Annotated in this window: 169 protein-coding genes, 8 pseudogenes, 3 riboswitches and 1 other annotated feature (1 of these 181 running past the window's edge); of the genes and pseudogenes, 43 read left to right on the forward strand and 134 right to left on the reverse strand. The window is 36.1% G+C overall.

What is annotated here, in order from left to right:
- The 3 genes in view from ACFYKX_RS13480 to ACFYKX_RS13490 are tightly spaced (at most 27 nt apart) and all read right to left on the reverse strand, a layout consistent with a single transcriptional unit that may run on beyond the window.
- A protein-coding gene (locus ACFYKX_RS13480; protein WP_389361581.1) for a SpoIIE family protein phosphatase crosses the window boundary here: on the reverse strand, positions 1 to 63 show its 5' end (the start). It extends 1,626 nt beyond the left edge of the window; only the first 63 of its 1,689 coding nucleotides appear in the window; it begins with the start codon at positions 61 to 63; the stop codon falls past the left edge of the window.
- 27 nt (positions 64 to 90) lie between these two features.
- Positions 91 to 435: an STAS domain-containing protein gene (locus ACFYKX_RS13485; protein WP_389361582.1), complete on the reverse strand. Its 345-nt coding sequence runs from the start codon at positions 433 to 435 to the stop codon at positions 91 to 93.
- A 2-nt stretch (positions 436 to 437) separates the two neighbouring features.
- A complete protein-coding gene (locus tag ACFYKX_RS13490; protein ID WP_389361583.1) occupies positions 438 to 818 on the reverse strand; it encodes an ATP-binding protein in 381 nt (126 codons plus the stop codon).
- Positions 819 to 1,195: 377 nt separating this feature from the next.
- Between ACFYKX_RS13490 and ACFYKX_RS13495 the strand changes: the two genes are divergently transcribed.
- Entirely contained in the window at positions 1,196 to 1,390 is a 195-nt protein-coding gene (locus ACFYKX_RS13495; protein ID WP_389361584.1) for a hypothetical protein, read from the forward strand.
- Positions 1,391 to 1,443: 53 nt separating this feature from the next.
- Here ACFYKX_RS13495 and ACFYKX_RS13500 read toward each other — a convergent pair whose 3' ends face one another.
- The 14 genes and pseudogenes from ACFYKX_RS13500 to ACFYKX_RS13565 form a co-directional block, all read right to left on the reverse strand.
- The gene (locus ACFYKX_RS13500; RefSeq protein ID WP_389361585.1) at positions 1,444 to 3,135 is read right to left on the reverse strand and encodes a methyl-accepting chemotaxis protein; all 1,692 of its coding nucleotides are present in this window, start codon (positions 3,133 to 3,135) and stop codon (positions 1,444 to 1,446) included.
- 97 nt (positions 3,136 to 3,232) lie between these two features.
- Entirely contained in the window at positions 3,233 to 4,009 is a 777-nt protein-coding gene (locus tag ACFYKX_RS13505) for a CPBP family glutamic-type intramembrane protease (protein ID WP_389361586.1), read from the reverse strand.
- A gap of 92 nt (positions 4,010 to 4,101) precedes the next feature.
- Positions 4,102 to 4,398 (reverse strand): hypothetical protein, encoded by a 297-nt coding sequence (locus tag ACFYKX_RS13510; protein ID WP_389361587.1) that lies wholly within the window; start codon positions 4,396 to 4,398, stop codon positions 4,102 to 4,104.
- Between the two features lie 248 nt (positions 4,399 to 4,646).
- Positions 4,647 to 5,183: an NADPH-dependent FMN reductase gene (locus ACFYKX_RS13515; protein ID WP_389361588.1), complete on the reverse strand. Its 537-nt coding sequence runs from the start codon at positions 5,181 to 5,183 to the stop codon at positions 4,647 to 4,649.
- Positions 5,184 to 5,225: 42 nt separating this feature from the next.
- Positions 5,226 to 5,810 (reverse strand): annotated as a pseudogene (locus ACFYKX_RS13520) (nitroreductase family protein).
- A gap of 134 nt (positions 5,811 to 5,944) precedes the next feature.
- Positions 5,945 to 6,808 (reverse strand): pirin family protein, encoded by an 864-nt coding sequence (locus tag ACFYKX_RS13525; RefSeq protein ID WP_389361589.1) that lies wholly within the window; start codon positions 6,806 to 6,808, stop codon positions 5,945 to 5,947.
- Between the two features lie 219 nt (positions 6,809 to 7,027).
- The gene (locus tag ACFYKX_RS13530; protein WP_389361590.1) at positions 7,028 to 8,008 is read right to left on the reverse strand and encodes a quinone oxidoreductase family protein; all 981 of its coding nucleotides are present in this window, start codon (positions 8,006 to 8,008) and stop codon (positions 7,028 to 7,030) included.
- A 10-nt stretch (positions 8,009 to 8,018) separates the two neighbouring features.
- Entirely contained in the window at positions 8,019 to 8,501 is a 483-nt protein-coding gene (locus ACFYKX_RS13535; protein ID WP_389361591.1) for a DUF523 domain-containing protein, read from the reverse strand.
- Positions 8,502 to 8,515: 14 nt separating this feature from the next.
- Complete coding sequence (locus ACFYKX_RS13540; protein ID WP_389361592.1) at positions 8,516 to 9,505, reverse strand: Gfo/Idh/MocA family protein; 990 nt, start codon at positions 9,503 to 9,505, stop codon at positions 8,516 to 8,518.
- Between the two features lie 13 nt (positions 9,506 to 9,518).
- Complete coding sequence (locus tag ACFYKX_RS13545) at positions 9,519 to 10,025, reverse strand: GNAT family N-acetyltransferase (RefSeq protein WP_389361593.1); 507 nt, start codon at positions 10,023 to 10,025, stop codon at positions 9,519 to 9,521.
- 16 nt (positions 10,026 to 10,041) lie between these two features.
- On the reverse strand, positions 10,042 to 10,806 hold the full coding sequence (locus tag ACFYKX_RS13550) for a CPBP family glutamic-type intramembrane protease (protein WP_389361594.1): 765 nt from the start codon (positions 10,804 to 10,806) through the stop codon (positions 10,042 to 10,044).
- A 224-nt stretch (positions 10,807 to 11,030) separates the two neighbouring features.
- Positions 11,031 to 12,263, reverse strand: coding sequence for an MFS transporter (locus ACFYKX_RS13555; protein ID WP_389361595.1), 1,233 nt, complete (start codon positions 12,261 to 12,263; stop codon positions 11,031 to 11,033).
- A gap of 66 nt (positions 12,264 to 12,329) precedes the next feature.
- Positions 12,330 to 12,577: a binding site (T-box leader), on the reverse strand.
- 363 nt (positions 12,578 to 12,940) lie between these two features.
- Positions 12,941 to 13,489, reverse strand: a complete 549-nt coding sequence (locus ACFYKX_RS13560) for an undecaprenyl-diphosphatase (protein ID WP_389361749.1) — start codon at positions 13,487 to 13,489, stop codon at positions 12,941 to 12,943.
- 114 nt (positions 13,490 to 13,603) lie between these two features.
- Positions 13,604 to 13,861 carry a hypothetical protein gene (locus ACFYKX_RS13565; RefSeq protein ID WP_389361596.1) on the reverse strand — a complete coding sequence of 86 codons (258 nt, stop codon included), beginning with the start codon at positions 13,859 to 13,861 and terminating at the stop codon, positions 13,604 to 13,606.
- 318 nt (positions 13,862 to 14,179) lie between these two features.
- Here ACFYKX_RS13565 and ACFYKX_RS13570 point away from each other — a divergent pair, with 318 nt between their 5' ends.
- Both ACFYKX_RS13570 and ACFYKX_RS13575 read left to right on the forward strand, forming a co-directional pair.
- Complete coding sequence (locus tag ACFYKX_RS13570) at positions 14,180 to 14,665, forward strand: hypothetical protein (protein ID WP_389361597.1); 486 nt, start codon at positions 14,180 to 14,182, stop codon at positions 14,663 to 14,665.
- Positions 14,666 to 14,670: 5 nt separating this feature from the next.
- Positions 14,671 to 15,702 carry an alpha/beta fold hydrolase gene (locus tag ACFYKX_RS13575; protein ID WP_389361598.1) on the forward strand — a complete coding sequence of 344 codons (1,032 nt, stop codon included), beginning with the start codon at positions 14,671 to 14,673 and terminating at the stop codon, positions 15,700 to 15,702.
- A gap of 37 nt (positions 15,703 to 15,739) precedes the next feature.
- Here the strand turns inward: ACFYKX_RS13575 and ACFYKX_RS13580 are convergent, their stop codons facing one another.
- Positions 15,740 to 15,883 (reverse strand): hypothetical protein, encoded by a 144-nt coding sequence (locus tag ACFYKX_RS13580; protein WP_389361599.1) that lies wholly within the window; start codon positions 15,881 to 15,883, stop codon positions 15,740 to 15,742.
- A 270-nt stretch (positions 15,884 to 16,153) separates the two neighbouring features.
- Here ACFYKX_RS13580 and ACFYKX_RS13585 point away from each other — a divergent pair, with 270 nt between their 5' ends.
- Positions 16,154 to 16,393 carry a hypothetical protein gene (locus tag ACFYKX_RS13585; RefSeq protein WP_389361600.1) on the forward strand — a complete coding sequence of 80 codons (240 nt, stop codon included), beginning with the start codon at positions 16,154 to 16,156 and terminating at the stop codon, positions 16,391 to 16,393.
- Between the two features lie 45 nt (positions 16,394 to 16,438).
- Here the strand turns inward: ACFYKX_RS13585 and hmpA are convergent, their stop codons facing one another.
- On the reverse strand, positions 16,439 to 17,674 hold the full coding sequence (gene hmpA, locus ACFYKX_RS13590; protein ID WP_389361601.1) for an NO-inducible flavohemoprotein: 1,236 nt from the start codon (positions 17,672 to 17,674) through the stop codon (positions 16,439 to 16,441).
- A gap of 195 nt (positions 17,675 to 17,869) precedes the next feature.
- On the opposite strand from hmpA, the gene ACFYKX_RS13595 reads away from it, so the two are divergent.
- On the forward strand, positions 17,870 to 18,292 hold the full coding sequence (locus tag ACFYKX_RS13595) for an Rrf2 family transcriptional regulator (protein WP_389361602.1): 423 nt from the start codon (positions 17,870 to 17,872) through the stop codon (positions 18,290 to 18,292).
- 99 nt (positions 18,293 to 18,391) lie between these two features.
- Here ACFYKX_RS13595 and ACFYKX_RS13600 read toward each other — a convergent pair whose 3' ends face one another.
- The 5 genes from ACFYKX_RS13600 to ACFYKX_RS13620 form a co-directional block, all read right to left on the reverse strand.
- Positions 18,392 to 18,883: a fasciclin domain-containing protein gene (locus ACFYKX_RS13600; RefSeq protein ID WP_389361603.1), complete on the reverse strand. Its 492-nt coding sequence runs from the start codon at positions 18,881 to 18,883 to the stop codon at positions 18,392 to 18,394.
- Positions 18,884 to 19,111: 228 nt separating this feature from the next.
- Complete coding sequence (locus ACFYKX_RS13605) at positions 19,112 to 20,305, reverse strand: PDZ domain-containing protein (RefSeq protein WP_389361604.1); 1,194 nt, start codon at positions 20,303 to 20,305, stop codon at positions 19,112 to 19,114.
- A gap of 540 nt (positions 20,306 to 20,845) precedes the next feature.
- A complete protein-coding gene (locus ACFYKX_RS13610; RefSeq protein WP_389361605.1) occupies positions 20,846 to 22,300 on the reverse strand; it encodes a S41 family peptidase in 1,455 nt (484 codons plus the stop codon).
- 168 nt (positions 22,301 to 22,468) lie between these two features.
- A complete protein-coding gene (locus ACFYKX_RS13615; protein WP_389361606.1) occupies positions 22,469 to 23,467 on the reverse strand; it encodes an HD-GYP domain-containing protein in 999 nt (332 codons plus the stop codon).
- A 79-nt stretch (positions 23,468 to 23,546) separates the two neighbouring features.
- Positions 23,547 to 23,628, reverse strand: a riboswitch (cyclic di-GMP riboswitch).
- 100 nt (positions 23,629 to 23,728) lie between these two features.
- Positions 23,729 to 24,238 carry a GNAT family N-acetyltransferase gene (locus tag ACFYKX_RS13620; protein WP_389361607.1) on the reverse strand — a complete coding sequence of 170 codons (510 nt, stop codon included), beginning with the start codon at positions 24,236 to 24,238 and terminating at the stop codon, positions 23,729 to 23,731.
- 449 nt (positions 24,239 to 24,687) lie between these two features.
- On the opposite strand from ACFYKX_RS13620, the gene ACFYKX_RS13625 reads away from it, so the two are divergent.
- Positions 24,688 to 26,021, forward strand: a protein-coding gene (locus tag ACFYKX_RS13625; protein WP_389361608.1) for an IS3 family transposase whose coding sequence is annotated in 2 segments (ribosomal slippage) — positions 24,688 to 25,060 and positions 25,060 to 26,021 — 1,335 coding nt in all. Because the reading frame shifts where the segments join, the coding sequence is not laid out codon by codon here.
- Positions 26,022 to 26,083: 62 nt separating this feature from the next.
- Here ACFYKX_RS13625 and ACFYKX_RS13630 read toward each other — a convergent pair.
- The 12 genes from ACFYKX_RS13630 to hpf form a co-directional block, all read right to left on the reverse strand.
- The gene (locus ACFYKX_RS13630) at positions 26,084 to 27,319 is read right to left on the reverse strand and encodes a murein hydrolase activator EnvC family protein (RefSeq protein WP_389361609.1); all 1,236 of its coding nucleotides are present in this window, start codon (positions 27,317 to 27,319) and stop codon (positions 26,084 to 26,086) included.
- A gap of 199 nt (positions 27,320 to 27,518) precedes the next feature.
- Positions 27,519 to 28,412 (reverse strand): permease-like cell division protein FtsX, encoded by an 894-nt coding sequence (gene ftsX, locus ACFYKX_RS13635; protein ID WP_389361610.1) that lies wholly within the window; start codon positions 28,410 to 28,412, stop codon positions 27,519 to 27,521.
- The gene (gene ftsE / locus ACFYKX_RS13640) at positions 28,402 to 29,088 is read right to left on the reverse strand and encodes a cell division ATP-binding protein FtsE (RefSeq protein WP_389361611.1); all 687 of its coding nucleotides are present in this window, start codon (positions 29,086 to 29,088) and stop codon (positions 28,402 to 28,404) included. The genes ftsX and ftsE overlap by 11 nt, the downstream gene beginning before the upstream one ends.
- A gap of 564 nt (positions 29,089 to 29,652) precedes the next feature.
- Positions 29,653 to 29,994, reverse strand: a complete 342-nt coding sequence (gene cccB / locus ACFYKX_RS13645) for a cytochrome c551 (RefSeq protein WP_389361612.1) — start codon at positions 29,992 to 29,994, stop codon at positions 29,653 to 29,655.
- A 51-nt stretch (positions 29,995 to 30,045) separates the two neighbouring features.
- Entirely contained in the window at positions 30,046 to 30,912 is an 867-nt protein-coding gene (locus ACFYKX_RS13650) for a YitT family protein (RefSeq protein ID WP_389361613.1), read from the reverse strand.
- Positions 30,913 to 31,551: 639 nt separating this feature from the next.
- Positions 31,552 to 32,653, reverse strand: a protein-coding gene (prfB, locus tag ACFYKX_RS13655; RefSeq protein ID WP_389361614.1) for a peptide chain release factor 2 whose coding sequence is annotated in 2 segments (ribosomal slippage) — positions 31,552 to 32,580 and positions 32,582 to 32,653 — 1,101 coding nt in all. Because the reading frame shifts where the segments join, the coding sequence is not laid out codon by codon here.
- Positions 32,654 to 32,792: 139 nt separating this feature from the next.
- Positions 32,793 to 35,306, reverse strand: a complete 2,514-nt coding sequence (gene secA / locus ACFYKX_RS13660; RefSeq protein ID WP_389361615.1) for a preprotein translocase subunit SecA — start codon at positions 35,304 to 35,306, stop codon at positions 32,793 to 32,795.
- A 221-nt stretch (positions 35,307 to 35,527) separates the two neighbouring features.
- Positions 35,528 to 36,760: a YecA family protein gene (locus ACFYKX_RS13665; RefSeq protein WP_389361616.1), complete on the reverse strand. Its 1,233-nt coding sequence runs from the start codon at positions 36,758 to 36,760 to the stop codon at positions 35,528 to 35,530.
- A gap of 97 nt (positions 36,761 to 36,857) precedes the next feature.
- Complete coding sequence (locus ACFYKX_RS13670; protein ID WP_389361617.1) at positions 36,858 to 37,700, reverse strand: DUF1028 domain-containing protein; 843 nt, start codon at positions 37,698 to 37,700, stop codon at positions 36,858 to 36,860.
- 195 nt (positions 37,701 to 37,895) lie between these two features.
- Complete coding sequence (locus tag ACFYKX_RS13675) at positions 37,896 to 38,426, reverse strand: chromate transporter (protein WP_389361618.1); 531 nt, start codon at positions 38,424 to 38,426, stop codon at positions 37,896 to 37,898.
- Positions 38,423 to 38,983, reverse strand: a complete 561-nt coding sequence (locus ACFYKX_RS13680) for a chromate transporter (protein WP_389361619.1) — start codon at positions 38,981 to 38,983, stop codon at positions 38,423 to 38,425. The genes ACFYKX_RS13675 and ACFYKX_RS13680 overlap by 4 nt, the downstream gene beginning before the upstream one ends.
- Before the next feature lie 383 nt (positions 38,984 to 39,366).
- Entirely contained in the window at positions 39,367 to 39,924 is a 558-nt protein-coding gene (gene hpf / locus ACFYKX_RS13685; protein ID WP_389361620.1) for a ribosome hibernation-promoting factor, HPF/YfiA family, read from the reverse strand.
- Positions 39,925 to 40,224: 300 nt separating this feature from the next.
- Between hpf and ACFYKX_RS13690 the strand changes: the two genes are divergently transcribed.
- Entirely contained in the window at positions 40,225 to 40,410 is a 186-nt protein-coding gene (locus ACFYKX_RS13690) for a hypothetical protein (protein ID WP_389361621.1), read from the forward strand.
- Positions 40,411 to 40,442: 32 nt separating this feature from the next.
- On the opposite strand, the gene ACFYKX_RS13695 is transcribed toward ACFYKX_RS13690, so the two are convergent.
- From ACFYKX_RS13695 to ACFYKX_RS13810, 24 genes are all read right to left on the reverse strand, one after another.
- Positions 40,443 to 40,787, reverse strand: a complete 345-nt coding sequence (locus tag ACFYKX_RS13695) for a hypothetical protein (RefSeq protein WP_389361622.1) — start codon at positions 40,785 to 40,787, stop codon at positions 40,443 to 40,445.
- Between the two features lie 43 nt (positions 40,788 to 40,830).
- Entirely contained in the window at positions 40,831 to 41,172 is a 342-nt protein-coding gene (locus ACFYKX_RS13700) for a flagellar protein FliT (protein WP_389361623.1), read from the reverse strand.
- Positions 41,172 to 41,573 (reverse strand): flagellar export chaperone FliS, encoded by a 402-nt coding sequence (gene fliS, locus ACFYKX_RS13705; RefSeq protein WP_389361624.1) that lies wholly within the window; start codon positions 41,571 to 41,573, stop codon positions 41,172 to 41,174. Before fliS (ACFYKX_RS13705) ends, ACFYKX_RS13700 begins: the two co-directional genes overlap by 1 nt.
- 39 nt (positions 41,574 to 41,612) lie before the next feature.
- On the reverse strand, positions 41,613 to 43,703 hold the full coding sequence (gene fliD / locus ACFYKX_RS13710) for a flagellar filament capping protein FliD (RefSeq protein WP_389361625.1): 2,091 nt from the start codon (positions 43,701 to 43,703) through the stop codon (positions 41,613 to 41,615).
- A gap of 13 nt (positions 43,704 to 43,716) precedes the next feature.
- On the reverse strand, positions 43,717 to 44,076 hold the full coding sequence (gene flaG, locus ACFYKX_RS13715; RefSeq protein WP_389361626.1) for a flagellar protein FlaG: 360 nt from the start codon (positions 44,074 to 44,076) through the stop codon (positions 43,717 to 43,719).
- A 147-nt stretch (positions 44,077 to 44,223) separates the two neighbouring features.
- The gene (locus tag ACFYKX_RS13720; RefSeq protein ID WP_389361627.1) at positions 44,224 to 46,200 is read right to left on the reverse strand and encodes a flagellin N-terminal helical domain-containing protein; all 1,977 of its coding nucleotides are present in this window, start codon (positions 46,198 to 46,200) and stop codon (positions 44,224 to 44,226) included.
- 163 nt (positions 46,201 to 46,363) lie between these two features.
- Entirely contained in the window at positions 46,364 to 47,542 is a 1,179-nt protein-coding gene (locus ACFYKX_RS13725) for a flagellin N-terminal helical domain-containing protein (RefSeq protein ID WP_389361628.1), read from the reverse strand.
- Between the two features lie 133 nt (positions 47,543 to 47,675).
- Positions 47,676 to 47,894: a carbon storage regulator CsrA gene (gene csrA / locus ACFYKX_RS13730; RefSeq protein ID WP_389361629.1), complete on the reverse strand. Its 219-nt coding sequence runs from the start codon at positions 47,892 to 47,894 to the stop codon at positions 47,676 to 47,678.
- A 4-nt stretch (positions 47,895 to 47,898) separates the two neighbouring features.
- Positions 47,899 to 48,342, reverse strand: a complete 444-nt coding sequence (gene fliW, locus ACFYKX_RS13735; RefSeq protein ID WP_389361630.1) for a flagellar assembly protein FliW — start codon at positions 48,340 to 48,342, stop codon at positions 47,899 to 47,901.
- Between the two features lie 11 nt (positions 48,343 to 48,353).
- Positions 48,354 to 48,908 carry a DUF6470 family protein gene (locus tag ACFYKX_RS13740; protein ID WP_389361631.1) on the reverse strand — a complete coding sequence of 185 codons (555 nt, stop codon included), beginning with the start codon at positions 48,906 to 48,908 and terminating at the stop codon, positions 48,354 to 48,356.
- A 69-nt stretch (positions 48,909 to 48,977) separates the two neighbouring features.
- Positions 48,978 to 50,093 carry a flagellar hook-associated protein FlgL gene (gene flgL, locus ACFYKX_RS13745; protein WP_389361632.1) on the reverse strand — a complete coding sequence of 372 codons (1,116 nt, stop codon included), beginning with the start codon at positions 50,091 to 50,093 and terminating at the stop codon, positions 48,978 to 48,980.
- Positions 50,094 to 50,108: 15 nt separating this feature from the next.
- The gene (gene flgK, locus ACFYKX_RS13750; protein WP_389361633.1) at positions 50,109 to 52,088 is read right to left on the reverse strand and encodes a flagellar hook-associated protein FlgK; all 1,980 of its coding nucleotides are present in this window, start codon (positions 52,086 to 52,088) and stop codon (positions 50,109 to 50,111) included.
- Between the two features lie 18 nt (positions 52,089 to 52,106).
- Positions 52,107 to 52,595, reverse strand: a complete 489-nt coding sequence (locus ACFYKX_RS13755) for a flagellar protein FlgN (protein ID WP_389361634.1) — start codon at positions 52,593 to 52,595, stop codon at positions 52,107 to 52,109.
- Between the two features lie 21 nt (positions 52,596 to 52,616).
- Positions 52,617 to 52,874, reverse strand: coding sequence for a flagellar biosynthesis anti-sigma factor FlgM (gene flgM / locus ACFYKX_RS13760; RefSeq protein ID WP_389361635.1), 258 nt, complete (start codon positions 52,872 to 52,874; stop codon positions 52,617 to 52,619).
- A 149-nt stretch (positions 52,875 to 53,023) separates the two neighbouring features.
- On the reverse strand, positions 53,024 to 53,461 hold the full coding sequence (locus tag ACFYKX_RS13765; protein WP_389361636.1) for a YaaR family protein: 438 nt from the start codon (positions 53,459 to 53,461) through the stop codon (positions 53,024 to 53,026).
- A gap of 98 nt (positions 53,462 to 53,559) precedes the next feature.
- A complete protein-coding gene (locus ACFYKX_RS13770) occupies positions 53,560 to 55,371 on the reverse strand; it encodes a flagellin N-terminal helical domain-containing protein (RefSeq protein WP_389361637.1) in 1,812 nt (603 codons plus the stop codon).
- A 20-nt stretch (positions 55,372 to 55,391) separates the two neighbouring features.
- Positions 55,392 to 55,829 (reverse strand): flagellar export chaperone FliS, encoded by a 438-nt coding sequence (fliS, locus tag ACFYKX_RS13775; protein WP_389361638.1) that lies wholly within the window; start codon positions 55,827 to 55,829, stop codon positions 55,392 to 55,394.
- Between the two features lie 43 nt (positions 55,830 to 55,872).
- Positions 55,873 to 56,172: an EscU/YscU/HrcU family type III secretion system export apparatus switch protein gene (locus ACFYKX_RS13780; protein WP_389361639.1), complete on the reverse strand. Its 300-nt coding sequence runs from the start codon at positions 56,170 to 56,172 to the stop codon at positions 55,873 to 55,875.
- Entirely contained in the window at positions 56,169 to 58,739 is a 2,571-nt protein-coding gene (locus ACFYKX_RS13785; RefSeq protein WP_389361640.1) for a hypothetical protein, read from the reverse strand. The genes ACFYKX_RS13780 and ACFYKX_RS13785 overlap by 4 nt, the downstream gene beginning before the upstream one ends.
- A 108-nt stretch (positions 58,740 to 58,847) precedes the next feature.
- Entirely contained in the window at positions 58,848 to 59,279 is a 432-nt protein-coding gene (locus ACFYKX_RS13790; protein ID WP_389361641.1) for a TIGR03826 family flagellar region protein, read from the reverse strand.
- A gap of 85 nt (positions 59,280 to 59,364) precedes the next feature.
- The gene (locus ACFYKX_RS13795; RefSeq protein ID WP_389361642.1) at positions 59,365 to 59,778 is read right to left on the reverse strand and encodes a ComF family protein; all 414 of its coding nucleotides are present in this window, start codon (positions 59,776 to 59,778) and stop codon (positions 59,365 to 59,367) included.
- A 284-nt stretch (positions 59,779 to 60,062) separates the two neighbouring features.
- The gene (locus ACFYKX_RS13800) at positions 60,063 to 61,469 is read right to left on the reverse strand and encodes a DEAD/DEAH box helicase (RefSeq protein WP_389361643.1); all 1,407 of its coding nucleotides are present in this window, start codon (positions 61,467 to 61,469) and stop codon (positions 60,063 to 60,065) included.
- Between the two features lie 15 nt (positions 61,470 to 61,484).
- Positions 61,485 to 61,751 carry a hypothetical protein gene (locus tag ACFYKX_RS13805; protein WP_389361644.1) on the reverse strand — a complete coding sequence of 89 codons (267 nt, stop codon included), beginning with the start codon at positions 61,749 to 61,751 and terminating at the stop codon, positions 61,485 to 61,487.
- Positions 61,752 to 61,886: 135 nt separating this feature from the next.
- On the reverse strand, positions 61,887 to 62,726 hold the full coding sequence (locus tag ACFYKX_RS13810; RefSeq protein WP_389361645.1) for a DegV family protein: 840 nt from the start codon (positions 62,724 to 62,726) through the stop codon (positions 61,887 to 61,889).
- Positions 62,727 to 63,002: 276 nt separating this feature from the next.
- On the opposite strand from ACFYKX_RS13810, the gene ACFYKX_RS13815 reads away from it, so the two are divergent.
- From ACFYKX_RS13815 to ACFYKX_RS13845, 7 genes are all read left to right on the forward strand, one after another.
- The gene (locus tag ACFYKX_RS13815; RefSeq protein ID WP_389361646.1) at positions 63,003 to 63,185 is read left to right on the forward strand and encodes a hypothetical protein; all 183 of its coding nucleotides are present in this window, start codon (positions 63,003 to 63,005) and stop codon (positions 63,183 to 63,185) included.
- Between the two features lie 58 nt (positions 63,186 to 63,243).
- A complete protein-coding gene (locus ACFYKX_RS13820) occupies positions 63,244 to 63,582 on the forward strand; it encodes a class I SAM-dependent methyltransferase (RefSeq protein ID WP_389361647.1) in 339 nt (112 codons plus the stop codon).
- A 57-nt stretch (positions 63,583 to 63,639) separates the two neighbouring features.
- On the forward strand, positions 63,640 to 64,608 hold the full coding sequence (locus tag ACFYKX_RS13825) for a GGDEF domain-containing protein (protein ID WP_389361648.1): 969 nt from the start codon (positions 63,640 to 63,642) through the stop codon (positions 64,606 to 64,608).
- 110 nt (positions 64,609 to 64,718) lie between these two features.
- Entirely contained in the window at positions 64,719 to 65,573 is an 855-nt protein-coding gene (locus ACFYKX_RS13830) for an N-acetylmuramoyl-L-alanine amidase family protein (RefSeq protein ID WP_389361649.1), read from the forward strand.
- A gap of 424 nt (positions 65,574 to 65,997) precedes the next feature.
- The gene (locus ACFYKX_RS13835; protein WP_389361650.1) at positions 65,998 to 66,642 is read left to right on the forward strand and encodes a 5-bromo-4-chloroindolyl phosphate hydrolysis family protein; all 645 of its coding nucleotides are present in this window, start codon (positions 65,998 to 66,000) and stop codon (positions 66,640 to 66,642) included.
- On the forward strand, positions 66,639 to 67,790 hold the full coding sequence (locus ACFYKX_RS13840; protein ID WP_389361651.1) for a toxic anion resistance protein: 1,152 nt from the start codon (positions 66,639 to 66,641) through the stop codon (positions 67,788 to 67,790). Before ACFYKX_RS13835 ends, ACFYKX_RS13840 begins: the two co-directional genes overlap by 4 nt.
- 135 nt (positions 67,791 to 67,925) lie before the next feature.
- On the forward strand, positions 67,926 to 68,393 hold the full coding sequence (locus ACFYKX_RS13845; protein ID WP_389361652.1) for a hypothetical protein: 468 nt from the start codon (positions 67,926 to 67,928) through the stop codon (positions 68,391 to 68,393).
- Between the two features lie 264 nt (positions 68,394 to 68,657).
- Here ACFYKX_RS13845 and ACFYKX_RS13850 read toward each other — a convergent pair whose 3' ends face one another.
- From ACFYKX_RS13850 to ACFYKX_RS13865, 4 genes are all read right to left on the reverse strand, one after another.
- Positions 68,658 to 69,407, reverse strand: a complete 750-nt coding sequence (locus tag ACFYKX_RS13850; RefSeq protein WP_389361653.1) for an NERD domain-containing protein — start codon at positions 69,405 to 69,407, stop codon at positions 68,658 to 68,660.
- 84 nt (positions 69,408 to 69,491) lie between these two features.
- On the reverse strand, positions 69,492 to 69,638 hold the full coding sequence (gene sda / locus ACFYKX_RS13855; protein ID WP_389361654.1) for a sporulation histidine kinase inhibitor Sda: 147 nt from the start codon (positions 69,636 to 69,638) through the stop codon (positions 69,492 to 69,494).
- 186 nt (positions 69,639 to 69,824) lie between these two features.
- Positions 69,825 to 70,505: a response regulator gene (locus tag ACFYKX_RS13860; protein ID WP_389361655.1), complete on the reverse strand. Its 681-nt coding sequence runs from the start codon at positions 70,503 to 70,505 to the stop codon at positions 69,825 to 69,827.
- Between the two features lie 33 nt (positions 70,506 to 70,538).
- On the reverse strand, positions 70,539 to 71,678 hold the full coding sequence (locus ACFYKX_RS13865; protein ID WP_389361656.1) for a sensor histidine kinase: 1,140 nt from the start codon (positions 71,676 to 71,678) through the stop codon (positions 70,539 to 70,541).
- Positions 71,679 to 72,029: 351 nt separating this feature from the next.
- Here ACFYKX_RS13865 and ACFYKX_RS13870 point away from each other — a divergent pair, with 351 nt between their 5' ends.
- The 5 genes from ACFYKX_RS13870 to ACFYKX_RS13890 all read left to right on the forward strand — a co-directional run bounded on the left by ACFYKX_RS13870 (position 72,030) and on the right by ACFYKX_RS13890 (position 78,710).
- Positions 72,030 to 72,668: a YigZ family protein gene (locus ACFYKX_RS13870; RefSeq protein WP_389361657.1), complete on the forward strand. Its 639-nt coding sequence runs from the start codon at positions 72,030 to 72,032 to the stop codon at positions 72,666 to 72,668.
- A 90-nt stretch (positions 72,669 to 72,758) separates the two neighbouring features.
- Positions 72,759 to 73,793 (forward strand): LCP family protein, encoded by a 1,035-nt coding sequence (locus ACFYKX_RS13875; protein WP_389361658.1) that lies wholly within the window; start codon positions 72,759 to 72,761, stop codon positions 73,791 to 73,793.
- A 149-nt stretch (positions 73,794 to 73,942) separates the two neighbouring features.
- Positions 73,943 to 76,408: an SH3 domain-containing protein gene (locus tag ACFYKX_RS13880; protein WP_389361659.1), complete on the forward strand. Its 2,466-nt coding sequence runs from the start codon at positions 73,943 to 73,945 to the stop codon at positions 76,406 to 76,408.
- A gap of 274 nt (positions 76,409 to 76,682) precedes the next feature.
- A complete protein-coding gene (locus tag ACFYKX_RS13885) occupies positions 76,683 to 77,387 on the forward strand; it encodes an SH3 domain-containing protein (protein ID WP_389361660.1) in 705 nt (234 codons plus the stop codon).
- On the forward strand, positions 77,388 to 78,710 hold the full coding sequence (locus ACFYKX_RS13890; protein WP_389361661.1) for a SpoIID/LytB domain-containing protein: 1,323 nt from the start codon (positions 77,388 to 77,390) through the stop codon (positions 78,708 to 78,710).
- A gap of 16 nt (positions 78,711 to 78,726) precedes the next feature.
- On the opposite strand, the gene ACFYKX_RS13895 is transcribed toward ACFYKX_RS13890, so the two are convergent.
- The 13 genes from ACFYKX_RS13895 to ACFYKX_RS13955 form a co-directional block, all read right to left on the reverse strand.
- Positions 78,727 to 79,965 (reverse strand): glycosyltransferase family 4 protein, encoded by a 1,239-nt coding sequence (locus ACFYKX_RS13895; RefSeq protein ID WP_389361662.1) that lies wholly within the window; start codon positions 79,963 to 79,965, stop codon positions 78,727 to 78,729.
- A gap of 13 nt (positions 79,966 to 79,978) precedes the next feature.
- Positions 79,979 to 80,839, reverse strand: a complete 861-nt coding sequence (gene galU, locus ACFYKX_RS13900) for a UTP--glucose-1-phosphate uridylyltransferase GalU (RefSeq protein WP_389361663.1) — start codon at positions 80,837 to 80,839, stop codon at positions 79,979 to 79,981.
- Positions 80,836 to 81,918, reverse strand: coding sequence for a glycosyltransferase (locus ACFYKX_RS13905; RefSeq protein ID WP_389361664.1), 1,083 nt, complete (start codon positions 81,916 to 81,918; stop codon positions 80,836 to 80,838). Before ACFYKX_RS13905 ends, galU (ACFYKX_RS13900) begins: the two co-directional genes overlap by 4 nt.
- Positions 81,915 to 83,027: a glycosyltransferase gene (locus tag ACFYKX_RS13910; RefSeq protein WP_389361665.1), complete on the reverse strand. Its 1,113-nt coding sequence runs from the start codon at positions 83,025 to 83,027 to the stop codon at positions 81,915 to 81,917. Before ACFYKX_RS13910 ends, ACFYKX_RS13905 begins: the two co-directional genes overlap by 4 nt.
- 11 nt (positions 83,028 to 83,038) lie before the next feature.
- Positions 83,039 to 84,421, reverse strand: a complete 1,383-nt coding sequence (locus ACFYKX_RS13915; protein WP_389361666.1) for an O-antigen polymerase — start codon at positions 84,419 to 84,421, stop codon at positions 83,039 to 83,041.
- 14 nt (positions 84,422 to 84,435) lie between these two features.
- Positions 84,436 to 85,494 (reverse strand): non-hydrolyzing UDP-N-acetylglucosamine 2-epimerase, encoded by a 1,059-nt coding sequence (gene wecB, locus ACFYKX_RS13920; protein ID WP_389361667.1) that lies wholly within the window; start codon positions 85,492 to 85,494, stop codon positions 84,436 to 84,438.
- Between the two features lie 84 nt (positions 85,495 to 85,578).
- Complete coding sequence (locus ACFYKX_RS13925; protein WP_389361668.1) at positions 85,579 to 87,009, reverse strand: lipopolysaccharide biosynthesis protein; 1,431 nt, start codon at positions 87,007 to 87,009, stop codon at positions 85,579 to 85,581.
- A gap of 1 nt (position 87,010) precedes the next feature.
- The gene (locus ACFYKX_RS13930) at positions 87,011 to 87,742 is read right to left on the reverse strand and encodes an acyltransferase (protein ID WP_389361669.1); all 732 of its coding nucleotides are present in this window, start codon (positions 87,740 to 87,742) and stop codon (positions 87,011 to 87,013) included.
- Positions 87,743 to 87,768: 26 nt separating this feature from the next.
- Entirely contained in the window at positions 87,769 to 89,082 is a 1,314-nt protein-coding gene (locus ACFYKX_RS13935; protein ID WP_389361670.1) for a nucleotide sugar dehydrogenase, read from the reverse strand.
- A 16-nt stretch (positions 89,083 to 89,098) separates the two neighbouring features.
- Positions 89,099 to 90,115 carry a Gfo/Idh/MocA family protein gene (locus tag ACFYKX_RS13940; RefSeq protein WP_389361671.1) on the reverse strand — a complete coding sequence of 339 codons (1,017 nt, stop codon included), beginning with the start codon at positions 90,113 to 90,115 and terminating at the stop codon, positions 89,099 to 89,101.
- Positions 90,108 to 90,860, reverse strand: a complete 753-nt coding sequence (locus ACFYKX_RS13945; RefSeq protein WP_389361672.1) for a hypothetical protein — start codon at positions 90,858 to 90,860, stop codon at positions 90,108 to 90,110. Before ACFYKX_RS13945 ends, ACFYKX_RS13940 begins: the two co-directional genes overlap by 8 nt.
- Positions 90,861 to 90,927: 67 nt before the next feature.
- Entirely contained in the window at positions 90,928 to 92,040 is a 1,113-nt protein-coding gene (locus ACFYKX_RS13950; protein ID WP_389361673.1) for a DegT/DnrJ/EryC1/StrS family aminotransferase, read from the reverse strand.
- Between the two features lie 249 nt (positions 92,041 to 92,289).
- Positions 92,290 to 93,360, reverse strand: a complete 1,071-nt coding sequence (locus ACFYKX_RS13955) for a glycosyltransferase family 4 protein (protein ID WP_389361674.1) — start codon at positions 93,358 to 93,360, stop codon at positions 92,290 to 92,292.
- Positions 93,361 to 93,694: 334 nt separating this feature from the next.
- Here ACFYKX_RS13955 and secA2 point away from each other — a divergent pair, with 334 nt between their 5' ends.
- Both secA2 and ACFYKX_RS13965 read left to right on the forward strand, forming a co-directional pair.
- Positions 93,695 to 96,070: an accessory Sec system translocase SecA2 gene (gene secA2 / locus ACFYKX_RS13960; protein WP_389361675.1), complete on the forward strand. Its 2,376-nt coding sequence runs from the start codon at positions 93,695 to 93,697 to the stop codon at positions 96,068 to 96,070.
- Between the two features lie 17 nt (positions 96,071 to 96,087).
- On the forward strand, positions 96,088 to 96,972 hold the full coding sequence (locus ACFYKX_RS13965; RefSeq protein ID WP_389361676.1) for an accessory Sec system S-layer assembly protein: 885 nt from the start codon (positions 96,088 to 96,090) through the stop codon (positions 96,970 to 96,972).
- 45 nt (positions 96,973 to 97,017) lie between these two features.
- On the opposite strand, the gene ACFYKX_RS13970 is transcribed toward ACFYKX_RS13965, so the two are convergent.
- The 7 genes and pseudogenes from ACFYKX_RS13970 to ACFYKX_RS13995 all read right to left on the reverse strand — a co-directional run bounded on the left by ACFYKX_RS13970 (position 97,018) and on the right by ACFYKX_RS13995 (position 105,586).
- Positions 97,018 to 98,742, reverse strand: a complete 1,725-nt coding sequence (locus tag ACFYKX_RS13970) for a transglycosylase SLT domain-containing protein (protein WP_389361677.1) — start codon at positions 98,740 to 98,742, stop codon at positions 97,018 to 97,020.
- An 89-nt stretch (positions 98,743 to 98,831) separates the two neighbouring features.
- Positions 98,832 to 99,533 (reverse strand): C40 family peptidase, encoded by a 702-nt coding sequence (locus tag ACFYKX_RS13975; RefSeq protein WP_389361678.1) that lies wholly within the window; start codon positions 99,531 to 99,533, stop codon positions 98,832 to 98,834.
- 217 nt (positions 99,534 to 99,750) lie between these two features.
- Positions 99,751 to 100,158 carry a hypothetical protein gene (locus tag ACFYKX_RS13980; protein WP_389361679.1) on the reverse strand — a complete coding sequence of 136 codons (408 nt, stop codon included), beginning with the start codon at positions 100,156 to 100,158 and terminating at the stop codon, positions 99,751 to 99,753.
- A 479-nt stretch (positions 100,159 to 100,637) separates the two neighbouring features.
- On the reverse strand, positions 100,638 to 103,103 hold the full coding sequence (locus ACFYKX_RS13985; RefSeq protein WP_389361680.1) for a phosphodiester glycosidase family protein: 2,466 nt from the start codon (positions 103,101 to 103,103) through the stop codon (positions 100,638 to 100,640).
- A 299-nt stretch (positions 103,104 to 103,402) separates the two neighbouring features.
- Complete coding sequence (locus tag ACFYKX_RS27245; RefSeq protein ID WP_449257605.1) at positions 103,403 to 103,957, reverse strand: anthrax toxin lethal factor-related metalloendopeptidase; 555 nt, start codon at positions 103,955 to 103,957, stop codon at positions 103,403 to 103,405.
- Between the two features lie 45 nt (positions 103,958 to 104,002).
- Positions 104,003 to 104,248: pseudogene (locus tag ACFYKX_RS27250) on the reverse strand (hypothetical protein); the annotation flags it as partial.
- Between the two features lie 102 nt (positions 104,249 to 104,350).
- Positions 104,351 to 105,586: a CAP domain-containing protein gene (locus ACFYKX_RS13995; RefSeq protein WP_389361682.1), complete on the reverse strand. Its 1,236-nt coding sequence runs from the start codon at positions 105,584 to 105,586 to the stop codon at positions 104,351 to 104,353.
- Between the two features lie 149 nt (positions 105,587 to 105,735).
- On the opposite strand from ACFYKX_RS13995, the gene ACFYKX_RS14000 reads away from it, so the two are divergent.
- The 3 genes from ACFYKX_RS14000 to ACFYKX_RS14010 all read left to right on the forward strand — a co-directional run bounded on the left by ACFYKX_RS14000 (position 105,736) and on the right by ACFYKX_RS14010 (position 110,969).
- Positions 105,736 to 107,190 carry an MBOAT family O-acyltransferase gene (locus ACFYKX_RS14000; protein ID WP_389361683.1) on the forward strand — a complete coding sequence of 485 codons (1,455 nt, stop codon included), beginning with the start codon at positions 105,736 to 105,738 and terminating at the stop codon, positions 107,188 to 107,190.
- A 12-nt stretch (positions 107,191 to 107,202) separates the two neighbouring features.
- Positions 107,203 to 108,780: a hypothetical protein gene (locus ACFYKX_RS14005; RefSeq protein ID WP_389361684.1), complete on the forward strand. Its 1,578-nt coding sequence runs from the start codon at positions 107,203 to 107,205 to the stop codon at positions 108,778 to 108,780.
- Between the two features lie 113 nt (positions 108,781 to 108,893).
- The gene (locus ACFYKX_RS14010) at positions 108,894 to 110,969 is read left to right on the forward strand and encodes a WD40 repeat domain-containing protein (protein WP_389361685.1); all 2,076 of its coding nucleotides are present in this window, start codon (positions 108,894 to 108,896) and stop codon (positions 110,967 to 110,969) included.
- Positions 110,970 to 111,019: 50 nt separating this feature from the next.
- Here ACFYKX_RS14010 and ACFYKX_RS14015 read toward each other — a convergent pair whose 3' ends face one another.
- The 4 genes from ACFYKX_RS14015 to ACFYKX_RS14030 form a co-directional block, all read right to left on the reverse strand.
- Positions 111,020 to 114,484, reverse strand: coding sequence for a S8 family peptidase (locus tag ACFYKX_RS14015; RefSeq protein ID WP_389361686.1), 3,465 nt, complete (start codon positions 114,482 to 114,484; stop codon positions 111,020 to 111,022).
- Between the two features lie 206 nt (positions 114,485 to 114,690).
- Positions 114,691 to 116,538: a M14 family zinc carboxypeptidase gene (locus ACFYKX_RS14020; RefSeq protein WP_389361687.1), complete on the reverse strand. Its 1,848-nt coding sequence runs from the start codon at positions 116,536 to 116,538 to the stop codon at positions 114,691 to 114,693.
- A gap of 145 nt (positions 116,539 to 116,683) precedes the next feature.
- The gene (locus tag ACFYKX_RS14025; RefSeq protein WP_389361688.1) at positions 116,684 to 117,838 is read right to left on the reverse strand and encodes a glucosaminidase domain-containing protein; all 1,155 of its coding nucleotides are present in this window, start codon (positions 117,836 to 117,838) and stop codon (positions 116,684 to 116,686) included.
- Positions 117,839 to 117,993: 155 nt separating this feature from the next.
- Positions 117,994 to 120,267 (reverse strand): hypothetical protein, encoded by a 2,274-nt coding sequence (locus ACFYKX_RS14030; RefSeq protein ID WP_389361689.1) that lies wholly within the window; start codon positions 120,265 to 120,267, stop codon positions 117,994 to 117,996.
- Positions 120,268 to 120,523: 256 nt separating this feature from the next.
- Here ACFYKX_RS14030 and ACFYKX_RS14035 point away from each other — a divergent pair, with 256 nt between their 5' ends.
- Entirely contained in the window at positions 120,524 to 121,207 is a 684-nt protein-coding gene (locus tag ACFYKX_RS14035) for a hypothetical protein (protein WP_389361690.1), read from the forward strand.
- A 215-nt stretch (positions 121,208 to 121,422) separates the two neighbouring features.
- Here the strand turns inward: ACFYKX_RS14035 and ACFYKX_RS14040 are convergent, their stop codons facing one another.
- The 5 genes from ACFYKX_RS14040 to ACFYKX_RS14060 form a co-directional block, all read right to left on the reverse strand.
- A complete protein-coding gene (locus tag ACFYKX_RS14040) occupies positions 121,423 to 121,581 on the reverse strand; it encodes an anti-repressor SinI family protein (protein ID WP_389361691.1) in 159 nt (52 codons plus the stop codon).
- Between the two features lie 29 nt (positions 121,582 to 121,610).
- A riboswitch (cyclic di-GMP riboswitch) is annotated at positions 121,611 to 121,696 on the reverse strand.
- Between the two features lie 286 nt (positions 121,697 to 121,982).
- Positions 121,983 to 122,699, reverse strand: coding sequence for a CBS domain-containing protein (locus ACFYKX_RS14045; RefSeq protein ID WP_389361692.1), 717 nt, complete (start codon positions 122,697 to 122,699; stop codon positions 121,983 to 121,985).
- A 66-nt stretch (positions 122,700 to 122,765) separates the two neighbouring features.
- Positions 122,766 to 123,884 carry a hypothetical protein gene (locus ACFYKX_RS14050; RefSeq protein ID WP_389361693.1) on the reverse strand — a complete coding sequence of 373 codons (1,119 nt, stop codon included), beginning with the start codon at positions 123,882 to 123,884 and terminating at the stop codon, positions 122,766 to 122,768.
- 858 nt (positions 123,885 to 124,742) lie between these two features.
- On the reverse strand, positions 124,743 to 124,937 hold the full coding sequence (locus ACFYKX_RS14055) for a hypothetical protein (RefSeq protein ID WP_389361694.1): 195 nt from the start codon (positions 124,935 to 124,937) through the stop codon (positions 124,743 to 124,745).
- Positions 124,938 to 124,974: 37 nt separating this feature from the next.
- Positions 124,975 to 125,862 (reverse strand): helix-turn-helix domain-containing protein, encoded by an 888-nt coding sequence (locus tag ACFYKX_RS14060; RefSeq protein ID WP_389361695.1) that lies wholly within the window; start codon positions 125,860 to 125,862, stop codon positions 124,975 to 124,977.
- A 473-nt stretch (positions 125,863 to 126,335) separates the two neighbouring features.
- Here ACFYKX_RS14060 and ACFYKX_RS14065 point away from each other — a divergent pair, with 473 nt between their 5' ends.
- From ACFYKX_RS14065 to ACFYKX_RS14080, 4 genes are all read left to right on the forward strand, one after another.
- Positions 126,336 to 126,824, forward strand: a complete 489-nt coding sequence (locus ACFYKX_RS14065) for a sigma-70 family RNA polymerase sigma factor (RefSeq protein WP_389361696.1) — start codon at positions 126,336 to 126,338, stop codon at positions 126,822 to 126,824.
- 288 nt (positions 126,825 to 127,112) lie between these two features.
- Positions 127,113 to 127,201: riboswitch (cyclic di-GMP riboswitch) on the reverse strand.
- A 363-nt stretch (positions 127,202 to 127,564) separates the two neighbouring features.
- A complete protein-coding gene (locus tag ACFYKX_RS14070) occupies positions 127,565 to 128,158 on the forward strand; it encodes a DUF5317 domain-containing protein (protein WP_389361697.1) in 594 nt (197 codons plus the stop codon).
- Positions 128,159 to 128,337: 179 nt separating this feature from the next.
- Positions 128,338 to 130,173, forward strand: coding sequence for a bifunctional diguanylate cyclase/phosphohydrolase (locus ACFYKX_RS14075; protein ID WP_389361698.1), 1,836 nt, complete (start codon positions 128,338 to 128,340; stop codon positions 130,171 to 130,173).
- Positions 130,174 to 130,547: 374 nt separating this feature from the next.
- Positions 130,548 to 131,444, forward strand: coding sequence for a helix-turn-helix domain-containing protein (locus ACFYKX_RS14080; RefSeq protein ID WP_389361699.1), 897 nt, complete (start codon positions 130,548 to 130,550; stop codon positions 131,442 to 131,444).
- A gap of 188 nt (positions 131,445 to 131,632) precedes the next feature.
- Here the strand turns inward: ACFYKX_RS14080 and ACFYKX_RS14085 are convergent, their stop codons facing one another.
- The 5 genes and pseudogenes from ACFYKX_RS14085 to ACFYKX_RS14105 form a co-directional block, all read right to left on the reverse strand.
- Positions 131,633 to 133,078, reverse strand: a complete 1,446-nt coding sequence (locus ACFYKX_RS14085) for an NHL domain-containing protein (protein WP_389361700.1) — start codon at positions 133,076 to 133,078, stop codon at positions 131,633 to 131,635.
- A 94-nt stretch (positions 133,079 to 133,172) separates the two neighbouring features.
- Positions 133,173 to 135,467: an Ig-like domain-containing protein gene (locus tag ACFYKX_RS14090; RefSeq protein ID WP_389361701.1), complete on the reverse strand. Its 2,295-nt coding sequence runs from the start codon at positions 135,465 to 135,467 to the stop codon at positions 133,173 to 133,175.
- Positions 135,468 to 135,900: 433 nt separating this feature from the next.
- Complete coding sequence (locus ACFYKX_RS14095; RefSeq protein WP_389361702.1) at positions 135,901 to 136,158, reverse strand: hypothetical protein; 258 nt, start codon at positions 136,156 to 136,158, stop codon at positions 135,901 to 135,903.
- 68 nt (positions 136,159 to 136,226) lie between these two features.
- A pseudogene (locus tag ACFYKX_RS14100) lies at positions 136,227 to 136,781 on the reverse strand (REP-associated tyrosine transposase).
- Positions 136,781 to 138,305 (reverse strand): annotated as a pseudogene (locus ACFYKX_RS14105) (YifB family Mg chelatase-like AAA ATPase). The pseudogenes ACFYKX_RS14100 and ACFYKX_RS14105 overlap by 1 nt, the downstream one beginning before the upstream one ends.
- A 344-nt stretch (positions 138,306 to 138,649) precedes the next feature.
- On the opposite strand from ACFYKX_RS14105, the pseudogene mntA (ACFYKX_RS14110) reads away from it, so the two are divergent.
- Positions 138,650 to 139,059: pseudogene (gene mntA, locus ACFYKX_RS14110) on the forward strand (type VII toxin-antitoxin system MntA family adenylyltransferase antitoxin).
- Positions 139,052 to 139,465 carry a type VII toxin-antitoxin system HepT family RNase toxin gene (hepT, locus tag ACFYKX_RS14115; protein WP_389361703.1) on the forward strand — a complete coding sequence of 138 codons (414 nt, stop codon included), beginning with the start codon at positions 139,052 to 139,054 and terminating at the stop codon, positions 139,463 to 139,465. The pseudogene mntA (ACFYKX_RS14110) and the gene hepT (ACFYKX_RS14115) overlap by 8 nt, the downstream one beginning before the upstream one ends.
- Before the next feature lie 348 nt (positions 139,466 to 139,813).
- Here the strand turns inward: hepT (ACFYKX_RS14115) and ACFYKX_RS14120 are convergent, their stop codons facing one another.
- Positions 139,814 to 140,116, reverse strand: coding sequence for a nucleotidyltransferase family protein (locus tag ACFYKX_RS14120; protein ID WP_389361704.1), 303 nt, complete (start codon positions 140,114 to 140,116; stop codon positions 139,814 to 139,816).
- 2 nt (positions 140,117 to 140,118) lie between these two features.
- Complete coding sequence (locus ACFYKX_RS14125; RefSeq protein WP_389361705.1) at positions 140,119 to 140,520, reverse strand: nucleotidyltransferase substrate binding protein; 402 nt, start codon at positions 140,518 to 140,520, stop codon at positions 140,119 to 140,121.
- Between the two features lie 394 nt (positions 140,521 to 140,914).
- On the opposite strand from ACFYKX_RS14125, the gene ACFYKX_RS14130 reads away from it, so the two are divergent.
- The gene (locus ACFYKX_RS14130; protein ID WP_389361706.1) at positions 140,915 to 141,754 is read left to right on the forward strand and encodes a nuclease-related domain-containing protein; all 840 of its coding nucleotides are present in this window, start codon (positions 140,915 to 140,917) and stop codon (positions 141,752 to 141,754) included.
- Positions 141,755 to 142,116: 362 nt separating this feature from the next.
- Here the strand turns inward: ACFYKX_RS14130 and ACFYKX_RS14135 are convergent, their stop codons facing one another.
- Positions 142,117 to 142,263, reverse strand: coding sequence for a hypothetical protein (locus ACFYKX_RS14135; RefSeq protein ID WP_389361707.1), 147 nt, complete (start codon positions 142,261 to 142,263; stop codon positions 142,117 to 142,119).
- 345 nt (positions 142,264 to 142,608) lie between these two features.
- Here ACFYKX_RS14135 and mntA (ACFYKX_RS14140) point away from each other — a divergent pair, with 345 nt between their 5' ends.
- The 4 genes from mntA (ACFYKX_RS14140) (at position 142,609) to ACFYKX_RS14155 (ending at position 145,787) form a co-directional block, all read left to right on the forward strand.
- The gene (mntA, locus tag ACFYKX_RS14140) at positions 142,609 to 143,016 is read left to right on the forward strand and encodes a type VII toxin-antitoxin system MntA family adenylyltransferase antitoxin (RefSeq protein ID WP_389361708.1); all 408 of its coding nucleotides are present in this window, start codon (positions 142,609 to 142,611) and stop codon (positions 143,014 to 143,016) included.
- A complete protein-coding gene (hepT, locus tag ACFYKX_RS14145) occupies positions 143,009 to 143,422 on the forward strand; it encodes a type VII toxin-antitoxin system HepT family RNase toxin (protein WP_389361709.1) in 414 nt (137 codons plus the stop codon). The genes mntA (ACFYKX_RS14140) and hepT (ACFYKX_RS14145) overlap by 8 nt, the downstream gene beginning before the upstream one ends.
- Before the next feature lie 497 nt (positions 143,423 to 143,919).
- Positions 143,920 to 144,180 (forward strand): helix-turn-helix domain-containing protein, encoded by a 261-nt coding sequence (locus ACFYKX_RS14150; RefSeq protein ID WP_389361710.1) that lies wholly within the window; start codon positions 143,920 to 143,922, stop codon positions 144,178 to 144,180.
- 893 nt (positions 144,181 to 145,073) lie between these two features.
- Complete coding sequence (locus tag ACFYKX_RS14155; protein ID WP_389361711.1) at positions 145,074 to 145,787, forward strand: hypothetical protein; 714 nt, start codon at positions 145,074 to 145,076, stop codon at positions 145,785 to 145,787.
- A 127-nt stretch (positions 145,788 to 145,914) separates the two neighbouring features.
- On the opposite strand, the gene galE is transcribed toward ACFYKX_RS14155, so the two are convergent.
- From galE to ACFYKX_RS14270, 23 genes and pseudogenes are all read right to left on the reverse strand, one after another.
- On the reverse strand, positions 145,915 to 146,910 hold the full coding sequence (gene galE, locus ACFYKX_RS14160; RefSeq protein WP_389361712.1) for a UDP-glucose 4-epimerase GalE: 996 nt from the start codon (positions 146,908 to 146,910) through the stop codon (positions 145,915 to 145,917).
- Positions 146,911 to 146,988: 78 nt separating this feature from the next.
- Complete coding sequence (locus ACFYKX_RS14165) at positions 146,989 to 148,434, reverse strand: flippase (protein WP_389361713.1); 1,446 nt, start codon at positions 148,432 to 148,434, stop codon at positions 146,989 to 146,991.
- 22 nt (positions 148,435 to 148,456) lie between these two features.
- Positions 148,457 to 149,563, reverse strand: a complete 1,107-nt coding sequence (gene glf, locus ACFYKX_RS14170; protein WP_389361714.1) for a UDP-galactopyranose mutase — start codon at positions 149,561 to 149,563, stop codon at positions 148,457 to 148,459.
- Positions 149,564 to 149,844: 281 nt separating this feature from the next.
- Entirely contained in the window at positions 149,845 to 150,888 is a 1,044-nt protein-coding gene (locus tag ACFYKX_RS14175; RefSeq protein ID WP_389361715.1) for a hypothetical protein, read from the reverse strand.
- Positions 150,889 to 151,417: 529 nt separating this feature from the next.
- The gene (locus tag ACFYKX_RS14180) at positions 151,418 to 152,365 is read right to left on the reverse strand and encodes a glycosyltransferase family 2 protein (RefSeq protein ID WP_389361716.1); all 948 of its coding nucleotides are present in this window, start codon (positions 152,363 to 152,365) and stop codon (positions 151,418 to 151,420) included.
- A 21-nt stretch (positions 152,366 to 152,386) separates the two neighbouring features.
- A complete protein-coding gene (locus ACFYKX_RS14185; RefSeq protein WP_389361717.1) occupies positions 152,387 to 152,884 on the reverse strand; it encodes an acyltransferase in 498 nt (165 codons plus the stop codon).
- Positions 152,884 to 154,209 carry an O-antigen ligase family protein gene (locus ACFYKX_RS14190; RefSeq protein WP_389361718.1) on the reverse strand — a complete coding sequence of 442 codons (1,326 nt, stop codon included), beginning with the start codon at positions 154,207 to 154,209 and terminating at the stop codon, positions 152,884 to 152,886. Before ACFYKX_RS14190 ends, ACFYKX_RS14185 begins: the two co-directional genes overlap by 1 nt.
- The gene (locus ACFYKX_RS14195) at positions 154,203 to 155,336 is read right to left on the reverse strand and encodes a glycosyltransferase family 4 protein (RefSeq protein ID WP_389361719.1); all 1,134 of its coding nucleotides are present in this window, start codon (positions 155,334 to 155,336) and stop codon (positions 154,203 to 154,205) included. Before ACFYKX_RS14195 ends, ACFYKX_RS14190 begins: the two co-directional genes overlap by 7 nt.
- Positions 155,337 to 155,349: 13 nt before the next feature.
- Complete coding sequence (locus ACFYKX_RS14200; RefSeq protein ID WP_389361720.1) at positions 155,350 to 156,513, reverse strand: glycosyltransferase family 4 protein; 1,164 nt, start codon at positions 156,511 to 156,513, stop codon at positions 155,350 to 155,352.
- 85 nt (positions 156,514 to 156,598) lie between these two features.
- Positions 156,599 to 157,987 carry a nucleotide sugar dehydrogenase gene (locus ACFYKX_RS14205; RefSeq protein WP_389361721.1) on the reverse strand — a complete coding sequence of 463 codons (1,389 nt, stop codon included), beginning with the start codon at positions 157,985 to 157,987 and terminating at the stop codon, positions 156,599 to 156,601.
- A gap of 1 nt (position 157,988) precedes the next feature.
- Complete coding sequence (gene wecB, locus ACFYKX_RS14210; protein ID WP_389361722.1) at positions 157,989 to 159,119, reverse strand: non-hydrolyzing UDP-N-acetylglucosamine 2-epimerase; 1,131 nt, start codon at positions 159,117 to 159,119, stop codon at positions 157,989 to 157,991.
- Between the two features lie 3 nt (positions 159,120 to 159,122).
- Positions 159,123 to 160,232, reverse strand: coding sequence for a capsular polysaccharide biosynthesis protein CapF (locus tag ACFYKX_RS14215; protein ID WP_389361723.1), 1,110 nt, complete (start codon positions 160,230 to 160,232; stop codon positions 159,123 to 159,125).
- A gap of 13 nt (positions 160,233 to 160,245) precedes the next feature.
- Entirely contained in the window at positions 160,246 to 161,283 is a 1,038-nt protein-coding gene (locus tag ACFYKX_RS14220) for a polysaccharide biosynthesis protein (protein WP_389361724.1), read from the reverse strand.
- Positions 161,284 to 161,286: 3 nt separating this feature from the next.
- Positions 161,287 to 162,474: a glycosyltransferase family 4 protein gene (locus tag ACFYKX_RS14225; protein WP_389361725.1), complete on the reverse strand. Its 1,188-nt coding sequence runs from the start codon at positions 162,472 to 162,474 to the stop codon at positions 161,287 to 161,289.
- 21 nt (positions 162,475 to 162,495) lie between these two features.
- Entirely contained in the window at positions 162,496 to 163,389 is an 894-nt protein-coding gene (locus ACFYKX_RS14230) for an NAD-dependent epimerase/dehydratase family protein (protein ID WP_389361726.1), read from the reverse strand.
- Between the two features lie 31 nt (positions 163,390 to 163,420).
- On the reverse strand, positions 163,421 to 164,050 hold the full coding sequence (locus ACFYKX_RS14235) for a sugar transferase (protein WP_389361727.1): 630 nt from the start codon (positions 164,048 to 164,050) through the stop codon (positions 163,421 to 163,423).
- 604 nt (positions 164,051 to 164,654) lie between these two features.
- Positions 164,655 to 164,885, reverse strand: coding sequence for a hypothetical protein (locus ACFYKX_RS14240; RefSeq protein ID WP_389361728.1), 231 nt, complete (start codon positions 164,883 to 164,885; stop codon positions 164,655 to 164,657).
- Positions 164,886 to 164,939: 54 nt separating this feature from the next.
- Positions 164,940 to 165,011, reverse strand: a pseudogene (locus tag ACFYKX_RS14245) (prepilin-type N-terminal cleavage/methylation domain-containing protein); the annotation flags it as partial.
- A 199-nt stretch (positions 165,012 to 165,210) separates the two neighbouring features.
- Positions 165,211 to 166,098, reverse strand: coding sequence for a UTP--glucose-1-phosphate uridylyltransferase GalU (galU, locus tag ACFYKX_RS14250; RefSeq protein ID WP_389361729.1), 888 nt, complete (start codon positions 166,096 to 166,098; stop codon positions 165,211 to 165,213).
- 12 nt (positions 166,099 to 166,110) lie between these two features.
- Positions 166,111 to 167,931, reverse strand: a complete 1,821-nt coding sequence (locus ACFYKX_RS14255) for a polysaccharide biosynthesis protein (protein WP_389361730.1) — start codon at positions 167,929 to 167,931, stop codon at positions 166,111 to 166,113.
- A 323-nt stretch (positions 167,932 to 168,254) separates the two neighbouring features.
- The gene (locus ACFYKX_RS14260; protein WP_389361731.1) at positions 168,255 to 169,022 is read right to left on the reverse strand and encodes a tyrosine-protein phosphatase; all 768 of its coding nucleotides are present in this window, start codon (positions 169,020 to 169,022) and stop codon (positions 168,255 to 168,257) included.
- 112 nt (positions 169,023 to 169,134) lie between these two features.
- Positions 169,135 to 169,833 (reverse strand): CpsD/CapB family tyrosine-protein kinase, encoded by a 699-nt coding sequence (locus ACFYKX_RS14265; RefSeq protein ID WP_389361732.1) that lies wholly within the window; start codon positions 169,831 to 169,833, stop codon positions 169,135 to 169,137.
- A complete protein-coding gene (locus ACFYKX_RS14270) occupies positions 169,833 to 170,576 on the reverse strand; it encodes a YveK family protein (RefSeq protein ID WP_389361733.1) in 744 nt (247 codons plus the stop codon). Before ACFYKX_RS14270 ends, ACFYKX_RS14265 begins: the two co-directional genes overlap by 1 nt.
- A 342-nt stretch (positions 170,577 to 170,918) precedes the next feature.
- Between ACFYKX_RS14270 and ACFYKX_RS14275 the strand changes: the two genes are divergently transcribed.
- Entirely contained in the window at positions 170,919 to 172,772 is a 1,854-nt protein-coding gene (locus ACFYKX_RS14275; RefSeq protein ID WP_389361734.1) for an LTA synthase family protein, read from the forward strand.
- Positions 172,773 to 172,810: 38 nt separating this feature from the next.
- On the opposite strand, the gene ACFYKX_RS14280 is transcribed toward ACFYKX_RS14275, so the two are convergent.
- Together ACFYKX_RS14280 and ACFYKX_RS14285 are read right to left on the reverse strand one after the other, a co-directional pair.
- On the reverse strand, positions 172,811 to 173,569 hold the full coding sequence (locus tag ACFYKX_RS14280) for a DUF4309 domain-containing protein (RefSeq protein WP_389361735.1): 759 nt from the start codon (positions 173,567 to 173,569) through the stop codon (positions 172,811 to 172,813).
- 150 nt (positions 173,570 to 173,719) lie between these two features.
- On the reverse strand, positions 173,720 to 175,021 hold the full coding sequence (locus ACFYKX_RS14285; protein WP_389361736.1) for a DUF5050 domain-containing protein: 1,302 nt from the start codon (positions 175,019 to 175,021) through the stop codon (positions 173,720 to 173,722).
- Positions 175,022 to 175,290: 269 nt separating this feature from the next.
- Between ACFYKX_RS14285 and ACFYKX_RS14290 the strand changes: the two are divergent.
- Together ACFYKX_RS14290 and ACFYKX_RS14295 are read left to right on the forward strand one after the other, a co-directional pair.
- A pseudogene (locus tag ACFYKX_RS14290) lies at positions 175,291 to 175,962 on the forward strand (SGNH/GDSL hydrolase family protein); the annotation flags it as partial.
- Between the two features lie 54 nt (positions 175,963 to 176,016).
- Positions 176,017 to 176,298, forward strand: a pseudogene (locus tag ACFYKX_RS14295) (hypothetical protein); the annotation flags it as partial.
- Between the two features lie 33 nt (positions 176,299 to 176,331).
- Here ACFYKX_RS14295 and ACFYKX_RS14300 read toward each other — a convergent pair.
- The 5 genes from ACFYKX_RS14300 to ACFYKX_RS14320 form a co-directional block, all read right to left on the reverse strand.
- On the reverse strand, positions 176,332 to 177,876 hold the full coding sequence (locus ACFYKX_RS14300; protein ID WP_389361737.1) for a polysaccharide deacetylase family protein: 1,545 nt from the start codon (positions 177,874 to 177,876) through the stop codon (positions 176,332 to 176,334).
- 175 nt (positions 177,877 to 178,051) lie between these two features.
- Positions 178,052 to 179,518: a serine hydrolase gene (locus ACFYKX_RS14305; RefSeq protein ID WP_389361738.1), complete on the reverse strand. Its 1,467-nt coding sequence runs from the start codon at positions 179,516 to 179,518 to the stop codon at positions 178,052 to 178,054.
- 149 nt (positions 179,519 to 179,667) lie between these two features.
- On the reverse strand, positions 179,668 to 185,784 hold the full coding sequence (locus ACFYKX_RS14310; protein ID WP_389361739.1) for a hypothetical protein: 6,117 nt from the start codon (positions 185,782 to 185,784) through the stop codon (positions 179,668 to 179,670).
- A 318-nt stretch (positions 185,785 to 186,102) separates the two neighbouring features.
- Entirely contained in the window at positions 186,103 to 187,347 is a 1,245-nt protein-coding gene (locus tag ACFYKX_RS14315; protein WP_389361740.1) for a TraB/GumN family protein, read from the reverse strand.
- A gap of 171 nt (positions 187,348 to 187,518) precedes the next feature.
- Positions 187,519 to 187,884, reverse strand: coding sequence for a hypothetical protein (locus tag ACFYKX_RS14320; RefSeq protein ID WP_389361741.1), 366 nt, complete (start codon positions 187,882 to 187,884; stop codon positions 187,519 to 187,521).
- Between the two features lie 256 nt (positions 187,885 to 188,140).
- On the opposite strand from ACFYKX_RS14320, the gene ACFYKX_RS14325 reads away from it, so the two are divergent.
- Positions 188,141 to 189,829, forward strand: coding sequence for an alpha/beta hydrolase (locus ACFYKX_RS14325; RefSeq protein ID WP_389361742.1), 1,689 nt, complete (start codon positions 188,141 to 188,143; stop codon positions 189,827 to 189,829).
- 95 nt (positions 189,830 to 189,924) lie between these two features.
- On the opposite strand, the gene ACFYKX_RS14330 is transcribed toward ACFYKX_RS14325, so the two are convergent.
- Positions 189,925 to 191,532 carry a hypothetical protein gene (locus ACFYKX_RS14330; RefSeq protein WP_389361743.1) on the reverse strand — a complete coding sequence of 536 codons (1,608 nt, stop codon included), beginning with the start codon at positions 191,530 to 191,532 and terminating at the stop codon, positions 189,925 to 189,927.
- Between the two features lie 413 nt (positions 191,533 to 191,945).
- Here ACFYKX_RS14330 and ACFYKX_RS14335 point away from each other — a divergent pair, with 413 nt between their 5' ends.
- The 3 genes from ACFYKX_RS14335 to ACFYKX_RS14345 all read left to right on the forward strand — a co-directional run bounded on the left by ACFYKX_RS14335 (position 191,946) and on the right by ACFYKX_RS14345 (position 195,523).
- On the forward strand, positions 191,946 to 193,778 hold the full coding sequence (locus ACFYKX_RS14335; protein WP_389361744.1) for an RCC1 domain-containing protein: 1,833 nt from the start codon (positions 191,946 to 191,948) through the stop codon (positions 193,776 to 193,778).
- A gap of 321 nt (positions 193,779 to 194,099) precedes the next feature.
- Positions 194,100 to 194,519 (forward strand): hypothetical protein, encoded by a 420-nt coding sequence (locus tag ACFYKX_RS14340; RefSeq protein ID WP_389361745.1) that lies wholly within the window; start codon positions 194,100 to 194,102, stop codon positions 194,517 to 194,519.
- 11 nt (positions 194,520 to 194,530) lie between these two features.
- Positions 194,531 to 195,523 carry a macro domain-containing protein gene (locus ACFYKX_RS14345; RefSeq protein ID WP_389361746.1) on the forward strand — a complete coding sequence of 331 codons (993 nt, stop codon included), beginning with the start codon at positions 194,531 to 194,533 and terminating at the stop codon, positions 195,521 to 195,523.
- A gap of 372 nt (positions 195,524 to 195,895) precedes the next feature.
- On the opposite strand, the gene ACFYKX_RS14350 is transcribed toward ACFYKX_RS14345, so the two are convergent.
- Together ACFYKX_RS14350 and ACFYKX_RS14355 are read right to left on the reverse strand one after the other, a co-directional pair.
- Positions 195,896 to 198,121 (reverse strand): YcdB/YcdC domain-containing protein, encoded by a 2,226-nt coding sequence (locus ACFYKX_RS14350; RefSeq protein WP_389361747.1) that lies wholly within the window; start codon positions 198,119 to 198,121, stop codon positions 195,896 to 195,898.
- A 465-nt stretch (positions 198,122 to 198,586) separates the two neighbouring features.
- The coding region (locus ACFYKX_RS14355; protein WP_389361748.1) for an InlB B-repeat-containing protein at positions 198,587 to 200,395 on the reverse strand (1,809 nt) is incomplete at its 5' end.

Here is a 200,395-nt window from a genome sequence, read left to right on the forward strand (position 1 = left end):
GGTGGTAATGATTGCACCGCTCTGTAAGATTGCCTTAAAGGATCTTTCCTTTACTTTTCTCATATTGAGTTTCCCTTCTAAAGGACTAAATCAATTAGATTTATCATTGGATAAGTAATTAATACCTTCTTCTACTGTTGGAAAGAGTCTCATAAAGCTCGAAAATTTTACAATGGTAAAGATCTCTTCTAATAATGGGTGAATCCCTGCCACAACAAACTTTTTATCCATTTGTTTTGATTGCATCGCAGTATGGGCAATAATTCCTAATGCCGAGCTATTCAGATACTCCACATGTTCTAAATCCAATAATAGGAATTGCTCTGCATCTATCAAAAAGGATTTCATCTTGTTTTGAAAGACTTCTACATTTCTAATCGTTATATCCTCATTAACTTGAAAAATATCAATCGACCCTTCTTGTATCACAAACATGTTTAAACACCCCTCTCTTTCCTCATATAGAATTCAATGTGGTCCTGATCTTCTTTAATCCATACCTCGTCCATTATGTTTAGTATTAAGGGGATTCCTCTACCTCTTTTACCTTTATTGATTTCATGCTGCTGAACTAGTGGAAATGAAGATCCCTTTTGTCTTAGGAGAATCTCTATCTCTTTTGAAGTAACCGCCCATTTAATTGAAAAAGACTTATAGTTCATTTTTTCACAATATTCATGTGAATTTGTACAAGCTTCCTCCGTTACCAACTGAAGCTTGAGTATTTCATTTGGGCTGAAGTCATACTCTTTAGCTAGTTCCTCAGTAAACTTCATTGCTTGATAAATATCTTCTTTTGTATAGATCTCTTTTTCCATGGTGTTATAACCTCTGTGCGGGGTATATACTATAAAATTTATAAAGTTCTAGTATAACCTGAGTCATTTTTCCTACTTATATTGTTAAAAAAATTTGCCTTTATGGGTATTACCGCTTATTCCTATTTTTATGCTCGATACTGTTTTCTACAAAAGACTTCTAGTACTGGTACTAAAATCAATAGGAATCTATTCTTATATCATTAATTAGAGGTTCTTTTTCAGTCAGGAAAAATTTACAATTCTTTAATGGTTTTTTGTTCCATTTTTTATCAATTCCTATATAATTATGGTAGAAAACTTTTTATTAAGGGTTGTGATGAATATTCATTGTATTTATTTTTCAAGAGCAACCTTATAAATGAGGGGAAGAAGAAATGGGTGTAGAAGTTAATTTTTTTGTTAAGCAAGCAAATGGAACTATTCCTTTAAAGGTTGCTGAGCCTTCTATGGTAATTTCGCAATTGCTAAAGCATGGCAGTTTTAATGCTGGAACCGACTCTTATCATTATGAAGACCTTCGCATCCAGAAAAAAACAGTGAGTATTTTTGTTACATTAACTACAAGATAATTACTATATAAAAATACCGACCCAAGTGGGGTCGGTATTTACTTTTATTAGAGTTATACTTTAAACCTAGAAATAACAGCCTGTAACTCTTCTGCTAGTTGTGATAATGACTCAGCTGAAGAAGACACTTCTTCCATTGTAGCCAATTGTTCTTCTGTTGCAGCAGAGCTCTCTTGGTTAGCTGATACGCTTCTTTCTGAGATTTCTCTCACATTCATAATGGCGATGGAAATCTGATCACTTAATGCTGTTAATTCTTGAACAGAAGAAGATACCTCTTGAACTCTGTCCGTAACTTCTTCAATGGAAGTAGCAATTCTATTAAATGCCGCATTTGCTTCTTCCGTATTTACTAACCCTTCTGTTACTTGTTCGTTTCCTTCTTCCATTCTTGTTACTGCTAGCTTTGTTTCAGTTTGAATTAAGCGAATCATCTCCGTAATTTGATCTCCGGACTTCTTCGATTCTTCCGCTAATTTTCGTACTTCATCTGCTACTACTGCAAATCCTTTTCCATGTTCACCGGCTCTCGCTGCTTCGATTGCAGCATTAAGAGCTAGTAGGTTTGTTTGATCTGCTATTCCTGTGATGATAGCTACAATATTGCTAATCTCTTCTGAACGTGCTTCTAACGAGCGGATCGATTGTGTAGCATTTCCAACCGTTTCGTTAATTTCATTCATTTTCGTCACTACACCCTGGACCGATTTCGAGCCTTCGTTCGTTAAATGATTGGTCTGCTCAGTAGTATGGAGCATATTCTCACTACTTGAAGCAATTTGTCTAATGCCAGACGTCATTTCTTCAATCGATTCTGAAACTTCTTTGAAATTCTTAAGTTGAGCCTCGGTTCCGGCTGCCCCCTGCTGAGTAATTGTAGCAACCTGCTCTGCTGCTGACGTACTTTGCTCAGCACTTGCGGCAAGTTCTTCACTCGAAGAAGCAACTTGATTGGCCGAATCGTTTACCTGACCTACAACAGCTCGTAAATCACGTACCATTACATTTAGGGAACGAATCATATCGCCAATCTCATCTTTGTTCTTAACCTTTAGCTCCTCAATCGTTAAATCTCCACTTGCCACTTGTTGGATAGCTAATGAAGCCATCGTTACAGGTTTGGATATCATTCTACTAATAAGTAACGCAGTCCCTACTCCTAAAACAAGAGCTAGTATACTTATAGATATCAAAGTCCACGTAACTGTATTAGCCATTGCTGTAGCTTTCCTACTCGCTTCTTTCATCGTTTGATTTTGAAACTCTACCCACTCCTGCACGGTGAGTTCAAACTGTTCCCCAATGACGGAGCCTTTTCCTTGCATCACCGCAATATAAGCAGCTTCATCATTTTTCTTCTTGTTATCAATTTGTTCGTCAATTACTTCTTTGTATAATTCTTGGAGCTCGACTACCGCTTTTAAGTATTCCTTTCCTTTTTGCTCCGTCACTAATGGTGTTATGTCAGTTACATTTTTTTCTATTTTTTCAATGGATCGTTCAATTTTTAAGAGTTCATTATTATTTCCTGATAAAAGGTAGCCTCTTAGTGCGGACATTTGAGTTGCTAGCTGTGCTTCCATATCCTTTACTAGTACCATCTTTTGAACATCATCTTCTAATATCTCGCTATAGGTTTTATCCAAAGATCCCAGCTGATAAACAGATAAACCGGCGACTCCACCTAATAATAGAAGGACAATTAAAAAGCCTCCTAGTAACTTCTTAGTTACCGTTAACTTCATCCCGCATCTCCCCTTGTGTAGTATGAATCGAATGACTTAATACTATTTTACTACAGGGGGAATTTTCATTATATAGCATTCTATTCCTATCTAGGTCCTATCCCCTATCATTTCTTTTGCTCAGAAAAAGGAATCTGTACTTATACACAGAAATAAATAATAGAATAGAAACCATTGTTGATAGCCAATAAGTAATCGTGGGTGGAGCCTGGCTGCTCTCGAATAGTAAAATACCTTCTCCTGCTTTTCCTGACACACCAAAGAATAAGCCATATACAACATTTAATCCAAAATGGATGCCTGCACTTGCCCAGATTGAATTAGTTTTATAAAAAACATACGTTAAACTTAACCCTAACGCACAAGAGAACACTGTATTCTGAAAGGATAGACCTGCATACCAAATATCGTCCAAAGCATATACAGCAATCGCTATTATCATGACATAAACAACTGGCAACTCATTAAAATAGTAAAATACTAGCCCTCTAACAATCATGTCACTGATAAAGGACCCTAATCCAAAGCCAACTAAGATCGCTAGTATAATCATGGGTGTATTAGATGATAGGTTGATCCCAGTGAATTCATATTTTTCTAGAATAAAATAAAGCAAAAATAGGATCGTCCATGCCGAGAATCCGAACAAGAACCCCATAGAAAGATTCTTTTTCCACCCTTGGAAAAATACAATGCCGTAAGTTTCTAAGCCACTCTTTGTTAGGATTCTAGAGACCATGTAGGCAAGTGGAAAAAATAATAGAAAGTGAAGAAGATATATAATATCGTTCATTGGGAAAAGAATAGGGATAAAGTTGAAGTAGAAAGCAAGTATGAAATATGAAATTAAGAATTTAAGTATTGTTAATAGCAAATTGAGGTCTCCTTTGTTAAAAGAAAAATGTTGATTTTAGCTCTCTGTGATTACAGAAGACGGGAATGAACTGAACCTTTTTTAGTTGGAATTCATTTGGGTGTACTACCGTTTTTTCTATGAGTAAAGAACAAAACGATATGAATCATAATCATGGTTAGAATAAATCCACCGAATAAATAGACTACCCCGAACACTTGACTAAACCCATCAATTGCTACCATCCACCATGCAAATCCATTTATTACAAAAAAGATGGATGCCATTAAACTAGGTATCCATTTGTTCAACTTTGGATTTTTAGATTTTCTAATAAGAATAAGTGTTATGAGGAATGGAAAAGCAAACTGTATTCCTATTAAGATATAAAATATTTGTTCATCACTCATTGGATAATCCCTCCAATATACTTATTAGTGTAATTTTACACCAAAAGAATAAAATTATCCATATTTTTCTATTATTTCAACCTTCATATTAATCTTATATACAAATTTTGGATATTTACGTGCGATTTTTATGATTTATCTACAATCTCTCTGAATGTATAAACAATTTTAATGACCTTTTCAACAAATTCTCTACTTTTTTAAACAAAACAGGCTGACTACCATTTAACAGTAGTCAGCCTATCAATCTACTTTTTCAACTTTGTCGACATTATTATCAGTTCATCAGCTAAATCCTTAAGTCTCTCAACCATCTCTAGATCAGTAACTTGGTTATTCTCATCAAAGTCACTCGTATGAAGGAACACATTATTTGGTGGAACATGAGCCTTAAGATAGCTCACGATGGGCTTTAACTGATACTCCATCGTTAAATAATGCTTTTCTGTTCCTCCATTCATGAGCAAGCCCACCACTTTTCCTTTAAATACATCGGGAGGAAGTAGATCAAACACATTTTTTAGAGTGCCTGGAATGGATGCTTGAAAGACAGGACTTCCGATCACATATGCATCCGCATTCTTGATGGTCTTAACAACTTGTTGAGTATCTTCATTATAATCGTTAAGCTTCCTTCCATCACAAAATTCAAGTTTATAATCGTTAAGGTCAAGGAGCTCTATGTCAATATCAGTGTGATTTTGCTTAACCATATTTAAAAATTGCGTAAGGGACGCACTCGTTTTTCTCCCTACAATGGTTCCTGAAATCCCAAGTAATTTCAAAGCTAATCAACTCCATTTCTTACTTGAGGAATCACTATGAATCTAAAGATCTGACTCAGTCCTTACCCACTTGGATACTTCGCTATAATGTTTTCGCTTCACCGCCGGGCCTATCATATCTGGATACCCAACATAAAGAAATCCTAGAACCTCTCCTTTATCTGATAAACCAAATAGCTTACTTACCTCTCGGTCATAGCATGGTTTGCCTGTTCTCCAAATCGCTCCTACGCCTAAAGCATGTATAGCGAGTAGCATATTTTGCGTCGCTGCATTCACCGCTGCATACTCTTCCTTTAAAATAACCCTAGGATTGTCGCTCGGTTCTACTGCTACAACAATGATAACCGGAGCACGAAAGGGTTTCTTCTATGCAACCTCCAGCTTCTTCTGGTTCTCCTCTGTTGTCGGATCATCCATTCCTCGCTCAGCAATTTTTGCTAGAGCTTCTCCTAAAGGCTTTCGTCCATCACCTGTTAATACAAAAAACCTCCAAGGCTCTGTACGAAAGTGGTTAGGTGCAAGTGTTCCTACCTCTAAAACCGTTTCAATTAAATCTTCCGGAACGGGCTTGGATGAAACAAGCCCGATGCTTCTTCTCGTCCTAATTGCTTCTAAAGCATCCACTAGAATCCCTCCAGTTGTTTTATAGCTAGCCCGCTTAGGTAGCCTCTTTGTTTGATACTGGATTCTTCAGCTGATACATTTTGTATCTTACATACATCCTATTTTAAAGATACATATTTTATAACCTGTTAGCTTCAGCTTTTAACTGGAGGACCAAATTTCCCTGCTTGATAGTCAGCATATGCCTCTTTAATTTCATCCATGGTGTTCATAACGAATGGACCATAAGCTACCACTTCTTCATTGATAGGGACACCTGAATAAACAAGAACTTTCGATCTTTTATTTGCTTTTATATAAAGCTCGCTTTCTTTCTCTCCTTTTCCATCTACTTTCGATGTAAGGGTTGCTGCTCCTGTTTTCTTCAAGTTAATTTCGTTCATTCCAAAAAGAACATCTCCGGAAAGAACATAGACAAAGGCATTGTGATTCTCAGGAAGATGAAGGTGATAAGAAGAACCGGCAGTCAACGAAATTTCTACTAAGTGGAAGGGAACTAGCGATTGCAGTGGTCCTTTAACACCACCTATTTCACCAGAATAGACACGTACCTGTCCCCCTTCAAATGGAACGACTGGTGCATGTTCTTTATAGACATTTTGATAAGAAGCTTTTGTATTCTTTAATTCCTTAGGGAGATTAAGCCAAAGTTGTAGTGTATGGGCAATATCGTTATCAACAGCCTCCTCCGCATGTCTTGCACCAGAACCGGCATTCATATATTGAACATCTCCCGGTTCTAAAATATCTTGGCCACCATGGTTATCGATATGCTCTAATCGGCCATCAATCACATACGTTACCGTCTGAAAGCCACGGTGCGGATGATCTGAAAAAGTCCCTCGTTTAAACCAATCCTCTGCCAATAAAATAAACGGATCGTGCTCCTTCCAATTCCCAGGCTCTAATACCCAGCCTTTTTGAACAGCTGGAAAAGACATTTCATTATATTGAACATACCAATGATTCTTTAATTCGCGTTGGAAAACGTTTGTCATGTTTGTACCTCCTATATGATAGCCTTTTGTAAAATATAGCATCGAGTGACAGCGGTTTCTAATGTTTTGCATTTTCTAGTGTGTCCCCATTCAACCAGTCTTGTAGAAAAATAAGGACCATACAGGTAGTCACCTTCCATAAGAAAGCCATTTCTAACTTCAACAAAAACAAAAAAGCTGTTAAACATAATGTCTAACAGCCGCATATTCTAAACCTCTTTAATCTGAAACATGTAATAGTATTTTCCCCGTGCTCATCCTGCTTTCAATTAGTTCGTGGGCTATTGGGGCATCCTCTAATGAAAAATGATGGCCAATATTCATGTTCAAATCCCCGTTTTCTAGGTATTGAAAGACTTTACTTGCTGTGTCTCCTAATAGTTCTGGTCGATGCTTTCTCGTTGTTCCTAAGCTAAAGCCTAGTACGGAGCGACAGCTTGTGTGAATATCTGCTGTACGAAAGCTTCCTACTTGTCCACTGGAATTTCCAAATTGGACAAGACGTCCATATAGAGCGAGACAATTCAGGCTTTCTTCCGTCACCTTACCAGCAATGGAATCGAGAACAATGTCGACGCCTTTCCCATTCGTAAGCTCGTTTACTTGATTCGGAAATCCTTCATTTTCATAACAAATAACTTGATCGGCTCCCGCTTGTTTTGCAGCGGCCACTTTCGCTTCACTTCCAACTGTACCTACAACCATTCCAGCTCCTAAGAGTTTGGCCATTTGAATGGCGGTCGTCCCCACTCCACCAGCTGCTGAGTGGACAAGTACCGATTCGCCCTCCCTAATTCTAGCTATATCAGCAAGTAATTTATAAGAAAGAAAAGAAACGGTTGGACAAGCAGCAGCCACATCAAAGTCTATGCTATCAGGTATTTCAAACGTAAGGTTTTCATCTGATACCACATACTCCGCGTAAGAGCCTTTTGGAGGAAATGCAATCACTCTTTGTCCAGCTTTAAACCGTTTTACTACAGACCCCACATCAACAATGATGCCAGCCGCGTCTAACCCCGGAATAAAAGGAAAGTTCCCACCACCTTTTTTCCCATAACGTGCTTTTACATCAGCAAAGTTAACACTTGCCTTAACCACCTTGATAAGTAGTTGATTAGGCTTGATGGAAGGTATATCCATGTCTACATATTTCAACACTTCTGGTTTTCCAAATGCTGTAACAACAATGGCTTTCATAACATCCTCCTCAACTTCTTAGTGTATCTTCTATTAAGCTACCTAACTCGGATAACTGATTTTCTGAAATTACTTTAAAGCCTTCTCTTCTTAGTAAGGCTGCTGTTACACCTTCACCGGCTACTTTTCTATTGGAAAATTCACCATTGTAAATCATTTGGCTTCCACAAGATGGACTGTTTTCTTTTAAAACAACACACGATGCTTGTAGTTTCCGTGCCATTTCTAGCGTTTTTTTAGCACCTTTCATGAACATCTCCGTTACATCCGCTCCTGATCTTTCAACCACTCTTGCATGACCATTTAGAACGTCCTCTCCCGTTCCACCAACGATTTCCGCAGGTTCACGAGGAGTCGTGAATCCCCCTAACAATTCGGGACATAACATGATCGCTTTCTTTTGATTTACTAGGTCTTGAATTTTTTCCTCAAGACTAGCTGTTCCGTTATATCGGCACGGTTCTCCTGCTAAACAAGAACTAACGATGATCATGGCCTATTCTCCTTTTAGATATTGTGATATGGCTCTAAACTAACAAGCTTGTTTTCACCTTGACGTAAAATATCTAGGACAACTTGGGCTTCATATCCAACCTTAAAATCATAGATTTCAGCAGGTTCGCCTTTGATTGCGTTGATAATATGAGTCAGGATCCAAGGAGATGGCTCTCCAAGCTCTACTTCTTTTAATTCTGAACCAACTTTAGCAGCCTTTACGCCTTTAAAGTCAAACATCACTGTTCCTTCTGAACCATACGCAGTTAATGAAACGTCTTCCTCAAAAGAAACATCCGTTGATCCTTCTACGACAATCGTGATTCCACTCTTAAGTATCATGGTAGCAATGACACCATCTTCAGATTGGCCAGGGCTTGGATAATGAACTTCACTTTGAATATGAGTAATTTTTCCGAACACTCGTTGAATGGCTTGAATGAAGTGAATTCCTTGTTCCAGTAAAAAGCCTCCATCACGGCTGGCAATCCATTCATTTTGCTGCCACTCAGGAGGCCAGCTAGGATAGTGCATCTTTAAAAAAATCTTATCTATTTCACCAGCGTAGCCCTCTTCTATCATTTGATGAAAGGTGTTTAATCCAGGGAGGTAGTTCTGTCCAAAGTGAAGAGCATGGATGACTTTTGCTTCATTCGCCAACTCGAGCATATTCCTCGCTTCAGAGATTGAATTGGCAAGAGGCTTTTCACAGAAAACATGAATGCCTTTTTGGATAACATCTCTTGTGATTTGTTCATGTGTAGCAGGTGGGGTAGCGATATATACAACATCTAAGTCAATGGTTTCTAGCATCTCTTGATACGATTGAAACCAATGAGGTACTTCAAATTGTCCCGCTATGTCTTTAGCCACATTTTCGTTTATATCGCATACAGCAACAACCTCTAGCTCTTCTTTTGGATGAAAAAAGGAGATAGGATTTAATATCTTTGCGCCAAAAGCCCCTAATCCAATAATCCCCATTTTAATTGATGATTTCATATAAATCTCTCCCTTAGCACTCTGTTGTTATTGAATAAATAAGAGTTTCTCTACCATTACGGTCTGTAGTTTTTTCGTACTGCATTCCCATACGCTCAGCTACTCTAATCGATGGAGTGTTAGGCTTGTAAATCATTGAAATCAACCTAGTAAAATGCAGTTTTTCAAACCCATGTGATTTTGAACCAATCGCTACTTCAGTGGCATATCCTTTTCCCCAATGCTCACGAACAAACAAATAGCCAATTTCCATTTCCTTAATACCTTCTACTAATTGGGGTACAATTCCACATTGGCCTACAAAGATTCCACTGTCCTTGAGCTCACATATCCATAAACCACAACCATGCTCTTTGTAATTGTTTAAATTCCACTGAATCCATTGATCAGCCTTTTCTTCACTGTATGTGGATGGGTAGTACTCCATCGCGATCGGGTCAGCGAAAATTCTCATAAGATTCTCTTTATCGTCTACATTCATTTGACGCAGTTTTAACCTGTCTGTTTCAAAAACATTCAATGTTCAAACCTCTCCTTTAAAAAATACCTGGTATGATAAAAGCAAAAAGCAGACCGTTTCCAATACCATGTATAACCGCTGCCATCCATGTACTTTTATACCGTTGTGCCATAAATGGAATGAGGAAGCAGGTCGGGATAAGAACGATATAGTTCCATTTTAAAAAGGCATGAAAGAATAGAAGCCATAAGGCTCCGTGGATCACCCAAGCCCATTTTCCAAAGGCCAGTTCTTGGCGTGGTAGTATTAGTCCTCTCCACCAAAATTCTTCACCGAAAATATTGCAGGACAGACAAACTAGCCATAGCAAAAGAATCCACCAGTTTCCTTCCAAAGGAGTACCCATAAACTCGGTAAACGGTAGGACAAGTGCTTTATTCGGATCTATGAACTCTGGTAGTATTTCTGGTGGTGCAAATAAAGGAATTGAAGCTAGCGTTTTACCATTTGACTTTAAGACTTCCTCAAAGACGGTTATCAAAATAAAAGTTCCTATAGAGATGAGCCACATCTTTCGATTAAGAGCTTGAAGACGAAATCTCTTAACCAAATCTTTGAGGGTTAATGGATTTCCTTCAACCTTATAAGCTATCAGAGATGCAAAGAATAATAACCCTAATAACCCGTATAGAGCTAATGGAAAACTAATAATCAGTGGGACACCGATAGAATCAAGATAGGGTACCCCGTAATAAATATTGAAATATAGAATGACACTAGGTATGGCAAAATAAAGCAATGATTCTCCTAGGTACATGGGTTTTAATGCTTTTTCACTCATTTATGCTTTCCCCTTTTAAAAATACATCTTGAGCAACAGCAGCTCTATAGAAAAACGGCAGAAATTCCATTTTTCTGTAGATTCCTAATTCCTCTCCATATTCTTACATTTGACTATTAAACTATAAAACTAAAATATTCCAATTTATAGTCTATTTTTTACTTTTTTGCGGTGTTATAATATAGAAAAGTAGAGAACATTCTTATTGCCCCTCGCCTTTCCCTTCATTGTTTGATGCCCACAGACAACTTAACCTTTACCGACTTAAACATATACATATTTAGAATAACTGCTACAGTTAACATAACTATCGATCCTGTAATGACAATAAAGCGAATAGAAATGAGTTGAGCGACAAGTCCAAAGCTTAACGTTGCCATCATGATTAGTAGAGCTTCAAATACTCCATATATACTTCCGATTCTCCCCATCACATCCGTAGGGACATTCGTTTGATAAAAGGTCATAAATCCTGTATTAGCAAAAGCGATAAAGGAAGCTAAAATAAAGAATCCTAAGGCGGCTATAAAAAAGGATTCTGAAAAGGCATATACCAAGTACCCAACCGACACAACTACAGAGCCCAATCCTATTAAAGTAGGTGTCGAGAGTTTGTTGACTATGAACGTATTAATTGACGCACCTACCAGGATTCCTGCTCCCGCTATACTCACCAAAAATCCATACTCACTATCAGACAAATGAAGCACCTCTTTGCTAAAAGAAGCTTCCAAAGAATCAAGGGCTGTGGCCATCACAACCATGACAAAGCTGAATAGGAAATAGATCACCACAGTACGGACATTATTCTTACTAAAATGGTACACCGTCTTCCAGTCTTTCTTTAGTAGCTCCACCGACAATTTGCTGTCACTACTTTTTACAATGGTGTGTTTTTCAATGTTTGGCATCAACAATGTAATTAATCCCGATATAAATAGAGCAATTGCATTCAATTGAATCGCAACAACCGGAGTGCTCACGATAAAAAGAATTCCCGCTATAGCAGGACCGATTAAAAATGCCCCAGAGTTAATTAAGCTATACAAGGCGTTGTAACTTTTCCTTTGCTCAGTTGGAATTAATTTTGCAATGTACGTCATCGATGTTGGTTTAAAAATGGAGTTTCCCATGTTAATGATAAAAACTAGCACGAACATAAATGGGAGTGAATTTAAGTATGGTAAAACAAAGATGAGTAGCGCCCGGAATATATCCAAATACACCATTAAATTTCGCTTATTAACTCGATCAATTACACTACCAGCCCATACATTTGTAGTAAGCGTCGCTAGTGGACCGAGGATATAAAGAGCTGCAACCGCTAGTGGGGACCCTGTCATATTTAAAACAAGTAGATTTAGTGAGATTAGGTAAATCCACGCTCCTATAGTTGAAACGCCAATCCCAAATAATAAAATAGTGGGATACTTCCACCGATTAAGATTTATATTCATTGGTTGATCTCCTTTCAATTAACTATTTCTCAAAAATAAAAAAATCTCGCCTCCAAGACTTATCGTCTTGGGGACGAGATTGTATATATCGCGGTACCACCCCAGTTTGTTAATATGTCACCATATTAACCTCTTCGGGTACATAACCTCTATACCCTAGCTCTATAACAGGAGCTCCTGTCATACTATCCCCTTTTCAGGTTCCAATATGATGCTCAGAGACTTGCTTCAATAAGTAGTTATAACTCCTTTTCAGCTACCGGAGCTCTCTGCCTACAACTGTCCTTATCTACTCTTCTCTTCATTGCGTTTTAAGTAATATGAAAATATTTCCTTTTATAATAAATAATCAGCTTCGAAAAGTAAACATATTTTTACATTGAGAAACTTCTACAACAGCCATTACGGTTTTAAATGTTGGGTTTTTGGATCTTTGGCGAATATATGTGAAGATATGTCCAATATATCTGAGTTGACGGCGAATATATTGCAACAAATGTCCAATATCCTCTCTTGTTTGGCGAATAAATTGGGTGAATATCACGTTCCTATACGTTCCATTGCGATTTTAACCCTTATCCTAAAAGAATCTTCTCAATTTCTGTTCTATTTTGTTCAAGTCGAGTTTAAAGCAAGAAAACCCCCTTATTTTACATAAGAGGGTTATGCTAAAGATTTTATATAGATTTATGATGTTGCAGCACTGAACTTTCACTTTTAATAACGCCAATCTTTTTAGCAATTCCATATACAGTGATGGCTGATAAAATCCCCAAGAGCGCACCTACAATCACATCTGCTGGATAATGCACTCCAATCCAAACACGTGAAAAAGCTACGAGACACGCCGACAGTACCCATAACCATCCCAGCCTTTTACCAAATAGATAGAATGATACTGTTATAGAAAAAAGGATGATTGTATGATCACTTGGGAATGAATTTCCTACACTTTTCTCTATAAGTTTGTTCACATCTGCTAATTCAGCAAATGGTGGAAGGTTGGAATAGAATAATCCCATCGTTTTAGCTACTATTTCTGCTATGATCAGTGAAATTACTCCACATAGAACCATCATCTTATTCTGATTATGTGAGAATAGATAAATAATTACCCCCAATGCCAAGACGTAAATCATATATTCGCCAATGGCTATAAAGATCGGGTTCAAATATGTATACTCTTTTCCTAAATCGTTGATTGCTCTGAAGAGACTTATATTCATTTCCTTCACGAACTATCCCTCCTAGTTAAAAATAAAACATCTTTTATGCTAATGTGGGGGCATAAAAGATGCATATTTATTAACAAATATAACATTTTTAACTGTCTTACGTAACTATCTTCTAAATGAAAGGTAAGATAAAGGAAGGTTGTTATGGTCATGAACCCTTTTAAACATACGAAAGTGAAAAAGAAAATGGTGAAGCAACATTGCTTGGCCTTCTTTAAAATCATAGGATTCGAGAAATAATTCTAACGTCTCTTCATCACACTCTTTTAATGCTCCATTTACCCATAATTTATACCCAAGTTCCTCTCCTAATTTGCCTAAACCACAGGCATCAAAGGCTGATAAAATTTGCTCCTTCGTCATCTTAAAACTCCTTTTAAGCAATTTGTATATAAGACTCCATTGTATTCACTGCCGCTCGCTTTGATAAGGCGCTTATCTTAAGTTTGTACAAATTAGTCATTCGTCAATCTTTTAGTACTACAGTTTTTTTTGAAAAGGGCAGAGGCTAGCAACCATTTCTTGCACTTTTCCCGTTGTGCTTGTCTATGATATAGAGAAGTCTCTTTTCACGAGAGATTTATTTTGATGGCCAGAAATGATAGAAAGATGATTAGACCAATAACACGGACAGGCTTATTGCCGGTTTTTTAGTGAATTATTACGAAAGGAGAAAATCATATGAGTGAAAAACAACTACAGGACCTTTTTGATTTTTTAAAGAAGTTTGGTCTAAAAGTAGAATTTGATGCAAATACATGTATTCAGAATGGATTGAATAAAGAAGACATTTTGAAGGTACTAAGCAAAAATGCAAAGCTTACAGCCAAAGTAATTGAAGGTCTAAAGGAGCTAGTTGAAAATATTTCTATCCCCCTAAACTTCCCTACGAAAGATGATGTAGCAAATGTCGCAAAGCTAACTCTTCAAAATGAAGAAAAAATTGATGCTTTAGAGGATCAAATACAGACTCTTAACGAGTATGTAAGGAACATGAACGTGAACGTGGATTCGAATACAAATCAAAGTACAACGACGACAAATTCAAACCATGATAATCAGGAAAAAAAGATGACCAAGCAGCACCGCAAACAATTACTCCTGCAGCAGATCATATCGCAATCTCCTCTCACCGCAAATCTTACAACTAAGCAAAAAAAGGAGTGATGGCAATGGATTGGGAGAGAGAGAAGCTCAGATGGAAGGGATTCTCTAGTATCTGGAGTAAGGATGAACCTGACTATGCTTTAACCCCTCGGTCTGCTATTTGGAAAAAGAACAAAACGACATTGTGGCATTACCCTGCAGTGAATAAAAAATACGAAACGCCCCTTTACTTAATTTACTCACTAATTAACCAACCTTTCATACTCGACTTATATCCAGGAAATAGTTTAATAGAGGCTTTGGTAAATGAAGGCTTTGATGTTTATTTAATTGATTTTGGCATACCAGGCTACGAGGATAAAGATTTAACTTTGGATAACTATTTAGTGGACTACATTCAAAAAGGAGCGCAAAAAACGTTAGCTCATTCCCAAGCAGATGAACTGACTGTTATGGGGTTTTGTCTAGGTGGAACATTAGCTGCTATTTACACAAGTATGGCAACTGAACCTATTAAAAATCTTATTCTTAATGTAGCACCAATCGATTTCGGACACTCGGGCAGCTTTGATCAATGGGGGCATGCATTAAGAAATGACGAGGAAGTTAGTTTTGATGAAATAATAGACTCTGTGGGACTTATTCCTGCTAGATTCATTGAGGGTGGTGTTAGGCTCATTACGTCCCCTATCTACTTTAGTCCTTACTTATCCCTATTAAACAGGGCATACGATTCAGGATATGTAGAGAGATGGAGGCTTTTTAACAAGTGGACGAAGGGACATATCCCACTCCCTGGAGGGGTACTAAAGCAGCTAATCCACGAGTTCGGAAAAAAGAATAGTCTAGTAAATGGGACACTTACGATTAGAAATCAGCCAATTGATCTGGCGAATATTCATTCCAATCTATTAGTAGTAGGTTCCACATTTGATAGATTGGTTCCTATCGAACAAACCGAGAAAATCATGGAACTCGTTTCAAGTACGGATAAGAAGTTCCACGTCAATAAAGGTGGACATACAGGTCTCTCTAAAAATGGTGAATTACCAGCTTACATGAAAGAATGGCTACCTGAACGATCTAAACCTTTGTAAAAAGCAAAGCTCATCTATAATAGGTGAGCTTACACTTTTATAATGGGAAAAGGTCTTCTACCTCAGTGTGATGAATTAGTACATTTACAAAAGTGGCATTTTTCTTCCGAATCTCCCAATATCCAGAGTCGTATTTAAAAATAACCAAATAAAGCTCACCATTATACATTACCTCTTCCAAAAGAACTCCTCCTCTTAAAACAGGCTTTTTCTACTATTATAATGAACGATTAAAAATAGTTAACTTTCCATATACAGTGCTTTACTCGAATATTCACCAGAAAAATTAACTTAAACCATTTGAATTTAATAAAAAATATAATTATAGGAATTTTTATAAAAATAATGATTTTCACTTTCGTTATTTCATGCTCTACTCGCAATCAGAGCTAATATTTTGATTTATCTAACATATAATCTCATAAAGAACATAATGAAGGGGGAATTTTTAATGAAATCAAACGAACTTCGTTTGCGAAAGATTCAAAGAATGGCCCACGAAATTATGGATGAGGTAAATTTACGAAACGAAGAAAGACCTTCAGACTTATTAAACTCTGTCATAGATAACCTGTCACGTGCTGTTGGGGATTTAACAGACCCATCCGGAAACTATTCAATCGAATACTTAGAGGAAAAAGTGGGCAATGCACATACGCAGATGTTTGGGAATCGAGTAAAAACGTACTAATGGTAAAAGCCATTCAAGAACAGCTTGAATGGCTTTAATAATGACTTAGTTTAACTGATCTGCCGGTCCAAAGAATTCAAAATGAATGTTTTCAGAAGGAACTCCCCACTCCTTTAGAGCAGAGTTTAGAGTCTTCATAAACGGAACTGGACCACAGAAGTAGAAGCTCGCATTGTTTTCTTTTACAATAGATTGGATCCATGCCAAGTCAACATACCCTTCCTTGTCAAAACGTTTCGCATTCCGATCCTCTTCAGTTGGCTTTTCATAACAAACATAATAATCAACATGGTCATTCTGGCTAGCAATCTCTTGAACGTGTTCATGCATGGCATGAGTATTACCATTAATCGCTGCATGAATGAAGGTTACTTTACGTTCAGGTTGTGTTTCGTTAATCGTGTTCAGCATACTAATCATTGGCGTTAGCCCTACCCCACCACTAATAAGTACAACTGGACTTGTTTCGTTCATATTTAATACGAAGTCTCCTGCTGGTGCTGTAACTTCTAAAATATCCCCTTCGTTAACATCGTCATGCAGGAAATTAGAAACTTTTCCTTCAGGTTTGTCAGCCAAAGCAGTCTCTTTTTTCACACTGATACGATAATAATCTTTCCCCGGCTGATCCGATAAACTGTATTGTCTGATATGGGTATACTCTTCACCTTCCATGTTGATTCGAACGCTTATATATTGTCCCGGAAGGAAGTTTGAAATCTCCTCCCCATCGACTGGTACTAGATAAAAGGAAGTAATAACGTCACTTTCTTTTACTTTGCGATCAACTGAGAACTTTCTAAATCCATCCCAGCCTCCCTTTTTAGCGGCCGCTTCTTCATACATTTCTTTTTCCACTTGAATAAACACATCTGCAATGACACCGTATGCCTTGCCCCATGCATCAATGATTTCGTCTGTAGCAGCATCCCCAAGTACATCTTTTATGGCTAAAAGTAAGTGCTTCCCAACAATCGGGTATTGCTCTGCTTTAATTTGTAAGCTTCTATGCTTATGTGCAATTTGTTTTACAACTGGAATAATCGCTCCAAGATTATCGATATACTTAGCTGCCGCATAAACCGTATTAGCAAGCGCCTTAGGCTGTCTTCCTTGCTTTTGATTAGCATGGTTGAAAACATTTAATAATTCAGGATGATTTCCTAACATCATTTCATAAAAACGTTTTGTAATAGCCTCCCCATGCTGCTCCAATACTGGCACGGTAGATTTAATGATCTCAATGGTCTTTGTATCAAGTTGAGTTGTAGAAGTTGTCATACATCATGTCCCCTTTGTAATATATTCACGGTAATAAAGGTATATTTTAAATACATGTTTATTGTAAAAGTTAAATACACTTAAAAGCAATATTTAAAATACATCTTTAACAGAATGTTCACATTTACTATATTTTTTTCTGGATATGGTATATTTGAATCATTAACTATGGATTTTGAATTGGGTGATGTTAAAATGCAACTTACTACTTATACGGATTATGCATTACGACTACTGATTTTCTTAGGTTCACAGCCTAAAAATAAACTTTCAAATATAAAAGAAATCTCAGATTTCTACAACATTTCTAACAATCATTTAAGCAAAGTCGTCTATGAGCTTGGAAAGCACGGTATTATTGAAACTGTTCGAGGGAGAAATGGTGGGATTCGGCTTTCTAAAGAGCCTTCCCAGATTAACCTGGGGAGCACGGTCCGCTTGACAGAAGATCCCATTCGCCTTGTCGAGTGCTTTGACGAGGAAAAAAACACTTGTAAAATTAGTCCTGCTTGTCGACTAAAAGGGATTTTAAACGAGGCACTTCATTCTTACCTAAAGGTGTTAGATTCTTATACGTTGGAGGATTTGATTTTGGATCCGGATCAGTTTATTCAATAACAAACAAAATGCTGGATTTGTACAGCTTTTTTTAGACAAATTAAAAAGACTGAATCACTTGGTTTAGAATTCAGTCTTTTATCTGTGTTTTGCTAATGATTATGGTACTAATACTTTGTCAATAACATGAATAACCCCATTGGAAGCTTCGATATCAGCTTTAACTATATTTGCTTTATTCACTTGAACAGGGTCCGTTGTTATGGTAACTTCTTTGTTTGCAAGCGTCTTTACTTTCATGCCGTCTTTTAAGTCACCAGACATTACTTTTCCAGATACCACGTGATACAGCAGAATATTCTTTAGATCTTCCCTTGCCAATAATTCTTCCGCAGTAATATCTAATTCTTTTAGCAGATTGGCAAAAGCCTCATCTGTCGGAGCGAAAACAGTGAAAGGACCTTCTCCTTTTAACGTCTCAATCAAACCAGCTTTCTCTAATGCCGCAGCCAACGTTTTAAAGTTTCCTGCCTCTACCGCCGTATCCACAATATCTTTTTTCGTTTCTGGTTGCTCTTCAGCAAAAGCTCCTGAAGTGAATGACATGATCGTCATCAACATCATCAGAACCAACATCAATCTTTTCTTCATCATTAAACCTCCTTGATTATGTATTTGTACAATCAATAGAGCGCATTGAGAAGTACATCTCAATTTATGCTCCCGAATGTAGTATTCATATTTGGGGAGATTTTATCCTTAAATTTTTTTAAAAATAATTTATCAATCGTTTCGTTTATACTATTAACTACTTTTACCTCTATTTTTACATAGAAAAAGCGAGAGAATTTGTTTCTCCCGCTGAAAATCATAAATACACTAGCTCGCTTCCGTATCCCACTTCTTCTCCTCTTGAACAAACAAAATACCCAGCTCATGATGATCCCCTTCATATAGGGCTCTTTGAGCAAAACGAACTTGTCCGTTTACATCGACAACTTCTAGTTTGCAGTGAGCACGATTTCGTTGAAGCGCTTCATAGAAAGCTTTTTCATCATGGACAGGTGTTCCGTTTACTTTAGTAATAAGTTCCCCTACTTGTAATAACATCCTACTTGCAGGAGACTGTGGAATAATCCCTAAAACCATTAATCCATGATTTCGTTTGGAAAAATAGAAAGGAAGGTTTTCCTCACTTACACGTTGACGATACGTTAATAGCTCACGTCCGATAATCCCCAACGCGACTACAACTATTGAAATCATTGGTATCCAATAACTTCCGATTGTAAGTAAAACTAATGCCGAACCGAGTACAATGACTCTTTTTCCAAGAAGTTGAATCGCTTCCTTTGGCAAAGCGCCTTGTACTTGTTGATGAAATCCAATCGCAAAAGGGACTAATAACAGTGAATATGTATTTCCACCTGCTGTGAAAACCGGCCACCACTCCAACTGAGATTGTAACGCTTCACCAGGAATTAAAATAAACGCTGGTAGCATCCAGAGGCGTTTTACTTCATGAACCCCTACTCGTAATCCCCGTTTACTTTTAACTAACTTAGGAGATGTCCCTTTTTTACCGTTCCTTAAAATTAGGACTCCTTCTCCGATTAAAAGAATGGCCATTAAAGCAGCAACTGAAGGGTATAGGTTTTGATCTAAACTAGCTATCATTTCTGGGAAAAGAGGGATTTGCCAATTTTGACCACTAACGAAAATTAGTGCAAAAAACGTGAATCCGACCGTGTACACTGGCGATAACACTCTGACTTTTGTCGTTAAGGCCCCTACTATGGTAAGGAAGCCGGTAAGGAATATAGCTGCAAGCGGAACGACCATGCCTGCTCCGATTGTAATTACTGAGATGATTAATCCTAATAGGATACCAAGTGGGAGAAGCTGCCTTAATTCAAAGTAAGCATTCTCTGCTCTTACATGGAAGTCCTTCCGCTCTCGTTTTACACGCGCAACACCCATCAATGCCGCCGCAAAAAACAGGCAGTAGAATACTGGATGAATCAATATTTTTAATGTTCCGATTAAAAACTGCATGAGCCAATCTTGCACCATCTGAAGTCACCCTCTATCTCAGAATCTATTACTAGATTTCAACGAAATATCTATTACCCTTTATTTTACCAAATATAGTAGGTGACAAGCATTATAAATATTTTTGTAATATTTTGGAGACTATTTTTTATAGGTAAATAGGAACAAATGTTCTTATTTTTATAGAAGACATGGTAGAGAGTGTGATAAACTGAAATTGCAACTGAATATTGTGAGGGTGGTTGGTTGTTGTCTTCTTTCCAATGAGGGAAGGAGGTGATAATGATGGAAACATTTCTTGAATTTCTACGAGAAATTTTGAGAGGAATAGTACGGGAATTAGGTGCTTATTTTTTTCGGAAGAATATACTAGAAAACGAGAAAACCACCCCGCGCCGTAGGAAGCAAAGGGGTGGTTTAAGTAAAAAATAAAGCTTATTATACAACCACCACCCTTACGGTGAGGTTGCTGGAGAAGTGTTCGCGCACTTCTCTTCATATCATATGTTCATTATACATGAAATAAACGCTTAAATAAAGACATGTGAGAGTTGTAGAGAACTATCTCGACAAATATCGTATAGCCGTCTGTAGTTGAAGATCATTTTGTTCTTTTCTCATTTCTTGAATAACAGCTTGTTCTAACGCAGCAGCAGTTTTAGAATCAATCATCCCAGTAACTTTCAAACCATTTTGCTGTTGAAATGCTCTTACTGCCACTTCTGTTGACTCACTAAAATATCCATCCTCGCGGCCAGGGGCTAAACCTAGACCATCAAGCATTTGTTGGGCATTCATTACCTGCTCATTATTCATATCCTTCTTCAATGGCTCTTCAATCTGTAAAGGATGAGTATGATAAATAGCAGGCTGAGTTACTTCCATATTTGGCTCGATTCCCTCTCTATGAATCCAGTTGCCATCAGGTGTTAGCCATTTAAAAAGCGTGAGCTTAATGTTACTTCCATCCCCCATAGGAACTGCTTGTTGAACCGTACCTTTTCCAAACGTTCTTTCCCCAATCAGTTTGAATCCTTCCGCTTCTTTTAACGCACCAGCCAAGATCTCAGATGCCGATGCACTTCCTTGGTCAATGAGAACCGCAACAGGATACTCTTTGTCTTTTTCAAGATTGGAGAAATAACGCATCTTCTCGCCATTTCGTTTTTGAATTTGTACATACGGTTTTTCTTTGGATACAAACTCCTTTAAAATTTCTTCAACACTGGATAAAAGCCCGCCCGGATTTCCACGAACATCAATTATTAACCCATCCATTCCCTTTTTCTCTAAGCGTTTGAGTTCGGTTTTAAACTCTTTAGCTGTTTCTTCAGAGAAGGAAGTAATCTCTAAATATCCGATATTTTTGCCGCTTTGCTTTTTAAGATCACTGTACACGGTAATTTGAGGAATTTCATCTCTTTTTACTTCAATGGTCAGAGGATCGGACAAGCCTTTACGAGCAATTTCTAGCTTTACCTTCGTTCCCTTTTCTCCACGAATTTTAAGTGTCGCTTCATATAAATCAAGCCCTTCAACGCTTTCGCCATCTACGGATAAAATTTCATCATTCGGCTTAAGCCCTGCCTTTTCTGCAGGAGAATCCTTGAACGGCGCAACAATAATAATTTTTCCATCCACCGTACTTACCTCTGCTCCGATGCCCTCAAAAGAAGATTCCAATGTTTCATTAAATTGCTTGGCCGTTTCCTTATCCATATAAACAGAATACGGATCTTCAAGAGTAGAGAGCATCCCTTGAATGGCACCTTCAACAAGCTTCTCTTGCTCCACCTGTTCCACATAGCTGCTTAAAATAAGTTCATATGCTTTGCCAACCTTATCTAAATCTTCTAGATTAATATTCTCTGAAGAACCCACATTCTGATCCTCTGTATGTTCTTCTAGCTGAGAACGAGTTTCCTCGTCCATATTCCACTTCATATACGTATATGTCCCACCTGCTCCTGTTAACAGAGAGCCTGTCATTAAAAGAGCGATCCATTTCCGATTCATGATTTTCCCCCTCGTTCGTTCGGCCAATGCTTTTGTTTCTATCCTACCATTCTCTAATTTTTGCGTATGTAGCAACCGATTTATTTAAAAAGACATCTCCAAAGGTGGGATGTCTTTGTTAGTCTACTATATGATTGCATGGGACGAGTTATGAGGAAAATTAAGTTTCTACACAGTTTCAATTGATTGGTCTACTTCCTGAATCATTAGTGTCGGTTGATCAGCAAGTGAGATTTCTTCCATGGTTGATAGTATGCGGACAGTTGGTCTATGTAGGTTTTGGTCAATTTTATAAACAATGCCTACTTGTCCGTTATTGAGCTTAACTTTTGTACCCGGTGGATAAGTGGGAACCCCATTACAAAACGCCTGTACAACAGCATGACTATACGTATTTTCAGACTTCGTCATAATCATTTCCATTGCCAAATGAGGAGGGTATTTTTCCTTTGAAATTAGATTTTCATAAAGATTAGCAATTCCACCGATCTGGCCAACTTCAAGGAATTCTTCGCCTCTAATTCTTCTCGGATATCCACTTCCGTCTAATGACTCATGATGTTGAAAGGCAACATGTGTCGTGAGAACCTTTAATTCTCTCGTTTTTCGTAAAAGCTCAAACCCTTCTGTTGGATGATTTTCCTCATTTCCAATCACCTTACCGATATCATGTAAAAGGGCCCCAATCGCTAAATCTCTTAGTTGAATCATATTATAGTTCAATTTTGTTCCGACTTGAACCGATAAAAGAGCAACATTTACAGCATGTGCATATGGAATCAATTCAGGGGTTAGTGCCGTCGATGGAATAAGGACAATAATCGGACGATTTCGTACCTCCATCAGAAGTTTGCCCACAAACTCTTGAATACGCTTGACCGTAATCTGAGAGATGCTTTTGTTTCTTTTTACCTCGGTGTACACTTCTTCTACAAGTTTAATAGCGTCCATCCAAGTTGGCATGTCTAACATCTCATCAAGCGTAATCCCTGCTGATTCAGCATCTTCAACAATTAAGCTCCGAATATTCAATTCTTTTATCTTTTGTAAGTATGTAGGATGAATGGACCGACCTGCTGCTAATAAGATTCTTCGTCTCGAATCATATACAGGCTTTGCCAGCTGCATCGTATCATAATCATATGAGTCGATATGAATCATTCTCATTGTTATACCTTCTTTCTTTTACAGTGAAAATATAAAATCCTCCCGAAAAAGGAGGAGGAAAGTTTAAGAATCCATCTGTTTCGGTAACCCGGCGATCATAGAAAAACCTTAGACCCGTGGCTTTGCGTCCCTACCTTTCGATAGGTTTGCCTTTGTCCTATATATAAATTTAAAACATTTAGTAACTCGAATAGTTTAATTTTACACGAAATTATGCTTTAAAGTAATAAAAACTTTGTCAAAATTTGTAGGAATTGATTCCTATTCTTTATAGAGTATAAAATCAATGGATGTCACTTTTTGATTCGTTACGGTCATTCCGAGTTTTTCTAATATTTTTATAGATGCAAAGTTATCTTTTTGTACGTCTGTTGCAGTTATACCTTTAACACCTGGCTGTTTGAAAGCCCAGCTAATTAACCCTTTAGCCATCTCCGTTGCATACCCTTTTCCGCTGAATGTATGGTGGATTCCATAACCTATCTCAACTAGTCCATTTTCATTTGGTAAGGATTTAAAGCCTATTGTACCTACTACTGTATTTGATTCGAGTTCAACGATGAATCCATACCACGGGATAAGTTTGGGGTTAGCTGTTATCTTTTGTAGCCTGATGGGAAAAACGCGGTCTCTATAAATGCTGTTTACAAAGTCTTCTGGTATTTTAACCTGACTAGTATGTTCAAATTCCGCAGGACCGCTCAAAGCTGCTTCAATGGACTCAGCTGTCATCGGCAAAAATCCAAGTCGATTTGTTTTAATCGTAAACATGCTATCATCTCCTCTGAAGTCTCATTATAGGGGAGAAAAAAATAATTCATAGACTTATATCTTAAAAAATTGTAAGATGAGGCTTGAAGTATGCCCAAACCCGTACTTTTTTAGTGTGGGTTTTTATTTTGTTTGAAATTAAGTTGCTAGATTTATGAAATAAGTTCGTAATAAACATCAAACTTTTAATTATTCGTTGAAAATTGTTCTTTATCAATCGAAATTTAATTTTTTCTTCGAATATCATGATTTTTCTTCTAATTTTAGGATTTATCGATTATTCGACAAAATAGGGACCACTCCGCCACAAAAAACGACTTAAGCTGAATTAATGAACTATACCCCGAATAACGGACACCATTAAAAAAGGTGCCCCTTATTCGGGGTTTTTTATATCTAATTAGAAAATCCCGTTTATAATGAATTCATACGTAAAACGGGGGATTATCATGGCCAAGAATATATATACAGAATTTCAAATTAAAGAACTAGAGAAGAATCCAAATATAATCAATGCATCTGATAAATCTATTTCTTACAAAGCTGAATTTAAGATAAAAGCAGTACAAGAATATAAATTAGGGAAAGGTCCTTCCCAAATCTTTATTGAAAATGGGTTCAACCTTGAGATAATAGGCAAAGATCAACCTAAACGTTGTCTTTCAAGATGGAGGGAAACTTTTGAAAGGTTTGGAGAAGAAGGCTTCCTCACGGAACGCCGAGGGAAAGGAAGTACGGGGAGACCTTCTTCAAGAACCCTTTCTGTGGAGGATAAATTAAAGAAAGCAGAAGCGAGAATAAAATTCCTTGAAGCTGAAGTGGACTTCCTAAAAAAGCTCGAAGAACTAGAAAGGCAGGCGTTGAAGAAGAAACAATTCTAACACCAGCTGAAAAGTTCTATCTGATTGAGAAGACTGTAAGGGAACATCAATTGAAGGACACTATTACTTATCTATGTAAATTGGCTGGTGTAAGCCGAAGTGGCTATTATGATTGGGTTAAGGCTGCTCCTTCAAGGGAGATTCGAAATGAGCAAGATGAACTGGATATTGAATTAATAAGAACAATTTTCTCTTCTAAGAATGAGAAGGTTGGTGCCCTTCAAATAAAAATGATTATGGAAAATGATTATTCAGCTGTCATGAACCATAAGAAGATTAGAAGACTCATGAAAAAGTATGGTTTGGTAGCAAAGATTAGAAAGGCAAATCCATATCGTAAGATGGCAAAGGCGACCCAGGAGCACCGCACTTGCCCTAACCTTCTCGACCGTAACTTTAACCAAGGGGAACCAGGGAAAGTATTGCTTACAGATATTACTTATATTTACTATGGTAAGGGTCAGAAGGCTTATTTATCATGTGTAAAAGATGGATCAACCAATGAAATCCTGGCGCATCATATATCTACAACCTTGGAAATGGATATTGTATATAAGACATTAGAAAAGCTAAAAAAAGCAGTAAATAATCATTTCCACCCTGATGCAATCCTACATTCAGACCAGGGTTTCCATTATACTCATCCCGCTTTTCAAATGAAGGTGAAAAAACTTGGGTTAACCCAATCAATGTCCCGTAAGGGAAACTGTTGGGACAATGCCCCAATGGAAGGGTTCTTTGGACACTTTAAAGATCTAGCTGAGTATAGGTCATGTGAAAATCTAGCAGAAGTAACCGCAGAAATTAATCGAGTTATTGAAGAATATAACAATCATCGCTATCAGTGGGGCTTAAACAAAATGACCCCGGTACAATACCGGAGTCATCTATTAGCAGCTTAAGCACTTTTTTTAACTGTCCGTAAAAGGGGGCACAGTTCATAAGCCTAAGTCGTTTTTTATTATTATAGTGGCACTACGCCAACTGGGTTTATCGCATTTGTTTTACCTGCGTTCCACGGTCCTTTGTGAAGTTCAAAGTGTAAATGCTGACCGAATGAATAACCTGTGTTACCCATGTAACCGATTTGCTGACCTTTTGCAACAACAGCTCCCTCTTCAACAGAGCGGCTGCTCATATGTGCATAAACCGTTGTATAGATCTGACCGTTAATCGAGTGTGAGATGAAAATGGCGTTTCCATAACTACTAGAATAGTAGGAACGGATGACTACTCCATCTGCAGCTGAAACGATTGGAACTGATCCTTTTGCTGCTATATCGACACCAGCATGGAATTCACCCCAACGATGACCGAAGCCAGAAGATAAATAACCGGCAGATGGTCTAGTAAAGGTTCCATTTGAAACTGGAGGTGTGGAACCGCCAGACTGTTTCTGTCTTTGTTGCTCAGCAATACGTTTTTGCTCTAACTGAATTGCTTTTTGCATGGCAGCTTGCTGCTTAGCTAAAAGCTGAGCTTCTTCTTCAAGCTCTAATTTTTCAGCATGCATCTGCTGTTCTTGCTTCTTCAAAGCTGACATGACTTTATCTTTTTCCGCTTTTTGAGCGTTTAAGCTTTTCTTCATTTCTTCTAATTCTGAAAGCATGTTTTCAAGACTAGCTAACTCATTCTCCAGCTGAGCTTGCATTTCTTCTAGAAGTTTCTTATCTTCTCTGTGCTGGTTAAGAATGTCTTGGTCGGCTTCAACGATGGTGGCAACTGCTCCAAGTCGATCAATGAAATCCCCGAAGCTCTTTGCTCCCATTAGAACATCCAAGTAACTTACGACGCTTCCGTTTTCCTGGAACGAACGAGCACGATCTTTCAATAATTCATTACGTTTATTAATACGCGCTGTTAAAACGACAATCTCTTTTTGTAACTCTTCAATCTCTATTTTTTTGGCTTCGATTTCTTTTTGCTTTTCAATAATTTTTGTTTCTGCATCACCAATAGCTAAATCGAGTCTCTTAATCTCACTTTTTAATTCAGCTTGCTCCTGTTGAATGGAATCAATTTCTTGTTCCGCTTCATCAATTTGTGAATTAACATCTGAACGTTTGTTTTGAAGTTCACTTTTTTGGTTCTTCAAATCTTGTAGTTTTGATGCTGATGCGATATCAGTTGGTACACCTGCTACAATGCTTCCGAACCCTAAAGCCGCAACTATCGATAATGTTAACACTGACTTTTTCAATGCCGATTTCTCCTTTCCATTAAGCCGTTTTCTTCGACTTCCAATGATTCATATGTACAGGTAAATCGATTTTTATATTTATTTGAAACATTTTCCAAGAGTAATTCGTCTAAATAATTAAGCTTATTGAAGGACCTCATATTCCCCCCGAGGCCCTTCAAAAGCATTTTTTTATTTTAAAGGATGGCATATCCTAGAGTTACGCCTTCAAAAATTTCCTCACAGACATCAAACTTCCCCAAATTCCAATTAATCCTCCCATTAAAATGAGAAGTCCTGCAATTTGGTAGATAAACGGGTTAAACTCAAGAATTTGAATAAAATGGCCTTCGATTCTAGGCTGTATATAGCTATAAGCATAGTGGTAGCCAGTACCAATCAATGCAATCGGAAGGACTGCTCCAAGTACACCTAGCATTAAGCCTTCTAAGAAAAATGGCCAACGAATGAAGGAGTTTGTCGCCCCTACTAATCTCATAATCTCAATTTCTTTTCTTCTAGCCACAATGGTTATTTTAATCGTATTGGAAATTAGAAACATCGCGGTAAAAAGAAGACCTACGATCAATCCAATACCAACGTTTCTACTTAACTTAATGAATTCGAAAAGCTTTTCAATCTGGCCTTGGCCATACTTTACTTTTGAAGCAAAATCAAGTTTTTCAATTTGCTTTGCAACTAACATCGTATCTGTTGGTTTTTTCGTCTTTACGATAAATACATCATTTAACGGATTATCCTGTTCAAAAAGCTTAAAGGCTTCACCTTCTTCACCAAGACTAGCAATTAGGTTAGTTAGCTCAGTTTCTTTCGATGAATACAAGACACTTTTCACCTGAGGAATTTGTTCGATCTTTGTCTGTAGTGCCTGCTGATCGCTTTCCTCTGCCGTTAAATCGATGTGAACGCGAATTTCAACGTCCTCTTCGATCGTAGTAGCTACTTTATTGAGATTCATCATAATGACGAAAAATACACCGACTAAAATAAGGGTGACCGTTACGGCACTAACGGAAGCAAATGTCATCCAACCATTTCGCCCAAGGTTCCTCATACTTTCCTTTACATGACGACGAAGAGTTCTAGCTTTCATAGCCGTAATCACCTCTCATCTGGTCACGTACAATTTTTCCGCTTTCAATGGCAATTACTCGATGCTTAATAGTATTTACAATATCTTTATTGTGAGTAGCCATAACAATTGTGGTTCCTCTCGTGTTGATTTCTTCAAAGATGTTCATGATCTCCCATGAAGTTTCGGGATCAAGGTTCCCAGTAGGCTCGTCCGCAATCATAACCTTTGGTGAATTGACAATTGATCTTGCAATTGATACCCGTTGCTGTTCCCCACCCGATAATTCAGTTGGGAGCATACGCGCCTTATGCTTTAGGTTAACAAGATCTAAAGTCTCCATCACACGCTTTTTAATATACTTTGGCTGCTCCTCAATTACTTCAAGAGCAAATGCGACGTTTTCATAGACGGTTAAGGTTGGTAGGAGTTTAAAGTCCTGGAATACAACCCCGATATTACGACGTAGAAGAGGTACCTTACTTGGGCGTAATTTAGCAATGTTAACACCATTAATCATAATGGTCCCTTTTGTAGGTGTTTCTTCACGGTACATCATTTTAATAAAGGTAGACTTCCCCGCTCCACTTGGACCGACAACATATACAAATTCACCTTGCTTAATTTGTACATCAATCCCGTTTGCGGCGACGACACCATTCGGGTATTTTTTATAAACTTCTTGCATTTCTATCATTTATTATCACCTGAGGTAGTTTTGTGTAGGAAAAGTGCAACAAGAGATTTTCTGCAAAAAACGACAAAAATTCGACATAGTCATCTATTTCCTTCTATAAATGACATCATTCTTCACATTTTCTAAAAATTACTTACTGTTACTTGCACACAACCCATTATAACATCATACTTTGTCAAAAAAACTGCTAAAAATATTACAGTTTCTTTTCATTTCCGACAATCTTTCCCTCTCAATTCCTCTACTTGATTTAATTTCCACTCTATATATACAACAAATCTACTAGATAATCCTGCCTACTCTCTTATTTTTCAGTAAAACTACTACTATTTTTCGGCAAAAGTCACGGCAGAGACTGAGATAATTTTACATTTATTAAATGGTTGATGTGACAAATTTCTTAATTCTGTTGAGGCTAAATTTGATGAAATGAGGGATCTAAATATAGACAGGGATAAAAAAATAGAAAGCGGTGAAAACTTTATAACTCAGAGAGGGAGAAAGAGTTTATCTTAATAAAAACAAAAAACGTCCTGTAATACAGAACGTTTTCCTGTAAAAAACTTATTTCTTGCCCGCTAACCATTCAGCGACTACAGATGCATCTTCACCTTGTAGTAATCCTGCTGGCATAGCACCTTGACCATTAATAATGATGTTCTCGATATCTGCTTTAGAAAGGTTTGCACCAACCGTTTGAAGACCAGGTCCAACGCCACCTTCTAAATCCCCACCGTGACAGCTAGAACATTTTTGGCCGTATAGCTTTTCTGCATCTCCTGCAGTAGCAGTTGTTTGATCTCCACTAGCTGCGTCATCGCCGCCAGCAGCATCATCTCCTCCACCGCCACAAGCAGCTAACACTAAAGAAGTACCCATCAACAATGCAAGAAGCTTCTTTTTCAAAATAAATTCCCCCTAGGAAAATAATACATGTACGACAATATTATACCAGTCCTATGCCCTTTTGAAACCCTCTCCTAATACCTCAGAAGCGTCCATAACCACGACAAACGCAGTAGGATCAATGGTTTTGACCAGTTGTTTCAATTTTGTGAACTCCGTTTGATCCACGACGCACATCAGGATTGGGCGTTCATGATCAGTATAACCGCCATATGCTGATAGTTTTGTCACACCACGGTCAATTTTATTCAGAATTCCTTCACGAACTTCATTTTGTTTACATGTAATAATCATCGCCATCTTAGATCGACCAAATCCAACTTGCACTAGGTCAATCGTTTTACTCGTAACATACAGAGCAATTAACGCATATAAACCACGTTCAATATCAAACACGATCGCTGCAGATAGGACTATTAATCCATCAATAATCGCGACACAGGTTCCTAGGGAAAGGCCTGTATACTTGTTAATAATTTGTGCTGCTAAATCAGTCCCACCTGTTGAAGCTTTACCTAGAAAAACAATTCCAAGACCCAGCCCCACTCCAATCCCACCAAACAATGCGCTTAGTAAAGGATCCTGTGTCCATGGTTCTACCTCTTTTGTTAAGAAAACAACGAAAGGTAAAAACATGGTTCCGATTAGGGACTTAACACCAAATTGTCTTCCAAGAAGGATGACACCAGCGATAAACAGTGGGATATTGAAAGCCCATTGTACGTACGCTGGTTCTAAACCTAGTGTCGCATCTAATATCGTACTGATCCCGCTTACTCCTCCAGATGCGATTCGGTTTGGTAATAAAAATACGTTGAAGGCAATCGCAACAATCGCTGAACCAACAAGTACATAAAGATACTCTAAAGCAGTTTGTAACTTTGGATTATATGTATGAGTCCGTTTTCGTTTTGGCATAACAACTTCTCCTTTTATGTAACCGCTATTCAGTTTGACTAACCTATCGAAGGTAGTAAATTTCATAACCGACAGTGAGTATAGCACGGACTAAAAAATGTGTAAATGCCAGCAAACTACCGTATTAAAGGGGTAAATTTAGTTTGTGTAAAAAGGTGGGAGGTTATTAGGTGGGATTGTTGCATGAGATTTGAGAAGTACAGGTGAGATGTTATTAAGATAGGATAATTTGTTGATAAGATAGGATAATTTGTTGATAAAGGGGTAAGTTTTCGTTGTTAAGACTTAAAATTTGTTGATATAGTTTAATTTTTTGTAGAAAAGGGGTTGGAAATTGTAGATAGAGGATATTGACAAGAACTTAGGTAGAAGCAAATCTATGTAAAATAAGGGTTTTAACACAAATCTGATGACCTTGGTAAACAATAAGAAGAAAAAATCCGCATAAGTCTTCTAAAAAACCGCATAAATGTTGAGATTTGTGCATAACCTTACAAGATTAACGCAGAACTTTTGAAAAACACCGCATAAGTCACTAAAAGTTCCGCATAGCGTACAGCGTACGAACCGTTTCCTCTTAAAATTTGAAAACCATATAAAAACTAAACCCCCTGCCAAAAACAGCAAAGGGTTCCAAAACTAGCTCAATCTCGAGCGCAAATATGCATTTATAAAATTATCCAAATCCCCATCCATAACACCTTGTACATTTCCAACCTCAGTATTTGTACGGTGGTCCTTAACCAACGAATACGGGTGGAAAACGTAAGAGCGAATCTGGCTTCCCCAGCCGATTTCTTTTTGCTCACCACGGATTTCTAGTAGCTCCTGCTCTTGCTCTTCGATTTTCTTTTGATAAAGCTTAGCTTGAAGCATTTTCATCGCACGTTCACGGTTTTTGATTTGAGAACGCTCGGTTTGACACGTTACAACTACATTTGTTGGTAGGTGGGTAATACGAACGGCTGAGTCGGTCGTATTGATGTGCTGACCACCCGCTCCACTAGCGCGATATGTGTCAATTTTTAAATCCTCTGTACGAATGTCGATTTCGATCTCATCGTTGAATTCTGGCATAACCTCGCAAGATACGAATGATGTATGGCGGCGTCCTGAAGCATCAAACGGTGAAATACGTACCAGACGGTGTACCCCTTTTTCAGCCTTTAAATAGCCGTACGCATTGTGACCTTTAATGGCAAGAGTAACACTCTTAATTCCAGCCTCATCACCAGGAAGATAGTCCAACGTCTCAACTTTAAAGCCTTTCTTCTCTGCCCAACGCGTGTACATACGAAGAAGCATCGAGCCCCAGTCTTGAGATTCCGTTCCACCTGCACCTGGGTGAAGCTCTAAAATCGCATTATTTTTATCATAAGGCTCGCTTAAAAGTAATTGAAGTTCGAAGTCACCTAAACGCTTCATCAGATCCTTTAACTCACTTTCAAGCTCAGCTTGAAGCTCTTCATCTTTTTCTTCTTTCACAAGCTCGTATGTTAGTTCAAGATTTTCAAACGTTTCGTATAAATCATGAAACTCGTGAACCGCATCCTTCAGTGCGTTTGATTCTGAAATCACGACTTGAGCCGCTTGCTGGTCATCCCAGAAGTTTGGCTGAAGCATCACGTCATCAAGCTCAGCAATTCGTGCTTCTTTGTTCTCTAAGTCAAAGAGACCCCCTAAAGTCCGCTAATTTCTTAGCTGTTTTCTCAAGTTCATTCCGAATATCCGCTAATTCCATTATTCGTCACCTCTATATCATTTTTGTACAGAATCAATCATTTATACCCATCTCTAATACAGGAAAAAGAGAGTCGGCGTCGACCGGCCCTCTTTGAAAAAGGTTGTAGAACCGCAATGTAACGCGGTTATCCTACTTCTTACTTCCCTACTCCACAGCAGTTCTTATATTTTTTACCGCTACCACAAATACAAGGATCATTACGTCCAATATCCATTTGCTTCACGACAGGCTTTTTCTTAACTTTTTCTCCGTCTTCTTTCGGGTTTACCGCCTGACCTTTTGCTACTTCTTCACGCTCTAGGTTGTTGCGGATTTCCGCTTTCATTACGTACTTAGCCACATCTTCTTCAATGGAAACAACCATTTCTTCAAACATTGCGAAGCCTTCTTGGTTGTATTCACGAAGAGGATCGATTTGACCGTAAGCACGTAGGTGGATACCTTGGCGCAATTGATCCATCGCATCAATATGATCAATCCACTTAGAATCGACTGCACGAAGAACAACAACTTTTTCAAACTCCCGCATTTGCTCAGGTGTTAGCTGCTCTTCTTTTTCGTTGTAGCGCTCTTTTACCTTAGCAAAAATGATCTCGATCATTTCTTCTGGATCTTTTCCACGAAGCGTATTAACAGTTACGTCACCTTCATGAAGAAGGTTACCGTTCACGTAATCGATTAAACCTTGAAGGTTCCAGTTCTCTTCCTCTTCATGGCTAGGCGTATGGGCCGCCACATTACGTTGAAGAGAAGCCGTAATCATGTTTTCAATAATTTCACGCAGGTTCTCTGACTCAAGAACTTCATTACGTTGGTTGTAGAGGATTTCACGTTGCTGACGTAAAACATCATCATAAGAAAGAAGCTGTTTACGAGCATCAAAGTTATTCCCCTCAACACGTTTTTGAGCGGATTCAACGGCACGTGAAACCATTTTACTTTGAATCGGCTGTGAATCGTCCATGCCAAGACGAGTCATCATGCTCTTCATATTATCAGATCCAAAACGACGCATTAATTCATCTTCCATAGAAAGATAGAATTGTGTGATACCAGGATCTCCTTGACGTCCAGAACGTCCACGAAGCTGATTATCAATACGACGAGATTCATGTCGCTCTGTACCAATAACTGCTAGTCCGCCAAGCTCTTTCACACCTTCACCAAGCTTGATATCTGTACCACGACCGGCCATGTTTGTCGCGATGGTAACCGCGCCTTTTTGACCTGCGTCTAAGATAATTTCTGCTTCACGACCATGATTCTTCGCATTTAAGACATTGTGTTTAATGCCTTTTTTCGTTAAATATTTGGAGATTAGCTCAGATGTTTCAATTGCAACCGTACCAACAAGCACTGGTTGACCAGCTTTGTTGCGCTCAGCGATATCCTCACAAACCGCACGGAACTTGCCATCAATAGACGCATAGATTAAATCTGCACGGTCATCACGAGCAATCGGTCTGTTTGTAGGAATCACGACAACGTTCATGTTATAAATGTTGCGGAACTCCTCTTCTTCCGTTTTCGCAGTACCGGTCATACCAGCAAGCTTTTTGTACATACGGAAGTAGTTTTGGAACGTAATTGTTGCAAGTGTCATACTCTCGTTTTGGATTTCAAGGCCCTCTTTCGCCTCAATCGCTTGGTGTAGACCGTCGCTATAGCGACGACCCTTCATTAAACGACCCGTAAATTGATCTACAATGACGATTTCGCCTTCTTGAACAACATAATCAACGTCTACATGCATGCTCACATGCGCTTTTAGTGCTTGACCAATATGGTGGTTCAGAGAAACATGTCTAATATCAAAAAGGTTCTCAATTCCAAATGCTTTTTCAGCTTTAGTGATCCCCTCTTCAGTTAGCTGAACACCTTTTGTTTTTTCATCATACGTAAAGTCTTCATCCTTTTTCATCGTGCGAACGAAGGCATTTGCTTGAATATATAGTTGAGTCGACTTTTGAGCAGATCCAGAAATGATCAATGGTGTACGAGCTTCATCGATTAAAATCGAGTCAACCTCGTCAATGACCGCGTAATTAAGTGGGCGTTGAACCTTTTGCTCCTTGTATAGAACCATGTTGTCACGAAGGTAATCAAACCCTAGCTCGTTGTTTGTGCTATACGTAATGTCACACGCATAAGCTTCTTGCTTTTCTTCCTTAGAAAGGCCATTCGTGTTTAATCCCACCGTTAACCCTAAAAATTGATACAGTTGCCCCATTTCATGCGCATCACGGCTTGCAAGGTATTCGTTGACCGTTACAACGTGAACACCTTTTCCAGATAACGCATTTAGATAAACAGGCATGGTGGATGTTAACGTTTTACCTTCCCCTGTTTTCATCTCAGAAATGTTCCCTTCATGTAAAGAAACACCACCCATTAGCTGAACCGGGTATGGATATAGGCCAAGAACACGCTTAGCACCTTCACGCACAACTGCAAAAGCTTCTACTAAAAGGTCATCAAGAGATTCACCTTTTTGATGACGCTCCTTAAACTCGTCCGTTTTTGCACGTAGCTGGTCATCACTAAGTGACTCCATTTTTGATGCCAAAGCATCAATTTGCTCAGCGTATTTCGTTAATTTTTTTAACTCGCGTTTATTCGGGTCAAAGACTTTATTTAAAATTCCAAGCATCCAAAACGCTCCTTTATATTAAATAACAGTAGATAGCAGAATTTGTTCAATTAAAAAAGATTCGCTGTTAAACCGCTGAATCCCTGTCTAAATCATAAATATATGACCATACTTGTTTCATTTATACCTTATTAATATTACCACTTCCAAATTAGAGTGACAACTTATGTCTATTTCCAGATAAATAGTGGAACGGCAAAAGGCCGACCCAATGGATCGGCCTACTTCTTTTTGAATGGGAGCACTTTGGCTTTGGTTTTGGCTGGAGGCTCAACAATGAATAAATCATCATCATCAAGGTCATCCTCAAAATCTTCCTCCTCAAAAACTTTTTCATAAATATCATCAAAACTAAAAGCATCATTAGACCTTAGAGTTTTCATTTTAATATCCTCTAGAAAGTCCTTTAAGATCTCCGCGCGAAATTTACTAATTTCTTCAGAAATCTCCCCTTCAATTTCACGCTGAGCATTCGTTAAAGTAGAAGGTGTAATCCCATATATTTCAGCAAGCTCTTTTTTGGTAACCGAAAACACAGGATTCAAGCTATGGGTAATATAATGCATAGCTGCTGCGTAAGATTCAGGTGATTTCCGATGTTTTGGCTGTTCCTCACAAAATTTCAACCAGAGTATGACACCGGTAGCAATAAAAGTTGCAGGTGCACCTTCTTTTTTCATTTCATTTTCAAAAAGATTAGCAATCTCTTTATGACTTTGTTTCTGCCATTCAAAGCCGTTCGCACTATAATCCATAGAAACGAACTGTAGTTCATTCATCAACGAGACAAAATTTTCTTTTAAAAACTCATCAATGTCTTCATATCCAGAAATCTCAAACTCTCTCTTTAGAGCATTTTCTTCATCTTCGTTATATTCATTACTAACTAAGTCAAATACTGTTGGGAAAGGAATCCATTCTTCATCCAATGGAACAATCATGGCAAACACAAATGAATTTATATCAACATCTGATGAATTTGGATATTTAATCTCTATTATTTGGTCTGAAAAAGCTTCCTTAAGAGATATGTGTGTCTCAGTAGTAGCTACAACTCTCCCTGTAATAGGCCTTACCTTCGTCCAGCTTTGTAGAATTTCCCGAACCTTTGGACGTTGAATAAGATGACTTCTTTCTTTAATATACTGTTCAAGGATCGTTTTTCCATTACGTACCTGTCCAAAAAGAGTAAACCATACTGAGTGAGCAAAGCTGTAAAATTCAAGCTCTGATTCATCTTCCGTTACAATATCTAGTAGAATCTCCTCAAAATCTTGTTCCAATTCGATATCATAGTTTGTGATGGCATAATCGATAATTTGGGCTTGTAGATTCATAACTTCATTTTCTATTAAGGAATTAATCGAAACTGTCTCATTTGCTCCACAACACTTCTTAAACTTCTTCCCGCTCCCACATACGCATGGGTCATTCCGTCCTATCGTCGTATTCATCGGTCTCTCCCTCATTATTTCTCTATTTAAGATATTCATAGTTTAACCAACTTTTCATAAAAATAAAACAGCTACCATTTGGCAGCTGTTTCGAAAGTTAACCTTGTTTTTTCATATAATCTAGTACGTCTAAATCGATTTTCCCTTGTTCTAGTTCACGTGCTTCGAAGTTCTCGGTATGGATGTAAGTGGTTAGAGCCTTGTAAAGAGATTCGTCGGCAGTGTCTTCCTGTAAGTAGTTCAGACGTTGTAGCTCTTTCGTTAAGGTAACTTTCACTTCTCCTTCAATGACAGCCTTACGCTCTTCTTTCGGAGGTGCAAAGTACAGTTGTTGTAGCTCATAAATACGAATTAGTTCTTTAATCGGTTTCGGATGGTCATCAACGCGAAGATCGATGTAACGGTCGTTAAAACCAGCATAGCCACCTTTTTCTTTTACAACTAGGAGTGCCGCAGACTGTTGTCCACGTGAATCTCCACCTGCTTCTTGACCTGCATCTAAAGCAGCTAGAAGTCGCTCAGCAAGTGTTCCTTCTGCACTAGTAAACGTGCTCGCCATTGCCTGAACGGTTCTTTCATCAACGAGGATATTCCCTTGAGCCGCAAAATGAGGCCCTGTAACTCCACCTGCCCAGTCATAACAGGCACTTCCTGTAAAAGTAGCTGGATTTCCTTCGCTATCAATGATTCCCACTTGTCTAAGCTCTTTATCTTTATCATCTTTCGTAATTAGCTCGATTACTTCATCTGCGGATTTCCCTTGTGCAAAAAGTTCAAGAGCTTGAGGACCGTAAGCAGTATTTGCATATGATTGAGTTGCAACTGCTCCAACTCCAGCTTTTGCGAATGGAACCACAGCTCCTACTCCCAAAAATTTTGATTGAACGGCAATACCCCATTCTTTTTCCTTTGGATCAAATCCGACGATTGAGAAAGTCATTTATGTATCCTCCTATTTAATTTGTATAGACTAATTTCGAGAAATTAAATACATTTTCCTTCTGATGAATCAACATGCATTTTAGTAAAAACACGGATGTAAACTTATTTAATCAATCGATTGATTGAGACGCGTTGTTTCCCTTTCGTATCAAGGGTTTTCAGTCATTTAATCAAACGTTTGATTAAGACAGAATTAAGCTAGTATAAAAGCTCCGTAAACGAGAGAGCCCGCAATAACATATGCAGGATGAACCTTTAATTTTTCAAGGAGAACGAAGCTAACTCCCCCGATAAATAGGGTTTGCCAAATTCCAACACCCTCATATGATGAGAACAAAAAGTCATAGGTCATGACACCAAGTAACACCGCGATAACTGGGCGGATGTAAGTCGTCATTCTTTTTACACGTGGTGATTCCTTATATTTCATCAGTAAACCAAGTAAGGTAATCATTAAGATTAGGGATGGTGCCACCGTTGCAAACACTCCGACAGCCGCCCCTAACACGCCACCCTCAAGATATCCGATATAACCAGCCATTTTCGTAGCTATCGGCCCTGGTAATGTATTACCTAATGCTAAAACTTCACTAAACTCATTGACGGTTAACCAACCATAGCGATCCACCACTTCGTTTTCAATCAGAGGAATCGATGCTGGTCCTCCCCCATATCCTAAGATTCCGGGGATAAAGAACGCTAGAAAAATGTCAAAGTAGATCATGCAGCTTCCTCCTTTTTACTAGAGGCATCTTTTTTCAGTAACGCTCCTATTAAAAGCGCTAAGATAATGAAGGCAGGATGGATGTTAATGAACTCTATTAATAGTAAGCTGGCAACTATAAATAATAGTGTCCAGCCCCATCCCAAGCTAGATTGAGTAGACTTTTTCACAAAATCCCATGTCAGTGTTGCAAGCATGACCGCCACAACCGGAACAACAGCCGTTGCCATTCCGTTCACCCACGGCTGATCTTTGTATGCGTTTAAGACAGTTAGAAAAAGAATCATTAGTATAATCGTTGGGACAATCGTAGCGATAATTGCGTTAAGCATCCCTAACATCCCCGCAACTCGGTATCCAATATAACCAGCCATTTTTGTGGCGATCGGTCCAGGCAATGCGTTTCCTAATGCTAAAATATCTCCAAACTCATCTGTGTCCATCCATTTATATTTTTCTACCACTTCTTTATGTACTAGTGGGATCGATGAAGGTCCTCCACCGTATCCTAAAATGCCCACTCGGAAAAAGGCTAAAAATATATGTACATGCTTCATCGGTTGTTCACCCTTTTCACCCTTTCTATTAATACTGCGGATATGTATTTTCACATTCCCAGAGCGTACCAAACAACATATAGTTTAGTTTAGCTATATGTTCAAAAACCTACATTATGATATTCAGAAAAATGTGATTCTTTATATTATAGCATCTCCAAAGGAATTGTGGGGGCATGATTTTTCGGAAGTCGAAGGAAAATTTTGAGGTTATTGGTCGGATATAAATATATCGGCCACTTTCAAGATTTATCGGCGAATTTGAATGTATTTCGGCGACATTCTTAGTTTTATCGGCAACTTATGAAATATATCGGCTACTCACTCTAAACAACAAAACCGCAGCCCTCCAACCAGGAGAACTGCGGTCTAAGTTTAAGTATTTATTGTGCTTCAATTAATCCATAACGACCGTCTTTTCGCTTATAAACAACGTTTGTACGGTTAGTTTCAGCATTTGTGAAAACGTAGAAGCTGTGGCCTAGTAGATTCATTTGAAGAATTGCTTCTTCGCTATCCATCGGCTTTAAGTCAAAGCTCTTTTGACGAACTACTTCTAAATCATTTTCTTCTTCAACAGCCACAGAGACTTCTGCCTCATCAGCAACTGTTGCGAAAAATGCATTTATATTTCCTTTTTCACGGAATTTACGGTTTACTTTTGTTTTATGCTTGCGAATTTGACGCTCTAATTTGTCAGTAATTAAGTCAATTGCAGCATACATATCTTCATGTGCTTCTTCTGCACGAAGCACGAGTTGTGGCATTGGAATAGTTACTTCTACTTTTGATTTTTTATCACTGTAAGTTTTCAAGTTAACATTTACGTTTGCTTCAGGAGTTTCAGTAAAATATCTTTCCAATTTAGCAATTTTCTTCTCTACGTACTCTCTAATTGCTGGAGTTACCTCAATGTTTTCACCACGAATGTTGTAATTCATACGTGAACTCCTCCTCTTCGTTTACAAATATGGTTATATTCAGGATTATGCGAAAAGAGCTTGTACTAACCCTTACCAGCAAAATCTACCGAAAATAACCTCTGCTTTAAACAAATTAAAGCTATGTTATTACATTTCTATTTTACCCTATCAAACTCCTGCTGAAACCGTGGAAAAGTTGAAAAGTTTTGACGAATTGGTGAAGAAATATACTATTAGAAGGTTTGTATTGCTTGGAATAACAACTCGTATTAAAATTAAATAATAGGTAAATTTATCTATTTTTAAGGTGGTGTTTCCATGGGCTTTAATATTGGAGGGATTCAAATAAGCAGTCCTATCGCGCATATAGTTGAGTCAAACCGACAAGTAAATGAACAAGCATTAAACCAAATGATTCAAGAAGCAAAAAATGATCCAACAAAAACTATTCGAGAAATACAACAGCCATCTCCTTTTTCACAATTCCTAGATATTAAAGTGTAATTGCCGGACCCATTGGTACCGGCAATTACACTTTATGATTCTATATAAACTTCAAATTCACTCATAAAATCCTTTTTCCAAATGATAAATGTAGGCATTAGTTGTTCTATTATCTTCCTGTTGGTTTCCAATCCATTCAAATCTACAATAAATTCTATTTCAGTAACAAGCATTTCAAAGCGATCTAAAATTTCCATTACGGTTGTATCACTCTCAAACCAGCCAGAGAATACTTCGTTTATATCACTAATCTTATCAAAGGCATGAATCATATCCGTCATTAATCGATCAGATTCAGTTCGTTGGAGATTACGAAAGCTCTCGCTAATATATTGGAATGCTTCTTTAATGGTCTCCAAAAGTTGTGAGTATTTCAAGATGACCTCATACTGACTTTCCGAAAGCGGTTCTCTTTTAGTCCTATTTTCGCTTATCATAAAACATTCCATCCTGATTGATACTTTCATATGGATTCGTATACTTATTAGAAGTTTGCTTCTTTATTGAAAGGTCCTTAATATCTTTTTGAATTGCTAGTTTTTCCTTATTTAAAAGTGCTTGAAGCTCAACTTCAAGCTTTTGAATCTTTATATACAGCTCCTTGTCCTCTTGCGTAAAAGGAGGATTAATTCCCTTGAGATATTCCTCCCTTTCTAAGAAGCCACTCTCAATTGTTAGTAACACTTCATCTCGATCAGGTGATATTTGCAGTAGATGAACCAAGTCTTCTGTTTTTTTAAAATATAGTTGAAGGGCAGACATTACGCCTGCCCACTTTCTGCATATTGTTTTTGACGATTTAGTTGAATCGCTTGCTTCCAAGTATCACGAAATTCAGTAACCATTCCTTCTACTTCTTCCAGAAGTTCCTTATCGTTTTTAATATTAGCCTGTATCAACTGTCTGTTCATATAATCATAAAGGGCCATCATATTCTTTGAGACTTCGTAGTCCATGTTCAAAGTGACCATCAATTCTTGAATGATCTTCTCAGCCTTAAGAATATTCGTATGTCTCTCCTCTAAGTTATTTTGGTCAATAGCCGTTTTAGCTAGATTAATAAACTTCAAACACCCGTTATACAGCATTAAGGTTAATTCACCTGGGGATGCCGTATTTACCGAATTTTGTTGATACGATTGATAAGGGTTTTGTACTGCCATTTTGTAAAACACTCCTATCTACTCTTCTTAGAATCTAACTTACATTCCACCACTAAACTGATTCATTAATTGCATAGACTGCTCATTAGAACGTTGTATAGCTTTTTCCATTGCGGTAAACTGCCTCCAATAACGGTCCTCTACTTGTTTAAGACGGTCCTCAAACCGATCAATACGGTCGTTTGTATTATCCAGTTCTCGACCAATTGTATATTGTTGTAAGGTTGAGAAGCTATTACCAGCCTTTAACTTAAGCTGATCCATGGTCTTTGTCACACTATCATATAGACGATGCACAACACCTTTTTGGCTCTCTGTTGTCCCGTCTCCTTTAAAGAAATTTTCTACAGAGGTTGGGTCATCTTCAATGGCTTTCTTAAGTTTCGCTTCATCAATTTGAAGCTTCCCACCTTCCAAATAATTGGCAGAAGTAGTTATTCCAAGCTTGGCCATTTGGTTAAAAAGTCCTGAAACCTGGTCGTTCGCAACAGGGCTAGAAAAGTTCATCCTCATGCTAGTTAAAGCACTAGATAGCAATGGATCCCGACGTAAAAGGCCACTTTTTGCCTTCTCTTCCCACTTTTCCTGCTGGTCTTCTGACATGGCTTCCCTCTGCTCATCAGTCAACGGTAAGTAGGTACGATAACGGTCTTCCGATATCTTTTTATTCATTTTATCAATTAATTCGTTGTATTTTGCGACGAAATCTTTAATATTCTTGAATACTTCTTCCCCATTATTCGTGACAGATATTCCAACAGCTCCTTCAGCTTCTGTGAAAGTTTTCTTCAAATTGAACGTAACTCCAGTCATTTCGAAGTTATTGGAAGTTCGCTCTGTTTGCAATCCGTTTATCTCAAATATAGCATTTTTCCCTTCAACTTTAGTTTCGGCACCTTGAGCAATCCCCATACGAAGGACATGGTTAAGGAAGTTGCCCCTAGTAAACATCTCCTGACCAGTTTTATTAAAATCCCCTGTTTCTGTACGAGACATCGTCATTTGACCAGTAAAAGAATCATAAAACATGTTTACACCAGCACTAGAGCTATTTACCCTGCTAATAACTGAGTTTAATGACTCTGATCCTGATACTAGGAAAGAACTATGCATTTCGCCTTTTGAAGTATGGGTATCAACTGCAAGGGAGGTAAAGTGGTGGTCATAAGTAACCTCTAGACTCATTTCAGTTTCTTCACCTTCTGCAGGCTTTGGGAGTGCAGCTGAAAAATCAACCTTACCTGTTTCTTGGTTGATTACACCGATTTCTGTTGTTCCGTCCAAAATTCTCATAACACCTGATGGATCAGTTGTAACCGTATAAGGCGTCTCTGTACCATCCTTGATTAACTTAATAGAACTGATAGAATTGATTGATCCTTGGCTGAGCTGCCAGGATGTTGTATCTTTTGTTAAAGTCAGTTTATCTGTCCTATCATTGGCGATGTAATTAACCTTTATCACACTATTTTGTGCAATGTCTTTTCCAAACTCTAATGAACCATCAGCCTTAACTAAGACTTCGTTTGCCTTAAGGGCTCTTGCTGGTGAACCGAGTTCCGTGTCCACTACAGCGTTGAACCCTATACCATTTACGGTTAAACTCATGTTAGTTAACTCATCAGCCTTTAGATTTGCAGTGTCTAAATTAAATGTTCTTCCAGCGGTAGTCACATTAATAGTTTTTGATGTGATAGCCCCTGTTCTCCAAACATTCGTTCCCGGGACTTCAAAACTACTCTGTTGTGAATATAAACCCTTAGCAGGATCAAAAGTAGCACCATTTTTGTAGATTTTGCCTGCATTTACCCTTGTCTCTGTACTAGCAAGCTGTGACACACTTGTTATAGAATATGAAACCGGATTTGCAGCACTAGTTGCAGTTGCAGTCAACCTTGATTCATCTGTAGAAGCCGTTTGCCTTGCACGGTATTTGGAAGTTAATTTCATTTGCGTTAGCTCAGAACGGAAATCAAGTAATAAGGTGTTCATGGAACGGAAATCATCACGTTTCCATTCTAGAGTTTGTTTCTTTTGTTTTAGTTTATCAAGTGGCATTCTTTCAGCCTTCATTAAGTCTCCTACAATCTGATCGATGTCCATTCCACTGGCCAATCCACCAATTCGCATATTTTCACCTTCTTTAAATCTTTTTGTCTACCAAAAGGCCTATGTGTTCAGTCATAGCCGCATAAAAATCCAATAATTTTCTTGCAGGAATCTCTTTCACAATTTCCTTTGTCTGGTCATCTACGACCGCTACATAATATTCCTTAAGTTTTTCATGAAACTCAAATTTTAACGAAGTATGAGTGGGTTGCAAAAATTTATTTAAGCTACTAACAATCTCCTCGACTTTTTCTTTTGGCTGAGGATTTTTATTTTCAGTTGTATCTCTAGAGTCTTGTACTAAACTAAGTGGCTCTAATGGTATTTTCCCCTCATGGTTGACGGTTCTTGGTTGCGAGGAATAGATAGGTGCAGATTGAACACGATCTATCATAAGGATTCCTCCTGGTCAAATTGTCTTGTTAGTTATATCGGCACAGAAGAAAAGAAATTAATACTTTTGAGAAGAATATGGTATCACACTAATAGCTTTGCAAAAAAAGAAGACCCTTTATAAACAGAGCCTCTTTCAAGAATATAGTTAACGCAATAATTGAAGTACACCTTGTGGCAGTTGATTAGCTTGAGCTAACATGGCTTGGGTAGCTTGTGAAAGAATTGAGTTTTTAGTTTGACTCATTATTTCTTTAGCCATATCTACATCACGTATCCGAGATTCAGCAGCTGCAAGGTTTTCTGATGATGCTTGTAACATATTCAAACGATGCTCAAATCTATTTTGGAAACTACCAAAATTACTACGGTACGAAGATAGTAAAACTAGAGCCTGATCAACTTTTCCAATCGCTTCTTCAGCTTTATTTCTTGGATCTATTGATAAATCATCAATATCTAATGCTTCAATGGTTACATTAACAAGTTCTATCTCAATATTATTTCCACTATTTGGTCCGTCTTGAATATTTAAAGTCCCTTGGGAGGGGATAAAAGTTGACTGAGTGACCATCTCTTCTCCATCTATACCTTCAAAAAACAAATCCTTTACAGCATTTCCAGTTATATTATGTAGGATATCATCATCAAAGGCAGTACCTTGTTGTTTTAATTGTAGCCTGTTTAGTACATCATATTCCGCTCTAACATTAATAGCATTTTCTGTAAAACTTTGATTTAATTCGTCCAATAAGCTTGATGAATCATATGTACCTGGAGAAAGAACTATACTCTGAGGGATTCCATTTATATCAAAATTCAAGGTATCATTTTCACCTGATATGATGGTTAAACCTGCTGATAAATCCTTTCCCCCATGAATAGAAAAAGGAATAGTCTCCACTTGACCTGTTTCTGTCCCAGTAGAATCATATAAATTCCAGCCTTTATCATATTGGTCAAATAGAGTACTTTTTGCATTTCCACCAAAGTTTCCAAATGTATGTGAGCCATTTGATAAATAATGTTGTCCGTCTAAACTCTCACGTGCGGTTAAATACAATCCGGTACCATTGTTATATGGTGGATCTGGATTAGCGTAGTAGATAAACTGAGCTTTTACCGGTGCACCAGCGAGTTCTAACTGATTATTAATTTCTGTTAAGAAAGGTGAATTATTATTTAAATTTGACTGCGAACCGCTGTAAATACTATATGTTCCTGGTGCCAGGGTAATTGAATAATTGGTTGAATTAATAGTAAAGGTTAAATTATCATTAACCCCAGCTGAGATTGTAACACTCGGACTTAGATTTGGTAAGCCCGCTAACGCTATTCCACCATTTCGATTCGCATACGTTCTTGAGTGAAGAAAAGCATCAGCTGCAACACCTGTTATGCTTTCTATAGAATAAGCTCCTACAGGAGTTGAAAATTGTAATTTATTTGTTGACATGTATAGAGAGGCTGTTAAGTCGATATTGTTTTGAGTTAATTGTCTATTGATTTCATCTACAAAACTATTTTTATTATAGGTGCCAGGGGGAATTACTATACTACTAGTGGTCCCGTTAATAGTAAATTCAAATTCATCAGTTATCCCAGTTTGTATCGGGAAATTAGAACCTGGTAACCAACTACTTCCTACCAAATTTGCTGACCTACCAAGGGTGACTACAGTAGTAGAAGTTGAACTTGGAGTTACTTGTTGGTTTAACAGATTAATACCATTAAACATAGTAGTGTTTGCAATATCGTTAATACTCTTTTTTATTTGTTCCACTTCTTCTTGAATGGCTAACCGATCAGACGAGGTAAACGTATCATTGGAAGCCATTACCGCTAATTCTCTTAACCTCTGCAAATTAGGATTCTGAATCTCCCCTAATCCCCCCTCAGCTGTTTGAATTAACGATATACCATCCTGCACATTTCGGTTAGCCTGATTTAACCCCCTAATCTGAGCTCGCATTTTTTCGGAGATTGCCAGCCCCGCTGCATCATCAGAAGCACTATTAATCCGAACCCCATTAGAAAGCTTGCTCATGGAGTTTGCTGAAGCTGAAGATTTCTTATTTAGTTGATTCACCATTTTAATTCCAATTGGATTTTGTCTAATAATCATTTAATCACCGTTATTTACGTTATCTCTCTCTTTAACTTTATCGGTAAAAAAACTTAATAGTTTATACGTTCTGGTTACTATGTTGAAATTTAGACTTTCTTCTCATTAAAAAAGGACCCTAGCAAAACTAGAGTCCCCATCTTGAAAACTAATATAAACGTAATTAACGTAATAATTGAAGTACACCTTGTGGTTGTTGGTTGGCTTGAGCTAGCATTGCTTGAGCAGCTTGAGAAAGAATTGAGTTCTTAGTTTGGCTCATCATTTCTTTCGCCATGTCTACGTCACGGATTCGAGATTCAGCAGCTGTTAAGTTCTCAGAAGACGTACCTAGGTTGTTAATAGTATGCTCTAAACGGTTTTGGTATGCACCTAATTTAGAACGTTCTCCTGAAACTTCCTTGATTGCATTATCGAATGCCTGAATAGCCGTTTCTGCACCAAGTTGTGTTGTTACTCCAGCATTCCCAGTATTTACAGCAGTATTTAACTGGTCTAAAGCAATACCTGTATTACCCGTAGCTGTAACTGCGTTAGCTGCACCAGAAGTTACACCAAACGCAACAGCAGTTGTTGTCCCAGTACTTCCGTTAGTAGCTGTCCATGAAAATGCTGTATTACTATTCATAGTCAAATTATTTCCATTGTTTGAAAATGTTACACCTTCAGAACTTTGAAAAGCTTTATTTAAATCACTAACTAATTTATTAACATTACCTGAGTAATTCTCATTCAGCGCAATGGTAGTATCACCTATAGAGAATGTTCCATTATTTGCTGCTGCACTAAAGTCTAAATCATTATTTAATGTTACAGTTGCTGTTGCAACACCAGCTTCACCAAGGTCAGCACTAGTCATAGTGGAAATTTGAATATTCATGGTTTGATCTTTATTAGAACCAATATGAAGAGTTAAGTTAGACGAGTTACCATTTAGTAATTTTTGAGTATTAAATTCAGTTTGATTAGCAATTCTGTCTACTTCTTCTAATAACTGATTAATTTCCTTTTGAATTTCTTTTCTATCATCTTGAGTTGCTGTATCGTTGGCTGCTTGAACAGCAAGCTCTCTTCCTCTTTGTAGGATAGAATGCGTTTCGTTTAGTGCACCCTCAGCTGTTTGGATTAAAGAGATTCCATCTTGGGCGTTACGAGAGGCTTGGTCTAATCCACGAATTTGTCCACGCATTTTTTCTGAGATTGCTAGACCTGCTGCATCATCTCCAGCACGGTTAATTCGAAGACCTGAAGCTAATTTTTCCATTGATTTAGATTGACCTGCTGCTGCAGTGTTTAACTGACGGTGTGTGTTAAGTGCAGCAATATTGTGATTAATTCTCATTTTAAATTTCCTCCTTGAATGTCGGGTTCACGTCCTTGTGAACCATCTTTTATTGAGAGAATGATAGGTCGGCCGCCCTATTTTCTCTTACATTTGTTTTATCGACAATGTTTTTAAATCTTTAATAGGTTTTTTATTTATTTTTTAATAAATTTAGTACCATCCCTATATCTTGTGATGCTTTTTTGTTTTCCTCGAGGATCTGTTCATATATTTCTGTTCTTAGGATTTCAATATTTTTCGGGGCTTTTATGCCTATTTTTACTTGGTCGTTTTTTGAGGATACGATGGTGATCTCAATGTCCTCGCCTATATTAATAGATTCACCGTTTTTTCTTGTAAGTACTAGCATGGTGTCACCCCTTTACCTTTGCTGTTTGGAAGAGTGGCTGCTTTGTTAGGTAATTTGCGTTATTTAAGACGACTTGCTTTGCCACTCTTTCCTTAGCGTTAATAATAACTGGGGCCATTAGATTCGCTGTTGTTTTTTCAAAGGGATCATAGATAGTTAAGATGGAAAACACTTGGATTTCTTCCTGTGATTTTATCTTTAGTTCTTCAAGAATATGGTCCTCTAAATCAAACTCATATGTAGGAAAAAATTGAAATGGACTGGTAATGACAAATGCAAGTCCTGTAGTTTTTAGAGATTGGAGAGTGAATAAACTTTGATCTTCTGTCAAGGGCAATACGACAAATTTCTTTTCTTCAGGAAAACCAAAAACTCCTTGAGGGAAATGAAGGGTCTCTTCCTCTTTTAGTTCTACCTCACCTTGATATTTCGTTTCTATTTTCATCATGATCATTCCTTTTATAGTGTGAAATCAATTTGAATTGAATTTCTTTGTATTAATTGAAAATCTACTTTACCGGGTGCATATTGTATAGTCGGTTTATTAGGTTTAATATCAATAACAGCGTTGTGGGTCTGCCAATCCATTTGTAAACGTCCAGGGCTATAATGGTTCTTTACACTAAATGGAGAAGGAATCCATCCAACGTTAAATTCATGAGTTTTCCGTTCACTATTTCTTTTTGCTTGTTCTCCTAAAGGATTACCATTATTTTCAATTTTCATAAGTTCATTTCCTTGTTGGACAATTCTTGCAACCCCGTTCATCCAATCCTGTTTTCCTTTTTGAGAAAACTCTTTTATAAGTTGAAACACATGCTTTAAACCCATTTCATCGAAAGCTTTTGACTGGTCAATGGTTAGCTTAGCAGGTGTATTTTTTATGTTAAGCTCAGGCGTAGGTTGTTGAATCCGCATGTCTGCAGGACGTTGCTCGATGTTCAGTACTGCATCTTGAGTATGAATCCCTATCTTAGCAGGGGTTGTCTGAATACGTATTTGAGGCACCTGCATGGAACTCGCTCCTTTAAGAATTGCTGAGATTAATAGTAGTAAAAAAAGCTATTCACTGAAGAATAGCTCCTATCTTAGAAAATCCATAAGTGTTGGCTGAATAATTTTTGCTCCCGCAGCTAATGCAGCTCGGTGAATACTCTCTTGGGTTGTAAGCTCTATAATTACTTTTTCCATATCAATGTCTTCATTTTCAGACATCGTTTTTTTAGCCGTGACTTCTTGTTGACCAATTCTATTTTCAATCAATTCTACTCTATTTAACCGAGCACCTAACTCAGATCTTTCAGATGTAATTTTATCTAACTGGTCTTCTATTTTATCTAAAAACTTTGTCATATCGGTTGCTTTCGTGTCTGGATTCTCTAGCGCTTTATATAAATCAGAGATATCTTTGAACATTTCAGCAGAAAATACGTTCTGTGGGCGAATATTAACCTCCATTTGAACGCCTTTCATAACCTCAACTTTGAAATCTTGGTTATTAGATGAGATTGCATTCTTAGCAGAAATAATAATATCCTGTTGTAACAATGAGGTACTTGGTGTTGTGTCCGATATATTGCTATCATAGCCTACATTTCCATTTGTAGCATTAATCTCGATTTGCTCATTTCCATTTTTAAAGAGGAAAGTGCCAGGAGTTGACTCAGTGTCATACTTAAACTGCTTCCCTTGATACGTAACAATAAATTCTTCTGGATTCCCCGCTCCTAAATCCGTCACTGTTTTTTCTATATTGCTGATATCTACAGGCTTAGAATTTATATCCGTACCATTAAAAATATACTTATCATTCACTTTCGTATTAGCTAAAGCTTGCAAATGTTCTTCAAGTTCTTTTATTTCCTTCGCAATCGATTGGCGTTGGTCTGAGTTATAAGTATCGTTCGCAGCTTGGACAGTTAGCTCTTTTAAACGGAGAAAGATACTCGTTGTTTCTCCAAGAGCTCCGTCTGTATTGTCCATCCAGTTATAAACCTCATTTAAGTTTCGTTTGAATTGCTCAACCTCAACTACTTGAGAACGATAGCGCATTCCCTTCATTGCTATAACAGGATCCTGTGAAGGGCGTGTAATTTTTTTTCCTGACATTAACTGATCCTGTAATTCACCATATCTTACGTAGTTATTACTTATATAATTAAGATTATTACGCGTTAGCATATTTTGCGTTACACGCATTTTACTCACCTACCTTTATCTACCAACTAGTCCCATGTTATTAATGACACGATCTAACATCTCGTCAACCATGGTAATATTTCTTGCTGCAGCATTGTAAGCATGCTGGAAAGTGATTAAATTTGTCATTTCTTCGTCTAAAGATACGCTTGAAACCGATTCTCGTCTTGTTAGGACAGCTTCTCTTAATACACCTGTGTTTTTAGACATTTGATTTGCCTGTGAAGCCTTAACACCCATATCTCCAATGACAGATTGATAGAATCCAGTAACCGAAGTGTTTGAGCTACCATATTTAAGAATCTCGTCTTTCACATTTGCAAGAGCAGCAGCGTTAGACCCACTGCCTAAGAAGGCCTCATCTTTAGGAGAAATACCACCATTGTTTTGAACTGTATACGACCATTTATCATTAGAAACTGGAGTCGATATAGTAGAAAAGTCTATTTTTAAACCTGGAAAGTTAGGAATCTCTGCTACAGAATCTTGTAATAATAAATCACCTGTCTGTTCAGTAGCACCATTTTGTCCAGGAGCAACTTTATAGGTCCACTTAGACCCTGTCCAGGTTACCTCGACTTCTAACTGGGTAGCTCCTGTTGGGAATTCAACGTTTCCTTTTATTTCAGGACTTCCCACTGTTGTATTCGTAATGTCCCCATTCATATCATGGGATATAAAGGTACCTGCTGCAGCTGCTGCAATATTATTCAAGCTTTCTTCTATTGAGGAAGATAATCTTAAGCTTGCTGCAGCACCAGTAGGGTTCGAGCTAGTCGGAGTCGCAACACTACTATCGAATGAGAAAAACTCTTTTCCGTTCTTAATGCCAGCGTTTATCTCAGAAATGCTCCAACCAGATCGATGTATATTGTTAAATTGCTGGGCAAAAGTAAAGGCCATCTCATCTAGATTTCTCATCATATCTGAATATAGACCTTTTACACTAGTACCTGATGTATAACCATAAGCCTCTATCATAGCTGTAAAACTACCAGATGTTTGGTCTCTGAAAGATTGAAAGCTTGCTACTGAATAAGCAGGTACACTAGAAGGATTCGTTGGATCATCTATGAACCCACCATATCCATCTCCATCTGGATGTAGTTTAAATAGTTTTAAACCTTCAATAGGATTGTCGGAATGAGACGTGCTATAAGCTAGAGATACTCCGAATGCTTCCCTAGTAGTAGCATCTACTAGCTTGATTTTATTTCCTGCATCATCTGTCATGATTTGACCGTTATTATTTGCAAGATATACATCATATTTGCCCTCTGCAACAGAGTTGGCCATTCCGCCTGAAGGCTTTGCTTCTATCTTAACATTTACATATTCGGACAAATCATCCACTAGACGATCTCTTTGGTCATATAAATCATTAGGCACGTACCCGTGAACTTCAACTTCTCCAATTTGTTGGTTCACTTTATTAATTTGATTTAATAGTGAATTGATAGCTTTTTGCGAAACAGCTATTTCATTTTTATAGTCTTCTTTGACAGCTTTTAAGTTTCCATAAATGTAATTAAAGGTATCAGCTACAGCTACTCCTCTTTGTCTTACTACAGAGCGCGCCCCTGAATCTCTAGGCGTAACAGATAAGTCTTGTAAGGCCGTCCAAAATTGATCAAGGCTGTTTGCTAACCCTTCATCGGTTGGTTCATTCATAATCGTTTCTAAGGAGTTAAGTGCTTGACTTCTTGTTCCCCAGTATCCTAATTTGTTATTCTCACCACGATATTGATCATCTATAAAGTGATCCCTTACCCTTTGAATAGAACCCGCTTGAACTCCTGTTCCCATTTGACCGGGAATTTGTGCTCGATTTAAAGAAGGGGTTGGGTAGGGTGTTGTTTGGACAAAGTTTACTCTCTGCCTCGTATATCCTGGTGTATTTGCATTTGCAATGTTTTGTCCGGTAGTATGTAAAGCAGCCTGTTGAGTCATCATCCCTCGTCTGGCTACCTCTAGTCCATAAAATGTCGAAACCATTTGTTCTTAGCTCCCTTACTATGCTTTTGAATCAAAAAGAGATCGGTTACTTTGCGGCTTTGTATCGACTCCATCAGAGCTTTCATAATTATAGGAATCTATTTCAGGTAAAAGTAAATCTAATGAAAGGTTAATAAATTGTAAGGATTGGTGAAGTAGTTCCTGATTTAATTCATTCTGGTTTTTTAAAATTAACATTTGTTCTTCCAACTCAGATTGAAGCCCCTTCATTACTTGTTTTTCTGGTCCATTTACCATGTCTACTAAATTGGTTAATGTTAACTGACTTGAAACGGAAGGTTGGATAACTTTTTTTACTTGACTAATTAAAGAACTCTCTATCTGCTTAATAGCTTGGAGGTGATTCTGCTCTTCCTTCATTAATGACGAAAGAGCTTGGACGTCTCCCGCTTTAATAATATCCGTTTTATGAACAGCAAGTTTACTTAGGCTTTTTTGTAATAATAAGAGCTTTTCTAGAAGCTGGATAATTAGGGAGATTGACATACTTTCCCCACCTCAATAGTTTTAGTTATTCCAGAAATCATATAGTTTTTGCGCAACCTTTTTACTATCAACCTCATATTGACCACTGCTTACTTTATCTTGTAATTCTTCAACTTTCTGCTGTCTAGCTTTATCAACATTCCCTATCTTTTGAAGTTGAAGTGCCTCATCGGAGATTTGTATTTGATCCTTTTTTAACTGTATTTCTAATTTATCAACCTTCTCGGCCTGTTTTTTATATGGATTTACGCTCATTCTACCAATATTGTTTATTTTCATGACTTGTCACCTCTTTTTAGTAAGATAAATCTATTGAATATTATTGTAGTCTTTAGAAATTGATTTCTTTATTATTATCGGTTAATCAGAAAAATGTTGAAGTGGAAAAACTTATAAAAAGACCTCTAGTTTTAATAAACTAGAAGCCATTAGGTATATATATTAATTAACATGCCTTTAATTTCACCAACTAAATCGAGAATATCCAGTCCTTTTTTCTCTTTATCAAGAACAGTGTTTGCAAGGTCTATGAGCTTTTTATCGACTTCTTTTACGATTTTGTACACTTTTGTTCTACCTCTGCGATTAAAGCCTCTTTGTTCTTCTAATTGCAGTCCATTTTGAACGGCTTCTTCCATAAATTCTTTAACCTTTTTCTTATATTTTCTAAGTTGATCGACCGTACGATTTTCTGCTAGGATTTTTCCTTGCTCTTCGATCTCAGTAACCATCTTTGTTAATTTTTCATAGATTACATGGTTTCGTCCTTTTGACATTACCTCTTGAAAGGAAATGCTTTCCGTGACAGAGTGTTTCTTACTCTTAAGAGAATCTAATCCAAGGCTGCCTATTTTTTGAACGTCCATCGTAATCCCACCTAACTATTTATTTCTAATCTAGTTTAACACAAAAACTCTTAAAACAAGAGAATGAGTTCGAAGGTTCGAACTCATTCTTTGGCACTTTATTGTAATAATTGAAGGATTCCTTGTGGGAATTGATTCGCTTGGGCAAGCATTGCTTGAGCAGACTGATTAAGAATATTATTTTTAGTAAATGCAGACATCTCAAGAGCCATATCTACATCCCTAATACGAGATTCTGCTGCTGTCAAGTTTTCATTAGTCATCGTTAGGTTGGAAATAGTATGCTCAAGACGGTTTTGATAAGCACCAAGCTTTGAACGTTCATTCGAAACCTTTGTTATAGCTTGATCGATAATGTCTATAGCCAGCTTAGCAGCACTTTCAGTACTAACATCCACACCCGCTATAGCATTATTACCAGGAAGGAACGTTCCACCATTTTGATGATTAATATCTCTTGCTAATCCGAGAGTAGCTGTATCCATTACATTGATTTCGACATCCATACTCTCTTCGTTGTTTGCTCCAGATTGTATACTTAGCTTCAGAGATTTCCCTAGGTTTGCTGTGTAATCATTATCCTTAAACTGAACTTCAAGACCGTTTGCAATTCCAAACGAACCATTATCATCTGTTTTTCTAGTAGATAATACTAATGTATTACCCCCAACAACCGAATAGGAATTCACTGCAGTTTTACTATTTAGAGGTGCATTAGCAATAAGTGTTGTAACATCTGTTAGAACATCCTCAAGAGATCTATTTCCACTAACTAAAACTTCATTAACGGATGGTGTTGACAAAGTATCAACAAACGTAATATTTAAATTATCAACTCTCAGTGTATCTCCATCTTTAGGGATTTCACTAAAGGTTAGGTTAAATTGGTTTGCAGTAGCTGCATCAGGGTTACCTACCAATGTTTTTGTTGCAGAAGTGATTTCTGTAGAGTCTAATGGGTTAAAATACTTTACATTGGCAGCGGTAGATGAAACTTGAATTTGATTAGCTTCTGCTACAGACATTGGGTTTCGAGATTGGATTAATAGTTTGCCTGGAGCATCAAAGGTACTATCGCCTGTATTAATACCAGTATCAGGCGTAGTAATATCTGCTCCACTTATATTAAAAGTAGAGTCATTGGCATTAATTGCAGTTGCTAAAGTCTGCATTAGCCTATCAATATTTCCCTTTACAGCTGCTTCTGAACCACTTCCCCAAGTAGCAATATTTACTGCAATATGACTAGTATTACTAATTCCTGCCGTTCCCCCAGCCGCATCAATTTCATAGACCTTCCCATTAATGGTAAATCTCTTTCCGTCAATTGCTGTTGCAGTCTGGCTTCCAAACGCATAATCAAATTGTAGTTCAATAGAAGCTTTTTCCGTTGGAGCAGCTGTAACAATTCCCTTCCATGTATTACTGTTAGGAACAGACATATCATAGGTAATGGCGCTATCACTTGCTTCAACGAATGGCCTTCCTCCGGCATCTCCAGATAGTAGGGCTTTCTTGTTAAATTGGGTATGATCTGATATACGGTCTAACTCTAATGTTAATTGGTCAATTTCACTTTGGATTGCTGAACGATCTTCATCCGTATTTGTTCCGTTTGAAGATTGTACTGCAAGCTCCCTCATTCTTTGAAGAATATCGTGCATGGAACCAAGGGCACCTTCTGCTGTTTGTATTAGTGAAACAGCATCTAATGAATTTCTTTCTGCCTGTTGTAAACCACGAATTTGAGAGCGCATTTTCTCAGAGATAGCGAGACCAGCAGCGTCATCAGAAGCACGATTTATTCTTAAGCCTGAAGATAGCTTTTCTAAGTTTTTAGATGTACTTGATTGATTAGTAGCTAAATTACGATAAGCATTTAACGCCTGAATATTGTGATTGATTCTCATTTCGACTCTCCTCTAACGTATTAATCTAGTTCTGTTAGCACACTTTTTTCGTAAGCCATATGTCTTTTCTTCACTTGTATAGGGGTGTTGTCTTTATTTTTCGACATAGCCTCGTTCCATGCCGTAGCTATCATCGTTATAATATTTAATACTTCATGAATCACTTTTTCATCTTTATAAAAATTCGCTTGGATGAGACGGTCTGCTAAATAATTGTAGATTGCATCCAGTTGGTCAGAAATAATGCCACCCTTCTCATAATTAATACCCGCACCTAATCTGTGTAAGATGTCATTTACATTTTGGAGTTTTTTATTTACGTGCTCGTAATCTTTTCTTTTAAGGGCTTCTAAAGAATCTTCTAGATTAGTTAGGCAGGCCTCATACAATATGGATGTAATTTCTTGAGGGTTTTTTTGATATATTAATTCTTCAGTTATGAAGTTACTCACAATCATGCCTCCATTTCTATCTTTTTTATCGGACTAACTCATTAGATTATTAATACTTTTTATCCATTTCCTCTATTAATAAGAAGATTTCTGCCATAACAGAATAAAGCTGCGGTGGTACATTGTCTCCTAGATCCATATCTAATAGGTTTGAAACAAGATTAGTATCTTCTTGTAGATGAATATTATTTTTCTGTGCTAACTCGATTATTTGCTTTGCCACATGTCCTTTTCCGTGTGCAACAACAATTGGAACCTTGTTGGAACTATTGTCATATTTTAACACTGCTGCAGAAGGCCCATTAATATCTTTACGTCTCTTTTGGTTATAAGATTTTGATAACATCATACCTTAAAATCCAATCCCTTCTCCGTAAACATTACATTAGAGTCGTTTCCTTCGTTTTCTACTGTTTTACCGTTTATATCTACTTTTTGATCTGCACTCATTTTTGAAAAATGAATAGCATTGATGTTATATCCAATTTCCTTTAATCGATCTGTGGCAATCTGTGCAATTGGTGCCATTTTGTCTTTAAAGCCCGGTTTGTCATTTTTAATTGTAATAGTAAGGTTCCTATCCCGTGAGTTAAGTAGAATCCCTACATCTCCTAGTTTCTTTGTTTCAAGTAGAAAATAGATATTACAATTCTCCCAGTCTATTTGTTGTCCTTTACTATTAGAGTTCACAAAAACCTGTATATTTTCTGGATTTGAACCAAGAAGCATCGTTAAATTTAAGAACATATTTTGCATAGGACTAGAGTCTGCTTTGCTAAGCAATTGCTGTCCTGTTAGATTGTTTAATGCTTGCTCGGCTTGATGGGTAATTTTATTATGGTCAGCTTCCCCATGTAATAGTTTCATAAGACTAGCTTTTAAGTTATTCTGCTGTTGTTGAGAATCTTGCTGACTAAATTCACCCTTCTTGAATACTAGTGTTTGAGAAACATCACTTTCATGATTCAATCCTAGAGAACGGATATGATCATACATTTGACGGGCTGACCCTTCTAAACTTGTGCTATTTAGGGGGGACCTTCCTATTCGATTCAGGAGTTCATCTTTCAAATCTATTACTTGATTATCGTTCATAATGCTCTCTTTAGAGACAAAATTCATTATTTTTTGTTCAGATGGCTTAAATATCAGTTTATCTACTAAAGTTTTAACTTCCTGTACCAACCGTGCAGCTTGAGGGTGTTCCCCTTTAGCTAAGAATCTTTTTGCTTCAGCCAATTGTGAACTCGCTTCCATTAGCTGCTTTTCTGTCTTCATATCCGTATAAAGCATGATATTACTTTTTAGGATGGCATTATCAATTTTACTAATAGTTGATTCTAGCATTTGCTTTGCTTGTACACCCATATTTCTATTTGTTTCTATCAACTTATTTGTTTGTTCAAGTGTTCTAGATATATCACGCTTGAGCTCCCGAAAGTCATTTGTAACTTGAGCAAGCTTTTCTGTAACTTTAGTTACTAATATTGGTTTTGAACCAATTTGTAAAGAATCTATAAGGTCACTTATTTCTAGTGTTAATTCGTTATCTAGAGTTGAGGTAGAAGGTTGAAGTTCCTTTTGTATTTCTGTTAAGGTATTGGCCAACACTTGTCTCGCCATCATTTCCCTTCCCTTATCCTTCAATACATTAGCTTCCTCGAGGGCATGATGTATTTTAGATGTATGCATGTGCTCTCTCGTAATAATTTCATTTTTTATATACTCGGTAGCATGAGATAATAAAGGATCCTTCTGAACTAGCTTTAAAGCATTTGAGATTTGACTAAGTAACTTAGCCCCATCGTCGTTTGTAATAGTGCTAATAACTTCCTGCTGAATTTGTGATTGAGTATTCATATTTGGTTTATTAGATATGAGATTTTCAAGTTGTTTTAAAATATTCACTAACCGCTCACGGCCAGCAAGCTCTAATTGTATGGCTTGTTTTACAGTTGTCTCGAGATTCTTTTTCATTTCTTGACTGAGTATTTTACTTTCTGTTAAAAATTTTAAAATTTCCTCAACAGCTTTTTTAATATTCGGTGTGTTTCTTAAAATGTTTACAATTTCTTGGACACCTTTTGCCGGATCCATTAACCTCTCTTTTGCAATAGTTTCTAGCTTTAGTGCATCCTCAACCCCTTTGTCAACTTGCTTTAATAATTCTTGATCAAGCTTTGGATTCTGATTAATTACTTCCTTAACTTTCTGAAGAACACTCTTAAGATCGGGGTTTCTCTCAAGTTGTTCGATTAAAGAATCTATTTCCGAACTAAGATTTATTTTATGAGAAGGATTTGCTGAAACTGATGCGCTTCCTTCTGCCTTCTTATACTCAAAGCTTGGTTCCAATTCTTTAGCTATGTCTGAAAGTATATTATTTAACGGTTTTCCATGAAGAGCCTCATGGATGGATCGCAAATGAGTAGTTGTAATCTCTAAGTTTTTATTTAAAAGGGCATTTAAAGTATCTATTTTCGTTTCAATTGCCCCTTTAGCACCCTCCAAAAAGGCTTGTAATTCCTTTGCTACGACTTTTGTGACGGGAATACCCCTTTTTTCTATTTGGTTTAACATTTGATTTAATTCAGGGCTTGCTTTTCCTATTAGCTCAATAATATTAGACTGCTTCGGTTCACTTCCAGAAATGATTTCATTTTGTGTTACAGCCGAGCTAGCTGCCCTCACCATTAATACATCATCTTTTTGGCCAGTAATTTTTATAGTAATTCGGTCTTCTGTTAGAACTTGACCCTCAAACTTTGCTACGACTTCCTTGCCCCTAATATTAAGAACGACTTCACCATTAGCTCTACGCTCCTTAATTTGTGCATGATGAATATCTCCTTGCCTTAAATCTAAAGGAACCTCATTTGATGATGATTTACTCATTAGATGATTATTAATTTGCATGTCTACATTCCTCTTTCCTAGACATATCTTATACTTCTCTTATCGGAAAAAAGTTCAAAATTATTAATTTGCAAAATATAGAAAAAACCGCATGCAGATGCATACGGATTATTGATGACGTCTAAATTTTTCATCCACAGTAAAATAGGTAGCTTGTTTTTCTCTCTTTTTTATTGCGTTCTCACGTTCCTCTTGCTGATTAAGTAGATCAAGCTGTTTTCGTAATTCCTCCGTACAGGGATTGCAAAGCTTACCCTTCTGAATAACCTTCCCACATTTATCACAAGGATAACCTAAATTCGGGAACTGTGTTAGCTTAAGTCTACCATTTTTAACAAACTTTAGGATCAGTTCCTCCTCTACCCCAGTCGCTTCCTCAACCTGACTCATCGTTGCTGTCCTATTTTCACGTTTGCGAATAAATTGATAAACGGTTTCGAATGCTTTTTCTTCCTCTTTAAAGCACTTTTCACAAACATCTCTAAATTGATTTTTCACAAAAAGACTGTCACACTTCGGGCAATTCGTCAGTTCAGCCATGAAGATCCCCTCTTCCGTAATGTTCTTAATTGTCATTATAACGTGAACTTTGGCAGAAGAATATGAAAATTAACGAACATAATAATCATCCGCGCGCTAGAGTGATGGAACAAACAGTTTTTGCTCCAGCTTTGCGTAAAACTTTCCCGGCGTGCCTTAGCGTAGATCCAGTCGTATATATATCATCAACAATAAGAATCCGCTTACCTATAATATCAATGCCCGCCTTCAGCTGAAAAACCTGCTCATGATGGATACGGTCCTGACGTGACTTTTTCGATTGCTTTTCAGAGTGGGTTCTTTGAAGAAGAGTAGAAGGAGTGACACCAGCTTCCTTAATGAGCGCTTCCGCTTGGTTAAAGCCTCTCTCATATAGTCGCTCTTCACTTAACGGAATAGAGGTTAGGAAATCATAGGGAAGGGTTTCTAATTTAGAGCGAAACGGAGCTACAAAAGCATGAACCAATATGTAATCCCCTCGAAACTTATACTTGCTCATAAACTCCTTTAGAAAATCGTCATAAACGTATATAGAGACATTTTTTTCAAGACAACCTTTCCACTGTTGGTCTTCCTCCCACCGATAACAGTCACAACAAATGTCCCCCATTCTATACTTCTCATCCAACATATCAAACGGTCTACAACATACCCTACACGTCTCTCCCTCTATTTCTGATAGCTGACTCTGACAGGTACTACATAAGAGACTTTCCTCTTCTCGAGTAAACAACGTCGACCAGCTGACCTGCTTCAAAATCTCTTCATGACAATACAAACATTTCACGCATCCACCAACCCCTTCTTCATCGCTTCTTTGTTCATATTTACAATCTGGTTTCTTGCTTTTACCATAGCTTCTGTTCTCCCGTAGTGAAAAAAGGTGATGTGGCCGGTGGGGTGGTCAGCACTGCGCCCGACTCGCCCGGCGATTTGCACCAGCGCACTTTCAGTAAAAATTCTGTCCTCTGCCCCGAGAACGGCCACATCAATATTTGGGAATGTTACTCCTCGTTCAAGGATGGTTGTAGTAACTAGCATGGGAACCTCCTTACGCCTCATCGCTTGAACCTTTTCCTTCCGGTCAGGGTCCTCTGCATGGACACCAACAATGTTTGGATTAACTACTTGCAAAATAGGGAGTATTTTTTCCATTAGAGAAATTTGGGGGACAAATAAGAGTGACTGTTTGTTTGATTGTAGACGGCTTATTAGCCATTTCATTACGTTTGGAGGAAGTTTATTTTTCTTTAAAAGTTTTTGCCAATTCCCACACCATTCAAATTTAGGCACCGGCAACGGATGGCGGTGATATCGAGCAGGAATTGTAACAAACTCTCTTTTTCCAGTCCGACATTCTCTCTGCCATTTTTCATTAGGAGTGGCAGTTAGGTAAATCATACTTGAAACTTCTTTCCTTGCTTGTGAAACAGCATATTGAAGCATTTCGTCGACTGAGTATGGAAAAGCATCCACTTCATCGAGAATGATGGTATCGAAGGCTTTATAGAAACGGAGTAATTGATGTGTGGTAGATATGGTTAGCGGAGAATATGTGTGACGATCCTCTGAGCCACCATAAAGAGAGGCTACATGAATATCAGGGAATACCGCTTGCAGACGAGGAGTTAGTTCAAGGACAACATCGGTTCTTGGAGTGGCGATACAAACTCTTTTTTTAGCAGACAAGGCTGTATGAATCCCTTCAAATAAAACCTCTGTTTTACCCGCTCCACAAACTGCCCAGACCAGTAGATCTTTGTTTTCCTTTACGGCTGTCACTACTCTTTCAGAAGCGACTTTTTGTCCTGGTGAGAGGGTTCCTGACCAAGAAAGTTTAGGAGTGGTTTCTAACGTAAAAGGGGGTCCTGACCAAGTATACAGTTTCGTACATGAGCTAATTCTGCCCATCATAATACATTTACGACAGTACAAACAAATCTCTCCACATCTCGAGCAAGGGTAGGAGGCAAACCATTGCTTGTCCCTATTGCCGCAACGAGCACATTTTGGATTATTTTTTTCAGTGAGGATACCAGGGCAATAAGTTAATAGCCCTGTCTCACAATAATTCTGTAATTCAACGATAGAAAAAGGGAAGTCTTCTAGTAGGAGTTGTTTGCCAATAGTTATCTTTTGGAGGTCAAGGTTGGAGGATAATGGTGGAATAGGTGTTTCTAAAAGATTCAAAAAAAATCACCTCATCTATTGTCGGGTGTGCTCTACTTTTGTCTCAACCTCAAATAGTCGTTTATTTAACACCTCAATTTGGCTATCTCTTACTTCGACCTTCTTTTTAATCTGACTTAATAAAGCTACTACAGTTTCTTCCTGATGTAATTCAATCCGCTGTACCGTTTCTTTTAATCCAGCAACATCACTTTTTATCACTTGAATATCCTCTAAAACAACCTCAAGTGTCTGATTTGTTCTGTCTTGTCCTTCTAGCAACTTCAATAACAACTCTTCCACGTTTTCCACCTCCTTTTAATACAACTATTATATCATTTTCTTAATAAATAGTTGTACCACAAAATATAAACACCACCCCAACAAACGTCAGAATGGTGTCCAGAAAAAATAATAAAATTATAAGTTCAAAACCACTTACTTTTTAACCCAACCTAACCCCATGGCACCTTCGCCTAGGTGGGTTCCAATAACAGGTCCAAAGTAGCTGATCGTAAATTCTACATTTGGATATTGAGCTTCAAGTTCTGCTTTCCACTCTTTTGCTTCTTCTTCACGTTGGGCCTGAATAATGACTGCCTCATAGGCTGAGCCGTCACTAACTGCCTCACCTAATAAATCGGAAATTCTTTTCATTGCTTTTTTACGAGTACGAATCTTTTCAAATGGAACAATCATTTTGTCTACAAAGTGAAGGACAGGTTTTACCTGCAGTAGTCCACCAATAAGTGCTGCTGCACCAGATAGACGCCCCCCACGTTGTAGGTGAGACAAATCATCTACCATGAAATAGGCCTTAACAGTGTTTTTCATTTCTGCTAAACGAGCCATAATTTCATCTGGGCCTTTGCCTTCTGCAGCCATTTTTGCAGCTTCCATCACGTAAAAGCCTTGGATTCTACAGCTAATTTCAGAGTCAAAAGGGTAAACCTTCACACCCTCTACCATTTCCCCTGCAGAAACAGCCCCTTGGTAAGTCCCACTAATCCCACTTGAAAGATGGATACTAATGACAGCATCATAGTCCTTTGCCAGTTTTTCAAATAGCTCTAAAAACTGCCCAACAGATGGCTGCGAAGTAGTAGGAAGCGGTTTATGCTTAACCTCTTCAAAGAACTGCTCAGTAGTGATTTCCACTTCTTCCTCATAAGCTTCGTTTCCAAAAATAACACTTAAAGGAATCATGTGAATGTTCAATTGATCTCGCAAGTCTTTCGGAATATACGCTGTACTATCCGTTACAACTGCCGTTTTCATATAAACGTTACCATCCTTATTCGTTTTCTCATTCTCTACTAGAGATTACACAAGACAAGTTTGTAAAATTCTTCTTAATATATGTCTTATACACATTTTATATGAAAACTTTTAAAAAAGCATTAAACCAGAGTTAATAACTAGCTTACTAAATCTTAATAATTTCTTAAGACTTATTAATCAATCGTTTGATTAACAAATTTTAGCCATTCCATCTCAAATATCACGATTGGATTTGATATACTAGTCTAAACAGAGTAATCAGCGAGGTGTTACATGGGGAAGTGGTTTCCAATAATCTATGATTTTGCAATGAAACCGTTAGAAAAAGGATCGTTTCAAGGTATTCGTGAGGAATTAATAAATCGGGCAGAAGGCAGAGTATTAGAATTAGGTTCAGTAACTTTTCTTTTTATAAAAATGTTGAAAGAGTCGATGCCATTGAACCGAATCCCCTAATGATAAAAAAGTCACTGAATAAACAAAATGAATCGTCAATTCCCATATATACTCATCAGTGTTTAGCAGAAAATTTACCTTTTATAAATCATACCTTTTTGATATTGTTGTCTCGATCCTTGTATTTTGCACCATCCCAGACCCTATAAGAGCTCTGGAGGAATTAAAAAGAGTTAGTAAACCAGGAGCTAAAATTCTATTTTTTGAGCACGTTAGGATGAATCATCCTTTATTGGGTCATCTACAAGATACATTAACACCAGCTTGGAAAAAAATTTGTGATGGGTGTCATCTGAACAGAAATACTCATAGAATCATTACAGATTCAGGGTTGGAAGTGAAGAAAATGGAAAGTTATTATAAAGGATTATTCATTGTGGTGGAATGTACGATTTAAAAGTCAGTCTACTAAAATATCGCTTACCTTATTAAAAATGAACAAGGAGTAACCTCTATGTTTTTTAGAGATTCTATTCATAAAAAAAATGTACTTTTATTTAGGGTTATTATTATTTTCTATATCATTCAAGTCGCTATAAACATCATAGGTGAAGGGCCTTCTAGTGTATTCCCAATGTTTCTTCTTTTCACCACTTTTGGAGGTATTGTTTTTCTACTGATACGTAGAGAATTCTTTCCTAAGGTTACTATGTATTTCATGGTCACTTCAATATACCTCTACTTCTTTTTCTTACTTAATGATTCACCTTACTTAGTAAATTACTTTTTCATGTGGCTAGGTCTTCCGTTAAGTACCATTTATCAGAACATACGCGTGATTATTTTGGCTGGCAGTCTTTCTTTATTATTGACCGCTTATACATATGTTCACTTCCAAGAAGAAATATTCCCTAACGTAATATATGAAGACTTTATTTATTTACTGTTGTTCGGGATTTTCCTAACTGCCTTTTTCATAACCAATGTAAAAATGATATCCCGTCTGCAGGCTAAAATAAATCACCTAGCCTTTCATGACCATTTAACAGGTGTCGCCAATAGGTATTCTCTAGAAAGGAAATTTGAAGACTTACTAGATACCAACATCAAATCCTTAGCAGTTTTATTTATCGACTTGAACGCTTTCAAGCAAATTAATGACAAATACGGGCATAAAACAGGTGATGAAGTACTCCAAAAAGCAGTGTTGCGTATAAGGAATAAACTTACCTATTCCCAACTCTTATGTCGTTTAGGCGGTGATGAGTTCGTCATCCTTATTGATAATTTCTCAGACCAGCAAATAAGAACACTCATAAAAGAGATTGAGAATGCATTAGAAGCTGCAATACAAATAAACGAACATTCAATCCAAGTGTCAGCAAGTATAGGTATGTCATATACAACTAAGAGATCCGAAATGAATCTGCAGCGAATGATTGATCAAGCAGATACAGCGATGTATCTTATTAAGCACGCTTAACAAAACCCTTCGAAAACTAGACAAATACCCATATTAAGTTACTTTCATAACATTTGAAAATAGCCCTGCATATGGTGATAAGGTAAATCTTTTAAAAAAGGGTGAGCTACGTGAGGATTTCATGGGACGCTGGACATGCTGGCTATGGTGTTACATCTGGCAAAAGAGCACCAGATGGATCCATGTTTGAATGGGAGTTTAATAATGCTGTTGTCCGATATGCAATGGAAGAGTTATCTCAATATGAGAATGTAATACAACTAAGAGTCGACGACCCAACAGGCAGAAGAGACGTTCCTTTAAATGAAAGAACGGAAAAAATCAACACATGGAATTCCGACGTTCATTTATCTATTCATGCTAACGCTTATGGTTCTGGGTGGAATGGTGCAAAAGGGGTTGAAACCTATGTTCTTGATAAGTCATTACCCATCGCATACCCACTAGCATTAAAAATTCAAACAAACATTATGGATAAAACAAATAGGATCAATCGTGGCGTTAAAGAGGCCAACTTTCATATGCTAAGAGAAAGTGACATGCCAGCAGTACTAGTTGAAGGTGGCTTTATGACAAACAGAGAAGAACTAGAACGTCTTAAGTCCAATGATTACCGAAGAAAAGTAGCTAGTGCTATTGTCGAAGCTATCGCACAGCAGTTTAAATTAAAGAAAAAATCATCGGCAGAACTTTACTGGGATGGAATGACCTTTAAAAGAGGACAGATTGGTAGAATTTCAATTCTAAAACCAATAAACCTTTGGAAGCGGGATGAAGACGATAAGTTAGAATTTGTTAGGATTCTTTACCCCGGAGAACTTTATAGAGTGTATGGTTACGATGAAAAGTATGGCGGTCAGTACAATGTTGGAGCAGATCATTGGATTACAAACATGGACGGATACGTAATGTATGAAACACCTTCAAAAGCATTTCTTAGTAGGGCTAGAAACTTTTACAGATAACTCGTTATACGAACCTATTTTTAGGTTCTTTTTTATTCCCAATAATTCTAAGTTATAGTAAAAGACCGGTTACATAAATGATAGAACTACCTCAGGAGAAATCACATATCCTTAATATTCTCAACCTCTTCACGCACACTCCCACACTACTAATTTTTCAATCAATCGTTTGATTTGTTTTTCTATAATAAGGAAACAGAAGGAATATAAGCCTGTTTAGACGAATTTTTTTATTAAATACGTCTCAGGTCTTAGAACTCTTTACGTTGAAGGTCTATAGCTAGAACAAACGACTTTCGATATAGTTTAAATTAGGATAGATTGGATATAGATTGAATTGTGCTTTCATATCCAAAAGGGTGAAACCTTTATTCTGTTTCAATCGTATTCATATTATGGATTTTAAGGTCAGGAGTCGATAAAAATGAACCCTTTTCTTGCATTTCTTTTACGGACATCTGTTGCTATTCCAACCACTGCTACTGTTTGGTTAATTAGTTTTTTTGCATTTGATCAAACATTTTTAATGTCTTCGCTAATCTCTTTAGGAGGAGGCACAATTTCGTATTTAGCGGTTAAAGGAATGACAAACCGGAGCTTCTTAAAAAAGCATCAGTTAACTCGGAAAGAATACGTATATATTAAGCAGAACTTAGACGAAGCAAAACGAAAAATTGCAAGGCTAAACAAAGCTTTATTCTCGATAAAACATGTCCCGTCTCTAAAGCAAAGAGTCGACATTCTCCGTATCACTAGAAAAATTTATAATGTCACCAAAAAGGAACCGAAGCGATTTTATCAAGCTGAGAAATTTTACTTTTCTCATTTAGACTCTCTTGTTGAACTGACTGAGAAATATGTATTTTTATCCAATCAGCCGAAAAAAAGCTTAGATCTTGAGCAGTCTTTACATGAAACTCGCCGAACATTAGATGATCTAGCCTATCACTTGGAGAATGACTTAAATGAATTTCTTGCAAATGATATGGAACAGCTAAATTTTGAAATAGATGTAGCGAAGAAATCAATTAAACCACCATTCTCGGATGAAAGCAGGAGGTTAAAATGAGCGAAAAAATTAGTAGTATAGATGATTTACTTGCAAACCCATTTGGTGATGAGGAAGTAACCCCTCAACCTTTAATGCAGAAGCAACAAGATGACAAACCTTTAAAGCTAATTGATGTCATTCCTGAAGAAAACCGAGCGAAAGCCTATCAGCTTGCTGAACAAATTGACCCGAAAAACCACCAAGCGATGATCTCTTATGGGACACAAGCTCAAGGGAAACTTTTAACGTTTTCCCACTCGATGCTTGAACATGTGCAAAAGAAAGATATCGGTGAAGTCGGAGAAATCATCAATGACTTAATGAAAAGATTAAATGATATGAATCCTGACGAGCTGAAACCGAAGCAATCCCTGATCTCACGCATGTTCGGAAAAATATCAGATTCAGTTCAAGAGGTCCTTTCAAAGTACCAGAAAACGGGAGCTCAAATTGATCGCATTAGTGTGAAGCTGGACCGTAGTAAGAATGCTTTGCTGTCTGATATTGGACTTCTTGAAAAATTGTATGAGAACAATAAAGAGTATTTCCATGCTCTAAACATTTATATTGCTGCTGGAGAAATCAAGCTTGAAGAATTGCACGAAAAAACAATCCCAGCCATGAAGAAAGTAGCAGAAGAAACCCAGGATCAAATGAAGTTCCAGGAAGTAAACGATATGGTTCAGTTTGCGGATCGTCTGGATAAGCGTATACATGACTTGAAGCTGAGCCGCGAGATCACGATTCAGAGTGCTCCACAAATTCGGTTAATCCAAAACACAAACCAAGCACTAGTCGAAAAAATCCAGTCGTCTATTGTAACTGCAATTCCGTTATGGAAAAACCAAGTCGCGATTGCGTTAACGTTGATTCGTCAACGTAGTGCGGTTGAGGCTCAGAAACAAGTTTCTAAAACCACGAATGAATTGTTGTTAAAGAATGCTGAGATGTTGAAGACCAATACGATTGAAACTGCACGTGAAAATGAGCGTGGACTTGTTGATATCGAGACATTGAAGAAAACACAGGAAAGTTTAATTACTACTCTTGAAGAAACGTTACGTATCCAAGAGGAAGGAAGAAATAAACGCCGCCAGGCAGAACATGAATTAGCTTCAATGGAAAATGAATTAAGACAGAAACTGTTAGGATTGAAAAATCAATAAGTTATTTTGGCGGGACAAGGGGACAGGACTCTTGTTCCGTTTTTTGCGTTGGACAAGGACATGGGAACCGTTCCTCATAATTGTCCATACTCCGGAATAAGGTACAATATACACCCTTTTAAAGGAGCTTATTCCATGTATAGAAAATCACCGTTGAGAGGAATAGTACTAATTTTTGTTGGCCTTGTCATGGTTACCGGACTAATCTGGTTAATTATAAGTTTACTAGCAAATCCAAGTGAAAAAGCGACTGAAGTTGTAGATCAATTTTATAAGTATGAGCAAGATGGGGATTTCTCGGAATCTTGGAGCTTGTTTCATAGTTCTATGCAAGAGAGGTTTGAGATGGAATATTACATTCAGGATCGCGCCCGTATGTTGATGAATGACTTTGGTGTAGAGACCTTTACTTATAAGATAAGTAAGCCTGAGAAAGTGAAGGACTGGCAGATGGAAAAGGACTCACAGCCTTTTGAGACGGTTTTCAAAGTGAAAGTGATTCAAAATTTCAACAGCAGATACGGTAAATTCAGCATTTTTCAAGAAGTATTTGTCGTTAAAGAAGAAAAACAATGGAAAGTGCTCTGGGATTATCAATATTAAAGAAAATCATGGGGTTGAAATATAAAGAATCCATAATATATGCACGAATTCTAAAATATATGGCTCGAATTTCAGAATATATGCACGAAATTTAAAATATATGCACGAATTCTGAATTATATGCACGAAATTCTTAATACTGCACAAAACCTAGCTTTATATGATACGGATTTCTATATACAACACAAGTTCCAATTTAAAAACAATACGAACAAATCACCCAATTTCCGATAACCCCACCTAACAAAAAACGAATGTCCACCTTTACTTCCCAGCCTGAGTAACAAATCTACATTTAGGAAAATTAGAGCAGCCTGTAAAAAAGCCATTTCTCCCTTTTCGTTGAATGAGCTCCCCTTTACACTTTGGACATATATTGGAGTGTATGAGAGCTTTCTTTTGCTTCAGGGTTGATCGAATTTGTTTTACATGCTCTTTTTTGGCACCTTTTTCTGTAATCATATGGCTAATAATAATTTTTTCAATCTCAAGCTGATGACCGTAGGAAAATACCCTTTGTTTATATTCTTGAATAACTCGAGCTATTTTGTTGTCATAAATCACTCTAATATGATTGGAATTAACATTAATCTTCTTTAGTGTTGCCCTTGAATTAAAGCAAATTACTGAAAAGATATATGGAGAGATCTTCTCACCTAATAAAGCTTCTAACACTTTTATATGTCCATAATTTTGATAAATGGGGTTTTGAAATTTCTCTTTGCGGTTATAGATTACTTGCGTCCAGTACTTATTCTTTTCATCACCAAAAATCCAACCTCGATAATTCTTCGTCTCGATAACAAAGATTCCATAAGGGGAAATAATTAAATGATCAATTTGACTTGTCTTTCCATCCTCTGTCGGAAGCAGGATATCGTGCATAACCATGTATACATCAGAATCTAGTTTACTTAAATAGTATCTTACCCAACCCTCACCAATGATCCCTTTCACCTGAGGAAGGTTTAAAATCAAAGCTATAACGATAATTAGTAGAAATAAATATAGCACCTATCCACCCTCTTACACTATTGAATTATTAATCTCTGTTTCTATGCATGCTTTCAAAGTTCAATTCTCACTAAGCCTCATTGATTATCCAACAATCAGACCAATGTCTAACCCCCTTCTCTCTACCTCCCTGAACAACAAATTAATAAATTCACCATCCAAATTACACTCAATCGCTTTGTTGTAAGTATTCACTAAATCTTGATCAGATAGGAATAAAAGAGATGACATATCAACCATCCTCCAAATGAATCATTACTTTTATCCTATTAATACAAAATGTTACATATTTTGTAAACGCCTCGTCAAAATTTGTCACCATTTGTTCACTATTGGTTGACACATAATTTACATAATATTACAAAAATAGTCAACAAAAAAGGTAGGCACCCTATCAGTACCTACCTTCGACCATTATTATTTCACTTCTACCCAGCCGTTCTTAATCGCCACGACAACCGCTTGTGTACGGTCATTCACATTCATTTTTTGCAAAATATTGCTCACATGGTTCTTAACGGTTTTCTCACTGATATATAAAGCTTCCCCAATTCCGCGGTTACTTTTTCCATCAGCTAACATTTGAAGTACTTCACACTCACGACGTGTTAGCAAGTGAAGTGGGCGGCGAATCTCAACTTGTTGAACATATCCAGATCCACTTTCTTCAGAAGCTAGTCGGCGGTACTCTTTAACTAAGTTATGAGTAACCTTCGGGTGTAAGTATGAACCACCATCAGCCACAACCTTAACGGCATCAATTAGTGCGTCTGCATCCATTTCTTTTAACAGGTACCCCATTGCACCAGATTTTAATGCATGTGTAACATAGTTCTCATCATCATGAATCGATAAAATGATTACACGAGTATCTGGGTATTTGTCCACCAATTGTCGTGTTGCCTCAACTCCATTAATCTTAGGCATATTGATATCCATAATGATGACATCTGGTTGATGTTCTTCTACTAGGTCAAGGGCTACACTTCCGTCGTCGCCTTCCGCTACAACCTCAAACGATCTTTCAAAATCTAGTATTCGTTTAACCCCTTCTCTAAATAACTGATGGTCGTCTATAATGACAATCTTCGTAGTCATTCCTCCGCCTCCTATGTACTCCGCTATATTATTTTAATTCACTAAAGGTACTTGTATTAATACAACCGTCCCAGTTCCAATTTTGGAATCAATTGATAGCTGCCCTTGTAAAAGTTCAACTCTCTCTCTCATTCCAATAATTCCAAAGGATTCAGACTTTTTCTCGTTTACATCAAAGCCTTTGCCATTATCCTTTATAATGACTGTTACATTAGAACGGGTTATTTCTATTTTTACTAGAATTTCCTTTGCATCTGCATGCTTTAAAGCATTTTGAACAGACTCCTGAACTAGACGAAATAATGCCACTTCGTATTTTGAAGGAAGCCTTCTCTCTTCCCCAATGCTTGTATAGGAAATTTTTGTTTTACTATGATATTCTTCGATTGTTTGTAAGTATTTTCTGAGGGTCGGAACTAATCCTAAATCATCAAGTGCCATTGGGCGTAGATCATAGATGATTCTTCGGACCTCATATAAAGCATTTCGGACCATCTTCTTTAGACTTTTGACCTCTCCTAGAGCTTCATCTGCCCCTCGTTCCTTATACACACGTTCTATAAGATCTGAACGCATCATAACATTTGCCATCATTTGAGCAGGACCATCATGAATTTCTCTAGATAACCTTTTTCGCTCTTCTTCTTGGGCCTCAATGATTTTTAGACCAAAGTCTTGCTTTAACTTCGCATCTTCTAATGCTTCGCCAACCTGCTTTAAGTCACTCATTAAGTAATTCATCACTACACTTATTTGGGAAACAAGACCCTCTGCGCGTTCGATGGTTTCAGTCAAGCTGAACAATCTTCGCTCAATATCATCTCTGCGGTCCCGCAGCTGCTTCTCCATCTGCCGATTCATCGTCAGTTCCATCTGCAACTGATGGGCCTTTTCGTAGGCATCCCTGACCTCAGCTTCCGTGTAGTCTTTAAAGTGCATACTCACTTCCGAAAGCCTTTTTCTCGCAAATCGAGATTGAGTCTCAAGCTTGTCCCCTTTATCAATGATTTCGCCTACCATTTGCTTTACATCTCTAAGCTCATCTGATAAAGACTCATAATCCTTACGACACTGTTCCCCAATCCGGAATATTTCATCCTTACTATTACCGACTGTTTCAATCATTTTCCCTAGTATTAAATCGAGCGTTTTCGTATCAAATTTTTTCTTCATAATTAATATTCCTCCAAGGGTAGTTAAAACCCTTTCGGTGTTTGTAAATATTTTAGCGTGAATTGGGGAAAGATACTATATTTCTAACATGAAAACTATCCCAAAAAGGATAAAAATCGGTAAATAGAAGGAGTAATATCCACGACAACCGTGACATATATCCTAGTTTTCGATGGAAAAGCTTGTAATATACAATACTTTTTCATTATATTTATTTTTACATTTTTTTACAAATGATAATATCACCACAAACCGTTTATTATTTGATGCTAAGTAAATGTCGTTTTATAATAGAAGTTACAGCATTCGACATATTGCGAATGGATAACTTTTTAGAAAGGAGCAAATGATATGTTGCCCCGATACTATACTGTAAAAGGCGAAGGTGAACATGAAATTGTAATTGAGAAATCACGATTTATTGCTCACGTTTCACGTGCCGAGACCGAGGAGGAAGCACAAAGCTTTATCCAGGATATTAAAAAGAAGCATTGGGATGCTACACATAATTGCTCTGCTTATTTAATCGGTGAAAATGACCTTATTCAAAAAGCAAATGATGATGGTGAACCAAGCGGCACTGCCGGAGTTCCAATCTTAGAGGTTTTAAAAAAAAGAAAGCTAAAAGATACAGTTGTAGTCATAACCAGGTACTTTGGTGGAATAAAATTAGGAGCAGGTGGCCTAATTCGTGCATACGGTAAATCAACTTCTGAAGGGCTTAATGCCACAGGAATTGTTGAACGGAAGCTAATGAGAGTCATGCATACAAAAGTGGATTATACATGGCTAGGTAAATTGGAAAATGAGCTGAGATCATCCATCTATACAATTAAGGAAATACACTATCTGGATCTAGTAGAAATAGAAACCTTTGTGGAGGAAAATCAAACAGATACCTTTACAAATTGGATGACAGAACTAACGAATGGTCAAGGAAACATTAGTCTCGGTGATGTTCTTTACCTGGAAGAAGAAATGAGTCTTTAGAATTAAATAATAGTTTACGCTCGTCGAATAATCAGATAAAATAAAGTATTGTGTCGTAGATTCTGAACTTAAATTTAAAGTGGGGATAATATGAGTAATTCCAGAAATATAAGGAGAAAAAAGAAAAAAAGACGTTCACTTCGTTTATTTTTTCTAACGATTCTTCTTGTTTTAATTGGCGGAGGTTCGTATTTCGCTTACGATATTGTATACAATGCAAAAAAAGCATCTGATAATATATACCAAGAACTAGATAGTAGCAAAATTACAAAGCAGCGCAAGGAAGAAGTTCAAATAACCAAAGATGCTTTTAATATTCTTCTTGTGGGAATTGAAGATCAAGGTGGAGGAGAACGCTCCGATGTACTAATGCTCGTAACAGTTAATCCAGAGAGCAAAGAAGTCTACATGTTAAGTATTCCTAGAGACACGAAAACTTACCTTCCAGACGCAGGATATACAACTAAAATAACACATTCATATAGCAACGGCGGGATTGAATCAACCATTGAAACCGTAAGTGAGCTGTTAGATGTTCCAATTGATTACTATGTTACAACTAACTTTCAGGGCTTTGAAGATATTGTAGATACCTTAGGCGGAGTATCAGTTGAAGTTCCATTTACTTTCAAAGCGCAATTGACGGATAGTTTAAGATGGAAAACCTATTATGAAGGACCAATGGACTTAAATGGGAATGAAGCCTTGGCATATGTTCGTATGAGAAAGAAAGACCCTAAAGGTGACATGGGAAGAAACGAAAGACAACAACAAGTGATTAAAGCAATTGTTGATAAAGGTACTTCCTTCAGCTCACTCTCAAAGATTGATGATGTTATGCACGATTTAGGAGAAAATGTAAAAACAAATATACCTCCTTCAAAATTTCTAAGTTTTATAAACTTGTATACTAAAATAAAAAATACACAGATTCAGAACTTAGCAATAGAGGGTTATGATGAGTGGATAGATAGTGTCTACTATTACACCCCGTATGATGAATCTATAAGTGAGCTTAGTTCAATTTTAAATAATGCGCTAGATACAAGTAGTTATTCGGTGGATAACCATTCTATGAACTCCAATACAAACCAAGCAGCTGGTTCACAATCAGAAAAATATTAATCTCAAAAACTCCTCTTTTAACAGAGGAGTTTTTATTTTTTAGGGAATTTTTACTAATTAATAGAGAATTTACATAAGTTTGTTGGAAGATGCGACATTTTTCGATAGAATAGGATATGGATTAAAAAAAGACGACGGAGGAACATAGCGTGAAAAAATTAATTGCTTCTTCGGTTCTCGCCACGGCTACATTATTTCCTGCTCTCGTTCAAGCGGAGGAGATTTTACCTTCAAAAATGTCAGTGGAACAAAAAGTAGATGTACGTAAAGGAGCTACAGCTTCATACCCTCTTGTTACATCATTGTCTAAGGGGCAAAGTGTAACCATTATAGACCTATTTACGAATTCATCAGGAGAGCTGTGGTATCGTGTCGACCTAGGAACGAATAAAGGCTGGGCACTGTCGACAAGTTTCTCAAAAGAAACGGCCGAAACCATTAACACCGGCAATATAGCAGTTATTAATGCAGATAATGTAAACATTAGAAAAGGTGCTACGATTTCGTATGAGGTTGTAACCAAACTTTCCAAAAATCAAAAGGTTAAAATCTTAGACAGCTTTACAAATAGCCGTAAAGAGCTATGGTATAGAGTTGAAATAGCTACGTTTAAAGGATGGGTGATTAGTGACTTTGTTTCCTTACAAGAGGAAGTTAAGCCCCCTCCACCAACTACCAATCAATCGAATATTCAGACTGTACAGGTAAATAGAGCGGAAGTTAGAAAAGGTGCTACAAACACTTATTCTGTGGTTGCATCGCTTAGTCTGAACCAAAAAGTAAATATTATTGATACATTTACAAATGCTAAAGGTGAAGAATGGTATCGTGTTGATCTAGGGTCCATTAAAGGTTGGGTACTTGCAAATGCATTTGAGGTGGCACCAAAACCACCTGCACCTGAAAAACCTGAAAATCCAAATCTACCATCCATTGATTCGTACGTGTATAGTCAACAGTCTGGAGTAATGGTACGTAAAGGTGCTACTGATTCCTATCAAGCTGTTACTTCTTTAGCTTTAAATCAGAAGGTTAAAGTAATCGACCATTTTACACATAAGACAGGTGAAGCTTGGGTAAGAGTATCCGTGAACTCTTCAATTGCAGGCTGGGTACCGGCTAATTCAGTTGCAACTTCCCAATCTCAAAATTTAACTCTTTACGTAAGTGTAGATGTTGCAAATCTTAGAAGCGGTCCATCTATCAATGACTCAATAGTAGACAAAGCAACATTAGGTACAAGCTTTGTTGCTACAAATTCTGAAACGGATTCCAAAGGTGACCTTTGGTACATGGTAACAACAAAGGATAATAAGATTGTTTGGGTCCACGAAACAGTAGTTTCTCAGGAAAAAGTAAATCTTGGATCTACCATGTATATAGGCACCAAAAATGCTGTACTTTATTCTGGTGCATCCTTTCAGTATAAGGTAACCGAGAAATTAAGTTACTACAGTAAAGTATCCGTACTTTCAGAGTTTACAAACTCAGCTAATCAATCTTGGGTGCAAATTAAAAGTGCCACCGGAAGAACTGGATGGATCCCTAAGTACGAATTGGTTGCATCTAAAAATGACTATCAATATGTGTATGCTCTAAAGAATGCTGTAATTCGTAAAGGTGCTAATACACAATATGCGGCAAGTGCTTATCCGAAAGAAAATGATTCATTAATTGTGCTTACAACCCATAACACATGGATTAATGTAGAAACTCAAAGTGGTGTTAGAGGTTGGATTGATACAAGCCTAACATCACCTGTATCTATGAAAAAACTAGTTTCTCCAATGGTTGAATCCGTCAATGGCGAACAATACGTAACATGGCAAAAGCCAAGTGATTTCAAATTTAACTATACTACTTTGGGTTCGAATCGCCTAAAACTTACTGGTGGATTAACGGACATTGAACTTCCAACAGAACAAATTGAAGGGGTTCAATCAATAGACGTATTAGGCACAGAGACAGATAGGTCATTATTATTAACCTTATTACCAGGTTACACATTTACGATTCGAAACTATGAAGACAGAGTATCTATTAAAATTGTAGAAGCTGGCTTAGCTGGTAAGAGAATTGTAATTGATGCTGGTCATGGAGGAAAAGATCCAGGTGCCATCGGACCTACAGGATTGAGGGAGAAAGATGTAGTTCTTGATACTGCACTCATGTTAAAAGCCGAGTTAGAAAAGTATGGAGCAATTGTAACAATGACAAGGAGTACAGATGTTTTCCTTGAATTGTCGGAAAGAACTGCTATAGCTAATGCATCTGACTTTGATGCCTTTATCAGCTTGCACGCAGATTCCTACAGTTCTAGCTCAAAAGGAACAACAACCTACTATAATACTACAGTTAACTTTAATGGACCTAGAAGTAGAGACTTGGGAAGCGCTATTCAAAAGGGGATGATTGCATCCTTAGGTACCTACGATCGTGGAATTAAAGAACAAGAGTTTTATGTGAATAGAATGAATGAATTACCTAGTGTTCTATTAGAACTAGCATTCTTATCTAACCCAAAAGAAGAAGCTTTATTACGTTCAACTGAGTTTCGTAAAAATGCAGCATCGGGAATTAGAGCAGGGCTTGAAGAATATTTTACCAACTTCTAAAATTCTACTATCTATTTCCTGCAAATTATAAATATGGTAATCTACTATTGAAAATGATTTGGGTTATAGAAAAGCCCAAATCATTTTTTTCTAAGGCTCTTTTCATAAACTTGTTGCTATTTAAATACTTTAAACTGATTTTAAACGGATTATGGTGCTATTTTCTCTATTTTGGTAAGAAAAGAGGATTAATTCCGTGTTGGAGACCATATACGAATAGCAACAATCTATGCGAAAACAGCCTTTTCTAAACATGTTCTAGGAGGAAAAAGTAATGAACCGATCGAAAAAAATCATTGCAGCCGGAGCCTTAACAATAGGAATTGGTGCGGGAGCATATTTATTCACTCCACAAGGCATGAGTGCATCTAGCAATGTAGTTCTAGCTAGTGTTGATTGGGTAACATCTCAATTAAATCCTGTAAAAACGAAAGTATCTGATTTAGAGTCCAAAGTTGCGACACAACAGCAGGAGATTAATAACTTAAAAGCTCAGCTTGCAAAACTTGGGAGTCCAACAACTCCACCAACAACCCCGCCAACAGATGGGCAGTTACCTTCAACTGTTTATGTAAATAAAAGTTCAGTTACCATTCATAGTGGAGCAACAACCAAGTATAAAATCGTTGCTACTAAAACGATGGGCTCGGCTCTAAAAGTAGTAGGATCTCACAATTCAGCAACTGGCCTTTGGTACAATGTAGAGTTATCTTCCACCTTAAAAGGATGGGTTCAATCAAGTGACATATCTATTACAGCGCCTAGCAACACCACTCCTACACAAGTTGTTGCATTTGGGGATGTTCACTTAAGAAAAGGTGCTACGACTGGTTACACAATCTTAACGACTATTCCGAAAGGAACTACACTAAAATATATCTCTACCTTTGTTAATACAAGTGGTGAAACTTGGTATAATGTTGAAACCTCGTCAGGTTTAAAAGGCTGGGTTTATGGCGGACTTACCGAGGTGCGATAAATGAAAAAGATTAGTATATTAATAATTACTATTATGCTAGTTTCCATTTATCCTTCAATGTCTAAAGCAGTTGAACCTATTACATACGAAAATGAAGTAAATGTATCCGTTCATTTAGCCAGCAACCTTACTCTAACAGCTAACGGATCTTATCAGCTCTTAAACAAAGATACTAACAACTCTACATTAATTCCTAGTGGAACCTCTCTTTCTGTTAGTAAAGATAGCACGGGTGTAGTAGTAAGTTTTACTAGTATTAATGAGAAATCTGCTAAAGGTTTTGATTTACAAGAGTTAACTGGAGAAAGCTCACTATCCCTAGCGAAACTGAGTAACGGCCTTACATATCGAGGAAGCTTTTTCCTAAGACCAAACGGAAACCAAGTGCAAGTTATCAACATTCTTGATATGGAAGACTACTTAAAAGGTGTAGTTCCTAGTGAAATGCCTGCCTCTTGGCATAAAGAAGCATTAAAAGCTCAGGCTATCGCAGCAAGAAGCTATGCTGCTAATACGATGATGCTTACAAGTACAGCTGCAAGCCAAGTATATCGCGGTTATACTGGCGAAGATCCGAGAACAAATGCAGCCATTCAAGAAACCGCTGGCCTACTAGTCAAGTACAACGGTAAACCAATACAGGCCTTTTTCCACTCTACTAGTGGGGGCAGAACAGCAAACGTAAGTGATGTTTGGAATTCTGATCAAAAGTACTATCCATATCTAGTTTCTGTAGAAGATCCATATGAGGTATCTCCATATAGCAACTGGACAGAAACGTATTCACCTAGTACTCTACTTAAATCCTTTGGCGTTACGGATTTAAATGCAACCCTCCTTGATATTACATACAGTAAACCAGGAGCGAATGGAGAAGTAAAGTCAGTCACCTTAAAAACTTCTGCCGGTGACAAGACGCTTAGTGGAAATGAATTAGTTATTAGAAAGGCATTTCCAGTACAGAATGCGGCTGTTTACAATGCACTATACTCTACATGGTTTGATATTGATTTTTCCGGTGCACAAAGGGAATTATCCGTACAAACTACAAGTGGAACAAGTACAGTAACCGATATGAAGGGACAAAAAGTCCAAACAACAAGTGGACAAGTAACCCTATCAGATTCCAAGGTTTCCATTCAGACTACTAACGGCATTATTACAAATGAAGGAACTGGAATCACTACGGTAACTGTAAAAGGTAAAGGTTGGGGACATCGTGTTGGGATGAGTCAGTACGGTGCTAGAGGTTTCGCTGAAAAAGGCTGGACGGCCGAACAGATTCTTACCCATTACTTTAAAGGAACTACAGTTGCGAAATAATATAAAAAGCCAATTCTTAAGAATTGGCTTTTTGCTTTGCTGCTTCTATATTTGCTAGTAAATCATCTACAATACTTTTCCATGAATACTGCTCAATAGCAAGAGTTCTTCCATTCTTGCTCATTTCATCATACTCCTGGTCAGATGTTTGCGCCAGCTTCACAACAGCCTTAGCAATTTCATCTGGATTCTCAGGTGCAGCAATTTTTCCACACTTGTATTCCTCTAATATCGCTGCACTCTCTCCATCCCCGCAATACAATACAGGTGTTCCAGTAGAAATGGCTGGGAAAATCTTCGAAGGTCTAGCCCCTTTAAAAAGTTCAATATTTCTTAGGGAGACTACACTAAAATCTGCTAAAGAGAACATTCTAGGCATTTCCGATACTGGTACTGAGCCGTAAAACGTTACATTGTGCAGATCCATATCTTCCTTCATTTTTAACAGCTTGTCCCGCTCTTGTCCATCACCTACGAATAAAAAGTGAATATTAGGCTCCTTATCCTTAATAAGCGCTGCTGCTTCAAGAATAGAGTCTAATCCTTGCGCATAGCCTAGAGCTCCGGCATACATAAATACTTTCTTTCCGTTTATCCCTATCTCTTCAAGAAGGTTTGTATCTTTAGGTAGTGGAACAAACGTGTCCGTATTTACTCCATTAGGTAAAAGAAAGACGTCCTCCTCTTTCTTCCCCTTTTTAACCATGTAATCTTTGATACCTTCCGTTGCAGTCGCAATTTTCCATGACTTTCTATAAAGAAATTTTTCTAATCGCTCTGCCAAACGGATAAAGGTCTTATTTTTAAGAATTCCAAGCTCAACAGCAGATTCCGGCCATATATCCGCGACATTGAAGACGAATTTAGCCCGCTTCATTTTAGCACCTAAGTAACCTGTAATCCCCAGAAATAATGGCGGAGAGTTACAAATAATCACATCTGTAGGCTTAGATTTGATAATGGAATAGAACGCACTAAAGGTAAAAGAAAAGTAAGAAGCTAACCTTTTCCAAAAACTACCTTTAGGAGATGGGTAAATCCATGAACGATGTACAGGAATCCCGTCCCATTCTTCAAACATATAAAACATTCCTCGATATTCCTCAGGAATCACTCCCTTTGGATGATGAGGAAATGCTGTTAATACTTCCACCTGATGTCCTCTACTAATAAGTTCTTTACTTACTTCGTATACACGAATTTGAGGAGCACCTGTTTCAGGGGGAAAATGCTGACACAGGTATATCACTCTCATTTTCCCAACTCCATTACTTTACGATTTGTTCTAGATAGGCTTGTAGCTTATCTTTTAAGTCCGGTCTTTTTAATGCAAAATCGATAGACGCTTGTAAGAAACCAAATTTATCTCCCACGTCATAGCGCTTCCCTTTAATGTTATAAGAGTAGATCGCTTCTCTGACAAGCAAGCTATCAATCGCATCGGTTAATTGAATTTCACCTTTTTTATCAGGCTGTACCTTTTCTAACATTTTAAAAATGGCTGGAGTCAGAATATAGCGTCCAACAATGGCCTGTGTTGATGGTGCTTCTTCAACAGATGGTTTTTCAACCAGGCTCTTCACTTTAAATAGTTCTCCAAGGTTTTCTGAGAAATTCACAATTCCATATTTATTCACTTCAGAGCGCGGAACTTCATTGCAACCTAGAATGCTTGATTGAACCTCATTAAATTGATCGATCATTTGTCTTAATGCTGGAACTTCACTATCTACAATATCATCACCAAGTAAAACAGCAAAAGGTTCATCGCCAATAAACTTCTTAGCGCATAAAACAGCATGCCCTAAACCTAGTGGCTCTTTTTGCCTAACATAGTGGATATCTACTAGGTTTGAGATGTTCTCAACAACCTCTAGCATGTCATGCTTCCCTGTTCTCTCAAGAAGCATTTCTAATTCTACAGATTTATCAAAATGATCTTCGATTGCTCTTTTGCTTCTACCAGTAACAATAATTATATCCTCTATACCAGATTGAACAGCTTCTTCAATAATATATTGAATCGTAGGCTTATCGACAATCGGCAACATTTCCTTTGGTTGTGCTTTTGTAGCTGGTAGAAACCTAGTGCCTAATCCTGCTGCAGGGATTACTGCTTTTTTGATCATGACTTCATCCCCTTTTTCAAGGTTTGTTCATATAACTCTAACATTCCATTCGCATTATCAATCCAGTTGTAATTAGCTTTTACATGTTCAATTCCATTTAAGCCCATTTCTTCACTTTTATGCTTATCATCAAGAAGAGCATGTATGGCTTTTGCTAACTCTTTTGGATTTTCTTTAGGAACCACATATCCTGTTTTTCCTTCTAATACTACTTCAGGTAATCCTCCAACATTGGAAACAACGACAGGTACTCCACATGCCATTGATTCTACTGCTGCGACACCGAAGCTCTCACTATCCTCCGTACTAGGAACAGCAAAAACATTCATTTTATTAATATAGGTAGGCACCTCATCATTAGGCACACGTCCTGTAAAGGTTGTCACATGAGCGATACCCAGTTTTTCAGTAAGCTGCTCATACTCACTTTTTTGAGGACCTTCACCCACTATAAGGAGATTAACATTTTGTTTACTTTGGAATACCTCAGCAAATGCTTTGATTAAATCACCAATCCCATACTTATCTGATAAGGCTTTTACAGTACCTACCGTTAGCTGTTCATCTGATCTTGATTCTGAAAGAGGCTTAAATTTATTTAAGTCTACCCCGAACGGAGTTACATATATGTTTTTACTTGTATACTTGTTTGTCTCTTTAGCCATGATATGACTGGTAGAACAGATTACATCAGCTTTCCTCAAAGTATACTCTACAATATTCTTGTTTACCTTGCTTTGTTGAGGAAATTGGAATATATCTCGACCCCAAACAGAAACATAGAACGGCTTATAGTTAGCTAATGCTCCGATAAATCCATAGCTAGACACATAATGGGCATGTAAAATATCAGGTTTAAATTCTTTAATCACTTTCTTTAGGGCAAATACACTTGAAATATAAGACAACTTTCCAGGCAGAAGTTTTGGAAGTGTGAAAGTATCTACTTCCTTTGCATTTTCTTCTGAGTAGTGGTCAGCAAATGTAACTACTTTTACAGTAATGCCTTTATTTTTATAAAAAAGTGCCCATTTATGTGTATGGATCGATTTGCTTGGAGCCAATACTAATATTCTCATATTTCCTCCTTTAACAACACACTTTTAACTTTTCTCACTCTTGCTACCCATGAGTGTTTTTCTATGAATGTATCCTTAATATTCGAACGATACTTGTCAGCTTCACGTACCATTTTTTCAATGGCTTTCGCCATATCGTCCGGCTCATCCTTACAAATCACACCGTACCCATCTGTTTCAATAATTTCTTTTTGAGCCTCACAGTGGGTTGCAACTACAGGTAGCTCATTTGAAAGGTACTCTACTAGCTTCACAGGTACGGAAAAGTCATTGTAAGTGCTTTTGTATCTTGGTATAAAAGCAAAATCCATATCCTCATATAAAGTATTCAATGAGTCACCACTAAGGTGTTTTACTTCAACATTCATATTCTTTAGGAGCTCTTTTTTGTCAAGATTAAGGTTATCGTATTCATCCTGACGGCACACAACGGTTAAATGACAAATAGCGTCATCTTTATTAGCAATATTCAAAGCATCAAGAAGTAAGAACAAACCATAGTCCTCGTTGTTAATTCCACCTACATAGATGCCTTTAGAAACGTTGTGATCTGCTTCATTCCTATTAATAACTCTCTTTTTTCCACCTGGGGGAAGAGGGACCATTTTTTGTTGAATATCCACAAAATTCCCCATAGCTTGGCTTGGAAGAAAGATAGCTTTACAGTATTTCTCGTAGAACTTTTCTTCTAAGCGATAGACTGTTTTCATAACGGTCTTTTTTACGCCCTTTAATGGATAGAGTTCATCAAACTTCCAATAGACATCACGGTAAAACACTCCAACAGGCACATTGCGACTTTTTAGAAACTTCATGACCTTTAAATCTATAAAAGGCTTTTTAGGTATATGCCCTTTGTCCGTTAACCAGAAAGGGATCGTCTGGTTTTCCATATAACAAAACCAAAGTTGATCTAACTTCCCTTCCTTCAACCACTCTGAGAACTTTTGCTCTCTTTCAGCAGATGAACCAGAGAGTAGTAAAATTTCAACATTCTCTTGGTCACCCCAAGTCAAAAAAGCATTATAAATTTCTTTTGGTCGAAGCTTCGAGCCACTATTAGCATCCTTCGCTAGTTCAAACGGATAATATAACAATACAGATTTCATCGTATATCTCCTTATAATCCCGACCTTGATTTTAATCGTAGCCAATGAGCTGTCAAATCAATTCGGACACGTATAAAAATCAATATTCCAACAAACAATCCGATTAGCAGAGTCCAGATAGGATTAAATATAAAATCAGTAAATCCTCCAACCAGAGTTCTAGGAATATTTATCGTAAAGTAGATAAAGAAGCTAAGGAAAATTGGATTTTTTGGTAGCTTTAAAAAGGTAATATAGACTACCTGTATTAAAATAGCTACATAGATAGTTGCACCCGCTATCCCTACATATCCAAAGTTGGCATAAGCTTCCGCAATAAATAAGGTATTTAGAACACCTGCAGTCCCTGCCTCAACCTTTTCTGGAAAAACAGTTGTCATGACAAGTCGTGCTGAACGAACTTGTTCTACATCAAATAAATCAATAAGAGTAGACGGAAGCCCTCTTCCCATTAAGAATGGAAGTGACTCACCAAACAAATTCAAATGAAGAAATGTTGGAGCAATTTGAGCTAAAATTAACCGACCCACTGGACCAGAATTGTATGATAGATAGCTCCCTAAATCTGTTACTCCTTGAATCACAACATACATTCCAATTAAGACAGTTGCCCCTAAAACACCCCATACTGCTAGTTTCTTAGCAGTGAATCTTAATTTTCCTACGTACAATTGCAATAGTAAAAACATGATTAAGTAAAAGAAGATGGGTGATTTCGCTAAGTCGTAAGTGTTAATTAACACAGCTCCAGCAAACAAACTCAGGAATAATAGCTTCCACTTCACTTGATCTGTTTTAACAGCATACACGTACGCAATTAACGAAAGTAAAGGGGTTAAGGCAATAGCAAATATATTACGTACTAATACATTTCCACCAAAGTTCCTTTGTGCTAGGTTTCTTAATTCTCCCGGTGATAACTCTCCGTTCCCAATGACAATCTCGAGAATCGGTATTTTCGGAGTTTTTAGCATTGTATAGGCAATCGCCAATAGAGATAACATGGATAATCCTAAAAATATTAAGAAAAACTCATTTCTTTCTTTAAAGGGTAATACAATGTCTTTTTTCATATAATCATTTAACTCTTTACTACTATCAAAGCCAATTAACCTTGATACTCCATACATAATCATCGGAAAGAATACCATGACCGAACAGATGGTGTAAAAGCCAATCCAGCGGTATTCTTCATGAGTTAAGCGGTTAATCATATAGTAGTCATCGATACCTAACGCAATGATGAGAGAGCCGATATAACTTGAAATGAATAACGAATAGTAAAATATAATGGAATTTAGATTAGGCTTTAATGGTGAAAGACTTCCCGATGCTTTTTGAAAAAAGTAAATGGATATCGCTAGAACAAGTGCCCAGATGATGATATAAAGCATTTCTTAGCCGCCTCTTATCTTTTTTCAATTAATTCTACGATTTTCTCTGAAGCATGACCATCACCGAATGCATCTCTATAAGATGGTGAAACTTCTTTTCTCACCGCATCTAGTAGCTTTCCTACATCTGTACCGACTAGAATATTTGCATCCTCTTCAAGGGTTTCTACCCATTCAGTTTGTTCACGAACCGTTACACATGGTACCTTCATAAAGTAAGCTTCTTTTTGTACTCCACCAGAATCCGTAACAATCTTAAGAGCATTCGCCTCTAACGTAAGCATATCCAAGTAGCCAACTGGATCAATGACTTTTAGGTTTGGAATTGAATCTAGGTCTAATCCATAACCAGCAAGTTTGTGTTTTGTTCTTGGGTGAATCGGCCAGACTTTCACTTCCTCGATTTTCGAAAAAGCCTCTAAGATATTATTCATGTTTTGTACATCATCTGTGTTCTCTGCACGATGGATTGTGATTAAGTGATAACCTTTTTTATCTAAACCATGTTCGCTAAGAATCGTTGATTTTTCTTCTGCCAATTCTTTATTATAAAGAACCGCATCATACATAACATCACCAATATTAAACACGTTGTGTGTAATGTTTTCATTTTTTAAATTATGAACGGCCGTATCAGTTGGGCAGAATAAAAATTCTGATACGTGATCTGTCATAATACGGTTAACTTCTTCTGGCATCTTTTTGTTAAAGCTTCTTAATCCTGCTTCGATATGAATGACTGGCACATGAAGTTTCGCAGCAACAAGAGCTCCAGCTAATGTTGAATTGGTATCACCATAAACCATGACATAGTCAGGATTCTCTGCCACTACAATTTCTTCAATCTTTTCTAGCATTTCACCTGTTTGTTTTCCATGATTTCCTGAACCAACCCTCAGATAGTAATCTGGTTTTGGAATATTTAATTCTTCAAAGAAGATATCTGACATATTACTATCATAATGTTGTCCTGTGTGGACAATTAATTCCGTATGTTTTTCTCTTAATACACGTGAAACAGGTGCAGCCTTAATAAATTGGGGTCTTGCGCCTAATATCGTAATAATTTTCACAGTAATACCCTCCTCCGGGTCATTTTAAAAAATTGATAACTAAGTTTGTATTCAATATCTATATCTTTTCCTTAATTTTCAAAATCAATGAGGATTTAATTCATATGACTTCCTTCTTAAATCTTTGTCCACCCGACTAACACCAATGATGAATAGAATATAAATCCATGCTCCCACAATATATAGTGGGTTTAAATGCTGCTCTTGGATATAAATAATGGCAATTACGCTCCCTATCATGTTCACAAACAAAAATGCCATTTTTCCAAATGACACCGGCACGTAGTAGGCTTGTTGGCTCTTTCTAAATATAAAAATAATTGCCACCATATAAGCAATTAAGTAGGCAGCAACAGCTCCCCAAATCGAAAACATCGGAATTAATGTAATGTTAAGGATCGTATTGATAACAGCAACGATTCCGAAAGTGACTGAAATGACGGTTGTTCTCTTGGTGAAAAACAGTCCAACAGAGATGATTAAATAGTAAAAATTCAGGAACGTTGCAGCTGACACTAATGCGACATACTGATAGGCATCGTAATACTCTTTTCCTAATATACCGATGATATATGGCATAATGGTTGCGATTCCCATGACACCAAAGATCCCCATTAATAAAAGACCCATGTAAATCTTTGAGAATAGAAGTGGACTAGATTCTTTATCCTTAAGGGACATTGAATATGGCCTCCATGCCATTTGCACACCACTTGTAATTAGTGTGATGACAGTCGCTAGCTTGGTTGCTGCACCATAGATACCAACTTCCTCTGTTGAATAAAAAGCCTGAAGGAAAAATACACTAGCATTGGCAATCACCCAAAATGCCAATGATGCAGGGACTAAAGGAGCTGCATACTTAAGTAACTCCTTCATTGATTCTAATGTAATCTTCGGCTTTAAGTACTTAATGCTTGTAGATAACAACAGAATAAAGATAACACCACTACTTACGATCCGACCCAGTAAGATTCCCTCTGGAGTTTCAACCACATACTCTAGAAATAAATAAGATAGTAGTGCTACAAGAAGCATCTTCCCTACTGTAAACACAACCACTTTTTTTGTTCTAAAATCAAAACGTAAAACCATTAAAACGACTACTAATATGGTATCTAAGAAAAGTACACCGATGCTGATATAAAGAAGTCTTACATAGTTAGAACTTCCAAATAATAATTCAGAAATCCAAGGACCAGCAGATAGTACAATTAACGCTAATATTGCTACTATAAATAACCTAAAATACATGACGTTACGAACATGTTCTAACCTTTTATCCTTCTCTTTCGTATCAAAATAATAGTACGACAAAGCAGAGTCCGTACCAAAAATAATTAGGAAGGTTAACATGGCAGTCCATTTATCAATGATATCTAGGACTCCATACTCCGCAGGGGGAAGAAAGTTCGTATAGACAGGAAGCATAATAAACGCAATAAGTTTAGTTCCTACATTCATAAATGCGTAAAGGAGCGAATCCGCTCCTAAACGCTTAAATTGGGCGAGCACCCTATAACAGCTCCCGCTCGTCGACCATTCTAACGACCTTAGCAGGGACACCTTTAATTAAAGTCTTCGCTTCGGTGTCTTTCGTTACTAGAGCACCAGCTGCCACAAATGTCTCTTCTTCGATTGTGATACCAGGAAGGATAATGGAAGCTCCACCAACTCGAGCTCCTCTCTTCACATGAGCACCTTTAATCTTATCGAAACGTTCTTCCGTTCTACCCATAAAATTATCATTTGTAGTCGTTACGCAAGGCGCAATGAATACTTGTTCTTCAAGAGTCGTATAAGCCGTAATGTAAGAATTGGATTGTATTTTAGTGCGTGTACCAATTTTCACGTAATTCTCTACCGTTACTCCTCTTCCAACGATTACATAGTCACCAATCTCAACATTTTCACGAACACTTGCTAAGTCAGCAATTAATGTGTTAGAACCAATTTTTGCACCTCTATAGACAACGCAATTAGCTCCAACCGTTACGTCTTCTCCAATTTCTAATGCAGGAATAGAATCGGAAAGTTTGACAGTACTTGTTTTAGCAGGCTTTGGTGGCTTTCCTAATACCGCACCGTCAGCGATTGTAGAGTTATCACCTATAACAGTTCCTTCATGAACCGTTACACGATTACCAATAATGACATTCTTTCCTATTTGAGCATCTTTTTCAATAACTGTAAAATGCCCTACTTGAACAGATGAGTCTAATGTTACGGAAGGATCAACAAAATTCATATAATAAAAATCTCCCTTAGTAAAGATTATAATTTGATGTATTTGTTTGGCTTCTCAATATCCTTAAGTGCATTACGAGTATCGAATACCACTTTGCTTTCGTTCGCAATTAATTGGTAATCAAAATCGCTATGATCAGTTGTAACTAACACAAGGTCCGAATCATTTAATAATTCTTTTGTTAATTCGACTGTTTCCATCGTCATATTACATGATCTGAATGATGTAACATATGGGTCAACTACTTTATAGTCCGCACCATGATGTTCAAGTAGCTCAATAATTTTTAATACTGGAGATTCACGAACATCATCAATATCTTTCTTATAAGCAACACCTAGAACAGCTACTTTGGCGCCACGTAGTGCTTTTCCATCTTCATTTAAGATTTGCATAGCACGGTTGATAACGTAATCAGGCATGCTATTGTTAATTTCACCAGCAAGCTCAATTAATCTTGTGTGGTAGTTATACTCACGCGCTTTCCATGTTAAGTAGAATGGATCGATTGGTATACAGTGTCCACCAAGACCTGGTCCTGGATAGAATGCCATAAAGCCATATGGTTTTGTTTTCGCAGCATCAATTACTTCCCAAACGTCAATGCCCATTTTTTCACAAAGAATAGCCATTTCGTTCGCTAATGCAATGTTAATATGACGGAATGTGTTTTCGAAAATTTTCTCCATTTCTGCAATAGCAGGACTAGAAACTTCGAACACGTCTCCTTCAAGGACATTACGGTAAAGGGATGCAGCCACTTTCGTACAGTTAGCAGTGATTCCACCAACTACCTTTGGAGTGTTCTTTGTCTTGAATTGTTTATTACCTGGATCAACACGCTCCGGTGAATATGCAACGAAGATTGTTTCACCTGTTTTGAAGCCACGTGCTTCTAATGCTGGTTTAACGATTTCTTCAGTCGTACCAGGATAAGTAGTTGATTCTAATACAACAAGCATGCCTTCATGTGCATACTTAGCAATCTCTTTTGAAGAGCTTTCAACATATGAAGTATCTGGTTGTTGATAAATATCTAAAGGTGTAGGTACACAGATTGCTACTGCGTCCACCTCTTGGATTTTTGCATAATCAGTTGTTGCAACTAATTTACCTTCTTTAATCATGTCTGATAAATCTTGGTCTACAACGTCACCAATATAGTTAATACCCATGTTTACTTGTTCTACACGTGATGCTTGCACATCAAAACCGATTACTTTATAGCCAGCTTTCGCTTTTTCAACAGCTAGTGGTAATCCAACATAACCTAAACCTACAACACCAATTACAGCTTCTTTATTTTCTATTTTTTTGACTAACGTTTCATAAGCGCTCATAATGTACACTTCTCCTTTATGCAATAACGACTTTTTTACCTGTCTCTGCAGATTCTAATATAGCTAGAATTAATTTAACTGGTGCCAATCCATCTTCGCCTGTAACAATTGGCTCTCGGTCCTCGCTAACTGCCGCAACCATATCTTCAATAATCCATTGATGGCCTGGCTTACCAAATGGATCTGCTTTAATTTCATTTTTTAGCTTTTCCGCATCTTCTTCTGTTACACCTTCAACATCCCAAGTTTCTATAAAGTTCGCAGTTCTTCCACTAATTTTGATGGTAGCAGTCTCACCAAAAATTGCTAAAGACTCTTCAAGGTTCTTCGGATAAATAGTTGTCGCGGCTTCAACAACACCTAAAGCACCATTTTTAAACTGAACAACAGCTGCAGCTACATCTTCTGTTTCAATTTTACGAAGGCGTGTCGCTGCCATAGCTTGAACAGATTCAACTGGTCCCATTAACCAAAGCATCAAATCTAGGTCGTGAATAGCTTGGTTCATAAGAACCCCACCATCAAATTCCTTTGTACCTCTCCACTCTGCTTGATCATAGTATGCTTGATTTCGATTCCAGCGCACTGTTGCATTTGCATGACTTAATGTACCAAATGAACCTTTATCCATTTCCTCTTTAAGCTTTTGAATAGCCGGACGGAAACGATTTGGATGAACAACAGCAAGCTTAACTCCATTCTCTTCGGCATAACGAATCATATCCTCAGAGTCCTCTAGCTTTAATGACATAGGCTTTTCCACTATAATATGTCTCTTTTGCTCAGCCACAATCTTTGTTAATGGAGCATGCAAGCCTGAAGGAACGCAAATATTAACGACATGAATTTCAGGATTTTCTTCTAGCATGTTTTTAAGGTCTGTATATTTTTTCACATTTGGGTCCGTAATTAATTCCAAACGATTTGGGTTCGTATCACATACAGCAAAAAAGTTTGCCCCTTCGGCATTATTTATAGCTTCTATATGTTTATTCGCAATATGTCCCATTCCAACTATAGCAAAATTAATCATGCTTATAATACCTCCTTGCAAAGCCTAAATACTTAAGTAAAACCAATAATGCAACTGTTAACACAAGTCCAAGAAGGACCCCTACAGCAATACTTTCTTTTAGGTATGTTTTCGTCTTAGTAACGGATTCAGATAACACTTTCGGTTGTTCAAAAAAGGCGATATCGCCGCGCATCTTATGTGCTCTTTCGGCAGCCTTAGTTAACTCTTCCTCTGTTTCATTAATTAAGCTTGATAATGAAGTTAATTCATCAGGTGCAAGAGTTTCTTCTTCACTTAAGAGCTTCTCTTTATAATCTTCAATAATAGCTTCTAAAGCAGGTACACGCTCTTCTAAGAGTTCTAAATGAACCATCGAAGCATCTAAGCGTTTTTGGTAATTTGCCATTAAATCCGTAGTGTAAACCTGTTTAACTAATTCCATATCACTTTCAACTTCATCTTGAGAGTCACCTTTTACCGTGAACTTTACTTGACCTTTTTCAGACACAAAAACATCTAAAGTTCCCTTAAGTTCTCCATTAAACTTGGCCATGATATTATTGGGGTGTGTTAGGTCTTGTGAATCTAACGATCCCGTATAGAATAATAATTTACCTGTATACGGTTTATCATTATTGAAAGCATAAATCGCTCCTACAACTAATACAGTAGTAATAGCAGGAATAATCAAGAAAAACCACTTTTTCTTCCAAAAGAATAGTAAGTATTCATATAGTACGTATTTGTTTTTTTCTTCTGCCATGTTTCCACCTGTCCTTTTTAAAGCAAGTAAGAAAACGCCCCCTTAAACTGGCGACGTTTCCTATTTATTATTTACCGTAGAATTCAGCAATTTTCGCCACTACATATTCTTGTTGTTCTGTTTTTAATTCAGGGAACATTGGAAGAGATAGTGCTTCATTTGCTGCCTTCTCTGAAATTGGCAGGTCTCCTTCTTTGTAACCTAAATCCTTAAATACAGGTTGAATGTGCAATGGAAGTGGGTAGTAAATCATTGTTGATACACCTTGCTCTTGAAGGTACTTTTGTAACTCATCACGTTTTTCCACTCGAATTGTATATTGATGGAAAACATGATAGTTCCCTTCCTTTTCAATCGGTGTAACTACAGCATCTCCAACCATCTCTTTTAATAAATGAGTATAAGTTTCTGCTTTTTGTCTACGTAATTCACTCCAACGATCTAAATGCGGGAATTTCACATTTAAGATTGCTGCTTGCATTTCATCGAGTCGGCTATTGTAACCAAGAACGGAGTGATAATACTTCGGCTTGCTACCATGAACACGAATAACTTTTGATTTTTCTGCAACATCATCGTTATTCGTTACAATCATACCAGCATCCCCGTAAGCACCTAAGTTCTTAGTTGGGAAAAAGCTATATGTAGCAGCTGATCCTAATTCCCCCACACTTTTACCATTATGTTTCGCTCCAATAGCTTGTGCAGCATCCTCAACAATTGCAAGATTATGTTTCTTAGCAATTTCAGCTATTCTTTCCATATCAGCCATTTGACCATATAAATGAACAGGGATAATTGCTTTTGTGTTCTCAGTGATTGCAGCTTCAATTTTGTCTGGGTCAATGTTAAACGTAACTGGATCAATATCAACATAAACCGGTTTTGCACCAGCTCTTACGATTGCTCCTCCAGTTGCAAAGAAGGTGAATGGAGTTGTAATTACTTCATCCCCAGGGCCAACTTCTAGTGCTTGTAATGCAATATGTATAGCATCACTTCCGTTCCCGCAACCAATACCGTGGGCAACATTACTATATTTAGCAACATCCTGCTCTAATTTTTTTACATTATCACCTAAAATAAATCTTGATGAACTCATGACACCATCAAGAACTTCTAACACCTCAGATCTTAATTCTTGGTATTGTTCACTAAGGTCTAGCATAGGTACTTTCATTTAGAATTCCTCCAAAAAGTTAAAGTGAAAATCAGTTATAGTTTATCACAATATAATTAAAGGTCTGTGTTTATATTATGACAAAATCATTATAAGTTTTTACGTTTATGTGACTAATTATGAAAGTTAACTCACACTGTCGATTTTTGCATATTTTCGTCAAAAAGGGAAATAATAACCCCATAATTTCTTAAAAAAACCGTTTGTACCAATAAATGCTACAAACGGTGAGATATTCAAATAATTATTTTACTTTCCATATGAACGGCTACCCGTTAATTTCCTAAACAGAGTAAGAACTGGTCTGTACTGAACGTGAACAATTCCTATAAGCTCGGCTAATACTTCCATAATAATTAGAAGCCCAAAGATAATGAATACGGATCCCCATAGGGTAGATTCTGATAGAAGAACAGCAGCCACGCTAAATAATAAACCAAAAGCGTAAATAACTAGTACTGTATTTCTATGTGAAAATCCAAGGGCTAATAATCTGTGGTGCAAATGGAATTTATCCGGAGCGGATATCGGTCTTTTGTTTACAATCCTTCTAATAATCGCAAAGGTTGTATCAAATACAGGTACCCCTAAAATAATCACTGGGACTAAGAAGCTGAACAGTGTAACACTTTTATATAGCCCTAGTAGCGAAAGAATTGAAATGGAATACCCTAAGAATAGAGCTCCTGTATCACCCATAAAGATCTTCGCAGGATGAAAGTTGTGAAATAGGAAGCCGATAATACTTCCTAATAAAATTAATGAAATAGTGAAAATAAGCATTTTACCGTTTAATCCAGCAAGAATTGCTATTGTAGCAATACCAATTGCTGAAATACCAGCTGAAAGACCGTCAAGTCCATCAATTAAGTTAATCGCATTAGTGATTGCTACAATCCAGAAGATTGTAATAGGGTAGCTCCACATTCCAAGTTCAAAATCGCCTATATACGGAATCGTTAAAACGTCGACAGTTAACCCACTAGCTACAATTAAACCTGCAACAACGAGTTGACCAGCAAATTTTACTTTAGCAGAAAGCTCATACTTGTCATCAAGAATCCCAATAATGATGATTAGTATAGCACCTAGGCTTATTGCTGTTACCTTTTGAGTGTGTAATCCTGCTGTGAAATATCCAGCTACAACTCCTATAAATATGGCTAACCCACCCAGTCTAGGCATTAATTTTAAATGAACTTTTCTTTCGTTAGGCTTATCAACTGCACCAATTTTAATTGCGAACTTTATTACTAATGGTGTTATGAGTAACGCTGTAATTAATGAAACAAAAAAAGCTATAGTAGCTTGCATATACATTATTATCACCTTATAGAGAGGTTTATTTTATCTTGCCCAATCATACATATCGTATCACATATCTTTTTTTACGCAATATTTTTTTAAATGGAAGGTATACTTCTGTGAATTTTTGGCAAAGCTAAATAATTCTTTAATATCCTCTCTATCCTATTACCAAGTGTCCTTTATTTATTCCCCCTTTATTTCATCTTCTATTAAAAAGACGACAGTAACAGACATAAAGTTACAATTATTCTATAAATCTTCTTGAAATTATTGCCACCTCAACAAATAAACCTCCAATATGATATAATTCGACTAGGTTCAATTTAATAAATAGGAGCGAAATCTCATGTTAACTAAAGTCAAAATGCTTTTTAGTGACAGTACACGCGATATAAAACGTCTAACAAAGCTTGTCGATCAGGTGAACAAGCTGGAGGATAAGTATGAAAAGTACACGAATGAAGAACTAAAGAATCAGACACAATTATTTATAGAAGAAATTAAAAACGGAAAATCATTGGATTCGATTAAAATTGATGCTTTTGCAGTAGTCAGAGAGGCTGCAAAACGCGTATTAGGTCTAAGACACTATGACGTACAGCTCTTAGGTGGTTTTGTTTTACATGAAGGAAGTATTGCTGAAATGCAAACAGGGGAAGGGAAAACACTTGTTTCAACACTTCCAAGTTACCTTCATGCACTAGAAGAAAAAGGTGTCCATATCATTACAGCCAACGAATATCTTGCTAAACGTGACTTTGAACAAATGGGGAAAGTTCATGAGTTCCTTGGGTTAAAAGTCGGGTTAAATATCTCACAAATCTCACCTGATGAGAAAAAAGCAGCCTATAACTCTCATATTACATACGGAACAGGGAATGAGTTTGGCTTTGATTATTTGAGAGACAATATGGTCTATGATAATGCTCAAAAGGTACAAAGAGAACATCACTTTGCGATTGTGGATGAGATTGATAGTATTTTAATAGACGAAGCTAGAACACCTTTAATTATTGCAAATAAATCAAGCCTTGGGGCAGAACTTTTCTATATTACAGCTGAAATCATGAAAAGTTTTGTTGCTGATGTGGATTACGAACTATACCCTGAGACAAAACAAATCTATCTTAAAGATGAAGGTGCTTTTAAAGTAGAAAATGCTTTTGCTATCGAAAATCTATATGACGCTGAGCATCAAGACTTATTACACAACGTGATGCAGTCACTTAAAGCTGCCGTTATCATGAAGAAAGATGTAGATTATATCGTAAAGTCTGGAAAGATTGAATTAATTGATAAATTCACTGGCAGAATTATGGAAGGCAGAACTTTTAGTGAAGGTTTACATCAGGCCATTGAAGCAAAAGAAGGATTGGAGATCTCAGAGGAAAACGATACTCAAGCTACGATTACCATCCAAAATTATTTTAGAATGTACAAAACGCTTTGTGGGATGACGGGTAGTGCTACACCGTCAAAAGATGAGTTTACGGAAACATACAATCTCCATGTTGTTTCGATTCCAACTAATAAACCTGTCCAACGTTTAGACAAAGACGATGTTATCTTTATTGATTATGACTCTAAGCTTAAGATGATAGCAGCTCAAGTTCAAGACATGAATAAACAAGGTCGACCAGTTCTAATTGGGACTACTTCCATTGAACAATCAGAAAAGCTCTCTACCTACCTTAAAAAGATTGGTATAAAGCATCAAATCCTAAATGCAAAAACGGAAGAAGACGAAGCTCGGATTATCTCTTTAGCAGGTCAACAAGGACAAGTAATGATTGCAACCAATATGGCTGGTAGAGGAACAGATATCCTCCTTGGAGAGGGTGTTCGAGAGCTTGGTGGACTTCACATCATCGGAACAGAAAGACATGAAAGTTTCCGTATTGATATGCAGCTACGTGGACGTTCTGGTCGTCAAGGGGATCCTGGTTCATCCCAATTTATTATTTCATTAGAAGATGATTTATTTATCAACTACGACCCTGAAGAGATGGAAAGATTTAAAAAGAAGGTCAAAGTAGACGCGGACGGGCTAATTGTATCACCTGATCCATCAAAATTTGTCAAGCGTGTCCAAGAAATGGTTGAACATGCCCACCATTCTTCACGTACTCATCTACTTAAGCTGGATAACTCAGTTGACCGTCAAGGGAAAATTATTTATTCAATGAGGAATCGTCTCCTAAATGCCTCGTCTCAAGAGACCTTCCCTGAAGTAACTGGATATATTAAGAATTATATTTTACAGGTCATTGATAAGTATTGCTTAGAAGAGGTTGAAACGGAAGATTGGAACCTAGCTGGTTTAGTAGAAGAGTTGAACTTTGTATTTTTACAAAGCACTTTAACAGTTGATCAACTTTTAGACTTAGGACGCAAAGAGATTACAGACGTCATTCTTAAAGAATTTCATCTACTAGAAGAGCAGATTCTGTCACTACAAGATGAGGAAGAGCTTGGGCTCCAACTTAAAAGGTTTATGCTCCAAATCATTGATACCAACTGGATCCAACATCTAGACATCATGACTCAAGTCAAAGATGGAATTAATTTAAGAGGATATGGACAAGAAGACCCATATCGTTTATTTGAGAAAGAAGCTTTGGAACAATTCAACCAACTTATCTTTGAAATTGAATCTGGTATAAGCTTACGTTTTATTGAATATTTGAGAAGTCAATTCGAGATTAATGAAGAGCAATCATAAGGGGGGCTTATTTTACAATGGCCTTATTCACTAGAAAAAAGAAAAACAATGATGAGATCGAAAAACAAGAACAGACACCTGTTCAAGAAACAGAGATATCTACTGAAGGATTAGTCAAAACGACTCTATCGTTTCATCCTGATTGGGAATTAACAAACCAAGAAAAATATGTCTATCAATTTAAACATGAACAATTACCACTCCTAAAACCTAATCAAATCTCTATTACAGGGACAAAGTTAATTCAATATAACGACGGTTTTGTTGTAGTTGCGTTCTTAAGGAACACACTTCCTAAGGCCGTTCGTTTTGAAGCTGTTGACCTTTTACTACTAGATGAGAACGGTCAAGCTATTGCTAAAAAACAGTTTGAACTAGATGGATTAGATGAGCTTCCGTCCATGGCATGTAGACCTTGGAGATTCTTATTTAGTAATGAGGATAAGCTAGTTGAAAAAATTCCTGAACATGGCTGGAAAATTGCTTTTGAACTAAAACAAAGTCAGTCAAAACACCAACTAGAACTTGCTGAAAGCTGGGAGAATCAAATCTCTCCTTTACAAAAAGAACACCTTGAAAAGCTAGTAGCATCCCTACCGAAACTATCACCTGGTGAAGTCAACTTTATGGGAATTGAAACAAAGTATACACCTGAACAAAATCTTGCTGTGACGGTTCTAATTCGAAATGGTAGCGAGAAAAACATAATGTTAGAACAAATTCCTTTAATTGTGGAAGATGCTGATGGTGACATTGTCTGTCAAGGTGGGTTTAAATTAGATCAATTTGAAGTAAAAGCGAATACAAGTAAGCCGTGGACGTTTATTTTCCCTAAAGAATTAGTAACGAAAGAGAAGCCTAATCTTACTAAGTGGAAAGTTTATCCGCCGGCAAAGCAATAATATAGATAAGAGGAGTGTCCGCAATGGACACTCCTCTTTTTGTAATTACAAACTAACTGAAGCAATATACCCTTCTTGTCCAGTAGATAAGTTTTTCACTTTATACCAAACAAATAAGTTATATTTATTTTCATCTTCTATCGGACCGCTTAGTATATCTACTTTAGTTCCTGCTGCAATATCTACAGGGCCTCCAGTAGTAGAAGGTTTGTCTCGTAACCTAGCCTTACTTGGGAGTATGACAGTGTCCCCTTTAGAGTACAGCTGAGTTGATTTTGTCATTTCTTTAGTCGCATAGTTCATTTTCTCGCTAAAGATCGCCTGTCCAGTCGTAGGGCTATATGATATTTTCAAGTTATCCTTATTCAGTATTTCCGGACTTACTTGAGCATACTGCGCCATATTGTTGTACACTTTTGATTGGTACGTCCTATCTGAATGGTTTGGATCATTCACTTTAGAAAGCCCATTATAAGCCATAACCGCAAAATACCAGTTTTCTAGTATCTCTTTTTCACCATTATTGATCACTGGAATACGCGTGCCACTGTAACTCCACTTTTCTTGAAGAATCTTAATTCCGATCTCAATATTATACTCTAAATCATACTTTACTTGATCCCAATTATAGCGAGTATCATGTTCATCCAATGGAGTCACTTGCATAATTCCATATCCATTATCGGGGCTCTTAAATACTTCACCTTTTGAATCAAACTGTTGGAAGCTACCATTCTCTGTAATGACAATAGACTTCACCAATTCAGGCGGAATCCCTGCTTCCACAGCTTTCTGAGTTAACATTCCTTTTATCTCTGAAATAGGCACTTGAAGTTGACTCAGGATAGAGTCTAGCCTTGTTTCAACTTTTTCCTGATACAAAGAATTGCTAACTTGGGTAATGCTAGATGAAATGGTGTCAACCAAACTAGGAACTTTACTATCAGATACACCTGGTTTTACTAGTTGTCTTAACTCTCTAAGACTATTATTAACTTCTAGTAGACGGTCAAACTCGTTATCCCTAACATCTTCAGGAATTTTACTTTGCAGTTTGTCCCACTTTAAACGAAGTTGGTCGTAATATTCTTTTTGTGGAATAACCTCTAAAAACATTAACGCTTTTTTACCTTGAGATAATAGCTTTGATGTTTCACCAGAAGGTAGACGATTTATTTCAGACAGTGCCATTCTTACAGTCATAGGATAGCTTAAATCATCTCTAAGTTTTTCTGCAGTTTCTTTAAAAGAATATCGGATAGCTTCTCTAGTGGTAACTCCATAAACACGATCTAACAATTTTGTTTGCTTTTTAATTTCATAAGAGAGCTCATGGTATGCTGTTACCGTCTTATCTGATAAAACTCCCTCTTTCAATTGAGACTCCAAAAACAGTTTCTTCTCTTCAATTTTCTTACCAGCCGTAATAGCATCAATATAATAAGCAGCTCTTTTAATCTGAAGCTGTGGGTCATCAAGTTTTGCAAGAAACACCTGCTTCTGATCGCTTCTTAATTGATTTACTAGCTTAATAGCCTCGTTGTATGCTGTTTTGGCAGCATTGTACTCTTTATAAGGTCTTGTTTTCCCATCTCCAGTCCACTCTATGGAGCAAGCTCTTCTTAAAACTTGAGAAGTAGAGATTGCCTTCTGTACCGCATCACTGACTTGATTATATGTAGCCGCATCAGCCTGATTGGTGGTAGACACAGCAACTGTTGGAATCATAAATGTACTAGCAATTGCAAGTTTGATAGCTTTATTTTTCATTGTTACACCCCTTTTGCAAAATAAAAATGCCTCTTGTTCTATTATAACAAGAGGCATTAACTTTTTTACAGTTTTATCCCAAATAACTACTATTCTACTGATTTATACTCTATAAAATCTTCCATATTTGTAACGTATAATTGAGATCCTAGGTTATATTGACCACCATGTTTGTCATCGTAACCATATACTCGATAAATCTCTCCAGGATTTAATACTCTTGAAACTTTTAAATTATCGCTCGCATCTCTTTCCCAAAGATTAATTTTTTTCTTTATGTATATTGCTCCAACTTGACCTTCTTTAACTGAGTTAGAGAAAAATGCATCTAAAACCATTTCAGGCTCTAAGTATCTCTTAGCACCAAGATATCTAGATTTATAATATGAAGCATCTAAACTTGTAACTTCTATCCCTTTGCTAGAAGAAGCATGAATAAATTGGTTATCCCCAACATATATTCCAGCATGGGAAGCTCCTGGTTTATAAGTTGTAAAGAACACTAAATCTCCTGGTACAAGCTCATCTTGTTTAACAGATTCTCCTTGGTTAAACTGATCTGCACTTGTTCTTGGAAGTTGTACGTCATATTCATTAAATACGTATGTAAGAAAACCTGAGCAGTCAAACCCTGATGGAGTTGTTCCACCCCATTTATAAGGTACACCAACATATTGCTTAGCATATTCAACAATGCTTTCTTTTTCGGCAGCATTTGCGTCTACTTGTGATACGAATAATAGTGGAACCGTTATAAGCACTGATGTAATCAGTTTTTTTACTTTATTCAAGTAAGTAACCTCCTAGCATGCTAAACTCTATTTTGTTCAATAAATTGTCAAATAATTAAGTTTTTTGAAACCTACTAAAATCATATACTAATTTTCGTCTGATATCTATTTCAGTTCCCTTACAATCTCTTTGTTATATTACAGAATTGTTACAAACATTACGTTATATTGAAAAAATAAAGAGCGAGCACTAATCGGCTCGCTCCTAACTTGCTATTTACGTAAATTGTGGCCAGTTTATTTGAAGTTCGTCGCCTTCAATTTTCTCTAGCGTACGATATTTGAACGGCAACAGGTCCTGATCATTTTTCGATAAAAATTCTTTTGCAATTTCAAAAGGAATCATATCAAAACGATCGTCTCTTTCTGCTAAAAAATATACACCTAGGATTTGTCCCTTATTTTTTATATCTAAGTTTAAGAAGGCTGGAAAATAGGTTTCATCTTTAGCTTCCAAAACAGCCATCGCTGTAACCGTTCCATCCTCTTCCTGCTCTACCAGTTCATTCTCTAGCTTTTCAAGTACTTTTACAGCCCAACCTTGTTTCTTGTAACCCCCAATTACTTTAGGAGGGTTCTCCTTTAACTGATTAAGTATATCCTTCACATCATTAGATTGTCCCATTTGTTACCAAACTCCCTCCAATGTTCTGAAAAGTTAATACCTACATTACAGAACAACGATCAATCAAGGCTCCAAAACACTTTATTAACATATTTTCTTTCGAGATATGTATATCACCATATGTCAATAAAAAAGTAAAAAAAAGAATCCATCTCATAATGTAGCATATAAAATAATATTGTGCAATTTTGTAATGAATTTTTAAAATATTTAATATAAGAGTAAAACAAATGGACTTGCCACACAATACATAATATATGGTAACGTAACTAAAATAGAACAAAGCTTCTCCAACTGTGGAGAAGCTCATTATTAAGGCTGTTTTCGCATAAATTAGTGCTTTACGTATGTTATTTCCAACACGGACCCTATGCTGCTTCGTGGCATCTTTTCTTCCCCATATGAAGAATACAGCGCCATCTATTTAAATGCAGTTTAAAGTATTTAAAAGTCAACAAAGTTTACGAAAAGAGCCTTTATTAATAAACTGCTTGAATTTGATCAATAAAAATTTGTCCTTTATTTTTCTTTGTATCGTCCACTTGCATGTAGCGAATTGGAGCAGTTAGTTTATATGGTGCTGTTAAACCATTTGGAATTGTTGCTTCAACGTATTTCCAACCAGTCCAGTCAAGGTTTTTAGTGAAATCCAATTGAACTTCTTTATTTTTAGAGTCAACCAATTGAGCACGTAGCCAATGCCCTTTTCCATCACCATAAACCCACATTCCGATTTTCTTAGGAGTACCTAAAATTTCTAGGGCACTGTTTTTCTGTGCGTACACACCTGAAGTTCCAGTTGTCCCAATAAAGTCATAAGAAACCTTTAAAGATTGTTTTCCTTCTTTAATGTAGTTCTTTTCTGGCATTACCTGTACGGTTACATACTTAGCTCCTGATGCATTCCATTCACTAAGTGATCCTTCAAAATCTTCGATTATAATCGTTCCTGGGTTCCCAACGATTACTTTTATCTCTTTCTTTACAGAACCATATGAAACCGTAATTACGCCTGATCCATCTGTATTCCCTGCTTTAAATACACCTTTGTTAACAGTACCAAGTTGGTTTGAGACACTATATTGGTAAATCGCTGGATCACTTACAACTTTCTGGCCTTTATAGAGACCATCAATTTCTAGAGAAAATGATTCATTTTTCTCAACAAGAATGGTTTCTTGCTTAACGTGAATGCTATCTATACTATTGACAATATTAACTGAGACATTTGACTTAATAGAACCGACAGCACCGGTAATGGTTCCTTTTCCTACCTTAGTAGCAGCTGTGTAAGAATCATCATTATTAAATGTTCCAACATTCGAAGACCATGTAATCGGATCTTTAAGTTTAATGACATTGTTTGCTTGATCCAGTCCAGTAGGTTTTAGCCCTAGACTTTCGTAAGTTGCTCCTGCAAATAAAGTGATTTCCTTAGGATTTAGTAATAAAGTGTGCAACGGACCTGCTTTCCATAAACCAACAATGAATAAAGAGTTTGCTACAGAGCGCTCTTTTCCGTCAGATGGTTTGTTAATCACACTTGCTTCCCAATCACCTGGTTGTCTTGCAATCATGGTAGAGGAGCCACCCCCATCAAAGGTGATTGCTTCTACTGCACCAAAGTCTTTCATTATTTTTGCAAGATCGGCCAATGTAACCCCTTTACTATGACTTTGTCTGCCATCCACTACGATAACAAAAACCGATCCGTCTGCTTTAATTCCAATTGCAGTTCTTGGATGTGCACCTGCAATATTAAAGGCTTGTGTATGACCGTTTTTCACTAAGTGATATCTACCACCAATAGCTTGTTCAATATTATTCCAAGCTGCATCACTATAGTTAATATCAATTTCTACCTGGTCACCGGCCTTCAACGTTTTTAAGTACTCGCTTCCTGCTCCATGTCCAGACAGAACATATTCACCCTGTTGCAAAGGATGACTTCCTTGTCCAATAATAACTTCCTTTACTACAGCTGTTATTTTGTTATTGCCATTAAGTTTACCAGAAGCATTGGTTAAGATTACTTCTGTTCCTAATTCATTGGTCATTGTATTACTTGAAAAATAAGGCGTATAAAGGACAAGATGACCAGCATGGCGACGTTTATTTACGGAATTGATTAAATATCGGTCACTTCCGTTTACACTCATACTTAAAATAATATCTGGATTACCAATCAACGCCTTCCCGCTTGGACTTACACCAAAAATGGTTCTGTCTGATGCAGGAGTCGTATTGGTTGTCACCAGTTCTCCATTATGTACCGTTAGATCAGTAGGAGCACCATTTTGATCAAAGTAGTCACCATTAACTCCTCCAATAATATAGTGACCATCGTACTGCTGACGACTAGCTTGACTGCTTACCGTTTCAAATCCAATCATTTGATCCTTAGCCAATGAAGTTTCAAATGTAATTTGAGAGACTTTTTGGTCAACATCCAACTTATAGATAGCCTGATTTCCACTACTTCCTTCTACAGCGAACTCTGACTGTGTTACACCTGGTGCTATTACACTAGCAGTCTCACTTTTTACAGTCCCAATAGAAAGCTTAGTTCCATATAACTCAGGGTTAACAAGCTTCAATTTATGTTTTGAAGGTGTCTTATACTGGACAAACCCTTTAATGTTAGTAACAAAATAAGGTCCACCTACTCCGTATTGTCCACCAAAACTTGAGCTATACTGGTACACTCTGTAAGCCTCTCCTGGTTTCAGCACCCGTACAAATACCAATTTATTATTTTCTCTTTTCCAGAGATTAATAGGCTTTAAGATATCAACCTTACCAATCTGTCCTTTTACTAACTGCATCCCTTCCCAACTAACATAAGGAGTTGTTGCAGCGTTAGCCTTAGTAGGCTCAGTCACTCCGGAAAAAGGACTTACTAGAATTGATAGAACCATTACCAAGCTGACTATAATCTTTTTCATCGTTCCTCTCCCTTTACCACTCTTATTCTAAAAACTATTATTCTATTATACGACAAAATAACTCACCATTTACTCTATTTCTACAAAATGGAATAAAAGTCCCATACTGAAAATAGAAAAAAACCTTACTAAATTAATAGTAAGGTTTTTCCGGGTTTCCCCTAAGTTTGATAGGAAGATCCTCGTACCAACCACTGAATAGAGTATCTCCACCTTATAAGACGATTAAGTTTTAAAAAAGTTTCATTTTTTTCTAAATTTTTTGAGGAAATTTATGTATACCTGTCGATTTTGCGAGATTACTGTAAATTCTTAAAAAAGGTATACGTAAGCGGAGCTGTTGTTTTTAGCTTTTCTCGGGAAGATTCCTCCAAATAATACATGGCGAAAGTTTCTGCAAAATACTCTTCAGGATAGTTATCGTAATATACACTATTCTTAAACAAAAACTGTGATTCCTTTTTCCAAATATCTATAAAACTTTTTGTCGAAGATAGGTGGTCATAAATAATAGAATCGATAGAATGTGCAGCTTCATGCAATTCTAGATTTACTGAACCATGTGATTTACCATAATCACTATATCCTATCCTAACAACAACTACATGGGTCCCACCAATGCCTGGTACATCGTCCCATGTTCTATTTGAGTTTTCCCATCCTCTTGGCACCTGACCCTTAAGATGGGTGAATTCTGCAACATTTGTAATCGGCTCATCCACTAGTTTAATGAGGATGTCATGACTCTTCATTTTATCTAGCAAGGTTATAGGCAGTTGGGCAATGCGATTTTTTATTTTTATGACCTCTGGATGCTTTTCAAATCCTTTCGGCACTGAGACTATTTGCTTCACTAAACTATGGTGTTCATTGAGTGAAACATCTTCTAGCAGAAGTTCTTGTAATTTTTGTTTAGAAGGCGTCTTGTATTTAATTTTCCCCTTCATATCTGTGACAACATAAGCGCCACCCACACGATATTGTCCGTGAGTATGATCGTATCCATACACCCTGTAAGTTTCATTAGGATTTAAGACCCTCACAAAAGTTAGTTTAGATTCTTCTCTTTTCCACAGATTAATTGGCTCTATTATGGTTAATTTACCAGTTTGACCTTTAACTAGCTCTGCTCCATCCCACAAAACTTTTGCAGACACTTTTCCAGGGATTAACAGACAAAATGATAGGATTAATAGACAAAGTATTTGCTTCCAACTGCCCATATTGAGTCGCCTCTTTCCAGAAAATTAAAACGGTTTGAAATAATTTTGTGTATAATAAGGTCTTTGCGTGTCTTGTTGGAACTGTACCCCTACGCCTACATGGGTAAACTCTTCTTGAAGAATATTCTTTCTATGTCCAATAGAATTCATTAGAGCCTCATGAGCGAAAATGCTACTTGGGTGCCCCATTGCAAGATTTTCTCCTGCTGCCCAATAGCGAATCCCCTCCTTATCCATTCGGTCAAAAGGGCTTTCATTTTGTAAGTTTGTATGGTTGAAATAATTATTAATTGCCATATCTTTACTATGCTTACGAGAGGATGACCGCGCTTCCTCCCCCCAATTTAATGGGGATAGTCCATTATCTACTCTCGCTGCATTGATTAGATCAAACATTTGCAGTTCAAATGCTTGCTGAAGGGGAAATGATTGGTTACCAAATCTCCCATCCTTCTTCTGTTCTAAAGAGCTTGTAACTACCTGAATGCCTGTAACTTTACTTCCTTTGTGGATATCATAGAAAACGGTTATATAGTTTCCACTCTTATAAAAGGTTTGCTCTTCTTCATTGTTTGTAATAAGATAATTCACATTTCCCTTTATAATCCCCTTAATTGGTGACCCTAAGAGCGAAACAACTTCCTTGCCACTCAGTCCTTTATGTACTCCATTAACATAAAGGCTTTCGTCATTAGAATAGATTTGAATCACTTTATCTCTTTCATATCCGACCATATAAAAGTGGTCATACTGGTTATGATGGGTATTCCAATTAATACCATATTCGTTTAAGGAAGTTCTTTTGGCTTGTCCTAATTTCTGTTCAATCGAGGACTTACTCTCACCAATCTTTATACTCAATGCTGACATTTCAGCTTCTTGTTTTTTACACGCAACTAGTGCTAATTTGCTCTTTGAAGGCGTTTCATAGTGAACTCGTGAATCACGGTCTACGTAATATCCTCCACCGACGCTTAGCCTCCCTGGCTTAAAAGCATAAATTCTATACTTCTCACCAGCTTTTAAAGTTCGAGAATAAGTTTCCTGGTTATCTTCTAATTTGTATAAATCCGTATCCTTTAATACTTCAAGTCTACCAATTTGTCCGACCCTTAATTCTACTCCATCCCACCAGATCTTTGTATTAGTAGTAATACCTGTACAATTTTCTGCTGCTTTTGCTTCATTGTTTGCGTAAGAAAAAAAGATTAAAAGAATCATTGTCGCTGTAATAGTTGTAATTGCTATTCTTTTCATCATGCTTTCCCTCCTAATCTCCTACTTCTATTTTATTGTATTCCTTTCCAGTAGTATAGATAAAAGGGATATTATCCTTATTTTGGTTCTATTGTCTTACGCATGCTATAATGTTTTCTAGCATTTACATTTCATACAGGTGGAGAAGTAATTTGATATTCAATTCATATGAATTCTTATTTGGATTTTTACCAGTTGTTTGGCTAATCTTTTTAGTATTAAGCAAATATAAGCTTTATCGAACAAGAACTGTCTGGCTTGTTGTTAGTTCCCTGTTTTTCTATAGCTGGTGGAATCCTATTTATTTACCTTTAATATTAGCTTCTATGCTAATCAACTACTTCCTTGGCTCCGTCATTGGAAAAATGAAAGAGGCAAAGCTAGCTAAGACGATACTAGTTTTGGGTGTCATCCTTAATCTTTCAGCACTTGGATACTATAAATACTTTGATTTCTTTGTTGAAAATTTTAACGCTCTATTTCATACAGATATTCCGCTGCTTTACCTTACTCTACCTCTTGCCATAAGCTTTTTTACCTTTCAGCAAATTGCTTACTTAGTGGATGCTTATCGGAATGAAACGAAAGAATATGATTTTTGGGATTACGCTTTATTTGTAAGCTTCTTTCCTCAGTTAATTGCAGGTCCCATTGTTCATCATAAGGAAATGATGCCTCAATTTGCAGCTAATAATAGTAGAATAAAGGCTGAAAATATCGCAAAAGGGATCTTTATTTTTTCAATTGGCCTTTTTAAAAAGGTTGTTATCGCAGATACATTTGCTGGTTGGGCAACAGCCGGTTTCGACTTAGCAGAAAGCCTAACCTTTTTTGAAGCATGGATTGTTTCATTATCTTATACGTTCCAATTGTATTTTGACTTTAGTGGTTATACAGATATGGCCATTGGAGCAGCACTATTATTCAACATAAGATTGCCCATTAATTTCAACTCACCATATAAAGCCGTCAGCATTATTGACTTCTGGAAAAGATGGCATATTACGTTAACTAGATTTCTAACGCAATATTTGTATATTCCTCTCGGTGGAAGTCGAAAAGGAGTTATTCGTACCTATATAAATGTGTTCATCGTTTTCTTCCTAAGTGGACTGTGGCATGGTGCAGGTTGGACATTTATATTGTGGGGTACCTTGCATGGAATTGCCTCAGTCATCAACCGATTATGGCAACAGCTTGATTTTAAAATGCACTGGCTCCTTGGATGGTTTATTACATTCCAGTTTGTAAACTTTGCTTGGATATTTTTTAGAGCAAGAACATGGGAGGATGCGATTAAAGTCATCGAGGGGATGTTAGGATTCAATGGGTTTTCCTTACCCGAAAACTATGCCCATTTTGTAAATTCTACTAAACTAACCTTTGTTGAAGAATTAACAATTAATACGTTAGTAGATGCAACTTTTGGTTACATGTTGATGTATACCTTAGGAGCTTTCATGGTTGTTCTACTATTTAAAAATTCCGTTAAATTAATGGACCACTTTAAGCAAAATTGGTTTTGGGCGTTTTTCGTATGTGTCCTTCTATGGTTGTCTATATTGAATATGACAAAGGTTAGTGAGTTTTTATATTTTAACTTTTAGGTGGTAACATTCATGCAGGCTTATCGTAATTGGCTATTAAAATGTTTCATAGCTTTCTTCTCGCTCACATTGTTGCTGGGGTTACCCATCATGTTATTTAACTATATAGTGGATCCTTTATGGCTCTTTGAACATAAGAATAAATGGAATAACATCCAACAAGGATTTAACGAAAGGCAGCAAAAAGTAAATCGATTTACTTTTACAGATGAACCTTATGATGCTCTTCTAATAGGTAGCAGCCGATCAACCTATATTAATCAGCATCATTTTAAAAATTTGAACGTATTTAATTTTGCGGTCAGTTCGATGTATGTAGATGAGTACAAAGATTATATCGAATATGCGAAAAAACAAAATGGGAAAGATTTTAAATTTATATTTTTAGGTCTCGATTTCTTTGCAACGAATAAATACCGAACCCTAAATGAAAAGGAGCCTAGCTATTATACCGAACAGGCTGAAAGCTACTTGTACCGATTAAAATCACTAGCTTCCTTTGACACATTGAAACTTTCCGTACCTATTTATAAGTCTTCTCAAGAAGACAAGCCTACATTTATTGATCATCGATATTACAATCGTGAAAATGTGGCGTTTCCTTTCCCTGTTACAGATCAAGAACGACAAGCTAGGATTGAAACAAATATTTATCAGTTTTTCCGGGACGAGCCTAAGTATGAGTACGACCCTGCTGTCATTCAAATGTTAGAGGAAATCGTTAAAACAAACTCCAATACAATTATTGTACCTTTTACAACACCGGTCACATTAGCACGACTCAATATTCAACTAGAAAATGAAGAGTATATGCAGGGCTACGAGCAATGGTTGAAGGATTTAACAGGTCTGTTTGATAAAGTCTATCATTTTATGGATATTAATCAGGTGTCACTGAATGTAGAAAATTTTACAGATTCACATCATTTCACTCCTGAAATTGGCAATCAAATTGTTGATGAGATCTGGAATGATGAATCTAAAGAAGATTTATCATTCGGGAGAGTCTTAACGGCTAGTAATGTTGAATCAGAGATAATAAACATTAAAACAGATATTAACGAAGCATCTGACTATACGTATGATTTCTTAAAGCCACTTGAAAAAGAACCATTCTTCACAGATGACTTTTCACAGATTAAGAAAACTACTTTTTCTACAGAACAGTGGGACGAAAGCCTTTCTCCTTTAACTCTTCTAGGTGCAAAGGGATCTTTCAATATGACCGTTAACGATCGTCAGCTTTTAGTTGAACCCCCTACCAAACTAATGGGTACTGAAGTGATTCAGCTTGGCTTTGACTATGCAAACCTAAACAAGGGGAATGTTCAGGATGAAGTGACCTTCATTGTTTCTCTTAAAGGAAATGTTTCTAGCAGTGGTTCTGTCCAACTATTTATTCAAGACCAAGTGAATAAGGAATGGGAACGGGCTACCTACAATCCTATTTTAGACCCGCATCAAACTAGGTCATTTAAAGTATCCAAGAAAATAAGAGGAAATGCAGAAAAAATTCTATTTGGGGTTCGTTGGCAGAACATTAAAAATGAGGATGAATGGATCATAATTGATAAGGTATCTGCTTATTAAGGAGTTAGTCCCTATGAAAGGACTAACTTCCTTTTCTTTTTAATAGATATATAGTATGGTGTTTATGTGTATTTATGGATGATATGTAAAATAAATGTAAACGAGGCATTAGAATGAGCTTTGATTTTAAGAAAAAATATTTGAACCTGGCAATCCCAGTCGTTCTTACAACGCAACTTTTTTCTCCTCTTAACGTATTAGGAGACGAGAATCCGGTTGAGATAGAAACCATTGAACTGGATGATAGCCAAACACCTGTTGAGGAAGAGAAAAATAAACCTGATCTAGAGGTGGAAAATTTAGGGGAATTCCACAAGGTTGGGCCCCAAGTATTTCATGGGACTGCCCTAACAGCTGCATATGGAAAATCTCCTGAAGATGTTCCTTATATGTATATCCTTCAACACGGAACTCCATCAGCACTATCCATCGTAAATCTAGTCACGGGTGAAACGGAGGATACAATAACATTAGAAAACTCTACTAGCGCTTGGGGAATTGATGTGGACTCTCACCAAAATGTATGGATTGGTGGAACTTCATCAGGGAATCTTTATAAGTATGATCCAGTGACAAAAGAGTTAACAGACTTCGGCAACCGATTACATCATAATCGTGATACAGCTATTCTTGACCTTGAAGTGGGAGGAGATAGAATATATGGTTCAACTGCCTACAACGGAACGGTATTCTCTTATATTCCAGAAACTGGTGAACAAAAAGATTACGGTCAAGTAATTAAGGGAAAAGAGTTTGCTAAAAGTGTCCTGTATGATGAAGAATTAGAGAGTATATTTATGGGTGTCGGTTCAAAAGCAGAGCTTATTCGATATGATATAAGAACAAAAATGCGTGACCGCTTCCTGCCATGGGAGTACCGATTCGAAAAATATGTTTCAGATATTCAGATTGTAGGAGATTATTTATTTGCGCGTTTAGACCCTAGTAACAAAGTAATCGTTATGAACAAAAAAACATTAGAACTTCTAGATGAGATTGATGTTACATCGAAAACTGTATCTCCAAAATCACCAGACCAGGATGTTGTCTATTATACATACGAGGGTCAGCTATTTGCTTATCATTATAAATCCGGGGACAAAATTAAGGTTGAAATACCCAATATTGGTCAAGAAGTCATTAGCTTAGACTTTGTAGAAATGAACACAGAAGATAACCCTGGTGCGACTCTAGTGGGACTTACTAGCAATGCAGGAGAGTATTTTACATATAACTTAAGTACTGGTCACTTTTCTTTTAATCAAGCCGACTTAACAGAACTACCAGTCACTTTATACACATTGTTTACTAGTCCTTCTAAAGAACAGATCTTAATTAATGGATATATGTCCGGCGGGATTGGAATTTACGATATCCATACTGGTAAAACAACCCCTATTAAAGATGTTAGTCAAATTGAATCTATGTCCTACCTAAATAACAAACTTTATTTGGGTGCTTACCCTAAAGCTCGATTATTAGAATATGATCTTAATTTGCCAATATCCGAAGCTAAGTTTAAAGAGATTACTAGATATAAAGATTTAGGACAAGAACGCCCAACTGCTTTATTGGGGATTGATGAACTCAACAAGTTAGTTATTGGAACATATCCGGAAACAAGTACGGGTGGAGGATTATTATCGATTTACGATCCAAGTACGAAAGAAGTTCAAAGTTACGAAAATTATATTGAAAATCAAAGCATTATTTCTCTTTCTTATCTATCCGACTATGTGTATGGTGGAACGTCTGTGTTTGCGAATCATGTTCGGTCAGAAGAGGGAGCTACTTTATTTAAATTCAAGGCCGATAACCCTCTTGAAAAAGAAATCATTGCCTTACCTATTAAGGCAACCATGATAAACTCTTTAATTCATCAAAATGGCGAATTACTTTACGGTATGGCTGATGGGAAACTATTTAGCTACAATGTTATGACACAAGAAACAAATCAAAATGAGATTGTTCCGGCTATTTCTGGAAGATTTAAAAATTCTACACTTCTTTTTGGTCCTAACAACCTACTATATGGTACAGTAGAGGGCGTTCTTTTCAGTGCGGACCCAGAAAGCTTAGAAGTAAAGATTTTAAAGGCAGAAGGAGCAAAAGATCTCGCTATTGATAAAAATGGAGATTTGTATTTCCGAAATGAAGCAGATCTATGGAAGTATGAAATGAAGAGATAACAAATAAGATCAGTCCGTCTATTGGACTGATCTTATTTTGTTCTACGAACCTAGTTAAAATCAACTTGTATTTTATAAGCCTTGAGAGTTGTATGTCCAAACATATCTCTTACTTTAAAATGATATGTTCCTTTTTTAAGATTGAAATAAAGAACCTCGTTATCACCAGCTGCATAGTAATCAGCTGTTGTTAATTCTTTTCCATTCTTATACAACGTAATTATACCATCTACTTCTACACCCGTATTTAACGTAATTTTTCCTTTTGAATCTTTGTCTATCTTTAGTTCGAACCAATCTTCATCTCCGTAAGGAACACCTGCATTTAAATAACCAGTAGCTTCTAGCTTCTTGTTATTTACTTTTTTCAGAGTTAACGGTTTAGATGGTACATTTCCTGTTACAACAGATTTTGCATCTTCATCATTTTGCTGAACAGGAGCAACTGTTAATTTGTAAGGTAATAGTGATAATGGTACTGGACCATCTACAAATGCAGTTGTTAATAAAATGTAATTCTTATTCTTTTCCGCTTTGAAAGAACCATAGGTTAAACCGAAGGACTGTGCTTTATCAATCACTTGAATCTTATTGAACTCTCGTTCATCAAGTTTACGATTTTTATTAACATCCTCGACGATCATTATCATGCCGTAGAACGAGTTAACTAGCTCTTTTGGATATTTTGATTTCCAGCTTAAATCAACTTCCTGTTGTTCCAATGTTACCCCATACACTTGAGTAGATTTAGATTCAAAATAAGAAATGTCCTGGTCATGTGGCATTGAGAAGTTACCTTCTACTACTGAACCCACTAGATTCTTAATGTTCTCTAAGTCATCGTCATCCTCTTGTTTATCTTGAGGATCCTTTACAATCAACTTAGAAGTAAACTCATAAGGTTCAAAGGAAATATCACCAGTATAATAGTTTGTATTAAATTTAATGTAATAAGTTTTGTCTTTCTTTAAGCCTGTATACAATGAGTCACTAAGATTCACATCAATCCAGTTATAGCTGACATTGGAACCAATGTGCTCTAAATAGTTTCGGCCTGTCAGTTCATCCTCCCTAATTTGATAAATCTCCATCATTGGGTTAGTAGAGTTTTTATTTAACAAGGAGAATTCATAAATTCCTGTCTCTGTTGGAGTAACGCCAAACCAGTCCTCATCTTCAAACCTTTGAAGACTTCCTGTTCCCACGCTGCCAATTTCATATGGAAGAGCACCATCTTTTAATAGTTGAGTAAAATCAACCTCTTCTTCCTGTACACCTTTTGCCATAGATTCCATCTGCTTTTCAAGCTGAGTTTCCTCTGTGAATTTTTCTTCTAGAAAATACGGGAACATGTCTTCATCTTCACCAATCGATTTCCCTACAACTTCTAATTTATAGGTTTCTAAAGAGGATTCCGGCACTTGTTCTTCGTCCATTAATCCGAAATTCATAATGAAGTCATACATACCAAAGTATCCCAACATTTTATTGGAAATTCTAATATAGTACTCCATACCTGGCATTGCTGTAAAGACTAGACTCTCTCCCTCGCTCTTTCCGGCCTTATTAGCATGATACATTGGATCCATGGGATATTCGCCCTCGAAAAACTCTTCCAACATCACTTTTCTTTCTTCCTCTGGCATATCCTCTGGAAGTGCAAATTGATCTCCCATGTAAACACCAATACTAGTATCAACTCCAGGCAGTCCTGATAAGTCAATCTTAACTACTTGCTCTTCTTCAACTGAAAAACGGTAGAAATCATCATCCCCGTCTTCTCCAATTAAAGTTGCTTCTTTTTTATCATATGGAAGATCAATTGAAATAGGAGCCTCTATACTAGACTCATCCTTAGGAAGCTCAGAAACCTTGCTCACGGATAACTCATACTTAGAAAGATTTCTAGCAGAGTCATCATAGCTACCGTTTACTTCTTTCACTCCTACTGCAAGTTCACCAGTAAAAGGAACTTCAAACAATTTCCCTTCCTTCGCTCCTTCTCTCACTTTATTTAGGTCTAGCTCCACTTCTCCATCAGGAGATGACAGATGAAGCAGTAGCTTAAAATCAAACTGTTCAGCGCCGTCTAAAACAAACTGAATATTCTCGCCTTTTGTTACTTCCGTTTTATACCATTTCTCCTCAAATGGCTTTGTAACACTTCCCTTTATACTTAATTCTTTTTCTAAAGAGATTTTTTCAGCTCTGCTGAAGATCTCCTCTTTATTCCACTCTTTAGTCGTTAGTTCTGGTAAGTCATTAATATTAAATTGCAGGGCCTTAATTGGGTCAATCATGCCATTTCCAAAAGTCGTATCAAACCCTTTATCGCCCAAATCCTCTGCCGTATGCTCTAATATGTACTCAACTTGAAGAGGAGTTAAGTTGGGGTACTTAGATAAAAGCAATGATGCGAGTCCCGATACCATTGGAGCTGACATTGAAGTACCACTCATCTTTTGGAAGCTTGATTTCTTTTCATACTCATAGATTGGCGCATAAATCTCTTCCCCTGGAGCAACCACATCAACGGATGTTCCGTAAGTTGAAAAGCTAGCTAGTTTCTTTTCACTATTCACTGCCCCAACACTAATAACACCTTCGTAGGCCGCTGGATAGCTCAGGGAATCGTCTCCAGTGTTACCTGCTGAAGCGATAACCACAACATTCTTCTCCAATGCATTATCGATAGCCGCTTCTATCAACGGAGACTTCATCGGTCCACCAAGGCTCATATTAATAATATTTGCACCCTTTTCTACAGCAAGTAGAATACCTTGTGCAATCGCGTAATCTGTTGCACCCCAGCCTCTATCAAATACATCTATCGGTAGAATTTTCGCATTTGGATTTACACCATAACCGCCAATCCCATTCCCTTTGTTTGCTGCAACAATACCTGCAACATGCGTACCATGGTAATCAGGTGTACCCTGATTCATCGGGTTTACAGTATTGAAACTTGGAAGTAGGCGATTTTTTAAATCCGGATGATCCATGTCAACTCCCTGGTCAACTACCGCAACGGTAACACTATGATTACCAGCTAATTTCTGTGCTTTTTCGAGCTGTAAGAGACTATTTTGATACTGATCTTTTGCCTTTGGATCTTCTAGACTTAACGGTTTATAAAAGACAGAAGGATGAACTGAAACAACCTGGTCAAATTTCTTATACTTTTCAATAATATTATTCAATTTTTCTTTGCCATTGACCTTAACAACTACATAATTTAAATCCGAAAACTGCTGAAGAATACTACCTCCTGCTTGACGGTGCTGAGAAGTACTTAAAGGTCGCTTATATCTGATAACAAGCGTGTCCTCACTTACAGCAGATCTCTTCGTTTGATCAAGTCTTTCCTGTAGATCCTTCTGAGTAACTTTAATTGCTGAAACAGCTGGTGTGTCCTTAATATTAATTTGAGCTGATGCAGGCGAGATGAAGCTGCTAGTAAATAGCCCTACACCTGCAACAATTGCACAGGACTTTTTTAACCATTTTTTACTCATTCTCATCCTCCTTTAATCTTTTAGTCTACTATTCTATGGTAGTACTTGTGTAAATTAATAGCAAGGATTTCCATAAGTGTTGTTTTTAGGTTATTCGACATAATACAAGCGGGGAGAAGGACAGGGGGCCAAATGTACAAGACGATCTTATTCAACTATAGAAAAAGCTGGCTTCGAATCCGAAGCCAGCTCTCCATATTAGTGTATTAAAGTGTCTCGTTACTTTCAACTTGATCTGAATTCTGTGATTGCTCTTCTTCTGTTGGGGTTGGTTCTGTACTCTCTTCTGTACTGTCTTCTACTTCTTCAACTACTGGTTGAAGTTCAGAGTACTGTTTTAGAACTTCCTCTTTCATGGATTGAAGCGTCTCTTCAAATTTTGGTAGATCTGGATATTTCCCTGGGTGCAGCTTATTTCCTAGTTCTTTTATTCCTATTGATTGCTGTTCAAGTTTCTCTAACTTTTCAAATTTCGCAGGAATTTCTTCAAGTGTTCCTTCTTGTAATAGCACTTGAATCTCTTTTGTAACCATATATCTAGAAATTTCATAAATAATGGTTTCTTTCGTTATTTTAGCAGGCAACACATATTGATTAGCTGTTAATGGTCTTACGTGAGATCCGTACATTTTATTAATGAAAATCTCTGATTTCTTAATCTGATAGGATAAGTCGTGGTAGGACTTTACGGTATCATCATTAAGAATTCCGTTATTTACGGTTCCATCTAAGGACTGTTTCTTTAATAATAATGTCTGCCCGATTTTTACTGTGTCTATAAATACAGCAGCACTATTTTTATAAGAATAAGCTTCATTTAACTTAGTAGTAAAGATAGCTCGTTCTTTTTCGGGTAGTGCTTTAATCTGCTTTTCTGCTGCTGCAATACTTTTGTTAGCCTCTTGGTAGGCCTTTGCAAATTTTGCATCAACTACTAAATCTGCAGCACTCTTTATATTACCAGAGTAATAGAATCGTAATCCTTTGGATTTCGTGATAGCCTGAGCTATTTTATTATCAGCTTCTTTTTTAATCGTTCCCATCCGTGCTTGATTTAACTGGTAACCTAGATCTGCTATATAAAGACCTACTGCTTGGTTCTTTGTCCATGCTCGTGGAAACTCAGAAAGAGGCGGGCTGGTTTCTTTATAATACCTTGAAATTTCTGGAGTAAATCCTGGTCTTTTATATTGAATAATAAACCAATCTGTAAACCCACCACCGGAAGGATTCGGGCCTGGATAGACTAAACGATAGCCTGTCATCTCACCTATTTTTTTCGCGTAATTGTGATCACGATTATACCAACTTCCTGTTTGGTGAAAATTCCAGTACAGGATTTCTCCAGTTGAATGATAGGCTACTGTAGCCTCAGGATCAATTTCATTAACAAAATTTAGAACAGCAATAACCTCAAGCGCACTATGTGGTTTAGTACCTTTATAGTTTTTATAATAAGGCTTACCTGGATTATATTTTATATTCGCCCAATCAGCATTATATTGTCGGTTTAAGTCGACTCCTTTGGCATTTGCCTTCCAACGCTTAAAGTCTTTGCTTCCATCATTCATCTTTATTAAATCTTGATGAACAGAAGATGGGAATGCTTTTAAACCGTATTGTTGTAATGTTACACCATCTGGGTTAACCATCGGGACAAACCAAATAGTCGTTTTGTCTAATATACTTCTAGCATCATAGCCACTAATCTTTGTTCCAGATTCGTATGCTGCAGCATATTGATCAATCATATACATATTAAGCGTAGTCGTTAACCATTCTCGACCATGGTGTGAGCCGTTTATAAAAACATTCGCATGACCTTTCCCTAGAGATACGGCATAGATATTTCGCCCATATTCACTTTGACCTATTACCTTATACGTAACTAGATCTGGATATGTGTTTGCAAGATTCATAATATCTTGCTCCATCTTTTCATATGTATACACTTGGTTTGGGTTTACTACGGCTGCTTCTGCCTGTTTACCACTGAAAGAAAAATAGAAAAATGATAGCAGTAGAACAATAAAAGTAAATCTGAGTTGTTTCATAAATCCTCCTAAGTAACCAAATTATGATAGATTAATCGTACCATTAATAGATACATTCTATTAGAATATTTTTTTACTATTCTGTGACCAATTTTTACCATAATAAAAGTCTACCCAAGTAAAGCCAGGTAGACCTTTATATTCATTATAGGTTTAGGTAGCTATTCTTGTTTTTGTCAGAAAGTATGTATAAGCCGCCACCCACTTCTAATTTCTTTCCTTTTATATTATAGACTCTAAACTGCTGGTTTTTTGTAAGGGTTCGAACAACCTCACCGTTTGAGTTATAAAGTGGTGTATCATCATTTATTGTAACCATCCCTTTATAAAAGGACAGTTTTTGATTTTTATTAATATAGTAGCCACCACCAACATAGTAAGCCTGATCGTCAAAACTATAAACTTTTATAGTCTCCCCTACTTTTAAATTACGGTGTTTTTTGCCATCGGGCTTTGAGAGAACACTATTATTATCTGGAATGTACAGTCTCCCAATATAGAGATTCATTTTGCTACTATCAGCCACTACAACATAGGATCCACCTAAATTATAGTTATTTCCCAATGTTCCATAGATACGATAGGTGTATCCTTTTTTAAGTACCTTAGCGACTTTTCCATCCGGTGCCATTAGTGGGCGATCGTATTTTAAGTATAAGGATGCCATTGGTAAATCATGAGTGATAGTACTATCGACATTTGGAATTGACAACTGAATTAGTTTCATTTTTTCATAGATACCTAGGATTAGCTCCCCATAGTAATTACCTGGAACTGCCCATTTTCCATTAAGGTCTGTCCAGTAAGGAGCAGTTCCTCTCTTAACATAGTTAAATCTCGGATCAATTAATTCTGTAACTAATGGGTCCGTATTGGCATAGGCCTTTAAATGCTGAATTTGCGCTCTTACCCCTTCTTCAGGAGTTTTAAAGTACGCACCCTGTGCCCCTCCACCAACTGCACCAATCCCTGAGTAGTTGTTCTGCTCTGGTAAGACATCATTACCATAATTAAAGAAGCCTGTCTCATGGATTGATTGAGCAAAGGCGATATCCCCACGGATATTTTCCATTCTGCCAATTGATAGAAATAAATCTGCTAATCTGTAAATATCAATTCCTATCAGTTTTGGTTCAGGGTTATGTAGTAGGACGTAATCGCCTAATTGTTTGGCGGTTAGGATGGATGAGCCAGCGATAGGGACTTTGTTTGTTTCTGCTAGACTATGATTTGGAAATGTAAAACCAGTACTACCTATTAATATCGTTAACAATAGTATCAACTTTATGATTCTTTTCATATGCGCACTCCTTCTTCTGTTGTTGTTATTTCTAATATCGACTTGTAATTGTTTATTTACATTAAAAAGTTTAAAACAGCAACAGCATTATCTTGATTACATTCTTTACACATAAAAAGTGGTACCTATTTGGCACCACTTTTTTAATAACTACATTAGTTTAAGAACTCTATCTCAAACCCATTTGCACTAAAGGATTTCCCCTTCAATTCCCCTAGAGTTATATTTTCCAGTAATTTATTTGCAAATCTATTTCTAATGGCTTGTTCTAAACTACTAGCATCATCAGGAGTAGCATCCGAGTTAAATGAAATTAGTAATTGGGAAAAATCAACATTGGTCGAATTTTCAATTGTACCAATAGTCGTAGACCCCTGGCCTGAGTTTATCGCCACCGTAATTTTATCGTTGCCAACTTTAGTTATAGTTCCAAATGTGTTAGTAAAAGTTGTAACGGCTGCTTGTCCCACTCCAAGGTTAATAGTAACAGTGATTTCAGAAGTTTGACCTCCACTTGAATGTACTAGTACACCAGTTAATACTATTGGAGTTCCAGCGAACACTGCACGCATATTTTCCATTTTAATACCTGGTGCACCAGTATCTAGGCTACCAAAAAGGTCTCTTGTAGTAATATTTGTTCCTGTAAATTGAATTGGCGAGTCAATCCAATCACTAGCACCTCTTGCAGTTAGTGAGTTGACTTTTAGAGACACACTAGATGAAGGTGAAGAAGTAATTTGAATACGTTCGAATATATCACTGTCCTCTACATCACTCAAATCCAATTCATACGTACCATTGTGATAATCTGTTAATACTTCTCCAACAAGACCAGTAGTAATTGTATCCAGTACAGGAGTTACTATTGCTCCCCCACCAGTTCCCGTGCCAGGTGCCGGTGCTGCCGGCGGTGCTACAACTACAGGTGCATTTCCACCAACTTCAATACCTTCTTCAGCTTTCTCAACTGTACCTTTGTTATCTACTTTTACTTCACCTTTAACAGATGGATCCTTCTTAATTTCTTTTACTGTAGATCCCTTAGCAACCGCTACATTAGCAACAGCGTTTAACTTAATTTCTTTAACAGTTGCACCTTCAGCTACAGCGATTTTTGCATTTTCACCTGTAACGGTTACGGCAGTTGTAGACAGGTCACCTTTTAAGTTTACTCCTTCAGATTTCTCTGAACCTTTAGCAGCGATTGTGATAGATTCGAATGCTCCACTTACTTTTGATTCTAGGTTAACAGCACCTTTAGCTCCTGCTTTTTCAGAAACTACTAAGCTCTTAACTTTAACACCAGATTCTGCAACTAGGTTAGATCCGTTAGCATCATTTACAACGACGCTGTCCGCTTCAACACCTTTTAGGTATAAGCTGTGGTCAGCGATGTCTTCTACGATAATGTTTCCGCCTACGTTATTTACTTTATTCACTTTAATATTTTCAAGAGAGACTGTTCCAGCACCAGCAGGTGATCCTAGTACTACTAAGTTTCCATTGATAGAAAAGTTCTGTAACTTGATATGTTCGTCTTTTCCAGCATAAATGTAAACTGATTTCTCAACTGTTTCACTACCTGTTTCAGGGCCAAATTCAGTCGTCTCAGTTTTAGAATTTGCAAAGTAAAGAGTTCCCTTTTTCTCAAAAGCTTCTTCAGCAGCGTCAAGTTTAGACATAGCACTTACGAATAACTTGTCTGAAACATCAGCACCGTTGTTTGCAGCTTCATTTACTAAGTATTCAACGTTTCCTAAATAACCAGCTGCTTGGTCCACATTATTATCTTTTAACGCTTTTGCAGCACGATCAATTTGCATTTTGATAGAAACTGGATATAATAGTTCCTTCTGAAGGTCCTCAGCTGTTTCTTTATAGAAATCTCTAAACTCTTCACGAGTTGTTACACCATATACACGGTCAAGCATAAATGAATTCTTCTTAATTTCCCATGAAACTTCATGGTATAATTTTTCCGTTTGATCATCCATTTGACCTTTGTCAAACTTAGCTTTAAGCTCAACGTATTTCTTTTGAATTTTCAATCCTGAAGATACAGCATCAATGTAAGCAACTGAACGTTTTAAGTATGTAGAAACGTTAGCGTCTAATCTAGCTTGTAGAACTTCTTTTTCTTTACCTTTTAATGTAGATACAAGTTTTGTAGCATCTGCTAAAGCTTTCTTTGTATCATTATGTAATTTCATATTTGGATATCCTACTAGGTTGTTAGGATATACATTCTTACGGTGCTCGATTGAAACTTCCCATTTTAACGCACCAGCAAGTTTTTCAGCTTTTACAACCGCTTTTTCTGCTTCTGTTACAGATGCCGCATCTGCAGAGTTTGATACAGCAAACACAGATGATGCAACAGCAGCAGCCATTACAGTTTTAGTAAGAATACGTTTTTTCTTAGTCATTTTGACACTCCTTTTGTTTAATAATGGCAAATAATTATATAAAAATATTATTTGTATAACACAAACATACATAGATAAATATTACCATCTTAGGTCTTTTTACACAATATTTTTTAAAAAATTTACCATTTTTGTCGTATTTTAATATTATCTGCTGATTTTCACATACAATTTTGTTGAATCTTGTAATCTAGTAATGACAGGACTAAAAAATACGTGGTAACATTAATTTACATTGGAAGAAAAGAGGATTAAAATGAAGCGGCTTGGACTTTTCAGTATAATAATATTAGTCATAGTAGTAATTTTTATTGGCAACTATACATGGAACAAAAAAGTAGAAACGACTGTAAAAAAAGCAGAGGAAGTAATAAATAATCCAACGAAAAAACAGACAAATGATAGTAGTAGCGCAAATTTCTCAAGTTCATCGAAAAATGAAGATGCTGAAGCCCAAGTAAACGATGAAAGTGGCGAAGAGGCAGGAGATAGTACTGTTTCTACCAAAAATCAAGATGGTTCAACTAAACAAAATTCAACACAATCTGGATCTACTAATACTAGCAATAGTAGCGAATCAAGTTCAACAGAAGAGGATAAGCCTAAAAGCGTAGACGAGATTAAAGCTAAATATAACGCTCTCTTTACAGAATTAGAAGTTCAAGAAACGAGTAAAGTTGATCAGCTGGTAGTAGAGGCAAAAGCAGAGTTTGTTAGTAACAAGTTGCCTAAAGGTGACCTAATTGCGAAGTATCAAGAGGTTGCAAATCTAATGGAACAAAATGCTGATAGAACTTTTAATATTATCTATCAACAGCTCGAGTATGATTTAGAGATAAATGGTCATAGCCTAAATGAAGCACAAGAGTTTCGCCAAACCTATAATGCAAAAAAACAAGAAAGACTATCCCGAGTAGTCAATCAACTTAAAGATTTTTAATTGCACTAGTGACTTAATCCTAGAACACAAGCACAATTACAAAATATTGATAAGGCTTCCACATTATCTTCACCTCTATTTCTGGAAATTGAATGAAGCATAAAGAATAAGCTTCATCGAGAAAAGCCAAAAAGAGATATCGTAAAAAATCTATTAAAAACAGGAGAGCAAATGCTCTCCTTACTTTAATTACATTTATATGTTTTCTTAGATGGCTAAATCACTGCACGACATTCATATGAAGAATTGGAAAATTCCACGTCACCCCTTTTCTCCAGGAATTCTCTAATCTCATTCATGTCAATGCCCATTGTTTTTGCTTCCTTAATCAGTTGGATCCACTCCGAGTCAAGCTTTTCGTTCACTTTTCTCATTATTCTCCCCCTAAAATACTTTTCGTATTCCAGGCAACCCAGCCATCCTAGTACCCCTTACCTTAGACCTGTGGTTTTGCGTCCTCACTTTTCAATGAGTTTGCCTTTTACTGTCTAATATTATAATTAGTAGTTCACAGGGATATTTTACTATTAACATGTTGCAAAACTTGTCACTTTGCGAAAAGATACATAATTTTCTAAATATTTTTTCCCTTAAAAAGCGACAATTTTTACGGAATCCTTTAGAATACGGTTTATGAAATATTTAATAGTTGTTGTGAATCGAGGGGCTAGGAAGGGGAAAGAAGTACCTAGCCCCCTTATATACAACAAAAACCAAGTGTTATTTTTTAAAAAACTCACACCAAAAATTAGAACCTTCAAGTATATTAAAACTTCTACTCAACTGTATAATCTATTTCTATAAGATCCCATGCAGTAATTAACCCTAGTGGAGCTTCATGTTTTTTTCCGTTTTCCGTAATTATGACTGCTTCTAATTCTTTTTTATCCTTATGTGCATTTTCAAATATTTCTTCAACTTCAAAGATATTAATTGATTTTGGAACAAATGCAATTGGATGCTCTACTTCGTACTCTAAAATATCTGAAACCTTTATACAATCAAGCTTGACTATATTCTCTGCTACATTAATAGCCATCCATTTGACAATTGCTCCTGTCGTGAGGAGCCCAATACACTCCTTGTTTCGATAGATTGGGTATTGCGAGTAAGAATGCTCTTTAATACCCTGAATGACCTTTAAGATACTATCTTCATAGTTATAGAAAATAACTTCTTTTGTTGCAATAGATGTCGCATAATTAGGTCCGTTAAGTACCCTTGCAATTTTTTCAATATGTTCTACCACTTTAATGTTTGGTTCCGCTATGTAATATCCAATATCAACCTTATCATGAACAATTGCATTCCTTAACTTTGCATATTGCTCAAGGTCACTTTTATACGTTTCAATTGCTTGGTGATGCTTCGCACCAACCTTTACTAGCACGGAAAAACGGTCATCTCTAATCTTCACTATTTTCTTTAATGCGTCATGTATTTGATTAAAACTTACCTCAAATCTTTCTGATAATAGCTGTTCCGTAATCATGTGAGTCCCCTCTTTATCTTCTTATAATTTCTCTTACCTCTTTATGAACAATTCTACATGGCTCACCTAGATTTTCTCTTCCAATTCCCCTTCTTCATTAACAGGGATAATACTTCTTTTTACTAACATAAGACTATCTTCTTTAGTCTTTTTATATTCTAGTTCTACTATATAAGAAGGGAGATCAAACGCAGAAAACATTAAGGCAATTTCATAACCCTTATCTTCTTTAGATAGCCAATCTGGTTTTACAGGGAGATGTACCGCAAGCCCTTTCCCATGTTGTTCCCATTCTTTTACAAAACCATTGAACTGACTTTCTTCAAAGTTAATGATTGTTCTTGTTAGATGGATTCCTCCATTATATAATTCTTTTCTCCTTCCTTGTTTTACCAACCTAATGATTCTAACATTTATATGATTTACAGGGATCTCAATAAATAACGTTAGAGTTTGTCCCTCAGAATAGTAGTTACCTTTCAACATGTTAGTAGGAGATGTTTGGTATGCCTGTCCCTCAAGTTCTGGGAAGTAGCCTATAAAGGCTAGGTGTGTGGACATCGGTAAAAACTGTGTAGCAAGGAGATCTTCTTCTTTATGTGCGTCTAACATATTTGATAACTTAGGTAAATCACTGATTCTATCAATATGACTAATTTGTCTAAGAATATTAAAAAAGTATAATAATATGATTATGGCTAAAATAGTGGAGATAATGATTAAAAACCCTTCTAAACCGAGCTCTACAACCAAACCTACATAAACGGACCAAATTAAGCATACAAAGAGGATTGTAAATAAACTTACTTTTGTCACAATATGGGTGAATAAGTCTGTTCCGCCTCTAATTTTACGAAATTGTCGGATATGCTGCGTCATCCTCTTAATCGTATTCTCTGTATTAATTCCTTCAAATGGAAGGTTAACCATGTCCCAGTATAATTCTCTCGTTTTCTCTAAACGATGTTGAAAACTCAAAGATATAAAGATAGATAAAAGACCTACCAGGGAGAGCACTCCTGCAGTGATACCAAATAAGATGGTAGCTGTTCGATCCTTATTAATAATACCTACATGAAAGGGCATATCTATAAAAGAAAAATTCCAAAATTGAATAGAAGCTCCTCCTAGTAATATGAAGGCAAAAAATGTGCCTAGGTATTTCTCTATATGTTTTTTAAACAACGCTTTAACCTCCAATATATGTAGACCATTCTTTCCCAACATTAACTCTCCCGAGATTCACATTTTTACTCATCTTCTCTCATAGTAATCCAAATCGTAACAATTTGTCTTTTAAACAAGTCTCTTTTTATTGAAAAAATATAAAATTGCTAACCTAATCTATCACACATTCACTCGAAAATTGACGTTCCCCTGTCGTAATTTATCGAGAACATTTCAAGTAAATACGTTCATTATTAAGTTATAATTAAGATAAGTAATATTTTGGAAGGGATGTTGATTATGCCATTAATTCATATGAAGGAAATCTTTACACCACTTAAATTAGTAGGGATCAAAATTTTTAAATGCGTAGAAGGACATACTTATATAAAGGTTTGGAACAACCCTCGAAGAAAAGTATTCTAACAGGGTCAACAAGTTCTTAGGGGTTATGCTAAACACCTTCTGCTTAAACGATAGAACGGCTAGATATGCCATAATACCAATAGCCCCTCCAACCGTTTCAATGTATCATCCGTTAATAGTGGCGTTCGTCCACCCGTAAACCTTAAATGTACCTCATCTAACCCGCTTAAATGTCTTTTTATGCCTCGTTTGAGCCATTACCGTAAACAGCCCCAATACAACAAACACTAATAAGTAGAGAATCATTTAGAGAGATATGGAGTTAAGCTTTGGTCTTGATAGGTCTTTTAAAAAAGGGAGATAACAGTCTAACGAGATTAAGAGATGAGGTTATATCTACTGTTTAGTTAACGAAGGGATGTTACAATCAAAAACTATACTCAGAAAATGACAAGAAAGACGGTTCTTCTTACAATCAGAAAAACCGTCCTGTTGTTTCCTCTATACTTTTTAGTGTTGTGAAGGAATTCCAAATAAGTAAACTTCTTCTATGCTATGTTGTGATGGAATACCTGCTAATTCATATTCCTGTTTAATACTGTGTTGTGAAGGAATACCTGATAGTTCTGTTCCATGCTGAGAAGGAATCCCTGTAGCTCCAACTAATGTTAGGGTTAATAGGCTTGCAGCTATTATTTTTTTCATAATAACACTCTACCTTTCTTGTTTTATATGGATTATTTTAACATTCTATTAATAGTTTATCTAATTCTTTTTTGAAAAGGGTTGCAAATTTTTCATTTTTCTCAAGGAGAAGGATTTCTATTGACTTCTCTATATATTGCTTCCCTTCCTCTTTATTCCCTAGTTTTATGTAATTTTCACCTGTTTGATAATGAAATTCCGCAAGTAAGAATAGTTGCTCATCATGTAAACATAAATTGAGCCCTTTCATACTATAGGTCAAAGATTCCGCATATTGTCCTTCTTCTGTCAAAACTTGCGTTAATCCAAATAACACTTTTAGAAGCACTCTTTTGTCGATCAAGTAAGGTAGATTTTCTATATTTGTTAATGCATCTTTAAAAACCGCAATGGCTTCTTTATATCGTTCCTCTTCTTTATAGATAATCCCTTTACTTGTTAATACTTCTACCTCTCTTTCAGTGAGACTTTCTTGAAGAGGATTGGTTAAAATGATTGCCTGGTCAAACTTATCTATTGCTGCTTCGATGTTACTCTCTAAATAATAGATACAAATTCCCTCATGCCATAATAGAAATTGTTGTAAGGCGGTTATTTTAAATAAAGGGTTTTCTTTTTCTTTCTGAATAATATTGTAAATGGTTTGGTAATCACGTTCCCTTTTATATCTATTGATAATTTCCATTATAGCAACAGAATAATTATCCCGGCTCTTTGTTGCCATATCATATAAGTACCTAAGGTCAATATGTAATTTCCTAGCTAGATCATGGACTTGTTTTATTGTTGGGTACTTCAATTCTTTTTCAAATAAAATCAAATCTTCCTCAGTACAAATCCCCTCGGCAAGATCCTCAGTAGAAACTCCTTTCATTTTCCTTAAGGAGCTAAGAGCTTCACCAAAGTTATATTCCTCTATACTCAATTAACAACACCACCATCTAACTAATTTTCTTAATATATCGATAATAACACACGTGACTATAGTTGTATTATTCTTAACCCCAAAAAATAAAATATTTAGGTTCACTAGTTTACCAAATAGTAAAATATACCCACAAAAACATAGTGAAAGTTTCTCCAACTGAAGAACCGTCCCTATGTTTAATCAAAGGGCTACTGAAGGGGAATTTAGTAAAGGAAAAAGAGATTCTATAAATAGTTATCGATGGCCCTCCCCCATTTAGAAAAAACACTCCCTAGCGAAATTCACCCTATTATTAAAAAAACCACGATTATTTGATGCAATTATTGAATTTTCGCCCCTCATTTTTGCAAAAATTAGTTGTTTTTTTAATCAATTTTTCACTTTTCCTGATTCGACTGAGAAGTAGCCGAAGTTGTATGTTAGCCTTACCCGGGAATAAAAATGGTAAGCGCGCTTTCCTGAAAGGGAAAATGATGGAGAGCTTTGAACAATTAATTGAGCAGTATGAAGCAATGGTATGGAAGATTATTCACTCCTTACATATTTACAAAAATGTTGAGGAGTTCTATCAGACAGGTCTTATTGCGCTTTGGGAAGCAAGTGCTAGGTTTGATCACGAAAAAGGAAGTTTTACTAGCTATGCTTATACCTATATAAAAGGCAAAATCTTATCCGAAATGACAAGAACGAATAAACACGAAAATCAGAACGTCTATCCTAAGGAAGAATTTTGGGAACTAATAGAAGATAGTAAAGTTACCCCTTCTCTTGAAGCTGAACTCATCTTATCCTTATGCGAGGATCTAACACCTAACCAGAAAAAATGGGTACTCTACACTGCCATAGCAGACTTTTCCCTGAATGACATTGCCAAGCTAGAAAAAGTATCTCCGTCCGCAGTTAAGGCATGGAGAAAAGGCGCACAGGAAAAATTAAAGGATCTTAAAATCACAGAATAAGAGAAACAAGGCAATTCACTTGGAATTTATACGAAAAGGCATGGAATTTCACTCCATGCCCTCTTTTTATTATTGCGTATATTCAGTTTTACTAGTTTGATGTAGTCTATTTTCGTGATATCTAATTTTATCAAGAATTTCCAATCGTAATTCTATTGAGATACAGTCCTTTATGATCGTTTCATAGTATCTCTGTCTTAATGAATGCCAAGAGTACTTTAACTTGTAATAGTGTTTAAACACGCGGAACCCTCCTCATTAAGTCACATAAATCGCAGAGTCATCGTATTCGGAATCTGGCTGGCATAGTTTTTCAAAAAACCTTAGCCCCTTTAGCTTTGCGTCACCACTTTTCAATGGCTTTGCCGTTTCGTACGATTTACGTGTTATAAGGTATTTATATCATTAATAGAAAATACAGTAAATATCTCTGGAGATAAATGTGTATTTTATCCTAGATTTTTAAGCTCAGTTTCAATAAATATTAACCCTCGTAACAAAATATTATTTCAGAAATATAATGTAAGTCATCCTAAGTACCCAAAAACTCCGTTATTTTACCTATACAATACTACCCAATTGGTTTAGCAATATAGGTATATAATACTGTTTTACTATCCTTCATTTGGTAAATTATCTAAATATTGTTGTATTTTTATTGTAAGAAATTTATGATAATTACAGTTGTCCTTTTATTATATTGATAGAGTTTCCTAAAATAATTTATAGGTGGATATAATATGGTATTTGACGGAATCATCGCTTCATTTATTGTTGGTTTTTTACGCAAGGGAAATTTAAGAGGGTTAGCAAAATTACACTTAAAGTGGGGATGGATTTTCCCTCTACTACTCTTATTCCAGATGATTGTTTTTACGCTTCAGAATAAAGTCAGCTTCCTCGGAACAACTAGCGGTTACATATATATTGGGGTTTACATCATAGGAATGTTGTTTTTGTTCTTGAATCGAGACAACCCTGGATTTATAATCATACTTATTGGTGTATTTTTAAACTTCATAGTTATGGCTGTAAATGGAGGGAGAATGCCTGTTTCACTTGAAGCAGCCTCTATCCTAGAGCCTGGGTATTTAGATATATTAAAACATGAATTATATGCTAAGCATGCTTTACTAACAGAAGCTACAAAACTGGGCTTTTTAGGTGACATCATCCCATTATCCGATCCTTATCCAAGGACACAGATCATAAGCATCGGAGATGTCATAATGAACATAGGGGCTTTTGTTTTTATACAACATTTAATGTTACATCATCGTAACGTGGATAAACTAGACGCACACCTCCAATTAGAAGGAGGTGAAACCAAATGAAAAAAGAACAAAAAGCTGAAGGCATTAAATTAACTAGTATTTTATACAACGCTATTATCATCGGTTCTGTTATTGTGGCTCTTACTTCAGGTATGAAACTAGTCTAAAATTACAAAGAGGAAGAAGGAACTTTGTAGGCCCTTTTTCCTTTCATCTTTTTATAAATGTGAGTGAAGAATATGCAAATTCTAAGAAAACCATCAAACTTATATTTACTAATTGTTTCGATAGTAGGAATCGTTACATTTCTATTATTATATCAATTCAAATTTACTGCTTCACACGAAATGGTGCTCCTATATTGCTTTGTTGGTGCCATTTTACTTCTTAACCACTATACTATCCTCATTCCGCCAGAAGGAAATTCATTATCAATGGATTCCGCTGTATATTTGGCGTGTCTTTACCTTTTCGGCTTAGACCTTACGTTAGCGGTCCTAATTTCAAATAGTATTATATATGCCGCATACCATCGAAAAGTCATCTGGTGGAAACATGTCTTTAATTTTTCCATTTATACGTTAATGATTGTTGTTTCCTACTTTACATTTATTTACTCCAGTGGTGAAATTGGTTCCATTCACATAACCGAACTACTTCCTTACCTATTATCGTTAAGTGCTTATTTCTTAAGTAATACAATCTTAATCAGTTTTTATTTCCTTCTGTTAGAAGAAAGTAGCTTTTCGAGTAATTTTGTAGGCATTATAAAAGATAAGGCATTTCTTGTAAGTTATTCGAGTACCCTTCTTCTTTCAATGGTACTTGGATCCTTAATTGAGGATAAAGGAATTTTCGGGTTATTTTTGTTTGTCAGTATTGCCGTTCTATTATCTGTTGCCTTCAACCAGAATTTTAGGCTGTTTCAGGCGATATCAAATAAAGCAAACAAAGATTACTTAACAGGTTTAAATAACCATGGTTACTTTAAGGAACTGCTAGAAAAAGAGTTAAGGTTATCAAAAGAAACAGATCATCCTCTAAGTGTTGCTTTGTTAGATATAGACGATTTTAAAAAGTACAATGATTTGTACGGTCATATACAAGGTGATCAGCTATTAAGAGACTTTGGGAAGCTTTTAGAGAATCATACACATAAAAATCAGTATTCTGTTGCCAGGTACGGTGGTGAGGAGTTTGCCATCTTAATGCCAGGAACAACCGCGAAAGCTGCTTTAGGGTTTGTGAATCAATTAAGAAAGATTACGAATGATACACATTTTAAAGGAACTCATGCACTTCCTTATGGATGTCTCTCTTTTTCTGCCGGAATTGCTCAATATGAAAAAGGAACCTACAATGGTACTGAATTATTAAACAAGTCCGACCAGGCCATGTACTACTCTAAATCCCAAGGTAAAAATTTAGTAGAGCTTTATAACGAGCAGAAGTTTGAGGAAGCTTCAGATGAAAATCATTCGTATGAAAAGCAATTTGAAGATGCGGAACAACAATTAAAAATCTTTCTATCCAAGGATGTATATACATACCGACATAGTAAGCGAGTATTCCAATATTCAGTAGACTTTGCGAGGAAGCTTAACCTAAATGAACATGAAAGAAAGATTCTAACATTAGGGGCACTCATTCATGATATTGGAAAGCTGGAAATTCCTCGAGATGTTTTGAATAAAACAGGCAAGCTCGAACCTCATGAATGGGAAATGATGAAAAAGCATGTGATCTGGGGAAAAGAAATTATCTCCACGAATAAACAACTGGAAGAACTGGTCCCATTAGTTGAGCTTCATCACGAACGATACGATGGGAAAGGGTATCCATATGGCTTAAAAGGAGAAAACATACCGAAGCTAGCGAGAGTATTGTGTATCATTGATTCCTTCGATGCCATGACAACAGAACGCCCTTACCAAAAAACAAAAACATTCTCAGAGGGAATTGAGGAACTAAGAAAATGTGCAGGACAGCAGTTTGATCAAGAGCTGGTCGAACCGTTTATCGAACTCATTCAAGAACAATACATGTTTAAGGACCAGGCCCAACCTACAGTGTAAAGAGGGCCTGGTCTCTTTTTTGGTTAAAGAGGAACCAGTTCAATTTCTCTCCTTTTAATCCATAGGGTAATTATACGAATTGGGCAATAATCAATCTAGTTGTAGGGGTACACCAGACCCGTCCACGGGATGCTGTGATTTGTGGATTTGATATTTTATACAGAGATGTTTAAAATACAAGGCAAACCATGTATGGGACTCGGGAGCTGGTCCCACTCGTCCCATTATCAATGTCCGAAGAAACGTCAGAAACAAAAACATACAATAAGAAGATTTTGGTGCTGGAAGGGGACAGTACATCATCTCCTGGACTTCAATCTACAGCACTGGACAGGTGACTGATGTGACCCATGTCACTTTCAGGAGGACAAATAATGGATTTCACTTTGATTGGAAAAAAGATAAAAGAATTAAGAAAAGTACTTGGTCTTTCTCAAGGGGAGTTAGCCAATGGAATCTGTACACAAGCTCAAATTAGTAAAATTGAAAACGGTGATGTATATCCTTATGCTTCTACTCTCTACCTTATTTCACAACGGCTTGGTGTTGATGTTAACTACTTCTTTGATATAGGATTAACACCACGACTTGATTATGTTCAAGAAGTGAGTAAACAGCTTAATAACGCTAGAAAAAACATGAAATATAATGAGATGAAAGAGATTGTTGATATGGAGCAGACAAACCCGCTCTTTTTCCAAAACAAAAGAAATTATCAGGTTTTGCTGTGGCATAAAGGCATCTATGAACATGCCATTCACAGAAATGCTGTAAAAGCTGTTGAGATTCTTCAGGAAGCCATCTCCCTGACCCAAACCACTGAAAAGTTCTACTCTGAGAGGGAACTAGAAATCGTCCTTTCCATTGGAGTGATTTATACTGAGGAACATGACCTTCGTGATGCTCTTACTACTTTTGAAAATGGTCTTAAATATATTTGGCAAATTCCCTATCTAAATGATACTTCCATTCCAACACGTTTTTTTTATAATATCGCTCGAGTGTTAACAAGGTTAAAAAGCTACGAAGAGTCAGATCGATATTGTATAGAAGGAATTGGCTGGTGTGTGAAACAGGAAAGTATGTATCTACTGGGAGAGCTTTACTATCATCGAGGCTATAACCATGAACTAAAAAACAACTACTCTACTGCATTACAACTACTAGAAAAAGCTAAATTTATTTTTAACTTGCAACAGGATGAAAGATTCGCAAACTTGATTAATGAAAAAATTGAAAAGCTCAGAACGTGCCTGTCACTCCCCGAATAATAATGTTTCACACAGCGACCTTCTTTAAAAGATAATTAAAATACCTACCACAGGTTATTGTGATAGGCATTATATTTTTTGTAGTATTTTGAGTGGTTTATGTTTAAGGTAATTTCGTACTTTAGGCTTCGTTTACAAGTTAAGTAACAAGTAAGAGAAAGATAATATAACGGGAAGTAACAGGCACCCTATCTAAAATTATAAACCCTAAACTCCTCACCAGCGTTCAATGTACGAGTTTGGACTATGAATTCTTTACCATCCTTACTTAATTTATACAATGGTGTACTGGATAAAACCGTAATCCTTCCAATTTGACCGCTTTTTAATTGTGTTTTGCCCCAGTTAACTTTCTTTCCGCTTTTCACTTCAGCTAATTTGCTTTTTGAAGGTGTTTCGTACTTAATGGAGCTAGACTTGGCAACGTAATAACCTCCACCTACTCCGTACCATTCCACCGTCGGTAAGTAAGAAATCTTACGGATCTTATTATTATAAGTGTCAGCTACCCAAATCGTCTTACCATCTTTACTAACTGCAACATCCGATGGCATGTGTAAGAGTGCTTTCTCATTACCTCCATCGATATCCCCGTGTACCCCTGCGCTTCCGGCAAGTGTTGTTACCTGACCTTCAAAAAGATATCTTACGGTATGGTTCAAACTATCGGCAATAAGTAATCCACCCTCTTTTGTCATGACCATTCCCTTTGGAAAATGAAATTGGGCTTGTTTTGCTGCACCGTCCTTATATCCACCCTCTACATACAGCTCTTTCTCTCCATATGCGAGACTATTACTTCCTGCAACAGTTGTCACCGTGTTTTTTTCAAAATCAATGTAACGGATACGTTGATTTCCTGTATCTGCCACATATAAATTTCCTTTTGGATCAATCGCTAAACCAGTTGGTTCATTGAATTTCGCCTTACTTAAAGAACCATCTTGGAAGTCCCCTGCACTAGAGGTCTGTCCTGGTGTGACCTCCACTAATCGGTCAGAAGGGGTATTCAATGTAGTTACATAACCGTCTTTTGTAATCTTCCTAATAGCATGATTCAAAGTATCGGCAACATAAACCGTTCCGTCTAAAGCAACTGCTACATCAGACGGAGCGTTTAATTGTGCCTCTTCTCCCTGACCATCTCGGTTACCCATTACCCCTTTACCTGCCATGGTAGTTACTTCACCAGATGGAGAAATACGACGAATGCTATGGTTTTGTGTATCTGCAATATATATGTTACCTTCGTGATCCAACGCAAGACCATTCGGCTGATTAAATACCGCCTCCTCTATTCCCCCGTCGAACCAAGTTCCAGCAGGTAGTCCCGCTTCATCCTGGATCAGTGTATTCCCAGCATAATTGGAAACTTGTCCATCCTCAATTAAGCGGATTAAATGATTCTTTGAGTCCGAAATAAGCAATTCCCCGTCTTCTAAGACTAATATGCTTTTGGGGCTTCGGAAAGAAGAGGACAATGCCTCTCCCCCCTCCTCTCCAAAGTTACCGCTGCCTGCAAAACTTTCCACCTTTAGAGCTGGTCCTTGCGCTGAAACACTCGAGCTAGAACCCATGCCTATGAATGTCATAATCGAGGCAAGGGCCAGCATGCCCACTTTTTTATATCTCATAGCCTACTCCTTTTTTAAGCAAATGTGCTCCATTAAAGACAAATATGGAACCAACGAAAATGTATATCAATCAGCTGCTGTTTCCTTTACATCCTTAATAAGTTACTTCCTCAGTTACAAAGCTATAAGTGTACGCTTCATTCGGGACACCGTGAAGACTTTTAACCATATTAGCTGGGATCGTTATTGTATACTCCTCAGAAGGTTGAACAGAATATAATTGTATTTTGAATATACCGCTATCTTCATTTGTTTCCTGTGTCTGAAGAAATACGGTCTCAAAATGCAAAAATTCTTCATTCTTTGAATTTCGGATTTCTATCTGATCCATAAGTGTATCCGCTTCTTCTGTTAGTTCTACAGGCAGATCAAACTCCGCTATAAATTCCATTAGATGATTGTTTGATTGTTCAGTAGGGGACATTTGAATCTGAGGTGTCTTAGCCTCAAACACTCCAAAGTATCTATTAAACAAAGATACCTCCGCGTGAATTCTTCCGTTCCCCGCATCGGTAGTAAAAAAAGCACTTTCCCAATTTGGTGTATCAAAGTTTTTCAGATAAATGCCGACATTTTCTAGATCAGTTCCTCCTTGAATTGGAAGAGACAATTTGACCGGCAAATCAAATACGTCACCACTAGCTACCTCAAACCAGTACAAATTACCTAAGAGTATCAACCCATTATCATTAGGTAGTTCTTCTGTTCCACGCATGATGATTTCTTGACCATCTACCGTTTCATCAGGTTCTAGTATAATTCCACCTGTAAATCGAATCGGCTGATTAGGTTCAAGAGGAACGGCTGTGTCGAGAGGCACTTCCACTATAAGCGATAATATTACTTCACCAGAGAAGCCTGCAACTGTACCACGAAACGTATATACTCCTGTCATTGTCGTATCGACATTGGTTTCATTCCAAGAAACGTTTACCTCTCTTGTAGTTCCGTTACTCATTTCTGCTATTACAATAGAAGGAAGCGTGTACTCTTCTTTCCAATTTACGATGGTTGTAATAGGGGAAATGGATTCAATTACTACCGGATTTACATGGCCACCTGGTTCCTGATTTCCTCCACCCGAATTATCGTTCTCATTTATTGGTGATGGTACAGGCGTTTTATTATTAATTTTTTCTCTATCTTTTAAAAACCTCTCTTTCTCTTCATCGGTTAGCGTTTCAAGATATTTTTCTACTGCTTGCTTTTGTTTTTCTGCCTGAGCCTGTTGATTTTGTTGTTCAAGTTGTTGCATCGCTTCCTTTATTTGGTTGATAACGTTAGTCAATTGCTGTTGTTGCTGTTCCCTTTCCTCTTGTTTCTTTTGCTGTTCCTGCTGTTTTTGTCGCTCTAGCTCCTGTAATTTTTGCTGTGCCAGTTGCTGTTTTGCTGTTAACTCTAGATCATTTTGTTGACCTAACTGTATTTTTCTCTCAGATTGTTGGTTGGCTTGATTAATTAAACCCTGAATATCCTTTTCGGTAACTAATCCCTTTTTCACCGACTCATTCACGAGGGTATTGGTTAAGTTATCTAAATTTTTTGCTAAACGCTGTAAATCATCATTGTTAGATAAATCAAGTCCCTCTGGAACACTTTCCTTATTTCCTTGCTCTAGCAGTTCCTTTTGTTGTTCTAAAAATTCTTGCCTTTCTTGTTCTGCTTGGGCATTATTACGAATTAATGCTTCTATGATTGCCGGACTAGCATGCTGAACAAATTGCGCGGGATCCATAATCGTAACATTAGATTGCGGTGGTGTAGAAGGATCATTTGGGTATAAATTGACTTGTTGTGTGGGGTAAATATTGACTCCTGATGTTGATGACTCTTTACGAAGGTTTGCCTGTACCACACCGGCATTAACAAACATCCTTGTTTCTCCGGTAAGAGGATTTGTTGTAAGGGTAAAATGAGTTCCCCTCACATTGAACTCACTCGATGGAGTTTCTACGATAAATTCATCTGTCGCCTTTTTTAACTTCGTTACTTTTACATAAGCTGAACCAGCCCAAAGCTCTAACTTTGTTTTATATGCCGCATCTACTTTGTCTAATGTGGATATGTATAGCTCTGTACTCTCACTAACGGTAATCTCATCCTTACGGTCTTCTGTCAGTAATACGACATTGGAACCCGCAGTGGTAATAAGGTGATCTCCCTCATGTAAAATCATTCCCTCTGTTGCTTGATAGGACTGTAGGCCTCCTCCTCTTTTCACATAAGCAGTACCTTTTACTTGATTGACCTCGATTGTCCTTACCGTTGCAGCGAAACCTTTGGAAGAAAATGCTGTAGAGAGTATTCCAAAAACCAAAGGAAAAATAATGAATAATAGTAAAATAGAAGATCGTTTCTTTTTCGTTACACTTATAGCTATGTCCTGCATGATTGTAGCAACCTCCTTTCATAATAGTGGTTCAACCCTACTAAGCTATTATATTCACAATGTAGTTAAAATAGCATAGGTGTAGTTCCTTACTGTTATTCTACATTTGTTATTAAATTCCTTTTCTTAGAGCGTGCCTGTCACTCCCCGAAAAATATTGTTTCACACAGCCCTTCCTTAAAAGGTTAATTCCTTTAAGTGTGTAGAACTAATTTCTATATAAATTCTAAAGCCTACCACATGTTAATGTGATAGGCTTTAGAATTTTGTAGTATTTTGAGTGGGGTTTATGTTTAATGCGATTTTGGACTTAAGGTTTCACTTACAAGTTAAGTCACAAGAAAAAGAAAGAAAATATAGAAGGATTTAATGAAAGGGTACAGCGAAGAGGTGAATGTTTGGAGAGTGTGTTTTGACTAACTCTTAAATCTAATCATCTTCGAAATTTTCTTTCATTCTCCACCGACTTATTCCAAATCACATCTTGGTCTAATTCAATATCATCAAACCTGTCCATAACTTCAATATGTCTCTTTTCACTTAAGTCCTTAAATTCTATAAATTCTTGGTGCCTTTTCTCATTCTCCGCTTTCATTTCTTGAACCGCTTCATTTGTTTCTCCAACAGCTTTAATTAACTGTGTAAGTATATCTTCTACTCTATCAAGTCTACTATTTTCCGTATTAATCACCTCCCTTTTTGAGTATTATACGATTAATTTAAAGCCTTTTCCATAAAATATTTTTTGGGATGCTAAAACTAGGACGGACAACCTTCAACCCAGTCACAATACAAATTTTTCTTTTCCTCAAGAGTCCCTACATAGGTATCTAGTAGCGAGTTCATCGCCATAAAACTAGGTTGAGCAGAATTTGGATATTTAAATAGATGATAACTACTCCAAGGGTAGTATTCAGGCTGTTTAACCATTCTGGCCTCTACCGGATTAATATGAATGTAACGACTAACTTCTAATATTCCTTCTTGATCTTTAATAACCTTGTCATAAAAACGCTTTTCAAACACATGGCCTGTTAAGCGGTAGCGAGTGTTGTAATAGTTTGCATATCTTTTATTCACTAACGCCATAATTTTTGAAATCGGCACCTCTTGTGAGCGTAGTTGTAGATGGATATGGTTCGTCATGAGGCAATAAGAGGCTAATTAAAAAGGGTATTTTTCATGTAGCTGTTGAAGAATGAATAGAAAGGCTTCAAAATCTGTGGTTGATCGGAAAAGAGGATCACGACGATTGCCGCGGCAGACAATATGGTAGTAGAGATTGGGTATCCACACTCTTTTTGGACGAGGCATTAGCTTTTTCTCACTTTCATAGGAACTGGTTGATGATTTGTTCTGCGTAAAGTAATAGCTTTCCAAATACTTCCATCTGTTATATTGACCTTGCCTGCCAAGTCAGATATCGTCCTTGCTAACCGAATGATTTTTATTTGAACACGATTACTCCAATGCTGTTTGTGAGACATTTGGGTGATCATTCTCTGCTGATTTTCTGTTAATGGGCTGGCAGCAATTAATTGCTCGTAGGAAACTCTTGAATTACAAATTTCTTTCTTATAACGCAAGTATTGCCGTTCCCGGGCCTGCCTGACTCTTTCTTTAATATCTATAGAAGATTCTCTCTTTTCCTTAGGCTGGTCAAGGTGAACAGGCTTTAATGAAAGGAGAATGTCCATCCTATCATAAACAGGTCCTGAAACACGGTTTCGATAGGCTACTATTTGTTTCTCGGAACACGTACAATAGTGGACATTAGAACCAAGAAAGCCACATGGACACGGATTCATTGCTCCTATAAGAATAAAAGAAGCAGGGTACGTCACAGTAGAGTGCGCCCGACTGATGGTTACCTTTCCAGTTTCCAATGGTTGTCTTAGCATATCTAGAGTCTTCTTCGTAAACTCAGCCATTTCATCCAGAAACAATACCCCATGATGAGCGAGCGAAATTTCTCCTGGCTTTGGATTAGAACCTCCTCCAAATGGCTACGGATGAAGCTGAGTGATGTGGGTTTCGATAGGGAGCAATTTGTGGAAAATAGAGTTTTTCTTTTGCAAGCTGATACAAACTAATTACTTCTAATTGAGCACTTTTTGTTAATGATGGTAAGATGGATGGAAATGTTTCAGCAAGTAAACTTTTACCGCAACCAGGTGGGCCGCTCATCAGGACATTATGACCGCCGGCAGCCGCTATTTCAAGTGCTTGTTTTCCTTGTTCATGGCCAATAATATGAGAAAAGTCTTTATAAAACGGAGCCATCATTTCAGCTTTCTTCTGCTCATGTTCATGCAATGGCAGATAACCTTGTCCACATAAATACTGTAAACAATCACTAAGGTGATGCACAACGATACAATCCAACCCTTCAATCATATCAAAGGGAATTAGTGGGTCATAAGGTAAAATCACACGTTTAAACCCTAACCCTTTAGCCGCTATCAACGCTGGTAACATTCCCTCTACTTTTTCTATGTTTCCATCTAAGGAAAGCGCACCAATAAAGGCAGTATCTTGGGGAATGTCTTCACTTATCTGTTTCTTCTCCTTTAGAATGGCCACAGCCATCCCTAAATCGAATAAAGGCCCATTCTTCTTTTGCTCGGAAGGAGATAAATTCACAACAATCTTCTGATATGTCATATCAAATCCTAATGTTCTAATCGCTGACAATACACGCTCCTTCGATTCCTTTACAGAAGCATCGGGCAGTCCAACTATAGTCATAGAGTCCGTCCCAGTAGAAATTTGGACTTCTACTTGTACACGATAGCCCTCTAACCCTTTCAACCCAATACTTGATACTTTAATAGTCAAATACATGACCTCCTTAGGATATATACTTAGAAAGATAATGGAATAATCAACTCTTTAATAGAAGAGACCTACTTTTTGTAGTAATGAAAATATGGTGGATTTTAATGTAGAGCGGATTAGAATAGTAGTGACAGTAGTGGTGATAGTGGTAGTTTAGTTTAGTTTAGTTAACTTAAAGTATAGTGAGTTTCTATTATGTCTCTCAAACACCTCCTTTTCATTCATTATACGATGCCTTTCACTCACTTTCTATAAGTTTTGATTACTCGACAGTGACAGGCATCGAAACTATCATAGGTTCCCAAAATGTGTTAAATTTAGAAAAGACTTTGGAGGTTTTAATTATGACTTTACCTCAACCGGCTATAAATAAAGTTATAGAAGTTTTAACTAAGTCTGTTACTCCTGAAATCATTTATCTTTTTGGTTCTTATGCTAATGGAACCACACATCCTAAGAGCGATATTGATATAGCTTATTTATCAAACTCAACTATTACTCCCTATGAACGTTTTTCACTTGCACAAAAGTTAGCATCCTCTCTTAACCGAGATGTTGACCTAATTGATTTAAATGCGGCTTCAACCGTCTTTCAAAGTCAAATTATTTCTAATGGTCAGCCTATATACTGTGTAAAAACGATGTTCGGAAGGCTGAATTTGAAATGTTGGTACTAAAGAAATATGCTAAGTTAAATGAAGAACGGAAAATCATATTAAGTCAAATAGAGGAGAGCGGACAAATATATGAATAATGATGTTTTATTGAATAAAATAAGCACTATAGAGCGTTGCATAAAAAGGATAAACGAAGTTTATGAAGGAAGTCCTTCAAGCTTAGAGGACTTTACGAAGCAGGATTCTATTATCCTAAATATCCAAAGGGCATGTAAGGCCAGTATAGATATTGCCATGTACCTAGTAGCTTCACAAAAATTAGGTACTCCACAAACTAGTAGAGATGCATTTGATTTCTTGGAATCTAATCATATAATAGATAAAAATCTGGCCCAGAAAATGAAATCTATGATCGGATTTAGGAACATAGCCGTTCACGATGATCAAAATGTAAATTTACAGATCGTACAATCAATTGTTGAAAACCACCTAAGCGACTTTTTCCAATTTACGAAGACTGTATTGAAACATAAGTTTAATTAAAACCCTCTACATTAATGCCCTCTCCCTACCAGAGGGCTTAATTCTACTTACTATGAACATGTTAGAACAGGACCTCTTTTTACTCTCTATTAGATCCCGCTATATAGATATCTAACTATGTATAAGAATAATTAATCGGTATGTATAGTTCAAAAATATCTATGAGAGATTTAAGTCTAAGGGTACATATTTCTCCTACTTCTTTCTAGATCAATTCATTCAACCTTAACTACCAACAGCCTTCCAGTTAAAAATATAATCCATAGGAATAGTCAACAAACTCTTCCCATTTTTATTAAATATCTTCTACAAGAAAAAGTCATGTATAATTAGTCACACAAACTATACCTAACGCTTGTATATCTCTATTCCCTCATTATTGATATGTTCGGTTAAATTTTGGTTATTGATGGATTCATAATGGAGAATATCAAAAAAATAAGGGATCGGATATTCTTCATTTAATAAATCTACTAACTCCATTAAGGTCTTTGTAGATATTTTATCCCCCATAATTGCAATATCCACATCAGATCCTTTCTTATAATTCCCCATGGCACGGCTTCCGAAAATAACCGCTCGCTCGATTTCTTCAAATCTACTTAAAGCCTTCTTAATATCAAGTATGTCACGCTCTAACAAACCAAACATCTTTATATTTCCTTTATTAGTGTATTATATAGACTTCTTAAAATTGGTAAGTATTCATGCTTGATTTCTTTTACTAGTTTATCTGCAAGCTGATCATCATAAGTATGCGAGGTTAAATTACGTTTCGATAGCGCTTCTAACCATAAATGGCCTTCACTTATTAGTTCAATCTGAAAGGCTTGTTTAATACTTTCCCTAGGAGTTTTCACGTCATATCCCTGTGCTTCTAGATAATCTTTCAGTACCTTCCATCTGAGTTCAAAAGTCATCTCGAAAAACTGAATAATTCCAGCTCTTTCTAGTTCGTTGTTTATCTCCTGACTAGCATATTTCTCCAATAATTTATATGATTTTTCAAAGTTTTCAAACCGCTGCTTCCAACGAACTTCCTTCATAGAATCCATTAATCTAGCCCTCCCTTACTTACACTTTTTTTTGTTTAATTATACCATCCCCAATGTATAATTCACAAAATCAACGAGGGAATTAGATATAAAGTAAAATATTCCGCCTTCTTCATCCCGGCTCACACCAGCCTCCGAATTTCAGAAAAACATAAACATAGAGATTAGCAATAACCCCTTCTATTTGTATTTCTTCTACAAGAAGTATCTAACACGGAGTTTACTAAAACTGTCCAAATTTATCATTTGTTAAGGAAGTGATCCACGAAACCCAATTCTCTGTGAAACATAACAAGATTATTCGATTAGGACAGGCACCGAATTAATGATTATGGTATAACCCTCTATAAAAATTTACAATAGTGTTAAATCAAAACCAGCAGGGGGAAAGGTTATGTTTTTATTTCTCAACTTTTTGAATAAGAAAAAGGAAAAGACAATAACAAAACTAGTAAATATACCCACATTCACTGCACCGACACCCAATCTAAAAAGCAGAGATGAACAGGTTGCAACCCGAAAAGGTGAAATAGGAGAATACAAGATTGATATACAACTGAAGCAATTACCAAAGGATTTCCGATACTTGAGTGATCTTCTTGTAAAGAATCCAAAAGCAAAATCAGGATACTCCCAAATTGATCATGTGATTTTAACTACATATGGTATCTTTGTCATTGAAACGAAAAACTATCAGGGTACCATTTATGGTGGGAAAGATCTTAAAACATGGTTGGTTAATGGAAAGTTTAAAATGATGAACCCTTTTGTACAAAATTACGGGCATATAAAAGCATTAACATCATTTATTGATACAAAGTACCATGACTCATTTATCTCCATAGTGTCTTTTACAAAACGCTGCACATTTAAAGTGGACTTAGATTACCGTAAAATACCATCCAATGAAATTATAGTGTACGACATCGAGTTGTCTGAGTTTATCCATCGGAAGGTCTCCTTATTAAAAATTAATCACAAAGAACCTCTTCTTAATGAAGCTGACATTTCTTGCATCTTCAATGCTTTTACTAAGGCTAATATTACTGATCCAAAGGTTAGAGAAGAACATAAGCGTGAGTTAAAAACAAATGTATCTGATGGAAAATCTTTGTCTAGTTCTTCTTGTATCGTTTGCAAAAAACCTTCGGATAAAGTGAAGACATATTGCTTATCAAACAATAAATTTAGAGGTGAAATCTATTGTTACGAACATCAGAGGGCTTTTCATTAATAAAGGATCAACTAAATTGTTGTATTCTCATAACCCTCTTGGATTTTTACGCACGCATATGTCTAATTGTATAGGAGATGCTTTACACATCTGTTTTTCTCTAACAAATGCCCTGATAGGTACGCATACACGTACAAACCAAGCATTTCTTATGGGAATTTTGACAGAGATTCACAGAGCTTGCAGTGGAGGAGTCCCTATAACGCAGATATTTTTCTTGTCACACAACGGTGAGTGACAAGCGCCGAAATGATTAGAATAAACGAAAAATACAGGGAAATGTAAAAGTAAACTATAAAATGGAGAAAATATTATAGCAACACCAACATATTGCTCAAAATTCTTCTTTCAATAACATCCCATTATCGTAAAATTTTCTTGTGAAACAATGTGAAACAAGATTTTCCGACAAGTGACAGGCACCGAAATCTAGTAGAAATTTGGACTTCTACTTGTACACGATAGCCCTCTAACCCTTTCAACCCAATACTTGATACTTTAATAGTCAAATACATGACCTCCTTAGGATATATACTTAGAAAGATAATGGAATAATCAACTCTTTAATAGAAGAGACCTACTTTTTGTAGTAATGAAAATATGGTGGATTTTAATGTAGAGCGGATTAGAATAGTAGTGACAGTAGTGGTGATAGTGGTAGTTTAGTTTAGTTTAGTTAACTTAAAGTATAGTGAGTTTCTATTATGTCTCTCAAACACCCCCTTTTCATTCATTATACGATGCCTTTCACTCACTTTCTATAAGTTTTGATTACTCGACAGTGACAGGCATCGAAACTATCATACGTTCCCAAAATGTGTTAAATTTAAGTAAAGACTATGGAGGTTTTAATTATGACTTTACCTCAATCGGCTATAAATAAAGTTATAGAAGTTTTACCTAAGGCTGTTACTCCTGATATCATTTATCTTTTTGGTTCATTTGCTAATGGAACCACACATCCTAAGAGCGATATTGATATAGCTTATTTATCAAACTCAACTATTACTCCCTATGAACGTTTTTCACTAGCACAAAAGTTAGCATCTTCTCTAAACCGAGATGTGGATCTAATTGATTTAAATGCAGCTTCAACCGTCTTTCAAAGTCAAATTATTTCTAATGGTCAGCCTATATACTGTGTAAACGATGTTCGGAAGGCTGAATTTGAAATGTTGGTACTAAAGAAATATGCTAAGTTGAATGAAGAACGGAAGATCATATTAAATCGAATAGAGGAGAGCGGACAAATATATGAATAATGATGTTTTATTGAATAAAATAAGCACTATAGAGCATTGCATAAAAAGGATAAACGAAGTTTATGAAGGGAGTCCTTCAAGCTTAGAGGACTTTACAAAGCAGGATTCTATTATCCTAAATATCCAAAGGGCATGTGAGGCCAGTATAGATATTGCCATGCACCTAGTAGCTTCACAAAAATTAGGTATTCCACAAACTAGTAGAGATGCATTTGATTTCTTGGAATCTAATCATATAATAGATAAAAATCTGGCCCAGAAAATGAAATCTATGATCGGATTTAGGAACATAGCCGTTCACGATGATCAAAATGTAAATTTACAGATCGTACAATCAATTGTTGAAAATCACCTAAGCGACTTTTTCCAATTTACGAAGACTGTATTGAAACATAAGAATAATTAAAAACCCTCTCTATATTAAAGCCCTCTCCTACCAGAGGGCTTTACGCTCCTTACGATACCCATGTCTATTACACAATCTTCTTATCGTCTTTTAGTGATCAAACTGCTATATAGGTAATATCTTTATGTATAAGAATATTTATTGGGGATGTACACAGTTCACAAAATATATATGAAATAATCAAGCCTAAGGGTCACATATTTCTCCTACTTCTTTCTAGCTTACTTCATTAAACCTTAATCACCAACTGCCTTCCAGTTGAATAATATGGTTCATAGCAATAGTTAACAAACTCCTCCGATTTTTATCAATCAAATATCTTCTACAAGAAAAAGTCATGTATAATTAGTCACTCTCCACAGTTTATGAAACATCATGTGAAACAAGATTATTCGGTTGGGGACAGGCTGCCTCATCTAGCTTTTTACCGTCTATAGACTGTGTAAACTCCTTTTTTACCCCATGATAATAATGGTAAAAAGGAGAAAGTCCTTATTGTGAGCAAAACAAATAGATTAAGCTATTACTTAGGAAAATCAATTCGAGCAAGCCGAAAAGGTAAAGGCTATACAATAGAACAACTAGCTGAGAAATCAGAACTAAATGATAAATATCTCGGAGAGGTTGAACGAGGAGAAGTAAATATCTCTGTTGAAACACTTTTTAAGATTGCCAAAGGACTTAATCTAAAAGACCCTGCCGAACTTCTACAGGAGGCTAAACGAGAAGTTTACCCCAGTATGAATAATAGAGAATAGTTTCCACCTTTTTAAATCTGTACCTCAAACCTTCTAAACAGTCGAAAGGAGGTTTCCTCGCCTACTCAATTAACACCCAATATATTTCTTCTACCAAATTTCCTTATCGTTTCAAGAAATTATAGAATAACAAAAAACTAAATAATTTAATCATTCACAGGACTGTAGGTCAAGCAGCATTGTGTTTGCTTAATATTATAATTGGATAGGTGAAAGGATATGGTTGATTGTATGTCGATATATTTATCTATTAACTGTTCATACTGCGGATACCAAATAAAAGAAAGAGATCATGTAGTCATTGACTTTATAAATACCCTTTATCACAAAGATTGCTTTAAAGGTCCTGATCATCTACTAAAAGGAACCGGGACCTACCGCCAACTATGTGAAGAATTCCCTTTCTTCTATAAAGACCATGTGCTTAATTAGAAATATATTTATCCTATTCTAGTTGTACAAGAATACTTAATAATCCTACTGATATTAATTTGAGGCTTTCGAAGTAGAAGAGTACATATGCTCTGACATCAATATAATTTTGGACGAAGTGCAGAATGTCATTGGTGGTACATTTTGTTGGCTGTATTATGTATGAGAAAAGTGGTGGAAATTTTTATAACTGGAATAAACTTTGGGAACACGAGATCCGTCCCTGTGTTCTTCAGTCACTTGCCATAGGTTGTGAAACATTATGTGAAACAAGATTATTCGATTAGTGACAGGCACCCCATCCCCATCCAAAAGCATCTTTTGTGAAACATTATGTGAAACAATAAATATCGGGGAGTGACAGTCACCGGAACTAAAAAAGTAGAAAAACTGTCCATCTTCTTATCTTTTTGCAAAATAAAGTCCCTGTGGAACAACTGTGAAACAAGAAAAAACGGGGAGTGACAGGCACCCAAACTAATAAAGAGGAGTTTGCCGTGCTTCTTGACCGGGCGAAAGGTGAAAGATCCATAAATAATTTTGCTAATGAAACTGGTGTAAGTGCTGCTCACATCTCCAGGTTTCTTAGACAAATGATTGCTTCACCTCCCACTCCGGAAACGATATCAAAGTTTGCAGCAAAAGCTCATAATGAGGTTACATATCAAGACCTTATGGTTGCCGCAGGGCATTTAGCTAGAAAAGATGAGTCGGATGGAAATAAAGAAAACACAGTAGAGAGAGATTCTCCGCAGAACTTGAGAATGCAAATGGAGGAGTTAGAAAAAAAGTTTAGACAAGTCATATTGGCAGACCTTTATGAAAGTCCATATAAATGGAGTGTGGAAAAGACTGAGGAAAGGTACCGATTTCCTGATATGATTCTTAACATAGACCATGATGGATATAATAGGTGGTATTTAGACTTCAGACCTCATATTCCCGGACGCCGTCACCCATCTTTCCATCCATTCCATCTTTATGGTCGAATTGCAATGCAGGAATTTTTAGAAGCTGATAAATTAACTATTGTAGTTAATGATGAAAAAGATTTTAATATGATAATGAAAAGACCACCGCTTTCCCTTAGAGCTAATTTATATGTAATGCTAATTGATCTAGAGTGGGGTAAAATTTTAAAAGAAGAAATGCTGTGTAAATATATGAAGGATTAATTTAAGAGGATTATGTTAGGAATCGCATGATCCTCTTTGTGGTGGGAAAAGATAAAAAGCACGACAAATAAGCCCGCCAAGCCATTGTGGCCCAGCGGGTAACTTTCTATATCAAAATAATTTCTTTCTATTCCTTGAAATTCTTCTCAAATCGCCAAGCATCTCGGCACATGGCGATAATATCACGTTTTGCTGTCCAGCCAAGCTCCCTTTCAGCTTTTGAAGCATCGGCGTAGCATGAAGCGATATCCCCAGGTCTCCGATCCACGATTTCATAAGGGACTTCAATATCATTAGCTTCTTCAAATGCCTTTACTAATTCTAGTACACTAGTACCTTTTCCGGTTCCCAAGTTATAAACATGAACACCTTCAGTTAGGTTTTCCAATGCAGCAACATGCCCTTCAGCGAGATCTACCACATGAATATAATCTCGAACTCCGGTACCATCCACTGTTGGGTAGTCATTTCCAAACACACGTAATTTCTCAAGTTTACCTTTTGCTACTTGAGTTACATATGGCATTAGATTATTAGGAATTCCGTTAGGTGCCTCACCTATTTGTCCGCTCTCATGGGCACCTACTGGATTGAAATATCGTAGAATTGAAACTGAAAAAGCAGGGATTGCCTTTGCTATATCCGTTAGAATCCGCTCACTCATTGCTTTCGTTTCACCATATGGATTAGTCGTTGGTAGGAGACCCATTGTCTCTATAAATGGTACTCTATTATCTCCGTATACTGTAGCAGATGAACTAAAGACAAATCGATTCACATCATATTTCTGACAAGCCTTTGCAAGAACTAGAGTGCTTACAACATTGTTATAATAATAATCTAATGGCTTTTCTACAGATTCGCCAACCGCTTTAAGACCAGCAAAATGAATAACTCCATCAATCTTATAATTTCTAAAAATAACATCAACAGCTTCTGCATCGGTTACATCAATCTCGTAAAAATTAACTTCTTTATCAACTAAATCCATGATTTTCATAACCGTCTCACTCTTACTGTTAGAAAGATTATCAGCAATAATGACTGAATGTCCTGCTTCCAGAAGAGCAATACAGGTATGTGAACCAATATATCCGGCACCACCTGTTACTAGTATTTTCATTAATATGCAACCTCGCTTACTAATTCATTTTATTTAATGTAATTTTTCACCATATCAAATTGATCTAATATTAGAAACTCAAGAGCTAAGTCTTATTACTTTACGTATAAGCTTCAATCCTACACCAAACAACTTTCTATTTAATTCAGATTTCATAATAAATAACAGAATAAAATAAATAGGAGCACCTGTTATGACTTGCACAGCTGTAGTCTTATACCCAACTCCTAGGGAATTTCCAATATAACGAATAAACAAAAACATGAAAAAACCAGCTGTTAAATACTTCCATAAAGAACGGAGAAGTTTTTTTATTTTAAATTCATGACGAACAAAATATAATTGAACTACGATAACACAAAACTCTGCAATTACAGTAGCTATGGCGGTACCCGTTGATTGATATGGACCTATTAATAAAAAATTTAAAATTAAATTAATAATTGCTCCCATCACCACAGAATAAGTATATACCCTCATATTTCCGATTGGCATCAAGTATTGCTGTCCTATTACGTTGCTCCAAGCAATGAAAAGAACAATAGGGCTTATCACACAAATCAATAAACCTGATTTACTAAATTCGGGTCCAAAAAACCAAGGTGCAAATTCCAGAGCAATTCCAGCCAAACCAAACATCAATGGGATAGATAAGTATGATGCAAAATCAAATGAATGATAAAGATATTCTTTAACCCGGTTTATTTGTCCCTTAGCAAATGTATTTGCAACCCGTGGCAACATTACAACTCCCATAGCTGTAACAATAGACAATACTATTTTGACAACTTTATCTGCATTATCAAAATACCCAACTTCATTGGTATTGGAAAAGATCCCTAACATGGTCTTATTCAAAACAAGGTAAATTTGAATAGCAATCTGGGGGATAAATAAACTTATTGAAGGTTTTAAATGTTTTTTTATATCAATCCATTTTAACTTAACTCTACTAATTGTCTTTGGTAAGTATACCCATAAAGATAGATGCCCAAGAAATTGTGAGAATGCCAATATAAATACGTATATCCATAGATCTGTAGAAGTCTTTACAAATAAAAATATACAAATAACACCAATTACTCGAACAAATAAATTTCTTATAACCGTTTTTTTAAAATCTTCTAGTCCCATGTATAACCATGAGATATCTACAGCTGCAGCTAAGATGTAAATTGATTGAATTAAAAATATAGTTTGATAACTATCAACAACAAATAAAAATACTAGAAAGGCAGCAAAAGCACTACCAGTTGTAATTATTTTTAAAACAAATATTCCCCAGAATGTCCTACTTAACTCATCCTTATTATCCCGAACATAAGCTACCGTACGATTTCCATATAATGAGATTCCTATCGTACCAAATAAAATAAAGTACTGAACAATAGAATTGGTAAAGGCGTTGGTTCCTACTCCACTACTTCCCAAGACTCTTGAAACATAGGGAATTGTAATAATCGGAATAACAAGGGTAACTATTTGATAGATTACATTGTAAATATAATTCTTAGCAATACTCATTTAATATTACCTGTTTCATTTTCTATACTAATTCCCTCTTAACAACAGATAGGGCAGCTCCGATAACTTGATGCATATCATAGTATTTATACATTCCTAGACGGCCACCAAAAATAATGTTTTGCGTTTGAGTTGCTAACTCCATGTACTTTTTGAATTTTTCATTATTTACACTGTCGTTTATTGGATAGTACGGTTCTTCTCCTCTATGCCAATCTGCAGGATATTCTTTCGTAATAATAGTTTTAGGTTGATTTCCGAATTCAAAATGTTTATGTTCAATAATTCGGGTATATGGAGTTTCAGCGTCAGTGTAGTTTACAACAGCATTCCCTTGAAAATTCTCTTGGTTTAAAATAGATGTCTCAAATTTTAAACTTCTATATTCCAATTCACCAAATTGATAATCAAAGAATTGATCAATCATTCCTGTATAAACAACTTTAGGAAACTGATTTAAATAATCTTCTTTTTTCTCAAAAAAGTCTACTCCTAATTCAACATCAATTAAATCACTTGATAACATCTTTTCCACAATTTGTGTATAGCCTCCGATTGGTATTCCTTGATACCTATCGTTAAAATAATTATTATCATAAGTAAAACGAACTGGAAGACGTTTAATAATAAAAGCTGGCAAATTGGTTGCTTTCCGTCCCCATTGTTTTTCAGTGTATCCTTTTACTAATTTATGATAAACATCAGTACCTATAAGGGAAATTGCTTGTTCTTCCAAATTTTGAGGTCTTTCAATACTTGCTGCCTCTTTTTGCTCTTCAATCTTTTCTTTTGCCTGTTCAGGGGTCACAACACCCCATAATTTATTAAAAGTATTCATATTAAAAGGCATATTATAAATTTCACCTTTATAATTAGCTATAGGACTATTTGTATAACGATTAAATTCTGCAAACTGGTTAACGTAATCCCAGATTTCTTTATCATTTGTATGAAAGATATGTGCACCATACTTGTGAACATTGATACCTTCAATATTTTCCGTATAAATATTACCAGCAACATGATTTCTTTTATCAATTACTTTTACCCTTTTTCCTCGTTTAGCAGCTTCGTAAGCAAATGTACTTCCAAATAAACCTGCGCCAACAATTAAATAATCGTAAGTCATTTTTATCCTCCAATATTAAATATTTAACCCTTGTCTCTACAGAAACTTCCATTTACCCTAAGCCATCATGTAATCTTCTCTTTAATGACTGTTCAAAAAAGATTGAAGTCCTTAACTTGAGTTTTATACTAATTTTCGTTAATCCGTAATATTTGTTCATAAATGTCAGGTTACTTCCAATCAATTGAATCGAAGAAGAAGGACTTTATCTATTTATCCGCAAACAACATTATTCCTATTTCAATATAAAGGTCCATCAAATATCTGGTGGTGCCCATCCCCTATTTATTATTAATTGTTTTATCTAAAGCTATTTTAGTATAATAACCACCTTTAAGCTTTTCAGATATTTTAGAAACATTATTTAGCATTAGTATATATTCTTCTTGGCTTATATTACTTATGGACTCAGATATATCAAATAAGGAACTAACACATATTCCAATATTCTCTTTTTGAACAAAATCAGCAACTGCAGATTGATCCCATACAATTACTGGAATACCAGCTGCCAAATATAAAGATGTTTTATGAGGGTTATTAATTTTTAAGTACTCCCCATAATTTCCTGAGCAAGTATTAATTTCGTTCCCATCCCACACCAGCCCAAAACTGCCTTCCAATTTATTTAATAATTCTTCCGGTTGATATTGTCCATGATATATTATGTTTGATATCTGGTTCATATTTTTATAATTCGGTCCATATAGATTAAATATTAAGTCATTATCTAATTCTTTTAACCTATATACATATTTAGATTTATTTTCATCTAAATTCCCAGCAATAATAATACTTTTCTTTAGGTCCCTAATATCCTTCTTAGCGTAAAAATCAGATATATAATCAAAAATATCTAAAGAAATGATTCTTTGATTTTCTATTGTCATTTCATTAAGTAAATTTTTCATTTTGTCATTATGGCATATAATATAATCACTATTTTTTAAAAACCTTATTTCATCTAGGGATGTTGTTTTATCTTTTCCTCTAATTGAATGTATATCATGGATTAAAGTCGTCACATTCACTTTGCGTATTTTTTTAATTAGGCTAAGATATAATCGTACATATCTTTGACCAAAGGTCAGTGGAAATTGTATCAAGAGATTGGATCCTTTTTTAATTTCCATACAGATTTTAACCCAATCATATAAAACTACTAGAAATTGACGAATTCTATTTACGGCTCCTGTAACTTTATACTTTCTAACCTTTAATGGAGTATATCCGTAATCCAAAGCAATTTTATCAATATCATTTCGTGCTTTTGAACCCGCATGGTAATCCATGCCATTATCTTCAATAATTATATATTTCTCCATTTTGATCTCCTCATATTTTATGACTAATATCCTTTGTTTGATCGCTTCATTCTAGTGTTAATGTATCTTTACAAACCTTTTTGACTAATTTATTTTGAGTCATTCCAATTTCCCAAAAGTAGAAACTTGTCATTCGGACACAAAAAATTTGAGGTGCTTTGATATGGAACCTCTCGAGGTATATTTTGCTCAAAAACCGACATACCAAGGTGTTTCGAGTTATATTAACCTTTAGATTAATCTATACTGTTAATGCCTTGAAAAACATTGAATGTAGTATAGAAGTAAAAGGATACATTCAATTCTATAAAGGGAATACAAATTAAATTACTTTAGAATATCTAAACTTTTATACTTAGATTTTAGATGTAAAGTCTTTCAGTAACTATCTTAATCTAATTTCAAGTTTCGCCCGTCTGCTGCAAATACAGAACTGTTAATAACACAGGAATTCATACAAATACTTCTATTTTTAGGCGATCTTTGGCTTCTCAAAGGCTAGAAAGAGCCATGAGTCGATTGCCAAATATTAAATAATAGTTTTTCTTTTAGTTAAATCGTTAATATAATAATAAAAGTCCTTATTAATAAAAAATAGAATACTTTTAGAAAGGTCTCTCATATTCGATATATTTGTAAATAAGAATCTCAAGCTATTTTTTGGTATCTCTTTAAGCCTCGCCATGTAACATGCACTTAAAAATAAACTCGCTAAGTTATTTAGTAATATTTTCCTTAATTGTTTATTTTCTACTCCAGAAAAAATACTCTCTAATTCAAAGCAAGTATTTATTATATCTATAGAATTTTTTGTTTTATCCTTCACCTTTGTTATAGATCCTTCTCTTTGCCTATAACAATAAAATTCTTTAGGATATATTGTTATACGCTTAGCTTTTAAAAATACTCTTGGGGTAAATTGTTCATCCTCATGTAAAATACCTTCCTTAAAATATGTGTTGTTTCTTAATAAGGAAGACTTATATAGATTCAGCCCGACTCCCGCATACATACTTTTTTTACTGTAAAAATTAATTAAAAATTCTTCAGTTTCAAGGGTTGATTCTACAAAGAGATCGCTATCTCTAAAAACAGGGTAATTGTTACTTTCTGTATAGTATCTCAGTGCATTACCTACAACAATATCAGAATTATTCTTATTAGCTAAAATGTACATCTCTTCAAGTGCTTCTCTTGACAATAAGAAATCATCACTATCTAAAAAAGCAATATATTCACCTACTGAGTTGTTAATACCTACATTTCTTGCAGAGGAAAGACCACCATTTTTCTTAGTAAATATTTTTATCCTTTTATCATTAAATACTTTAACAATATCAATACTCGCATCTTTTGAACCATCATCAATTACTAAGATTTCAATATCCTTAAGAGTTTGATCAACTACTGACTGGATACATTCCTTTATATACTGCTGCACATTATATACTGGAATAATTACGCTTATTTTTACCATTTTTCAACTTCCCACCCCTAATCAATTTAAATACTTTTTAATTTTTGCAGGTACTCCCGCTACCAAAACATTTTCAGGAATACTGTCTTTAACAACGGAACCTGCCGCTATTACTACGCCTTGTTCGATATTTACTTGGTTTATGATCGTAACTCTAGTTCCTATCCATGTTCCAACTCCAATTCTTATACTGCTAGATATTCCCTGTCCTGCTCTTCTTTCTTCTGAACCTATTATGTGCCCTCCCGTATTGATAACCACATGAGGAGCTATATCAACATTATTTTCAATTTTCACAAATCCATTTCCATCTAAATTGAGGTTTTTTCCTATCCAACAATTTTCCCCAAACTGAATATTAATTTTGGGTCCAAAATATATTGGACCCACCACTTTGGTGTTGTGACCAACAGAAACTCCTGCTATTTTTAGTAAATTTCTCTTAATTTTAAAAAACCTAGTACCAATTAAAAAGTTATTAATTATCATTAAGCAAAATCTTATTTTAATAGATCTCATTAATTGTATCCCGCCTTAACCATTTGGTTATCAAAAATATATATTGCCAAAAACATATAACACCATATTCCTATATTATTACTACTAAAGAACACCATTTCTCCCATACTAATTAGTATTGGAGCAATTGGTAAAAAAGCAATGTTTTTAAATTCTCTTTTGTTCACCCAAAATATTTTAATTATATATGCTAAAAAAATAAAAAAACCAAAAATACCACTATATGAAAGCACTGATAAAATTAAATTTCCAGGTTCAACAATATATTCAAAACTAAATCCATACGACTTATAAGGTAATACAGGAACTGCAAATCCATTACCAAACCACGGATTATTTAAAAGGTTTGATGTCAAACTTTCTATTTGGCCAACACGAGAGTTTAATATTCCACCCTGCTCTTGTCCTTTGTAGAGATAAGTAATAAAAAATTCGTTAATGTTACTACCTAAAACGAGTATAAATGCTCCTATAGATAAAAAGGATATAACAATGATCTTTGAGATATTTTTAATGTTTAACAATAGAATATACAACAAGAATAATATTAAGCAGGATATTAAAGCTGTTCTTGATTTACTTAATATAACCATAATAACAGTTAGTGTTGGCACTACTATTAAATAAAGTTTATTAATGTTTTTGTTCATTTGAGCATTAGAAAGTACTAGCGCTATAAATAATACTGCTAATATGCCAAACATATTAGGCTGGTTCACTATTCCCTGAAAAGATACACCGTTTCTTAAATAACCAACTGGGAGTATAATAAAAATAATAGAAGGTAAGAAAACTAATGACAGTAGTTTAAGCATCCAATTGAGCCAATTTACTTTTTTATAAGTATAGCCAACCCCAATAAGTGTACCTATAAAAATCACAACGTAACTGAGTAGCTTAAATATAGCTACAATGGGTAAAGAACTAAAAACAAATGCAACGATGATATTATAGATAGTAAATAATATAACTAATAAAATGATAGAATTTACCCTTTTTAATTCATTCTTTCCTAACTTAAAATAAGAGCATAGTAAATAAAATGAACATCCAAATAATATAATCCATTTAAGGTTTTGCCAGTTTTCAATACCAACTGCAATACCAGGATTAATGATCGTCCTAAAAGTGATAAGATTTATTATTTTTATTGCTCCAACTTGCCTTTGCTTTAACAAAGTTAGTAGTAAAATTAAAGATATTAATAAGGTTATAGAATTCAAAAAACTAAATATAAGTAAGAAGATTAAGCCTATCCATTCGAATGTTGACTTTTTTATTGTAAGCCTTTCATGACTCCCTAGAGAAGAATTATTAATTAACATTTTTCTTTATCCTTATATAAGATTGAATCAATAATGCTCATATGGACACTAACCATATTTTCAATCGTATATTTTTGTATTTTATCTAAGCTATTTCTTGACATTTTCTCTACAACCTTCTGATCTTTTAACACATCAATTATTCGCTTTGCAAGAGCACTACTATTATTAACCGGTACTATAAAACCATTTTCATTGTCTTTAACAAGTTCTAATCCTGCAACACATTTATTTGTTGTGACAATTGGAAGACCAAAAGCCATCGCCTCATTTATCACAAGTCCCCATACATCTCCTCTTGTAGGTAGCACAAATAAGTCACTTACCAAGTAGTAATCCTTTAGCTCATCTCTAGATTTAAAATCAATAAAATACACATTTGATAAATTCAACCTATTCTTTAAATCCATATACTCTGGCGTTGGTTCGCCACCAACAATATAAATCCCATAGTTTTTTGGTAGATTTTCACTACTTTTAAGTAACACATCGAAACCCTTTATATTAATAAAACGACCAATAGATAAAATAATCTTATCCTCTTTAATATTAAGTTTGGACTTTATTTCGTTTTTCAAGTTTTCATGAGGAGGATTTGCTAATATATCTTTCTGTAATAAAGACGTGAAAGGATAAGTAATGATATTGTCTTTATTAGCACCATAGTGAACAAGGTAATCCGTAGTATGGTTTCCTGTACTTAACCAATAAGTTGCACTACTAATAAAGTGTTTCTTAATTAAATACCTGTATTTACTGTCTTCCTTAATAATTCCTCCATCTGTATTTAGAATAAAAGGGATTTTTCTTTTCCGCAGAGTTTCAATTGCTAGCATTCCTGTAGGCGTGCTATAACCACCGACTATAATAATGTCAAATAACTCTCTTTTTAGATATTTTGAAACATCAAAACATAGGGCCATATTCTTTTTAATTTTTTTCCCTTTCAGAAAAATAGCCTTGAAATTATTATAATTATTATTGTACCAGGATAAATTTCTTTCATCAGAAGTTTCCCTTTCAAACAACACAGTCAATTCACAGTGATTACCTAATTCATTAAAAAAATCAATTCTATAGGGTGAAGGAATATTAGTTAAAAATAGTATTCTTTTTTCATTTTTCACTAAAATAAACTCCTCATTTTTTGATTTCATTATTAAACATATCTATATGTTCTTTTATAGACAATTGATGTTCCACTTTATAAATCCCATATTCATAAGCTTTCTTTGAAGCTAGTTCATAGTTTTTATTATCCATATATAAGTAGTGTTTAATTGCATTAATATATTGTTCTTGATTTTCTAGTGATATATCATATCCAACCTCAAGTCTCTCTAATTTCCTCCATGGTGTCTGATCACTAGTAATTACAGGGCACCCTGATAAAAATGCCTCCTGTATTACATGTCCAAAATTTTCACCCTTTGTTGGAAACAAAAAGACATGGTAGTTAGATAATATATTAATCACCTCATTGTAATCAACAGCACCCTTATAATTAACAATTACTTTCCTACTTAGATTGCTTCTAATTGAAAGACATTCATTCCAATAATCCTCATCTTCAAGTGGGCCATAGATATCAAAAATAATCTCATTAAAAGAGTTTTCACTTTCATCTATTACTTTAAGTAGACTTAAGGAATAATCTATATTTTTAATTTTTGAAATCCGGGATACTGTTGCAATTTTTAACTGACCAGATTGCTTCTTTCTTAGAGAATCACCTGATTTTAAATCACTACTCACAATATTTCCTGCTTTTATCACCTTAGTATTATGCCCAAGTATAGTTAAAATATCTTGTTTATCAGTTATTGAAGTACATGTATAAGATTGTTTCCTCTGAATATTAAATAATTTGTAGGCTTGTAAAAAAATCTTCTTTTTTTTAGATTTTATCCCTAAAGCTCCTGAGGATAGCTCTCCTCTTGGGGCTACTATGACAGGTTTTTTAATAACATTAAGGTATTTTAATAACTGTATAATTATAGATTGTTTAGAGAAAAAACTATTTGTATAAACTAAATCATAATTTATATCTTTTAATATAAAGTTTATATATTTAAAGTCCTTCCCTTTGGGAACATAAAATACTTTTGCTCTACCTATTTGATTCCATGAGCCAATTTCTACATCGCTATATACATCTTTAGCGTTCAGGTCTCTATCCTCAGTAATTACATAAAAATCAAAATAATCACCTAGTGTTTCAACAAGATTTAATAGAGACTTTACTGGTCCTCCAAAAGATTTCCCAGGTAGATATGGACCTATTATTAATACACTTCTTTTCATGTACACAACTACTTTCATTCAAAATTCAAAATGTTACTATGTTAAATTACACGATTAGTAAGCCTATCAATATTTCTACTCTATATTATAATCTCCAATATAAATAACCTAACTCTTCTGCTCTTTTTCTATCAAACATTCCTTTCAAATCAGTTAGAACGGGTTTTTCAATAGAAAGTTTCATTGATTTAGGTTCTTCTAAAGTCGCAGCTACTTCACTATTTATATAATTAAAACTTGAATCAACATCCTTATAGAACTTTCGTATATCTTCTAAAGTCATTTCTCTAAAACAATCATGTGGGACTGCAAAAACTACAGCATCTAAGTCTTTCAATTCTTCTACATTATGCAATTTTATTCCATATTCGTTGAAAACTTCTTCTTGATCAACTAACGGATCTATTACCATAACATCTACACCGTAATCATTTAGTTCATCAATTATATCAGTCACCTTTGTATTTCTTACATCCGGACAATTTTCCTTAAATGCAATCCCAAATATGCCTACTTTAGACCCTTTAATTTGTTTATCAGCTTTTATCATATTTTTAATAATATTTTCAGCCACGTATTTCCCCATATCATCATTTATTTTTCTTCCAGACAGAATAATTTGAGAGTGATAGCCTAATTCCTCTGCTCTATAGATGAAATAATAAGGGTCTACACCAATACAATGACCGCCGACTAACCCAGGAGTGAAATTCAAAAAATTCCACTTTGTCCCAGCCGCTTCTAATACAGCCTTTGTATCTATTCCCATTTTATTGAATACAATAGATAATTCATTCATAAAAGCAATATTTATATCTCTTTGGGAATTTTCTATAACCTTAGCAGCCTCAGCAACCTTTATGCTTTCAGCCCTATGGACACCAGCTTCAATTATCATTTCATATACTCTTGCAATATCTTCAAGTGCTTCTGCATCTATTCCTGATACTATTTTAATAATATTTTCAAGTCTATGGATTTTATCTCCTGGATTTATCCTTTCTGGAGAATAACCTACTTTAAAATCCACTCCGCATTTTAATCCTGATTCTTCCTCTAAAATGGGTATACAAACTTCTTCTGTAACTCCAGGATATACTGTAGATTCATAAACAACAATAGAGCCTTTTACTAAATTTCTACCTACTGTTCGGGATGCTCCCAATACAGGAGATAAGTCAGGAGTTTTATCTTGATTAATTGGTGTTGGTACAGCTACTACATGAAATTTACAGTCTCTAATTTGCTTCTCATCCCATGTGAACAGTGCGGTTGATTGCTTAATAATTTCATTACCAACTTCATTAGTTACATCTATACCATCTCTATATTTTTTTATCTTTTCTATTGATATATCAAATCCAACTACATCAGCTACCTTCGCAAATGCTACAGCTAGCGGCATACCTACATACCCTAACCCAATTACTGAGATTTTTTCTTTCCTACTTTTGATAGCATCGTATAATTTCATATTATTTAATGTCCCTCCATACAACCCTGTTCACATAATCTGTATATGACAATATAATCCTCAATACTTTCTCCGAAACATTGGGCATTATATAGTCTCCAACAAGTCTTAATGTGTCATTATTTTGTGTTTCTAGAATTTCTAGCCCCTGTAATATTCTTTCCTTCTTAAGGCCAACCATCATTACCGCTGCTTCTTCCATCGCCTCTGGTCTTTCATGAGCCTGTCTAATATTAAGTGCTCTAAATCCAAGAATAGAAGATTCCTCACTAATTGTTCCACTATCGCTAAGTACCGCTTTAGCTTTAGTTTGAAGTTTCACATAATCATTAAATCCTAAGGGATTCATCGTTTTGATTAATGGGTTAAATTTTATCCCTTTAGCATTAATCATATTTCTAGTTCTAGGATGAGTGCTTACAATAACAGGCATATTATACTTTTCAGCAACAGCATTTAAACTATCAACTAAATCTAGGAAATTAGTTTCTGAATTAATATTTTCTTCTCTATGAGCCGATACTACAAAATACTTCTCTTCCTCAAGTCCCAATCTCTCTAATACATCTGATATCTCAATATCATCTTTTCTTGAGTTAAGGACTTCAAACATCGGGCTTCCAGTTTTAATAATTCTATCTGATGGAAATCCTTCTCTAAGAAGATATTCTCTTGCAATATCACTATAGGTTAAATTAATATCTGCTGTATGATCAACAATTTTTCTATTCGTTTCTTCTGGTACTCTTGCATCAAAGCATCTATTACCCGCTTCCATGTGGAATATTGGAATACGTCTTCTTTTTGCTGCAATAGCACATAAACAGCTATTAGTATCTCCAAGTACTAAAAATGCATCTGGTCTTACTTCTTCCATAATAGGATCTACTTTAACTAAAATATTACCAATCGTTTCCACCGCTGTTCCGGTCGCTGCATTAAGAAAATAATCTGGTTTTCTTAAATTAAAATCTTTAAAAAATACCTCATTTAATTCATAATCATAATTTTGTCCCGTATGAACAAGCGTATGTTCAATGGCATTGGAATCTTCTAACTTATTAATAACAGCCGATAATCTTATAATCTCGGGTCTAGTGCCAACGACTGTCATAACTTTTAATTTTTTCATCAATTATACCTCCACGAAATAAGTGTCCGGCTTTTCTGGGTCAAAGCATTCATTTGCCCACATTACTGTTACTAGATCACTTTCCCCTACGTTTACTATTGAATGTGTATATCCGGTTGGAATATCTACAACTTGTAATCTTTCGCCACTTACTCTATATTCAATAATTTCGTTGGAATCAATCTTTCTAAAGCGAATTAAACCTTCTCCACTTACAACTAAAAACTTCTCATTTTTAGTATGATGCCAATGATTGCCCTTTGTAATTCCTGGCTTTGATACATTTATTGATACTTGGCCTCTTTCAGGTGTTCTTATAAATTCTGTAAAAGAACCTCTATGATCAGAGTTCATTTTAAGATCATATGAAAATTGGTTTTCGGGTAAAAAACTTAAGTAGGTACTATAAAGCTTTTTAATTAAAGCATCTTCCATATTAGGAATGCTTAAATTTGTTCTGCTTTCCTTAAAACCATTTATTAGGTCAGCCAATTCACCAAGTTTAATATTGTGTGTTTCAGATACTACACAAAAATCTCCTTGCATTGTTGGCTTTCCCTCCAAAGCTCTTGAGAATTCTTCTAAAACATCATCTATATAACAAAGATTAAGCTCTGCATCTGGATTATTTATTTGAATGTCCAAGCCTCTGGCCATATTATGGCAGAATGTGGCTACCACGGTATTATAATTAGGCTTGCTCCACTTTCCAAATAGGTTTGGTAGTCTATAAACATAGACTTTTACATCGGTTTCTCTGTAATAATCAAACAGTAAATCCTCTCCTGCCTTCTTACTTCTCCCATAAGGATTATCCTTCTCTGCTTGAATAGAAGAAGTAAGAAGAACAGGCGCTTTATTCTTATGTTTCTTTAATAGTTCTAGTAATTGGGAAGTTAAACCAAGGTTCCCTTTCATAAATTCATCTTCATCTTTTGGTCGGTTTACGCCAGCTAAATGAAAGACAAAGTCACATTCTTTTGTGTACTTTTCGAGAAGCGAAGGATCACTCTCTCTAGTAATTTCAAATATCTCATTATTCCCCTTATTTTTAAGCTCAGCAATAAGGTTTTTTCCTACAAAACCCTTTGCGCCTGTTACAAGAATTTTCATAGCCCTACCACCTTTAGTTCATCACGTGAACCTTTTTATTCCATTCCTTAAGCTCGTTTTGAACATAGTCTAATTCAAGTAATTTTTCTTTAATTTGTTCAATACTAAGAATTTGTGTATTATCCGAATTATACTCTTCCACAGTAGTAAGCTTTTGATCTCCCTCTGCAAAATACTTATCGTAGTTAAGATCTCTTTGATCCGCAGGAACTCTATAGAAACCAGGTAAATCTTCTGCCTTTACATATTCCTCTTTCGTAAGAAGTGTTTCATAACGTTTTTCTCCATGACGGGTTCCAATAATCTTTATTTCATTATCCGCATTAAATAATTCTTTTACAGCTTGAGCAAGATCACCAATAGTGCTAGCTGGGGATTTTTGAACCATAATATCTCCTGCTTCAGCATTTTGGAATGCAAAGACTACTAACTCTACCGCTTCTTCTAAACTCATAAGAAATCTTGTCATATTAGGATCCGTTACTGTTAAAGGCTGACCACTTTTAATTTGTTCAATAAATAAGGGTATAACTGATCCGCGTGAGGCCATAACATTACCATATCGAGTTGCACAAATAAGAGTTCTATCCGATTCTACAGTTCTAGACTTGGCAACAATTACCTTTTCCATCATTGCTTTTGAAATACCCATTGCATTAATTGGATATGCTGCTTTATCTGTTGAAAGGCAAATTACTTTTTTAACCCCATACTCAATTGCAGCTGTTAATACATTATCAGTACCTATTACATTAGTTTTTACTGCTTCAAGAGGGAAGAACTCGCATGATGGGACCTGCTTTAATGCTGCTGCATGGAAAATATAATCCACCCCATGCATCGCATTTTTAACGCTCGCCAAATCTCTTACATCCCCAATATAAAACTTTAATTTATCATTTTTATAATGCTTTCTCATATCGTCTTGCTTTAATTCATCTCGAGAAAAGATACGAATTTCTTTTACATCAGTATCTAGAAATCTATTCATTACAGCATTTCCAAAGGAACCTGTCCCACCTGTAATTAATAAAGTTTTATCTTTAAACATCCTTTATCCCTCCAAGTTAGTTAGGGTATTTTCTAACAACGATATAAATCTTTCCTTACTATAATTACTAATATAGTAATCATATGAACACTTAGACATTTCTTCTTTTTTATCACTGTTACAGAAATCTATTATTAAGTTGGCTAATTCTTTATAATCTTCAGCAGCACAACATAATCCACAATTAGCTTCTCTTATTACGTGGCTTGCCTCACCATTAATAGCCCCGATTATGGGTTTACGAGCAGCCATGTAAGACTGTACCTTGCCTGGTAACGTGTATGAAATAGCTTTATTATTCTTCAAAGTAATTAACATTGCATCTGCTAACCCATAGTAATACGGCATTTCACTTACGGGTTTTCTACCATAATAGATGATGTTGTCTAACTTCATTTGTTTGCTTAGCAATTTACATTCTTCTAATTTGGATCCATCTCCAACTATATGAAATGTTATATTAGTGTGCTCGCGTAATTCATTTGCAGCTTTAACTATTGTTTCCACGCTTTGCATATCACCAATATTTCCAGCAAAAACAAAATTAAATTTATCATTCTTAGGAACTTCAATGCTTTCAGTAAACAAGTCCTCTGCATATTGCGGTAGATGATGTATTTCCTTTTTATACACCCCAAGAGTACTCCTGAAATATTCTTTAAACATACTAGAAGTTACTGCTATGGAATCTGCAGAGTTATAAATCCATTTAGAAAGCTTCATAAAAAACTTGTAAATCATTGAACTTTCTTTGATACCTCCAGCAGCTAAACTATCAGGCCATAGGTCTAGGCAGTAGAGCAAAACCTTTTTCTTATGCCTTCTCTTATAAACAATAGCTGGGATCCCCATCATTACGGGGGAAAGTTGATTGACTAAAACTACATCAAACTTTTCATTCATAAAAAATGCCTTCACCGATCCTGATACTGCAAAGCTTAGATAGTTTAAGAAAAGCTTTAATTTACTGTTTCCACGACCTATCTCAAAACTTCGTATTACCTTTACACCGTTTAACACTTCATTCCTTTTTGCACCATGCCGGTAACCATCAAGTACTTGCCCCTCTGGATAATTCGGAAGTCCTGTAAGCACTGTTACGTCATGCCCTTTTTCTACTAATGTTTCACATATATCTGAAATACGAAAAGGTTCCGGATAGTAATATTGGCAGACAACTAAGATTTTCATTTAAGCATAAGCCTCCAATTTCTATTGAACCTTTTTTAAATACTCTTCAATTTCGATTTTTAATCCCTCAGATAGCGACATAGGTTCATAATCAAAATCTTCTGTAGCACTTTTATGAGAAAAGCTTCTATCTTCTCCCATCCGCTGAACCCTCTCAATATAGTCAACCTTTCCAAGCGTGAAGACTTTTAGGAATTTAGCCATAAAAACACCTAACGCTAAAGGGACACTAATAAAGGTCGTCTTCTTACCTAGAATTTGACTTATCAACCTAAACAATTCCTTCATTGAAATAGGACTTTCACCAGATAAAATATAATCGCCGCTCATTATATTAGATTTTTTTAATACCTGATAATATGCTTTTCCTAAATCTCTTCCATTAACAGGCTGTAGCAAATTCCTACCTTGGTCAATGATAGGAAATAACCTTAATCTATCTACCATTTTTATAAAAACAATCATATTACTGTCATTGATATATCCATAAATCATAGTAGGTCTTAAATATATTAGCCCTATCGTTGAATTGCTTTCCTTAATTATCTTGTCTATACTTTTCTCAATACCCTTATATTCTTCTGATGCGCTCTTATACTTTGAATAAATGCCCGTTGTATGAACGAGTATAACTCTCTTGACATCATTCTTAACAGCTGCCCTCGTTAAAGTAACGGAATAAAAGATAGAAGCTATATGCATAACTGTGTTAACACCGCTCATAACTTCATCCATAAACTCCTGATTTTCTAAATCTCCAACTACCTTTTCTATATTTAATCCTGAATTATCTATCAACGTTGTATCAGAATTTTCTCTGACAATGCAGCGAATTGGGCCTTCATATTTATTTCTAATAAGCTCTTGCAAGAAATACCTGCCACTATGTCCTGTAATCCCTGTAACTAATAACATTGCCTTCTCCACCTCTATTGTCCTTTTACTTTCATGATGAACTGGTCTCTTTAGAGCTCGCAACTTCCTTCTTTACTCCAGTCCCACCTTCAACAACCCCATCACTCTTCAAGACACTAACAATTGTTAAGAAGAAACACTTAACATCCATCCAAAAACTAATTTTCTTAACGTACTCTCCATCTAACTTAGACTTCACTTCAATCGGAAGTTCATCCCTACCATTAATCTGTGCCCAGCCAGTCAATCCCGGTGGCACATCATTAGCACCATACTTTTCACGTTCTGCAATCAAATCATATTGATTCCAAAGTGCTGGACGAGGACCAATAATACTCATCTGCCCAACAAAGATATTCCAAATTTGTGGCAGCTCATCTAGTGAAGTCTTTCTCAAGAACTTACCTACTTTGGTAATGTATTGATCTGGGTTTCCTAATAAATGAGTTGGAGTGTCTTTAGGAGTATCTATACGCATAGTACGGAACTTTAATATATTGAAATGAGTCTTATGAAGTCCGACACGTTTTTGTTTGAACAACACTGGTCCTTTTGAATCCAATTTGATAGCTATAATAAGAATTAAAAAAATCGGGGATAAAACAATAAGTGCAATAAAGGAAAGAACGATATCTATCAATCTTTTAATCTTCATATACATTTCAGATACACTCCTTAAGTTCTTTTAGTAGATTAGGACTTAATTAGAAGATCACCTCTAACCAACTACTAAACCACTAAAATTGTTATCTACTACTGATAGCCACCTCGTAATATCTATTCAATCTACCCTACAAATACGAAATAGATATTCTTGCATTTATCACTCAAAACCGAGTTTCTTCTTATTATATATACCATTCAATCAATCTATAAATCTCACTAAAAACGCCTCAAACCCATATCCCGCAAGGTTTCTAGAGTTCAATCTAAGCACGATAGTCAGTTCCTTAACTCCACTCAATATCTTTCCATATTTTAGGTTGTCGAAAAGCCCGTCAAATCAACCTTTTCCATAATTAAAACACTGTTTTTTAGCCATTTTATCTTTATATACTAACAAAATGGTACTATGTTATATAGATAACCTCCATATATTGTATATTTTCTCGGTTTTTCACCAAAAATAACACAATATGTTGTGGTTATCTCTTAACCATTCTGACTTCCCCCACACCATTCAAACAAAAATAGATGGTAGCTCAGATTCATACTCAAAGCTAGTCAAACTTAAGTCTAACCATCTATCTCAACCAATGCTTTAGTTACAAATAAGGGACACTCTCTTCCTCTTCCTCATCTTCATCAATATCCTGAATCTCTTTAGAATGTAAACTACATTCCACTTGCTCTTCAACATAGCTAATTATCCCTTCCTCAGGACAAATCTCCTCATCATAATCATTCAAATATTGTGTAAACCTAGAACCTGAGTGCTCAACATCCTCTAAATCTAAGTACGTTTCATACTTTCTTTCAAGTTGATCAGTATTCACATAACAAACATCTCTCTTAGAATTCTCAATCGTACCAATTATCGACGGTATAGCTATTCCAGCAATAATTCCTAAAACCGCAATAAAAGCAATAACTTCAACTAAAGTAAAGCCCTTAGAGTTAATCGTTCAATACCTCCATCATTATAATTTTTTAATCAAAAAGCTCGAAGAGCTTTAAGCTCTTAAAGCCATTATCCTTTTAGAAAGTTTTGCACTCACACACAAAAACAGCCCCCACCCACATGAACAATTCGATCATTCACATGAACAGGAGCCATTTTCTCAATCCTTACTCTCTCTATCTTCTAATCTATTCTTTTCTCTATTTTGAATTACTTATTAATCTTCTCCCCAAAACCTCCTCAAGATAAGCAACTAAATCCTCATTTAGCTCCCCATCCTGCAGCGCAAACTCAATCGTCGTCTTAATAAACCCTAACTTCTCCCCAACATCAAATCGCTCACCTTCAAAATCATAAGCAAACACTCGTTGGATTTGGTTCAACTTCTGAATCGCATCCGTCAACTGAATCTCTCCACCAGCACCCAGCTCCTGCTGCTCCAAAAACATAAAAATCTCCGGTGTTAAAATATACCGTCCCATAATCGCTAGATTTGAAGGAGCCGTCCCTTTTTTAGGCTTTTCAACAAAATTACTCACCTGATAACGACGTCCAATTTGTTGAGCAGGGTCAATAATCCCATATCGATGTGTATCTTCATCTTTTACGGTCTGTACCCCGATTACCGACGCAAGTGTCTCATCATATTCATCCATCAGCTGACGAAGACAAGGCTTTTCCGCCTGAACAATGTCATCCCCAAGCAAAACCGCAAATGGTTCATCCCCAATAAATTTACGCGCACACCATACCGCGTGACCAAGACCCTTGGGCTCTTTTTGACGGATATAATGGATATCTACTTTCGAAGATTCCTTTACTTTTTCAAGCAAGTCTAGCTTCCCTTTTTCAGATAGATTATTCTCTAATTCAAACGAGTGATCAAAATGATCTTCAATCGCTCTCTTTCCTTTACCTGTTACAATAATAATATCTTCAATTCCAGACGCTACTGCTTCTTCTACGATATACTGTATCGTTGGCTTATCCACAATTGGCAGCATTTCCTTTGGCATGGCCTTTGTTGCTGGTAGGAATCTAGTTCCTAAACCAGCTGCTGGAATAATCGCTTTTCTGACTTTTTTCATCTATGCACCTACCTATTTTGCAACCTTCATACGCTGAACCACTTTATTATTAGCAATAGACTTCACAAATTCACTCAGTACTTTCTCACTTTGTGAGTCAAAGCTCTCCACTAGCTGAGTCACTACACTAAAGTCGTTTTCAACTGATTTCCCAATAAAAATTTTTGGGAAGATGGCATCTGGATGAACCTCGTCTGAATTTAATAGCTCTTCAAACATTTTTTCACCCGGCCTGATCCCTGAGTATTTAATCCCGATTTCTTCTAATGAATATCCGGATAGCTGAATCAGGTTCTTAGCTAAATCGACAATTTTAACCGGTTCACCCATATCTAAAACAAATATTTCCCCACCACGTGCAAGAGATCCGGCCTGTAATACTAGTCGCGAAGCTTCTGGAATCGTCATGAAGTATCTTGTCATCTCAGGATGCGTGACCGTGACTGGCCCACCAGCTTGTATTTGTTTCTTAAATAGCGGAATAACACTGCCTCGACTTCCAAGAACGTTTCCGAATCTAACGGCAACAAACTTTGTCCGACTATACTTTGCAAGCTCCTGGATCACCATTTCGGCAATTCGCTTTGTGGACCCCATTACGTTCGTTGGATTAACCGCTTTATCTGATGAGACTAATACAAAAGTTTCAACGCCAAATGTGTCCGCTGCTTCTGCTACATTTTTCGTACCAAGAACATTATTTTTTACAGCTTCCTTAGGATTGTACTCCATGAGCGGTACATGCTTATGGGCAGCTGCATGGTACACCACATCTGGTTTATGTGTTTCCATTACCTCGAAGATACGATATCGATCTTGTATATCAGCAATAATTGGAATTATCTCAAATTGATCTCCATATGTGTTGCGTAGTTCCATGTCAATCTGGTAGATGGAGTTTTCGCCATGACCTAACAGAAGAATCTTTTTAGGTTTGAATTTGCAAATCTGGCGACAAATCTCAGATCCGATAGAACCACCAGCACCGGTTACAAGAATTGTTCTACCCGTGATATTTTTTGAAATACTCTTAATATCTAGCTGAACAGGCTCACGGCCTAATAAGTCCTCCACCTGAACATCTCTAAATTGTTTAACAGACACACGACCTAGCATCACATCTTCAATCAATGGCATAATCACGGTTTTTATCTTTGTTTTTGCACATTCCTCAAAGATGCTTTGCATATCCTTTTTACTTAAGGAAGGAATCGCTATGATAATTTTTTCAATCCCTAATTGATCTACCAATCTAGTAATATCCTTTGTTCTTCCAACAACGGGAACGCCATGCATATGTAGCCGGTATTTATGATGATCATCATCTACAAAGGCTACTGGAAGAATTCCTGAATCACGATTGTTTAAAAGCTGGCGAACAAGCATGGTTCCAGCAGCACCTGCTCCAATAATTAGCGCTTTCGTTTGCTCGACTTCTGATTTCACATATCGATCTCGATACATTCTCCAAGAAAAGCGAGACCCTCCAATTAATAGAACATGTAGCATCCAAGCTAGCATTAACGGTCGGATATAAACATCAAAATTAATAACGAATTGAACACCTGCTGTTAACGCAATTGTATAAGTCACTGCCTTCACAATTGCAACTAGCTCCCCAACACTCGCATATTCCCATGCTTTGTTATAAAGACGATAGATCGATGCAAAAATATGATGTCCAATTAACATACTGATGGAGCTTACTACTAGTGTCGTATTCGCAAAGATTTGCAATGTAGGATGAAGCATTATGTAACTAATGTATATTGCCGTAAGAACAATAAGAGAATCTAACACAATGAGTAACGCTAATCGTCTCTGATACGTCACCTGACCAACCCCTTGATAAAATGTTTCCCTATTTTTATCTATCTATTCGCATCTATATCTCTAATGAAAAAACACGTATAGTTACATGTCCTTTCATTAGGTATATATAATAGAAGAAACTCGGTATTTTTGGTTTTAGAACATCATAAATAAATTGGGCATCTAACCCGTCCTCACATCATACTATCGACAACGCTGTGTCTAAGGTGTATGTTTTGTGACCCACAGCATGACCGAGTGCCTCCATTGATAACGGTTAGGAGACATCCCCGCACTTCGTTTTGCTAAACGAAATAATAAATATTGGTCATGTGGAATATTTATTAAAAGATACCCAGAATCTTTTTTGTTTTTATTCTGGTAGGGATCTCTTTGTATACGTTTTTTCCTTGCACCACAAGTTCTGCATTTTCTTTGAACATATAAGCGTAGTCAACACCGTATTTCTTTTCTATTTCTTCGTAGGCTTCAGCCATTTTAAAAGATCGTTTTGAAAGATTATGTGCATCCGATGAAACAAAATGAGTGAGATTTGCGTCTATTAATTGAAGAGAGAATTTCTTAATTTTTTTACCGAAAGAACCGGCAATACTAGAGGCGGTTATTTGTGTTAAAGCACCTTTTTTAACAAATTGGTATAAAAGATCCGGTTGTTCTATTAATTCTTGATTTCTCTCTGGATGTACAATAATAGGAGTTAACCCGCTCATTTGAATGTCAAAAAGTAACTTTTCAGTATATCGAGGCACATGCCCGGAAGGCAGTTCAATAAATAAAAATTGGTTAGCATTGTTAAGGGTAAGGATTTCACCCTTTTCATAGTCTTCAAGAACCTCTCCATAAATACGAGGTTCCTGACCCGGAAGAATGGTTAGAGGAATTCCTTCTGAGATTAGGGTTTGATTCAGCTCGTCGACTTTTTGTAGAATTGTTTGTTTGTTATTTTCATAGCGTCCATTTTTATGATGAGGAGTAGCAATGATTGTCTTAATTCCTTCGTGAACAGCTGCTCTCGCTAAGTCCAGACTCTCGTTCAGGTCTTTTGAACCATCATCCAAACCGGACAAAATATGACAATGAATGTCAATCATTGCGGATATCCTCCTTTATTCCTGGTTTACCGACAAATTATGTAATTATATAGTACTAGATAACTGTAAACTTGTAAAGATTTGTCAGTAACATTATTGCAAAAAAATGTGTCTATTTTGTGCCATAGTAATAGTAGTATTGACTTTCTTTTGCTTTCTTCTGATTTAACACAACACCTAGTAGTTTTCCTTTAGAGTTTAGTAGAAGTTCTTTTGCCTTTAGAGCAGCATCTACTTCTGTTTTTCCACTGTTAACTACTAGAATGGTTCCGCTAGACTTGTTTGCTAGAATTTGTGCATCCGTTACAGCAAGGACTGGTGGAGTATCCATTAGCACCAAATCAAACTTATTGTAAATCTCCTCAAGTAACTCATCCATTGCCTTGGAACCTAATATTTCTGCAGGGTTCGGAGGAATGGGCCCACTTGTTAGAACATATAAGTTCTCCACTTCTGTTTCATTAACGGTTTCTGATAGAGATTTCTGTTTTGTTAATATATTTGTAAGGCCATGAAAGTTATTCAAATGGAATGTATAGTGTACCGTTGGTTTACGCATGTCTGCATCGATTAGTAAAACTTTTTTTCCCTGTTGTGCAAAAACGATGGCTAAATTTGCTACCGTTGTTGATTTCCCTTCCCCTGGACCAGATGATGTAACTGCAATAGAACGAATTTTTTCCTCGATGGAGGAGAATTCGATATTCGTTCGAATGGTTCTGTATTGCTCAGAAATAGGAGATCTCGGATTTCTTTTTGTAATCAGCTGGCGACTATTTACCCCTAGTTCTTTCTGTGCTCTTCTTGACATTAGGCCGTCTCTCCTCTTGCTTGTCTTGTTCGTCTTGGCTTCTCTTCTGTGAACTCATCTTCTTCTTTCGATATCGTTGTAATAGCACCTAATACAGGTAGTTCAAGCAACTTTTCAATATCTTGTTCATTTTTAATCGTGTTATCCATATATTCAAGTAAGAAAGCAAGTCCTACTCCTGCCATTAGGCCAACAACTAATGCAATTGCCATATTTAATATTGGTTGAGGTTTAACCGGAACTGGATTTTCAGGTAATTCAGCAGGAGATAAAATATGAATGTTATCAATCCTCATTAATTTTGAGATTTCTCTTTGAAATACTTTTGCAATTTCGTTTGCAATTAACACTGCTTGAGCTGGGTCTGCATTTTGCACACTGATGGTCACAACCTGGGATTTCCCTTCCTGACCAACACTTACACTTCCATTTAATCCTTCAGGAGTAGTGTCTAACTCTAATTCTTTAATTACTTGATCTAATATGTACGGACTTTTCATAATGACGTTATAAGTTTCAATGTATTTCGCATCCGCATCAAAGGATAGTCCTGCAATTGAGGCTAAAGCCCCAGTTGCTGCTTGGCTAACTAATATTTGTGTAGATGATTTATAGATAGGTTTTATTAGAAAGTAACTTGCTACACCGCTTATAGCAGTCGCAAGTACCGTAATTGCTACAATTAACGACAATCTTTTTCTCAAGGTCTCATATAACTCACGCAAGCTAATTGTCTCTTCCATTTTACCCTCCAAAAGTTGTGTTTTTTCGACAAATCTAGGAAATATTATAACATACATTATTTTCAAGTAATAGACTATATTAGTAATTTTGCATTTTGTTGAGATAATTTTATTGGTGTAAAATATGGTAACAGATACATATATTTACTAATTATTCTCGTTCACGAAATTGTCAAATTATTTTAGTAAAGTATTAATATTTAGACATTTCTTCCAGTAAAACTGATTGAGTGCTCATAACTAACAAATTTCGGTTGATGACAAAATTTTTACTAAAGTCTATATTAATAAGTATGTAAATAAAATGTTGTCTTCTTGTAAAACAAATAAGGACGTGATTTTTTGATAGATTCGACTAAAAGGAGTAAATGGTTATTTACTCTTACTCTTTTAGTTTTCATAACTGGTGCTTGGATGGCTAAGAATTTGTATTTTGTTCAAGAGACAGGACTTATTTCTCATAACATGCTCATCCTACTATCTTCACTCGGTTTATCTTTCCTTCTAGGGTCCATATTAACAGCCAAGAAAACCAAGTGGTTACCTGTTTTGACCTTTTTCCTTTATCTCGCTCTTTCCGTTCTATTATACGCAGATGTTTTATATGCTCGTTATTATTATGCGATATTAAAGGTCGAGTTAATTGTTCATGCAGGCCAGATTCGAGATATTAGTGACTCTATATTCTCCTTAATCTATAAGAGTGATATCTGGTATTTCGTAGATCTACCCATCCTAGCAATTGCCCTCTTTTTCTTATATAGAAGAATTTCATTTGGAAAATTTGTTAGTTGGTCATTCGCTGGTGCGGGTACAGTTATAATTTTATTCATAACCTTATTTGCTTTAAAATTACCTTACTCAGATCAGTATAAAGTATCCATTGCGGGGATTATTCCTGCTCATGTATATGATCTGTCTTATAACCTTTATAAAAAGTTTTACTTAGGGCAAACCTATCTGAAGGGTGAGAGCCTTCATGAATTGCAGACTTTTTTAGAAAAAAAGCAAGAGGTTCAGAAAGCTTCCCCTTATTTTGGAGAGTATAAAGGGAAGAACTTAATCGTTGTTCAAGCCGAGTCTCTTAATGTGTTCCCTATTGGGATAAAAGTGGGAGAAGAAGAAGTAACTCCTATTTTAAATGAGTTAATAAGTACGAGTCATTATTATCCGAACACGTATCTACAAATTGGGAGAGGGAATACATCCGATGCGGAGTTTGTAGCAAATAACTCTATCTATCCAATGAGTCTAATTGGTGCTTACAAAGGATTTACTGATAATAGTTACCTTTCACTTGGGAATGTCCTAAATTCTGAAGGGTATAAGGTAAGTGCTACACACGGTAACCGAGCAGAGTTTTGGAATCGGAAAGAAGCTTATCCTTATCAAGGTTTTGAAGAATTCTACCATATTGACCACCCAAAGATTGATGATGGTGATTGGGTAGGAATGGGTATTTCTGATGAAAGTATTTTTAGACAAATGGTACAGATTTATAAAGAAGAGCAGAAACCATTCTACAATTTTATCGTTTCGTTATCTTGCCATCGACCATTTGAGTTACCTAAAGAGCTTCAATACTTGAATTTACCTAGCGACATGGACGGTACTGCGACAGGTCACTATTTGCAAAGCGTAAAGTATTTTGATTATGCATTGGGAATTTTTATTGAAGAATTAAAAAAAGAAGGCCTCTGGGATGACACCATTTTTGTTGTATATGGTGACCACTATGGTCCTCTTCCAAAGGATGGACCTGAAATCGAAGAGCAATTAGGTGTTGTTTTTGATGAAGAAGAACGTTTTAAAGTGCCACTAATCATCCATCACCCTGGACAGACAGAAGGGGTTCTAAATACAGGAGTCGGAAGTCAGATGGATATTTATCCAACTCTATCAGCTTTATTAGGAATTGACCAACCACTTGTACAATTTGGGACAACTCTTGATGCTGACTTTAAGCAAGTTGTTGGATTTGCCTATGAGACGAATCGATATTCCTTCTATTCTGATGACTATATGTATGCAGCCTCCCATACGGGTGTTTTTGAGGAAGGGACCTGTACCAAATCCGAGAATGGTGAAGCTGTAGATGTACAAGCTTGCCGCGAAGGCTATGATCGGGTTTATAAGGATATTCAAACTTCTACTGTGTTGTTGGAGCATGATTTTATAACAAAGATATTTAAGTAATAGAAAACCGAGCCAATTTTGGCTCGGTTTTTTCATCATTATTTTAATAAAATATATGATAAATCCGATTTATTATCTCCTTGGAAAACGAATTGAAGAGAGTAATAACCAAGATCATAATACATGTACCAGCTTCCATCCATTTCACTATATCCCTCTTCGTCAGGCGTTCCTACCGTATTACGGATGATGTAAGGTGTTAATGGTGTTAAGCCATCATTCACCCAGTCAATAGCGGTTAATTCACTAAGCTCTTTCCCGCCAGTAAAATAAATGTAGTTCCCAAATTGTCTACCATATCCACCATCAAAGTACCCTTGCCACTCTGGATCATAACCAAAAGAGTCATAGACAGTATATATATCATCATAGTAAAGAGAGATATCAGACCCCTTCATATACCCTTCACTTGCTAAGTCTAGGAAACTACTATCGAAAAACACGATACGCTCTAACTGCTTCTTCTTTGTTGATGAAGGTGTTTCATATTTAATAGAAGAAGATTTTTTGACAAAAGCTCCTCCACCTAATCCATAGATTCCACCATTTTGATCTTTGTAAGAATACACACGGAACTCGCTACCCTTTTTTAATTTTCTAAGCGTAACTAGTTTTCCTTTTTCTTCCTTCACTAAATCTGTATCTTTTAAAATCGTTACTTTTCCAATTTGGCCTTTAATTAATATTGAATTTCCCCATTTTACTCCAACTGGAGCAGAAGCAGCTTCAATATTGCTGTAGCTACCAAAAGATAAAAATAAAATTGTTACAAGAACGAAGCTTAAGATTTTTTTCATTTATGTTCCTCCTATGTAGTAGAATACTCTCTAATTATAAGAAAATGTTTCCTAGTTTAATAGTACTATTTGCATATTTATTATGTTTCTTGTAAATGGAGAAAAATAAAGCCTTGATTCCACATCAGAATCAAGACTTTATTACTTATTTTAGTAATTTACCTTAACTGGCTTACCATTTCTTACAATAATCATTGATGTTTTGCCATAGTGGATAACAAATTCATCGCCCTTTAGTTCATAAATTTCTTCCATTGTATCACCGCTTAATCTATAGACAAAGCGTCCGTCCACTTCATAAGAGTTTCCAGAATAATATAGATCATTCCCTACAAGTGTATAATCCCCTACTTCAAATCCATTTTCTATATAAAACCATTGTGCATCCTCAGTTACTGGATTAAATACTTGTAACTCAGATTGCTCAGAGCGGTCAAAGAATAACGTGTAAATTTTGTTATTTTTAACATATACATCGAAGTAGCCAGACTCAACTGGTCCTTGCTCATACACTACACTTCTAGTTCCATCCATAGATACTTTCTCGATTTTGTAATGACTATAATAGTTGCCTTCCTCATCATATACTTCATCGATATTAGTAGAAATATAGAAATGGCCATTTGCATATGCAAACCCATTCGCATATAAATTAGTGTCGCTAATGTCTATTTGACCTATTTGCTTTGTATTCTTCCCATCAAGGTCCATTCGGTAGATGTCTACATAATCTTCCTCAATGAATAAACCATCTACATCTTCATAAAAATAATTCCCCAAGAAGTAAATATACTTGCCATCAGAAGTAAAGTTTGAAATACCATCTGAAGTTAGACGTTCCTTTTTAGTGCCATCAGCAGTCACTCGGTATAGATTAATGTTATTCTCTTCATCATAAATAAGTAAGTAGACCCAGTTCCCGATTTGGATAGCCGGTATATATGCTTCTGAATCAGTAATGAATGAAGATTTATTTGTAGCTTTGTTATAAATATAGTAATCTGCAGCATATTCCGTGTTTAAGTAATACACAACACCATCGTAGTCAAATATATTTTCTGTTGGCACTGTAGGGGTCTTTGGATTCGCACATGCTACCAGTTTTAGTTTCGCTTTTGATGGAGTTTCATATTTAACGCGAGAATCACGATCAATAAACAACCCACCACCTAGGCTTAGCATTCCTGGTTTAAATGCGTAAATACGATACTTCTCTCCTGCTTTTAGCGTTCTTTCTGTTACTTTTTTATCTCCATCTAATTTATAAAGTGGAGTATCCTTCAACACAAAAAGTCTACCAATTTGGCCAGGCTTTAATTCTACGCCATCCCACCAAATTTTCGTACCTACTTTTACTCCTGCACATTCGCTATTAGCGGAGCTTGGGGTAGAGTACATGAACAAAGATATTAATAGTGCAAAGCTTAAAATAATAATCTTGAACTTCTTCAAAAACATACACCCATTTCTGTAGGAAATATAATACAGATTTATTATAATTTGTATATTTAGAATTGGATATATCTTTTCTATTATTTTTGTGAATTATTACAGTAATTTTTTTTGGCTATAGTAGTTCTTTTGTCAAATAAGCACCCTAAATGTCGGACACTCTTTATTGTTTTACCACCTTTATCCTATTAAAATAGTATACAGGTACTATATTATGGTAAGGAGGAGTTTAATTGTTTAAAAATCTAGTAAAAATATCATTTGCTTTGATGCTTCTTATCGGTTTAGTGGCTCAGCCTGTGTCTGCGTCCAATTCTGATGAAGTATATTACGTAGCGCTTGGGGATTCATTGGCTGCTGGTTGGACCCCATACGGAGAAGATGGAAAAGGATATCCTGACTTTATAGCAGAGAAGTTTGAAGGCGCTAACATGACTACTACGTTCATTGGTGAATACGCAGTACCAGGTTATACATCTCAAGATGTAATCGATGATATTAAAAATAATGTTCAATTAGAAGGTCTGCCAAGTATTCAAGATGCCCTAAAAAGTGCCACCCATGTTACTTTGGATGCCGGTGCAAATGACCTATTAAGAAAAATTAAAGTAGATCCTGTAAGTAAGACTGTAACGTTTGATGAGGTAGAGGTACAAAAGGCTCTTGCTCAAGTACAAAAAAACTTAGCTGAGACGATTCTTACGATTAAAACACTAAACCCTACTGTTAAGGTTTATATCATGGGATATTACAATGCTTTTCCATATCTACCTGCAGAGCTTCAAACGAAGATTGTTGCATCGTTAAATATATTAAACTCTGTCATTAAAGGGGTAGCAGAACATTCAGGTTCTACATATGTTTCAACGGAAGAAACAATTGGAATGAAGCATTTGCCAAACCCACAGGATATTCACTTAAATCTAGAGGGTTACCAAGCACTTGCTGAGTTATTCTGGAATGTCATGAAGCCAGTTGTAGCTGAAAAACCAGTTGATAAAGAAACTCCTGTCGTGTACTGGGAGGGAATGGTTTTAAAGAAAGGCCAAATTGGGAAAGTAACGGTTGAAAAACCTATTAATCTATGGAAACGTGTTGATGGGTCTCTTCAATTTGTTAGAGTGTTAAATAAAGATGAGGTATACCGCGTATACAGCTATGACCATAAATTTGGTGGACAGTACGGTGTTGGTGGCGGATTCTTTGTAACGAAGATGGAAGGTCACGTACGATACAATACTCCGTCTAAGGCTAAATTAGAGTTAGTGAATAATTAGTAGATTGGGAGAGGGGATTAAGCCCTTCTCCCTTTATTTTTTAGTTAATGAAAATTGATGTGGTTTCATGTTTTCACTTAAAGGAGCTAGAATATACCCTTCTTTTGTTAAGGTTGATAGTAACTTGGGTAAATGATCAATGGTAGATTTTAAATCATGAATTAAGATATAAGGTGTGTTCCCCTTTTCTTCTTGCTTATAGATTTGACTCATCGTATGATCTACATATTTTGATCCTTTATACTTCCAATCTAAGCTATCTATATTCCAATCCCACATAATTAAGCCCTGCTTCTTCACAGCGTCTCGATAGCTACTTTTCATATATGGAATACTACCATATGGAACTCTCATTAAATTACTATTTACTCCAGTAATTTTCTTAATTGTATTTCTTGTTGTGACCATTTCAGAAACAACAGAATTGGCGGATGCATAAATTTTGTTAACGTCATGTGTGACACTATGCGAACCGACAGCATGCCCTTCTACTATCATTCTCCTTACATCACCTTGATGTAGAATCATTCTATTATTAAGCATAAAAAAGGTCGCTTTTGCATTGTATTTTTTTAAAACATCGAGTAATTGGCCGGTATATATAGTTGGTCCATCATCAATAGTTAAGTAGGCAACCTTAATTTTTTCTTTCGTGAGAGATGAACTTAGCACCCAACCTTCTTTTCCATTTCCCAAAGTAATTTTGTACCATATTTCGTTTTGAGCATTAACAAACTCAGAAGCTTTGTCGACGCTTTCCCCAATCGTTAGATTAGCTAGTACTTTATAGCCTACACTCGCGCCACTCCTAACAATTGCAGTGGGATCTTTTACATAAAAAGAGTTTGAATGGTAAGGTTGCCCACTTACTTCTTTAGATGATATCCAGCCACTTCTATTTCCATCTTGAATTCTATACCATTTTTCACTATTTATAACGATAAAAGATTGGATATTTACTTGGGAGTCCTCTGGTATTGTAAAGGATACTTTTTCACTATAAGAGGCTCCTCTTCTGACTTTAACAGCCTCAGTTACGAGTAGACTCTCCTGTAGGTAATCTTTACTAAAGTGAAATAACTCAAGATCTGATAATTGAACCCAACCCATGCTTTGACCAGAATCTAGTCGGACCCATCTATCCCCATTGCTACTTATGTGTTTATCAATAATTTTAACTATCTGGCCTCTCTGAAGTGTACTTACCTGATCATAAGTAGATAATGCTCCTCTTCTTATCGCCGCATTTGCCGAAGAACTAGTGAAATATTGGTTATTTATGTCTATAGGTGATAGTCCTTGTTTCTTAATCCATCCGACTTGCTCTCCAAACTTAACATTTAACCAAAGCTCTTTATTTCTATTTTGAAATTCACTAATAACAGTCACCATTTGTTTTGGCGGTATAATGGTCTTAACTTTATAGTGCACTGCTGCTCCAGCCTGTAAAGGTGTCTCGAGTCCAGTTTTCATAAGAAAATCTGTTGTTCTTTCTGAAGCCGACACACTTCCTTTTGAATCAGAAATGAATAATAATAAGAGTGTTATAGATATTATGGATATTAGAATTTTCTTCACAAGTTGCTCCTCTTTCTAAGTTAGATATACATATATATCCAGTCTATCACAATATAGGAAATTTAGACTATAGGAATATGCTATTTTAGTATACTTTTAGACTATTTAAAAAAGCCAACATTCTGATAATGAAAGTTGGCAAGTGTGATACACCCTATTCAATACGAGGAAGGACTTATTCCTCCATAATGAGATCTTCATATTTTTTACTTAATAAATCTCTTAGCTTCACGTTTGTTATTTGAGGAATGAAAGATTCTATTTGCTCTTTAGACCTTTCAATGGATTCCAAATCGCTATTCTCTATATAGTCCTCAAGTCTAATAACCTCATGGTAAACACTGATAAGGATCTTATTTTCTTCTATTACTTCCTCAGCTGGATTTTTATATCTTTCTAGAATGGCCTCTCTTGTCGATTTTCCGTAAGGCTTATATAAGTAGATGGCTTGTCGATTTACTAGAGACGTAAGGTTGTGATACTTATCTGCTGCCAGTTCCAGATTACCCTCGTCTAAATGATTCTCTAACTCTATCCTTGCATCATCTAATCTTTTACCAGCAGAAATCGCATCAATATAGAAGATGGCTCTCTCAATCCAGAGCTCGATATCTTTAATAAGATAGCTGAACTTTTCCTGATCTTGTTTTTTAAAATAGTTATATGAGCTTTTAACTTCTTCTAGCTCTTTTTTTATTTTATTAAAAGTATTGTATGGACGATTTTCTACATTCGCTTCATAGTCTACGGAAATTTCTTTCATTAATTGGACTTTACTTTTATCCGCCTCTTTTATGAGTGACATAAGTTGATGAATTTTATTAGCATGGTGTTCTTGGTGGACGATTTCAGCCAAGCTGGAAATAAGCTTTACATCCTGTCTGACGGGAATTCCTTGTGTCATGATCACTAAAATGTAGGGCTGGTGATCAAAGACTATAGCAGCGTCATTATATATTTTATTCATTGGAATATAGCCAACTTTATGAGCTACTTGATTGGGATCCACACTGCTTGCAACCGTATCTGTATAGACCGTATTCTTCAATAAACTTATGAGCTCATTTCCAAGCTTGGGATTCTTTTGAGCGAAATGATTAAGTTGCTTTAGGTATGCTGAGAGATCTTTGGCAGTAGTAGTGTTTTTACCGCCCGGATACACATTTCCCCCACCAATTGACTTTGTATATTTAATAAAGTTTGCCTTTCCTACTTTTTCACGAAGCATAATAAAAGCAATATTATCCGAGTAGACAACGCTTTTTTTGACTAAATCTTTGATCGTATATTGAGTTCCCACCTTGTCATGTTGTATTACCCCACTTCCACCATAATAGTGATGGCTCTTATAGGTTAACTTTTGATTTAGATTTATTTTTTGATTAGCAGCTAGTTCATATATGTATAAGACTAACGGAAGTTTAATCGTACTTGCAGCGGAATGAACCTTCGTTGGTTGGTACGAGTACGATTGCCCGGTTACAAGGTTTTCATAGTATAAAGATAAGTGTGGGTATTTCTTGGCTGTAGCTTTGACGGTGTTATCCAAAGTTTTAAATTGAGTGGATGCAGATGTTGGTTGTAGATATGAGAATAGTAAACTACTAATCACAATTAAAGATATTAATACTTTTTGTTTCATTATACAGCTCCTAATTGTTTTTCTTTAATACTATTTAAATAAATTGATTAAATGAGTAATAAGGGACTCTTCCTAATAGAAACTTAATATAAAGCTCTGCAGACATAATCTACAGAGCCTCCTTCTTATCTCAAATATACGTGAATGTTCTACTCTATTATGAAAATCTCTACTCCATTAATCACAGAAAAGTTTGTATTAACATTAATAGTATCAGCAGCTGGTATTACAGTATTCGATAAAGTACTGAATGTCCAAGTGTCATCTTCATAGCTTGCTAACATTTCTGTGCTATCATCAGTAAATCTAAAGGTTGAAACTCCCCCAGGAACAATAAATTTATCCAATTCAGCGTTATGTGTTACTCCACTGTCATCAGTAACCTCAACTAGGCCAGTTTCTACATAAGTTGCAGCTGTTGTTGGACCACCTGTAACTTGTCCATCCGAGATCCACTCTGAAAAATTGGTGTCAACGGGTATTAAGTTACTAAAATGTCTACCCTCAACAAATCTATAGAAGATATATTTCCCTCTTTGAGTAGGCGGGTTTGCCCAGAGTATTCCCCCTGGTATAGCTCCGTCTATTACTGAAAGAGGTACGGTAGAACCTCTAGCGTTTAATTTACCCTCAAATATCCTATAGTCTTGTGGTATATCTTCTACATTTGGAGTATCCCCATAATATACAAAGAGCGAAAGACTTTGTGGCAAATTCACCTCATTATTTGTCTTTACCCAATAACCTTCACTTCCTGTATCTGGGTGTACCGCGTAAACAACTTCAAAATCCTCTGGACTAGGTACCGGGACATCAACAGAAGGCGTTTTCACCTCTAGAACTTCATATGTTTTACCGTTGGATAGACCTGTAATTTCAGCACCCTCTATTGGTTCAGCTGGTGAACCCTGTACAAGTATTCCATTGGACTGAACACCATACTCTCTACCTTCTAAAATGACCATATACTTTTTACCAGATGTTAACCCCGATATTTTTTTATCACCAGCAATTCCTATTGATCCACTTACTAACTTAACTACCATCTTTTGTTGATCAAGTCCAAAGTTACTCTCATCTACTGTAATCCAGTTTGTATCATCTAACGTAATGCCATTAATGGTATTTTCGTCTACGTATACAATTTTCATTTTACCGGTAGTTGGTTTTTCACCTGGTGTAAAATCCCCTACATAGAACACAACCTTAGTAGCTTGGTTACTAACTTGAATCTTATGGGTATTAGTATTTGCTGGTATAGAGAACCCACTTGTCCCAATTTCTCTTTCTGCATCATCAAAAATGTGACTACTCGCAATGTCATAGCTTGAAATATTATTAATTTGTATCTGGTTACCTAAAGAGACCAATATCTGACCAGGGCTGCCATTACCGTACCAACCTGTATCTGCTATTAATCTGTCATAATTACTATTTATAGTACTTGAATCGTTTCCATAGCCTGTAAGGTTTTTTATAGCATTAGCATCAATATCTGCAAGCTTAATAAAGACATGGGTATCTGATCCGGTTTCACCTTGGGAATAATAATACTGTCCTGGTTCCAAATTACCCGGAGAATCCAATTTTGTATACTCTCCTTTTAACTGGTAGAAATCACCACCACTTTCTGATGTAGAATATATAAACTTGTTAAGATTTATTTCCCCAGTTAGACTCCCATTTACAACAAAATTAAATTTATTTTGATTTTCTGTAAACGTCAGTAAGTAGTTTGGTTTAAAGGTAATATTTTCAATTGGTTCAGTCGGTGTACTTTCTAAACGACTATATATCCATGCATTATTCTTATATTCTGCCAACATTTCTATACCATTATCAGTAAACTTAAAGCTTGTTACTCCTTCTGGAATAATAAAGTTATCAGACTCTGCATCATGTGTTACTTGACTTTCATCTGTAATTACAACTAAGCCATTTTCCACATAAGTTGCTAATGTTGTAGGACCACCTGTAACTTGTCCATCAGCTACCCACTCTGAGAATTTAATGTCAATAGGTAATAGATTACTATCATGTACCCCTTCAACAAGTCTATAAAAGATATATTTTCCTTTCTGGGTAGGTGGGTTAGCTAGGAGGAATCCCTCTTCTAAATAACCTTCTACCAACGGCAGTGGTACAGTATAACCACTAGCCATAAGCTTGTTATCTATTATCATATAATCTTGGGGAATATCTTCTATATTTGGTGTATCTCCGTAATGCACAAATAGTGAGTAATCTTTACTTAAAGTTAACTCATTTTTGTTTCTAACATAATAACCTTCTTCACCTGATTCAGGATGTACTGCATACACAACTTCAAAATCTTCCGGATTAGGTCTAGGAACATCAGTAGAAGGTGTTTTTACTTCTAGAACTTCATATGTTTCACCATTAGTTAATCCTGTAATTTCAGTACCCTCTAGAGATTGAGCTGGTGAATTCTGTACAAGTGTTCCATCGGACTGAACTCCATACTCTTTTCCTTCTAACATAACCATGTACTTTTTCCCTGATGTTAACCCTGTTATTTTTTTGTCACTTGCAGTTCCTAATGACCCATTTGCTAATTTGACAACCATCTCTTGTTGATCAAGTCCAAAGTTACTTTCATCTACTGTAATCCAGTTTGTATCATCTAACGTAATGCCGTTAATAGTATTTTCGTCTACGTATACAATTTTCATTTTACCGGTAGTTGGCGTCACATTAGGGACATAGTCACCCACATAAAAGACAATTTTTGTAGCCTGAGAATTCACAATAATCCTATCCGTAGTGCCTGGAGCTACTAAAGATCCTGATGAACTAATTTCCTCATTATTTCTAAATGTATGTTTACTTGAAAGAGTATTACCTGAATTATTGATAACTTCAATTTGGTTGCTAATGGATACAGATTTCATGCCAGTAGACGCATTACTACACCATCCATCTTCTGCAATCAATCTGTCATGGTTATCATTAATTCTGGTCGAATCATTACCATATCCCGTAAGACTTTTTATTGCATTAGCATCTTCATCAGTTAATTTCAAGTAAATTGTAGTCATAGTTCCACTATCAGAATAATAATATTGGCCTGGTTGTAGTGCAGGGGTAAAGCTTACTTTAGTATATTCTCCACGCAATTGATAAAAATTTTCTCCGCCTTTTGAAGTAGAATATTTTAGTTTTTGAACATCTATTGGGCTGTTTATTTTTCCAGTTACAGTTAATGTCAATTGGTTTTTGTTTGCTGTAAATCCAGCCATATAATTTGGTTGGTAATCAATAACTGGTTCAGGTTGACTGCTTTCTAATTCAACAATCTTAGTCAGCAATTTATCCAATAAAATCTTCTCAGTTCCTAGACCTTGCTTTGCACCTTCAGATAATTCTTCAAATGCAGTCAAGGCCGTAGTAACTTTCCCTTTATTAGAAACTACTACTGCATCTACTGTTAATGCTAAGGCCTCAGCATGCGTTGTTCTGAAAGCTACTATCTGTTGAGCTGTCAATTCTAAATCAACAATCTTAGCTTTCAAACTATCTAGTAAGCTCTTTTCCGTTAATAACCCTGCTTTTGCTTCGTCTGAAAGGTCTTGATAGGCTGTAAGAGCGGTGTCTATTAGCCCCTTATCAACTATTCCTACACTGTTTTCTGTCAATTCTAGTGCAGCAGCATGTGTTGATTTAAACTCTGTAATCTGTTCTTCTAGTTCCAACACTTCTACCTTAGCTAGCAATCCTTCAAGTAAGCTCTTCTCAGTACTTAACCTTTCTTTTACTTCATCTGATAGTACTGTATAGGCATTTAGAGCTGTTTCTATAATCCCCTTATCTGAAATTGCTACTGTATCATCATTGAGAGATATTGCTGTTGCATGTGTAGTCTTAAAAAGATTAACTTCTTCAACGATTTCATTAGCTATTACAACGATTTTATAGACCTGAGTAGATTTGTTATCAGCAGATGTTACCAGTAGTTGATGGTCCCCGTCAGTCGGGTCTATATTTGTCTGTTTTAACAATGTAGAGGACGAATTATCCTGGTCAACCCAGTTAGCCCCATCATATTGTTGGAAACTAAAAGTTGCTTCAAATGGAGAACTGATTGCTGCTATGGCTTGTTGTATCGTCGTGTTTTCAGCAACTGTGACTATACTAGTTGAGACATTAATGCCTATCACAAATTCGGAATCACTTTGAAAAAATAGCGATGTCGGTTCAAATAACATAAATAAAGATGAGGCGCTAGAGATATTGTTGGCAGAGTCTACTGCGTAAACTACATATTCACCTATGGCGAAACCTGTTGTGTCTAAATCTACGCTTTGGTTAGCTGTAACAGAGATTTTTACTCCGTTTTCACCCTCAGCCGCACTATTTAAATCCCCAACAGATTTGTTTGTATTAGAAGGTACTAGATAGACTGTTCCATTTTCATTGCTTGTAACATTAACATTACTTCCAATTTCAACAGGTTCACTACTTATATTATTTAAAGTTACAGTTGGTGCTGTTCTGTCACTTGGCGGTGTTGGCGTATCATTTTGCGGTGGTGTTGGATCATCATTTGAACTAGGTGGTGCTGGTGTAGTAGGTGTTTGTGTACTAGGTGCTGTTTGAGCTGGAGGGTTTTTAGACACTTCTACTCCACTTGATGTTTCTATCTTTCCGTTATTTTCTATTTTAACTTCCTCTTTAACAGAGCTATCTTTCTTGACTTCTTTTACTTCTGTATTTTCTGCTACTTTAATTTCTGCATTTGCGTTAGAGATATTTACTACGGTATTTTTCAGGTCCCCTTCTAGTTTAATGGTTTGACCTTTTTCTTTAGCTGCAATATTAACAGACTTTATCTCTGCACCCTTCTCAGCTGATAAACTTGAAGCGGTTTTTACGTCTATTTCTTTTACCTTTGTATCCTTTGCTATTTTAATTTGCGAACCCTCACCAGTTACAGAAACTTTTGAATCCGAAAAATCTCCTTTTAACTCGATTCCTTTCGAATCAATAGTCCCTTTAGAAGCTAACTCTACTTCTTGGTATGCACCCTTCTGTTTAGACTCTAAATTTAGAGTACCTGATGAACCCGCTTTCTCAGAAACAACTAATGATTTAATTTGAGTTCCTTCTTCTGCAACGATGTTTGCCCCATCAGTATCATTGACTGTTAAATTTTCGGCAACAACGTTCTTCTGATAAAGACTATGATTAGCTACGTTCTCAACAATAATGGATCCACCTTGGTCTTTGTCCTTGTTGACTTTAACATTCTCTAAGTAAACTGAACCTGCTCCAGTATTGTCACCTTTTATAACCAGGTTTCCTAAAATAGTCACATTCTGAAGTTTAATATGTTCATCTTGTCCAGCAATAATTACGACTGTATTCCTGTATTCTGTTGTAATAGATTGACCTATTATGGTAGGATTAGATTTTTTCAGTGAATCTGCTTCAAATATTGTTACTACCTTATCAAGTTCAGCTTTTATATCAGCTCTTAATTTCTCTAAAGCAGAAAGTAACTTTGGGTTCTGCTCTAAATTACCTGTTTTTTCACCATCTTCAAAAAGCTTAACAAGACGGTCATAATGATAGATAACATCATTTACATTTTCATCATTAATAGAATTAGATAAGCGGTCTAACTCCATTTTAATTGATACAGGGTAGAGTGCTTTCTCTTTGATATCATAGGCTTTCTGCTGATACTCTTGAAGAAAAGCTTCTCTAGTAGTTTTACCGAATACCCTATAGAACATCGGGCTGTACCTTTTAATTTCTTTTGTTAACTCGTGATAGGTCGCTACTGTGGTTTCATCGACCTTATCCTCATTAATAAGTGTTTCTAGCTGATTACTTCTTTTCAATATTTTTTTACCTGCGGAAACTGCATCAATATATGTAACAGCTCGATCGAAGTATAATTGTACGTTTTGTTCCAATCGAGCTTGTAAAATATCTTTTTCTTTCCCTTTTACCTTAGATACTGCATCACTAGCGGCCGAAAGTGCTTTTTTTGTTTCATTGAAAAGCTTCATGTTAGGGTAATCTAAAACATTATTAGGATAAGCATTCTTTCTATGTTCATATGAAACTTCCCACTTTAAAGCTCCTGCAAGTTTTTCTGCTTTTAAGACAAGATCTTCTACGCCTTTTTCAGCACTAGCATTAGCCGGATTTGTCGCTACAAAAACACTGGTCAACGCCATTGAACCAGCAGCAATGATTTTTCTAACTACTACCTTCTTACGTTTAAGATTTCGTTTCATCTTCCCACTCCCATTCTATAACTTATGAGTCTTATGACTTAAATTTTCAGACTCTTCAATAGAACTTTTATCACACTTAAATAATGGGTGTATATAGATAATGGTATTTATTAATAAAATTGTCACAAAATGGTATATTAACCAACTTTCCTAATTTACTTATAGTAGAAACAAAAAAGATATAGAATATTAATAATTCTTAATTCTTTTTTAGGTACAGAGGTAACATATGTAGTTTTACCCCCACATTGTGAGCTCCTTGATAACGAAGAAGAGCTACTGGATACACCAGTAGCTCTTCTTACTTATACGAATCATTTATTGAATCTTTTCAACCTCATAGCCCTTATCTTCTAGCAACTTAATAATACTCATGTCACCAAAATAGTGAGCTGCTCCTACTACTACAAAATAAGTTTCTTTTTTGTCTGAAGCTAAGAATTGCTCAATTTTATCTGCCATTCCAATGTTTCGATTATCTAGCATTTCAGTCATATATTCCTGGTATTCAGGGCTATTATCACCGTTATCAGCTAATAGGATACTTTCAATTGCCTCATCATCACTCGTATTCCAAGCATCCATAAGTTCTTTTAGGCCTTCAGTGCCTTCTACCGTTAAAGTAGATTCTAACAATTTCAATTGTATTTCTTTTGAGAAAGTATCAAACATATTTAACTGGAATTCCATACCCTCTAGTTCAATGATCTCTTTATCTTCGTTCGTTGCCTTTGCTAAGAAGTGATAATCAATCCCTAGTTCTGGGGCGTACTCTAGACCCATTGGTTTTAATCCTTCAAGTAACATGTTAACATACCAAGGTTCATACATATTTACATACTCAATAGCTATTCCGTAATAGCCTAATGCTTCTTTTAAATCTAAGTACATCTCATCAGATAGATGATCTTCTAGAGTTGATCCATCCGTATATACAGCCTTCTCTACTAGAGTTTCAGCAAGCTGATCTGGGTCTAAATTTAATATATCCGCTTCTACTGCAAGATAATCTGATGCATCATATGCATTTTCAATCTTTGAATTCAGTGGATAGAACTCCTCAGAACCTATGTGAATAGACCCTAACATGTACACTGTATTTCCGTTATGTTCTGCCTTCCAAAGGAAACCACCTTCATTTTCAGGGGCAACAACTACAGGATCCTTAGGGCCCTCATCTTTTTGCTCGCAAGCTTTTAGCTTAGCAAGTTTTGCTTTAGAAGGTGTTTCATACAGGACATTATGATCTCTTTTAATATAATAGCCTCCACCTACTCCATAGAGGCCTGTGTTATTGTTCGTTTTAAAAGAATAAACACGATAAACACCATTTTCAGGTAATGTCTTATGTACTGCTAAGTCTTCACCTTTTAATAAGTAAAGTTCTGTTTCATCTAAAATCGTTACTCTACCTATTTGCCCCATTTTAAGTTCAGCATCATCCCACACAACCTTTAAAGTAGAACAATCTGTTGTTGAAGCAAAAGCCGAGCCTGTTGAAAATGCAGAAGCTAATAAAGCTACTACTAGTAACATGGCAATCTTTTTAAATACTAATCTCACTTTCATCTCTCCTCTGTACTTTTTATACCTTCCACCCTAGGAAACTATTACCATATATAAATACGATTATACAGGAAAATAGTTTCACAAATATTTAAAATAGACAACAAAAAAAGACGCAACTTAAAGTTGGTCCAAGTTTAGTAATTTTCTATAAAGTTTACAGGCTATCTATTTAGATTCGTAATATTTGTCTACTGCTTTATGGACTACATGTATTCCATCGACTGTTTTATCAAGTGCTTTTAATGGCTTTTTTATAGGGTCAGGAACTGGTATCCCCTTTGGAAGGTTCTCTTTAATAGTCTTTTTTTCTTGATGAATTAAGTCAAAGTCATTTCTATCAGGACCATTTTGCACCATACTTTTGACGGTATGACCAATATTATCTATTGCTTTTCCAACTTTTTGTCCGCGCTTATCAAATTCATCAATCTTCTTCTCCGCATGATCAAAGCCTTTTTGAACTTGGCGATCAACTCTATCGACTGACTTTGAAATTAAATCTCCAAGGAAAGTATTACTTAAAAAACCCATTATAATCCGCTCCTTTTTCTATCATATAGTTATATTTTACTAGATAAGATATAGGTTAGTCTATTGAAAAATTGAAATATTAAACATTTATATTAGGTAATAAGACCTAAATGAATACACCCTTAGGCATAACAAATCTATCCAACTAATATTGCAAACCATTTCCATACTGTATTGTAAATTTTTTCATTTATTTATGAACCATATTAGCTCCTTAAACGTATTACAAATGTATGAAAAAAGGAGGAGAATAGATTTGAAAAAATTAAAGTACATTTCTAAACACAAAATTTCAAAAGGAGTGTTAGCTGCTTCTATCGGACTAGGCCTTGGAGTTACAACTGTTATTCCTACGCATGGGACTACTGTATATGCATCTGAAAATACTGTAGTAAAGTATGAAGAATTAGCAAAAGATTTTTTACAAAAAGCACTATCACAGGATTTTGACGGACTTCTTACTATTAGTAGTGAAAACTTAAAAGCTGCGGTAACAAAAGAAGACTTAGCTACTTTATTTGCACCGACTATTGCTATGAAGGATGAATTTAAGTCACCACAAGCTAATGAAACGAAAACGAATACGGTACATACAATCGTGTCCCATACCTACCAGACCTCGAGAGGCCCACTAAATGTAGTCGTATACTTTAATAAGCAAGGAAAAGTAGATGATTTTAATATAACTCAACCTACTCCTACGTTACCTTACCAATCTCCTAGTTATGACCACCCTGAAACATACAATGAAAATGCTATAACAATTGGAGAAGGAGCATTTGCTACACCAGGTACTCTTACCATGCCAAAAGGGGAAGGACCATTTCCAGTTATTGTACTAGTACATGGGTCGGGTCCAAATGATCAGGATTCAACCATTTATGGATTGAAGCCATTTCGAGACATAGCTGTTGGATTAGCTAAAGAAGGAATTGCTACGATTCGATACGAAAAGAGAACTAGAGAGCATCCAATAAAAGCTACGATTAATAAAAAGTTCTCTATTTATGAAGAAACAGTTGAAGATGCACTTCTTGCTGTTGAGTTTGCAAAGTCAGTAGATAAAGTGAATAGTAAAGAGATATATGTATTAGGACACAGCCAAGGTGGTTACGCTTTGCCTAAACTAATTAATGCTGATAAAAACGATATGGTTAAAGGTGTCATTAGTGTATCTGCACCTAACCAAGAGTTCCATGAACTAATCATTTGGCAGTATGAAGAGCAGTTAAAGAGATTAGAAAAGAGTGGAGCACCTGCTGAAGTGATCAAACAACAAAAGCAAGCAATAGAAATGCAAAAGATGATGTTTGCTGATATTGATAATCCGAAATACTCAAAAGACAACCTACCACCGCAACTAAATTACTGGTGGTACGATTTAAAAGACTATATTCCAGCTGACGTTGCAAAGGATCAAACGAAGCCGATGTTGATGCTACAAGGTAATAAGGATATTCAGGTCCCTGGAAGTCATCTTGATAGTTGGAAGAGTGCCCTGAGTAATCGTGAAGATGTTCAATATAAGCTTTATCCGAATATGACACATGTCCTATTTAACTTTGATGGGGAACCAACAGGGCAAGAGTATGCGCTACCTAACAATGTTGCACCGGAACTAATTCAAGATATTACATCATGGGTTAAAACAGGAAAGATCTCCACTGAACCTAAAAATGAAAACCCTACAACAAATTGGGAAAACATATTAGTAAAGCCAGGACAAATCGGCCGCGTTACGATTACAAAACCTATTAATCTATGGACAAGAGATAAAGAGAATAAATTAGTTTATGTACGTACACTGCAACCAAATGAAGTGTATCGTGTTTATGGGTTTAGTAGTAAGTATGGTGGACAATTTAATTTAGGAGCCAACCACTGGGTAACTGATATGGATGGGTATGTAACGTTTGAAGAAGTTCCTGAAGAATTGAAGAAATAATATTGCATAAAGAAAAAGCTGTTGGAATTCCAGCAGCTTTTTCTAGTATATAGTTTAATATAATACTTAGAGAACGGGATATAACACTAGTCTCCCTAGTTATGCAATGTAAAGAACTCCATTACATTTCTTTCGGTATAATCGCGATTCATAATATAATATGACCACGTGTTGTACCAAATTAGTGTATCCCCCTGTACAAGTGGATTCATATTCCCTGGTGATGGAATCCCGGGAAGCTTTTTCATTTTTTGTAGTATGTCCCCGTTACTATTTACTATTAAGTAGTATAAATTATTCTCATACGTATCAGTATTTAATTCATTCCACATTACAACAAACTTATCATTATTCATTTTGCTAATGTGTGTCTCGATAATATTAATATTTAAGTTTAAGGAATGGTTTGTTAATGGTATAACCTTTGAATTTAAATCAGTTTCTTTGGAAACAAGACCTAAATATACATTTTTATTATCTTTGTAAGAGCCAACCATTAGGTAGTTTAATAGCCCTACTTCCAATCCACCCAATTGTGCTCCCGTATAGTTATCTCCTATCTCACCTGCAAATTTTATTAACTCTACCTCTCTTGTCACCATACCGCCTTGTTCAACTTGTAAAACAATGGAACGAGGATAAGCGTCACCATGATCTGCATATATTATTTTATCTCCATCAAAGCGAACATAGGTAGCAAAAGAATGACTTACATGATTTTTTGGCCACTGACCACCTTTATCAAGTACTATCATGTCTTTAGTATCTACTAAAAAGCTAATATTTGATTGGTGATTTAATCCGTCATTACTACGATATCTTAATCTCGCTGAATGAATAACCAATTTCCCATTATAACTATCCATTGTTAAATTACTAGCATAGAATGGCCTTGTCACATACACATCTTTAATATCAACAGAAGCTAACTTTTTCCATGATGAATTATATTTTACTATTCGATATACTGACTTTGTATTGGATTCTTCAAGATTTTCCTGACCATAAATAACATAGTAGTTTCCGTCCTCTCCTGAGTGAAAACCACCAAAAATGGGTAATTCCATCTCTATCTTATTTGATCCAATCCTTGAAAAAACTTGATTATATTTATCAACATGTAAATGCTTATCCGTTGTATATAGTAGATTAATATTCCCATTATTAAAATCTTTAAAAAGGTAACGTCCCGAAGTCGAAAAGTAATCACCATAGTAGTAGTCATCTATCCTTATACTTGAAGCAGTATTTTGAGTCGTTATTGCTAATTCTGGGGATAAAAAATAAGGATTTGTTGGCTTCTCACTTTGTGATTTAGCCTGGTTAACTCTCACTATGTCTAGTTTCGCTTTCTGTACAGCTTCTAATTTTGCTTTACTCGGAGTTTCGTACTTAATCTTACTATCTCTATTTACATATAAGCCTCCCCCCACACTTAACATACCTGGTTTAAATGCATATATTCTGTACTTTTCAGATGCTTTTAAAGTACGGACAAATACTTTTTGATCTTCCTCTAATTTAAATAGTGGAGTATCCTTTACTATTATTAATCTTCCTATTTGCCCAATTTTTAATTCCTCTCCATCCCACATAACCTTTTGGGGCGTGAATGGTAAGTCAACCTCATCAGCAAAAGCAATGACATTTGCATTTCCCATTAACATAAGAATGGAGAATAATAGAATGATAATTTTCTTCAATGTTGGTAATTCCTTTCTACAATGATCTATTTTTTATGAAAAAAACTCAAAAAACTTACTATTGAGAACTTCTTCCATTATACATTAATAAAATTTGGTAGATGTGTATAAATAGGTAAAATTTAACTACGTACTAGTCAATCTTAGCTTAGGGCCCCCGTCGGTTTTGGACATTAACTAAAACTATTAATATTTCTTGAACTTAAAATCAGAATAGTCCAATGCAGTTTTATAAATGGTAGAATAGACATATTATCGAATGAATTTTTAGGTCTAAATATCTAAGTGTTTTGAAAAAAAATAGGGAATTAGTTAGAGGTGATAGTTTTACATATATATCAACAGTTTGAGTAAATGGGGAAGCTTGTAAAAGTCCATTGAATCTATTAACAATACCAGCTGGAGGTAGCTTTATGAAAAAACTTTTAATTATTTGTATAACAACACTATTACTATTAAACATTGCAATAATTGATAGGGTTCATGCGGCAGGAATAAAGGTTATTTTTAATGGTGAAATAATGGAACTGAGTTCCTCACCAGTTATAGAGAATAATTCAATTCTCGTACCTTTAAAAGATATATTTGAAGCCTTTAACATGGATATAAGTTGGCAAGAGCATGACAATGGTTTCTATATTTCTGATAATGAGAGATACATACGGATATTATTGGATAGTAATGTGAGCTGGGTAGATGGTGAAGTTATAGGGCTTGAAACACCTGCAAAAATGATAGGAAAAACAGCATTCGTACCGGTACAATTAATAGCAAGAGCATTCAATGTAACGGTTGATTGGGACAATGGAACGAACACTATTACGATTAAATCTAATGAAAAGAAAAAACAGCCCATTTCAAATGAAGATTGGTACAAGAATAAAGTTATAAAAGTAGTCACAGGCAATACTTTTTCAATGGCATTAAGAGAAGATGGGACATTATCCGCTTGGGGATTTAATAGTGGAGTTTTTGGTGATGGAACAGACAAAGATAGGTTGTACATAGAAAGTATCGGGAATGTTAAGGACTGGAAGGATGTTTCAACAGGAAACTACTTTGCGGTCCTATTAAAAAAGAATGGTACCCTTTGGGGTGTAGGTTCAAATTATTTCGGAGAATTAGGGGATGGGACCTCTAAAAACAGCAGACTTTCTCCTAAACAAATTGGAGACAGTAATCAATGGGATAAAGTTTTTGCAAAATATCATAGAGCCGGTGCCATAAAAAAAGATGGTAGTTTGTGGGTGTGGGGATTAAATGAAGCTGGTGAGCTAGGAGATGGAACAAAAACCAATAGGTTAAAACCAGTTAAAATAGGGAAAAACGATTGGGCTGAAGTTTCCTTTGGTTTTTCTCATACCGGAGCCGTTAAAAAAGATGGAACTCTTTGGACATGGGGATTTAATGGATTCGGGCAACTAGGAATTGGAAATGTAAAGCAGCAGAACATTACTACACCTACACAAATTGGGAAGGAACGTAATTGGCAATCCGTTTCTGCAAGTGGCAACTATACAATAGCTTTAAAAAAGGATGGAACTCTTTGGGCTTGGGGAGTTAATCAGTTTGGTCAAATGGGAAATGGTTTAGAGGAATGGAATAAGGTTTATAATAAACCCATTCAAATTGGTAAAGATTCCAATTGGGCTAAAATAGCAACAAGAGGTAGTAATGCTTATGCACTAAAAAAAGATGGAACTCTTTGGATGTGGGGGGGAGAATTTAATGGAAATCTAGTCCCAACACAGGTTGAGAAAGATAAGAAATGGACAGCGATTGCAGAAGGATCCGAAAGTATGGCTGGTAGCATATCACTTGGGGTAACAAGTGATAATAAAGTCTTTGCTTGGGGCGGAAACAATAACGGACAATCGGCAATAGGGCCATCTTTTGTTATTGAAAATCCAACTGAGATTATATTTCCCACTCTAGTTAACTCTAGTTGTAAGCCAACCAGGGTAATGTGGGATAAAGCTGAGCTAAAGAGGGGTCAGATCGGTAAACTAGCCATTGTAAAAGACACTCCATTATATAAGAAAAATAATAAAACAGGTTCATTAGAGTTTAGTAGAACACTAAAAGTAGGACAAGAGTTTCGTGTTTACAGTAAGTCAAATGAATCTGGGATAATGGTTTACAGCGTTGGTGGAGGATATTTTGTAGGAGCCTCAGGCGATGTTAAGTATCAAACACCTTCGAAAAGCAAATTAGCTCAGTTGAATGAGAAATGTGAGATTAAATAAATGGATATATAATAATACAATGCAAGGTTCTAAATACAGGTAGGGTGGAATACGAATCCAATATTTCAATGGATTTAACAATGAGCACGAAGAACAATTTTTTTAGGAGCTAACCACTCTGTAAGTGATATGTATGGTATGTGACGCTCGAAGAAAGTCATGAGGATAAACAGGTATAGTTTGTGTATAGAAAAAGCTGCCGATTATACTGGTAGCTTTTTCTGCTTTTTGAACTTAATTTTAACTATTGTAGAGTTTTTAAAATAAGTTTTGTGATAAAATTTTAATTAGTTTTTTAATATGGGAGGAATTAGAAAAAGGATGAATGGTATCCAAAAGATTTCAAAAGAAAAAATTGATGAAGCTTTGAAGATGAATGATAGACAGTATTTGATAGGTAATCTAAAAGTACCCCAATTTCTAGAACATATTCACGATAATGAAGTAGAGGTAGGCATATCACATTATAAGAAATTTACATCAGATACACCTCATAAACATAGCGATGTTACTGAATATCAAATGATTTTACAGGGTAAATCGTATATAAAGGATTTATTTACAAGTGAAATAACCCAATTAAATGAAGGAGACTTTTATATCGTTCACAAAAATACCCCCTATGCACAAAAGTCTGCTGCTAATACAAGAATACTATTTTTTAAACATCCAGGAATTAATGATAAGTTCCTTGTGGATTACGATGAAGTTACTAAGGAATGGTTGGAAAAAGAAATATAAGGGGTAGAAGAATGAAAAATCATTATGATGAAAATATTATTATTTTGGTCTTAAAGAGGGTTGTAGAATTTTTTGCTAAGGTTAGTTTAACTTATGCAGTTTATTTAATGTTAATAAAATTATTTAGTGGATCCTTATGGTTACAGATTTTTAATTTGGCCGGATATACGGTAGCGTTTATATTTGCGGTTTATTATAGTATATCGATCTACAAAATTATTAATAACTATATTAAATTAAGAAGAAGTTACTCTAGGGAATTTTTGGATAAAAAAGTAATAATTAGCTACGAGGTTGGCTCTTTTTGGGATGTAGTAGATCGATTTAAAGATAATGAAGATGTAGCAATTGTCTTAGGAGTTAACAATAGATTTTGTTTGGACGAGGATTATTTGAGTAAAACAAGCCTTGTATATAATTATATACAAAAGCTATCAGATACTGAAAAATATAACTTGCAAGAGAATCTTAAAGAACAATTAAGCGCGGATATTATAAGCTATGACCAAACAAATAGACCAATCTACAGTAATGGTGCTCTCTATGTATCACATCCTACCGAGAATATCCACTATGAAACGGCACTCTTAGCAATGTGCGAACCTAGTTATTTAAATGTACCTGGAAAGTTCACTTCATCAAGAGAGGGGCTAATAGAATCTTTCGAAAAACTATTTGAACAAATGCCCAATATTTTTACGAATTCTACACTAATTATTCCACTGATAGGGACTAAATCCTCTGGTAGCCCACTATCTCAAGAAGAAGTAGCAAAATTTCTAATTTCAGCGTTTGCAAACTATTCTAGAATAAAACAACATCGCTTGGCAAGGCGATTAGTAGTTTCGTTATATGACAAGGATTTTGAAAACATGAAGGACTTAGTCAAGCTCAAAAAACATATTGATATGGAATGTGAAATGGGTGCATTCTCGTATTCAAAAATAAAAAGTGAAATTGAAAAACCAGTAGACCATATACATAAGGTCGAAATACCGTCTTAAGCAGTTTTGACGATAATAAGGGGCAAATCAGAAGTTTTAAACACACCCGTGCCCCATGGGTGTTGCTACACCCTCTGATTACATTTTAATTGTGTCTTGCAGATAAAGCTAAAACATAATCACTTTAGACAGCACGAATCTTTAATACGATGGGAGCTCAGTTATTGTGCTCCTTTTTAGTGTTTAGATTTTGAAATCAGCATTACAAAAGATTAGGGCAAAACATTCTTTCCAGCAAGTTATTGGAGTTATATCAGGATTGGCCACGTATTTGAAAGAAAAAGCTCCGTAAAGGGATCTCTTTACGAAGCTTTCTCTACATTCATTTGTTCTTTTATTAACATCGGGACGTGATACCTGTCCCATTGTCCCTTAATAATAATTCAACCTTCCACCATTCTCATAAACCTTATGCGCTAATCGTAAAGTGGAAACGGCTAGCTGAGCATAGTTTACATCTTGATCAGGATTAAATTGATTTTTCTCAGTGGTTAATAGCTCCATAGAATTTGCTAGTGCTACATAACCGTAGTATTCTTTATTAACCTTATTGGCATCTGCAAAATCAAGTTTATATATATTACTATGCTTAGCTGCTTGTTCAAGACCCAATGCACGGATATACCAAACTGCTAATTCTTCTCTAGTTAGGTTCTTGTCAAAATCAAACTTGCTCTTATTATCATCGAGGACGCCTAGTGATACAGCACGTTCTACCACCTGGTACAACGGGTGCTTAGGATCAATATTTTCAAATGTTTGCTTGGTTTCTTCTCTATCAGGTGGATATCCCTCATGGAAGTAAGTTAAGGATTTTAAAATGACTTCCAATGCCTCACCCTTTGTAACGGATGCATTAGCATCGAATGAATCAACATCCTCTACTTTTAATATCTTAGCATCTATTAAATAATTTAACTCCTCTTCTGCCCATGGATGAGTAACAACTGGAGGTGTGTTTTCATCCATTAAATTAGTCCATTCACCGGTGTTTGCATCGAGTAGGTTATATGCCTTGTCATTAAATAATGGTGAATATACTAAGTGGTAATGATTCTCTTTGCTGTTAGGCTGCATCACATAGTTTAGCTTTAAGCTTAATGCTTTTCTATATAATGTTCTCGCATCATATGCTGAAATAACCTTATCACTTGAAGGCCATGCTTCTACATCTTGGTAACCAACATTTAGATTCATTAGTGTTCCATCAGTAGAGACCATCATATTAATTTGATCACCTGATACGACTATTCCATCCACAACTCTTGGGAACGAGAAGTGATAATTTTCTCTATCGTCTACTATATACTCTTCAGTTGGCTTTGCATAGTTGTGCACGTATGAAGGTGCATACTCCTTTAAATATTCAAGCGCCTTGTTTAAAGCCTGTTCACGAGAAAGCTCTTTACCTTTATTAGGTGCCTCCCCGATCTGTGTTAACAATTCACGTTGTATATTGTAATATTGAATAATTTCACCCGTATCTTTATCTAGCTCCAAATTCGTTCCGTGGCCACCATTTTGATACTCATACATATAATTAATAGAAATCACTTTCTTACCAAAATGGTTTTCACGTTCTTCAACAGACTCAATCCGCAGCTTCACTTTATCTGATTCAACTGCAAGTAGTTGCTCTGCTAACTCCTTTGCTTTATCTACATTGAAATTAGACTGCTTTGGCGCAAGTGGGGTAGCTGATAACATCTCGAGTTTCTTTATCTCAGGTAAATCTTTTGCAAAACCATTTGCTGTTTGCCACTCACCTGAAAGTGCATGGACCCCTGAATATTGGCCAGTAGGTTTATATACAAGTCTTACATTTCGTTCACCAGTCTGATAATCAAAATCTAATTGATATTGTAGGTCGACTGAGAAATTTGCCTTTACTTGTTTTGTTACTGCATCTTCACTTTTCATTTTTCCAGTGTCATCAAAGGTAAAAGATTTTAAATCCTTACTATTTCTGTAAAAATTAACAACTTCCCCGTTTCCTAGAATCGTAATTTCTACTCTTTGATCTGGAATTAGAACCTTGTCCTTTGTACTAACAAATGAAAAAGAATAACGGATAGGCTCTGTCAATGTTTGATTTCTATAAGGATAATAAGAGTTGTCCTCTATTACATACTCTGCTCCGTTAGGAAATCTTTTCATGAAATCAGTAGCAATCTTCTTAGCCTCTTCCTTTGTTACTTTTGCGGGAAATAAAGCATCCGCTGTGTTTGCTGGTTCATAGTGAAAGCTTTCAATCTCAAGATCCTTCCCTACAAACCCAATATACCCATAAACATTTTTGCCATCTACTGTTTTATGGAAATTCAAATCATAACGAATCGTGTCATCTTCAGGATAACGATGACCAGTGTTCATATGAAAATCGTTATCTGTCAAAAAGTCGAATTGCTTAGGGAAAAAACTCTTAAACTTCTTAATTAAATCATTCTTGGTTACAGTAGATTCCTTCGATGCAACTAAGACTTGTAACTGATTTGGCTGTTCATTTCCAAAACTTGAAGCACTCGCCACAGGTGCTAAAATTCCAAGAGACAGAGCAGTAGATAATGATAAAATTCCAACCTTTTTTAAATTCTTCAAAATAGACCTCCCAATATTTACTAATCTATTTAATTGTATACTAAATTTGGAAAATAATGAATGTTTTTTGAAGAGAATTTTAGATTTAACTTAATAAGTGCTTCAAGGTGGATTTTTTTGCTAACGGAATATGTCATTCAGCAACATACTGAGTAAAGCAATTGAAGAGAGTTGAAAGATACTAGATTACTAATATGTTAAACTGAAGCGCATTCATCAGATTTACGGAGTAGCTGAAGCATAGAAGAAGTTGAAGATATACCCCACGTTATTGTATTAGAATTATCTCTATCGCTTGTGTTCTATACTTGTTTCTCACAAACCAAGTGTAAAAGAATGAATGCTCATAGAACTAATAGTATCTACTATTTGTCACAGTGCAAATTAAAAGATTTATTTTTATCAGCTTCTTTTAAAGAGAAAAGCATTACTTCTTTAGTGAGAAGTAATGCTCTTTTTTTAATGCTATTTTTCATCAGTAATTTGAAGCTCTTGTGGAAGTTCCTCATATTTAGCATCTGCTTGTAACACGTAATAACCACCACCTACATTATATAGCGGGGGAATATAGCCATAAACACGATACCATTCTGTTGTATTTAAAGGACGAATTAAGATAGGTTCATCCTTATGATTTAGCTGAAAAAGTTCTGTTGTGTTTACAATATCAACTCCACCAATTTGTCCTCTATTCATTTTTCTACCTTGCCATACTAACGGTTTGCTAATTTCGTTACATGCGGAATCATAGAAACATTGGTTTTGCTTAAGTTTCGTTTTAGAAGGTGTATTGTATATCACATTATTATTTTGTTTTATATAAACACCATTTCCACCTAACCTGTACAAACCAGAACGCTTACTATATACACGATAATATTGTTCTTTAGTCAGTACTCTTTCATAAACCAATTGATCTCCATCTAGTTTATAAAGGACTGTATTATTCCCTGCTTGAATGCGTCCAACCTGCCCTTCCTTAACCTCGAAATCACCCCACGGGTTGGTTGGTCCTTGAATGCCGCCTTCCAAACGAAGGATTGTAAAAGTGCTAAATTTGTTTATATCAAACTGTAAACCAAATAATCCATCCTTGTAATTAACAACGTCTGCTTTTACCAACTTTTTCTCACCATCACTATGTTCTATGAAAACAACTAGTTCCTTTAAGAACGTTTCTCTTTCTACTGGGTCAACTGGTAATACCACATCGCGTAATGGGAGAATTAAAGTTGTTGTAAGGCGTTTCATATTCGTTTCAACAGTCATAGGTCGAGAAACAAGATTAACCTTTTTACCTTGAGCTGCACCAATAATAATTGGTTCACCTTTGGCACGTTCTTCCACTTCTTTTTGTTTTAGCTCTTCTTTAATTGGAACAACCCGGAAAAATAAATCATCTTCTAAACCATCAAATGATTGATTCGGGACAATGATTCTTACATTTTCTGTGTAAATCTCCAGATTAACATTAGAGTTACTCAGTTCCTTGGTAGCTTCCTTTGGAACGTTAACCTTCACTTCTGATACTTTGTCACTAGCATCAGGAATGACAATACGTGCCGTATCTTTACCTGCCTGCTTAACACTCTCAACAGTTTCCTTCGCACGACCTGATGTAAATGTTACATCATCCTTTATTTTACCAGTTTGATCTGTAGTTCGTGTAATCGGTGTTTGTGTAAGTGTTAAACCTGAGCCTACATTCCCAATTTCAACCGGAACCGTGATTACTTCTTGAGTTGGTGAATTTGTTGAAGGGTTAGTTCCATAATAAGGAATAGCTGTCCATTTCGCGTACAATGTATGGCTATTGGCTGTTGTAACTTCAGATTGGTTTGTAATCGCTGAGCCTGTAAATCCACTGTTATCATACCAACCTGCAAACGCATAACCTGTTCTAGTTGGTGTTGGCAAGGATTCGTTACTTGTCCCATCCGATCCTTTGCCATATGTTGAGCCAAATAACTTCGTTTGGGTTGTGGTTGTGACGGTTCCATCTCCCGCATCAAAGGTTACTGTATATGGTTTAGCTGTCCAATGAGCATACAGTGTATGGTCGGATGGTATATTTACAGGAGTTATATTAGTTACTTCTACTCCTGCCCCATCTGCCTGTGAATACCATCCAACAAAATCATGTCCTGCTTTTGTTGGAATCGGTAACACTTCTTCGCTTCCATCTGACTGTTTACCATAAGTGGAATCATATAGTTTCGTTTGAATTGTCGGTGTTACGTTTCCTCCACCTGCATCAAACGTAACATCATAGGT

Origin of the sequence: Cytobacillus spartinae (genome assembly GCF_042865285.1) — a bacterium.
In the GTDB taxonomy this organism is placed as follows: domain Bacteria; phylum Bacillota; class Bacilli; order Bacillales; family Cytobacillaceae; genus Robertmurraya_A; species Robertmurraya_A spartinae.

Bases quoted from the DNA above. Each gene is read 5' to 3' on its own strand.
- ACFYKX_RS13485 (WP_389361582.1), bottom strand. From the start codon at position 435: ATGTTTGTGATACAAGAAGGGTCGATTGATATTTTTCAAGTTAATGAG.
- ACFYKX_RS13490 (WP_389361583.1), bottom strand. From the start codon at position 818: ATGGAAAAAGAGATCTATACAAAAGAAGATATTTATCAAGCAATGAAG.
- ACFYKX_RS13495 (WP_389361584.1), top strand. From the start codon at position 1,196: ATGGGTGTAGAAGTTAATTTTTTTGTTAAGCAAGCAAATGGAACTATT.
- ACFYKX_RS13500 (WP_389361585.1), bottom strand. From the start codon at position 3,135: ATGAAGTTAACGGTAACTAAGAAGTTACTAGGAGGCTTTTTAATTGTC.
- ACFYKX_RS13510 (WP_389361587.1), bottom strand. From the start codon at position 4,398: ATGAGTGATGAACAAATATTTTATATCTTAATAGGAATACAGTTTGCT.
- ACFYKX_RS13525 (WP_389361589.1), bottom strand. From the start codon at position 6,808: ATGACAAACGTTTTCCAACGCGAATTAAAGAATCATTGGTATGTTCAA.
- ACFYKX_RS13530 (WP_389361590.1), bottom strand. From the start codon at position 8,008: ATGAAAGCCATTGTTGTTACAGCATTTGGAAAACCAGAAGTGTTGAAA.
- ACFYKX_RS13535 (WP_389361591.1), bottom strand. From the start codon at position 8,501: ATGATCATCGTTAGTTCTTGTTTAGCAGGAGAACCGTGCCGATATAAC.
- ACFYKX_RS13540 (WP_389361592.1), bottom strand. From the start codon at position 9,505: ATGAAATCATCAATTAAAATGGGGATTATTGGATTAGGGGCTTTTGGC.
- ACFYKX_RS13550 (WP_389361594.1), bottom strand. From the start codon at position 10,806: ATGAGTGAAAAAGCATTAAAACCCATGTACCTAGGAGAATCATTGCTT.
- ACFYKX_RS13555 (WP_389361595.1), bottom strand. From the start codon at position 12,263: ATGAATATAAATCTTAATCGGTGGAAGTATCCCACTATTTTATTATTT.
- ACFYKX_RS13560 (WP_389361749.1), bottom strand. From the start codon at position 13,489: ATGAATATAAGTCTCTTCAGAGCAATCAACGATTTAGGAAAAGAGTAT.
- ACFYKX_RS13565 (WP_389361596.1), bottom strand. From the start codon at position 13,861: ATGACGAAGGAGCAAATTTTATCAGCCTTTGATGCCTGTGGTTTAGGC.
- ACFYKX_RS13570 (WP_389361597.1), top strand. From the start codon at position 14,180: ATGAGTGAAAAACAACTACAGGACCTTTTTGATTTTTTAAAGAAGTTT.
- ACFYKX_RS13575 (WP_389361598.1), top strand. From the start codon at position 14,671: ATGGATTGGGAGAGAGAGAAGCTCAGATGGAAGGGATTCTCTAGTATC.
- ACFYKX_RS13585 (WP_389361600.1), top strand. From the start codon at position 16,154: ATGAAATCAAACGAACTTCGTTTGCGAAAGATTCAAAGAATGGCCCAC.
- hmpA (WP_389361601.1), bottom strand. From the start codon at position 17,674: ATGACAACTTCTACAACTCAACTTGATACAAAGACCATTGAGATCATT.
- ACFYKX_RS13595 (WP_389361602.1), top strand. From the start codon at position 17,870: ATGCAACTTACTACTTATACGGATTATGCATTACGACTACTGATTTTC.
- ACFYKX_RS13600 (WP_389361603.1), bottom strand. From the start codon at position 18,883: ATGAAGAAAAGATTGATGTTGGTTCTGATGATGTTGATGACGATCATG.
- ACFYKX_RS13605 (WP_389361604.1), bottom strand. From the start codon at position 20,305: ATGGTGCAAGATTGGCTCATGCAGTTTTTAATCGGAACATTAAAAATA.
- ACFYKX_RS13610 (WP_389361605.1), bottom strand. From the start codon at position 22,300: ATGAATCGGAAATGGATCGCTCTTTTAATGACAGGCTCTCTGTTAACA.
- ACFYKX_RS13615 (WP_389361606.1), bottom strand. From the start codon at position 23,467: ATGAGAATGATTCATATCGACTCATATGATTATGATACGATGCAGCTG.
- ACFYKX_RS13620 (WP_389361607.1), bottom strand. From the start codon at position 24,238: ATGTTTACGATTAAAACAAATCGACTTGGATTTTTGCCGATGACAGCT.
- ftsX (WP_389361610.1), bottom strand. From the start codon at position 28,412: ATGAAAGCTAGAACTCTTCGTCGTCATGTAAAGGAAAGTATGAGGAAC.
- ftsE (WP_389361611.1), bottom strand. From the start codon at position 29,088: ATGATAGAAATGCAAGAAGTTTATAAAAAATACCCGAATGGTGTCGTC.
- ACFYKX_RS13650 (WP_389361613.1), bottom strand. From the start codon at position 30,912: ATGCCAAAACGAAAACGGACTCATACATATAATCCAAAGTTACAAACT.
- secA (WP_389361615.1), bottom strand. From the start codon at position 35,306: ATGCTTGGAATTTTAAATAAAGTCTTTGACCCGAATAAACGCGAGTTA.
- ACFYKX_RS13665 (WP_389361616.1), bottom strand. From the start codon at position 36,760: ATGAATACGACGATAGGACGGAATGACCCATGCGTATGTGGGAGCGGG.
- ACFYKX_RS13670 (WP_389361617.1), bottom strand. From the start codon at position 37,700: ATGACTTTCTCAATCGTCGGATTTGATCCAAAGGAAAAAGAATGGGGT.
- ACFYKX_RS13675 (WP_389361618.1), bottom strand. From the start codon at position 38,426: ATGATCTACTTTGACATTTTTCTAGCGTTCTTTATCCCCGGAATCTTA.
- ACFYKX_RS13680 (WP_389361619.1), bottom strand. From the start codon at position 38,983: ATGAAGCATGTACATATATTTTTAGCCTTTTTCCGAGTGGGCATTTTA.
- hpf (WP_389361620.1), bottom strand. From the start codon at position 39,924: ATGAATTACAACATTCGTGGTGAAAACATTGAGGTAACTCCAGCAATT.
- ACFYKX_RS13690 (WP_389361621.1), top strand. From the start codon at position 40,225: ATGGGCTTTAATATTGGAGGGATTCAAATAAGCAGTCCTATCGCGCAT.
- ACFYKX_RS13700 (WP_389361623.1), bottom strand. From the start codon at position 41,172: ATGTCTGCCCTTCAACTATATTTTAAAAAAACAGAAGACTTGGTTCAT.
- fliS (WP_389361624.1), bottom strand. From the start codon at position 41,573: ATGGCAGTACAAAACCCTTATCAATCGTATCAACAAAATTCGGTAAAT.
- fliD (WP_389361625.1), bottom strand. From the start codon at position 43,703: ATGCGAATTGGTGGATTGGCCAGTGGAATGGACATCGATCAGATTGTA.
- flaG (WP_389361626.1), bottom strand. From the start codon at position 44,076: ATGATAGATCGTGTTCAATCTGCACCTATCTATTCCTCGCAACCAAGA.
- ACFYKX_RS13720 (WP_389361627.1), bottom strand. From the start codon at position 46,200: ATGATTATTAGACAAAATCCAATTGGAATTAAAATGGTGAATCAACTA.
- ACFYKX_RS13725 (WP_389361628.1), bottom strand. From the start codon at position 47,542: ATGAGAATTAATCACAATATTGCTGCACTTAACACACACCGTCAGTTA.
- csrA (WP_389361629.1), bottom strand. From the start codon at position 47,894: ATGCTAGTACTTACAAGAAAAAACGGTGAATCTATTAATATAGGCGAG.
- fliW (WP_389361630.1), bottom strand. From the start codon at position 48,342: ATGATGAAAATAGAAACGAAATATCAAGGTGAGGTAGAACTAAAAGAG.
- ACFYKX_RS13740 (WP_389361631.1), bottom strand. From the start codon at position 48,908: ATGCAGGTGCCTCAAATACGTATTCAGACAACCCCTGCTAAGATAGGG.
- flgL (WP_389361632.1), bottom strand. From the start codon at position 50,093: ATGCGTGTAACGCAAAATATGCTAACGCGTAATAATCTTAATTATATA.
- flgK (WP_389361633.1), bottom strand. From the start codon at position 52,088: ATGGTTTCGACATTTTATGGACTAGAGGTAGCCAGACGAGGGATGATG.
- ACFYKX_RS13755 (WP_389361634.1), bottom strand. From the start codon at position 52,595: ATGTCAATCTCCCTAATTATCCAGCTTCTAGAAAAGCTCTTATTATTA.
- flgM (WP_389361635.1), bottom strand. From the start codon at position 52,874: ATGAAAATAAACAATATTGGTAGAATGAGCGTAAATCCATATAAAAAA.
- ACFYKX_RS13765 (WP_389361636.1), bottom strand. From the start codon at position 53,461: ATGGACGTTCAAAAAATAGGCAGCCTTGGATTAGATTCTCTTAAGAGT.
- ACFYKX_RS13770 (WP_389361637.1), bottom strand. From the start codon at position 55,371: ATGAGAATCAATCACAATATTCAGGCGTTAAATGCTTATCGTAATTTA.
- fliS (WP_389361638.1), bottom strand. From the start codon at position 55,829: ATGATTGTGAGTAACTTCATAACTGAAGAATTAATATATCAAAAAAAC.
- ACFYKX_RS13780 (WP_389361639.1), bottom strand. From the start codon at position 56,172: ATGATGTTATCAAAATCTTATAACCAAAAGAGACGTAAAGATATTAAT.
- ACFYKX_RS13785 (WP_389361640.1), bottom strand. From the start codon at position 58,739: ATGCAAATTAATAATCATCTAATGAGTAAATCATCATCAAATGAGGTT.
- ACFYKX_RS13790 (WP_389361641.1), bottom strand. From the start codon at position 59,279: ATGGCTGAACTGACGAATTGCCCGAAGTGTGACAGTCTTTTTGTGAAA.
- ACFYKX_RS13795 (WP_389361642.1), bottom strand. From the start codon at position 59,778: ATGAGCAAGTATAAGTTTCGAGGGGATTACATATTGGTTCATGCTTTT.
- ACFYKX_RS13810 (WP_389361645.1), bottom strand. From the start codon at position 62,726: ATGAAAACGGCAGTTGTAACGGATAGTACAGCGTATATTCCGAAAGAC.
- ACFYKX_RS13815 (WP_389361646.1), top strand. From the start codon at position 63,003: ATGGGGAAGTGGTTTCCAATAATCTATGATTTTGCAATGAAACCGTTA.
- ACFYKX_RS13825 (WP_389361648.1), top strand. From the start codon at position 63,640: ATGTTTTTTAGAGATTCTATTCATAAAAAAAATGTACTTTTATTTAGG.
- ACFYKX_RS13835 (WP_389361650.1), top strand. From the start codon at position 65,998: ATGAACCCTTTTCTTGCATTTCTTTTACGGACATCTGTTGCTATTCCA.
- ACFYKX_RS13840 (WP_389361651.1), top strand. From the start codon at position 66,639: ATGAGCGAAAAAATTAGTAGTATAGATGATTTACTTGCAAACCCATTT.
- ACFYKX_RS13845 (WP_389361652.1), top strand. From the start codon at position 67,926: ATGTATAGAAAATCACCGTTGAGAGGAATAGTACTAATTTTTGTTGGC.
- sda (WP_389361654.1), bottom strand. From the start codon at position 69,638: ATGTCATCTCTTTTATTCCTATCTGATCAAGATTTAGTGAATACTTAC.
- ACFYKX_RS13860 (WP_389361655.1), bottom strand. From the start codon at position 70,505: ATGACTACGAAGATTGTCATTATAGACGACCATCAGTTATTTAGAGAA.
- ACFYKX_RS13865 (WP_389361656.1), bottom strand. From the start codon at position 71,678: ATGAAGAAAAAATTTGATACGAAAACGCTCGATTTAATACTAGGGAAA.
- ACFYKX_RS13870 (WP_389361657.1), top strand. From the start codon at position 72,030: ATGTTGCCCCGATACTATACTGTAAAAGGCGAAGGTGAACATGAAATT.
- ACFYKX_RS13875 (WP_389361658.1), top strand. From the start codon at position 72,759: ATGAGTAATTCCAGAAATATAAGGAGAAAAAAGAAAAAAAGACGTTCA.
- ACFYKX_RS13885 (WP_389361660.1), top strand. From the start codon at position 76,683: ATGAACCGATCGAAAAAAATCATTGCAGCCGGAGCCTTAACAATAGGA.
- ACFYKX_RS13890 (WP_389361661.1), top strand. From the start codon at position 77,388: ATGAAAAAGATTAGTATATTAATAATTACTATTATGCTAGTTTCCATT.
- ACFYKX_RS13895 (WP_389361662.1), bottom strand. From the start codon at position 79,965: ATGAGAGTGATATACCTGTGTCAGCATTTTCCCCCTGAAACAGGTGCT.
- galU (WP_389361663.1), bottom strand. From the start codon at position 80,839: ATGATCAAAAAAGCAGTAATCCCTGCAGCAGGATTAGGCACTAGGTTT.
- ACFYKX_RS13905 (WP_389361664.1), bottom strand. From the start codon at position 81,918: ATGAGAATATTAGTATTGGCTCCAAGCAAATCGATCCATACACATAAA.
- ACFYKX_RS13910 (WP_389361665.1), bottom strand. From the start codon at position 83,027: ATGAAATCTGTATTGTTATATTATCCGTTTGAACTAGCGAAGGATGCT.
- ACFYKX_RS13915 (WP_389361666.1), bottom strand. From the start codon at position 84,421: ATGCTTTATATCATCATCTGGGCACTTGTTCTAGCGATATCCATTTAC.
- ACFYKX_RS13930 (WP_389361669.1), bottom strand. From the start codon at position 87,742: ATGAATTTTGTTGATCCTTCCGTAACATTAGACTCATCTGTTCAAGTA.
- ACFYKX_RS13935 (WP_389361670.1), bottom strand. From the start codon at position 89,082: ATGAGCGCTTATGAAACGTTAGTCAAAAAAATAGAAAATAAAGAAGCT.
- ACFYKX_RS13940 (WP_389361671.1), bottom strand. From the start codon at position 90,115: ATGATTAATTTTGCTATAGTTGGAATGGGACATATTGCGAATAAACAT.
- ACFYKX_RS13945 (WP_389361672.1), bottom strand. From the start codon at position 90,860: ATGGCAGAAGAAAAAAACAAATACGTACTATATGAATACTTACTATTC.
- ACFYKX_RS13950 (WP_389361673.1), bottom strand. From the start codon at position 92,040: ATGAAAGTACCTATGCTAGACCTTAGTGAACAATACCAAGAATTAAGA.
- ACFYKX_RS13955 (WP_389361674.1), bottom strand. From the start codon at position 93,360: ATGTATATGCAAGCTACTATAGCTTTTTTTGTTTCATTAATTACAGCG.
- secA2 (WP_389361675.1), top strand. From the start codon at position 93,695: ATGTTAACTAAAGTCAAAATGCTTTTTAGTGACAGTACACGCGATATA.
- ACFYKX_RS13965 (WP_389361676.1), top strand. From the start codon at position 96,088: ATGGCCTTATTCACTAGAAAAAAGAAAAACAATGATGAGATCGAAAAA.
- ACFYKX_RS13970 (WP_389361677.1), bottom strand. From the start codon at position 98,742: ATGAAAAATAAAGCTATCAAACTTGCAATTGCTAGTACATTTATGATT.
- ACFYKX_RS13980 (WP_389361679.1), bottom strand. From the start codon at position 100,158: ATGGGACAATCTAATGATGTGAAGGATATACTTAATCAGTTAAAGGAG.
- ACFYKX_RS13985 (WP_389361680.1), bottom strand. From the start codon at position 103,103: ATGAAAAAGATTATAGTCAGCTTGGTAATGGTTCTATCAATTCTAGTA.
- ACFYKX_RS13995 (WP_389361682.1), bottom strand. From the start codon at position 105,586: ATGATGAAAAGAATAGCAATTACAACTATTACAGCGACAATGATTCTT.
- ACFYKX_RS14005 (WP_389361684.1), top strand. From the start codon at position 107,203: ATGCAGGCTTATCGTAATTGGCTATTAAAATGTTTCATAGCTTTCTTC.
- ACFYKX_RS14010 (WP_389361685.1), top strand. From the start codon at position 108,894: ATGAGCTTTGATTTTAAGAAAAAATATTTGAACCTGGCAATCCCAGTC.
- ACFYKX_RS14015 (WP_389361686.1), bottom strand. From the start codon at position 114,484: ATGAGTAAAAAATGGTTAAAAAAGTCCTGTGCAATTGTTGCAGGTGTA.
- ACFYKX_RS14020 (WP_389361687.1), bottom strand. From the start codon at position 116,538: ATGAAACAACTCAGATTTACTTTTATTGTTCTACTGCTATCATTTTTC.
- ACFYKX_RS14025 (WP_389361688.1), bottom strand. From the start codon at position 117,838: ATGAAAAGAATCATAAAGTTGATACTATTGTTAACGATATTAATAGGT.
- ACFYKX_RS14030 (WP_389361689.1), bottom strand. From the start codon at position 120,267: ATGACTAAGAAAAAACGTATTCTTACTAAAACTGTAATGGCTGCTGCT.
- ACFYKX_RS14035 (WP_389361690.1), top strand. From the start codon at position 120,524: ATGAAGCGGCTTGGACTTTTCAGTATAATAATATTAGTCATAGTAGTA.
- ACFYKX_RS14040 (WP_389361691.1), bottom strand. From the start codon at position 121,581: ATGAGAAAAGTGAACGAAAAGCTTGACTCGGAGTGGATCCAACTGATT.
- ACFYKX_RS14045 (WP_389361692.1), bottom strand. From the start codon at position 122,699: ATGATTACGGAACAGCTATTATCAGAAAGATTTGAGGTAAGTTTTAAT.
- ACFYKX_RS14055 (WP_389361694.1), bottom strand. From the start codon at position 124,937: ATGAAAAAAATAATAGCTGCAAGCCTATTAACCCTAACATTAGTTGGA.
- ACFYKX_RS14065 (WP_389361696.1), top strand. From the start codon at position 126,336: ATGATGGAGAGCTTTGAACAATTAATTGAGCAGTATGAAGCAATGGTA.
- ACFYKX_RS14070 (WP_389361697.1), top strand. From the start codon at position 127,565: ATGGTATTTGACGGAATCATCGCTTCATTTATTGTTGGTTTTTTACGC.
- ACFYKX_RS14075 (WP_389361698.1), top strand. From the start codon at position 128,338: ATGCAAATTCTAAGAAAACCATCAAACTTATATTTACTAATTGTTTCG.
- ACFYKX_RS14080 (WP_389361699.1), top strand. From the start codon at position 130,548: ATGGATTTCACTTTGATTGGAAAAAAGATAAAAGAATTAAGAAAAGTA.
- ACFYKX_RS14085 (WP_389361700.1), bottom strand. From the start codon at position 133,078: ATGAGATATAAAAAAGTGGGCATGCTGGCCCTTGCCTCGATTATGACA.
- ACFYKX_RS14090 (WP_389361701.1), bottom strand. From the start codon at position 135,467: ATGCAGGACATAGCTATAAGTGTAACGAAAAAGAAACGATCTTCTATT.
- hepT (WP_389361703.1), top strand. From the start codon at position 139,052: ATGAATAATGATGTTTTATTGAATAAAATAAGCACTATAGAGCGTTGC.
- ACFYKX_RS14120 (WP_389361704.1), bottom strand. From the start codon at position 140,116: ATGTTTGGTTTGTTAGAGCGTGACATACTTGATATTAAGAAGGCTTTA.
- ACFYKX_RS14125 (WP_389361705.1), bottom strand. From the start codon at position 140,520: ATGGATTCTATGAAGGAAGTTCGTTGGAAGCAGCGGTTTGAAAACTTT.
- ACFYKX_RS14130 (WP_389361706.1), top strand. From the start codon at position 140,915: ATGTTTTTATTTCTCAACTTTTTGAATAAGAAAAAGGAAAAGACAATA.
- mntA (WP_389361708.1), top strand. From the start codon at position 142,609: ATGACTTTACCTCAATCGGCTATAAATAAAGTTATAGAAGTTTTACCT.
- hepT (WP_389361709.1), top strand. From the start codon at position 143,009: ATGAATAATGATGTTTTATTGAATAAAATAAGCACTATAGAGCATTGC.
- galE (WP_389361712.1), bottom strand. From the start codon at position 146,910: ATGAAAATACTAGTAACAGGTGGTGCCGGATATATTGGTTCACATACC.
- ACFYKX_RS14165 (WP_389361713.1), bottom strand. From the start codon at position 148,434: ATGAGTATTGCTAAGAATTATATTTACAATGTAATCTATCAAATAGTT.
- glf (WP_389361714.1), bottom strand. From the start codon at position 149,563: ATGACTTACGATTATTTAATTGTTGGCGCAGGTTTATTTGGAAGTACA.
- ACFYKX_RS14175 (WP_389361715.1), bottom strand. From the start codon at position 150,888: ATGGAGAAATATATAATTATTGAAGATAATGGCATGGATTACCATGCG.
- ACFYKX_RS14180 (WP_389361716.1), bottom strand. From the start codon at position 152,365: ATGGTAAAAATAAGCGTAATTATTCCAGTATATAATGTGCAGCAGTAT.
- ACFYKX_RS14185 (WP_389361717.1), bottom strand. From the start codon at position 152,884: ATGAGATCTATTAAAATAAGATTTTGCTTAATGATAATTAATAACTTT.
- ACFYKX_RS14190 (WP_389361718.1), bottom strand. From the start codon at position 154,209: ATGTTAATTAATAATTCTTCTCTAGGGAGTCATGAAAGGCTTACAATA.
- ACFYKX_RS14200 (WP_389361720.1), bottom strand. From the start codon at position 156,513: ATGAAAAGAAGTGTATTAATAATAGGTCCATATCTACCTGGGAAATCT.
- ACFYKX_RS14205 (WP_389361721.1), bottom strand. From the start codon at position 157,987: ATGAAATTATACGATGCTATCAAAAGTAGGAAAGAAAAAATCTCAGTA.
- wecB (WP_389361722.1), bottom strand. From the start codon at position 159,119: ATGAAAAAATTAAAAGTTATGACAGTCGTTGGCACTAGACCCGAGATT.
- ACFYKX_RS14215 (WP_389361723.1), bottom strand. From the start codon at position 160,232: ATGAAAATTCTTGTAACAGGCGCAAAGGGTTTTGTAGGAAAAAACCTT.
- ACFYKX_RS14220 (WP_389361724.1), bottom strand. From the start codon at position 161,283: ATGTTTAAAGATAAAACTTTATTAATTACAGGTGGGACAGGTTCCTTT.
- ACFYKX_RS14225 (WP_389361725.1), bottom strand. From the start codon at position 162,474: ATGAAAATCTTAGTTGTCTGCCAATATTACTATCCGGAACCTTTTCGT.
- ACFYKX_RS14230 (WP_389361726.1), bottom strand. From the start codon at position 163,389: ATGTTATTAGTTACAGGGATTACAGGACATAGTGGCAGGTATTTCTTG.
- ACFYKX_RS14235 (WP_389361727.1), bottom strand. From the start codon at position 164,050: ATGTATATGAAGATTAAAAGATTGATAGATATCGTTCTTTCCTTTATT.
- galU (WP_389361729.1), bottom strand. From the start codon at position 166,098: ATGAAAAAAGTCAGAAAAGCGATTATTCCAGCAGCTGGTTTAGGAACT.
- ACFYKX_RS14260 (WP_389361731.1), bottom strand. From the start codon at position 169,022: ATGATTGACATTCATTGTCATATTTTGTCCGGTTTGGATGATGGTTCA.
- ACFYKX_RS14265 (WP_389361732.1), bottom strand. From the start codon at position 169,833: ATGTCAAGAAGAGCACAGAAAGAACTAGGGGTAAATAGTCGCCAGCTG.
- ACFYKX_RS14270 (WP_389361733.1), bottom strand. From the start codon at position 170,576: ATGGAAGAGACAATTAGCTTGCGTGAGTTATATGAGACCTTGAGAAAA.
- ACFYKX_RS14280 (WP_389361735.1), bottom strand. From the start codon at position 173,569: ATGAAAAAAATCTTAAGCTTCGTTCTTGTAACAATTTTATTTTTATCT.
- ACFYKX_RS14305 (WP_389361738.1), bottom strand. From the start codon at position 179,518: ATGAAACAAAAAGTATTAATATCTTTAATTGTGATTAGTAGTTTACTA.
- ACFYKX_RS14310 (WP_389361739.1), bottom strand. From the start codon at position 185,784: ATGAAACGAAATCTTAAACGTAAGAAGGTAGTAGTTAGAAAAATCATT.
- ACFYKX_RS14320 (WP_389361741.1), bottom strand. From the start codon at position 187,884: ATGGGTTTTTTAAGTAATACTTTCCTTGGAGATTTAATTTCAAAGTCA.
- ACFYKX_RS14335 (WP_389361744.1), top strand. From the start codon at position 191,946: ATGAAAAAACTTTTAATTATTTGTATAACAACACTATTACTATTAAAC.
- ACFYKX_RS14340 (WP_389361745.1), top strand. From the start codon at position 194,100: ATGAATGGTATCCAAAAGATTTCAAAAGAAAAAATTGATGAAGCTTTG.
- ACFYKX_RS14345 (WP_389361746.1), top strand. From the start codon at position 194,531: ATGAAAAATCATTATGATGAAAATATTATTATTTTGGTCTTAAAGAGG.